Source organism: Buttiauxella cochleicola (assembly GCF_021282435.1).
Lineage (GTDB): Bacteria > Pseudomonadota > Gammaproteobacteria > Enterobacterales > Enterobacteriaceae > Buttiauxella > Buttiauxella massiliensis.
Window position 1 is genome coordinate 230,687 of sequence record NZ_JAJSOT010000001.1, and the last position, 230,686, is coordinate 461,372.

Consider the following 230,686-nt stretch of genomic DNA (forward strand, 5'->3'; position numbering starts at 1 on the left):
GTGTTGCGAAGTGGGATGACGCCTCTCGCCCGCAATTCAGCGGCCTGTATGCCGCACTGGAAAACCGTCTGGCACAGTCTGGCGGTGTCGATGCGGTTATTCCACAAAACAGCAGCACGGCGGCAAGTCACTACGCATCCTCATCATCAGATGCGCTGGCATTGAAACCTGTTGTTTCAGGGCGGGATTTACTCGACCAGGCAAAACTGCTGGCGAAATATTTGCGCGACCAGCCAGACGGCTGGCTTTCAGGCCATCATTTGATGAAAAGTATTCGCCTGGATACCCTCCATGAACTGCCACCTCTGGCAGCGGATGGTCGCACCCGACTGGCACCGCCTAAACCCGAAAACCGTGCGCTACTGAAACGTTTGTATCTGCAACAAAGCTGGTTGGAATTGTTGGAGCAAGCCGACAGCCTGTTTGGCCAGGGGGTGAATCACCTGTGGCTGGATCTGCAGTGGTATACCCATCAGGCGCTGACAAAAGCGGGTGCACCTTATGAAGGCTGGGCGGAAATCATTAAGCAGGATTTGAATGGCCTGCTGACTCGCCTGCCGGGTCTGGAAGGGCTGGCGTTTAACGATGGCACGCCGTTCGCCGACGAAGTGACGATGAACTGGATCAATCAGCACGTCACGGCTTCGTCCGGCTGGGGTAACGAACCCGCCGCCTCCGCCAGCGCCGCGGGCGATGACGATATCCTGCAACTTGAGCCAGAAGCCCTGGCTCAGGCAGACAGCGAAGGCGTTGAAGCCGCGCTGAACTGGTTACAGAACCGCCCTGGCACCCGCACGCCACGCCACCAATGGCTGCTGCGCCTGTTAATGGCCCGCGTCGCCGAGCAGTACGGCAAAAACGAAATGGCGCTGCATCTGCTGGGTGAACTGGACGGCAACGCCACGCAGCTAACCCTCACGCAGTGGGAGCCGGAACTGTTGTTCGAAGTGAAAGCCCGTCGCCTGAAGCTGCTGCGCATGAAAGCAGGGCGTGGGGATTCCGAGAAAGCACGGCTAAATAATGAAATGGAACAGTTGCTCGCCGGACTAATTACTATCGACCCGGCACGTGCTGCGGTGTTAATCAATAATCCTTCCTGACCAAAAAGAAAACCATGAAAGACCAAACCCTGCGTTATTACGATGCTGAAATGCGCTATCTGCGCGATGCGGCAAAAGAATTTGCACAAACTCACCCTGACCGCGCTGCGATGCTCGATCTCGATAAGCCCGGTATTCCCGACCCTTATGTTGAGCGCCTGTTCGAAGGTTTTGCCTTCTCGATGGGGCGACTGCGCGAAAAAATTGATGACGACCTGCCGGAACTAACCGAAGGGCTGGTGAGCATGTTGTGGCCGCATTATCTGCGTACCATTCCATCGCTTGCGATTGTGGCGCTCACACCAGATGTTCCGGCGGTGAAAATGGCCGAAACGGTACCTGTTGGTATGGAAGTTTATTCTCGCCCAGTTGGGCCGAAGAAAACCGTCTGCCAGTACCGCACCACGCGCGATATGGTGTTGAACCCGCTTGAAGTTTCAAAAGTGGTGATGACAACAGAACCTGATGGTCGATCTGTGTTACGCCTGCGTCTCGCATGCAGCGCGCAGGCGGACTGGGCACAGGTGGATTTGAAGCGTCTGAGCTTTTATCTGGCGGGTGAAGCGGCGGTAAGTAGCGCGTTACATCTGGCGCTAACTCGTCGGCAGGCGGCGTTTTATTTGCGCCTGCCTAATCAGACAGATCGCATAAAAGTGGATGGCTGGTTTTCACCCGGCGGATTTGCCGATGAAGACTTACTGTGGCCAAAAGGGGAAAGCGCATTCAGTGGGTATCAGCTACTGCTGGAGTATTTCACCTTCCGCGAGAAGTTTATGTTTGTGCATCTCAATGGTCTGGAAACCGTGACATTGCCTGCGGGAATCACGCATCTGGATATCGAAGTGGTGTTAAACAGTCAGTGGCCGAGCGATTTACCGGTGACGGATGATGCCCTGATGCTGCACTGCGTGCCGGTGGTTAACCTGTTCTCACTTGAAGCGGACCCGTTGATTATCAACGGTCTGGAAAATGAATACCTGTTGCGTCCACGCCGCCTGCAGGACGGGCATACTGAGATTTACTCCGTGGATTCCGTAACCGGTTCAAACCGAACATCGGACGCAACTTATGTCCCGTTTACCAGTTTCCGCCATCGGGGGGGAATGCAGCGCCGCCATGCACCGGAGCGTTACTTCCATACGCGTGTGAGGCGAGGTGTTACCGGGTTGCATGACACATGGCTTATTCTGGGCGGTGAGATGTGGGAAGCAGATAAACTGATTTCCCGCGAACCTGTCTCGCTAAAAATCACCGGCACCAATGGCCAGTTACCGCGTAAAGCACTTCAGAGCACATTGCTTGATCGTTGCGAGGTCGTACTGCAAACACCGCTGAAAGTTCGCAATCTCTGCAAACCAACTTTGCCGTCGTATCCTCCCGCTGAAGACAGTTTCCAGTGGCGTGTGCTGAGTCATCTGGGTTCGAGTTATCTGAACCTGATGAGCAGCGCTGAGGTGTTGCGTGGCACGTTAGAGTTGTACAACTGGCAGGGCGATGAACTCAATAACCGCCGTCTGGACGCCATTCTTGAAGTGCAGCATCACCAGATTCAGCGTTTTGAAAAAGGTTTCTTGCTACGCGGTCTTGATATCGAAGTGACGCTGGATAGCAATGGCTTTACAGGTGAGGGTGATATCCACCTGTTTGGTGAAATGCTCAACCGCTTCCTTGCACTGTATGCCGATATTCACCTGTTTAATCAGCTCACCCTTATTGTCCAGCCTGCCGGGAAATGTATCCGATGGAACGAGAATCACAACCAGCGTCTGCCCGGTTAATCGCACAGCTCCAGGATAAACTGCCGTATACCCAGTTTTATCGTTTTTGCCAGCTACTGGAGCGCAGCCAGCCCGAAGCGCCAGCCCTGGGAAGCCACTGGGAGGTTAAACACGACCCGGTGCGTTTTCGTCCTCATCCGGGCATGGGTTTTCCGGCAAGTGAATTTAAGCGAGTGGAAATACCGGAACAAGCGCATCTACCGCCTACTATCCGCACCACTTTTATGGGGCTGTATGGTGTGGAGTCACCGCTGCCTACTGCCTATATCGACGATATTACTCAGCGCCGCGATGGGCATGAGGCGGTCAGCGATTTTCTGGATATTTTTAACCACCGGTTAATCACCCAACACTACCGCATCTGGCGTAAATACTCTTATCCGGCCACCTTCGCACCTGGTGGTACGGACAAGACATCCCGCTATCTGCTGAGTTTGTGCGGCCTGGGAATTAAAGGCTGCGCGCAGAATATCGCCACGCCTGTTTCTCGTTTTCTTGCGCTGACTGGCATGATGCGTTTGCCGACCCGTACCAGCGAAGGGATTATCGCGCTTGTCCAATTGTTAGCTCCGGATACCAAAGCGCGTGTAATTGCACATGATCGCTGCCGTATTCCGCTGCGTAAGCAGCTTGCAATGAGTGCGCGTAATCCTGTCAGTATGAGCAACAGCCCGGTTATGGGCAGCCACGCGCTTGATGTGAATAGCCAGGTACTACTGAGACTGCAGACAAACAATGCCGATGAAGCCCATGAATGGCTGCCTGGCGGGCAACTGTACACAGATTTGCAGGCATTGTTGCAGGTCTATCTTGGCTCGCGGCTGAATGTGCGTTTTCAGCTTTCGGTGCTGCGTAGTTTGCTGCCGGATGCACAGCTCTCCTGCCAGCCACAGCTCAGTGGCGTGCTGCTCGGCAGAACTGCGGTGATGCGTGCGCGTGACATTACAACAAATCATAAAGATGAACTGATCACTATTAACCTGGGTCGCTATCAGCGCGTTCAGGAAAATCTTAACCGGAGGGATACCGATGAGCATGGCGATTATCGCTGGTAAAAAATATGGCGTGTTACTTCCGCTGGCAATAGTTGCCACCTTGAGCGGCTGCGGCCTGACTCAGAAAGTGAGCGATAGCACTGTGGCTATGACGAAATCCATTTTTTATAAGCAGGTAAAAATGCTGCATCTGGATATCACAGCGCGTGACGCGATCAACAACAACGCAGGTGGCGCACCGTTGGCCATGGTAGTGCGTATCTATCAGTTAAAAGACCGCAAGGTTTTTGATGGTACGGATTATCCGTCGCTATTTGCTGACGACAGCCAGGCGATTAAGGCTGATTTAATCACCGAGAAGGATATACGTATTCGCCCAGGAGCGGCTGTAACTATTGATGTGCCGTTGGATGAGAAAGCTCACTTTGTAGCTGTGACGGGGATGTTCATGTCTCCGGATTTTACCAACGACACATGGCGTGTGGTATTAAGCCGCGATGACCTGGACCCGGATAACGCGCGCCAGATTGAGCTGAATAACCAGGGCATGACGCTGACTGCGTTGAAGGATAAATAATATGGCGCAGCCTTCGCTTTATGAAATGCTCACGGGGAACTTCACCGGTGGTCTTGAGCTCCATCAGGTCAGCGAGCAAAACCAGGTCATTCTCTCGGTGCTCGACAATATGCAGCGCATTCTCAATGCCCGCCAGGGGACATTAAGCCACTTGCCGGATTATGGCCTGCCAGATATGAGCAAAATTCTGCAGGGTTTACCGGGGACTGCGCACCAGTTGATGAACACGCTTTCTGGCGTGCTGTTGAAATACGAGCCACGTCTAAAAAGCCTGACGATTATGCTGCTTGAGCAAAAAATGCCGGGTGAACTGGCTTATGCGATTGATGCTGAGTTGAAAGGTATTGGTCTGGTGCGCTATGGCACTGATTTTATGCCGGAAGGGCGGGTGCTTATCCGCCATCTTAAACAGCAGAACTACCTTGATACCACTACCCGGATGTAGTGGGTTCGTTCTCTTTTCCTCTTCTCAAGAATAAAACCATGAATGATAAAAACCCACACACGCTGAAAACCGGCGGCGACCCGCGTGGGCTTGCCGATTTTGCGGCACTGCGCGAAGAACTGAGTAAACTTACACATCCGGCACGGCCGGATGTGAACTGGCAGCTTGTGGAAACGTTGTGCCTGAATTTGTTTGAGCGTAACGGCGTAGAGCTTCAGACGGCGGCATGGTACACCCAGGCTCGCACTCGTCTTGCCGGGCTTTATGGGCTAAACGAAGGACTAGCGATTGTGGTGGCGCTGATTACCTACCAGTGGGGCGCAATATGGCCGCAGGCCACGCATGCACGGATGGAAGTTCTTAGCGGTTTAAGCCAAAGAGTGCAGCAGATGGTGCGTACTTTTACACTGGAATATGCTGATCTCGGCGCGCTTTATCAGGCAGAAAAACATCTCGCTAATCTGGGTGATGTGCTGCAACGCCTCGAGCTAAAACATTTAAGCCAGATGGACGTATTACGTAACCAGCTACAGGCGTCGGCCATACGGCTGGAAAACAGTGATGTTAAAGCAGGTAACAACGGTGCGACTACTACAGGTATTGTCCTGCCAGCAAACGTATCCGCAACGACGGCCAGTAACAGTTCGCGCACTACATGGGTGTACGTTGCTCAGGCAGAGCCGCAAGCGAAGGGCGAAACCGTCAGTATTTCTGTGCCGGTAAAACCGTGGAAGCCATTTATCTCTGGGGTCGCCACTATGCTGGTGGTCGGTGGGATGTCGCTGTACGGTTGGAATTATATGCATCGACAAGATCCTGAATTGGCTCAGTTACAGGCATTAATCGCGCCATGGTCAGCCGCTCTTTCGGCCGGGCAAATCCAAAGTTTACAGCAGAAGAAACCCGAATGGCTTAGCGATAACGCTTATCCTGAGGCGGTAGAGCAGCGATTGAAACAGCTCACTATGCTCCAACCAGACTGGGCGCTGAATTATGGTAATCAGCTCGTTGGGCAGGTAAAGGCATTGTGGCCACAGACACCGCTTGCGATGCAAATATCCTCACGCTGGCAGCAGCAATTAAAGGAGTCAGCATTGCCGCCGGAAAAGATGAATGACTGGCATCAGGGAATGGAGCAACTCCAGCAACTCGCTAGCCGCCTGAACGGATTGGACGAGCAGCATGGCAAATACATGACGGTCAGTGAGCTTAAGACGATGGTGTTTGGCATCCAACAGTCGTTCAACAAAACGATTCCTGTGGAAGAGCAGTTACGGCAGCTTGATGAGACTCCATCACAGGCATTGGCCACTCAGACGGATATGCATCTGAATCAGCTACTCAACCGCTACGTGCTGATTAAACAAAAAGGGTAGCCCAATGAGGCTATCTTTTGGCTCCAGCTTCATTTAGTTATCTGGTGAATGTTGCCTGGAGCATTAGTAACACATTGTCTTCATTGCCCTGGTAAGCAACAAAAATCAGAGATACTAAGAAAAGAGTTTTAATAGGAATTGAGTTGAATAGTCGAAATATAGCTGGATTAGTTAAGATTTTATGACCGGAGAGATGAAGCTTTGAATGTTTCTTTATGAATGGTGCGTCCGAGTGGACTCGAACCACCGACCCCCACCATGTCAAGGTGGTGCTCTAACCAACTGAGCTACGGACGCACTGTTTGTTGCGGTAAAACTTAGAATGGTGCGTCCGAGTGGACTCGAACCACCGACCCCTACCATGTCAAGGTAGTGCTCTAACCAACTGAGCTACGGACGCACTGTGTTGTCTGTGACAACGGGGACGAATATTAGCGGCAGCCCCCGAGCCTTGCAAGCGTTAAACCACAATTTTCTTCCATATTTCACTCGTTTGCTGCGCATCTGCACAACCCGCTGGAAAAATAGCCGCCAAAACGGCGGCTATTCAAGTTTATCGTGCGGCGCGCTGCAAAATAGTGATTGAAGGCTGACGTTGCAACCAACGCATCCGCAGCATCATCATAATCGCAGCAGACGTCAGACCGATGATAAAGCCGGTCCAGAATCCTGCTGGTCCCATCGGTTCTACAACCCAATCGGTGAGTGCAAGAATATAGCCGCTTGGCAATCCCAGCACCCAGTAGGCGATAAACGTTATAAAGAAAATGGAGCGTGTATCTTTATAACCACGTAGCACACCGCTGCCGATAACCTGCACGGAATCGGAAAGCTGGTAAACTGCCGCCAGTAACATCAGGTGTGCCGCCAGCGCGACAACTTCCGGATTGCTGTTGTAGAGCAGGGCGATGTGCTCACGCATCACGATGGTGAAGATAGCCGTGAGGGTTGCCATGCACATACCAACACCAATGCCTGTCCACGCTGCGGTTTGCGCATCGAGTGTTGAACCCTGGCCCAGACGGAACCCCACGCGGATAGTGACTGCCGCTGAAAGTGACATTGGCAAAACGAACATCAGCGAGCTGAAGTTCAGGGCTATCTGGTGACCTGCAACGTCAACAATCCCCAGCGGCGCGACCAGCAGTGCGACGACCGCAAACAGTGTCACTTCAAAGAACAGAGCCAGGGCAATCGGCAGACCCAGTTGGGTAAGGCGATATATAACTTTCCAGTCGGGCTTGATAAAGCCTTTCGGCAATTTCAAATCGCGCATTGAGCGGGCTTTTCGCACATAAGAAATCATGAAGAAAAACATTACCCAATACACCGCAGCTGTTGCTACACCGCAACCGACACCGCCGAGTTCTGGCATGCCAAAGTGGCCATAAATAAAGATGTAGTTGACCGGAATATTGACCAACAGACCAATAAAGCCCATCACCATACCGGGTTTGGTTTTTGCCAGTCCTTCGCATTGGTTACGGGCAACCTGGAAGAACAAATAACCCGGAACGCCCCACAGCAGCGCACGTAAATAACCCACGGCTTTATCAGCAAGTTCCGGGTCGATATTTTTCATCGCATGAATAATATGGCCCGCATTCCACAGGACAATCATGATCAGCGCCGAGACAAATCCCGCCAACCAGAAGCCCTGGCGAATCTGGTGAGCAATGCGCTCACGACGGCCTGAACCGTTGAGTTGCGCGACGGTTGGCGTCAGCGCCATTAACAAGCCATGACCAAAGAGAATGGCGGGTAGCCAGATGGATGTACCGATTGCCACAGCGGCCATATCGGTTGCGCTGTAGCCACCGGCCATCACGGTATCGACAAAACCCATTGAGGTTTGTGCAATCTGCGCGAGGATCACGGGTATCGCCAGTGCGAGTAACTGGCGGGCTTCAACTATGTACTTCTGCATTTGAACACCTGAATATTTTTAGTTATTAGAAAGACAGCAAGACCGCCAGAAATGGCAGAAAAATAGGAATCGCAGGGGAATTAGCCTGACTATTGTAGCGGCTGAAAACGAATACGCCAGCCAAATAATGGTGGGGTAGTGCGGATAGCTGGTAAGCATTTTTTCCAACTGTTAAAGTGTTGCGTTATCTATTATACCCGTCATCCTTCGAGCTACAGGGGTGTTGGCTGCACTCACAAACCCCAGTCACTTACTCAAGTAAGCTCCTGCGGATTTGCTCCCTGGCCGCCTACCTGTAACTCGAATGCTAACGGGTATGTTCAATACCATTTAATTACCAGGAGCATTACGATGTTTACAGGTATTGTGCAGGGCACTGCGACCCTGGTCTCCATTGATGAGAAACCTAACTTCCGTACGCACGTCATTGAAATGCCCGACGCGATGTTACCCGGCCTTGAAACAGGGGCGTCGGTTGCGCACAACGGCTGTTGTTTGACGGTCACAGAAATCAATGGCAACCACGTCAGCTTTGATCTTATGAAAGAGACGCTGCGCATCACCAACCTCGGCGAGCTAGTGGTGGGCGACAGTGTCAACGTTGAACGCGCTGCCAAATTTAATGATGAAATCGGCGGGCACCTCATGTCCGGTCATATTATGACCACCGCCGAAGTGGCGAAAATTTTGACTTCAGAAAATAACCGCCAAATCTGGTTTAAAATGCGCGATAAAACGTTGATGAAATATATCCTGCATAAAGGATATATCGGCATTGATGGTATTAGCCTGACGGTGGGTGAAGTTACAGCATCGCGTTTCTGCGTGCATTTAATTCCAGAAACGCTTGAGCGCACCACGCTTGGCAGCAAGAAACTCGGCAATCGCATTAATATTGAAATTGACCCGCAAACCCAGGCAATTGTAGATACCGTTGAGCGCGTGCTCGCACAGCGTGAAGCGACTTTGGATGCGTTACTACCGAAGGCGTGATAAACGGTTTTTGTCGGATGTCGTTTAGGCGACATCCGACTGTATTAAGCAATCAACAAACTTCCGCGCACCAAATCACTGGTATGCCGTTCACCAAGCAACAACTCTACTGCCCGACGGGCAATACTCTCCAGCGGATATTTAATGGCGGGAATAGCATTCGAACCAGGCATTCGGGTTGAGCCGTCAAGACTGAACACCATCACCTGTTCAGGTACTTTTAACTGGTATTGATTGAGCATCATTACTGCTTCTTGCGCCTGCGTATCATCGGTGACCAGCAGTGCAGAAAACTTCACTCCACGGTTTATCAAGCGTTGCAGTGCAATGCGCACCGATGATTCATCGTCAATCACCAACTGGCGGTTGAAGGGCACGACATGGTTGTGAAGCGCCTGATGATAACCTTCAAGTGTGAGCGCTGCCGCTTCACCACTGGCAAAGTTAATCAAAGCGATTTGTCGCCGCTTTTGATTACATAAATAATGCACTGCCGTTTCTGCAGCAAAAATATGGTCACACTGAATACTGAGGTTATGTGAACCGCTCAGGCAATCAATCAACATGATGTCGTCATCAAGTTCCGGTAACGGAAAACGAGCCCCCACCACGACCAGTGCGTCGCACAACCCGTTAGAAAGTTCCTGTGCCGCCTGCGCCACACTGTCATGGTCATTGGCAAAGCGTAACAGCAAATGTTTCTGATGCTGATTAAGCTGTTTCTCAAGAGCTTGCAGATAGCCAGTTGACTGCTGAATATGTTCGGTTGCGCAGATAACGCCAATGCAATTAGTTGACTGGGAACTCAAAGATTGAGCGATAGCATTCGGCTTGTAGTTAAGTATTTCCGCCGCGCGTAAAACGGCCTGACGACTCTCTTCTTTCACGCCGCGACTGCCGCTTAAAACACGCGAAACGGTTGCTTTAGAAACCTGCGCCAGGCGTGCTACATCATTAATATTCGACATGGTGTGAGTTTCCCGCTTCTCAGCCAGAAACGGGCCTCGCGGCCCGTATGCGGAGATTACGTACGATCGTTAAAGCCATTTTCTGCGGCGGTTGCTTTATACCACTCGCCGCTTTTCTTGATGGTGCGTTGCTGAGTCTCGAGATTTAACGAGACAAAACCGTAACGGTTTTTATAAGCGTTGCACCAGGACCAGTTATCAATAAACGTCCACATGTGATAACCAAGGCAGTTACTGCCTTCGCTGATGCCTTTATGCAGCCACTTCAGGTGGTCGCGCACGAAATCAATGCGGTAGTCATCCTGAATCTGGCCGTTTTCGTCGAAGCGCTGTTCGTTCTCAACGCCCATGCCATTCTCGGAAATATAGCAATTTGGGTTGCCATAATTCTCACGCAAGTTGGTGAGAATGTCGTAAATCCCTTGCTCGTAGATTTCCCAGCCGCGATACGGGTTCATTTTGCGGCCTGGCATTTCGTAGGATTCGAAGAACCATTCCGGCATGAACGGGCTGTCAGGGTTTACCAGTGAATCGCGGCATTTGATGCGGCGCGGCTGGTAGTAGTTGATACCGAGTAAATCGACGACACCTGCTGCCAACAACTCTTTATCGCCAGGCTGGCATTGAGGCAACTGGCCATGCTCTTTCAACAAGGCCACCAACTCTTGCGGATATTCACCACGCAAAGCAGGGTCAAGGAAGCTGCGGTTAAACATCAGGTCAGCGATGTTCGCCGCTTTCACATCCGCAGGGTTTTGCGAACGTGGGTAAGAAGGGGTGAGGTTGAGAATAATACCGATTTCGCCGCCGTCATTACGCTCGTGATAAGCCTTTACCGCCAGAGAGTGGGCGATCATGGTGTGATAAGCGACAGTGGCTGCGCGTTTAAAATCCACCACGTTCGGATAATGGAAATCGTACAGATAGCCCCCTTCGACAGGTACTACCGGCTCGTTAAACGTAAACCAATGCTTCACGCGGTCGCCAAACAGGTCAAAGCAAACATTAGCAAATTCAGCATATGCCGTGACAACGTCACGGTTTTCCCAGCCGCCTTGCTGCTGCATTACCATCGGCATATCAAAGTGGAACAGGTTGATAAATGGCTTAATACCTTGCGCCAGCAGCTCGTCAATAACCTGATTATAGAAGGTCACAGCTTCCTGATTTACCGCGCCGCGCCCTTCAGGGATCAGGCGTGCCCAGGAAATTGAGGTACGGAAAGTATTATGGTTCAGCTCTTTTAGCAGCGCGATGTCCTGTTTCCAATTCTTGTAGAACGTGGAGGTATCCGCAGGGCCTACGCCGTTATGGAAACGGGTTGGTTGTTCTTTAAACCACTGATCCCAAATGGTGGCAGACTTGCCAAAAGAGAGCGTTTCACCTTCAGTTTGCGGTGCTGAACTGGCGCTGCCCCACCAAAAATTATCAGGAAATACGTATTTCATTTTCGTTCCTCGTTTGACGTGCCTGCCATCCGGGCAGGCAATAAAAAATATCAGTTTGCTGCAATCGGGCTGTCATTTTCCTGTGTATTACGTTCTTCATCCTGTTTCAGCAGGGTGCGTTCGTAAGCTTTCAGGAATGGGTAATACATCACAGCCGACATGACCATACAAATCAGGCACATGATTACGGGACTTACCGCCCAGTTTGCGGCCCATGAAGCACCAATTGGCGCAGGTGTTGTCCATGGTGTCAGAGAGACAACCTGTGCAACCCAACCTAATTTTGTCGCGATATAAGCAAGCGTTGCGTTAATCATTGGCACCAAAGTAAACGGCAAGAAGAACATTGGGTTCATGATGATTGGTGTGCCGAACAAAATGGGTTCGTTGATGTTAAAGAAGCTAGGCACCACGCCCATTTTGCCAATGGTACGCAGGTGAATCGCACGGCTACGCAATAGCAGGAAGGCTAATGGAAGTGTTGAGCCAACGCCGCCAATCAACAGGTAGTGGTCCCAGAAACCTTGCAAATAGATATGCGGCAGAACATTGCCCGCAGCCAGTGCAGTCTGGTTAGCTGACAGGTTCGCCATCCAGAACGGGTTCATAATCCCGGTAACAATAAGCGCGCCGTGAATACCAGCGAACCACAAAATCTGGCAAATAAAGACGGAAATCAAAATCGCCGGCAGCGAGTCGGATGCGGATACTAACGGTGCCAGCAGATGCATGATTGCTTCGGGAATAATCATCCCAGTGGTGGACTCAATAAACAAATTCAGCGGGTGCAGGGTGGCAACAATCACCACAACCGGAATCAGAATTTCAAATGAGCGCGCAACGCCTGTCGGCACTTCTTTCGGCAAACGGATGGTAATGTTGTGGCGTTTTAATAACGCGTATATTTCGCTGGCGTAAATCGCCGTAATCAGCGCAGTGAAAATGCCCTGGCCGGAGAAATACTGCGTTGAGATCTGTCCGTCTTTATACGGTGCGGCGACCAGTAAAAAGGCCATAAACGCCAGTAAGCCAGTCATAATCGGGTCGAGCTTATAGTGCTTCCCGAGGCTTGCGCCGATACCGACGGAGATAAAGAACGTCATCACGCCCATGCTGAGGTTAAACGGCAGCATTAACTGTTCGCGGTAGGTCTGCGAGAAGTTAAGCCACGAGCGGGCAAAGCCCCAGGTGCTGTCTGGCGAGAACGGCGGGAAGATAAACACTAACAAGAATGATCCGATAATCATAAACGGAAGGGCGGAGATAAAACCGTCGCGAATGGCGATGACATGGCGCTGAGAGCCCATTGCTCCTGCCATTGGCGTGACTTTTTGCTCAATCACATTGACCATTTTTTGGTACATGCTCATGGCGGTATCCTTGCTATTGTTTTTGGGAAGTAGGGTGATTGTGAAACAAGATGGAAACCGGTTTCCAATGAATAAAGAGATAAGTGTTAACGGGATCAAACTCGTGAAGAAAGGAGCGCAGGAAACGTGAAGGGACTCACATTTTGTTAAGAAAATGCTACATGCTTGCGAGGATTGAGTTTACCCCGGCGTTGCCGGGGTGGAAATCAGTGCGGAACCCGTAAACCGTTTTCGACGCCACGAGTGAAGACGACTTGCCAGAGCTGGATATCACGTGCACGGAAGGCACCGGCACAAGCATTCAGATAATAACTAAACATGCGTTTGAATCGTTCTGAATAGTTATCTGCAATTTCCGGCCAAAAGTTATTGAAGCGTTCATGCCAGGCCATCAATGTTTTGTCGTAGTCGGCACCAAAGTTATGCCAATCTTCCATCACAAAATGACCTTCACTTGCATCGGCAATCTGGCGCACTGACGGCAGACAGCCATTAGGGAAAATGTACTTGTCTATCCATGGGTCAACACCGTTAAAGGTTTTATTCGAGCCAATGGTATGTAGCAGGAAAATACCGTCAGGTTTTAGATTGCGGTCGGCAACATTAAAATAGGTGGCATAGTTTTTCGGCCCAACATGTTCGAACATGCCGACAGAAACAATGCGGTCAAATTGCATATCCAGTTCGCGATAATCTTGCAGCGCAATATTAACGTTAAGCCCGGCACAACGCTCTTGCGCCAGTTTTTGTTGTTCGGCGGAGATGGTTACACCATGAACGGCCACGCCGTAATTCCGGGCAGCAAATTCTGCCAGACCACCCCAGCCGCAACCAATATCAAGTAACGTCATTCCTGGCTCAAGATGAAGCTTATCGCAAATCATTTTAAGCTTGGCGTTTTGTGCATCACTTAGCGTGGTAGCGTCTTTCCAATAACCGCAGGAATATTGCATATGTTCATCAAGCATGCGGCTAAATAAGTCATTGCCCAGATCATAATGTTCTTTACCGACTATCCACGCGCGTTTTTTGGATTGCAGATTAACCAAGCGCGCGGCGGCTACACGTAGCGTGTCTTTTAAATGGTGGGGGAGTTGCCGCTCAAGTCCGGCGCGAATGGCGTTATGGAAAAAAATATCCAGTCGTTCGCAGTCCCACCAGCCGTCCATATAGCTTTCACCAAGACCCAGTGTACCCTCTTGCAGAACACGCTTAAAAAAATCGGGATGCTTAACCTGTATATCGAAGGGGCGTGGGCCATTAATTTCTACCCCTGCACGCGTGAGCATATCGTTCACAATCCGATACCACGGGTTATTTCTTATTCTGACTTCTTCTATACACGATGAACTCATAGCTTCTCCATCACCAATGTGAGAGGAACCTTAAAACAGCGTAGACGCTATTTTGGGCATGTGAGAAATGTCACGGAAAATTCCGTGTGCCTGATATCCGACGTAGAACAGAGAAAGGGGGCTTAGCGCCCCAAAAAAACAGCTGTAAAACAAAAACGGGAACCTATTGGCTCCCGTTTTAATATGATTATTATGGTGTTATTTGTTGAGCCGTTTATGAGTATAGGCTCGCTTAAGCGGTGATTCAATCACATATTCTTAGCATGCTAACCATGTTGAGGCTGAGCCATATTAATCTTAATGTGCATCCGATTCAGCCGGTTGCCAGACCTCGGCATTTTTACGACGCTGAAGCAGATAACCCAGCATGGCCAGAACAATTGTTACCAACATGACACTGGTGGTTGTAAGCAGTGGTGTAGCGACCAACCACGACACCATCAAACTTGCCAGGAAGCACAGGCCCAATTGCAGCGTGTTTTGCAGCGCAGCGGCTTTACCCGTGGCTTGCGGGAAAGGCAACAGTGCGGAAGCAACCACGATTGGGTAAATCGCACCGTTGGCAATCGCCATTACACAGAACGGAATCAGCAATAACGTGAGTGTGGCGTGGCCGCTTACCGCAACCGCCCAGGTGCCGAAAATGCTCAACGTATATAACGCCAGCAACCACGGCAGCATTTGCTTGCCTTGCCATTTTTGCAGTGCGCTACGGCAGCCGTAACCACCAATCAGGAAGGCGATAGTTTGCGGCACATAGCTCAGGCCAATCGCCGCCGGGCTGTAACCCATATCGTTCAGAATAAACGGAGAGCCAGTCAGCCAGGCAAAGAAGCTGGCAGAGCAGGCTGCGTAAATCAGCACGTTGCCGCTATACACACGAGAGCGCAGTAACGACATAAAGCTGACTTTATTGTCTTCTGTTTGCGGATGATGCTGGGTACGTGGTTTCAGGCGCAGAGTTGGTATCATCAGCACCAGCGTGATGGCAAACAGTGTGGCGAAAATCGCCTGCCAGTCAAAGTGGGTCAAAATCCAGCTACCTAACAGTGGAGCCAGTGCCGGAGACAGACCAACCAGCGGCATAATCGTTGCAAAAATGCGATTTGCGCGGTTTGCCGGGTAGTAATCGGTCACCAGTGCCTGCCAGCTTACCGCGGCAGAACAAACACCAACGGCCTGAACGAAGCGCAGCACCAGCAGAGCAGTGGCACTTTCTACCCACAACATTCCAATACAACCGACGGCGAACAGACTTAGACCGGCCAGCAAAACTGGTTTACGTCCGAAATGATCTGACAGCGGCCCCCACATTAACTGGGCAAACGCAAAGCCCGCAAGGAACAGGCTCAGGCTCGCACTGACTGCGGAGGCATCGGTCTGTAAATCTTGCTGAATGGCTGCGAAAGCAGGCAGATACATGTCTGTGGCAAGGAATCCCAGAACACTTAATCCAGCCAGCCAGATAAGAAATCCTTTTGATGGTTGCATAATTTTCTCTTGTTTTATCTTGCAGGTTGATCGCTGCGAGAGTGTACGGAGTGCAAATAGGCTTGTGAAACGCTAATATTTGTAGGTTGCGTTCAAAAAATTTGTGAGCAGAGAAATGTGGTCAGAATATTCGCTGGAAGTGATAGATGCGGTAGCGCGCAATGGCAGCTTCAGTGGTGCAGCACAAGAGTTGCACCGCGTGCCGTCAGCTATCAGTTATACGGTACGGCAACTGGAGGATTGGTTAGCGGTTCCGTTATTCGAACGTCGCCATCGTGATGTTGAATTAACCCCCGCTGGCGTCTTTTTCCTGAAAGAAGGCCGTTCTGTTATCAAAAAAATGATGACGACACGGCAGCAGTGTCAACAGATCGCAAATGGATGGCGCGGGCACCTGGCGATTGCAGTCGATAACATCGTTAAACCTGAACGAACACGTCAGTTAGTGTTGGATTTTTATCGTCATTTTCCGGATATCGAACTGCGTATCTTCCAGGAAGTGTTTAACGGCGTGTGGGATGCGCTGGCTGATGGGCGAGTTGAAGTCGCGATTGGTGCGACACAAGCTATTCCCGTCGGGGGGCGTTATGCGTTCCGCGATATGGGGACGTTGAGTTGGCGCTGTGTGGTGTCATCAAATCACCCGCTGGCACAGCAGGGCAGAACCTTAAGTGATGATGATCTACGAGCCTGGCCGTCGTTAGTACTGGAAGATACCTCCCGCTCGCTACCGAAGCGCATTACCTGGCTTTTGGATAACCAGCGTCGAGTTGTGGTTCCAGACTGGGAATCTGGCTCTGATTGTCTTAGCGCGGGTTTATGTATTGGTATGGTGCCACTGCATATAGCAAAGCCGTGGTTAGCTTCGGGGCAGTGGAGTGAGCTGACGCTCGATAACCCATTCCCGGACGCGGCATGTTGCCTGACATGGCGGCAAAATGATGCTTCGCCAGCTTTGGCCTGGCTGTTGGAGTATTTGGGGGATAGCGAGACGATGAATCAGGAGTGGTTGCAGGAGCCTGCTTAGGCAGGCTCCATTGACTGTTTTTAGCGACGATAATCGCGGAATGGACCATCTGCCACTGAACGGCGTTCAATTAAGCGTGGATGTACTTCAATCGACTGCGACTCTTCGCGTTTATTGACGATTCTATCCAGCAGCATATTGAATGCTGTTTCACCCAGTGAATCCTTCGGCTGATGAATGGTGGTCAGTGCCGGTGAGAAGTAACGCGCGTTACGCACGTTGTCGTAGCCGATAATGGAAATATCTTGCGGCACGCGTAAACCCATTTCATCAGCAGCACAAATTGCGCCCATCGCCATAATGTCACCGCCGCAGAATACCGCGGTAGGGCGATGAGACTGGCCAATTATCTGCTGCATGGCGCGGTAGCCTGACTCAGGTTCAAAGTCACCCTGCACAATCCAGTTCTCAGGAATAGCGATACCAGCTTCTTCCAGCGCTTTCATAAAACCAGCATGGCGGCCGCCACCGGTATTACGTTCCATTTGACCGGGAATTGCACCAATTTCGCGGTGACCACGCTCAATCAAATAACGGCCAGCCAGATAGCCACCGTGGAAGGCATTATCGACAACGGAGTCGGTGAAATCCGCGCGGGCTTCGCCCCAGTCCATCACAACCATTGGGATGTGACGATACTCTTCAAGCATTGTGAGTAATGATTCCGGGTATTCAGAACACATCACCAACAGCCCATCGACGCGTTTTTGCGCCATCATGGATAAATAGGCGCGCTGTTTTTCGAAATTATTGTGCGCATTACCCAAAATCAGGGTGTAGCCTTTTTCAAAGCAGCTATTTTCGACAGCTTCGATTATCTCGGCAAAATAGGGTGCTTCGCTAGAAGTGGCTAGCAAACCAATCGTTTTGGTGTGATTAACTTTCAAGCTACGTGCGACGGCGCTAGGCGAATAATGCAATTGTTTAATTGCTGCCCAGACCGCATTGCGTGTTTCTTCCGCCACAAAACGGGTCTTGTTAATCACATGTGATACGGTTGTAGTGGAAACGTTTGCGAGCTTCGCTACGTCCTTGATTGTCGCCATTAAATTTCACTCCGGGCCATATCGTAAACCCCTGATAACCAATGTGTTAAACGTTTGCGTACGCTAACTCCTGAGGCAACGTTAAGGTTGCAGGTATGCCGGGATTGCGACATAAAACGGGAGGAGGGCGTTGAATAGATGGTACGCAACAAATTAGCGTGGGATTTTGGCCTATCCTGGAGAAAAGTGAAAGAGGGAAAAGCGATATCAGGTTAAAACCAGGGGGATTTTTATGTCTGATTGTGGGAAAATCAATCCGACACACCGATTGTAGGGTAATAAAAGGAGTTTGCTAATGAGTACCGATCTGAAATTTTCAATCATGACCACGGTTGTTGTTTTGGCACTGATTGTGTGTGGCGCGTTAACCGCCGTACTGCACTGATACATCGCTCTGATTAAAATGGGCCGCAATCGCGGCCCATATCTTTTAGGTTTTATGCTGCCAGATTCTTAGCAACAAACTCCCAGTTCACCAACGCCCAGAAATGCTCAAGATAGCCAGCACGAGCATTGCGGTAGTCGATGTAGTACGCATGTTCCCACACATCCACAGTCAATAACGGTGTTGCCGCTGTTGTTAATGGGGTACCCGCGTTTGAGGTAGAGACAATCGCCAGAGCGCCATCTTCTTGTTTGACAAGCCAGGTCCAGCCAGCGCCAAAGTTTTTAATAGCCGCATCAGTGAACTGCTGTTTAAACTCAGCAAAGCTCCCAAACGACTTATTAATGGCTTCCAGAAGCTCTCCAGTTGGTTCACCGCCTGCATTTGGTGCCAGGCAATTCCAATAGAAGGTGTGGTTCCAAACCTGAGCTGCGTTGTTAAACACGCCACCTTCGGAAGTACGAACGATCTCTTCGAGAGTTTTACCTTCAAACGCGGTGCCCTTAACCAGATTGTTCAGGTTAGTGACATAGGTTTGATGGTGTTTACCGTAATGGTATTCCAGAGTTTCGGCGGAGATATGCGGTGCTAAAGCATCTTTTGCATATGGTAGTGCAGGTAGTTCGAACGACATTGCTGACTCCTTATTACCCTTCATACTTCGAGCCGCATCTTTGTTGGCTGCGATGCAACTCGAATTAATTTGGGTATCTATTGTTAAACATCACTTTTAGTGCGGGTTTAGGGTAACAAATTGAAAGGATAAGCAAAAGAGGGAACTCACCTGCCCAGGGAAGGGCAGGCGTAGGTTTTCTAATAAGAGTGTTTAACGAATGGTTTTAGGGGTCATAACGCGTTTGGCACCGACATAGTGGCGCTGCCAGTAGTCTTCGCTCAATGAGGTGATCTGGATATCCTGCCCGGTACGCGGTGACTGAATAAATTTACCGTTGCCCACGTACACGCCAACATGGTCAGCGGTGCCTCGACCTTGGGTGCGGAAGAAGACCAAATCGCCAGTTTCCAATTCCCCACGATCTACAGATGAGGCATCACGCAGGTGATACATCTCATTAGCGGTACGAGGAATACGGAACTTCACTAAATCTTTGTATGCGTAGTAAACCAGACCACTACAATCGAAACCGGTAACCGGCGAGGTGCCACCCCAACGATACGGTTTACCAATCTGGCCCATCAATTTATTCATTGCCGTTTTTTGTGCTTTTTGCACACGGACTTTATGCGCCGCAGCAATCGTCGTTGGCTGCTCTGATTTAACTTTTACACAATGCGCTTTATGGCCTTTACGTGGCTTGCTGCATTTTTCGGTGAAAGTAACAGGCTGAGCTTTTGCGAGCTTAGAGGTTTTATTGCGGGAGTTTTTTGCAAGATTCTTTGTTTTAGCGCTGCTGGCATTTTTGGCAGTTTTACTTTTTGCGGCAGTTGCTTCTTTTTTCTTGCTGGCTGTTTTGACTGAGGTGGTGCTTTTTTTGCTGGCGGTGGTGGTTTTACTCTTACTGCTCTTTTCTGTGCTCTTCGTTGTGCTTTTCACAACGTGCGCTTTTTGCGCAGCCACGGGACGAGCGTGCTCAGACGCCTGCGTCAATGGTGTATACGGCAAGGTAAATAGCAGAGCACAGAGCGTGATAGAAATTTTTGTTATCCGCGCCACTCGACAATCCCCTGGTGAAAATGAATGCATGAGAAAAACCATCATGCCCGTGTATGATTTTGCGAAACCCGCCGATTCTAATCTATTAACCACGATAAAGTTAATAACCTTTTACTATTCGCCTTGCTGTTTCGTTACCGGACGCAAAAAAATTAACCAAACTAATGGTTGTAAGGCTATTTATTGATCAGGCATAGGGTCATTTGCTGATTTTCAGTGGCGGGAAAAGTGTTATTCTTAATACATGTTGTCCCTCCATCGCGTATGACAGAAAAACCCTTTAAAAAATGGTGTTTTCTGGAGAGGGCGTCAATCGCTACAATGGCAGACTAATGCCAGTACTTGGTTTGAGGAAGCAAGCAATGAGCACTATTGAAAAAATCCAACAACAGATTACTGAGAACCCAATTCTTCTTTATATGAAAGGTTCTCCGAAACTGCCTAGCTGTGGCTTCTCCGCCCAGGCTGTGCAGGCGCTATCCGCTTGTGGTGAGCGTTTCGCGTACGTTGATATTTTACAGAACCCAGACATCCGTGCTGAGCTGCCAAAATACGCTAACTGGCCTACTTTCCCGCAGCTGTGGGTTGATGGTGAACTGGTTGGCGGCTGCGACATCATTATTGAGATGTATCAGCGTGGCGAGTTGCAGACACTGATTAAAGAATCTGCTGCCAAACACAAATCTGAAGAGCCAGACGCAGAGTAATTTGAAACTGGACTAAGTAATTGCCAGAAATAAAAAAGCGACTTATCAAAGTCGCTTTTTTTATGCTCAGGATTCGGGGTCCGCTGGCAGCGGTAAAGGCCAGCCGCCTAAACGTTTCCAACGGTTAACGATTTCGCAAAAAAGCTCGGCGGTTTGCTCAGTATCATATAGAGCCGAGTGCGCCTGGCTGCTGTCAAATGGCATGCCAGCGGCGATACATGCTTTGGCGAGCACCGTCTGGCCCAGTGCTAACCCGCTTAGTGCGGCAGTGTCAAAGGTCACAAATGGATGGAACGGGTTACGTTTTAATGAAGCACGTTCTGCCGCTGCCATCATAAAGCTGTGATCGAATGTCGCATTATGGGCGACCATGATCGCGCGGTTACAACCGCTGTCTTTAATGCCTTTGCGCACCATTTTAAAAATTGCGTGCAGCGCGTCATATTCACTCACTGCACCACGCAAAGGGTTATGCGGGTCGATACCATTAAAGGCCAGCGCTTCAGGTTGAAGAATTGCGCCTTCAAAAGGTTCAACATGGAAATGCAGGGTTTCGTCAATCGATAACCAGCCGTCTTGATCCATCTTTAAAGTGATGGCTGCGACTTCAAGTAAAGCATCGGTTTTAGCGTTAAACCCGGCGGTTTCAACGTCAATGACTACCGGATAAAAACCACGAAAACGGTCGCACAGGCTATGCAGTTGCGTGTTGTCAGACATCAGGATCTCTTAATACGGGGAAAAAGCAGCGCGCATTATGGCAAATTTTAACAAGGGAAGCTAACGGGCGCAGAGAGCACCCGTAACAGGATATTAATTACCCAACCCTTTACCTGCGTCTTTGCTTTCGATCAGCTCAATTTTGTAGCCGTCTGGATCTTCAACAAAAGCGATAACGGTGGAGCCGCCTTTTACCGGGCCAGCTTCACGGGTGACATTGCCACCGTTTTTACGAATACGTTCGCAGGCTTCAGCCGCGTCATCAACGCTCAGAGCGATGTGACCATAAGCATTGCCTAAATCGTAGCTATCGGTGCCCCAGTTATAGGTCAGTTCGATAACCGCTTCTTCGGTTTCCGGGCCGTAGCCAACGAATGCCAGAGAGTATTTGTATTCAGGGTTTTCACTGGTACGCAGCAGAGTCATGCCCAGCACGTTAGTGTAAAATTCGATGGAGCGTTGCAGATCGCCGACACGCAGCATGGTGTGAAGTAAGCGCATATTTACAAAATCCTCTTAGAATTAAAGGGTTAATTTCTAAATGTGAGGTAAGTATAGCGGCGAACTAGCGCCGCTATCAATGAGAGGGGTCTATAAAGTCGGGTAGTCGGTATAACCTTCTGCACCACCACCATAGAAAGTTTCAGGGCGCTGGGCGTTGAGTTCTGCATTGTGATGCAGGCGTTCAACCAGATCCGGGTTAGCAATATAGTCACGGCCAAAGGCTACTGCGTCGATTAGGCCTTTCTCGATTAATGTTTCGGCTTTTTCTGGCGTGTAAGCACCAGCACCGATGATCACACCGTTAAAGCGGTCACGTACTTTCTGACGGAACTCTTCGGTATAAGGTTGACCACCAGCCCAGTCTGGTTCAGACATGTGCAGATACGCGATGCCACGTTTGTTCAATTCTTCAATCAGATACAGTGCATCAGCTTCTTCGTTCGGGCCGTTATCAACATTCTGGAAAGAACCGATTGGTGAGACGCGAATACCGATGCGATCGGCACTCCACTCTTTGCGTGCAGCATCAACCACTTCTAATACCAGACGTGCGCGGTTTTCGCGGCTGCCACCGTATTCATCGGTACGATGGTTAGATGTTGGTGACAGGAATTGATGCAGTAAGTAACCGTGTGCAGAGTGTAATTCGACCATATCAAAGCCAGCATCACGTGCATTACCTACAGCCTGGCGGAAGTCATTCACAATACCTGGGATTTCATTAAGCTCAAGAGCACGTGGCATTGAGGTATCGACGCGAATGGCATGGCCATTTTCATCACGTAATGAGGTGCGCGTTCCGGCAGAAATTGCAGATGGCGCAACCGGTGCTTGCTGGTCTGGCTGAATACTGGTGTGGGAGATACGGCCGGTATGCCACAGCTGTACTGCAATACGACCGTCTGCGGCGTGAACGCCTGCGGTAATTTTCTTCCATGCTGCGATTTGCTCATCGCTATGCAGACCAGGAGCACCTTCATAGCCTTTAGCTTGCGCTGAAATTTGCGTTGCTTCGCTGATAATTAACCCAGAACTTGCACGCTGACGGTAGTACTCACCCATCAATGGCGTTGGAATATCGCCAGGCACAATGCTACGCAGGCGGGTTAATGGTGCCATAAAGATACGGTTAGGCGTGGTAATCGCGCCGACTTTCAGTGGAGTAAATAATTTATCTGCTGACATATAAAACGCCTCTAATAGACCGGTCGTCTACTGTTTGATTAAATAAAAAGCCTGTCAGGAGACAGACTCCGCTAATAATTGAGTTACGTGGGCGAGGGCGCATTCTAGCGGTACCGCGCTACGTGAAATCTTCGCCTGAAGACTTGCTCCTAGCCACAAAGCATAAATTACCTGGGCCTGGCTTAACGCTGAGCCGGTTAATTTCAAGCTTGATTCGGCATCACCTTTTTCCAGTGCATCAGCAATCTGGGAGACAATTTGTGCGGCACCTTTGTTCAGGGCCGCGCGCATATCTTCTGAAAGATCACACACTTCAGCCGAAAGCTTTACCGTTAAACAACTGATCAAGCTGCCGTGCTGGCAAAACCATGTCACCGTTTCCTGGTACCAGGCCAGCAATTTTTCTCGATAATTACCGCTATCGTGGGAAAAGTGCTGCTGTAATCGCAGGTTATAAGCAGTGTAGTAACGCTCAAGCATCGCCACGCCAAATGCTTCTTTTGACCGAAAGTAATGATAAAACGAGCCTTTCGGTACTTCAGCTGTGCTTAACAGCTCGCTCAATCCCATGCCAGTAAACCCACGTTGCAGACAAAGCTGCTCGCCGGTAGCAAGGAGGTGTTCACGAGTGTCATGTTCAGGATGTCTGTTCATGGGGAATACTGTAATAGACCAGTCGGTCTAAGGCAAGGCTCAGGCGGCAGAATTTTCCTGCCGCCTGAAGGGTCAGGCTTTACGGCATGTGGCAATAATATCCATATCAGATTGATATTCTGAGGTTTTAATATCCATCATTCCCAGCAGCGTTGAGAAAATATTATCCTGAGAAACTTGTTCAGCAGCAGCTTTCTTTGCCAGGCAATCAGCATTGACGGCAAAATTTTGTTGGTAATCTTTCGATAGCCAGAACAGGAACGGAATGTGCGTTTGCTGTGAAGGGGCCAGCATATATGGCGTGCCATGCAAATAAATACCGTTTTCACCCAGTGATTCACCGTGGTCGGAAAGATAGACCAGTGCGGTATTGAATTTGTCGCCATGTGCGTTCAATTCATCGATGGTGCGGCTAACAATATCGTCGGTATACAAAATGGTGTTGTCATAGGTATTGATGAGCGACTGGCGATCGCAGTCCTGAATCTGGTTACTGTCACACGTTGGTGTGAACTTGCGGAATTTATCCGGGTAGCGGCGATAGTAGGCCGGGCCATGGCTACCCATCAGGTGCAATACAATGACGGAATCTTGCTGCAAACCATCCAACACGTTACCAAAACGATGCAAAATCGCGTCATCCCAGCAGGATTTGTCTTTGCACAACGCGTCTAAATTCCATTGGGTCATATCGGTATGCGGGATACGGTCACAAGCCCCTTTACAACCGCCATCATTATCACGCCATAGCAGATTGATTCCTGCATGTGCCATGACATCAAGCAACCCTTCCTGGTGACGAGCCAACGATGCATCGTAATTTTTGCGTGGCATATTAGAGAACATGCATGGAACGGAAACAGCCGTTTCGGTACCGCAAGATGATGCATTAGGGAAATAAATAACGTCGCGTTTTTTCAGTTCCGGATTGGTATCACGAGTGTAACCATTCAGTGAATAGTTTTCAGCGCGCGAGGCTTCCCCCACAACAAAGACAACAACGGTTTTCTTTTTCTGTTGGCTAATCAAGGTGCCTTTTTTCGCATCTTCACCAATTTTTACCAGCGTTTGATCGCCGGCAAACCAGCGAGTCAAGCTGTAGCGGCTTATCGCGCTAATGTAGTTGGCAGGTGTCACCATTTTCACCACGCCTTTGTTGTTACGGAACAGTGAGGCGTAGTCTTTATAGAATACGGATGCGACAAGAATAATGATCAGCAGGCCAGCTAAGACGCCTACCAATCGAGTCAGGAGGGTATACCACCAACGTGAAGGTTTGATTTTGATTGATGCAAGGATGAGCGCAGGCACGATGCCCGCAAGGCTGAGCCAAATAAGCAACTGTGGTGTAACCAGTGCTACAGCTTCCTGGGAGTCGGTTTCAAAAACGTTCGTCATCATGTTTTTGTCGATGACGGCGCCGTAGGTGTACATAAAATAGTTACTGGCAGCACAGCCAATTATCAGTATCACCAGCACAGGCTTACGCAACCACGGCAGGTTAATCATGCTGAAAATAGTCAACCAGGCGCTGAATAACACCACTGGTACAGAAATTGCGAAGAGCCAGCTATGGAAGGAAACTGGAGCAATGATTTCCCAAGTGCGTTTTATGAACAAGAAATTTATTAAAGTGAAGAAGAGTGCACAGCAAATATTAAACTTAGAATCGTTACACTGTAACTTTTTCAGGGATTCCATAACAGCCATAAAAGATCATAAAGAATGCGCATAGACTAATAAATAAAGATTAGGTGAACCTTAGTTTCAAAAAATTCATTCATATCTTTGTTTGCGGGACAAGCACTAAGAATATTTACCGCACCGCTTGCAACATTTTATTTGTCGGACTTCAATTGAAGCAATGCTACGAAAGAGGTGTGAGGGTGTCTGAACAGTTAGAATTTTTCCCGATTCAAAGCCCGTGTCGTGGGATCTGCCAGTCAGATGAACGCGGTTTTTGCCGTGGCTGTATGCGCAGCCGTGATGAACGATTTCAGTGGCAGCAATTAAGCGATGGGCAAAAACAAGACGTGCTTCGGTTATGTCGCCAGAGATTGATGCGCAAATTACGCGCAAACAAGCCTGATTCCCCTGAAGAACCGCAACAACCCTCACTTTTTTAATTCCTTGATGCCGTTATACTCAGTCGCAGAATTCGTTTACTACTGAGGACAGGCTTTATGGTACAGCGCATTACGATTTCCCCGCAGGGCCCAGAATTTTCACGCCTGGTCATGGGGTATTGGCGTTTGATGGAGTGGAACATGTCCGCGCCTCAGCTAGCCAGCTTTATTGAAGAGCATGTCGATTTAGGAATTACTACTGCCGATCACGCCGATATCTATGGCGGTTATCAGTGCGAAGCGGCATTTGGCGAAGCGATGCGCCTGGCGCCACATTTGCGTCAGAAAATGGAAATTGTCACCAAGTGTGGTATTGCCACCACGGCAAACCCGGACCACGCCTTGGGTCACTACATTACCGATAAATCACACATCATCAGTCAGACTGAAAAATCGCTTGAGAATCTGGCAACCGATTATCTCGATCTTCTGTTGATCCACCGACCTGATCCTTTGATGGATGCTGATGAAGTTGCAGAAGCCTTCACTTCGCTGCATCAGAGTGGAAAAGTGCGTCACTTTGGCGTGTCGAACTTTACACCTGCGCAGTTTGCTTTGTTGCAATCACGTTTGCCTTTCACGCTTGCGACCAATCAGGTAGAAATCTCCCCAGTACATCAGCCTGCTATTCTCGACGGTACGCTGGACCAATGCCAACAGTTGCGCATTCACCCGATGGCATGGTCATGTCTGGGTGGTGGTAGCCTGTTTAACGACGAGGCGTTCCAGCCGCTGCGTGATGAGCTACAAGCCGTCGCAAATGAAATCGGTGCGGAAACTATTGAACAGGTAGTTTACGCGTGGGTGATGAGATTGCCGTCTAAACCATTGCCAATCATCGGTTCCGGTAAAATTGAACGCGTGCGTTCAGCGATTCACTCCTTAAGCCTCGATATGAGCCGCCAGCAGTGGTTCCGTATCCGTAAAGCGGCATTGGGTTACGACGTGCCATAACCCACAAAAACAGTTATCTCCCGGAGGATTCAACTTGTCTGACCTATGCTTAACAGGTTGAACGTGAATCCGGGAGTTAATATGAAGCGAATAAGTCTGGCTTTTTTAACGCTGTTTAGCTGTGCGGCTGTTCAGGCTGCGAGCACCGAAGTTCAAATGAATCTCGTCACGCCTAAAGGGATTGGCCATTCTCTTGGTACCGTGAAAATCACCGAAACCGACAAAGGGCTGGTCTTTGCACCCGATCTTAGAACCCTTCCTCCAGGCGAACATGGTTTTCATGTTCACACCAATAGCAGCTGTGAACCTGCAATGAAAGCTGGAAAACCTTCAGCTGCAGAGGCTGCTGGTGGCCACTTGGATCCTGATCACACTGGGAAACACATGGGGCCGATGGGTGTTGGGCACCTGGGTGATTTGCCTGTACTTGTGGTCGATAATGATGGAAGCGCTACCGAACCGGTCACCGCACCTCGCCTGAAAACACTTGATGAAGTAAAAGGCAAAGCGCTGATGGTGCATGTTGACGGCGATAATATGTCCGATCAACCTAAACCACTTGGTGGTGGTGGAGCACGTTACGCTTGCGGTGTCATTCAATAAAATCAGTGGCTACCTGCCAGAGTTCCGGCAGGTGGCGCCTGTTCCAGCTGTGAAAGTGAGCAGTAGAGCCGCCAGATAATTCCCGCAAGCTCTCGTGCTGCCGGATTGTGATGATGTGCGAGCGTCTCAGACATTCGCTGCAATTCCTGTAACGTGGCTGCTAACGAGCGTTGTTGTACTCCGCGCTCGCTCATGATGTCCCTCAAGGTATGAATACACACATCGCGCACTTGTGAGAGCGGGTCGGAACGTGTTTCCCATACTCGTAATTGCCAAACAACATGAGAACAATTGAGTAATACCACTCCCCAGCGCAGCAACCAGCGGCGCGCCACGTCATCTTTACTGTTACTCAATTGGCTGATGTGGTGATAAACCAGCGATTCGAACTGGTTCTCAGAGTGTTGCGGCTTACGGCTTAACTGATCGACAAAACCGCGCCGTAAGGCACGAATATGACGGCGGCCTTTGCGTGTGTCGGAGCCCGGGCGAAGCACAGAAAACGCAACCCAGGAAAGACCTACACCAATGACTTTTGCCAGATTGTCATTGAGGAAGTCAGCTAAGTCATAAACCGGTGGATTAGTGACGGCGATAAATGACCCCATAAAAACAATTAATTGCCCCCACAGCCCGGCAAACTTAGGTTGTTGCAGTTTCAGCAGTTGCATTGTCGCCAGCAACGGCAGCAGGAAAACCAGGAATTGCCACAAATCGGTAATCTGTACCATCAGGCCAAATTTGACCAGGAAGCTGAATAATGACAGCCATAGCAGGGTGCGCATCAGTAGCGTAAGTGAGTTAAGCGGTGAGGCGACCGACGAATAGAGCACGCAACTTATCGCCGCCAACGACAACGCGCCACTCCCGGCGTCCCATTGAGTGTTAATGCACCATGCTCCGGTTACGGTTATCACGCAAAAGGTACGTAACGCGCTCCACAATGCTTCGGTATTATCGGTGTGACGTGCCAGCGGCGGCGTTTTGGGCGGAGTGAGCTCTGAAACCGGGGTGGCATTTTCTAGTTCACGCAACCAGCGGCTACTGTTCAGATACAACCAACAGAAATACCGTAAACGCAGCCAGAATGCCTGATGACGGTAATCAGCTTCGGGCCCAGGGGCAATCTGTTGCAACAGCCGGGCGACGGTATATTTATGGGTGCCTTCCCGCGCCAGTTCATTAATCAATGCTTCAAGAACCGGCCACAGGTTTTCCGGGGGATTTGGCCAGTTCATTAGCATGCGTCTAAGGCTTGAGATTACGCTGGTCAGACGTAATTGTTGATGGATTAAATAATTGAGCAAATTATTCTGGCGGCGAAAGCGGTAATGGCTCCAGAACGCCTGAATTCTCAATAGATTCATGGTTAGAATCTGCCCAATAACACCTTCGTGTGCAGTACGAATGGCATCTGTGGTTTCTGGTTTCCATAACATTGATGCATGCTCTAACAACCGGGCATGCATATTTCGCAACGCACTAAGAAGGGTGGTGCCATCTGAGGTACTGGGCAGTACCATCATCATAAATCCACCACACAAAATTCCGACAATTACCTCACAAACACGCGCCTGAGTGATGTCCCAAAGCTGGGTTGTTTCGACGGTATTGACCATCGGGAAAGCGATGATCGCAGCGGTGTAGCCTGCCAGCATAAAAGCATAGGCTACGTTGTTCTGGAAATGGCTGGAGCTCCATGTGCACAGTGCGAGCCAGGATGCCATCGCAAAGGTAAACAACCAGGGGTCGTTGAGTGTGTTTCCCGCAATAATCAAAGAGGCCATTGCGCCAATCAGGCTACCGGCGACTCGTCCGAGACTTTTACTGACCACGCCACCGACAGTGGGGAAACTGACGACCGCCGCGGAGGTCATCGCCCAATAAGGTTCATCTAAATCCAGGTAGTAAGCGATGGTTAATGCGAGGCACATCGCAATGGCATTACGCAGGGCATAGCGCCATTGCCCGGCGTTTGCTTTTCCCCAGGGCGTATTTTTCCATGCCAGTGACGAGAGTTTCATCGCTGGATTCAGTGTTTGATTGAAACGGTGCAGGTGGTACCGGAAACCAGTGTAATACCTTGCGGGATTTGGTTTAGCTGAATGCGTACCGGCACACGCTGAGCAAGGCGCACCCACGGCACATTGGGTTTGATATCCGCCACCAGATCGCTATCGCTTTCAACACTTTGGTCATAAATGGCACGGCCAATACTTTGCACTTTGCCTGATAACGGTACATGCCCGCTATAGAGAACAATTTCTGCTAGATCACCGGGTTGAATATGGCGCAGTTTGGTTTCTTCAAAATAACCTACAACATAGAAAGAATGACTGTCGACCAGCGCAAATACGGGCTGTCCTGCGGTCGCATAATTACCAGTACGTGTTGACAGATTGGTTACCCAGCCATCAACAGGTGCGGTAACTGTTGTTTGAGAGATCTGCCATTTCGCCTGTTCAACAGTAGCTTCAGCGGCTTTTACAGCAGCTTGCGCGGCTTTGACATTAATATTTGCCGTGTCCATATCTTCTGCGGAAATGTAGTTACGCGGCAGATTTTTGCGGCGATTCGCTTCATTGCTGGCTTTTGATAATTCTGACTGAGACTGAGCTAATTGCGCTTGGGCATTGAGCTGCGCGATGTGGTAGGGCGTAGAGTCAATGGTGAAGAGAATGGTTCCCGCTTTGACGAACTGGTTATCTTCGATATTCAGCTGAGTTATCGTTCCGGACACCTGCGGCGTGATGCTGACTTGCTCCGCACGGACTTTCCCGTCTCGCGTCCAGGGGGATTGCATGTAATAATTCCATAACAGCCAGCCAACAATGAGGGCTGCCGCGAAAATCACTAGCGTGGAAAAGTACTTTATTGTTTTCATATTCATGCTTTACCACACCACCAGAATTACAAGGGCTGCACTAACTGACAGCGAGAATAATGACAAATCCATTAACGTTGGATGCCAGATCTCGCCGGAGTACATCCAGTCACGCAGCAGATGATGCAAAATTAGCCAGATAAAAAAGCCGACGATAACCGCTTTAAAAAGAGGAGGGAAATAGATAGAAGCGCCAAACACCAGGTCCTGAAGAGGTAGGCCTGATGTTAAAAAATTGAAGCTCACGTCAGATAATCCTTTAAAATACCGGGAAGACTGCCGTTTCCCCAGACTTAGATGTAAACTAAAAGTATAGCTGGTTGCATAACATCAGCAAAAATAAGGATTTTGTTTTTTCAAGTAAAGCCTGCACAATAGTTTAAAATCAGTATAATAAGTTAGCAAGCTAATTATAAGGAGATGAAATTGGAATCGCCATTAGGATCAGATCTGGCACGGTTGGTGCGCATTTGGCGTGCTCTGATTGACCATCGCCTGAAACCTCTGGAATTGACACAGACACATTGGGTAACGCTGCATAATATTCATCAGTTGCCGCCCGAGCAGTCGCAGATTCAGTTGGCCAAAGCGATCGGCATAGAGCAACCGTCACTGGTCAGAACGCTTGATCAACTCGAAGAGAAAGGGCTGATTTCTCGTCAAACCTGCGCGAATGACCGTAGGGCAAAACGCATCAAGCTCACTGAGCGTGCTGAGCCTATCATCAACGAGATGGAGACGGTTATCAAGAAAACGCGCGAGGAAATTTTGTTAGGTATCAATGCTGAAGAGCAGGCGCTGTTGCTTAATTTGATAAATCGGCTGGAAAAAAATATCGTTGATTTGCAGACGAAAGAATAAGTTGTTTATTGTAAGCCTCATCATTCGGTGAGGTTTTCTGTTTTGATTATTTGGCTGGCAAAGAAGCGAAGAGGGGTGACCTGTAAACAAGTCACCCTTCATAATTAATTTGGCGAAACGGTTACCTGGCTGCCGTTGCTGGCAAGTCTTACACGTTGGCCCACAGTAAATTTGGTATCACCTTGTTTCTGAACGACCAGAATGGTGTTGCCATCGTCCTTACGGATTTCCAGTTCCACACCCTGAGTTTTGTTCATCGCACCCTGAACACTCTGACCCGCTACTCCACCTGCCACTGCGCCCGCAGCGGTCGCCAGTGAACGACCTGTACCGCCACCAACAGTATTACCCAGGAAACCACCCAGCACAGCGCCACCAATTGCGCCCATCACATTTGAATCGTTACCGGCCTGAATCTGAACCGGGCGAGCAGATACCAAAGTACCATAAGTGACGCTTTGTACTTGTTTAGCATCAGAAGCGCTATATACGTCGCCTGAAAGTGAGCTGGTATTAGCGCAACCAGCCAGAGTTAACCCAACTAACGAGACTACCAGTATACGTGAAATCATTTGTGACTCTCCTGAACACTTGAAACGCTCAACTGAGCATCCTTCATGGCTAAATTATATGGTATTTAGGTGCTGAATTTAAAATAAGTTCAGACTATTAATAGCATTCATATTAGAAAAGCCTCACTTAACCGAGTATCAACCATTCATAAATAAATGTAATAGCGCCATTAATACCTATTTATAGAGTATTTTTGTTAAAAATTATTAAGTAACCATCGCATAGAATGCTAGTTTATGGTTGAGTTTATCCCCAATTTGGCAAGTCGAAAGGAGTAACAGATGAAATCAGGGCGTTATATCGGTGTGATGTCAGGCACCAGCCTGGACGGGATTGATGTCGTTCTGGCCGCGATTGATGAACATCTTGTTGCACAACAGGCAAGTTACAGCCATCCCATTCCTTTAGAGATAAAAAAAGCCATTCTGGCCATTTGCCAGGGGCAGCCATTAACCCTTTCTCAGCTCGGCCAACTTGATAATCGCCTTGGTAAATTATTCGCTGAAGCTGTTCAGACATTGATGAACAACCAGGGGCTTACCTATACCGATATCACCGCGATTGGCTGCCACGGGCAAACTGTCTGGCACGAGCCACAAGGTGAAGCTGCGCATACCATGCAAATTGGGGATAACAATCAAATCGTTGCGCGAACAGGCGTAACAGTGGTTGGTGATTTCCGCCGTCGGGATATGGCTTTGGGTGGGCAGGGCGCTCCTCTGGTGCCTGCATTCCATCATGCTTTGCTGGCGCATCCCTCGGAGCATCGCATGGTGCTAAATATTGGCGGAATCGCCAATCTCTCTCTCCTGATCCCTGAACAGCCAGTACGAGGGTTTGATACCGGCCCAGGAAACATGCTTATTGATGCGTGGATCTGGCGCCAGCGTGGCAAAGCGTATGATAAAGACGCTCAATGGGCGAGCAGCGGCAAAGTCATTCTCCCATTATTGCAGCAGATGCTTAGCGATCCATACTTTGCCATGCCTGCGCCAAAGAGCACTGGCCGTGAGTATTTCAATTATGGCTGGCTTGAGCGCCAGTTAGCCGCATTCCCGGGGCTTGCCGGAGAAGATGTCCAGGCAACGCTCACAGAGCTGACTGCCGTCACTATTTCAGAGCAAGTATTGCTGAGCGGCGGTTGTGAGAGGCTGATGGTATGCGGTGGTGGAAGCCGTAATCCATTGTTGATGGCTCGTTTGAGTGGGTTGCTGCCGGGTATCGAAGTCACGACGACTGATGAAGCAGGAATTAGCGGTGACGATATGGAGGCGCTGGCGTTTGCCTGGCTTGCTTATCGCACTATGTCAGGTCTGCCTGGAAACTTGCCTTCGGTAACCGGGGCGTCTGCAGCAAGCGTGATTGGTGCAATTTTCCCTGCCAACCCGCTGTACTAAGCCTAAATTGTTCGAGCGGGTGAACGTCGCCAATAAAAAGGTAACTTGAATTATGATGAACATAATCAGAGTTAACTGAAATTCACTACCGCACTAAATCTCTAAACTGAAGGGAATGGGGGACGTTATTATCCCCCGCTATAAAAAAAAGAACTTCAGGACATGCAGATGAAAAAACTACTTATTGCCGCCATTCCCTTCATGCTTTCAGGATGTAGCTACTACAACACCTTTGTTGAGAAGATGCAGACGGACACTCTGCAATATCAGTGTGATGAAAAACCGCTTACCGTTAAATTAAATAACCAAAAGCAGATGGTGAACTTTGTCTATGACAACGAATATTTGTCGCTGACACAAGGTTTGTCTGCATCAGGTGCGCGCTATACCGATGGTGTTTACGTATTCTGGTCTAAAGGTGATACCGCAACGGTGTACCGCAAAGACACGGTCGTGATGGATAATTGCCAGCTTCAAAATCCGAAACATTGATACTCTTCATACTTCAGGTTGTAGGGGCGTTGGCTGCGCTTACTCACCCCAGTCACTTACTCAAGTAAGCTCCTGGGGCCTCGTTCGTCTGCCGCCTGCCTGCAACCTGAATTATTTTGAGTAGAGATTTTTGAGGGTGGAGCGCACAATAGCTCCACCTGACAATTGCCTGACGTAAAGCCATGTCTGATAACGACTCTTTGCAACAAATTGCGCATTTGCGCCGCGAATACACCAAAGGTGGTTTGCGCCGCAATGATCTTACCGAACAACCTCTGCCATTGTTTGAGCGATGGTTAGCTCAGGCATGTGATGCAAAACTTGCCGATCCTACCGCGATGGTCGTGGCAACCGTTGATGAAAGCGGCCAGCCGTATCAGCGCATTGTGTTGCTCAAACATTTCGATGACCGTGGTTTGGTGTTTTACACCAATCTCGGCTCCCGCAAAGCACATCATCTGGAAACTAATCCGCGCATCAGCCTGCATTTTCCGTGGCATATGCTGGATCGTCAGGTGATGGTACAAGGCACAGCGGAGCGTTTATCGACTCTTGAAGTGATGAAATATTTCCACAGTCGCCCGCGTGATAGCCAGATTGGCGCCTGGGTTTCAAAACAATCCAGCCGTATTTCCGCGCGCGGTATTCTGGAAAGCAAATTCCTCGAACTGAAACAGAAATTCCAGCAGGGTGAAATTCCATTACCGAGTTTCTGGGGCGGTTATCGCGTAACAATCGAGCAAATGGAATTCTGGCAGGGCGGTGAACATCGTCTGCACGATCGTTTTTTATACCAGCGCGATGGTAGTGCCTGGAAAATAGACCGCCTGGCCCCATAACATCGGGAATTTGTTGTGTTAAGCGCTGGCACTCCTGCTGTTGGCGCTTTATTCTATGTCCCCTAAGAAATTAACTTCTTTCGCCATCAGGCGAAAAGCCGTGTACCGGTATAGGTGCAGTCGTATATAGATGGAGAATTTGATGGCAGGCATCAATTTGATAAAACAATTGCAAGAGCGGGGCTTAGTCGCCCAGGTAACGGATGAAGAAGCGTTAGCACAGCGACTGGCGCAAGGGCCAATTGCGCTGTATTGCGGCTTCGATCCTACCGCTGACAGCTTGCATTTGGGCCATCTGGTTCCACTGCTGTGCCTGAAACGCTTCCAGGAAGCGGGCCACAAACCGGTTGCGCTGGTAGGTGGTGCGACAGGTCTGATTGGCGATCCAAGTTTTAAAGCGGTTGAGCGTAAGCTCAACACTGAAGATACCGTACAAGAGTGGGTGGAAAAAATCCGCCGCCAGGTTGCACCGTTCCTCGATTTCGATTGTGGCGAAAACTCAGCCGTTGCTGCGAATAACTACGACTGGTTTGGCGGCATGAGCGTGCTGACCTTCCTGCGTGATATCGGCAAGCACTTCTCTGTTAACCAGATGATCAACAAAGAAGCGGTGAAGCAGCGTCTGAACCGTGATGACGTGGGCATTTCTTTCACCGAGTTTTCCTACAACCTGCTGCAAGGTTATGACTTCGCCTGCCTGAACAAGCTGCACGGTGTGGTGCTGCAAATTGGCGGTTCCGACCAGTGGGGTAACATCACCTCCGGAATCGACTTAACCCGCCGTCTGCATCAGCAACAAGCGTTTGGTCTGACTGTGCCGTTGATTACTAAATCAGATGGCACCAAATTCGGTAAAACCGAAGGCGGCGCAGTATGGCTTGATCCGAAGAAAACCAGCCCGTACAAGTTCTACCAGTTCTGGATCAACACCGCTGACTCTGATGTGTATCGCTTCTTGAAATTCTTCACCTTCATGAGCCTCGAAGAGATCGATGCGCTGGAACAAGAAGATAAAAACAGCGGTACCGCTCCTCGTGCGCAATATGTGCTGGCTGAACAGGTCACTCGTCTGGTTCACGGTGAAGAGGGTCTTGAAGCGGCCAAGCGTATTACCAGCAGCCTGTTTAACGGCAACCTGAGTGATTTGACCGAAGCTGACCTTGAACAACTGGCTCAAGATGGTGTACCGATGGTTGAAATGGATCGTGGTGCAGATTTACAGCAAGCGTTGGTTGACTCCGAACTGCAACCATCTCGTGGCCAGGCGCGTAAAACCATCGCGCAAAATGCTATCACCATCAACGGTGAGAAGCAGTCTGACCCGGAATATACCTTTGCTGATAGCGATATTCTGTTCAATCGCTACACCTTGCTGCGCCGGGGTAAGAAAAATTACTGCCTCGTTTGCTGGAAGTAATTAAGAAAGACCAGAAGGGCGTGGGAAACCACGCCCTTTATTTTTGTCCGATTTGTTTACACACAACCAGAACCAATATCGTTCCATCCGAGTAGAAAAATGAAAAACATTCTTGCCATCCAGTCCCATGTGGTTTTCGGTCACGCAGGCAATAGTGCCGCCGAATTCCCGATGCGCCGTCTGGGCGCTAATGTATGGTCACTGAACACTGTCCAGTTCTCCAACCATACCCAATACGGAAAATGGACGGGCAGCGTGATGCCTGCCAGCCACCTAAGCGACATTGTGCAAGGAATTGCGGACATCGGGCAGCTTAAACGTTGCGATGCGGTGTTGAGTGGTTACCTTGGCTCTGCTGAGCAGGGCGAACATATTCTTTCTATTGTTCGTAAAACGAAAGAGGCCAATCCGCAGGCGAAGTATTTCTGCGATCCAGTAATGGGCCATCCTGAAAAAGGCTGCATCGTCGCCCCAGGTGTTGCCGAATTCCATACGCGCTACGCATTACCAGCCAGTGATATTATTGCTCCAAACCTGATCGAGCTTGAGATCCTGAGCGGTCATGCGGTTAACTCCGTTGACGAAGCGGTTTCGACTGCGAGAGAACTCATCGCGAAAGGCCCGGAAATCGTGCTGGTGAAACACCTTGCTCGTGCGGCATATCAGCAGGATCGCTTTGAGATGTTGTTAGTGACTGCAGACGAAGCCTGGCATATTCACCGTCCGCTGGTGGATTTTGGCGATCGTCAGCCCGTCGGCGTTGGCGATGTGACCAGTGGTCTGCTGTTGGTGAAATTGTTGCAAGGTGCAACGCTTCGTGAGGCTCTGGAGCATGTTACTGCTGCGGTTTACGACATTATGGTCGTGACGAAGAAAATGGAAGAGTACGAACTGCAACTGGTTGCGGCCCAAGAAGGCATTGCGAAACCAGAGCATTATTTCACAGCTGTGAAGCTTTAAAACACAAACGCCCTCAACAGAGGGCGTTTTCAATTACGGACGCGTTAAATCCCTTCAGCTGTTAAAGCCGCCGCAACTGCCGGACGCGCTTTCATTCGCTCCATAAACGCATCGATATTGCTTAGCCCTTCCAGATTGAGTTTCAGCGCCTGCGCCCAGCGCAGCACGGTGAACAGATACGCATCCGCCACGCTAAAACGCAGACCCATCAGCCACTGTTTGTCATTCAGCTCTTCATTGACGTACTTGAATTTCTTCTCAAGTGCTGCGCGAGTGAGGGTTTTAAAATCATCTGGCGTTGCAGGGTTGAACAACGGGGAGAAACCTTTATGCAGTTCTGTCGCGATGTAGTTCAACCATTCCAGCGTGTGGTAGCGCGTCATGCTACCTGAAGGGGCTAGTAACTGGCGGTCAGGCACTTTATCTGCCAGATACTGCACAATCGCTACGCCTTCGGTGAGCAGCGATCCGTCATCCATCAGCAGTGCTGGAACCTGGCCTTTGGAATTGACCTCAAGATAATCACCGCCGTCTTCGGTTTTCTTCGCCGCTAAATCGACTTTCACCAGGGAGAAATCAACACCGGTTTCGCGCAGGATAATGTGTGGGGAGAGGGAACAGGCACCAGCTTTATAATACAGTTTCATTACTGAACTCCTATGGGGCGCTAAGATACCCTATGTTAGTGCGCATATGGGCAAAAAAAAAGCCGTTAGCGATAAAAGCTAACGGCTGAAAATAACATGTTCCCCGCTACATTACGCGGTAGCTGTTTCCTTAGAGGTCTCAGCTTTTTCGTCAACCTGCTGTGCCATACGGTTCAGCTTAGGCGCAGTGAGCATCATCAGAACCGCGATAACAGCGGTAGCAATACCAATCTGCATGAACACGTGACCATATACAGCCAGTGATTGCAGTGGGTCGGTTACGTTTTCTGGAACAGCCATCAGGTTCGCAACTTTACCAGCAATGATTGCAGCACCCGCGGTAGTCAGGAACCAGCTACCCATGATGAAGCCCATCAGGCGCTGTGGAACCAGTTGTGCAACCATCGCCAGACCCAGACCAGAAATCATCAGCTCACCGATACTCTGCAGCGCATAGCTCAGAATCAACCAGCTTACAGACACGATACCTGCATCAGATGCGAACTTCGCACCCAGTGGCAGCACCAGGAAGGCCAGAGAACACAGGATCATACCGAACGCAAATTTGTGCGGCATCGGCATGCGGTCGCCCATTTTGTTGTAGATAGCAGCCAGAATCGGGCTACCAATCATGATCCAGAATGGGTTCAGTGCCTGGAACTGCTCAGGTTCGAACATCACACCCAGAATGGAGTGTTCAACGTTACGAATCGCAAAGAAGTTCAGAGAGGTTGGCATCTGGCTATACAGCACGAAGAACACAATCGCTTCAACCATCAGAATGAATGCAACAATCATCTTACGACGAGCAGCACCCTGCATTGCGAAAGCTTCTTTAGCAAAGATAATCACGATGCCCAGAGCGACTACGCCCAGAACCATACGTGCGATGCCCTGGTTGTGCAGCAGCCAGGTTGCCGCAGTCACCAGCACCAGCACACCAACAATAGTGGTCGCCAGTTTGCCGAAATGCACCGGCTGGAAGTCAGGTTTAGAACCGTGGTTTTTGACCCACTTCTTACAGAACATGAAGTTCACGAGAGTGATCAGCATACCCACGAAGCTCAGGGAGAACGCAACGCTCCAGCCATACTTTGCTGCAAGCCATGGAGTGGCAAGCATAGAGAAGAATGAACCGATGTTGATGGACATGTAGTACATAGTAAATGCACCGTCCAAACGCGGATCATCTTTTTCATAGCAAGTAGAAAGCAGGGAGGACGGGTTAGCCTTAAACAGACCGTTACCCACAGCGATAGTCGCCATACCCATGTACACCACAGCCACATCGTGACCGGAGTAAGCTACCAGCGCGTAACCGATAGCCAGTACGATAGTACCGAGCACAATGACGCGCTTGGTGCCGAGGACTTTATCGCCTAACCAACCACCGATAGCGACCATTCCGTAGACCAGTGCGCTGAAGGAAGAGAACAGGGTGATGGAGTCAGCTTCGGACATACCCAGCATTTTGACCAGGTAAACGGCCATAATACCTTGCAGACCGTAGTAGCCAAAACGCTCCCACAATTCGATAGAGAAAATTAGATAGAACGATTTAGGTTGTTTGAAAGCATTCAGACTAATGCTTTCTGCTGGTTTCTTGTTTGCAGTCGACACATATACCTCTTTTTTTACATCCCAATTTAACAGGAGTTTTCTAAGCGTCACGCCAGCGGCATTCGCTTTTTTAGTTATAAGAAAGGGGAAACGGCGGGTAATGTTCACTATCCTGCGGCTTCAGGCAAGGGCTTTGTAATACTCTGTTACATATATCTCTCACGGAATAAAGCTCCAAAAAGCAAATTGTTATTCAGCGTTAAATTTTATCAAAATGGGCTTTACCAATTTATTCTCTTTGGTAATGCTAAAAAAAATTCATTTTAGTTATATATTCTGCTTTATGGCTTAATGTGTAGTGATATGGGCGGGGTGTAAAGATTTGTGCAGCCTATTGTACTGCTTAAGTTAGCTAATCACTGATGAATGCGAGGTTATTTGTTTCATTTTGATGACCTAAATTTAACACTGTGTTATCAGTGTGATCTGTGTCACATAGTTATGGAAAATTCTTATCGTAAAAAAACGATTAACCTGTTGGGGTGATTATTCACCACATGATTAAACCGAAACGGTAATGATTCGTAGAATAAAACAATAGATTAGATACGGCAGACAGCGATGTGGGAATGAACATGAACCTAACCTGCCACTTACGCAGCAGGTGGGAGGGGGGATTAGATATCGACTTTCTCTTTGAATTCACACAGATCTTCAATGATGCACGAGCCACAGCGCGGCTTGCGAGCTATACAGGTATAACGGCCGTGCAAAATGAGCCAGTGATGGCAATCGACTTTAAATTCTGCCGGAACGACTTTCAGTAGTTTTTCCTCGACCTGCTCAACGTTCTTCCCTGGCGCAAAATTGGTGCGGTTACATACACGGAAGATATGAGTATCTACGGCGATAGTTGGCCATCCAAAGGCAGTATTAAGTACCACGTTCGCGGTTTTGCGACCAACGCCCGGTAGGGCTTCGAGTGCCGCCCTGTCTTCGGGTACCTCACCGTTATGCAGCTCAATCAACATCCGGCATGTCTTGATGACGTTTTCAGCCTTGCTGTTAAAGAGGCCGATGGTTCTGATGTATGACTTAATACCATCAACACCCAGATCCAACATAGCCTGCGGTGTATTAGCTACAGGGTAGAGCTTCGCTGTTGCCTTATTGACGCTGACATCCGTCGCCTGAGCTGATAGCAACACAGCTATCAGCAATTCGAATGGAGAATTGAATTGTAACTCAGTGGTAGGGTGAGGGTTGTTGTCACGCAGGCGCGTGAGGATCTCTAACCGTTTACTCTTATTCATAACGCTTTCTCTGGATTACCTTCCATTGCCGCAGCTTTCGCTGCGCGGCGCGTTTTCATTTTTTCATCAATAAGATATTTAACCGCCAGCATTAAACCCAGGCCGATAAATGCACCGGGTGGCAACATTGCCAGCAGGAAAGGGGTATCAGTGTGGAAAACTTCAATGCGCAGGACTTTTGCCCAACTACCCAGCAGCGCATCGGCACCGTCGAACAAGGTCCCATTGCCAATGATTTCACGCAACGAGCCTAAAACAAACATTGCGCTGGTGGCACCCATACCAATAGCTAAACCATCCAAAGCGGCGAGCGGCACACTACTTTTTGCAGCAAACGCCTCGGCTCGACCAATAACGATGCAGTTGGTAACAATCAATGGAATGAAAATCCCCAACGATTGATACAGACCGTAAGCGTAGGCATTAATCAGCATCTGAACGGTACTGACTACCGAGGCGATGATCATGACATAAATTGGAATACGAATTTCTGTCGGGACCCAACGACGTAGGGCGGATACGGCACTGTTGGTCAATACCAACACCAGCGTAGTCGCAAGTCCCAGTCCAAGGGCGTTGGTGGCAGTAGAGGTGACCGCCAACAGTGGGCAAAGGCCTAATAACTGCACCAGAGCCGAGTTATTTTTCCATAATCCCTGAACGACAATATCTTTTACTTCGCTCATGGTTGAGCTCCACAGGCTGGAAGATTATCAACTTGCGATGGCAGTGTTTTGGCGAATAATCCCGCTCGTTTTACCGCATTGACAACTGCGCGAGGGGTAATGGTCGCGCCGGTAAACTGATCAAACTGACCGCCATCCTTTTTTACTGCCCAGCTTGAATCATCATTGCCTTGAATTGTCTTACCGGCAAAATGCGTGATCCAATCACTCAGACGTGTTTCGATTTTATCGCCAAGGCCGGGTGTTTCATGATGTTCAGTGACACGTGAACCCAACACTTTGCCGTTAAAATCAGCCGCGACCAGCAATTGAATGGCGCCAGAATAGCCATCAGGGGCGGTGGTTTCCATGACAACCGCAACCGGTTGTTCACTTTTACGCGCCACATAAATATGGCGTTCGCCTTTACCTAACGGTGAATCATTGACGACGACACAACTGGCCTGAATATTGTTGTCATAGATATCGGTCGAAATCACCTGATCAAACAATAGCTTCTGCTGTGCAACAGCTTGCTGTTCGATAGTGTCTTTCGTTAAGGCATTGACGACCGCAGTTAGTCCGGTTGCCAATATCGCAAACAGAGCCAAAGTAACGCCATGTTTTTGCATCGTTTTTAGCATGACGGCATCCTTAGCGATGCCCGTAAGCACGTGGGCGGGTGTAATAATCGATCAACGGAACAGTGATGTTTGCCAGCAAAACGGCGAAAGCAATACCATCCGGATAACCACCAAATGTACGAATCAGCCAGACCAGTAATCCGGCCAATGCACCGAAAATCAGGCGCCCACGATTGGTGGTCGATGCCGTTACCGGGTCGGTGAGAATGAAAAATGCGCCTAGCATAGTGGCACCCGAGAACAGGTGAATCAGCGGAGATGCACATTTTTCCGGAGCAAACATCCAGCCGAGCGTGGAACACACGGCAAGTGTGAGCAGGAAACTAACCGGAATATGCCAACGAATGGCACCTTTGAGGAGCATAAACAGGCCGCCCGCCAGGAAAGCAAGGTTAACCCATTGCCAGCCGATACCAGCCAGGACACCGTTATAAATTGGCTCTTGTAACAGATCGTTGGCGGAATGCCCGGCGCGTAAGCCTGTTTTAAAGGTATCCAGTGGTGTTGCCTGACTTATCCCATCAATACCCATGCGCAATTGTGTCATAGTGTCACCAGCCAGAGTGGAGCCGGAGAAAATAACGTGTAGCGAATCAGCAAAGCCGGGAACCGTAGCGGCCAGTGTGTGTGGCGGTAACCAGGATGTCATTTGCACCGGGAAGGCAATCAGCAGTACGACATACCCGACCATTGCCGGGTTAAATGGGTTGTGACCAAGTCCGCCATACAATTGTTTTGCGATAATAACCGCAAAAACGGTTCCAAGTACCACCATCCACCACGGAGCAAAAGGTGGAATGCTCATCCCTAATAGCAGACCGGTTAATGCGGCAGAATTGTCACCTAGGATTCTCAGTGGTTGTTTGCGAAGTTTAAGTACCAACAGTTCTGCAGCAACTGCGGTCAGAATGCCTAATGCTATTTGCACCAGGCTACCCCAGCCGAACCAATACCAAAGCATTGCCATTCCAGGCAACGTGGCCCAGGTCACTAGCAACATAATCTGTGAGGTGCTGCGCTGGTTATGGGTATAAGGGGAGCTTGCTATCTTGAAAACCATCTATTCCTCTGATGCCATTTGAAGCGCAGCTTTACGTGCCTGAACACGGGCAATCGCGGCGGCCACTGCGGCTTTGCGCGGATCTTGTTCTTCGGCAGGTGTTTCTACAGATTGTTGTTCAGCCTGGGCCGCTTTACGGGCTTTGGCTCGGGCAATAGCTGCTTCAACCGCCGCTTTGCGTGGGTCGATGGTTTCGACTTCAGCCGCTTCAGCATCTGCAGCCGATACTTGAGCTTGCACTGCTTTGCGGGCTTTGGCACGGGCAATCGCTGCTTCAACGGCTGCTTTGCGAGGGTCCGGGCTGGTAGTCTCAGTCGCGCTGTCTTGCGCTTCTTTTTCAGCCTGACGTGCCCGAGCTTGCGCTTTGCGCGCTTCACGCGCCGCAATCACTTGCTGGTTATCAGGCAAGCTACCCGGCTGAATAACAATTGGCTCACTACCCTGAGCTTTTTTATTTTTCACTCGGGTAAGGGCCGCCTGAATAGCATCATTATCTTTCGCTGTCGGTTGAACAGCAGCCTGCTTATGGCGTTCAAGGCGAGCAGCCTTTTCGCGCTCAAGACGAGCCTGACGAGCTTCAAAGCGAACTTTTGCTTCAGCTGTACGTTTGGCTTCCAGCTCAATTTCGCGGATCTCCGCTTTTTCCTGGCGGAAATACTGCACTAGCGGAATATTGCTGGGGCAGACGTAGGCACAAGCGCCGCATTCAATACAGTCTTTAAGATTATGGGCCTGGGCTTTATCGTGCTGCTGCCCCCGGCTGAACCAGTAAAGTTGTTGCGGTAACAAATCTGCCGGACAGGAGTCAGCACAGGCGCTACAACGAATGCAACCCTGTTCTTCCTGCGGTTCACCCATTTCATTGGCGTTCGGTGCCAGCAAACAGTTGGTGATTTTGACGACCGGCACATCGAGCCATGGCAGGCTAAAGCCCATTAGCGGGCCACCCATAATCACTTGCTGATCGTGCCCCGGACGGAATCCGGCAAAGTCGAGCAGATGACGAACAGGGGTCCCCAGTCGTGCCCAGACATTGCCTGGCTGTTGAACTGCGCCGCCAGTTAACGTCACCACGCGCTCGGTTAATGGCTCGCCGTCTATAATGGCGCGCTTTACCGCAAACGCAGTACCGACGTTTTGCATCAGTACACCGATATCGGAAGAACGACCACCTTGTGGAACCTGCTTACCCGTCAGAATTTGCGTCAGTTGCTTGGCACCACCGGACGGGTATTTGGTTGGGATCACCCGCAGTTCAATACCCTGTGTATTGCAAAGCACTGCACGCAGCATAGAAATCGCCTGCGGTTTATTATCTTCAATACCGATTAATACGCGCTGCGGTTGCAGAATATGGGCAAGAATTCGCACACCATCGATGATTTGCGCAGCGCAATCCTGCATCAGGCGGTCATCGGCAGTGATGTACGGTTCGCACTCGGCAGCATTGATAATCAGCGTGTCGATTTTATCGCCACCGCCTTGTAATTTGTTGCCGGTCGGGAAACCTGCACCACCTAAGCCTGCAACACCAAACTGGTGAATGCGGGTAATCAACTCATCGCGACTGCGGGAGGTGTAGTCCTGCCAGCCATCACGCTCAATCCACTTATCTTCACCATCGGCTTCAATAATAACGCTTAGTTCCGCCAGCGCAGAAGGATGGGCAGTGGAGTGGGGGGTAATGGCAGTTACGGTACCGGATGTCGGTGCGTGAACAGGTAACATACGGCCACGCCCACGAGTCAAAGGTTGCCCTCGTAACACATAATCGCCAGGTTTTACGCACAGTTCGCCTTCAGCACCAATATGCTGCTTCAGAGGAATAACCAGTTTTTGCGGTAACGGAACCTGGCGCAGTGGCGTGCCGTTGGACTGAGTTTTCATTTCTGGTGGGTGAATGCCACCATCGAAATCCCAGATTTTATCTTTTTTAAAACGGGTAAATAACTTAAGCATGTTGCTCCACCGGAATGATACGAACCGGGATTGTTTGCAGATCCCACTTCCAGCTTTCTGTGGTGGTTTCGACCGGTCGCAGCTCAATACAGCGCGTAGGACATGGGTCGACACATAAATTGCATCCGGTGCAAAGGTCACTAATAACGGTATGCATTGCGCGGGTCGCGCCAACAATGGCATCTACCGGGCAGGCCTGAATACATTTTGTGCAGCCAATACAGTTGGGTTCGTCGATAACCGCCAACATGCGCACAGGCTCCTGGGCTACTGCATCGCCTTCAATCGGCTGCGGGTCGACGTTAAGCACCGTGGCGATCTTTAGCATCACGGCTTCGCCACCGGGGGCGCACAGATTGATCTTCGAACCTTGATTGCCGACGGCTTCCGCATAAGGACGGCAACCCGGGTAGCCGCATTGCCCGCACTGGCTTTGTGGCAGCAATTCATCGATTTTATCAACAATAGGGTCTTCCTGGACCTGAAAGCGGCGTGAGGCATAACCCAGGATAAGCCCGAATATCAGTCCTAACAGGCCCAGAGCAACCACAGCAATCCAAATCGTACTCATCAGAACTTCACCAACCCGCTAAAGCCCATGAACGCCAGAGACATTAAGCCTGCGGTGATAAGCGCGATGGCATTCCCACGAAAAGGTGCAGGAACATCGGCTACCGCAAGGCGTTCGCGAATCGCAGCAAACAGCACCATTACCAGTGAGAAACCTACCGCTGCTGAAAAGCCGTAGAGTGCCGATTGCAGGAAGTTATGCCCGAGATTGATATTTAGCAACGCAACACCAAGTACCGCGCAGTTAGTGGTGATTAGCGGCAAAAAGATACCCAACAGGCGATAGAGCGCCGGGCTGGTTTTACGCACCACCATTTCGGTAAATTGCACGACGACTGCAATCACCAGAATAAACGCCAGGGTGCGCAGATAGACCAAATCAAGAGGAATAAGGATCAACTCATTGACCAGCCATGCGCAAATTGACGCCAGAGTCAGTACAAAAGTGGTCGCTAGCCCCATGCCAATAGCCGTCTCCAGTTTTTTGGAAACGCCCATAAACGGACACAGGCCAAGAAACTTCACTAATACGAAGTTATTGACCAGAACCGTACCAACAAAGAGCAGCAGATAATCTGTCATGAATGAGACCTGAAACAAAAAAAAGCCGCCTATTATCGTCTAACCGCAAGATGACGACAACTGGGCGTTTATAGGGTTATTACAGCGTAGTTAAGGCTTAATAAATGTTTGCTTCACGCGTTGCGAGCGCTTGAGGTAAGGAACCAGCAAGGCTGCTGCCAACAGAGGGAACATCAGCTGACGTAATGCCAGATCGTCACTCACTGGGGAAAACGCGAAGGTTTTAATCGCCAACAACACAGACAGCAATAACCAAAGAATATAATGACGTACCACATTCTTACGGCGTTTGAAGAAGGCAATAGTCAACCACACGGTATAACCCCACATGGCAATCGCACAGGCGATAGAGGTGTACCAGAGCACGACCATTTTGGGGCCTTGTGCGCTCATAAGTCGATGGCTTTCTGGGGAGATAAGCATCATAAGATAAATGGCCAGAGCAATACTGCTGCTGAGTAAGGTCATTAATAGCCATGCGAGAGGGGCCAGGAGCCAGCCTGCAATACGTGGTGCCTGCGTAGGGACTTGAGTAGTCGCCATGTTTCCTCCCGAAAATAATAAGACTTTCCTTATGCGATTCATAAGGCGGGGGGATTATAAGGTTTTTTCAACACTTTGCTACCGTCGCGGCACTAGACAACATATCGCCAGACGGATTTTGGGACACAACCTAAATCAAACAGCCGCCCACCAGAAACTAATTCAGCACGACGATGATCGGCCGCGCGATACATATTCATCAGGTCAGTATCATCAGTCAGAGTGTAATTAAGATGGTCGAAGAGTTTTTCAAGGCTTTCAGGCGAGCTGATTTTACGAAACTTCATTAAATAATCGAGAGCAGTCATGAGGTGTAGTTATCCATGCAGTAAATGACCAGGGCACGCTGTGCGTAGGGTGTGCGTGAATAATAAACGGAAATGCTTATTCATATATATAACCTAATGCTCATGATTGATTTTTTAGGAGTATTCATGAGCAGGTAAGTGGCATAACTGATGCCCAAGAGCGCTGGCTACAAGACGGTTGTCTGATGAACGCGCAACCAGAACGCAACAATATAATTACCTGTTGTTACAATTCCCAGGATAGTATCCAATAGGTTGTCCAAAAATTTGAGGAAAGAAAATGAGTGATAACATTCGTGTCGGATTAATCGGTTACGGTTACGCCAGCAAGACGTTTCATGCCCCCTTAATTGTGGGCACTCCGGGTATGGTTCTGGCCGGTGTCTCCAGCAGCGATGCCACGAAAGTTCATGCTGACTGGCCAAATATGCCGGTAGTCTCTGATCCTCATCATCTGTTTAATGACCCAAATATCGATTTAATTGTTATTCCGACCCCAAACGATACGCACTTCCCACTGGCTAAAGCAGCGCTGGAAGCCGGTAAACATGTCGTTGTCGATAAACCCTTTACCGTGACGTTGTCACAAGCTCGTGAGCTTGATGCGCTGGCTAAAAGCTGCGGTTTACTGCTTTCAGTGTTCCATAATCGCCGCTGGGACAGCGATTTCTTAACGCTGAAAACGTTACTGGCAGATGGGACGCTAGGTGAGGTTGCGTACTTTGAGTCGCATTTTGACCGCTACCGCCCACAGGTTCGTAATCGCTGGCGTGAGCAGGCGGGTGTTGGGAGCGGGATTTGGTACGATTTAGGGCCACATCTTATCGATCAGGCGCTGAATCTTTTCGGGCTACCGGTTAGTCTGACGGTGGATTTAGGTCAGTTGCGTCCAGGCGCACAAGCGACAGACTACTTCCATGCTGTGCTGGCCTATCCACAGCGTCGTGTCGTGCTGCATGGCACGTTGCTTGCTGCGGCAGAAACCGCTCGCTATATCGTCCATGGTACGCGCGGCAGCTATATCAAATATGGTTTGGATCCGCAGGAAGATCGCCTCAAATCTGGCGAACGTTTGCCACAAGAGGATTGGGGCTACGATATGCGTGATGGCGTATTAACGTTAGCGCAGGGTGAGGTGATGACCGAGCAAACCTTGCTGACGGTTCCGGGTAATTATCCGGCTTACTATGCGGGGATTCGTGATGCATTGACCGGACACGGAGAGAACCCGGTACCTGCGGCACAGGCGATTCAAGTCATGGAAATGATTGAGCTGGGTATGGAATCCGCGAAACACCGCGCTACGTTGAATCTGGCGTAACGGGGATTTGTAGGGTGGATTAGCGTAAGCGACATCCACCACATTGATTACTGCGCAGTCGGTTTTAAAATAGTGCCACTACTTTTGTGTTCCGCCAGATATTGATGCTGGAAAATACACATACGAATCGTGTTGCGGTATTCGCCATTGATAAAGAATTCATGGATTAATTCACCTTCCACCATAAAGCCCAGCTTCTTATATATATGCACGGCTTTTTCATTTTCTTTATCGACAATCAAATAGAGCTTATACAGGTTTAACACCATAAACCCATAATCCATCGCAAGTTTTGCGGCGCGCGATGCAAGACCTTTACCCTGATAGTCAGGAGAAATAATTATCTGGAACTCAGCGCGGCGGTGAACGTGGTTAATTTCAACCAGTTCGACCAGGCCTGCTTTTTCGCCGTTACACTCGATAACAAAACGACGCTCACTTTGATCGTGAATATGTTTGTCATAAAGGTCCGACAGCTCGACAAACGCTTCATAAGGCTCTTCAAACCAGTAGCGCATCACGCTTGCGTTGTTGTCCAGTTGATGGACGAAGCGGAGATCTTCGCGCTCAAGTGGGCGAAGCTTGATTTGTAGATCGTGGCTCATTTGAATTCCTTTCAAAGTGAATAAGGCTCCTGTTAAGAAGCCTTATTGGGTAACAGGACAAAATTACGGTGCGACAGTTCGACCAGTTCGGCGGTCCAGGCAACGTAGGGTGTTAGGTTCCCAGTAAGCGTTAACGTTAGCACTTTTCTGGCAATTATCGCGGGCATCAAAAGCCGTGTCGGTTTTGTCCCACTCTTTTTCGGCGCGTTTGTTCACTTTTTGGCGCAGAGAGCGTGTGTCATTCCATTGCTCTTTGTCCATCGCCGCATCCTGGCGAGTCTGCGCATTGTCACCAGATTCAATGATCAGCTTATTGGTCTGAGCATGGAGTGGTTGAACAAACGCAAATGCACTCAGCAGCAACGCCAACGGCAGTGTTGCCATGGTGAGACGTTTGCGAAGGATTGTGTTCATTGCTGTTTCCTTTTAGGGTGAAGCCCGACTTATTAAAGTAAATAAATTATGGAGTGGGGTACGTACCAGACGACCCATTATTGACCTCATTATCCCAGAGATTGTTCAATATGATCAAAACAACCGTGCTTTTTTTTGCCACTGCTCTTGCTGAAATCATCGGCTGCTTTTTACCGTGGCTGTGGTTAAAGCGCGAAGGTTCTCCACTATTGCTGATCCCCGCCGCCTTCTCACTTACGGTATTTGTCTGGTTATTAACCCTACACCCAGCTGCCAGTGGGCGCGTTTATGCCGCATACGGCGGGGTGTACGTTGTGACCGCTTTGCTGTGGTTACGTTGGGTGGATGGCGTCAAATTAAGCACTTATGACTGGATAGGTGCCGCAGTCGCATTCTGCGGCATGTTGATCATTGTTGCTGGCTGGAGCCGGGGCTGATTAGTCCTCTCTTCTAAACACATTTATAGAAGAGGCTGCGGAAACATCAAAAGCGCAGCGGGTAGTAAAGGGACTGCCGGTATGAACACATAAAAAAGAGCTGTTATACAACTTTAATTTTCGTGTCATACCAAAAGCACTAAAGTTTAATGCAAATCAATATGCAGACTACCATGTCAGGTAGTCTGTGGCAGTCCCCAAGTTCACTACTCAGCGAGTTTTAAAATGGAAAACAAGCTCTTATCTGCAAAAGCTATTCTCCCACAATACGACCGTAGCAAACTGGTATCCCGTATCGTTCATCTTGGATTCGGTGCATTCCATCGCGCTCATCAGGCGGTTTACGCCGATATCCTGGCAAATGAACATGGTAGCGATTGGGGTTACTGCGAAGTCAACCTGATTGGTGGCGAACAGCAAATTGCTGATTTGAAACAGCAAGACAACCTTTATAGCGTGGCTGAAATGTCAGCCGACGCATGGCATTGCCGCGTTGTAGGTGTGGTGAAAGATGCCATTCACGCTCAGGTTGATGGCCTGGAAGCGGTATTTACCGCAATGACTCAACCTGAAGTTGCGATTGTCTCATTAACCGTGACTGAAAAAGGCTACTGCCATACTCCGGCAACCGGCACTATCTTGCTGGATCATCCATTAATTGCACACGACCTGGCCAATCCGCAGCAGCCGAAATCTGCGCCGGGTGTAATTGTTGAAGCGCTGGCTCGTCGTAAAGCGGCAGGTCTGCCTGCGTTTAGCGTGATGTCGTGCGATAACATGCCAGAAAACGGCCACGTAACCCGTAACGTTATCACCGCATACGCTCAGGCAATTAACCCAGAGCTGGCGGCGTGGATTGAAACTCACGTAACATTCCCATCCACCATGGTTGACCGTATCGTTCCGGCTGCTACTGCAGAAACACTGGAGCAAGTAGCAAAAGCGACGGGTGTAGCTGACCCTGTGGCTATCGCATGCGAACCATTCCGCCAGTGGGTCATTGAAGATAACTTCGTCGCGGGTCGTCCTGAGTGGGAAAAAGCCGGTGCTGAACTGGTTAAAGATGTTCTGCCATACGAAGAAATGAAACTGCGCATGTTGAACGGCAGCCACTCATTCCTGGCATATCTCGGCTACCTGGCGGGTTATCAGCACATTTCTGAATGCATGCTGGATGAGAACTATCGTCGTACTGCGCACGCATTAATGCTGCAAGAACAAGCGCCAACTCTGAAAGTGCAGGGTGTTGATCTGGCGAAATATGCCGATTCATTGATTGCACGTTATACCAACCCGGCACTGCGCCACCGTACCTGGCAAATCGCCATGGATGGTAGCCAGAAACTGCCACAGCGCTGGTTAGACTCCATTCGCTGGCATTTGGCGAACGGCAGCAAATTTGATCTGCTGGCACTGGGTGTTGCAGGTTGGATGCGTTACGTTGGAGGTATCGACGAGCAGGGCAATACAATCGAAGTCAGTGACCCGCTGCTTTCTACAATCGAGCAAGCGGTTAGCGCGAGCCAGGAAGGGGAAACCCGTGTTAAAGCTCTGCTGGGGCTAAAAACAATCTTTGGTGAAGATTTACCTGCTAACGAGAAATTCGTAGCCCAGGTTACTGAAACTTATCTGGCACTGCGTGAAAACGGCGCGAAAGCGACGGTTGCTAAGTTCTAAATATAAAGCTCTAAACTCGCCCGGCAACGGGCGAGATATTACTCTTCACTAAACCAGTCGCGCTTTTCTTTGCGAATCAACAATATTGACTGGCTTATCTCATGCAGATGGCGATGCATCGCCTGATCCACACTCTCTTCATCTTTGCGTTTAAGTGCCTCAAAAATATCGTGATGCTGTGAAAGCAACATTTCCGGTGGTGTGACGTGATCAAGGCTCATATAACGCACACGGTCCATGGTCGCTTTGATATTTTCGACGGTGTCCCACGCCAGGCTGCAATCGGCGACCAGAGCTAATTGCTGATGGAACTCATCGTCCAACTGGAAAAAATCATCCATCTGATTGCGATCAATGGCGGTTCGTTGCTGGTTCAATAACTGCTCAAGCATATACAGATGTTCATCTGTGGCCATACTCGCTGCACGTTTCACCACGGCACGTTCAATTGCTTCACGGACGAAACAACCATTCTTTACCTGGTTTACAGAAATTTTATTAACATAAGTGCCACGCTGCGGGCGAATTTGTACCAGCCCGGTTTCTGCCAGTTTAATAAAGGCTTCGCGCACCGGTTGGCGCGATACTTCAAAACGTATTGACACTTCTTTTTCAGAAAGGGGCGTTCCAGGCGGTATTAAGCAACGAACAATATCACGACGCAAAATGCGGTAGATTTGTTGGTTTACAGGTTGTGTGGGGTTGAGCAAGTTTGACGGTGACATGAATTTTTTCTTATCGTTGATGAGCCGTGCAAATTTAACATTTATTTGTACGATCGCCCATACCCAGAAGAGCGTTGTGGGTATGGGCTGGGTGATTAACCTTCGCGGTGAACACTAAGTCCTGCAAACGACTGGCTAACAGGCATCATCTCAAGCGTGTTGATGTTGACGTGCTTTGGTAGAGTGGCAACCCACCAGACAGCTTCAGTGACATCTTCTGCGGTCAGTGCGTTGGCATTTTCGTAGGTTTTTTCAACCTTGCCGTCATCGCCTTTGAACCGCACGTTAGAAAACTCAGTACCACCCACCAGACCCGGTTCAATATCCGTCACGCGGATGGCAGTTTTATGCAGATCTGCACGCAGGTTCAGGCTGAACTGGCGTACGAACGCTTTAGTCGCGCCATAGACGTTGCCACCGGCATATGGCCAGCTACCTGCGGTAGAGCCGATATTGATGATATGACCACGATTACGCTCAACCATGCCAGGCAGCACGGCGCGAGTCATATAGACCAAACCTTTATTATTGGTATCGATCATCGTTTCCCAGTCATCCGGGTCGGCTTTGTGTGCAGGCTCCATGCCCAGCGCCAGACCTGCATTGTTGACCAGAACATCGATATTGCGCCATTCGGCAGGCAACTGCTCCATCGCTTGTTCGATAGCCGCGCGATTACGAACATCAAGTTGCAGCGTAATGATGCTATCGCCCAGTTCTTCTTTAAGCTCTTGTAGACGTTCATGACGGCGACCAGTGGCAATCACTTTATGGCCCTGTTGCACGAAACGACGGGTAATACTCTCACCAAACCCGGCAGTGGCGCCGGTTACCAGAATAATCATCTCACTGTTCCTCAACGCTTTTTATGTCGCAATACCTTAGCACGCTAAGGCAGTTAGTGATAATTGAACTTTAGTATGGCAGCACCTGTGCATTAGTGGTGCAACAAGACCATGTCTGTGCAACTTGTTGGTGCGGGCAATTCCTCAATTTTTAACAATCCAGCTCATGATACCAAAAGGCAACCGTTTGCATGGGTGAGCAATCGTTTGCATGCTAAAAAGTTGCGTAAATGTTGCGCAACAAGAGGGTGTGTAATCTAAGCTACTGTTATCAAAATGATTAAATCTAAATTCCAACATGGCATCAACATTGCAACTATTAACTCATTCTTCACAAACCAATTACAGGTACGGCGATGACAGTTAATTACACGCAAGCGCTACGCGGTCAGTTTTTCGATATTACTCAAACCGGGACGAATCCCGACGAATTACTGGCTAATGCTCGTCATCACGAAGATGCTGTGCTGTTCCTTAATGATGGCACTGTCGTCGCGTTGTTACCGTGGGAAGAAGGGCGCAGCCATCTGCGTGCTGAAAATGATTACATTGATTATCGCGGTAAGCTGATTATTCCGGGCTTCGTTGATACCCATCTGCATTATCCGCAAACTGAAATGATTGGTGCCTATGGTGAACAACTATTGGAATGGCTGCAGACTTATACCTTCCCGGTTGAAAGCCACTATCAGGATAGTTCGCACGCGGCAAAAATGTCAGCCTTCTTTCTTAGCCAGTTACTCAGTAATGGTACGACCACGGCACTGGTATTTGGCACCGTGCATCCGCAATCGGTCGATGCACTTTTTAGCGCGGCAGAACATCTCTCGATGCGGCTTATTGCCGGTAAAGTGATGATGGATCGTAACGCGCCAGACTATCTCACGGAAACACCCGAGCAAAGCTACCTGCAAACCCGTGAGCTTATTCAACGCTGGCACAAAAAAGGGCGGCTGAACTATGCCCTGACGCCTCGTTTTGCTCCAACCTCATCACCTGAATTACTCGCAGCGGTCCAAACGTTACGTGAAGAATTTCCCGATACCTGGCTGCACACTCATCTTAGTGAGAACAGCGATGAAGTCGCCTGGGTAAAAAGTCTGTGGCCGGAATCCGAAAGCTATTTGGGCGTCTATCACCAGTACCAATTGACGGGCAAACGTAGCGTTTTTGCGCATGCCATCCACTTGCAGGAGTGCGAGTGGGATTGTCTGCATCGAACCGAATCGGCAATCGCCTTCTGCCCAACCTCTAACCTGTTTCTCGGGAGTGGCTTGTTTAACTTAAAGCAGTGCCATGACCGAGGGATCCGCATGGGTATTGGTACTGATGTTGGCGCAGGCACCACTTTTAATATGCTGCAAACACTGGCTGAGGCGTACAAAGTCGCGCAACTTCAAGGCTACCGTTTGTGTGCCAGCGAAGCGTTTTATCACGCAACCCTTGGCGGAGCTCACGCGTTGGATCTTGATGACAAAATTGGCAATTTCTTACCCGGCAAAGAGGCCGACTTCGTGGTTCTCGACCTGGCTGTATCTCCGCTACAGAAGATGCGCCACGCCAATAGCCGCGATATTTACGAAAAACTGTTCGTGCTGATGACGCTTGGTGACGATCGCAACATCTGGCACACCTGGGTCAACGGCAAATGCGTGTGGCAGCGAGATACGCTGGAGGTCGCAGCATGATTCAATTTTTGCTAAATCAAACGTTAAAAACCCTCGATGATGTGGACCCGAATACCACGGTACTGAACTGGCTGCGCGGCAGTGAACAGCGCTGCGGCAGCAAAGAAGGATGTGCATCTGGTGATTGCGGCGCTTGTACGGTCGTTCTCGGTCAAGTAGACGGTGAGAACATGCGTTACCAGACGGCAAATGGCTGTATCACGCTCATCAGCCAACTTGCGGGTAAACAGTTGCTGACAGTGGAAGATTTATCGCAAGGCAATGAGTTGCATCCGGTACAGCAGGCGATGGCCGATTGCCATGCATCACAGTGTGGCTTTTGTACTCCAGGTTTTGTTATGTCGGGATTTGCGCTGCAAAAATCGCACACAGCCGTACAGCGCCATGAGATCGAAAAGAGTCTTGCGGGGAATCTTTGCCGCTGTACTGGCTATCGCCCAATTATTGACGCCATGGAGCAAAGCTGCGCAACCACGCAAGATCAGTTCACGCAGACTGAGCCTCAAACTGTTTCGCGATTAAAAGCGCTGCAACCAACGGGCGTGGGAGAACTTACAAAATCCAACCGTTGCCTGTTACCTAAAACAGTTTCCCAGTTGGCAGGACTTTATCAGCAAAATCCTCAGGCACGATTACTGGCAGGGGGCACCGATCTGGCGCTGACTATTACCCAGCAGTATCAGACACTGCCATTGATTATCGGGCTTAACCAGATTGACGAGCTTAAGACGATTACGGTGGCGGAGAGCCAGATTCGTATTGGAGCGATGGCAACTTTGCAGGCGTGTCAGGATATCTTACAACCTTTGATTCCGGCTTTTGCACAGGTGCTGGATCGTTTTGCTTCTGCGCAAATTCGTAATCACGGCACATTGGTAGGGAATTTGGCGAATGCCTCGCCCATCGGCGATGGTGCACCGATGTTACTGGCTCTGGGTGCCGAACTCGAGCTACGTTGCGGCGAAACCGTGCGCATACTGCCGCTTGATGAGTTCTTCCTGAGCTATCGTAAAACCGCTTTGCAACCAGGTGAATTTATCAGTGCGGTGCTGATTGACCGTACTGCTATCTCCCCGACATTTGCCGCGTGGAAAATATCAAAGCGTATGGATGATGATATTTCGACGGTATTTGGCGCTTTTAACCTGCATTTTAATGATGGCGTTGTGACAAGTGCGAAACTGGCATTTGGCGGCATGGCTGCTGTCCCGGCGCGGGCTAAAAGTGCTGAGCAAAAACTGTCAGGCCAACCATTCACCCAACAAACATTAGACCTTGCATGTCATGCACTGGCCGCAGACTTCCAGCCGTTAACTGATTTCCGGGGTTCTGGGCGCTACCGTTTGACTGTTGCGCAAAATCTGCTGAGGCGTTTGCTGTTGCAACAAACCGAACCCGGTGATGTGCTGGAGGTACAAAACTATGTCAATTAACCCGGCACGCCTTTCAGAGCAGGCATTAATCGAGCAATTTTCCCGCGAGATGAACGGTGGTGCGGGCAAAAGTCGCAAACATGAAAGTGCCGATAAGCATGCGAGCGGCAAAGCTGAGTACATTGACGATAAGCTAACATTGCCGGGTATGTTGTATCTGTGCCCGGTTCTTAGCCAACATGCTCATGCGCGAATTACCAGAATCGACACTGCCGAGTGTTACTCCATTGCTGGCGTGGTGCGAGTCTTTAGCTGGCAGGATGTTCCCGGTGAGTTGGATATTGGCCCACTGGCACCTGGCGACCCACTATTTGCCCGAGATTTGGTTGAATACCATGGCCAGGTTGTACTGACTGTAGCTGCGGAAACGCCCGAAGCTGCACGTGAGGCAGCACTCAAAGCGGTCATTGAATATGAACTTCTTGAGCCGGTGCTGGATGTCGAAGAAGCCTTGCGCCGCGAGCAATATGTGCAAGAACCGCACGTTCATCAGCGTGGTGATGCAGACCGAGCGTTGGCTTCTGCTATGCATCGTATTCAGGGGCAATTTCATATCGGCGGGCAGGAACACTTTTATCTCGAAGGGCAAATTGCCGTGGTGCAACCGGGGGAGGATGGTTGCGTTACGGTCTGGTCGTCGACTCAGCACCCCACTGAAGTACAAAAACTCGTGGCATCAGTGCTCGGTGTAACAATGAATAGAGTTACTGTAGATATGCGCCGTATGGGCGGTGGTTTTGGTGGCAAAGAGACACAGGCTGCGGGCATTGCCTGCCACGCGGCGCTGGCTGCGGCATTAACCGGCCGACCAGCCAAAATGCGTCTTTCGCGTCGTGACGATATGCGTATCACCGGTAAACGGCATCCATTTTTTGTCCGCTACGATGTTGGTTTTACGGATGAAGGGATGCTCAATGGGGTAGTAATCGATCTGGCGGCTAATTGCGGTTACTCGCTGGACCTTTCAGGATCGATCTGCGATCGCGCCATGTTCCATGCCGATAATGCCTACTATCTGGGTGATGCGAGAATAACGGGCTATCGCTGTCGTACGAATCTGGCTTCCAATACGGCATATCGCGGGTTTGGCGGACCACAGGGCATGGTCGCCATTGAGCAGATTATGGATCACATTGCCCGTGAACTCGGCCTCGACCCGCTGGAAGTGCGTAAACGTAATTACTACGGCGATACTGAGCGTAACGTCACGCACTATCATCAGACTGTTGAACACAACATCATGCCGGAAATCACCCACCAGCTTGAAGCAAGTGCCGATTACCACTCCAGGCGCGAACAAATCAGCGAATACAATCGCAGTAGTCCAGTGTTAAAACGCGGGCTGGCGCTTACGCCGGTCAAATTTGGCATCTCTTTCACCTCCAGTTTTCTCAACCAGGCCGGAGCACTGTTGCTGATTTATACCGATGGCACTGTGCAGCTTAACCACGGTGGCACGGAGATGGGACAGGGTTTGAATACCAAAGTGGCGCAGGTGGTTGCCGAGGTGCTGCAAATTCCTGTGGAACAGATTCAGGTTACGGCAACCAATACGGGGAAAGTGCCAAATACCTCGCCAACGGCGGCGTCATCTGGTGCTGATCTCAATGGCAAAGCAGCAGAAATTGCAGCGCTGACAATTAAAGAACGGCTGGTGGAAATGCTATGCCGCTTGCACAAATGCACCACTGAACAGGTGGAATTCCGCAATGGCGTGGTGAAAGTGCCAGGCCACCATTTCACCTTTACTGAAATCGCGAATCTTGCGTGGCTAAACCAGGTACCACTTTCAGCAACGGGCTTCTACAAAGTGCCGGGTATCCACTACGATCGCGCCGCCGGGCGTGGGCAACCGTTCTATTACTTCTCATATGGTGCGGCGTGTTCTGAAGTGGTTATCGACACACTAACTGGCGAGTATCGCCTGCTACGTACCGATATTCTGCATGATGTTGGCAACTCTCTGAACCCGGCGCTGGATATTGGCCAAATCGAAGGCGGATTTGTGCAGGGCGCAGGCTGGCTGACTTGTGAAGAGCTGGTATGGGATGAAAAAGGGCGGCTGCTGACTGACAGCCCGATGAGTTACAAAATCCCGGCTATCAGCGATGCGCCAGCCGACTTCAGAGTCCAGTTGCTTAAGAATCATGCCAACCCGCAGCACACGGTTTATCGCTCCAAAGCAGTGGGTGAGCCACCATTTATGTTAGGAATTTCAGTGTGGTGCGCTTTGCAAGATGCTGTGGCAAGCGTCACGGATTACCAGAAACACCCGCGCCTTGATGCACCCGCAACACCAGAACGTGTTTTCTGGGGCTGTCAGGAGGTGCCATGAATGATGAATGGATCAGCATTCTGATGCAGTTTCGCGAGCGCCGGGAACCGTGCGTATTGCTCACGCTGCTGGCTGACAAAGGCTCAGTGCCGAGAAATTGCGGCACGAAGATGATTGTCGGGCGAAATCAGAGCTTCCTGACTATCGGTGGCGGGCATCTTGAATTCCAGTGTATTGCGATGGCACGCGAGATGCTGGGAAAGCAGGCTACGGCACCACATACCGAGCATTTTAATCTTGGAGCGCGGCTAGGACAGTGTTGTGGTGGCATGACCACCGTTTTATTTGAACCGTTAATTCAGTCGCAGCCACAAATCATGGTTTTCGGCGCAGGTCATGTTGGGCAAGCGCTGGTGGCATTATTATCAACGTTACCCTGTCACATCACCTGGGTGGATGAACGGCCTGATATGTTTTCAGTGGCTCCAAAAGGGGTAACAACCTGGCAGGCTGAAGACCCATTGGATGCGGTGAAATCGGCGGCCGCGCAAAGCTATTTTATTGTGATGACCCACCACCATCCGCGTGACCTTGAACTGACCGAAGCGATACTTAAACGCGGTGATTACCGCTATCTGGGCTTGATTGGTTCGCAAACCAAACGGCAACGCTTTGAATATCGGCTGGCGGGAAAAGGAATTACTGAGCAACAACTGAGCACCTTGCGTTGCCCGGTGGGGTTGCCGGATGTGAAAGGGAAACTCCCGGCAGAAATCGCCGTGGCCATTGCCGCCGAGATTATTGCTGTGTATCAGGTAGCGAGTTGAGCTATAAATTAGTTTTGCGGTCAGCAGGAATTAAAGAATGCAGATGGAAAATCCGTTCTACCACATCAGTTTATTGCCTTACCAGGCACCTCACTTTGATGACATTCAGGACAGCCACTATCGTCCGGCATTTGACGAAGCTAAACGCATCAAGCGCGAAGAAATCGCGGCGATTGCCAATGACACTGCGGCACCCACTTTTGAAAATACCTTCCTTGCGCTGGAAAAAACCGGGCAGATGTTAGGGCGAGTAACCAACGTTTTCTTCGCCATGACTTCCGCCAATACCAATGATTACCTGCAACAGCTCGATGAAGAATTTGCCGCCGAACTGGCGGAGCTCGCCGATGAAATGCGCCTTAATACCATGCTGTTTGAGCGTCTGGATAGCGTTTATCAACACCGTAACTCAGCAGGTCTTGATGAAGAATCGCGGCGTTTAGTTGAAGTCGTCTGGCAGAGTTTTAGGTTTTCGGGTGCAACATTAAGTGATGAGAAAAAAGCACGTCTTAAGGTGCTGAATAAAGAAGCCGCCCAGCTTAGTAGCCAGTTTAATAATCGCCTGCATGCAGCAGATAAAGCCGCAGGTCTGGTGGTTGACGATGTAGAGCAACTGGCGGGCTTAACGCCGGCAGAAATTGCATCTGCAGCACAACATGCCAGTGCTAAGGGGCTGAATGGAAAATACTTAATTCCATTGCTTAATTTCACCCAACAGCCCGCGCTGCAATCACTGCAAAACCGGCAGACACGCGAAAAACTGTTTAAAGCGGGTTGGGATCGCACTCAGCAAAATGACGGCAACGATACGCGAGCTATTGTCGCGCGCCTGGCCATACTGCGTGCAGAACAGGCGCAATTGCTTGGTTTCGAGAATTATGCGGCCTGGAAAATTGCCGACCAAATGGCAGAAAAGCCGCAAGCAGCACTGCAATTCATGCGTGACATCGTGCCTGCTGCCACCGCACGTGCGCAACGCGAACTTGTGGATATTCAGCAGGTGATTGACGCACAACAGGGTGGATTTAAAGCCGAAGCATGGGACTGGGCATTCTACGCAGAGCAAGTCAGACGAGCGAAATACGACCTTGATGAAGGGCAAATTAAGCCTTACTTCGAGTTGAACAATGTTCTAAGCAATGGTGTTTTTTGGGCAGCCAGCCAGCTATTTGGTCTGAATTTTGTCGAGCGCTTTGATATCCCTGTCTATCACGATGACGTGCGCGTGTGGGAAATCTTTGATAAAGACGGGCGCGGCATGGCGCTGTTCTATGGCGATTTCTTTGCTCGCGACAGTAAAGGTGGCGGAGCATGGATGGGCAACTTTGTTGAACAATCCACGCTGCTGGATAACTCTCCGGTGATTTACAACGTTTGCAATTACAACAAACCGGCAGCCGGTGAATCCGCGCTTATATCCTGGGACGATGTGGTGACGTTATTCCATGAATTTGGTCATACGTTACATGGGCTATTTGCGACCCAATGCTATGCAACACTTTCTGGGACGAATACGCCGCGCGACTTCGTGGAGTTCCCTTCGCAAATCAATGAACACTGGGCGAGCCAACCCCAGGTGTTTGCTAACTATGCTCGCCATTATCAGACTGGCGAGGCGATGCCTGATGCATTGAAAGAGAAGCTATTCCGTGCCGCCCGCTTTAACAAAGGCTACGACATGACAGAGTTGCTTGCCGCAGCACTACTGGATATGAACTGGCACAGTTTACCGGCCGGAAGTACGGTGGATGATGTGGCGCGGTTTGAAGCTCATGCACTGGAAAATGAGCACATTAATCTGCCAACCGTTCCTCCGCGTTATCGCAGTAGCTACTTCGCGCATATCTTCGGGGGAGGTTATGCGGCGGGCTATTACGCGTATATCTGGACACAAATGTTGGCCGATGATGGCTATCAATGGTTTGTGGAACAGGGAGGGTTGAATGCACAAAACGGTCAGCGCTTCCGAGAGGCCATTTTATCGCGTGGGAATAGTCGCGAGCTCAAAGCGCTATACAACGACTGGCGTGGGCATGCGCCTTACAGTGAACCGATGCTGGAAAATCGTGGTTTAAAAAGCTGAATCAGACCAAAGATAATAAAAAATGCGCCATTCGGCGCATTTTTTATTGAAAACTAACTTAGCGCGGAATAGGGCGCGGTTTACCGTCATTATCGACAGCGACATAGATAAAAATGGCTTCTGTCGCTTTATAGCGCTGGCCAATCGGTTCAGACGAGACCTTTTTGACCCATACTTCCACGTTAATGGTAATGGAACTATTTCCGCGTTTGATGCAGTTGGCGTAGCAACACACCACATCACCAACGGCGACAGGTTTAAGAAACGTCATCCCATCAACACGGACAGTTACCACACGGCCTTGGGCAATTTCTTTGGCCATAATCGCGCCGCCCATATCCATCTGCGCCATCAGCCAGCCACCAAAAATATCGCCGTTGGCGTTGGTATCCGCCGGCATGGCTAGTGTGCGCAGAACCAGTTCGCCTGCGGGAGTGTCTTGTGGAGTCATATCACTTTCCAAAAAGTAGTCATGGATTTCATCGTTATTGAATTCGCTTGCAGCGGGCATGGCCATTGCTTTTGCACTTATGGTGCTATATCAGCAATTTATCACATTTGTGATTCCCATGGCTCGTATGGGTTTGTGCCTGGATATGTCCATAAGCACTGTTTATATATGCTAATAATGAGTGAAAAACCTTAAGCACACAAAGCTAATAATCACATTGATAAACTGTCTACTATCCGCATCACTGTCGCTCCTACAAAAGAGCGGTATCCGTTTATTTAAGCTCCCTTCGGCGTATTACATACTCTAATTATTTCGTGGGTTAATGTTTATATGAAAAAGTTTCTTCTTTTGACAGTTGTTATGATTGGCGGGATAGGTTCAGCAATGGCGCAAAATGTCACTGTAGATGTTCCGAGCGGATATAAAGTGGTGGTAGTGCCTTCTTCAGTCACTGTTTCCCAGGCTATCAACGTAACAACCACGCCGCCTCAAACAGTATACGTCACCCCGGCTCCAGCGCCTGTCGCGGCATATCATCCGCGCGCACGTCATGTTGCCAGCGTGGCAGAAGGGATGGTGATTGAGCACCAATATGACGACCATCATTAATTTTGTTTGAAAGCAGAATTTTAATGACAATGCCTCGGTAACCGCTGGGGCATTTTTGCATCTGGGGGATTTAAAAGAAAAAAGCACACGTTGATTTTGGATTTATCAACGTGTGCTCGAGAACAGAAAATATTTAAACGCGTCCGCGAATGTCTACTTCTCTTCTTGCGGCATGTGCTTATAGATATAAACACCGCTCAACAGCGTAAACACCAGCGTCGCCGCCGTCAGGCCGAACACTTTAAAGTTGACCCACACGCTTTGTGGTAGCCAGAACGCTACGTAAATATTCAGTGCGCCACAGACGATGAAAAATAACGCCCATGCGACGTTCAAACGTGACCATACACCTTGCGGTAGAGAGATCTCTTTACCCAACATGCGTTGAATCAACGGTTTTCCCATCACCAACTGGCTAATCAGAAGTGCGGCAGCAAACAGGCCGTAGATCACGGTGACTTTCCATTTGATAAATTCATCATTATGGAAGAACAGCGTCAGGCCGCCGAAAACGGCCACCATCAGGAAGGTGATCAGCGCCATTTTTTCTATCTTGCGGAATTTATACCAGCTATAGATCAGTGCAAAACCGGTGGCGACGATCAGCGCACCAGAGGCCACATAAATGTCGTACATTTTATAGAATGCGAAGAAAACAATCAGGGGCAGGAAGTCGAGAAACTGCTTCATAATCTGTTCCGTAAAATGACTCCTGAACCTTCAGTTAGAGGTTCAGGAGTAAGTGAGTGTTATTGGCGTACCAGCATATACAAACGGAATACGTAGATGAGCAACACAGCAGAAATCAGGTTGCTTATCGTATTTGCTACCACCCCGCCAACCGCAGGTGACAGTGCTGCAAATGAAGATGCGAGCATCAGGAGTGCAGTTTTTGCCAGTAACCAGCTAATCACTGCAGGTGCAACAAGGCGCATATTTCCCCAGGCAAGACGCATACTGCCGCGCATCGACTGGAAAATTCCTACTTTATCCTGCACAACCATAACTGGCGCGAATGAAAGCAGAATTGCTAACAGCACGCCCGGTACCACAATCAGCATGATGCCGATTTGCACCAGGAAGGTTGTCAGGAACATCAAGATAAAGATCTTAGGCAATACAGGAGCCGATGTACCAATCGCACGCAGCGCGCTCACGCGTTGCCCGGCACTCACCATCTGAATTAAAACCAGCACACTACCCGCAAGGATTGCATTGCCAATCAGACCCGCAAATGTCGATGCCGCAGAGGCTTTAAGTAACATTTGCTGCTGCTCAGGTGTCATGTTTTGCACAAGATCAAACAGCCCCATGCTATTCGATAAATTATCTCCCTCACTAAGGATAGACATTTGCTCGTCGCTGGGTGAAAAGGCGTGACCGATCACAACCGAAATAAAGGCACAAAGTAAAGCGATCAGTAAGACAGTAACAAACTGATTGCGTAGAAAATTCCCCGTGTCACGGTACACAGAACCTGCCGTGATAGACATGCACTCTCCTTGATGTTGCTCGGTTAAAAAACAGCGGGGATTGTACCCTGGATGAATGACGCTGGCACCGACAAGATGCGCGGTGAAAGTAAGTTACTGTCAATGTGAAAAATTGATCTGGAGCGGGGTTGTCGTTTTGCCCATAAATTGACATAACATTGCAGTAAAGGTTTGCTTGACCTAAATTTGTCGTACAGCAACAACACTTGGGAGCTACCTATGCAGATTAATTTCGTGGATGAAAACGACAGTGAATTCAGTCTGGATGTTGAGAGTGCTGATACGATATTGAATGTAAAATCACGTATTGCAGATAACACTGGTGTCTCAATTGACAGAATCAGATTGGTATACAACGGCAAGGTTCTTGATGAAGGCCTTACCTTAGGTGTTTATAATATTGCAGATGGTGCTACGATAAATATCGTGTAAAACATCACCTTATTATCTGGACGATTTACTTAAATAAAGCCACCGCAGTTGTACTGCGGTGGCTTTATTTTGAGGTATATTCAGTTGCTTATACTCGGTTAAAAAACGCGTCGAACTTTGTCCTGACCCACGTCCTAACAAACCTATCAATTTTATGAACGCTTCTATCCTCTCAATCATCCAGTTCCTGTAACTCTATGTTGTGGTGAATAGACGAAATATGACCTTATTTCCCCTTATTAACTGAATATTTGATTGTAGGTATTTTGAGTGTTTTTGAGTTGGTTGTTTTCAGTACATATCAGTGTCCTTATGCTTCTCTAATCATTATTGTGTGTCGGACAGGCAGTACGACCATTAAGTAGCGTCTTTTACATATAGCTAAACGCAATGCGAATGATGGTGGGTAATAAACCATTAAGCAGAAGAGAGTTAAAGTAATGAAGATAACTGTTTTGTTACTTGTCGGGATTTTAATTCCATTGACAGGTCATGCCGCTGCGCCTGATATCAATGTAGGCACTATGCAGGATTATATTGATGCAGATAAATCAACTTTTCTAAAACGTATTCGTAATGAAGGTGATGCGACAGCTTTCGTTAAGGTTGATGTCAGTGAAATTATTCTTGATAAGAAAAATGGTAATCAAGAAAAACCGGTAATGGATATCAATCAGGCAAAAGCACCCGGCGGTTATACCCTGATTGCCAGCCCTGCGCGTTTAATTATTCCTGCGAAGGGCATGCAAACCGTACGTTTATTAGTTATGGGCGAGCGCCAGGTGGAACGCTATTACCGCGTGAGATATGTTCCGGTAATGCCAGACAGTAAAGGGGATTTTAATGTCTCCGAAAAAGACGTGAACGATTACGGCAAAACCCTTAGTGCCGGGGTGAATATTATGGCGGGCTACGGCACCATTATTTATGTTCGCCCGAGTCAGGTCAGGTTTAACACGGATATTACGCAAGGTGAGAGCGGTATGACTGTGCGTAATAACGGTAATAGCGTTGTCTTTTTAGACCATTTTAAAGCCTGTGACAGCAACGGAACAAACTGTGATGTCTCAAGCAAGCACCATGTATTACCCGGCGCCAGCCGTAATTTTAGCAAAGAAGTAAATCAGGTTTTTCATTTTCATTTAATTGAAGGTGACAAAACCAAAAAATATTAACCTGGGTATTTTATTTTTAACAAACAAATGGAATTAATAGTATGAAAAAACTTATTGCTTTGGCACCTCTGGCTCTGATCCTGGCTTCTGTAAGCGTGCAGGCAGTTGACCCCATTGCTCACCAAATGACGGTAACCGCCACCATCCCTACCGCTGATTTTTATGTGACTCCAGCAGGCGGCGGTAACTGGATGAACGACCCGCAGAACCTCGATTACGACTCACAGACTAAAACGCTGGCCACTTTCTCCCGCCAGTTAAATATGAAAAGCACCACGGGTGCCATCTCCGCAAAGCTGACCTCGCCAATCGAAATGAGCAACGGAACGCCGGCGCAAAATATCGGCCTGAGCGTTCTGGTTAATAACGTGGCATTAACCACCACATCGGCAGAAGTGCTTGCAGCGCCAGCTGCAGCGACTGGCCAGACGGTACCTTTCCAGGTTCGTGCCGCAGCGGCGCCAACGGGTGGGTATGCGCCAGGTAGCTATACCGGTCTGGTCGGCATGCTGTTTGAAACGGTCACGCCGTAAATAATCTTCAGCATTTCTTTTTTCTCTTGTGTCAGTGCCTTGTCTGGCACAAGAGATTCTTTCTCACGAATGGCTGACTATGAATAACCCACGTATTTTTCAACAGACATGCCTGGCGGGCTGTATTGCCGTTGCGCTTTCTGCTCCTTATTCTGCTTCTGCAGCCCCAATGACCACCACCAGCTTATTAAAACAAACTGAGCAACTGCCCGCTGGGTTTGCCGAGCATTTCTTCGACGTGCCGCTGGCCGTGCGTATCGAACTCAACGGGCAGTTGCTGGGGGAGGGAATGATCACGCTCTCGCACGATGAACGAGTCCGCCTGCTGGAATTTACCCACAGCGTGGATGTGCAGGGGGAAATGCTGCGCCGTCAGGAGTTGTGGGGGCAAATCCTGCAGCAGGAACGCAAACTCGGTGAATGCAGCGCCGACTGTCCTGAAAAGCTGCTCGCGATTCATTACAGCATCGAAAACTCACAGTTATCTATCGTCACGGCGGATGCGGAAGTTATCGACGGTGAAGCGAAATATTATCTTTTGCCGCAGGAGAGCGCTCCAGGTCTGATCGTCCGTAATCAGCTCAACCTGGTGAATAGCGGGGAGGGCGAAACCTCCGGCAACTACTGGCTGAATGCAACTGCAAGTCTCGGCACCTGGAGTATGCAAAGCAGCTGGCAGATGGCGAAAAGCAGCGGTTATGACGATGAAATGCATTACAGCATGCAGGACCTTTACGGGCAGCGTGAATATGAAGGCCGCTTCTTGCGGCTTGGCTACTTTACGCCCGACAACAATAACATTGGCCTACAGCCCATGACGTTAGGCGGTCGTCCGGACACCACACTGGGGGTGATGCTCGGCAGTTCCGATACTCTTGCCATCCGTAACGATCGCCCAAGCGCGACGCCCATTTATGTGACAGTTAACCGCCCGGGTATGGTCGAAATTTACCGTAACCAGCAGTTAATCAACAGTCAGTCGGTACAGCCAGGCTTACAAACGATTGATACACGCTCGTTGCCGGGGGGGATCTACCCGATTGAAGTGCGTCTTGTAGAAGATGGCGATGTCACTTATCGCCGTGAAGAAACCATCTACAAACCGGAAAATTGGGCAGACCCAACCAACCGCTGGCGTTACAACCTGTTTGCCGGTAAGTCGAGCCAGCTAATAAGCAACTGGGATAAACGCGAACAAGGCGAGCTGAATGCCGGAGTCTTGCTTAATTATCTGATTAATCCTCGTCTGGTAGGCGGCCTTTCAGCCCAGCAGGTGCAGGGCAATATGCAGTACGGCACCACGCTGGACTGGAGAATCAGCGACAGTTTAAGTTTCTATAACAATCTGTCATGGGCAGAGAACTACGGTCAGGCGGCCGATCTACAGGGTATTTATAGTTATGGCAGCGGTAGCATCGTCTTAAGCCACAACCAATCGTGGCTGGATACCCGTACCCGTTATGGCAGCTATAAAGGAGAAAACCGCACCAGCTCCGCCAACCTGCATCATCGGCTGTCCAACAAGAACAGCCTGACCGGGCGGGTCAGCAATAATAGTGGCAACAGTAATGGCACCGGTGTGGATCTTGGTTGGCAGCATAACGGTGAACTGTACGGCAATAGCGCTTTGTGGCGCGTGTCGTTGTTCGATCGTCCCGGCAGCTACAGCAGTGGTAACGGGCGCAACCGGGGCATTGATATTAACCTTAGCTGGAATCTCAGCACGGAAAAAGGCCGCGTCACCACCCGTCTGGGTAGCCGTACCGGTCGCGATGGTGAGCGTGATAACAACGCGGCAGTTGGCTGGCAGCAGGATTATGACCAGGGTTTTGTGCGCAATCTTAACGGCACCCTGACCGCCGACCGTTATGGTACGGGCCTTGATGTGGGAGCCGGTTTCCAGAACAGCGTATTACGTGGCGATGCTTACGCCCAAAAATCCAGCTACAACTCGGGTTTAAGCGGCGGTGTGAATTTAGAAAGTACCGTTGCGATGGGGCGCAATAAGCTGGCAGCCAGTGGCGAATCTCACTACAGCGGCGCAGGAATGATTATTGACGTGGAGTCCGATGTGCCAGAGGTGCTTTTACGCGCCGATGAACATAGTGGAAGCAGCACACCACTGCGCCCCGGGCGCAACTTTATTCCCGTCGCCCCTTATAAAACGGGTCATATACAGTTTGATGTAGAGAAAGACGACCACGCCGTCACCATCAAGCCGCAGAGCACCCGCTATCAACTCAATCGTGGCGGCGTGGAATATCGCAAAATACAGGTCATGAAAACTGTCACGGTTATCGGGCGAGTACTGGATGCTCAGGGTGAGCCTATTCGCGGCGGTCAGGTAATTAACCATGCCAGTCGCAGCGTTACGGAACACGGTGGTTTTTTTGCCGTAGAAATGAACGCCTCTTCGTCTACGCTTGCCATTCATCATCAGAACAAACAGCTGTGCGAGTTAACCCTCGACATTAACGCCCATCCGCAGGAGAACGATGCGCTGATGGTGGGTGATATTCATTGTGTGAAAAGTTAACGCATTCGGCTAATTCAATTATTTAAATCCTGGTTGGTTATCTTTATGAAGCGCTTCATCTATTTAAATCTGATCTATTTGCAGCTTATCGCCACGCTCTTATTATTACCTGGGTTTGTCTATGCGGGTGTTTCAAATATCATCGAAGGTTACGCCATTGTAGGGGTCAGCACTCAGGTCACCACTATAAATAATCATGAGGTGCCAATTAATGTTGAAAAAAGTTTCACCTCAGGAAGTGGCCAACTGTTAATTAAAGCAAAAATGCCAAATTCTATTGTTGTGCTGACTAATGAAAGAGGAAGTACGATTAGTCTTTCTCAAGGGGCAGCCCTTGATGGTACTTCAGGCAACGAACAAAACTGGCATTTCAGATATGAATCAGGTTTTTCATCGCCAATATATGACTACCCCGCATGTAACCCAGTTTCAGCCACCGTCGGGAAGAGTGGTTCTATAACTTTTAGAGGTGCTGCAGAATGTAATTATGCTTCTACACGTGGGCCTGATCATATCCACTATACGGCATTAATCTTTGGAGCCAGAAGTGTTGTTGGGTTTCCCACTAATTGGGATTTAAGAACCCCGGCTACCGAGCCCGGTATTTATCGAGGCAGCATTTATTATACGCTGGGACCTGGCAAAGATTTTGATATGGGGCCGGAAGCTATCTACCACACCGACCGCATCGAAATTCCGTTTGTTGTTTATGTTTCTACCGTTCCCATGAAGCTCCGCCTTCCACCGGGTTCTGAGCGGGCAGTATTAACCCCGCAAGACGGCTGGAGCAGTTGGATCAACCGCAGCGTCAAGCCCGACAGAATATATCGAAATATACCTTTTACCATTACCGCCCAGGGGTGGGTGGCGGTTTCGTTAGAGAATTGCAGTTATCTTTCGTCAAATATTTGTCAGATTTCCGATGGAAAAGGAAATCTGGCTAATTTGAATGTGTCCATCACGCTCCCCGAACCGTGGAGAAACTACCCCGGCAGTTCAGTCAATAAGCATCCGGTAACTACATATAAAGGGGCTTACTCGTCCTATCTCCTTGCTGGTTTAACGCCGGTCACCTCTTCCGGGAAGTTAACCATTGAAGTCGCAGGTGGCGAACTGGATAAAATGCTGACCCAGCCAGGGTCCGAGTGGTCAGGCAATATTACGGTTGTCTTTGAACAGATGCTGGATTTTTAAAGTTGTAGGTTGATAAAAAAGAGGGGTCTTTGTATGGCGCCTCTGCCCACGTGCGTCACGAGACGTTGCTGCGGGCAAGGTAAGCATTGTTAAGACGTTCAGTCAGCCTTACTAAACCTGAATCAAATAAATAACCATCTGATAAATATGCATATTTCAAATAAGGTTTATTCAGTTCCTGCCCTTCACCCTGCGTGCTAATTTTGCCGTCGTTGCCGCTAGCCCATTTATCTTTCGGGTTCTGAATAAGGCGGCGAGTGAAGCGGCAGGAGCCTGCTTTCTAATTAATCTCTATTTAATGTTGGAATTTTTATGTACATGACTAATAAGTTCACTTTATCTGCACTGGCTTTCGGCATGCTGGTTTCTTCTCAGGCTTTTGCTGCAAGTAACGTCACGCTGAACGTCAGGGGCACCATCACTCCAGTGGCCTGTACGCCAACCTTGAGCGGTGGCGGCGCCATTAAGTACGGTTCAATCTCCACTTCCGATCTTTCTGAGACGGCACGAACCACTCTGGATAAGAAATCCCTTAATTTAACGGTCGATTGTGCCGGTGCGACGGCTCCATTTGCTATTACAGCGGTGGATAACAATATGGATTCGACGCTGGACCTAAATACTGGCGGCTATTTTGGCCTGGGTAAGCAGGGAACAAGTAATATCGGTCAATATACTGTGTACATTGCGGGGACCGCGCAAGGAGATGGAAATGATGTTCACGCTATGACTTCAATAAATGGCGGTACAAGCTGGAACAAAACATCGGGTGTCAATCCGGTAATGGTAATACATGGGGGGAAACTGCATGCATATGGTAACAGCACAGCTAACACTCCTACGCCGGTCAGTAAGCTAGTTACCCAACTTGACATTGAGGCGACTATCGCGCCACTCAACACCCTGGATACCACCAATAACTTCAATTTTGCTGGTTCCACCACCCTGATTGTCGAGTACCTCTAATCAGAAACAGTGCCGGTCAAATAAGGGCCGGCAGTTCTTCCTGACTTGAAGATTATTAGCGGGTATCACTATGAAAATGCCAACAAAACTTACCACACTAGCCATTGTCTTGAACCTGTTGCAACCCGTGTTCGCAGCGAGCCAAGCCGATCTTACCGTGATGGGGTCTGTTGCCCCGGCCCCCTGTACGGTGGTGATTGCCGGTGGCAAAGACTACCGCTTCGGCACCATGATGGCGGATGAACTCAACAGCGATGCGCCTACCCATCGGGATCTCTCAAAAACGATCTCGATTGAATGCCCGGCGCCAACCGGACTTTGGGTCGCTTTTCCGTTTGACAACGGTGGGCAGCTAAAACCCCATGCCGGTGGAACGGCCACCGGTTCACTGGCGTGGTGGAAGCCTTCAACTAACGAGGCTTTGTCTGACCGCGGATGCGATCCTGTTTTGCCAGATGCTGAGCAGACCAAGGTTGATGTTGGTGACGGCAACCTGATGGGATTGGATAAATATGTTCGTATCTTCAGAGGTAGCGTGCTCCGTCCCAGTTGTCCGGTAACCTCTTTTAGTGATTATGCATCGGATGGAAATGGCGCAGAAGATGGTTATTACCTCGGTCATCCAGCAGTTAAAAGGATGCAGATTCCCCGGCATTTAAGAATGAGCATTAACCCACGGGATGATTTAGATACCGCCGGAGCCATTCAACTGGAAGGTGCGGCAACCGTGGTAGTGAATTATTTTTAATACCCGGCAGAAATCCGTTTCGCGTATTCCGGCAGTCCAGTCAATAAGCATCCGGTAACTACATATAAAGGGGCTTACTCGTCCTATATCCTTGCTGGTTTAACGCCGGTCACCTCTTCCGGGAAGTTAACCATTGAAGTCGCAGGTGGCGAACTGGATAAAATGCTGACCCAGCCAGGGTCCGAGTGGTCAGGCAATATTACGGTTGTCTTTGAACAGATGCTGGATTTTTAAAGTTGTAGGTTGATAAAAAAGAGGGGTCTTTGTATGGCGCCTCTGCCCACGTGCGTCACGAGAAGTTGCTGCGGGCAAGGTAAGCATTGTTAAGACGTTCAGTCAGCCTTACTAAACCTGAATTAAATAAATAACCATCTGATAAATATGTATATTTTAAATAAGGTTTATTCAGTTCCTGCCCTCCACCCTGCGTGCTAATTTTGCCGTCGTTGCCGCTAGCCCATTTATCTTTCGGGTTCTGAATAAGGCGGCGAGTGAAGCGGCAGGAGCCTGCTTTCTAATTAACCTCTATTTAATGTTGGAATTTTTATGTACATGACTAATAAGTTCACTTTATCTGCACTGGCTTTCGGCATGCTGGTTTCTTCTCAGGCTTTTGCTGCAAGTAACGTCACGCTGAACGTTACGGGCACTATCACTCCGGTGGCCTGTACGCCAACCTTGAGCGGTGGCGGCGCCATTAACTACGGTTCAATCTCCACCTCCGATCTTTCTGAGACGGCACGAACCACTCTGGATAAGAAATCCCTTGATTTAACAGTTGATTGTGCCGGCGCGACCGCTCCATTTGCTATTAGAGCAGTGGATAATGCTATGGATTCGACGCTGGACCTAAATAACGGCGCCATTTTTGGCCTGGGTAAGCAAGGTACAAATAATATCGGTCAATATACTTTAAGTATGCAGGGGACCGCGCAAGGGGATGGCAGTAATGTTATTACTATGCGTTCAATAAATGGCGGTAAAAACTGGACCACGGCAAATGGTATAGATCCTACAGTGATTGTTCATGGGGGGATATTGTATGCATATGGCGAAAACACCTCATCTACCGCCCCTAAACCGCTCAGTACGCTAGTTACCCAGCTTGACATTGAGCCGGTTATCGCACCGCTTAACACTCTGGATACGACAACTAACTTCAATTTTGCTGGCTCTGCCACCCTGATTGTCGAGTACCTCTAATCAGAAACAGCGCCGGTCCAACAAGGACCGGCTACTCTTCCTGACTTGAAGATTATTAGCGGGTATCACTATGAAAATGCCAACAAAACTTACCGTACTAGCCATTATCTTGAACCTGTCGCAACCCGTGTTCGCAGCGAGCCAAGCCGATCTTACCGTGATGGGGTCTGTTGCTCCGGCCCCCTGTACGGTGGTGATTGCCGGTGGCAAAGACTACCGCTTCGGCACCATGATGGCGGATGAACTCAACAGCGATGCGCCTACCCATCGGGATCTCTCAAAAACGATCTCGATTGAATGCCCGGCGCCAACCGGACTTTGGGTCGCTTTTCCGTTTGACAACGGTGGGCAGCTAAAACCCCATGCCGGTGGAACGGCCACCGGTTCACTGGCGTGGTGGAAGCCTTCAACTAACGAGGCTTTGCCTGACGGCGGATGCGATCCTGTTTTGCCAGATGCTGAGCAGACCAAGGTTGATGTCGGTGACGGCAACCTGATGGGATTGGATAAATTTGTCCGTATCTTCAGAGGTAGGGTGTTCCCTCTCAGTTGTCCGGCAACCTCTTTTATTGAGTTGGCATCGGATGGAAATGGCGCGGAAGATAGACATTACCTCGGTCACCCAGCAGTTAAAAGGATGCAGATTCCCCGGCATTTAAGAATGAGCATTAACCCACGGGATGATTTAGATACCGCCGGAGCCATTCAACTGGAAGGTGCGGCAACCGTGGTGGTGAATTATTTTTAATGCCCGGCAGAAATCCGTTTCGCGTATTAATGAGCAATAAATCAATCCCACTTTCCTGAGCACAAAAGTCTCGATTTATTGCCCGTTCCCGACTAACGGATGCGGGCAGCAACAATCTCTCCCCCCCGCACTGTGTGCTTGTGTATTCATCTTTGGGACAGTCTGGATACCTCTGGAGTATTCAACGGGAAGGCTCGGTCAGGATTATGCTGAAACAAAACATAATCTATTGATTTAAAATAAATATATTCCGGTAAGACCTTTTCAGGTTTATTCCGTGTTCCTTACTGCGCCTGCTGCGTAGGATTCAGTCACGTCAGGAGGCAGTACAAGAATTGTTCAGCAAACTGACTCGTTAATACCAATGTGGTGCTTAACCACACATTGCTTTGGCGGAGCAGGGAACGGCCTACGCCTGAAGCCTCACTCACATTTATGAAAGAGTTCAGATTATGAAATTCACGCAAAAGAATACAACGACCGTAATGACTATGACGCTGCTGGGTGCGCTGGTGCTGACCGCTGCGAAACCTGTGCTGGCCGATGGCATGATCCCTGAAACCTCCGTGGTTATCGTCAATGAAGCCGATGGCGAAGCCACCATGAAGGTGACCAACAGCGACGCCGTTGCTTCGTTGTTGCATGTCAAAGTATTAGATATTCCGGAAGACAAAGAGCCGTTGCTGCTGGTAACCCCATCGGTGGCCCGCGTTGAAGCGGGTAAAACCCAGCAGGTGCGTTTTATTCTGCGTACCGGTAATGCGCCGTTAAAAACCCAGCGCATGAAACGAGCTAGCTTCGAAGGCATCGCATCTCAGAAACGTGAGAATGAAGCCGGGGAGTCGCGAGTTGGGGTTGGCGTACGCCAAAATTTGCCGGTCATCATTCATCCAAAGGGGCTGGCGCGCAATGATTCCCCGTGGACAGGTCTGCAATGGTCGCTGGCTAACGGCAAGTTGACCGTCAGTAACCCAACGGCTTATGTCGTGCGTCTGTCTCCTGATGTGACACTGATGCCATCCCAAACGCGGGCGCAGATGACCAAAAGCTATGTTCTGCCGGGTGAAAAGCTTGATGTTTCTGTCACCGGTGCTGCGGCTTCTGCAAGTGCGGTGCGCTTTGTTCCTGCCACCGTTTATGGTTTTGCCGTCAAACACTATGACGCGTCGCTGAACGGCAAAAACATTACTCGTTAATTCTTTCAGGAACAGAACTCTCCGCTATGACTGCATTTTTGACACCTAATACCTGGCAACTGCTCACGGCGGGGATGCTGATCCCTGCAAGCATCGTTCTACCCGTTGCGCTGGCTAATGAGAGCGAAAAGCTCAGCCGCGAAGAGGAGGAGTTTTCGGCAGAAATCCTCAAACAGCGTGGTATTGATCCGCAACTCGCCGACTACTTTAGTGGTAGCCCGCGATTTACCCCCGGTAAACATAGCGTGCGGATAATCGTTAACGGCACTGACAAGGGAAAACTGAACGCCAGCTTCAATCAGGAAGGGCAGCTTTGCTTTGATCCGGCGCTGCTGGCTGCTGCGGGATTAAAAGATCCGTTAAATCGCGACCCGGATGCGGCGCAAAGCGCTGTGGCAAGCTCCGCCTGTCAGGCATTTCTTGAGGCTTATCCGTTGACGCTGGTGGAATTGCGTACTGGTGAGAATGAAGTTGATCTGGTGGTGCCAACACAAGCACTGAACAGCGCGCAAGATGTGAGCGGATATACCACCGGTGGCACGGCGGCTTTGCTCAACTATGAGCTTCTGGGAGTGAATAGCCAGTATGCCGGAGGCTCGAGCAACAGTTATTCCGCGACCACAGAGTTGGGTTTCAATGCCGCGGACTGGATTGTGCGAAGCCGCCAGATTTACAGTAGTAGTAATGGGAATAATCAGTTTCAGCATATGGAAGCCTATGCTCAGCGTAGTTTCGCCGAGCAGGGAGCCGTCTTGCAGACCGGCCAAATCAGATTGGTGAACCCGGTGCTCAGCGGGGCGCAAATCACAGGTTTTCAGTGGATGAATGAGCAAGCTCTTTCACAGCAGAACATGCCAGGAAGAGTGGAAGGTATCGCCCAAGGGACGGCCAGAGTTGAAGTGTCGCAGATGGGATCGCTGATTTATACCACTGTGGTTCCAGGTGGCCCGTTCGTGTTGACCGATGTTCCGCGCATCAGCCAGCGCTTTGATCTCAATGTGAAGGTGATTGAGGCTGATGGTAGCGAGCACAGCTTTACGGTTTCTGCGGCGGTAGCGGGTATCGCTTCGCCGGAGAGTGGTTATGCCTACGCAATAGGTCAGGTGCGTAACCTTTCCGGCGCGACGGAAAAACCTTTGGTGGCAAGCGCTGGCTGGAGCGGTGCGCTGGGGCCGGATACCTCAATATCCAATGGCGTAATGCTGGCAACCCACTATGCCTCAGTGGGGAGCGGCATCGGACACAGCCCGTGGGAAGGCGCTTTGGCCCAGTGGGATATGGTCGGTTCGCGGGCCAATCGTGAAGGTAAACAGGGCGGGTTAACGCGCCTGTCGCTGACGCAAAACCTCGGTGCAAACTGGAATGTGGAAGCTGCGGCCAGTCTGCAAAGCCCTGGATTTCGTGAATTGATTGACGTGAGTTATTCGCCATCTGATGACGATACACGCTTGCATCAGCGTCAGCAGTTGGATACTCGTTTGGGCTGGAGTCATCCATGGCTCGGCAGTTTCTCCACCGGTTTTTCCCAGGCGACATACTCAGATGGCAGCATGACGCGACGCGCGACGGCAAACTGGGGGATCAGTTTTCGCTATGTGTCACTCAACTTCTCTGCGGAACGTGATTTGGGCAGTTCTTCATGGGTTGAGGGGATGTCAAAGAACAGTAACAGCTATTATGTCAGCCTGAATATCCCATTTGGCGACCGACCGCGAATCACTACCACTATGCGTGAAAGCGGCGGTTCCCGTCGTTACGGTATCAACGCCAGCGACTCCGTGAATGATGCTTTCAGTTATAGGGTAGGCGGTGAGCAAGACTCGCGTGATAACACCACTTCACTCAGCGCCGGGACCTCATTTATTCCCCGCTATACGTCGGTTGATCTTGATTACAGCGGTGATGGCAAGAAACAAAATAGCTTTAGTGGCGGGATGCGTGGTGGAGTAGTTGCACATGCTAATGGCGTAACCGCGTCACCTTATACGGTGAAAGAGACCTTTGGATTGGTCAATGTCGGTGATGTTTCTGGCGTGAAGCTCAACACCCCAAGCGGCCCGGTATGGACTGACAGCAAAGGCAATGCGGTACTTTCCCAGCTCAATGGCTTCGGTCGCAATACAGTAGACGTCGCGAATAATAGCCTGCCTCGAAATGTCGATATTCAGCAAGGTTTTGCAGAAGTCCGGCCGGGACGAGGATCGGTACAGCGTGTTGATTTTCATGCGACGACGACCCGTCGTGTGTTGATGCAAATAACCACAGCCACCGGGCAGCCGCTTCCAACCGGAGCGTTAATTACCGATCAGAATAACCAACCGGTAGGCATGGTAGAACGAGCGGGTGAAATGTTCCTTGAAAATGCCACAGAACTTAAAACGTTGTGGGTCACTGGAGCCGGCATACAGCGTTGTCGCGTGGACATTACACTGCCGAAACAGGCAGATGAGCTTAACTATTATGAAACTGTTCCGGCCGTCTGTCGGGCAAACTAATGCAGGTAATATGATGAATAAATTCGTTAGTTTAGCTAATCGATTCACCCAACGTGTGCTCGGTTCCAGCATTCTGGGGGCGTTTTGTTGGATTGCTGTTGCCCCCGTAAACGTCGCTGCCGCACAGACAGCAGAGTGTTCTATGACAGTCAGTAACAGCGACATTGATTTTGGCCAGCTCAAACGCAGCTTGTTAACTCGGGCGCAGCAGAAGGTATCGATTGGGCAGCGCAGCCTGAATCTGACGGTAAACTGTGCTAACCCAACGGAGATGACGCTGTTTTATCGCGCAGTTGCCAGTATCAATCAGCCGGGATACACGTTTGGTTCTGCGGGGAACTACCAGCTTAAGTTACGCGATGCCACGGTGGATGGTCAGCCCGTAAACTTAGGGCGCGTCTCTGCATCGGGTCAGATGCCATCCCACAGTGAACCCTCTCTGACATGGGAAGGCGAGCAGGGGATCACGGCAGTACACAATGGTTCACCGGTGAAAGGAACCAGTTTGCGTGCAACGCTGGATGTGGCTGCCAGTATGTCTGAGTCACAGCTCCGTCTGCGCTCGGCAACAAACTGGCAAAGCAGTGGCCGACTGGAAATCGTACCCGGAGGGGAAAGTCGAACGCTCAGTCTGAAAGCCAGTATTCAACCTGTTTCCTGCGTTCCAACTCTCAGCCAGGGGGGGACAGTGAAATTGGGTAAGATCTCGCAAAGTGATCTCAGTCTGAACCAGGCTAGCCAGTTGCAACCTCGCAGTATTGAACTTAATGTCGCCTGCGAAGCACCGGTCAGTTTTGCGATAAAAACCATTGATAATCAACAGGGCACTGCGACGCGCAGCGGCACTGAACAATTTGGATTGGGTCTGGACAACAGCGCTAACCCGATTGGCTCTTATACGCTCAGTATCAACAGCACCACCAGTCATGCGGACAGCCATTCCAGTTTGTATTTGACTCAGGCTCCGTTGTCGGCCAGTACCTGGAGTGAATCTGCTACTGGAAGCCAGCAATTGAGCACCGATTCGTTGTCTGGCTTTACCCCAGCGGTGGCCAGCAATGCTGGGCCTGCACCACTGGAGCAACTCAACACGACGCTAACAGTTGATGTAGAAATTGCCCCGACTGGCAGCCTGAAGGTCACCGATGAAATAGAGATTAAAGGCTCAGCGACCCTTGAAGTTTTCTATATTTAACGCTGTTTTTGACAGTCATTAGGGTTAGCCCTCCGGAGCATGATTTTATGCCCCGGAATGACAATAAAGCCGTGGCATATTTGCCACACTCACAATACTGTCGCCATTAGCTATTTTCTCAATCTGGTAATAATCGTTAAATTTCGTTTTAAAACTTGGGAAAATAAACTCTTCAGCCAGTGTCGCAGGAATATTCTCGCCAAAGGCCGGGTGCATGCTATCGGTGTGGGTAGTGATATAAGAATGGCTCACTTTCCAGTTAAAACGAGTATTACGGTGAATAGTGTAGAGCGCCGGTTTATCACTTCCCCGAGCCTGATACTGCATCGTGCCGCTAAGAATACCAATTCCGCTGCCATTAGCGTAATAGTGGGTTTTGATGGAACCTTTAAGCAGCATATTGTCGTCTTTCTGCGAGTTAATCGCATAAGGCACCTGGCAATAGAAAGCGAGGCTACTGTGGGCATCTAAATGGCGAACAACAAGCCAGGGTGCAACTAACAACACTAGCACCAGTATACTCAGCAGGACTTTTTTCATTTTTCCGCCCCATTTCGCAGACTAAAATAAGCGCTACAGCCGTTATCTTTTTCCGTTATCGGAGCATCACAAAGGAAATAGCTGCTCAAATTGCGGCTGCTGACCTTATTGATGTAGAGATAATTGACGGATTTGCCAGCCAGGGTTTGCGGTTTGTCGTGATTAAAACGATTAACAGCTTCTTTCGCATAGACAGACTGCTCATTGAGTGGCGCTTGTAAATAAACCTGAGTTTCCCCCAGCGAAGCGGTCGGGCGATATTGCTCACGCACATCAAAATCGTGTAGCTGCTGATTGTGATTTTTATAGAAATAAAAACCGCCTGCCGCTGCCATATTTAACACCACTAAAGCGGTTAAAAGCGCAGGAAGAATTTTGGCTCGAGCGCTCACCGACGGTTCGCGATCGGTAATAAGGGGTTGAGGTGGCTGGGGAGTTATCTGTTCAACGGTTTCAGCTTCCCCCCCTGAGTCTGTGACTATCTCTATCTCTATCTCATTATTCACAGAACTCGCGTCTGCCACCGGTTCTATCTCAACAATGGCAGATTCTTCGGATTGCAGTGGTTGCGCAACGCCAACCTTTTCAACCTGGATTTGCGAGCTGAAGGTATAACCAAGCCGAGGAACGGTGACAATCACCTCATAAGGAACATTCAGCTTCTGAAACGCCTGGCGTAACTGGGAGATATTCTTCCACATGCTGCCTTCGGTAACTAATGTGCCAAATTTGCCCCAGCATTCGTGCATTAAGGTGTCTTTATCTATCGTTTCGCCCTGACGCTCAATAAAAAGCGTCAGACAGCGCGAGGCGGTGGCGCTGAGCTTGATCTTTACCTGCGGTGCGCTCAAAGACGATAACTGAAAGATCTCATCATCAAAAATTAAGCTTTGATTTAGACGGTATTGTGTCAACCTGGTGAACCTCAAAATTAAAACAAATATTTAACAATCCCTTACTCATACTAGCCCTTTTACCGTGCGAAATGAAGAGCTTGAGGAGCATCTCATCTTTCTAATGAGCATAGACCATCCCGCTTATCACAAAAAAACCTTATTTAAACTGCTTAGTAAACTTTTGCTGGGCTGAAAAAGAGCCTCACGTCGTATCACAAAGGTTATTTGAGGAAAAGTGAGTGTGTTTGCCCAGGGCTTGTGTCTACCATAAAGCCAAATAAAAACGATGGTATGAATGTTTAAATTCACGCAATACCACTGCAACAAGTTCAACGCCCGGGAAGGAGAGTTAGTCACTTTATGTTAAGAGGGATGATAGATGATGGGCACTTTAAATTCGAACATGCGACATCCGTTAATAGTTATCTCGGATGACATCGCGTTTATCTCGCAATTGAATAAATACGATAGTAGAAACAGGGAAATCCTCCATTTTAGGCTAAGTGAATTGGCATTCATACATGAAGCCCTTTGTTCACATTTTAATGGCATGATTTGTTTTGATGCTGATACTCAATATATTTCTGAAAACTACAGCGATTTTGCTATCAAATGGATCTGCAGTCTTTTCCCGAACGCGTCGGTGGCGCTATTGTCATCTAACCCCGGTATTAATAAAGCCGAGAAACTAAGCTGTTATTCTAAAGAAATGAGAGCCTCTGAACTCTTTAAACTTTTAGATGGTAAATCTGAAATTCACACACGTTCGCGTAGGTCATCGGGACTCTATTTCCCTCTGTCACCTCAGGAAAAAATGGTTCTATTGGCGTTAGCCCAGGGCAAGACGATCAGGGAAATTGCTGAGAGCTCGCAGCGTAGCGTCAAGACCATATATTCGCAAAAATCTCTTGGGCTAAAAAAACTTGAAGTCTATAAAACAGAGCTATTCAGCAATCTGTTGGGGCGTTTTGGGTATCACCAGCGAAAAGAGATGAGCAATCATCGATGGTCTCACGATCGTTCCTCAAAAGAGAATGCATAAGTATCTTACTTAAGCTTACTACCTAATTGGTTGTTTTATATTTGTTTGTGTTTTCTTTAAAAGTTTATTTCAGGAAGAGTGAGTGTCATTTTGTGATTGCAGTCACTAATATAGTATGTAATGACAAATTCATATTGGGCGCTGTAGAACGGGATAGGGTATGGCGAAAGTTAGCTTAAACGGCACCATCATATTTGATGAAGAAAAATATACCTTGAGCCACTGCGAGTCTGAAAGTGATGTCATTATTTTAGGTGCAACAACCAGTCGTTGTTTGGGGTTGTTTATCGCGAACCAAGGCGAGGTTATTTATAAGAAGGACTTGCTGCATAATGGTTGGGGGAAATTTGGTACCGTCGTGGCGGAAGGTAGCATGTGGCAAGTTATTTCTCAGCTTCGCAAAGCTTTTGAGCACTTTCAACTTGATGGTGGCTTAATCATCACGGTTCCGCGCATTGGTTATAAATTATCGTCAGAACTCACCGTTGAACGTTTGAGTATTACGGAGCAGGCAGAAAGTCTATCAGCAGAGATTATTCTAAGAGCTGATGACTTGCCGATGATAGTAGAGAATGAGACTCCCTCCAGTCCTGATATTCTTTCCGAGAAAACGGCCCCCACAAAAAAACTGCATAAGAGATGGCTGAGCCAACCACTTAAAATCGGTTTGGCTTTAGTTTTACTAAACCTGGTATTGCTATGTGGATTTTATCTTTATCAACGATTACCAGCCTCATTGCCAATGCTGGCACAGCGCTGGCATTTTTTACAAGAATTCAATAATGCCGCGGTTTATGTCCAAAATAATAAACCCTCCATGACTTATCTAACAGAACGCGCCGTTGCTCGTCTTCCAGATAACATTGGGCTACCAGATGGAACACTCGCTTCATATATTTATATCAATAATACGTCTGATAAAACGCTTAGCAGCTATTTTTTATGTAAGCGTGAAATTACTGAACGAGATAATGGATGTATCACCTCAGTTATGGTGGATAAAACGAGTCTTTAAATGAAAAAGAAAGCTGTAGTCAGTCTGTTTATCACACTAAACATAGCGCCCTGGTTGGCGCTTTTTGCATTATCACCCAAGTCAGAGTTGGATCTCTATTGCCAGGTTCCCTTTAATATTCGTATTGAAAAACAGCAATCGGTAAAATTACAGGGTGCGATTAAAACCCATTACTATGCCGATCGTTCTGCAATTAGTTTCATCAGCGGTAATTTAGTGCAGCTGCAGGAAGATGGTAGTACTGAAGCTATCTGGCGCATTAATCGTCGGGCTGAGTTTACGTGGTATATGAATCAAAACTATCTGCATTCTATAACCCACGAAGTGCACCCAGCATTTGGCGATAATTTACCTCATTCGTTGGCAGAGGCTTATCTGTTCCCCACCTATAAAGTACAACATCGTGATTATTATCAGCTCAGTCGTTTGGCGAATGACGATGTCATTGTCAGCGTTGCCGGCATGCCGCGTTTATATTGCCACAGCCAGACGAATGTTGGCTGAACGGTAAAACACTTTCCTGAATAAATCTTACCGCTTAGCTTACTGGTTTGATAACCGCCATATCTCCCAGTAATCAGGCGGTATTTTTATTTAAAATATCACCTCAATCTACTGATTTCGTTGGTTTTAAATCAGATTACCCTTTCATGAGATTAATTCAGGTTTTCTCAGTGGGAAACTTCCTAGATGACCGGTAAATTTCACCCACTTTCCAATGAGAGGGGGAGGCAGGCATAAGTTTGTGGCTGTTGTCATCCACCGTAGGTTGACAGCTTCGTCTCTTTAGAAAGTACTTAATCAGGCGAGAACGGATAATCCACAGCCTTATATCAGCATTGGTGAAGATTAATGAGTAATACGCAGAGTAAATTATCGAAGGCACGCCCACCTCGTGTGCAAATAAGTTATGACGTAGAAACTGGAGGCGCGCAGGAAAGTAAAGAACTGCCGCTGGTTATTGGTGTCATGGGTGAATTCACCAAAGATGATACAGAGTTTCGCGATCGCAACTTCATTAAAATTGATAAAGACAATTTTAATGAAGTGATGGAAGGGATGGCGCCGAAAGTTGAATTGTTGGTTGACAGTGCATTGCCAGAAAATGAAGGGAAGCTGGCCGTGGAACTTAAGTTTAATTCACTGGATGACTTTACTCCGGACAATATTGTCGCGCAGGTTGAACCGTTACGTAAATTACTCGAATTGCGTGAACAGTTGAGTGATTTACGCAATCGTACAGCCAGTAATGACCGCCTAAAAGAACAGTTGATTGAAATGCTGAATCAGCAAAATAACTCAGGAGAAACGGAATGAGTGATATGACCGTGAATCCAGTTGTTGAGCAATCAGGGGCTGAGCTTGATTATCTGGATGAGATTATCAACAACACCCAGGCGATTCGTAAAGAAACTGACCGCCCGAAAGTTAAAAGTCAGCTTGATAGCTTTCTGGCACAAGTCGCGACCGGTGCGGTAGTCGTTTCGCACGATTTGGTTGGCAGCATTGAACAGCGCATTGCGGCAATTGACGAACTGCTTTCTGAGCAGGTGAGCAACATCATGCACGCAGCAGAATTCCAGAAAATGGAATCTTCCTGGCGTGGCCTGCACAAACTGGTCCAGAGCAGCGTGACAGAAAATACGCATGTGCGCATGTTCAACTGCACCAAAAAAGAGTTACTCAAAGACTTTAAATCCGCCTCTGACTTTGATCAGTCAGTGATGTTTAAAGCGATTTATGAAAGTGAATACGGCACCTTTGGCGGCCTGCCATATTCTGCGTTTGTCGGCGATTTTGAGTTCGATAATACCGCGGAAGACATTATGTTGCTGGAGCAGATTTCCCACGTTGCGGCGGCGGCCCATGCTCCATTCCTGAGTGCGGCAAATCCTGGCATGTTTGCCATGAACGGCTTCGGCGAAATGCCGCGTCCTCGTGATTTGGGCAAGCTGTTCGATACCTCCGACTATGCGCGTTGGAAGTCATTCCGCCTGACCGATGATGCTCGCTATGTGGGTCTGACCTTGCCACGCGTGATTGGCCGTCTGCCATACGGCGCAAAAACGATTTCTGTAGAAAGCTTCAACTTTGAAGAAAGCCATAACGAGCAGGATGTTAACGAAAGCTACCTGTGGGTGAACGCAGCTTATGAGCTGGCTGGCCGCATGGTTGAAGCATTCGAACAATACGGTTGGTGTGCGGCAATCCGCGGCGTTGAAGGGGGTGGTCTGGTGAAATCTCTGCCAGCACACAGCTATACCGCCAGCAGTGGTGAAAATGTGCTGCAGTGCCCGACGGAAGTCGCCATTTCAGACCGTCGCGAAAAAGAGCTGGCTGACCTCGGTTTTATCCCGCTGGTTTACTGCAAAGGGACAGATTACGCCGCTTTCTTTGCCGTGCAGTCGGTAAACAAGCCGCGCAAATATGATTCGGACCTGGCTAATGCTAATGCGCGTCTGTCAAGCCAACTGCAGTACATCATGACCACTTCGCGCTTTGCTCATTATCTGAAGGCCATCGTCCGCGACAAGGTCGGTAGCTTTATGTCCAAAGACGAATGCCAGCGCTATCTGCAAAAGTGGATTAGCCAGTATGTGACCGCTTCTGACGACGTGGGGCCGGCAACTAAAGCTAAAAAGCCTCTACGCGAAGCTCGGGTAGACGTTTATGAAGTGCCCGGTGCCCCAGGTCAATACCGCGCCATTGCCTATTTGAAACCGCATTTCCAACTTGAAGGATTGACACTTTCTCTGCGCCTGGTCGCAGAACTTCCAGCATCAACTGGTGCTTAAATAAACTGTTTAACATGGAGTTAAATTATGTCTACTAATACCCTTTTCATGCATATCAAAGGTTTTACGGGTGACACGCCTCCCGACGATATTAAAGAGTGGATCCCACTGGAAAACATGTCTATGCACGCTTTCAGTTCTGCAAGAATTGATGGCAGCAGTGGCAAAGTCACTAATGACGGTTCGCCACATTTTGAAAATCTGTCATTTAAGAAGTCTCTGGATGAGCGTTCACCAAAACTTCTGAACAAAATTGCAGAAGCGACAGAGATCGAAGAAGTTATTGTCAAACAAATGACAAAACTTGGCAGCGACGATAAAGAGCTTATGAAATATACATTTGGGAAATGTTTGTTTATAGCTCATTCATTAGAAGCCAGAAATAGTGGTGGGGTGCCGCAAGAGGATTATGTTATGGCATATGACACGATGCTCTTCAAAGTTGCCGTACCAGTCGATCCAAAAACAAATAAAGAGGGCGAAATGTCCTGGAGTAACATCGAAAATACTAAAATGTAATTAAGTTTGAATTGGCGCAGCGTGCTGCGCCAGTTTCACAAATAAATATGAATAATTCCTTACTGCAGCGTTTGGCAGACGATATGCCAGACAGTATTGAAGACGAATGGGAAACAAAAAGTCACTGGATCTTTGATGAACTCCGGATGCTTTTTGATTCACGTCCGCGCATCCGTTCACTGGAAGAAAATAACGCAGTAAATAGTACGGTAATTAATTATGGGTTAGATGAAGGGTTTTATTCACAGGAGAGTTCAATTGCTCGTGGAGAGATTATGCGTCTACGTATTGAAAACTTATTGGCGCGTTTCGAACCCAGATTAATAGATGTCTCTGTGAATATCCATCAACCTAATTTGCCGCGTGTTGAATTTATTATTCAGGCGCAATGGAATGATCAATCGCTCAGTTGCACATTAATCTGGGACGATGCGATGAGTACTTTTTATTTAAACGAGCAAGCGTAGCCATTGTTATGATGAAAAAATTGCTTTCCTATTATCAGAAAGAATTAAGCACTCTGCATCAGCACGGTAAGGCTTTCGCACACCTGTTCCCTAAGGTTGCTCGTCGTTTAGGCTTTTCTGAAGGGCGTTCTGAAGATCCGCATGTTGAACGCTTAATTGAATCCTTTGCATTGTTAACGGCACAAATTCACCAGCGCCTTGACGACGATATGCATCAGGTCACCAGCGGTTTAATGCAAACTCTGGCACCACAGTTGTTACGCACCTTCCCATCAGCCTGCATTGTACAGTTCATGCCACAGCGTAAAGCCAGCGGAATGACGGCCAAAAAAGAGCTGGCTGCGGGTTTGGGTATCGTTTCAAAACCGATTGATGGTCAGCCCTGTCGCTTTGAAACCCTTTATCCGCTTAGCCTTTGGCCGGCGTCTCTGGATAACGTGGACCTGGCGCTGGACAGCAATCAGATGTACTGGTGTCTGCAGCTACATTTCTCCGTTTGGCCGGGAGCAAAGGTCGAAGACAGCCGGCTACGTTTGCATCTGCATGGCAGCGCTAACCTGGTAAACATGCTTTATGCGCTCATAAGCTCGGAAGTGAACCAACTGGCTGTGATTCAGGATCAGCAACAGAGCGACTTACCCGTGAGAATGATTGGCGAGGTGGGTTTTGCTGCCGGTGAAGCGTTATATAACCGTGATGCACGCGTCGCGGCAACGCACAGTCTGATGCATGACTATTTATTGTTCCCGCAGAAGTTTCACTTTATCGACTTGCCATTGCCGGAGAATTTTTCCGCCGCCGCAGGGAGCCAGTTTAGTTACAAAATTGTGTTTAACCGTTGTGCACTTGCCCGTCAGCTCGACAGTCAGGCGGCAATGATCAACACCAGTTGTTTCCGCCTGAACTGTACGCCGGCCATTAATTTGTACACCCAGCGTGCCGAGCCCCTCAATCTGAGCCCTGAGATTGCTGAGTATCCGGTTATTGCCGATGTACGCGGGCAGCAGGGGGTAGAAGTCTGGTCTATTAATCAGGTCAAGCTCCAGCGTACCCGGGATAATCAAACCGAGTCACTGCATGTCTATTCGTTACTGGGCCTGGATGAAGCGGGAATTGATGCGCAAAACGGCTTGTTCTGGCAACAGTTGCAGCGCGATGCCATCGTCAACGGAAAGCCACGCAAGCAGTGTGTGCTCGCCTTTGCCGACCGCCAGGGCGATAACCTGCAACCGGAAGGTGACGTGGCCTTGCTGGAAGTGACCTGTCACAACGGCAGCATTCCTACTCGCATGGCAAACGGCAATCCGCAGGGCGATTTTGAGGCTGATTTACCCCTTGCTGGTGTAACGATTAACGCATTGACTCGCCCCAGCGAACCCCAGTCTCCGCCGGGAAACACGCCGTCGCGCTGGCGACTTATCTCGCAGCTAACACTTAATCACGTCCTGCTCAGCGGCCCTCAGGGTTGTCAGGTACTCAAAGAAACGCTCGCGTTGTACAACTTTACTAACAACAGCGCGATAAACCGGCTGGTGACGATGATCGCATCGCTGAACGTGAAGCCAGTCAATACCCGTTTAGTGGCAGGCGATCCGCATTCGTTAGCCCGTGGCGTGGAAATTAACCTGACGTTTACGGCAGAAGCACAGTACGAAAGCGAATATTTTTTACTCTGCCGTTTCCTCGATCGTCTCCTCGGACTCTATGCGCCGGTAAATAGTTTTTCGCGGTTGGTGACGCAGATAGGTGGTGACCCTGAGTCTTGCCGGATATGGCCTATTCGAGCCGGGAGGTTGTCATGGATTTAAGCCGCCGTGGTAATCGCCTGAGCTTTTATCAACAGGTTCGTCTGCTGTTACAGGCGGTGTCCCGTCAGCAAGAAGGTGACAAGGAGCAACTCTTGGATGATGCCATCCGTTTTGTCTCGCCTATGTCGCTGGATGCACCAAAAGGTGAGGTGGGGGAGATATCCCGAACCGCCGATGGCCGCTGGCAGCTAGAAGTCTGGTCGCAGGGCTTAACCGGGGCGCTGGGCGCGTTACCCACGGTGTATACCGAATGGCTGGTTGAACGCTACTACCGCTATGGCGACCGTGCGGGAAAAGCCTTTTTCGATATTTTCACCCATCGCATGCAGTGTCTGCGTTATTTGGCATGGGAAAAATACCATTACTACGCACGAGCTGAGCTGCGTGAAGAGATGCCTTTGTCGCAGGCAACACGGGCGCTGAGCGGTGTGCTTAATGAGCCTTCTGAACTTGCCGATGGTCGCTACGCGTCATTACTCGCCCCGGCAGTGCGCTCGATGGTCAATCTGGAAACTCTGTTAGGGCATGCGCTTGCAGTGACGACCAGCATCACCCCCTTTAGCCGCCACTGGCTACCCACCGATGAGCGTTGGTGTTGCCAACTGGGAAGCAACGAGCAGCAGCTGGGAAATTCCCCCATGTTGGGTCGGCTGCGCTGGGAGCATCAGAGCGCATTCCTGGTGACGATAGGGCCGATTAGCCAGTGCCAGGCACTGAGCTTTTTCCCTGGTGAAAAAGGATTTATCCGCCTGTCTCGCTTGCTGCGTGATTACCTCGGATTGGGGCTTGAATTCACTATTGAGTTGCAGATTGAAAATACGACTTCGCCGTTGAATACGTTGACAGGAAGTCAATTGGGTCGAGATGCCCGTTTGGGTGACGATCTGTCGCAGCCGGTGCGGGTGTTGCGTTTACCAAAGGAGTTAACTGAATGTCAGTATTAATGAAACAGGATAGCCGCTTTATTGGGTGGGTAGGTGATTGCGCGAAAGAGTGGGTGTTGTTATCCCTTAAAGGTGAAGAGGCCATTTCATCGCCTTATTACTGGAATGCCCAATTCACAACGGCTGAAGGGGTTGATGCGAATACTCGCTTAGGTGAAGAAGTGGCCTGCCGGATAGGTGACGCTGAGCAACAGCGCTTTGTACAAGGCGTGGTCACGCAATTACAGCACTTATACGACCGGAATGGGCTGGGATATTTCCATGCTGTGATTGAACCTCGTTTGGTGTTGACGCGGCTGCGTAAAAACCTACGGGTATTTCAGCGCACCACGGTGCCGGATTTAGTCGTGGCGCTGTTGAAAGAACATGACATCAATGACGTAAAACTGAGCCTGAGCGCCGAATATGCCGAGCAGGAGTACTTCATTCAGTATCGTGAAACTGATTTCGATTTTATCTCTCGACTGTTGGAAAACGCGGGGATCGGCTACTTCTTCACTCACGGCGAAGACAAGCATGAACTGGTATTAGCCGACCACGATAAAGCCTGGAATGACGCGAAAGTCCCGTCCCTGCCTTTTCACCCGCTTAGCGGCACACAGGAGCATGTCGGCGTGTTGGGCTGGGCGGTGAAGAGTCAACTTATCGCCAGTAATGCGGCAGACCTCAATGATTTTGGTCATGCCAGCGTGGCACAGCTACATCATCTGGATGCCAATGGCGAGAAGAACAGCGAACGCCAGGGGCAATACAGCGAACTGCGTCTTCAGTGCAACGAACTGGGTAGCCAACGCTTTAGTGGCGAGATGAATGCCTTCTTTTTGAGCGCCGGTGAAAGCTTTGAGTTGACTGACCACCCGACGGCCAGCGCACGATACGCCATTAATAAACTGTCATTTACTGCCAGCAATAACTTGCTGACGACAGACAGCTATAGCTGCTCGGTAGAGTGTTGGCCGCAGAGTCAACCTTTCCGTCCGGAGTGTGTAACACCTGTGCCGAGCATTGCCGGCATGCTGACGGCAACCGTCGTAGGGCCTGATTCTGAAGAAATTCATACCGACGAGTTTGGTCGTATCAAAATCCAGTTCCCATGGGATTTGGAAAACAAGCAGGACGATAGCAGTTCCTGCTGGATACGTGTGTCACAGCCCTGGGCGGGTGGCAACTTTGGCGCACTATTTTTACCGCGTATTGGTAGCGAAGTATTGGTGAGTTTCATTCAAGGCCATCCCGATCATCCAGTGGTCACCGGATCGGTCTACAGCGATGAGAACCCGCAGCCGATCGCGCTACCAGATGAAAAAACACAGTCTGGCTTTGTTTCCCGCAGCACCCAGGACGGCGAAGTCACGGACGGTCACCGCCTGGTGTTTGACGATAAAAAAGACGAAGAAAAGTTGATCGTCGGGTCGCAAAAAGACCTGTTGTTGACGGTTCTCAACGAAGCGCAAATCACCATTGGTGCGAATCGCACCAGCGAAATTACGGAAGGTAACGACCATCTGACGCTAAAAAAAGGCAATAGCGACCTCGTTCTTGAAGACGGTAATCAGGCGCAGTCACTGCAAAAGGGGAATTACAGCATCATTCTGGATGAAGGTAATTACGGCCTGACGCTGCAAAAAGGCAATCAAACTATTGAGCTTAAGAAGGGTGATCAAACCACCACCGTGAAAGGTGGTGGGAGCCAGTTAACCACCGATAAAGCCTGCGTTATCGAGTCCAAAGAAAAAATCATTTTCAAGGTCGGTAAAAACGAGATTGCTATCACTACTGATGGGATCACGATCAATGGCGCGGAAATTACCTTCGAAAGTAAGGGACCTATGGCGATGAAAGCCGCAGAGGTCAATATCAAAGGCTCCGGAAAAGTGGCCATCGATGGTAGCCAGATCGAATTGGGTTAACAGGGATAAACGTTATGAAACAACCCGCAGCGCGAGTCAACGATATGCATGTCTGTCCGATGATGATCCCCGGTACCGTGCCGGTGCCCCATGTGGGTGGGCCGATTCAGGGGCCGGGCATTGCCAAAGTGAAGATTGGGGGGATGACTGCCGCTACCGAAGGGGATGTTGCGGTGTGTAATGGGCCACCAGACTCCATCAAAAAGGGCAGTAGTAAAGTGAAAATTGGTGGAAAACCAGCCGCACGCGTAGGCGACCTCTGTGCCCATGGCGGGAAGATTGTCGCTGGTTTCCCGAAGGTTTTAATTGGATAGATAGAAAATGACAACCGTAAGAAATTTCAACATCGAAGCACTGCTACAACCGATTTCCACCGCGAATCCGGCTGGCTGCAACATCGAATACGAACCGATCTTTGAGCGAATCCGTCAGGCACGCGAAAGTGATCCGGATTATTTGCCTCAGGACGAATGGTCTACCACCCCGCGTAAAGCAGACTGGATGCTGGTGGCCAAGCTCAGTGAAGAGGTGCTGGTTCAGCATAGTAAAGATCTGCAAGTCACTTGCTGGCTGGTGGAGGCATGGACTCAGCTTTATCAGGCTGAGGGACTGGTCGCCGGTCTGGAGTTACTCGATCACTTTATCAGCAACTGGTGGAACGATTGCTGGCCGACGTTGGATGAAGACGGCTCGAGCTATCGTTACGGCATGCTCAACCGTCTGGACCGGGATATCAGCCTGCAGCTGGCGTTAAAGCCGATGCTCGGGGATGAGCAAAGTTCGCTGGCGTGGTGGCAAAAGGTGCTCAGCTTTGAGCATCACGGTAAAAAGGGCGACCAGGATCAGCCAGCAGAAGATTACAGCATGGGCAGCTTTACGCTATGGGCGGGAAAGCTGGATGCCGCGCGCGTGGCAACGGTGGTCTGGCAAATTGATAAATCTCAGCAGCTTATCGGCCAGCTTGATAAAGATTATGCCTGGCACAATCCCCAGAGCGAAGGGAGTGTATTACGCCAGACCGACGAGCAGTTAACCGACCTGAATGACTTTTTTGTTCGTATTAACCAATGCTGTAGCAGCTCGCAGCAGGACGAGATCATGATGCTGAACGTACTCGATCCCGAGGCCGTGACTCAAGCTGGGGAGGCATCAACGCAAACGTCGCAAGCGCAGCAAGTGATGTCACGCGATCTGGCTATTACTCAGATGCTGACCATTGCGCACTATTTCCGCCAGACCGAACCTTCAAGTCCGGTCCCTATGTTAATGGAACGAGCGGCGCGCTGGGCCAACATGCAACTTGCTGAATGGCTTGAGGAAATGGTGGGGGATGAGCGAAGCCTTGCCGAGATTAATTTTGTGTTAAATGGACCCGCAAAATGAATAAAAACAGTCATTTGTATTTATTGCTGGCGTTCTTTATGCCTTTTATTGCCAGTTGTAGCCACGATAGCGGCCAGCGCCAGTTGGCGCTGGATAACATCTCAGCGCCTTATGCAGAAGGGGCCGTCAATATTCAGCTAACCGCAGAGCCGGGTTTGAACAGCTGGAAAGAGATGTCGAACAGCGTTCAGGTTTTGGTGATTCAGGGAGGCAATAAAAGCCAACTGGAAGAAGTCCTTAAGAATAAGTCCGAACTGCACGCGTTGTTCAACGGCGCTTCGGCAAACGATAAGGTTCTGAAAGTTGATCGCTATATGTTGATGCCAGGCCAGCAGCATACTTTGCACATTGACCGTGCGGAGAATGTTCGCCAGGTGGCGGTGGTGGCGGGCTATTACCCGTCCCCTGGTGAAGGGCATATCACCCGTTTTGCCGTGCCTGAGTTGGCTCACAAAAAACACTGGTGGAGCAGCGAGTGGGACGCCCAACTGGCGCCTTTGCAGGTGTCATTGACCCTGGGAAAAAGCCGAATCGTAAGTATCAGCGGTGCAGATAACCTGTATAAGCCAGCCTCAGAAAGCCAGGAGGCAAAATAAGATGTTACCTGAACAACAAGCCATTTACTGGTACTCAGGGCTTTATCTACAGCCTCAGCACTTTCAGTCCGCCGATCTGCATCAGAACTGGATCCACAGTCGCCATCATCAACTGGCTCAACCATGGAATTACGGCGTTTTGGATTACCAGCTCAATGAAGAGGCGTTGATCGACTTTACTGCCGACATCGGCAAGCTTCGGTTGTTGATGCCTGAGGGTTTGTATCTCGAATATCCGGGCAATTGCCAGATAGAGAAGCGTAATTTCCGCAACGCCTGGAAACATCGCGATCGTCCTTTCACTTTATGGCTTGCGCTGCGCAAGTTTGATCCGCAGCGACAAAATGTCAGCATGGTCGAAGACGAACAGCAGCACGCAGTTACGCGCTGGATAAACAGTCGCGATGAGCACGTGATGAAAGATGTCTATCACCAGGGACCAGAAACCTCGGTACCCCACGTGACGTATAACCTGCGCCTGATGTGGGATGAAGAGCAGACCGAAGCGGTAGATTACGCCTGCTTCCCATTAGCTCGTTTTCGCTTTGACGGCCAGAACGTGGTGGCCGACCACAGTTTTGCTCCGGCGTCCATCAGCCTTAAAGGTTGCACAAGCTTAACGAAGCTAATCGATCATATTTATTACGAGTTGAGTAGCCGTGCGCGGATGTTGGAAGAGTACAAACGCTCAGAAAGGTTGGTGAATAGCGACGAAAATACAGAGTCGGTGATTCAGCTGCTGGCGATGCGTTCACTCAACCGTGCTCTGCCGCTGCTGACGCTGTACCGCAATGCTCCACAACTGCATCCATGGATGATGTATGCCCAGCTTAGCCAGCTTATTGGTGAGCTTTCATCTTTTAACGATGACTGTAATTTCAGCGGCGAGTGGAGCCATGGCGATGATGCTTTGCTGCCGTACGATCACCACAACCTGATAGGCTGTTTTGACAGTGCAAGGCGTGTGCTTCTCGCACTCTTGAACAGCCTGGTGCTGGAAGAGAACACTTACGTCACGCTGCAACGTGACGAACATGATGTCTACAGTGCTGAGGTAGACAGGCCGCAAGCGGAGCTGGCGGGCACAATATACCTGCTGGTGCGTTCTGCGCAATTTTGCAAAATGAGCACCTTGAGCAACTCTGTGCAAAGTATGAAGTTGGCTTCGCGGCAGGCGCTGGATGCCATTATTCAGCACGCGCTTCCTGGCGTGCCGCTTCAGTTGTGCAGCCAGCCGCCACGGGGTGTGCCAAAACGCAGCGACTCGCGCTATTTGCAGATCGATCAAAGCAGCGAACTGTGGCAGAAAATCGAACGCGATCGCCAGGCTGGATTCTTCTGGACTCAGGCGCCGGATGATTTGCAGGTTCAACTACTGTATATGGGGGCACCATGATGTATTTAGTGGATTGCTACCTGCCGGTTATAAAGCTGGTAAGCGAATTATCACATCAGGATGTGCAACCTTTAGATGATGATAGTTTTCGTCAGAAAACGCTGGAGACATTTCAACAAGCCATTCATGCGTCCCGACAATTAGCGATTCCAGAAACCGATGCTGACGATGCATTATTTGCTATGGCCGTCTGGTTTGATGAAGTGATATTGCGCTCAGATCTTCCTGTTAAGCAGGGATGGCGCAATGAGTTATTGCAGATGCATTATTTCAACACGGTTATAGGCGGTGAGGAGTTCTTTACTCGTCTCGATAATATTGACAGTGAAAATACTGCGCTGCGCATGGTCTATTTACATTGTTTACTCATGGGGTTTCATGGGAAATACCATTGTCAGGATAGCAGTGAACTCATTAAGAAAATTGAAACTGAGCGCCAGAGTTTGCCCAACCCCTGGCATGAATGGCCAAATGATGGCGAGATAACTCCGCTTTGTTATTCGGCTTCAAAAAAAGCAAGCGGGATATTATCTCGTATGGTTAATAGCAAGTATTCCATGTTATGGCTCCTCGCTATTGGATATGGTGTATTAAGTGGAATGCTGCTTACCTTAGTCTGAGTGAATTATGTTAAAGAAATTACTCTCTTTTGCAGGGTGGGCGATGCTGCTCTGCATAATATTATTAATCTCTGTGGTCATAACAATATGGTTAGATGAGTCTCTTTATCTGGCGATAATTTTATGGCTTGCGCAGTTGCTTATATTGTTAATTTTCCGCGCGGCCTGGTCGGGTGTTGCTTTATTATGGAAAAAAAGAAATCTGAGTCGTTTTTATGCGCCGCTGCAATTTTCGCGCCTGGAACAGGTGTTATATGAGCACTGGCGAAGTGGTTCTGCGGTAATTAAACGTATTAGCCGCAAACGTCGTAGCGTGCCGTGGTTTTTATTAATGGGGGAACGCTGCGGTAAAACGACATTAATGGCATCGGCAAGGCTGCCAATTATGTCGCACCAACCTGAAAATGAGCAGGTTGTGCCAACGAGAACCCTGCGCTGGTGGTTCTTTAAAACGGCAGGCTTCCTTGATATCTCAAGCTATTTCCTGCACGGGAAACCAGCTGCGAAAGCGGCATGGATCAAACTGGCTAACTGGTGTGGAAAAATAACCGCACCGGCAGGCGTGGTGGTGTGCGTCTCCTGTCGCGACCTGCAAACAAAATCGGTGCTTGAACTCCATCAGCAGGCGCGCCAGTTGCGCACTCAACTTGAACCGGTGATGAGATCTGTTCGCCGCAGACTCCCGATTTATGTGGTGCTGACCGAGTGCGACAAGCTTGATGGTTTTACGCTGTGGGCGAACAAATTGTCTGAGCAGCAACGCCAACAGGCGCTGGGCTATAGCTGGCGTAAAGCGCCCGTTGCCGACAGACAGGACATGACCCTGCTGGACCCGATGTTTGCTTCACTGAAGCAGGGGATCGATATGAGTCGTTTAAGCATGATGACGGGCGCATTGCCAGATGCCAGCCTGGGCGCAATGCTGAACTTTTCCCATAACCTTTCATTGTTACAGGGGCCGTTACATCACTATGTTGCTGCGCTCTGTGAGCCTGATGCCTACTTCGCCAGTGGTTCTTTGGCGGGTATCTGGCTGACGGCAAGTGTTGAGCGTCCACAACAACATCAGACTCGCGATGCGCTTTTTGTCCAGGAATTGCTCTCGCAGGTATTGCCTGAAAACAGCACAACCCGTGTCCCGGAGGCGTTTGGCAAACGTCAGCAGTGGCTGGACAAATGGGCAATCCCCGCGCTGACCGGCGTACTGACATGTGCCTTGCTGTTCAGCGCCTGGGAAACTCGTCAGCTAATGGTTCCGGTGAAGGGTAATACACTCCCTATGTTGGCCCAGGGCGTTGAATATAACGAAAAGTGGATGTCCAGTCCGTTGCGTTATACCCCGTTTATTCCTCTGCTACGCCAGCGCCATACCGCACTGGAAACTGAGATTGCTGTGAACCATAACGGTCAGGTCAATGATATCTATGGCCAACTGAAGGCTTATCGTCGCGAGTTTTATGGCGTTGAGCCTCAGCAGCAGCGCCAGATGATTCTGGCCTTGGCGCAAAGCATTTTGACGCGTCACGAAATGTTAAAAGGCTTGGCGGTGGAAAAACTTGTCGATCTGCCGAGAACCCCGGATGCACTACGATTGATCTCCGCTCCCGAGAACTTGAGCGAAAAAGAGCAACTGGTGCTTGAGCGCGCGATCCTTCGCTATGGCAATAAGACCAGTGGCATTGCCGCAATGCAGCTCATTCTTAAAGAACTCGTGAACAGCGATCCAAAATGGCGTTGGTTAATCGCCGACGACAGCCAGCTAAATAGCCTGAGCCTGACTCACTTCTGGCCCCATTCTGACAGCAATAAAGCACTGTCCGGCATCTGGCTCGAAGAAGGGCAACGTGTCATTACGCAACATATTGCACTTATCCAGCAGGCCAGTGGTGAAGAGCAAACGCTGCCCGTTTTTAGCGCCTTTTGGGAACAATGGTCGGGCTTAAAGCAGGATGCATGGTTGGCTTTTTTACTGGTGATGGCTCGCCATGAGGCGCTATTGCCTGGCCAAAAAGCCACCTCGGCCCAACTGATGGCGATAGCCAAGGGCCAGGATCCTGTCGCTGAATTTATGCGCAGTGCTCAACGCGAGCTTGCCGATGTCCGTGAAAATGAAGCGCATCCGTGGCTGGCAGAAATGCGCCGCATCAACGTTCTCCAACGCTCTCCTGGCAGATTTTCATGGCTGGAATCCCTGGATGATAAAGAGAAAAGTCTGCGTTCAGCGCTTCGACGCATGGTGCGCGGTGACGCCACTATGCCCGTGGTGAATAGTGGCGATGTTGCCAGTTGGCAACAATGGCGAGGCGCTGTGGAAGAATCCGTTAATCAGGCGATTGCAACACATGGCCATTCGCCCGCATTGACTCAAGGGCTGTTTAACACGGGTGTGGTGGGAAAACCTAACCCGCTAAATACGCTTTGGCTGACCTATACCCAACTGCGTAAACAGATGGAACTGCCTGAAAATAACATCGGTCGTGGTGCTGTTTGGGCTCTGCTGGAGAGTCAGCTTAATACCCTGACCGCCAACGCGATGGCCACTTCTGCATGCTGGATTGAAGAAAACTGGCAAAGCAAGGTGCTACAGCCATTGGGCAACCGCGCCGAGCAGCGCGACCCAAAACAGCAGCAAGAAAAAGCCTGGCGATATGTTTCTGACTTCCTTCAGGAGTCGGCAATCAACGTGATGAAAGCTACCGCGATGGGGCTGCGTGCGGGCGACTTCCATGGGCACAGCATTCCCTTTACCTCTGACTTTATGCAGGTCGTCAATTATGTGGTGGAGCCTGATGACCTGGCACTGATGCCAGAGCGCGAGCAAACCCGCACCCACGATGAAATAAGCCGTCTCGAAGAACAAATTTCTTTGCGCGAAACACAGCTTGCGTCACTTGAGAAAAAGGCGCTGACCGTTGAAGTTGCGAGCTTACCGGCCACTATCCCTGGCGGGGCACGCCTGATGCCTGTCGGTACCCGACTGGAGCTGCACTGCGCAACGGGTTCCTCGCAACTTGATAGCGGCAATTTGCGTGAAGAAGCGCGTTTTAACTGGTCGCCAAATCAATGCAACGCCGTGACGCTGACCGTGAAATTCCCCGGGGCGGACATTAAACACCGCTATTTTGGCGACAGCGCATGGACCGATTTCCTGGCAGATTTCGACCAGGGAGAGCGTGCTTTTGCGCTTGATGAATTCGAGCCAGCGGGCGTTCAGTCATTAAAAGATCTGGCAATTGAAAAAGTGCTGGTGCGTTTCGGTCTGCGCGGTCAACAGACGGTTCAGGCGCACTGGCAACAGTGGAAAAGCTTAAATGACGAAGTCGAAACGCTGAAAGCGTTGCGAGAAGAGCAGTTAGAGCGTCAGCGCAGTCGCCAGCAGCCAGGCTATTTCCAGGGAAAACTCGCCACGTTACCGACCTCGGTCGCCATGTGCGTCAATTAAGGAGTAAGTGAAATCATGAGCAATTATTTAAAAAGTATTCTTCATCTTCTACGCGCTGACGCCCGAAGCTCGCTTGATAAAGCGATTGGGCTTGCTGTTGCCCGAACGCATCACGAAGTTGATGTCGAGCACCTGTTGCTGGCGTTAGTCAGCAATCATGCAGACCTGGTTGAAGGACTGTGCCTGAATACCGGGCTCCAGGGAGACCAGTTGGTTAGCGCTCTGCAAAAGGCTTTGGACAGTTTCCGCACCGGCAATACTCGCGGGCCGGTGCTCTCCGAGTCTTTAACGCAGTTTATTGAAGCTGCGTGGCTCCATGCCAGCGTGAACTGGCAACAAAAGAATATTGCCAGTAGTGCTTTGTTTGCCTGTCTGCTAACGGACGAAAAGGGCCTGCAACAAAAACTGCCGGTGAAAGTTCAACAGGCGCTTGAATGCGATACCAATGAGGCTGATTCCCTGCTCAAAAGTGCAGCGAGTGACAGGCCATCTGAAGCCCGCCCGGAAAGTGGGTCGCCACTCAACGAAAATAGTGCACTGGCAAAATATACGCATAATTTGACGGAGCAAGCGCGCACCGGACAACTAGACCCGGTACTGGGACGTGAAGTCGAAATCCGCCAGACGATAGATATTCTGTTGCGTCGGCGTCAGAACAATCCAGTACTCACCGGAGAGCCGGGTGTCGGAAAAACCGCACTGGCAGAGGGTCTGGCCCAGCGTATTGTCGCGGGCAGCGTGCCTGATGCATTAAAGACGCTTGAAGTATTCACCCTGGATATGGGGCTGCTACAAGCCGGTGCGAGTGTAAAAGGCGAATTTGAAAATCGTTTGCAGAAGTTACTTAAAGAGGTCAAGCAACATCCGCAGCCGATCCTCCTGTTTATCGATGAAGCCCACACCTTGATTGGGGCTGGCGGCACGGCGGGCCAAAACGATGCGGCCAATCTGCTCAAACCGGCACTGGCGCGTGGAGAAGTCCGCGTTATGGCCGCCACGACCTGGGCTGAGTACAAGAAATACTTTGAAAAAGATGCCGCTTTGGCCCGGCGCTTCCAGGTCGTCAAGGTCGCGGAACCTGACGAGGAGATGGCGACGGCGATGCTACGGTCTATGGCTCCCGTGATGGCTCGCCATCATAAAGTACAAATTATGAATAGCGCGCTGACCGCGGCTGTTCAGCTTTCATCGCGTTACATTGTTGGCCGTCAGTTGCCGGATAAGTCCGTGTCTTTGCTAGATACAGCCTGCGCACGCGTTGCAGTTTCCCAGTGCCATCAACCTAAAGAGATTGAAGATCTCCACGCGTTGTTAAATAACCTGCGCTGCGAGCGTGATTGTTTACTGGCTGAGGGCAAACATCAGCCTCGGCTGGCATGGATAGCCCAGCGCGAGTCTGAACTGAGCGCAAACCTGGCTGAATTACAACCTGTCTGGCAGCAACAGCGCCTTTTAGTCAATGACATTCAGAGTTGCACGGACGAACAGCGGCTCACTGAGTTACGTGAGGAACTGAAAGAATCTCACCGCCGATATGCGCTGGTGTTTGATTGTGTTGATGATGTTTGCGTGGCGGATGTGGTCGCGGGCTGGACCGGCATACCGCTGGGCCGCATGCTGGAAAAATCATCCGAACGCATTAATGAGCTGCCAAAACGCCTGCAACAACGGGTCATCGGTCAGGACGCGGCCCTAAACGCTATTGCACAGCAGATTCGCATTGCTCAGGCTGGTATCAACGATCCGGTAAAACCGACCGGCGTGTTTATGCTGGCGGGGCCAAGTGGCGTGGGGAAAACCGAAACAGCTTTAACCCTCGCTGAGCTGATTTATGGCGGCGAACGCGGCTTAATCACCATCAATATGTCTGAATACCAGGAAGCACATTCTGTTTCTGGTCTGAAAGGTTCCCCGCCTGGATACGTGGGTTACGGGCAGGGCGGTGTGTTGACCGAAGCCGTGCGTCGTAATCCTCATAGCGTGGTGCTACTCGACGAAGTCGAAAAAGCTCACCCGGACGTGATGGAACTGTTCTATCAGGTGTTCGACAAAGGCTGGATGGAAGATGCCGAGGGGCAGCAGGTTAATTTCCGTAATACGTTGATTATTTTGACCAGTAATCTGGCGTCCGAGCAAATTATGACGGCCTGCGAGCAAAAAGAAATGACCAGTGAAGCGCTGTGTGCGCTGATCCGTCCAGAGTTTGACCGCGTTTTCCGCCCGGCGCTGATGGGCCGAGTTCAACTTATTCCTTATCTGCCGATTCAGGGCGAAAGTCTGCAACAAATCATTCGCCTCAAGCTCGATAAAGTGGGTAAGCGTGTGGCTGCGGCAAACGGTGAAAGTCAGTTGAAGTACCAGCCCAAAGTGGTTGCATTTATCGCTGAGCATTGTCTGGTCGCACAGAGCGGTGCCCGTGATATTGATGCGGTGATCAATAAGCTGCTGATGCCGTTGCTGGCAGATATCTTGTTGGATAATTCGGGTGTTATCGACCAGAAGCTGACGTTGACGGTCAGCAAGGGGCAAATCGCGCTGGCCAGGAAGGCCGTTAAGGACGTGGCGTGAGTGAGAAATTAAAGACGCTCAGTGAGGTGAAGTTTAATCCAGGCGTGCCAAAGCACAGCAAGGCATTTTTATTGCTCAGTAGCGAAATTAGCAAACTACAGCGTACGCCAAATGCATCGTTGAACTGGATTGAACTGGATAAACTTTGCCAACGTATCTTCCTGCGTCATGGTTACGATTTGCACACGGGGGCATGGTTCTGTTTGATCCAGATGCGCCTTGCGGGTTGGTCTGGCCTGGCCAAATCATTGGAGCTACTGGCGTCGGCATTGAGCTTCGGCGAGCGTCACGGCAGCGAAGTTGCCGATCTGGGTCTGCGTCGTTACGCGCTGGAGTGGTTTACCGGCAATGTCATTACGCCGATGTACACCCAGGCGCAGTCGACAGATGATGCTCAGTCGCTGTCACGCGCGGAGTCCGCGCTGGAGATTATTGGTCGGCAGGCGCAGAAGCTGCAGGTGAGAGGTGCAGATATGCTGAACAACCTCTGTTATTTCTTGCAGGTGCGCTCCCGTACTTCGCAAAACATTGTTCTGGATGTCGACCCGGCGCAGCAAATTCAACTGGTGTGTAAAACCCCTACGGTCGTGCTACCCATTGAACCAGTGGCTGACGTTTCTGTTCCTGAAGAACCCACACCCGTGTTGGTTAACGATATTCCTGACCGCCGTTGGCACTGGCTTGCTGCAGGTGCGTTGGCAGCAACGTTGCTTATCACTATCCCGGCCGGTGGGTTGTGGCTATTCCAGCATCTGGTCGCACAACCTGCGGTGTTGGCTCCTTTTAGCGCGCTTAAGCAAGTTGAGCAGTTGTTCAATGTACCTGACCTGGCTGCTGAGAAGCTGAGCGAGGAGCAGTTCCGGAAAATCGACGACAATCTTCAGGCGCTGGGACAAATGCCTGCCACCTGGCTGCTGGCGCAGGGGAACAATCTTGCAAAGCGTCTGGAGGCGGCGGCTCCTGGAAATCCTGCATCGACCCACTGGAAAGCCATGCTTGAGAAAAACTCAGAAAACCTTAAGCGAGCTGAAGGCTGGTTTGAAGTGCAGCGACGACTCGTTGCTTTAGAGCAACGTCTACTGGAATCGGAAAAGAAACAGCGCAGCCATATCACCATTTCTGAATTAAAAACTGAAATCTACGAAATGAAACAGGCACTACAAAACATGGAAACGCCGGTAAGTGTATTACTGTTAGAACGTGAGCAGCAGCGTGCGTCAGGGATTAAGGATAATACTTTAAATGATGAAATTAAGAGCCGGTTTAACGAATTTTTACGTCATGAGGTATTAACGGAATATTGATTTTATAACTAAATATCTTTCTAGATAAGATTATATTTCATGTTGTTTGTCATGTAATGAACTAATTATTTTGTTCATTGCTTTTGTCTTTCTTGATACATAACTAAACTTAAGAGGTTTTATGTCCTTTACTAGTCGACTTTCTAAAGTGGCCGGATATTTACATCCAAGTGCAAAATGGAAACATGGGAAAACAAGGGTCGTATACGCCTACGATTACTCGGCTCCTGATACAAAATATCAGAAAAAATTTATGGATTCAGCCTACAAAAATCCTGTATGCATTATCCCTGAACCAGAGTCAGTGGAAATGAAAACCTTACTGAGTGATTTAACATTATCCGATAAGTTAATCATCGTTTCCCATGCATCTTCTGATGGTCTGGAGGAAATAAAGCAAAATAAACTGGTTGAGAGATTGCTTCAGTACGGTTTGAAAGAGGTGGGGGTTATCAAATTCCATTCGTGTGAATTAGGTCAAAAGACATGGATTGATAATTTTGCTAAAAAAATGATGATGAATGGAGTTCGTTTTTCTTGGGTCAGCGCACCCAGAGGGTATTATATCTATACGGCTTTTCACCGCTGGGCAAGTCGCGAAGGTGCAGAAACGTATAAGGAACAAATGCGCACTGGTGAATATCATATTGTAAAAGGGAATATACCCAGGAAGTTTAACGGCTCTCGTTATATTGCAGAAAGTTAAAATTTAAATTAATTAAGAAATGTTTAGGTAATGCCAGTCATTATATGGCTGGCATTTATGAATGTAAGTCTGTGAGGTTATATGAATTCACTAACATATAGAGAGATGTATGGTTTTGGTAACGGAGCGAGTTACAGAAAACGCTACTCTTCTCAATCCTGCCGAGGGGCATCATTTTATTTTCTCGATAAAATCATGAGGAATCAATTGATCGATGTTAATCATTTCAACATCCGCGAAATTGAACTTATGCACAAGAACTACGTAAAAAATAAAACCGTTAATGATTTAAATAATGATGAGATTAATAAATTTGATACATTAGAGCTAGTTAATAAATACAGTGGGAGTATTATTACCTTCAAATGGTTTAACTTATCCCCCTCGGACTATACTATGAACAGAAACGTCATAATCGAGGAATTAGGCAAGTCATTATACCCTTGTGGAACTATCCATCTCAGAGATCATGCCATGGCCTATGGTTCTGATGATAAATATCTTTATCTTTATGATCCTGATTTTGGGTTGATGCGATTTATGCGTAATAGAGAAGAGTTAAATGAGTTTTTTTCAGCAATAAATGAAAGGAATAATTTGAAAAATATCTCTTTGCTAAGGGCAAGCACCAAAATTAGAGTCAATGCTTAAAGGCAGTCAAATAAGTCTGAATGGAATGTGAAGCGAAGACCCTACGGTCTGGAGCTTAGCACGCTCCTATTGGGCGCCAAAGCAATGCCACCTTCTACGAAGGTGGATTTTTACTCGTATTGAAAGGGTAAGTTTAACCACTCATTACGTACACGGCTAAAAGTGCCTTAATAATGCAGCCTCAATTTTATCCCTATGAGTTGCCCGCCTTAATCAGCTCAATATCGGTGAGACTGGGGGCAAGGAGCCTGGGGCAGCAGTCGAAATCAGTTGCCATAAACCTGGCAATAACGCAACAACCCAGCCAGTAGCAACACGGCACGGCGATTGGTCGTTGAATAACGCTCTTTTCGGATTTCTTAAACTGGGCTTAACTCTTTTCCTGATCAACAGACGCAGGGCCACGGAATGTGCGGCGCCATTCGCTAGGGCTGACGCCGAATCTCGCCTTAAAACTCTGACGGAAAGATATCGGTGACTGAAAACCAACCATGTCGGACACGGTTTCAATGCTGCTATCCGTGGTTTCCAGTAATTCCTGGCTTCTTTGAAGACGCTCCGCGTTCAGCCATTCTCCCAGCGTTGTCCCGGTTGCCTTTAAAAAATGGCGGGTTAGTGTTCGTCGACTCATACTGACAAACCCGGACAGAGAGTCGAGATCGTGGGGCTTATCCAGATTGCGGCGCAGATAATCCATCAGTTCGTTCATTTTGCTGTCCCGCGTTGTCAACGGGATTGGGCGTTCAATAAACTGAGCCTGACCACCTTCCCGGTAAGGGGGGACAACCATTCTTCTGGCAACCCGGTTGGCAATCGCAGAGCCGTAATGATCACGAATGATGCTCAGACAACAGTCGATACCGGCGGCCGTACCGGCAGAGGTAATAAGACGTTCATCGCTGGTATACAGCGAGTTGCGGTCCAGATGCACCGCAGGAAAACGTTCAATGAAGTCCCTTTCATATTCCCAGTGCGTGGCTGCACGGTGCCCATCTAGCAAACCAGAGTAAGCAAGAACGTATGTGCCTAGACAAAGGCCGACCACTTCAGCGCCGCGCTGCCATGCGTGGATAAGTTTATCCAGCAATAACGGAGAGGGTAATTCATCCGGATTATTCCAGTAGGGCACAATAATAATGTCTGCAACATCAAGCCTCTCAAGACCATGATCCACGTTGATGGATAACCCAATATCAGACAGAACAATGCCCGGTTTTTCGGCACAGATCTCTACACGGAATAAATCCGGTTGCGGCATAGAAGGTCCGAAAATAATACAGGGCACTGAGAAGTGAAACGGGCTGAAGCCTGCCGTGGCAATCACGGCGACCGTCAGTGCAGACATAAAGTTAACCTTATTGTAAGGATAGCCACTGTTTACCAGCTGCTAACACACTGAATTTGAGAGGCTAAAGAATAACAGGTGATGTTCCGGGATGTATCTTTCAGACACAGGCACTTATCAGAAAGCCATTGTCTCACCGTCTTCAGGAATAAGAACGTTATCTTCAATGCCATGTTCACGAGTGAACTCACGTAACTCCGTGCGTGTGAGAAGGCAATGGTTAACCGACTCCATATGAGAAGCAACAATGGTCGCCTCTGGCAACATCTTATGCGTGCGCAGAGTGTCCTCTTTGCCCATTATAATTGGCCCGTAAAGATCGTTAACAGCATAGCCGGTGTTAAGCACCACAATTTCTGGCTTGAAGCGCTGTAGGCTTCTTACATATGGCTTAACCCAGACGGTGTCACCTGCAATATAAAGGGTTTTTTCATCATGATGGGTAAAGACCAGCCCACATGCATCACCCAGTAAATCGCCGAATACTGCATCTGCATATAATTCGTTGCTGCCGTGCTGACCGTCAGTTTTATAGATAGTCAGACCATCCACGAAATGATTTTCATCTTTCAAAACACGAATATTTAGAAATCCCTGGGAACGGATCAGGGTCGCATCGTTCTCATCCTGTGTGTAGATCAGCATGTCTTTAGGCACCGCCTGTTGCGCTGCCTTATCCCAGTGATCAGTATGCGTATGCGTCAGAATAACGGCATCAACGGCCAGCAAATCTTCAATCGCTACAGGCAAGCAAACCATAGGGTTACGCAGGTGAGGTCGTGCGTTTCCGGCAAATCCATCCCATGCTTCCTTTTCAGCCAACATCGGGTCTATTAAGAATTTGTTACCCGCATATTCCAGCATCAGTGTCGCATTGCGAATTTGCGTTAATTTCATAGATGGCTCCAGTCATTAATCAAAGTTGAGATTCAGCCACCGCATTTTCTTTTGCCGTGCAGGGGCTGCGAGTGGGCTTACTATATGCGGAAGAAGGGGCAGGCAGTGACATGCTCACAGGCCATTAGTCGATGGAATCAGGTCAATCACGATTGCGCACGTTTTTACCAGTTATTTTCTTTCACTGCGTGAAAAGCGGGCTGAACCTCAAATACTGACGTAAGGGTTAGTATTTGAGGTTAACTATTTTCCGTCAGGTCTGAATGCGTTAAGCGCTCAGTTAACCGACAGACGCAGACATAAATTTTCGGGGTAGGGGGAAAAATAGTTTTGCGTCAGCAGGTATCTGTCTGGGTACTCGCCCAGATAATGATTCAACAGGGTGAGTGGGGCGAGGAGCGGTAACAGCCCATCACGGTAGTGAAGGATCACGTCGCGCAGCTCCCCGCGCTGGCGAGTATTCAGTTGTTTACGGAAGTAGCCCTGAATATGCATGAGTACGTTAGTGTGATTTTTACGTGACGCGGGGTTTTTCAGGATAGTCATGAGCTTTTCGCGATATTCGACGAAGAAAGTATCCAGGTCTTCCCACTCGTGCAACGAGGCGACGAAAGGCCCGATTTCCCGATATCCCGGCTGGTGGTGCGCCAATAACTGGAGTTTGTAGCGGCTGTGGAAATCCAGAAGTGCGCGGCGAGTCAGGCGGCTGGCCCGTAAAGTGTTCAATTCGTGCAGGGCAAAGACGCGCTCGACAAAGTTTTCCCGCAGCACAGCGTCATGCAGGCGGCCATCCTCCTCTACGGGCAGCCACGGGAATTTTTCCAGTAGTGCACCGGTAAACAGACCCACTCCCTCTTTGCGTCCACGATTCCCTTTTTCGTCATACAGCCTTACCCGCTCCATGCCGCAGCTCGGCGATTTCGCGCAGACGATAAAGCCGGACAAATTAGCCTGCTGTGGTAACCAGGAGTCCGCGAATTTGGCCATTTTCTGGGTCACGTCATCGTGAGGGGCATGGCTAAAGCGCATCCGGATATCGCCTTCGGTAGTCTGAACCAGGCGCAACGCCGGACGGGGAACGGGCAGTCCGATGGCCATCTCTGGGCAGACGGGTTTGCAGGTCACCCATTGAGACAACTCGTCCATGACAAAACCCATACGCTTATGACCGCCGTCAAATCTGACTGCCGAGCCGGTTAAACATCCGCTGATCCCAATGATAGGTTTAGTGTTCATGGTGTAATCCTCTTACTGCTCTTTGCGTGTAGCGCCGCTAGCCTCAGAGGCGATTGGTTATCCAGGGGGGGGTAGTAATCAAAAAATCGATCGATGACGGATGGCATTGTGCTCATGAGTCTCACCCTGGATGTAAAAAAACGTGATGTAATCGTATAAGTAAAACTTAGACAATTACCAATGTTTGTACAAGTTTGTAGTGAGGGTGTTTTTATTTATCAATTATTTCAATTGATTATCAATGTCTATTTTTACTTTGTTTGATGGGTTTTTTATAAAGACATGCCAGATACTCAACTTTTTACGGCTGCTTATCATGGAAAGGGAACGGGTGTGGGGGAAAGGTTTTTAGAGCGGAATGACGTCGAGCGAAACGACCTGCTGCTGCCAAATTTCGATCTGTTTTTTGCGGGCAGCGGTAACTTTTCCGGTGGTGACCAGTAGCCAGTTTCGCTCAGGGAAGATCTCGGGTGCCAGCATGGCAGGCGGCACGGGGAGCACATCAATGCGATACCCTTGGCCCGTGCGTTTAAGTGCTTCGAGCCAGATTTCACATGGGTCGCTAAGGTGCCAACCGGTGATGAGGTAATTATCTCCAGGCGCTTTTTTATCACCTTCGAGACAAAACGAGGTGTAGGAGATGATGATGCCATCGAGGATTTCTCGCAGCGTCATTATTGCGGGGATGTTAGCCGAGACTTTACTGCGCAGCGGGCGTAGTACTTCAGTGACTATTTCCAGGCGCGGATACTCGCGGCCCGAATCGTAAATCTGCTGGCGCAGGGATTCGATCTTTCCCTCTTTCAACTTCTGCAACATGCTCTCCTGAAGGATGAGCCAGTTGTTTGTGCGGCGAGCTTCCGGACGGGCCAACAAGGGTTTCACCTGGCTGACTGGGACTCCCTTTTTCACCCAGTCGAGAATTTTAAGCGCCTGCTGGACATCATCATCACTATATAAACGGTGCCCGCCATCGGTGCGCAACGGTTTGATTAAACCGTAACGACGCTGCCAGGCGCGTAGAGTGGTCGCGTTTATCCCGCAAAGCCGGGCAAATTCACCGATGGAATAGGGCATGAGGTACACCTGATGACAAAGAATATTCTCAATATACTACGAATATTTGCAGCCTGAATGAAGAGCAGGGTGTTTGCACTACACTTTACTTCCAACCGCGCAGATGAAAGGAGGTCTTATGAAGCTATGGCCCGTTGTAACCGGTGTTGCTATTGCACTGACACTGGTTGCTTGTAAATCTCCCACGCCACCGAAAGGCGTTCAACCGATAACTAACTTTGATGCCAACCGCTATCTTGGCAAATGGTATGAAGTCGCTCGCCTTGAAAACCGCTTTGAACGCGGCCTTGAGAAGGTCACTGCCACCTATGGCACGCGCAGCGATGGCGCTATTAGCGTGCTCAATCGTGGGTATGATCCGATTAACAACAAGTGGAATGAGAGTGAAGGGAAAGCCTCATTCACCGGCGCACCTACAACCGCTGCGCTGAAGGTTTCATTCTTTGGTCCGTTCTACGGCGGTTATAACGTGATAAGGCTCGATGATGAGTACCAGTACGCGCTGGTGAGTGGTCCGAACCGTGACTATCTATGGATACTGTCGCGTACACCAACCATTCCGGATGCGGTAAAGCAGGATTACCTGAACACTGCGCGCAGCCTGGGATTCAAAGTTGATCAATTGGTATGGGTGAAGCAATAAATCACCCGGATTAGAAGGGAATATTTAAAACGTCGGTGCTCTGTTGCCTAATTCAAAAAAGGCCACCAATTCGGTGGCCTTAAACAATATGTTTCAGGGTTATCTTATTTGTAAAAGCAATGTGTTGACTCGATAAGCCCTATCAGTGAAGTTCAAGTCTAACCAACTCCATCGGGCAGAACACACCTTCGCAACCTTCGATTTCAACACATTCAGAACGACGAATTTGTTCGGCTGTTTTACCTTCGCCGTGAATGGTCTTAATAACACCAGTCAGACCTTTATTGAACACCATAACACGGCTGCCAGTTGTGATAGCGTTACGGTAGCAATCATAGGTCAACATCATCATTCCTCCTTTTTTGTTGTATTGAGACGATATGATTTAACGGCAAATAAATAGCTCTTCGTTGGTAAAAAAGTGTTGAGCCAAGTCAAAATTTTGTAAATTTTTGGCCTGAGCAGCCATGTCCGCTATCTGGATATTGAAGTAGATGATGCTCTGGAGATATCTGAGTCCATTGAGGTCTGAGTTGACAGGGTGTGAGCGGACGTTGCCTTAAAACAGCATCCAGGAAAGCTCATCACCTTTGGGTTAAAATGCATGAATGCATGCCTGTTTCTCGCTTTAATTATTAGGATACTAAAGAAAGTTATATGGATACGTTCAAGTTAAAACCTTGGCTAAACCGCTGGAATCTCATTCCTGATGGCACTCCATTCATCACTCATACGTCACAGTTACTCCCGGTCAAAACAGCAACACATGGTATTAAAGCCATGTTAAAAGTTACGGATGATAAGGATGAACAATCCGGCAATGCACTAATGGCATGGTGGGAAGGAAATGGCGCGGCGCAGGTTATTGCACATGAAAATGAAGCCATTCTTCTCTCAAGAGCCACAGGTACCGCGTCACTGTCAGCTATGTCACGAGAAGGTCAGGATGATGTTGCTTGTCGTATTTTGTGTACTACTGCGAACAGGCTTCATACATTCCCAAAAAAACCATTACCCCAGCTTACATCACTACATGAGTGGTTTTACCCTCTAAAACCAGCAGCGCTGAAGTATGGTGGTGTCCTGACACGTTGCGCAGAAATCTCAGAAGAATTGCTTTCTTCTCCACGTGATGTGGTTGCATTACATGGTGACTTACATCACGGTAACGTACTTGATTTTGAAACGTCTGGCTGGTTGGCCATTGACCCAAAAGGACTAATAGGGGAACGGGGATTCGACTTTGCCAATATTTTCACTAATCCGGATCTTGGTAATCCAGTGCCTCGTGTCGCGACTGTACCGACGATATTTAAACAGCGGTTAAGTATTGTTGCCGAGACGGCAGATCTGGATAGAGATCGTCTTCTCAAATGGATAATTGCATGGTGTGGGCTTTCAACAACATGGTCCCTCGAAAGTAATGATGCAACATCAATTGCACTAAATGTTGCTAAGCTGGCAATTACCGAATTGGATAAGTGATTAGACAATTTAGTCATCTTTCGCTCAGAGCGGACTGTAACTCCTGGCAGTCTGCATCGTGCCCAGGGTTAACGCCCTGGACTCACGTTAAAGCAATGCGTTGGCCACTTTTAGTAAAACACTACAATTAGTAACTCATGTTTCGTTAAATGAGGCTTTATGGCAATAAACCTCATGACGACGTCAGGTGAAAAACCGCCGGATGAAGGCTATTTAAGAAATACGCTGCAGATAGCACTGAATACGGCACCTGTTGTGAATGCATGCTCTGTCTCGACCTCTTCATTTCGGATATCTACAAAACGAAGAAGAGCTTTTTCAGGATCGGGCGCGTCTATTTCTTCAAACTGTTTTTCATAGCCCTGATTTGCAAGCTGAGCAGCACCATCAGCATCTGATTTTTCCAGTGCGGTGATTTGCTTACCCTTTTTGAAAAAAACGAAATCGGTCATCGGAAGCCCTCTGAATAGTGTGGGTGTCAGGGAATAACATATCTGAACCGGTGAGGTTTTGTACACCTGAAGTTTGATTATTATGGATTAAAATCATCGAATTACCCTTTCTCAAACGATTTCATATATATCGCATGCGAATTGATGCTGACGTTATGGCCTGGCTGAAAGCACTAGGTAAGGGCTATTTGACCCGACTGAATGAGATCATATGAACAGCCATGTTGTGCGATTTAAATCGGAAACAATCAGTTGTCTCTCATAGACGACGTGGTTCTGCCTGGTGGGCTGGTGAGTGCCAAAAGCTGTCTGTCAATGTAGCGTTGAAGGGAGTCAGCGTTATGCTGGAGAAGAGTGGTTACATAACATTAACTGGCCCTTTATCAGGTAACTGCAATTAACCAATAAAGCGACTTGGATATTGAAAAAAAAATCTCAAAGCTCATAAAATGGAAGCCGCAGCATTAAAGAATCGTGTTTTCAGGGAGACTTATGGCCAACAGAACGATTTACTTTATCCATCGCCCAAGCCCAATGTTAGGTCGTTCGCCGTTACAAGGCGGATATTTTCCTTACTTTCTTACCGAGAAGTTTATCAAAGCGTTGCAAAGAGAGCTCGACAGAAAGGGGTTGCTTTGGGAGGCGGTCTCAGATGACACGGAGTCTGATATTGAAGTACTGATTGCCCGTAAGGCTGATTTGCTTGTCTGTGCTCCAGGGCTTAAATACCAGTTTCATTATCAAGGTTTTGATAAAAGTAACATTATCTGGTTAGGTGTAATGGAGTACGTTTCTATGGATACCTCAGAGATCATCAACAAGATTAACGCGTTTGTAACAGCTGATACGTAAGTGCCGCCACCCAACTGGTAGAATAAAAATGGCTGGAAAGTGCCCAGATTCACATCACTGCGGTTGTCTTCTCCGGCAAAGCTATGCTGCCATGAGGCCAGATAACCGTACTGGAATTTTGGCGAACTGGCATCGAAGAGCACATTAACCAGACCTGCAGACCATTTCTCAGTTCCCAGCGCATCTTCAGTTGCTGTCGGCGCCGTAATTTGCGGACCGAAACCAAAACTCATCCAAAACTCACTGCCGGATTGCCGGTATCAATAAGCCATGACGCAAATAAGTTCAAATCACCTAAACCTGTTTTATGACCACCGGTCGGCGCAACCGGATAGGTATTAATTGGTAATGAACCACGCAACAGCCATTTGCTGTCACCTAGTGAAAAAGGTTGCGCATAACGGAACCAGAACTGATTGGCATCCTGATCCGTACCACTCACATCCCCGATGTAATAGTTCTGCATATTAAATGCAGTCATATTCGCCAGAGGGTTATTTGCCTGCGCTGCATCCGGGGCATGGTCTTGCGCGGCATAGGCATAAGAGGAACCAAGGCATAATATTGAAGGCAAAATCGAGTATGAAAGACGCATAGGATTAGCTGAAAAAAATCCCCTGCAGCACTGAGGCCGCAGGGGAATTATTTATGGTGTAACGATATTGAACCAGAACTCGAACTTGTCCATATAGCCCAACATCTCATCGAGCTTCGCACCATTACCGGTGACCTTAACCTCGCCTTTATCTTCAGCCTGCTTCAGGGTTTCTTCTTTCAGGATGATTTTATTCAGCGTGTCACGGTTCAGCGCAATCGTGGCATCAGCGTCTTTCGCTTCAGCATTTGGCGTATGGTTTAGCACGCCGTTTTCCAGCTCCAGCTTGTACTTACCGCCGTCGCTGCCCAGGTCGATATTAAATACCGCCTTGGCATTACCCGCTTTTTCACCGTTGATATGTACCGCCAGGAAATCGAAGAACATTTCAGGCGTCATCGCACGAACGGTATCCGGGCTTGCGGTATTCGGTGTTGGGCCTTTAACCACACCATTACGCAGCTCCTGAGCACCGGTCAGGTAGAAGTTACGCCATGGGCCAGACTCCGCCTGATAACCCAGTTGTTCCAGTGCGTCCGCTTCCAGGTTACGCGCATTCTGGTTATTTGGATCGGCAAACACCACTTTACTCACTACCTGAGCAACCCAACGATAGTTACCCTGGTCAAAGTCGGTTTTTGCTTTCTGAAGAATCGCATCGGCACCGCCCATGTATTCAACAAATTTCTTAGCCGCTTCTTCCGGCGGTAATTCATCAAGCGTTGCCGGGTTGCCGTCGAACCAGCCGAGATACAGCACATACGTTGCTTTCACGTCATGGCTGATGGAGCCGTAATAGCCGCGGTTAGCCCAGGTCTTCGCCAGGCTGTCTGGCAGTTTGAAGTTGGCAGCAATTTCATCGCGTGTCAGACCTTCGTTGGCCATGCGCAGGGTCTGGTCGTTGATATAACGATACAGGTCACGCTGGCTTTTCAGCAGGCCAACCACGTTTTCGTTACCCCATGTCGGCCAGTGGTGCTGAGCCATAATGATTTCGGCTTTGTCACCCCAACGCACGATGGCTTCGTTGATGTATTTCGACCATGGTAGCGGTTCACGAATTTTCGCACCGCGCAGGGAATAAGTATTGTGCAGAGTGTGAGTCACATCCTCTGCGGCTTCGATGAGTTTCTTCTCTTCGATATACCACAGCATTTCCGACGGGGCTTCTGAACCCGGAGCCAGCATGAAGTCATAAGTCAGGCCATCAATGACTTCCTTCTGACCATCTTTTTCAATGATGTTGGTGGGTGCAATCAGCGTCACGGTACCCGCTGATGTCGTGGTGCCCAGACCCGCGCCGACCTGGCCGGTGGCTTCAGGTTTCAGGAGGTTGCCATACATATAGCTGGCACGGCGGCTCATGACATTGCCCGCCATAATGTTTTCCGCGACCGCTGCTTCCATGAAGCCTGCTGGCGCATAAACTTTGACCTTCCCGGATTTCACATCCGCTTCATCGACCACACCCCGCACGCCGCCATAGTGGTCAACGTGGCTATGGGTATAAATGATGGCGACAACAGGTTTATTACCGCGATTTTTGAAGTACAAATCCATGCCGACTTTTGCTGTTTCTGCCGAAACCAGCGGGTCAACGACGGTGATCCCTTCTTTACCCTCAATGATGGTCATGTTGGATAAATCGAGGTTACGGATCTGGTAAACGCCCTCAGTCACTTCAAACAGACCGCTGATATTGATCAACTGAGACTGTCGCCAAAGGCTCGGGTTTACAGTGTCAGGGGATTTTTCCCCTTCTTTGATAAATGCATACTGTTGTGGGTTCCAGATAACATTTCCCTGCTCGCCTTTAATCACCTCCTGAGGTAAAGCGGCGATAAAGCCTTTGTGGGCATTCGTGAAATCGGTGTTATCGGAGAAAGGAAGCTGGTTATAAAGTGCATCGTTAGCTTGTTTTGTTGACGCGGTGGCACCTTTTGGTGCTTCCTGCGCGAATAAAGGTGTCAGTGCGCTGGAAGAGAGTAACCCTGCCAGTGCAAGACTTTTGACGATCAACGTAAGTCTCATTTGAACCCCTCATGTGAAAATCTTCTAACTACTCAGCCTTACCGAATAATTACTTCTGGAAATCATTCATTAATTCAAATAATAAAAATGTCCGCTGACCATTTTCATTTTTTAAATATAACCAAGGAGTTACATTTCGCCACTTATGGATACAAATAAATTATGTTTGCACGACTCTAGTTCTTTAACTCTTTTAGCAAGTGGAATATGTCCGCTTCATGCTCAGCGCAGTCTGAAAGCGTTGTTGCTGGCAGACTCTGTATACTCGAAAACACGTCAGCCCAAAGGGTCCGTAATTAAAGATATTACGGACCCTTACACAGCGACTCTCTCAGCCTGTCCCTGAGTGATTTACACTGCATCAAGACCAACTATCATCATTGACTTTTTGTCACCTGCGGCAGCTTCCATTCATTATTCATGACCGCGTCTTTAGGTTGATACATACGGAATAGCAGATAGAAGTTGCCCTCAGGTGCAGGCAACCAGTTTACGTTCGGGTCGGTAGGTTTTTTGTGGCTAAGAGAAACATTAATACTGCCATCAGAACCCTTAACCAGGCCTTCCGTGTCGGTACCCACTTTGTAGCGATTCAGCTCGTTGCTAACCAGCATTTTGGTTTTGGCATCGTACATGGTGATTGACCAGAAGGCGTTCACCGGCGGCTCGCTCGGCAGCTTGATGGTGTAATCATTAGCTCCGGTCAGTGGCTCATTCTCGCTGTCGTTATAGCGGATAGGGTAGACGGCCTCTTTCTCACCCTGTCCACCAAGGTACGGCCCGGAAACCAGCGCACGTAACGGGTAGTTATAGCCAAAGGAATCCAGCCCCCGCACGTAACTCCAGCCGTTTCGGTCTTCGGAGGTGCTGGTCAATGTTGAAGCCGCTACGTTTGGCGCATCTGCCAAGCCGCGCTTCACGCCATCAATCATCACCTTTGGCACAGCTTCAGGATTAAATCCGCTGTCCGTCAGGCCAATACGACTGAACTGCCCGAACAAACCTTTATCCTCAGGTTTGACCGGGTTCTCTTTCAGCGCAGCGGCTAACAGGCGGAAGAAATCGAGGCCATCATTTTTCAATTCAGGCAGCGGTGGCAGGGTGTCGGAATAAACTTTCCCGCTAAGTGAAGTGAGTTTAAATTCATTTTGTAGCTGATGAAGAGGCGCCATGTCCTCGCCCTGTTTGACGCGCAAACGCCCCCACAGCCAGATTTTGTTGGTTGAAACATGCAGTACTTTCGCATCAGCGGGCAGCTCGCCTTTCCAGCCTGGTGGGACTAAGACGAATTTCCCCGCCTGCGTGCCGGTGGTTCTTCTGCCGATGTAGTGCTCCAGCTCCTGCCACATATCGAATACATCAACCACGTAATAGCGGTCATGCGTATCAGGAACGGTGAGAATATAAGGCTCATCCAACTTCACGACGGCGCTCATGTACAGCGTGTCATTGTTGGCGGTCGGCATATCTTTTGCGTCAGGTGTCGCCAGTTCTGTCGCCCAGCCAATCTGGTTCAGAGGGGCGCGGTAACTGGTTGCCGGTTTGGGTGACGGCACGTTGGTGTAATCACGCACTACTTGTTCCATACGCACGATCGGGTATCCCCAACTCCAGGCAGAAATTGCCGAGCTGTAACCGTCAACATCAAGGCCTTTGTTAACCACGTCCGGCGTGCCCTGCAATGTCAGCAATGGATCATGCCAGGTCTGCGCCTGGGTCTGTGCCAGCGTGAGGGAAGAGGCACCAAGCAACCCGGTTAACAGTATCGCTTTGGCTAAAGGTTTTAGATTAAGCATTGGTGTTTCCTTTCAGGAAAATATGTTTGGTCATGTCTGGTTTTCACATGAATCACAGGCTGACTAACTCGAAGTCATTCAACTTAAAAGTTTTATTGTTTAATTCTTCCGTTGGGCCATAAAAACGCATCGCGGGTAATGGACGTTTCCCACTGGTGGGGATCCAGTTATTTTCCAGCCCCTGAGGCGCTTGCGGCCCGACGTAAATATTAACGCTGCCATCGGCTTCTTTTTTCATTTTTTCCAGGTCATACGACGACAAGGTGGTTCTTTCTGATGGGCTGTAAATAAAGGACATGGTGTCGCGGTTATAAACGGTTAATGCCCAGAATTGTTTAACCGGCATTTTTGCAGGGATATTAATTTTATATAGCTTACCCGCTTCGAGCAGGTTTCCATTCTTATCAGCCATCGACATCAGATATTGCGTCGCGGGAGAGTCGGTCAGTTCTTTCGGCATATAAGTACACCAGAAATACTCTGCGGCCCGTTCAATAATGTCGGTCTTATCGTCGTAGACGAAGGTGAATGTTTTATTTTTATCGGCCATCAGCAGAGACGCATAATGCCTGTCCGGCCAGTACAGCTTGTCTTTGGGAATATTATCGAACCAGTTTTGCAGGTAAAACCAGGCATCAATGGCCGCCTGGCGTATTGCTTTGGTGGTTTTCTCGTCAGGATTAAAAGCCTCGCCTTGATTAATTCCCAGAGAAGAAAGCATGCCCATCATGATTTTGTCCTGTTCCCTGACAGGCTCTACGCTGGCTATTGCATGCAAATCTTTGAAATGCCGCTCATCGTAATAGGGCAGCGTCGGGTAACGGTCATTGATGGGATCGACAAAGCGCTGCGTGGGCGGTGAATCCGCTTGCGATAAATTGTACATCCGCAGGCGTTTTGAATAATGGTAGGCATCTTGCGAGGTTTTGCCTGCAACAGGTACAGAACGGAAAGCGAAAGCAACGCGGTAATTAGGCGACGGGATATGGATATAACCTGGTGGCACCGCCTCTTTATAGCCTGGCGGAGTTAATAAAAACTTGCCCCCTTTGCCTTTATCAAGCCCCGCCGGGCCAACGTCGGCAATGGTGAATTGCCAGGCATCCACAATCTGCCCGTACAGGCTGCCATCGCTTCCCGCTGCGGGTAATTCCAGAACAACCGGCCCATTGCGCAAGTCGGTAAAAGCGGTGATGTAAGGTGTAGTGCTGTTCGCGGTAATGGCTTCAAGCTTAGGTGTTGCCGGGGCTGAGTAAGCGATTATGTCATTATCCTTTAGCCCTAAATTTTCAAATGCTGCGCGGCGAAAACTGTAAATCGCTACCGCAGGCATGTAGCACAACACCGCTTCGAAAGCGCGCTGATACTTAAGTTGATAATCAAAGTCAGTGACCGAACACATGGAATTAGCGGGAGGGAGACCACCGAGAGTTTCCCCTTTATCTCCTGCTCCATGCTTTAAGGTGATTTGTAGTGGACGTGAGTCCGCAAGCACTGAGGGAGATTGTCTGAGGACGGCTAAACCGACCACCGATCCCAGAGCGAATTTATAAAACTCTCTGCGCGTTAAAGCCATGTTATCCCTTAAACAAATGATGAACTAAGATAAATTTATAGTTCAGTGTAGCTGGAAATCGAGGTTTAACTTACTGCAGAAGATATCCTCAAAAAACTGCTCCACAATGTCTGTTGAGTATTAAGCATTGCACAATGCTCCCCCAAAATAATGGGATAATTTAAAAAATGTATTTAATTTTAAATTTTAATAAATGATAGAAAATACATCAGCGCATCTTTCATTCAGCTAGCGCAACAAGCGACCGCGCATGTTAAGACAGGTTATGTTGATGACTATTATTTTGTTTTCATTATTAAGAAATCAATCAGTGCCTTGACTCGCTTTGCCTTGCCGGTGCTTTTTAAATAGTAAAGATTAACCGGTGGATAGATTTTCCAGTAAGGCGTCATCACCGGGATAAATTGCTCTTTATCGGGCTGCAATTCATACACCGGCTCAAACATTCTTCCTATTCCCAGACCGCTGCGTATTCCGTCAGCCATGACATCAATATCGTTGCTAATAAGTTGTCCTGGCATCTCAACGGTTAATTGCTCACCTTTATCTTCCAACATCAAAGGGAGGATGCGGTTTTGGTGATAAAGCGATAATTCATCACATCTTAGACAAATGGGCAGCACTGTTACTGAACAGTACTGCCCATTTTGTATTTGGTTCTAAATAATATTACTCGTGCCAGATTATGTCGGGTTATGGATCAAACGACACCAAAGTTACGACTTTAAGCAAAATGTGAAAAATTAATCCAGATCATTAAATGTTAAATTACCCGGCGAAGTGTGATCGGTGTTAGATCAACTTGTACCCAAAATTGAGTATATTCAGCCCGCTTATAAAACCATAACAAGGAGAGGGCTATGAAAAAGTTGTCTGTGGCGTTACTTGCATTAACCTGTTTATCTGGCGAAGCATTGGCGCATCAACAAGGGGAATTCTTCATGCGCGTGGGTTCAGCAACCGTTCGCCCAACGGAAGGCTCTGACAATGTGCTTGGCATGGGCGGTTTTAGCGTCAGCAACAATACCCAACTGGGACTGACATTTGACTATATGGTGACCGATAACATCGGCATCGAGTTGCTTGCGGCTACACCATTTCGCCACCGTGTTGGTTTAGGTCCGACAGGTGATCTGGCTACCGTTCGCCAACTGCCGCCAACACTGATGGCACAGTGGTACTTTGGTGATGCGAAAAGCAAAGTGCGTCCGTATGTTGGCGCCGGCATTAACTACACCACCTTTTTTGATACCGACTTTAATCAGACTGGCAAAGATGCAGGCTTAACCGATCTTAGCGTGAAAGATTCCTGGGGGGCTGCGGGTCAGGTTGGGCTGGATTATATGGTCAACGATAATTGGCTGTTGAACATGTCCGTCTGGTATATGGATATCGATACCGAAGTGAAGTTTAAAGCTGGTGGTGAAGAGCAGAATATCAAGACGCGGATTGACCCGTGGGTATTTATGTTCTCGGCAGGTTATCGTTTTTAATGTATTTGTGATGAAAAGAGGCCGGAATTGCTCCGGCCTTTTGTCGACTTAGGCTGCGACTGTCGCGGCTTTCAAACTCTGAACAAACGCTTTCAGCTCACTTAACATCACGTCAGGCTTATCAAGGTTCTTCTCAATAATCTTCACGATCGCTGAGCCAGAAATTGCACCCGCAGCGCCCGCGTCAATGGCATCTTTCACCTGCGATGGTTCAGAAATCCCAAAGCCCTGAAGTGATGGTGCGGCACCAAATTCAGTCAGTTTTTCTACCAGATGATGCAGCGGCAACTGGGCGCGCGTTTCTGCACCCGTGACACCGGCACGAGAAAGCAGGTAGGTATAACCACGGCCATGGGTCGCGATTTCACGCAGCAGCGCGTCATCTGCATTTGGCGGACAAATGAAGATTGGTGCGACGTTATGGCGCATCGCTGCCTGGCGGAATGGCGCAGACTCTTCGATTGGCACATCAGCAATCAATACAGAATCGACACCCACTTTCTCGCAAAGCGCATAAAACTCATCAATCCCACGGCTAAACACCAGGTTGGCATACATCAACAAGCCAATCGGAATCGTCGGGTGCTTCTGGCGAATAACGGCCAGCATTTCGAAACACTGCGTTGGTGTGACACCAGCGGCAAAAGCACGCAGAGCCGCGTTTTGAATGGTCGGGCCATCTGCCAGCGGGTCGGAGAAGGGAATGCCCAACTCCAGCGCATCTGCACCCGCTTCAATCAGTGTGTCGATAATCTTTAGTGACTGCTCTGGCGACGGATCGCCCAGAGTAACGAAGGGAACAAAAGCGCCTTCACCACGAGCTTGCAACTGTTCAAATGCGTGTTGATAACGTTCCATTAGATTTCCCCTCGCGCTTTAAGAATGTCGTGAACGGTGAAGATGTCTTTGTCACCACGGCCGGAGAGGTTTACCACCAGCAGCTGTTCTTTTTCCGGGTTCTCTTTGATCATTTTCAACGCGTGAGCCAGTGCGTGGGAAGATTCCAGCGCCGGGATAATACCTTCACTACGACATAGCGTTTTGAATGCTTCCAGTGCTTCGTCATCGGTAATCGAAACATAATCTGCACGACCGATGCTATTCAGGTGCGCATGTTGAGGGCCGACAGACGGGAAATCCAAACCAGCAGAGATAGAGTAAGACTCTTCAATCTGGCCTTCGTCAGTTTGCATCATTGGGGATTTCATCCCGAAATAGATGCCAACACGGCCATGTTTAAGTGGCGCGCCGTGCTCACCACTTTCGATGCCGTGCCCGGCTGGTTCAACACCAATCAGGCCGACTTTGGCATCGTTGATAAAGTCGGCAAACATGCCGATTGCGTTAGAACCACCGCCTACACAGGCGATAACTGCATCTGGCAGGCGGCCTTCTTTTTCAAGGATCTGCGCTTTGGTTTCTTCACCGATCATGCGCTGGAACTCTCGCACGATGGTCGGGAATGGATGTGGGCCTGCTGCGGTGCCGAGCATATAGTGCGCGGTGTCGTAGCTTCCAGACCAGTCACGCAATGCTTCGTTACAGGCATCTTTGAGCGTGGCAGAACCGCTATGTACAGGAATCACTTCAGCACCCATCAGGCGCATACGGAACACGTTCGGCGACTGGCGCTCAACGTCTTTTGCACCCATATAAATGCGACATTTCAGGCCGAGCAGGGCGCTGGCTAATGCGGAAGCCACGCCATGTTGACCGGCACCGGTTTCGGCGATGATTTCAGTTTTGCCCATTTTCTTAGCAAGCAGCGCCTGGCCGAGAACCTGATTGGTTTTGTGTGCGCCGCCGTGCAGTAAATCTTCACGTTTTAAATACAAGGTGGTTTTGGTGCCAGCTGTCAGGTTACGACATTTGGTCAGTGCCGTTGGGCGGCCAGCATAGTTTTTTAGCAGGTCGTTAAATTCAGCCTGAAACTCAGCATCGCTTTGTGCGGCTACAAAAGCTTCTTCTAACTGACGCAGTGCAGGCATCAGGATTTGTGGCACGTACATGCCACCAAACTCACCGAAATAGGGATTAAGTAAAGTCATGATATTTTCCTTAGTAAGCCCGCAGCGTCTGGAAGACGGCAGCCAGCTTGTTAGCATCTTTAATACCCGGTGCGCTTTCTACACCTGAGTTGAAATCTAAACCGATGCAGCCCGTTTTCGCTGCTTCTATGCAATTATCCGCACCCAGTCCGCCAGCCAGAATCACGTTGTCCAGATTCTGGCCTGCCAGGAGTGACCAATCAAAACGTTGCCCGCTGCCGCCCTGGCCGTTGTCGAACAGGTATTTGTCGACGTGGTTTAAATCACGCGCAGGCAGGCTGTCTTTTACGCTCAGTGCTTTCCAGATTTGAACCTTTTCTGGAAGGGTTGCGCGCAGTTCGTCGATGTACGCCTGGTTTTCATCACCATGCAGTTGAACGGCATTCAGCGAGAACGCCTCAGCTTTTTGCACGACTTCATTAACCGGAGTATTGCGGAACACACCGGCATATTTCAGTGGCGCGCCAGCAATAACCGCTGCGGCGGTTTCATCGCTGACAAAGCGCGGTGAGGTTGGCACAAAAATCAGGCCGCCATAAATGGCACCCGCTTCATAGGCGGCGCGAGCATCTTGCGCACGGGTCAGGCCGCAAACTTTGTTATTGCCTAATGTGACGCGGCGAACCGCTGCATTGAGATCGTCTTCGCCCATTAAGGCGGAGCCAATCAGGAAGCCGTTGGCAAAATGGCTTAGTTCACGAATCTGGCCGTAATTGCTGATGCCGGACTCGCTGATGACCGTCACGCCATGGCCTAATCGCGGCGCTAACTGGCGTGTGCGGTTGAGGTCGATGGATAAATCGCGCAGGTCGCGGTTGTTGATACCGACAACTTTTGCTTTCAGCTCAATCGCACGTTCCAATTCTTCTTCATTACTCACTTCGGTCAGCACGCCCATATTCAGGCTGTGCGCAACGGCAGCGAGCTGGCGATATTGTTCGTCGTCGAGTACCGATAACATCAGCAGGCAGGCATCGGCCTGATAAAAACGCGCCAGGTGAATCTGATACGCGTCGAGAATAAAGTCTTTGCACAATACTGGCTGCGTGACGATGCTGCTGACAATTGGCAGGAAATCGAAGCTGCCCTGGAAATATTTCTCGTCAGTCAATACTGAAATGGCGGAAGCGTAGTGTTTATAAACATTAGCAATACGCGCCGGGTCGAAATCATCACGAATCACGCCTTTAGATGGAGAGGCTTTTTTACACTCCAGAATAAAGGCTGTACGGGCACCTTGCAGAGCATGATAAAAATTGCGTGTTGCCGGTACGATGTTGTTCTGGAAACTTGCCAAGGGTTGTTGTTGCTTGCGTGCTTCAACCCAAATCGCCTTATCGTCGACGATCTTCTTTAATACTGTTTCCTGCATGACTTATCCTCTTCCTGCCAGCGCTGTAACCCGGTCATACGCAGCACCGCTGCGCAGTACTTCCAGCACTCGTTGTGCGTTCGCTTTAAGATCTTCTTGCCCATGCAGGCGCATTAACATTGCGACGTTTGCCGCTACAGCGGACTCATGAGCTGTCTCTCCTTTACCTTGTAACAGGCGGCTGAGAATGTCACGGTTTTCTTCCGGTGTGCCGCCTGCAAGCTGGTCCTGGTGATAAGCAGGAAGGCCAAAGTCAGTCGCTTCCAGTTGGTAGCTTTTGATCTCGCCGTCATGCAGCTCAGCAACTTGCGTGGTGGCATGCAGAGACACTTCGTCCATTCCACCGCTGTGTACCACCGCCGCACGTTTGTAACCCAGGACTCGCAGGGTTTCGGCAATCGGCAACACCAGTTCTGCACTGTAAACGCCAATCAGCGCCATTTGCGGGTGAGCCGGGTTAATCAGTGGTCCGAGCACGTTAAACAAGGTGCGGGTTTTTAACTGCTGGCGCACAGGCATCGCGTGGCGGAAACCGGTGTGGTATTTCGGTGCGAACAGGAAACAGACGCCCAAATCATCAAGTGCTTTACGGGACGCTTCAGCACTCATTTCCAGATTAATACCAAACGCGGCCAGTAAGTCGGAAGAGCCAGATTTACTGGAAACACTCCGGTTGCCGTGTTTCGCCACTTTCAGTCCCACTGCGGCGGCCACAAAGGCGCTGGCAGTGGAAATATTAATGCTATTGCTGCCGTCGCCGCCGGTGCCAACGATATCGGCAAACGGATAATCCGGGCTTGGGAATGGCGCTGCGGCTTCAAGCATTGCAGTCGCGGCACCGGCAATTTCGTTGGGATGCTCACCGCGAACTTTCATGCTGACCAGCGCCGCAGCCAGTTGTTCTGGCTTCAGCTCGCCGCGCACAATCGCAGCAAATAGCTGGTGGCTTTCTTCACGGCTCAGCGTCTGTGCTTTGTACAGCTTGTCGAGAATCGGTTGCAGCGTGTTGGCTTGTTTTAACTTCAGCAGCGCCCAGTCGAGCGTTTGTTCCAGCAGGCGCGCGCCGTGCGTGGTCAGAATAGATTCCGGGTGGAACTGGAAACCACACACGCGGTCGGCGTCGTGACGAACCGCCATCACCATGCCGTCGAAATGAGCGTTAATCGTCAAACCTGCTGGAATATTGCTGCCAACCAGTGAGTGGTAGCGTGCAACCGGCAGCGGATTAGGTAGACCGGCAAACATCGCTTCGCCGTCATGGGAAATAATCGACGCTTTACCATGCAAGATTTCACCCGCCTGGCCGACATAACCGCCATACGCTTCGACAATCGCCTGGTGACCGAGGCAAATACCGATAATCGGCAATTTGCCACGTAGACGCGTCAACAGTTCAGGCATACAGCCCGCTTCACTAGGCGCACCAGGACCTGGTGAGAGCATCAGTATCGGGTTGTCCATGGTTTCCAGACGCTCAATTAAGGTCTGTGCTGGAACATGGTTACGGTAGATGACGACATTGTGTCCGTTAGCACGCAGCTGATCGGCCAGGTTATAGGTAAACGAGTCGATATTATCGAGCAGCAGAATGTCAGCCATCAGAAAATCTCCTGTGCATGATGCGCGGTAGCGATAGCGCGCAGTACAGCGCGGGCTTTGTTACGTGTTTCGTCAGCTTCGGACTGCGGTACGGAATCTAGCACCACGCCAGCCCCAGCCTGTACGGTGGCAATGCCGTTTTCGACGTAGGCGGAGCGGATAACGATGCAGGTGTCTAGATCACCATGAGCGGTGAAGTAACCCACGGCACCGCCGTAGCTGCCGCGACGCACGCCTTCGGCTTTGGCAATTAACTGCATAGCGCGAACTTTCGGCGCACCGCTCAGCGTGCCCATGTTCATACAGGCGCGGTAAGCGTGCAGCACATCCAGATCTTTATGCAGCTCGCCAACCACACGGGAAACCAGGTGCATCACAAATGAATAACGGTCGACTTTGGTCAGGTCGGCAACATAACGGCTGCCTGGTGTGCAAATGCGCGCCAGGTCGTTACGCGCCAGGTCAACCAACATCAGATGTTCGGACATCTCTTTATGGTCGGTACGCATTTCCAGCTCAATGCGACTGTCGAGGTCACGATCAAGCGAACCATCAGCACGGCGACCGCGTGGGCGAGTCCCGGCAATCGGGTAGATTTCAATCTGGCGGGAATCGGCGTCGTATTTCAGCGAGCTTTCAGGGGATGCGCCAAACAGCGTGAAATCGTTATCCTGCATGAAGAACATATAAGGACTTGGGTTGCTCTTTTTCAGCGTCTGATAGGCGGCCAGCGGAGAAGGGCAAGGCAGCGAGAAACGGCGTGACGGCACCACCTGGAAAATTTCACCGATGCGAATCGCTTTCTGCATTTTGCGCACCACATCGCCAAACTCTTCATCGCTCTGGTTGCATTCGCAGGTCATGCGCTCGACTTTTTGTACTGGCAGTGGTGCGGGCTCTTGCTCCATCTGCTTGCTCAGTTGCGCAGTGCGTTGAATCAAACGCTGCTTTTCTGATGCTGACGGGGTGAACAAGCTCGTCTGAATGCGGGTGTGTTTTTTCTGATGGTCGATTACCAGCAACGTCTCTGCCAGGTAGAAACAGTAGTCGGGACAGTTGTTGTCTTGCTTGAGTTCGGGCAAGTCTTCAAATCCTGCCACCAGGTCGTATGCAAACAAGCCGCCGAAGAACATCGCTTCGCGCTCGTTTTCCGGCACGGTGACCAATTCCTGCATAATGCGGAAGGCGTCAAAAACGGAAAGCGAACACAGGCGAGCGTCTTCATCCAGCAGGGAACTCACCGCCGGGAACCGCAATACACGGCCTTGCGGCGAGTGTTGATTCTCGACACCTGATGGCAGCGCGGCATCCAGCAAGGGAAGTAACGACGCACCATTTTCTGAAAGGGCGTGAATCGTGACGGTGTCACCTAAAGCGGTAATGCGCAACGCACTGTCGACTAATAGCAAGCTTTTTAAATCGTCTTTGCTGTCGATATCGGCTGATTCGAGTAACAAGGTCGCAGGGCGAGCGCCGCACAGCTGGTGGAAAACGGCTGTTGGGTTATCACGATATGGCGCGTCGTTAATCAGTAATTCGAGCGCTGGTTTTTGTGTTTGCATTTTTTGCTCTCATATTTTGTTCAAAAAAAAGCCCGCTTCATTGGCGGGCCTGGTATCTGGGCTGAATTTCAGCCATAGCGATGACACTGCCCGTTATCAGGAAGTACGCCACCAGCTGTGCATGCGGATTATCGCTTTCATTATCAGATACCTTTCTCGTGTGAACTTGCGTACTAGTTAACTAGTTCGATGAATCAAAGTCAATAGCGATTTTTAGTTATGAAGGAAAATCGTTATCATGAGCGGCGTTTTTCATTTTATTAACACACCCGGAGTTATTTTGAGCCAACCAACACTAGCGGTGATTTACGACTTACATAGCCATACCACCGCGTCAGATGGCCTGCTAACGCCCGAGGCGTTAGTACAACGAGCCGTTGAAATGCGTGTTGGCATTCTGGCAATAACAGACCATGACACAGTAGCCGGAATTGCTGCTGCAAGGGAAGCGGTATCACGCCTGCAATTGCCACTGCGTTTAATTAGTGGCGTTGAGATCTCTACCATCTGGGAAAACCATGAAATACATATTGTTGGACTAGGTGTAGATGAGCACAATCCGCAATTAGCTGAGTTTCTTGCCCAGCAAAGTGAGCGCCGTGTTCAGCGAGCAGCATTAATCGCAGAACGCCTGGAAAAAGCACATATCCCCGGAGCACTTGAAGGCGCAATGCGTCATGCCAATGGTGGCGAAGTGACTCGCGGGCATTTCGCGCGTTTCTTGGTGGAGTGTGGTAAGGCCAATACCATGGCTGATGTGTTTAAGAAATATCTCGCAAAGGGGAAAACCGGTTACGTTCCGCCACAGTGGTGTACAATAGAACAAGCTATTGATGTCATTCATCATTCTGGCGGGCAAGCGGTTCTGGCGCATCCAGGCCGTTATGACCTGAGTGCTAAATGGCTGAAAAGGTTGCTGGCGCACTTTGCCGAAAGTGGTGGCGATGCCATGGAAGTCGCGCAGTGCCAGCAAGCTCCCAATGAGCGCACCCAACTTGCGAGTTACGCACAGCAATTTAATTTGCTGGCGTCACAAGGCTCAGATTTCCATATGCCTTGCGCGTGGATCGAGCTTGGGCGCAAGCTCTGGCTGCCTGCAGGCGTAGTACCTGTTTGGCAGAATTGGGATGTCGGCCACATCGCAAAATAGAGGGCAGTCGTATGAGTCAATTTTTCTATATTCACCCGGATAACCCACAACAGCGTCTGATCAACCAGGCTGTTGAAATTGTTCGTAAGGGCGGCGTTATCGTTTACCCAACCGACTCGGGTTATGCATTGGGTTGTAAACTTGAAGATAAAACGGCAATGGAGCGCATTTGCCGCATCCGTCATTTGCCTGATGGGCACAATTTTACGTTGATGTGCCGGGATTTATCCGAGCTTTCAACATATGCATTTGTTGATAACGTGGCGTTTCGTTTAATCAAAAATAATACGCCAGGTAATTACACCTTTATTCTCAAAGGCACCAAAGAAGTTCCGCGCCGTTTGTTGCAGGAAAAGCGTAAAACGATTGGCTTACGCGTTCCTTCCAACCCGATAGCGTTGGCGTTGCTGGAAGTGCTGGACCAACCGATGTTATCGACATCGCTGATGCTGCCAGGCAGTGAGTTTACCGAGTCAGATCCAGAAGAAATTAAGGACCGTCTCGAAAAGGTTGTCGATTTAGTTATCCACGGTGGTTACCTTGGGCAGCAGCCGACAACGGTTGTTGATTTAACTGAGGATGCACCTGTTGTTATCCGCGAAGGTGCCGGTGACGCTAAGCCTTTCTTATAAGTGCGTCTGCGGCTATACTGTGCGGCCTAAAATGGGGCTGACATGCTTCATTATCCCAATTCGACGCCTGTGAAGGCGACACCCGAGGAAGCTCAATGAGCGATAAGAGCGAAAAGTTACAAAAAGTTTTGGCCCGTGCAGGCCATGGTTCCCGTCGTGAGATTGAAACCATTATCTCTGCCGGCCGTGTCAGTGTGGATGGCAAAGTTGCCAAATTAGGTGATCGTGTTGAAGTAACACAGGCCCTGAAAATCCGTATTGATGGTCACCTGATTTCCATTAAAGAATCTGCAGAACAGATTTGCCGCGTGTTGGCTTACTACAAGCCAGAAGGCGAATTGTGTACGCGTAATGACCCGGAAGGGCGTCCAACCGTATTTGATCGTTTACCAAAACTGCGCGGTGCGCGCTGGATTGCGGTCGGTCGTCTGGATGTGAATACCTGTGGTTTATTACTTTTCACAACTGACGGTGAGCTGGCAAACCGCCTGATGCACCCAAGTCGCGAAGTAGAGCGTGAATACGCAGTACGTGTGTTCGGCGAAGTTGACGACGACAAAGTGAAGCAACTGGGTCGTGGTGTGCAGCTTGAAGATGGCCCGGCCGCGTTTAAAACCATCAAATTTACCGGTGGTGAAGGCATTAACCAATGGTACAACGTTACTCTGACTGAAGGCCGCAACCGTGAAGTGCGCCGCCTCTGGGAAGCAGTAGGTGTCCAGGTTAGCCGTCTGATTCGTGTGCGTTACGGTGACATCCAGTTGCCGAAAGGCCTGCCACGTGGTGGTTACACTGAACTCGATCTGGGGCAAACTAACTACCTGCGTAAATTGGTAGAGTTGCAGGAAGAGACAGAAAGCAAAGTGGCGGTAGAAAAAGACCGTCGCCGCATGAAGGCGAACCAGATTCGTCGTGCGGTGAAACGCCACACGCAAACCACGGGTAGTGGTGGTGGCCGTCGCGGTGGACGCTCCAGTTAATACATCAATCCCCTCTGACGAGGGGATTTTTTTATCTAGTAATCGATACCGATTTGCGCTTTAACGCCTGCATCAAAGGCATGTTTGACCGGCCTTAACTCACTCACCGTATCCGCCACTTCAAGAATATCCCGATGACATCCGCGCCCGGTCACGATAACCGTCTGGTTTGCAGGACGATGTGTAAGCGCCGCCAGCACCTCTTCAAGAACCAGGTAATCGTAGGCGACCATATAGGTGATTTCGTCGAGGAGAACCATATCCAGTGACTCATCTGCCAGCATACGCTTTGCATGCTCCCACACTTCCAGACACGCTGCGGTATCAGTTTCACGGTTTTGAGTATCCCAGGTAAAACCAGTTGCCATAACCTGAAACTCAACACCCAGTGGTTCTAGTAGATTACGTTCACCGTTTGGCCACTGGCCTTTGATAAACTGGATCACACCGACTTTCTTACCGTGGCCAACGGCACGGGTTGCAGTGCCAAAAGCCGCTGTTGTTTTCCCTTTACCGTTTCCGGTAAAGACAATCAAAATACCGCGTTCATCTTGTGCTGCAGCGACGCGAGCATCGACTTTCTCTTTTTGGCGCTGTTGGCGCTGCTGGTAACGATCTTCACTCATTCGGAAATTCCTGGTTTACGGTTGGGTTGAGCATCAAAGCTCATTCCTGTTTTACGACGACTATCATCGCCCATCAGCCATAAATAGAGCGGCATGAGGTCCCGTGGCGTTTTCAGCTTATCAGGATCCTCTGTGGGAAATGCGCTAGCACGCATTGCAGTACGTGTACCACCGGGGTTTATACAATTGACGCGCAAATTATGTTGTTTATATTCTTCCGCCAGCACTTGCATCATCCCTTCGGTGGCGAACTTTGATACCGCATAGGCACCCCAGCCCGCACGTCCCTGGCGGCCTACACTTGAGCTTGTGAAGACTAACGAACCGGCATCAGATTTGAGTAATAAAGGAAGCAATGCCTGAGTCAGGAAGAAGGTGACGTTAACATTTACCTGCATCACGTTCTGCCATATTTGCGGATCTTGTTCATCCATTGGGCAAATATCGCCGAGGATACCGGCATTGTGCAGTACACCGTCTAAGCGCGGAAAAAGAGCTGAAAGATTTTGTGCAAGACTCTGGCAGTCTTCGGGTGTTGCGTTGGAAAAATCCAGGGTAAACCAGTGCGGCAAGGTGCCATTACTGGTGTTGATTTCATCGGCGACTCTACGCAGCTTATCTTCGTTGCGGCCAAGCAGAATGACGTTTGCACCATAACGTGCATAAGTTAAGGCGGCTTCCCGTCCGATACCATCACTGGCGCCGGTGACTAAAATGATGCGATTTTGCAGTAAATCTGTTTTCGGTTGATAGTGCACTTTCAACTCCTCGCGCGATGCTTTTGCTCACGTCTTATTTCTCGGATTTATAACCTTTAGGCTTTATGCCTGAAAGGACTGGTTATTTCAATCAGGCAACAGGAGACAATACCTTTGATTAACATTTTGCAAAAGTTTCATTTTGCTAAAGGCATTCAGGAAGAGGGCTCGCAGCATTTATAGTTGCTTACAGACGTAGAATCACGGCTCGGTTACACTGGGTGATAGATATTTAATGCTCTGAATGGAAGGCGGAAAGCGTGGATCTGATTGCAAACTATGGGTTGTTTTTGGCGAAAATTGTCACGGTCGTTGCGGCTATTGGTATTCTTGTCACGATTATTGTGAATGTTGCCAGTCGCAAAAGACATCAGCGAGGTGAGCTGCGTCTCACCAATTTAAGTGAACAATACCAGGAAATGCAGGAAGAAATGCAGGTGGCAAGGCTTGATGGCCATCAGCAAAAACTCTGGCATAAAGCTCAAAAGAAAAAACACAAACTCGAAGCGAAACAAGCAAAAGCACGCGCTAAACGAGGTGAAACGGTTATTTCTGGCAAACCAACACTTTATGTATTGGATTTTAAAGGAAGTATGGATGCTCACGAGGTTACTTCCCTGCGCGAAGAGATAACCGCAGTATTGGCCGTAGTGAAGCCCGAAGATGAGGTTCTGCTGCGTCTGGAGAGTCCTGGCGGTGTTGTTCATGGTTACGGGCTTGCTGCATCGCAATTACAGCGTCTGCGCGACAGCAAAGTACGTCTGACGGTTGCTGTGGATAAAGTAGCAGCCAGCGGTGGTTATATGATGGCGTGTGTGGCTGACAAAATCGTCGCTGCTCCGTTTTCTATTATTGGCTCGATTGGTGTCGTCGCACAGGTTCCAAACTTCCATCGCTTACTAAAACGCAATGATATAGATGTTGAGTTGCATACTGCCGGGCAGTACAAACGTACGTTGACACTGTTTGGTGAAAACACCGAGCAGGGGCGCGAGAAATTCCGTGAAGACCTCAACGAAACCCATCAGCTGTTTAAGCAGTTTGTCCATGATATGCGCCCATCATTAGATATTGATTCCGTGGCGACAGGTGAACATTGGTACGGCACTCAAGCTTTAGAAAAAGGTTTGGTCGATGCAGTGAGCACCAGTGATGATTTGCTGATTAATCTGATGAAAGACCGCGAAGTGATCAACGTTCACTACACGCGCCGTAAAAAAATGATGGACCGTTTTACCGGTAGTGCGGCAAATAGCCTTGATAATCTTTTGCTACGCTGGTGGCAGCGTGGGGAAAAACCACTGTTGTAATCAAATTCAGCGCGTAATTAAAAACGAGGCCTTTTGGCCTCGTTTTTTTGTTTAGTCTTGCAGGTGATATTTTTCAGCAAATACATGCGCAAGATGTTTAAACATATTAAATACGGCGGTGCTTTTACCGGTAGGTAAGCCTTGCTCATCAAGGAAGTATTCACCTTTGAATACCAGCACCCCGTTTTTTTGTTCGACGTCAGTTGCTTCCATTCCATGCATGAAATCTTCATGGGCACGGATAACTTTGTTGGCTTCAATAATTAGCGACTGTTTATCGATAGGTTGAGTGGTCGGTTTCATGATTTCCTCCTTTAAAAACTGGCAGTAGTGTACTTCCGCTATACTGCAAAGGGCAATATCTCCTGAGTAAACCTAAGGTGATTTAATCAGTTTAGTGTGCTGGTAGGAATCGGAGCTGCATGCTAATAAAGTTGCGTAACTCATTTTATCAGGTAGAGTGTGACGCTTTCGCAAATCTGGCAACGGAATTGCTTGACATTCAACCAAAGTTCCGTCGTGCTATGTCACCGATGCGAAAGACTCGTTATCTCAATCACCTGCGAATGTTCGCTTAATCTGGCCGGTGATGAAAAAAGAGTTGATATCCATTGACGCTGTCGCAATATAGAAAAGCGCGTCGCCAGTGGAAGGTGCAACTAGCGTGCGACGTCTCCTGGAAGAATTACATTAGGTAAAGGTGAATATGGGTAAAGCTCTCGTCATCGTTGAGTCCCCGGCAAAAGCCAAAACGATCAACAAATATCTCGGGAATGACTACGTGGTTAAGTCCAGCGTCGGTCATATCCGTGATTTGCCGACCAGTGGATCAACCACCAAGAAGAGCGCTGACTCCGCCTCCACCAAAGGGACCAAAAAGGTCAAAAAGGATGAACGCGGCGCGCTCGTAAATCGTATGGGTGTCGATCCATGGCACAACTGGGAAGCGCAGTACGAAGTGCTGCCTGGTAAGGAAAAAGTGGTTTCGGAACTGAAATCACTGGCTGAAAAAGCAGACCATATCTATCTCGCAACCGACCTTGACCGCGAAGGGGAAGCCATTGCATGGCACCTGCGGGAAGTTATCGGTGGTGATGAAACGCGTTACAGCCGCGTTGTTTTTAACGAGATTACAAAAAATGCAATTCAACAGGCCTTCGAAAAGCCGGGCGAATTAAATATTGACCGTGTTAACGCACAGCAAGCGCGTCGCTTTATGGACCGCGTTGTGGGCTACATGGTGTCTCCGCTGCTGTGGAAGAAAATTGCCCGTGGTCTTTCTGCTGGCCGTGTACAGTCTGTTGCTGTGCGTCTGGTGGTTGACCGTGAACGCGAAATTAAAGCGTTTGTGCCGGAAGAATATTGGGAAATTGACGCGAACCTGACGACGCCGAAAGGCGATAGTCTGCCGGTTCAGGTCAGTCACCATAAAGACAAGCCATTCCGCCCGGTTAACCGTGAGCAGACCATGTCTGCGGTTAGCGAACTGGAAAAAGCCAGTTATTCGGTGCTTGAGCGTGAAGATAAGCCAACCAGCAGCAAACCTGGTGCGCCGTTCATTACCTCTACTTTGCAGCAGGCTGCAAGTACCCGTCTTGGTTTTGGTGTGAAGAAAACCATGATGATGGCACAGCGTCTTTATGAAGCGGGCCATATTACTTACATGCGTACTGACTCAACTAACTTGAGCCAGGATGCGGTGAGCATGGTACGTGGTTATATCGAAGAGAGTTTCGGTAAGAAATATCTTCCAGAAGCCGCGAATCATTACTCCAGCAAAGAAAACTCGCAAGAAGCGCACGAAGCGATTCGTCCTTCTGATGTGAGTGTTGTTGCCGAGTCGCTCAAAGACATGGAAGCTGATGCACAGAAACTTTACCAGCTGATTTGGCGCCAGTTTGTAGCGTGCCAAATGACGCCTGCGCAATACGATTCCACTACCTTGACTGTGAAAGCCGGTGATTTCCGTCTGAAAACGCGTGGCCGTACGTTGCGTTTTGATGGCTGGACAAAAGTGATGCCTGCGCTGCGCAAAGGTGACGAAGACCGTACATTGCCAGCTGTAGAGCAGGGTGATGAACTCGCACTGGTTGAGATCATTCCTGGCCAGCACTTTACTAAACCACCGGCTCGTTTTAGTGAAGCCTCGTTGGTTAAAGAGTTGGAGAAACGTGGGATTGGTCGCCCGTCTACGTACGCATCGATCATTTCCACCATCCAGGATCGTGGTTATGTGCGTGTAGAAAACCGCCGTTTCTATGCTGAAAAAATGGGTGAAATCGTTACTGATCGCCTGGAAGAAAACTTCCGTGAGCTGATGAACTACGATTTCACCGCGCAAATGGAAAGCAGCCTTGACCAGGTGGCTAATAATCAGGCCGAGTGGAAAGGGGTGCTGGACAACTTCTTTAGCGATTTCAGTGAGCAACTTGGTAAAGCTGAGCTGGATCCGGAAGAAGGCGGTATGCGTCCAAACCAGATGGTACTGACCAGCATCGATTGCCCGACCTGTGGTCGTGAAATGGGTATTCGCACTGCCAGTACCGGTGTGTTCCTCGGTTGCTCCGGCTACGCATTGCCAGTGAAAGAACGCTGCAAAACCACCATTAACCTGGTGCCGGAAAACGAAGTCCTCAATGTTCTTGAAGGGGATGATGCGGAAACTAACGCGCTGCGTGCGAAACGTCGTTGTACCAAATGCGGTACCGCGATGGACAGCTACCTCATCGATCCAAAACGTAAGCTGCATGTTTGTGGTAATAACCCAACATGTGATGGTTACGAAATCGAAGAGGGCGAGTTCCGCATTAAGGGTTATGACGGCCCAATCGTTGAGTGTGAGAAATGTGGTTCTGAAATGCACCTGAAAATGGGGCGTTTCGGTAAGTACATGGCTTGTACTAACGACGATTGCAAAAATACCCGTAAGATCCTGCGTAACGGTGAAGTTGCTCCACCGAAGGAAGATCCGGTTCCGTTGCCAGAACTTCCTTGCGAGAAGTCGGATGCCTATTTTGTCCTGCGTGATGGCGCGGCGGGTGTTTTCCTTGCGGCAAACACTTTCCCTAAATCGCGTGAAACACGTGCGCCATTAGTGGAAGAACTGTACCGCTTCCGTGACCGTCTGCCAGAGAAACTGCGTTATCTGGCTGACGCTCCACAACAAGATGCGGACGGTAACAAAGCGGTTGTCCGGTTTAGCCGTAAGACTAAGCAACAGTATGTTTCTTCTGAAAAAGAAGGCAAAGCGACTGGCTGGTCAGCATTCTTTGTTGATGGTAAGTGGGTTGAAGGCAAGAAGTAATCCTTCTTAAAATTTAAAAGCCGGGGCATTTGCTCCGGTTTTTTTATATCCTTTTATATAACCTGATTATTATTTTTTCTTTCAATCTATACATAGATGATATAACTGATATAGTAGTTGAAGAGAATTTCACCTCGTCTGAACCCCTGCCACTGCGTGTGTCGGGGCTGCTTTTACTGCGGATGGAACGCCATGAAACTACAGCAACTTCGTTATATCGTAGAGGTGGTAAATCACAACCTCAACGTCTCGTCGACGGCAGAAGGGCTTTACACTTCTCAGCCGGGGATCAGTAAACAAGTTCGTATGTTGGAGGACGAACTGGGGATTCAGATCTTTGCGCGTAGCGGCAAGCACCTGACTCAGGTGACGCCTGCCGGGCAGGAGATTATTCGAATTGCCCGCGAAGTGCTCTCAAAAGTGGATGCTATTAAGTCTGTCGCCGGTGAGCACACCTGGCCGGACAAAGGTTCGCTCTATGTCGCTACAACCCATACACAGGCTCGCTACGCACTGCCAAATGTGATTAAAGGGTTTATTGAGCGCTACCCGCGTGTCTCGCTGCATATGCACCAGGGTTCACCAACACAAATTGCTGAAGCAGTGTCTAAAGGCAATGCCGATTTTGCGATAGCGACCGAAGCTTTACATCTTTATGATGATTTAGTGATGTTGCCTTGCTATCACTGGAACCGCTCGATTGTTGTCACGCCTGATCATCCGCTAGCATCAAAAGAGTCCGTCTCTATTGAAGAGCTGGCGCAATATCCGCTGGTTACCTACACCTTTGGTTTCACCGGGCGTTCTGAATTAGATACGGCATTTAATCGTGCGGGACTAACACCGCGTATCGTGTTCACAGCAACTGATGCTGATGTGATTAAAACTTACGTGCGCCTGGGATTAGGGGTCGGGGTTATTGCCAGCATGGCGGTGGACCCGGTATCAGACCCTGATTTGGTGCGTATTGAAGCCCAGGGCGTATTTAGCCACAGCACCACTAAAATTGGTTTCCGCCGTAGCACGTTCTTGCGCAGTTACATGTATGATTTTATTCAGCGTTTTGCCCCGCATCTGACTCGTGATGTGGTTGATACCGCTGTAGCATTAAAATCTAACGAAGATATTGAAGCGATGTTTAAAGATATTAAATTACCAGCAAAATAATATCGCGAGGTATCTTTCCATGCGCGAAAGATACCTCTTCTCATTTGCATAAAGAATATGATTTACCTCTCGCCATATTTATTCCCTTCTTGAAACTCTCATTTCCCACATAATATAAGTGGTTAATCTGTCTCAATTAAGAGACAAACGTAGATAATAAATAACCACTGCGCAAATTTACTGTTTCAATTATTTATTTCAGGTCAAAAGATTAAATATTTTCCTGCAACTGGAAAGCAATTTCGCTGGCTTTTGTACTAGAGTTTCTTTAGGATTAATCCCAGCTGGCGATTAATTATACCGATTGTTTAATGATTTATGATAAGTGGTGCCGATTGTATGAGGTTAGCAATGCCTTCAGGAAGTGAAGAACCGCAAAAGGAAACAGGGCTTAAGCGTAAAGCCTGGATGGCGGTGTTTCTCGTATCAGGTCTGTTCTGGCTCGTTGTCGCGTTGGCAGCCTGGCATTTTTGGGGGTAATTATGACAACCCTTGCTCAAAGACAAGTGCAAAAAAGTGTACGTCAGCAAGATGACAAGCTGCAGAAAGAAGCAAAATCTGGTGAAGTTCAGGTTCCTGAGTCGTGGCAGTTGACTCAACAACAAAAAGAATTTATCGATCTGTTTTCAACAGACGAACATATAGAACAATAAGAGTTATTTTTATTTACCTTTATTTAACTTGCGGTCAATCACACTTTTTTATTATATGTGATTAACACCTCACTCTTAAGTAATCACTACACACAGCAATATTCAAGCAGACTGATTAATTATTCAGTCATAGTGTTTACCAAAAATAAAGAGAGTGGATTATGGATACTCACTGTAGTGCCAAATACTGGTCATGGCTTAGCGTATTTTCCGTTTCGTTTGCATTTTGGGCCCACATGGTCTGGATGCTTACTCACTAATTATTCCAACACCCCGGTCTCCTCCGGGGTGTAATCAAATCTCTCTTCTGTCTTTACACAACCCAATTTATCAATTTGGGTTGTTATCAAATCGTTACGACATCTTTGTGTTATCTTTAATACTGTCCCTGATCTTAGTCAGGGATACCGCTATCCTAAGAAATTTACGGAGGAGCTATGTCGTTAACCCTACGAGAGGCCAGTAAGGATACTTTACAGGCGCTAAATAAAACCTATCACTATTACAGCTTGCCGCTGGCCGCAAAGGAACTTGGGGATATCACTCGGTTACCCAAGTCATTGAAAGTTCTACTTGAAAACCTGCTGCGCTGGCAGGATGAAGACTCCGTCACTCAGGATGATATTCATGCCCTGGCCGCATGGCTGAAGAATGCTCATGCCGATCGTGAAATTGCTTATCGCCCCGCGCGTGTTCTGATGCAAGATTTTACTGGCGTACCGGCAGTGGTTGATTTAGCCGCCATGCGTGAAGCCGTAAAACGTCTGGGCGGAGATGTTGCCAAAGTTAATCCTCTTTCTCCTGTTGACCTCGTTATTGACCACTCCGTGACTGTCGATCATTTCGGTAATGATGATGCTTTTGAAGAAAACGTTCGCCTGGAAATGGAACGTAATCATGAGCGATATGTTTTCCTGCGCTGGGGCCAACAAGCATTTAGTCGTTTTAGTGTGGTACCACCAGGAACTGGAATCTGCCACCAGGTCAATCTGGAATATCTTGGAAAAGCAGTATGGAGCGAAATGCAGGGTGATGAACTGGTAGCTTATCCAGACACGCTGGTGGGCACCGATTCACACACTACTATGATCAACGGCCTTGGTGTTCTGGGCTGGGGAGTGGGCGGTATAGAAGCGGAAGCTGCCATGCTGGGTCAGCCTGTTTCGATGCTGATTCCGGATGTTGTCGGTTTTAAACTTAACGGCAAATTGCGGGAGGGCATTACTGCGACGGACCTCGTGCTCACCGTTACGCAAATGCTCCGTAAACACGGTGTGGTTGGTAAATTCGTTGAATTCTATGGTGATGGTCTGGACTCATTGCCACTGGCCGATCGCGCAACCATCGCCAATATGGCACCAGAATATGGTGCAACCTGCGGTTTCTTCCCGATTGATGCCGTTACGCTGGATTACATGCGCCTGAGCGGACGCAGTGAAGAGCAAATAGCACTGGTGGAAGCCTATGCTAAGGTTCAGGGTATGTGGCGTAATACGGGCGATGAACCCGTATTTACAAGCACACTGGCCCTGGATATGGATGAGGTTGAAGCAAGCCTCGCTGGGCCGAAACGGCCACAGGATCGTGTTGCACTGGGTGATGTGCCGAAAGCCTTTAGCGCTAGCAATGAGCTTGAAGTAAATAGCAGCCAGAAAGATCGCGCACCTGTGGATTACACCATGGGCGGGAAGAGCTATCAGTTGCCAGACGGGGCGGTTGTGATTTCGGCGATTACGTCTTGTACTAACACTTCAAACCCAAGCGTTCTGATGGCGGCGGGCTTGCTGGCTAAAAAAGCCGTGACCTTAGGTTTAAAACGCCAGCCGTGGGTAAAAGCTTCACTGGCACCAGGCTCTAAGGTTGTTTCGGATTATCTGGCAAAAGCGAAACTTACTCCTTATCTCGATGAATTAGGTTTTAACCTGGTTGGTTATGGCTGCACCACCTGTATTGGTAACTCCGGGCCGTTGCCTGACCCCATCGAACAGGCAATTAAGAAGGGGGATCTGACCGTCGGTGCCGTGTTGTCAGGAAACCGTAACTTCGAAGGGCGTATTCACCCGCTGGTGAAAACTAACTGGCTGGCATCGCCACCGTTAGTGGTGGCTTATGCCCTTGCCGGAAATATGAACGTTAATCTGACCACCGACCCACTTGGGTATGACCGCAAAGGTGATCCTGTTTACCTCAAAGATATTTGGCCGAGCAGCCAGGAAATCGCCCGTGCAGTCGCACAGGTATCAACGGAAATGTTCCATAAAGAGTACGCTGAAGTCTTTGAGGGAACACCAGAATGGCAAAGTATCGAAGTAGACCATTCAGATACTTACGGTTGGCAGAGTGATTCTACTTATATTCGTCTGTCGCCATTCTTTGATGATATGGAAGCTACGCCGAAACCATTGCAGGACATTCATGGTGCCCGCGTGCTGGCCATGCTGGGAGATTCAGTAACTACTGACCACATTTCACCAGCCGGAAGTATTAAGCCTGATAGCCCAGCAGGGCGTTATCTACAGAACCATGGTGTTGAGCGCAAAGATTTTAACTCCTACGGGTCGCGTAGGGGTAACCACGAAGTGATGATGCGCGGGACTTTCGCCAACATTCGCATCCGTAACGAAATGGTGCCTGGTGTTGAAGGGGGAATGACGCGTTTGCTACCTGGCGATGAAGTCATCTCAATTTATGACGCTGCAATGAAATATCGCGACAAAGGCATTCCGCTCGCGGTGTTTGCCGGTAAAGAGTATGGCTCCGGTTCCAGCCGTGACTGGGCGGCAAAAGGCCCGCGTCTGCTTGGGGTGCGAGTGGTTATCGCTGAGTCATTTGAGCGCATCCACCGTTCAAACTTGATTGGCATGGGTATTTTGCCACTGGAGTTCCCACAGGGAGTGACACGTAAAACGTTAGGACTGACCGGTGAGGAGTTTATTGATATCAGCGGGCTCAACGATCTGACGCCAGGCGCTACGGTTCCGGTGATATTAACCTTCGCCGATGGTAGAAAAGAGGTGGTGGAGTGCTGCTGCCGTATTGATACCGGCAATGAACTAACGTACTTCAAAAATGACGGCATCCTGCATTACGTTATTCGCAACATGCTAAATTAGACAAAAATCTCCCCCAGCGATGGGGGAGAAATCTCTTAATCTTCAGATAGCAAATGGCCCATTTTGGCGGCCTTAGTATCCAGGTAATGCGCGTTTTTCGGATTACGGCCGACAATCAGCGGCACACGTTCAACGATATTAATTCCCGCTTCACTGAGAATTTCTACCTTGCGTGGATTATTGGTCAACAAGCGTACAGCATCAACACTTAATAGCTTAAACATGTCCGCACACAGCGTGAAGTCACGTTCATCGGCGGCAAAGCCGAGCTGGTGGTTGGCTTCGACCGTATCGTAGCCTTTATCCTGCAACGCATAGGCGCGGATTTTGTTAAGTAGACCAATGTTACGGCCTTCTTGACGGTGATATAACAAAATACCGCGGCCTTCTTCTGCAATCTGGGAAAGAGCTGCTTCAAGCTGGAAACCGCAATCGCAGCGCAGGCTGAATAGGGCATCTCCCGTCAGACACTCAGAATGTACTCGCGCCAGAACAGAATCATTCCCGCTAATATCACCAAAAACCAGAGCAACGTGGTCTTGTCCAGTTGCCAGTTCTTCAAAGCCCACCATCAGGAAATCGCCCCATGGGGTTGGCAGTTTGGCTTCTGCCACACGTTTAAGCTGCATGTGATTCTCCAGGTACTTATGTTGGCACTCATCGCGCCTGCCAGCTGTCTGGCTTGTTTAATTACTTCTGGCTATTTTGCCACAACGGCGGGTACTTCACCTAATTGACTGCCACGGCTCCTATTTTTACGCTTTGCGTTACTCTACGTTTTCCCATCGGTGCGCTTTTTCAGGTATTCTTGATATTCAAATTGCATAAGGATAAGTGATGCGGGCAATAGCAAAGCGAACGACAATGGGTGCCGGAATACTGTTAATCATGCCTTTAGCCGTATGGATTTCGGGGTGGCAGTGGGTTCCTGGTGGAAATAGTGTCTGGCTTAAAATGATGTATTGGGTGACCGAAACCGTAACCCAGCCCTGGGGCATTATTACTCATGTTTTGCTGTGCGGTTGGTTTTTATGGTGCCTGAGGTTTCGCTTAAAAGCAGCACTGATGCTATTTGCCATACTCGGTGCGGCTATCCTTATTGGGCAGGGCGTTAAATCTGTCATCAAAGATAAAGTGCAGGAACCGCGTCCGTTTGTTGTGTGGCTGGAAAAAACGCAACATATTCCAACTGATGAGTTCTACAATTTAAAGCGTAAGCAGCGTAGCGAACTGGTAAAAAGCCAGCTTGAAACGCAACAGGAAGTCCCAGGTTGGTTACGTAAACACTGGCAAAAAGAGACCGGTTTTGCGTTTCCGTCAGGGCACACGATGTTTGCTGCAAGTTGGGCCTTATTGGGTGTTGGATTGTTGTGGCCTCGCAGGCGAACTTTGACAATTGCTTTGCTGTTAGTTTGGGCAACAGGTGTAATGGGCAGCCGGTTGCTTCTCGGGATGCATTGGCCACGGGATTTAGTGGTAGCCACAATCATCTCCTGGGCGTTGATAACATTGGCAACCTGGCTTGCACAAAAACTATGCGGCTCGCTTTCACCGCCGCCGCAAGAAGCTGATGAAATAGCCGAACGGGATGATGAGCCTTGAGATTATTGATTTAATCCCCATTTCTTATGAATTGGACGCTCTCTATGGATTCCCCGAACACCCGGGAAATGATAGTTTATACCGTTGGGTAAAAGCATTCGGGCATAATTTAGTCGCGTAAGACCACATGACGGGAAGTAATGTGAAATACTTATTCATTTTCTTACTGGTGCTAGCGATTTTTGTGATTTCTGTCACTCTGGGCGCGCAAAACGATCAGGTAGTTAATTTCAACTATCTGTTGGCACAAGGCGAATACCGTGTCTCCACTTTGTTGGCGACTCTTTTTGCTGCGGGTTTTTTACTGGGCTGGCTGATTTGTGGCCTGTTCTGGTTGCGCCTGCGGGTATCACTTGCGCGCGCCGATCGTAAAATTAAACGCCTGGAGCAGCAAATTACTACAGAATCTGATGTAACTGCGGCTGTTGTACCGGCTGTGAAGGAATAACCTGCCATGCTGGAATTGTTGTTTCTGCTACTTCCTATTGCTGCCGCCTACGGCTGGTACATGGGGCGAAGAAGCGCACAACAAGATAAACAACAAGAGGCTAATCGCCTGTCGCGTGACTACGTGGCGGGGGTTAACTTCTTGCTGTCAAACCAGCAAGATAAAGCTGTTGATCTGTTCCTCGATATGCTCAAGGAAGATACCAGTACCGTTGAAGCCCACCTTACGCTTGGTAACCTGTTCCGCTCTCGTGGTGAAGTCGACCGCGCTATCCGTATCCACCAGTCTTTAATGGAAAGTGCTTCACTAACCTACGAGCAGCGTTTGCTGGCTGTACAGCAGTTGGGCCGTGATTATATGGCGGCGGGATTGTACGACCGCGCTGAAGATATGTTTGCCCAGTTGATCGATGAAACTGACTTCCGAATTGGCGCGTTGCAACAATTGTTGCTGATTCACCAGGCAACCAGCGATTGGCAAAAAGCTATTGAAGTAGCAGAACGTTTGGTCAAGCTCGGGAAAGATAAACAGCGTACTGAAATTGCCCACTTCTATTGTGAGCAGGCGGTGCAATTGATGGGGAGCGACGACCTTGATCGAGCCATGTCGCTGCTTAAGAAAGGGGCTGCTGCCGATAAAAATTGTGCGCGCATATCTATCATGATGGGCCGCATCTTCATGGCTCGTAACGAATATGCAAAAGCTGTTGAGACATTGCAGCGCGTTATTGATCAAGATAGCGAATTAGTCAGCGAAACGCTGGAAATGCTACAGACCTGCTATCTGCAATTAAATAAACCACAAGAGTGGGAAGCGTTCTTAAAACGCTGTGTTGAAGAAAACACCGGAGCAGGTGCAGAGTTGATGCTGGCTGAGATTCTCGAACATAAAGAGGGGTCTGAAGTCGCGCAAGTTTATATCAACCGCCAGCTCCAGCGTCATCCCACTATGCGTGTGTTCCATCGCCTGATGGATTACCACTTGCAGGAAGCAGAAGAGGGGCGTGCAAAAGAGAGCCTGATGGTGCTTCGTGACATGGTTGGTGAACAGGTTCGTACTAAACCGCGCTATCGTTGTCAGAAATGTGGCTTCACGGCTTTTACTCTTTATTGGCATTGTCCTTCTTGCCGGGCATGGTCAACGATTAAACCTATCCGCGGCCTGGATGGGCAGTAACCGGTATTTATAAAAAAAAGAGATATTTTAGTTACAACATACTAGTGATCTTTCTTATAAAAATCACCTCTGCATCGAGTTAATTATGCCTCGCAGGGTGTAATGGCAACTGTAATTTTGTGTGTACCACGAGTAGAATGCTTGCCGTTTATCTCTTTGCGGCGCAGTGCTGTCCAACATCAGAAGGTTTAGCCATGAATTCAACTGCATCATCATCCTCCCGTGTTGCCACCGATTCTCCTATTGTCGTCGCACTTGATTACGATAATCGTGATAAAGCCTTAGCATTCATCGATCGCATCGACCCACGTGATTGCCGTCTAAAAGTGGGCAAAGAGATGTTTACTCTGTTCGGACCGCAACTGGTGCGAGATATTCAGGTGCGTGGTTTTGACATATTTCTCGATCTGAAATTTCACGATATTCCGAATACGACGGCACATGCAGTTGCCGCTGCGGCAGAACTCGGTGTCTGGATGGTGAACGTTCATGCCAGCGGTGGATCACGTATGATGACGGCTGCACGTGAAGCTCTGCTGCCATTTGGCAACGATGCGCCATTACTGATTGCTGTGACTGTTTTGACCAGCATGGAAGCAAGCGATCTGGCCGATCTCGGCATTGCTGCCACTCCAGCTGAACACGCTGAGCGCCTGGCCCGTTTGACACAAAATTGTGGATTAGATGGTGTGGTTTGTTCTGCTCAGGAAGCTGTGCGTTTCAAGAGTGAATTGGGCCAATCATTTAAGCTCGTTACACCAGGCATTCGCCCGGTTGGAAGCGATGCAGGCGATCAGCGCCGCATCATGACTCCGCAGCAAGCACAAACGGCAGGTGTAGACTTCATGGTAATTGGGCGCCCGATCACCCAATCTGCAAATCCGTCTCAGACCCTGCGTGATATCCGCGCTTCATTGCTGCAAGGTGAATGATGAAAGACGATAACAGCCGTTTAGTTTACTCAACTGAAACAGGTCGTATTGATGAGCCTGCATCGGCTCCCGTTCGCCCAAAAGGTGATGGGGTTGTGCGGATCCAAAGACAAACCAGTGGCCGTAAAGGCAAAGGTGTTTGTTTGATCACCGGTATTGATGCGGATGATGCTGAACTTGCCACATTAGCTGCTGAACTTAAGAAAAAATGTGGTTGTGGTGGTTCGCTAAAAGATGGTGTTATTGAGATTCAGGGTGATAAACGCGATCTGATTAAATCGCTGCTGGAAGCTAAAGGTATGAAGGTAAAATTAGCAGGTGGTTGATTCGTTTAAGATATAATACAAATAATCAGGCCACGGTAAATATACCGTGGCCTTTTATTATGACTGCTGAAAGTCAGACCTGAATATTAAAGATTTTATAATTTGTAAAAGCATTTATGCTTTTTCTGGTATCAAGCTTTATTTACCTACTTGATGACCGATAATACCACCTACAGCTGCACCACCTAACGTACCCAATGCACTACCGTCAGTTAAGACAGCGCCACCAACAGCGCCGGCACCTGCGCCAATCGCTGTGTTACGGTCACGTTTGGACCAGTTGGAGCAGGCGCTCAGAGATGTAGCAACGGTTAAAGCCAGCACAACGGCAGCAATTTTTTTGTTATTTAAGGTCATAATACTTTCTCCTGAATTATTGATTCACGGAAATAGTCTCTGATTAAGTATAGTGGCAATTAACCAACTTAAAGAGCGTTCCGCGAAACTGCATGACGATATAAGACCTAAAAGATAACCACAGTGATTGTCACTTCCTGTTATATCGCTGATAAATATTCTAATTTGTATTGGAAATAACAATAGGTAAATAATCTTAAAGGATAGGCAGGATAATTCTGATAAGAGAACTGCCTGCTGGGCCGCAGGCAGCTAAAAAGATTCTCAGGCGATCGGGAATTGTTTAACAATATTCACCTGTATCCCTGTGTCCTGCAATTGTTGACTAGCGACTCCGCTAAGCGCATCGTCTGTAATGACGCGGTTAATGTGCGAGATCGGGCCGAGAGTGTATGGGTGCATAGCACCAAATTTAGAGCTATCAGTCAGTACAATAGTTTCACTACCTTTTTCTAGCACGGTGTTAACCACATCAGCGCGCATCATGTCGCGGCTGGTAAATCCGGTTTCCGGTAAAAAGCCGTCGATACCGATAAATGCTTTGCTGAAGTGCACTTGCTGGATAAATTGCCGCGTCAGAGGGCCAACCATGCTTTCACTTTTCTTCTGGTAAATGCCACCAAGCAACACAACTTCACAATCGGTATCTTTCAAAAGATGCGCAATGTAGCTGCTGACGGTAATCAGGGTGATTTTTTTCTGCTCGGCTAACGCGCGAGCCAGCAGTGCATTGCAACTGCCATTTTCGATAAAAATTGTTTCACCATCGTTTACCAATGTTGCGGCAAAATCAGCAAGATGACGTTTCAACGAATAATTGTTCATCATTCGGGTTTCGACATCTTCACTATCTAGCGGAACGGCATAACCGTGAGCACGTTTCAGGTAACTTTTCTTCTCCAGGAGATTGAGATCATGGCGAATGGTTACCTCTGAAACACCGGTTTTTTTTGAAAGATCGGCCACACTCATGCGGCCTTGATCAATCACCATCTGTAAAATAATTTGTTGTCTGGAGTTCATGTCAGCCAATTGTTAGGCGGCGCATGATGCACCGCCGGTATTATCAAAGTGTATGTTCAGTACGGGCTATAATATCATCCTGCGCGTCTGGAGATAAGGCAGTAAAGAAAGCAGAATAACCTGCTACGCGCACCACCAGGTCACGATACTTATCAGGATGTTGTTTGGCATCAATCAGTGTTTCACGGGAAACAATGTTGTATTGAACATGCCAGCCCTTATGCGCTTCAAAGAAAGTACGCAGCATTAGCATTAATTTTTCACGATCGCGTGGGTTATCTAATGTTGCCGGATTCAGCTTCTGGTTAAGCAACACGCCGCCCAAAATCTTACTGGTTGGCAATTTGCCGACGGAGCTAATAACCGCTGTTGGGCCAAGACGGTCGGTGCCTGAAGCCGGGCTTGCACCTTCTGCCAGTGGCGTTGTTGCTTTGCGCCCATCAGGTGTTGCCATAGTTGCAGCACCAAACGGTACGTTCGCTGATATCGATGAAGTACCCGCATAGTAAGTTCCGCCGATAGGGCCACGGCCAAAACGAGTATTGTGATACTGCTTCAACTCGTCAATATAGGTTTGGTAAGCTCGAGCTAACAGTAAATCAACCTCATCTTCATCGTTGCCATATTTTGGCGCGCCATTTATCAGACGCTGGCGTAGCTGTTCACCTGTCAAACCCTCAAAGTCATTGGCCAGTGCTTCAGCAAGCTGTTGTTGGCCAATCGCTCCTTGTTCGAACACCAATTTTTTAACTGCTGCAAGGCTGTTTCCAAGGTTGGCAATACCGACTTGCAGGCCAGAAACCCAGTCATATTTTGCGCCACCTTGCTTAATGCTTTTACCACGCTCAATGCAGTCATCCACAAGGGCTGAGCACAGAATGTCGTGAGCATTTTCTTCCAGGACCGTATCCACAACACACTCAATTTCTATGGATTTCTGGGTGTAATACCGAATTTGATCATCCCAGGCATTCATCACCTGATCAAACTGTGTGAAGTTCCCTGCTGAGAGTGCATGTTCTTGCGGCAGGAAAACTTTACCGCTGGTAGCATCGTGACCATGTTCGAGTGCAGCCAGCATGACCCGGGCAAAATTAATGAAACTCATACCAGTGCAGCGGTATCCCCATTTGCCGCCAACAGCTGTTTCGATACAGCCAATTGCTGCATAGTCGTACGCATCTTCACGACTGACACCAAGTTTAATGAACTCTTCAATCACGATTTCATCGTTGTTAAATGCAGGCATCCCGAAACCACAGCGAATCACCTGAACGCAGGCATCAAGGAAGTCATTACTCATTCCAGCATGATAACGCACACTCAAGTTCGGCTGCGTTGAGCGTAACTGCCCACATGATTCAAGGATGGCGTATGAAAGTGGATTCACCGCATCCACAGCTTCACCATTAACCAGTGTCTGGCCACCAATGGTGACGTTTTGGTAAAGCGGGCTGCCGGCAGAGGCTTTGGAGTGCGAACCAGAGCGGATTTTGTTCACTTCCAACAATTTCAACCAACAGCTTTGCAGGAGTTCGATAGCCTGGTCGCGACCTAAGGTTTGTTCAAGTTCGACATCACGGCGATACCACGGATAGAGGAATTGATCGAGGCGGCCAAAAGATACGGAGTGACCGTTAGATTCTATCTGCAATACCAGCTGTATGAAGTAGCTCAACTGCAAAGCTTGCCAGAATGAGGTTGGTTTATGATGAGCAATGTGTTCGCAGTTTTCAGCAATGGCTAGCAGCTCATCACGGCGTGCCACTCGTGACTCAGTGCTCGCCATATCTTTGGCGAGCGCCGCGTAGCGTAGAATATGCTCGCTTAATGCAACGAAAGTAATATCAATAGCTTTCAGGAATTGCTCTTTGTGCAGATCTTCCCAGTCGGTCAGATGTAGACGCGAACGACGTTCGGCTACTTTTGCACGTAAACCATCAATGCCTAATTCCAGCAACAGTGGGAAGTTGACCGCCAGATGCGCATCGCCTGAAGTCATATTTCCTTCGGCTTTAATGATGCCACTCGCCAGTAACTCCTTTTGCTCGTCGGTGAACATTCCGTAGCAGCGATCCTGTACGGTTTGCCCACGCCACCATGGGCAAATTTCATGCATCACCGCTTTATCAGCATCTGAAATTGAGAAACCAGCACCAGGGCGGTCGCCCAACTCATCAATTTCAGTTTCAATCCATCCCACGGTGTATTCAGGGAAGAATGGTGCCCCGCGAACGTGGCTTGCCTGGTTACCAACGATCAGTTCATCGTGCTTAATCCAGATAGTGCGCTCAGCAAGGTGGTGGGCGAGCGCGAGAGCGCGGCGCACAGGTAATGGTTTATCCTGATGCTGTTGATAAATCGCTGTGTAATGTTGCGCACGCTCAGTACAAACTGGTGGCTTAACGATATGAATCAACGCTTCTTTATGGTCTTTGATTCGTTGGCTTAAGGTGTTCAGGTTCAGTTGGGTCATCGGTTTATCCTCTTATCCAGGCGGTCATCCCTTTTTGGCTTGCGTACTGCTCAGCAAACTGCAGCAGTTCTGGCGCATCAAGGGGTTGGTGCGCGGCCAGATAAGGGATATTCAGGAGCTTGTATTTGTTGATACCTAGGGTGTGGTAAGGCAAAAAATGAATCGCTTTCGCACCGATTTCATCGGCGGCAAAATCAGCGATCGCGCGAATTGATTGCTCGTCTGCATTAAAATCGGGGATCAACGGCACACGAATCGTCATTTGTACGTTGCGTGCGGCCAACTTGCGGAAGTTGTCCATTACACGTTCGACGCTGCCGTCGGTCCATTGTTTGAAGCGCTGTGCATCAACATGCTTAAGGTCGGCGAGCAGGAGATCCAGATGGTTAATCGACGGCTCTATGTATTTCCACGGCACATAAAGGCAAGACTCAACGGCGGTATGAATTCCTGCCTCTTTGCTTCTACGCAGCAGTTGCTCAGCCATTTCAGGCTGCATGAATGGTTCGCCGCCAGAAAGCGTAATTCCACCAGCGCTGCGGTCGTAAAATGGTTTGTCGCGGAGCACTTTCTGCATGATCACATCAACACTTTGTGTCTCACCGCATACGCTTAATGCCTGAGTAGGGCAGCAATCCGTTAACGTGGCCATATCGTCAGTCGAAAGCTTTTCACGCGCGATGATCAAAACGTCATCAATACGACTAATTGCATGTGGTGCTGTCTGTGGGCAAAGATCGCAACCAGCAAGGCACAGACGCTCGTCAAACAGCACATCCTGCCCACGAGCACGGCTTTCAGGGTTCTGGCACCAGCGGCAGCCCAGAGAGCAGCCTTTAAGGAATACGACTGTGCGAATCCCTGGACCATCATGTGTTGAGTAACGTTGGATATTAAATATCATAAGCCCGCCTTAATCTTCTTTCGTAAAGTAGATTACTTTCGAATGAAAGTTTTATTGATTTTGATCAGATAAAGAACAGACAGTGGCGTTATGATGTCGGCAATGAGATAGATGACCAATCCGGAGAGTTTATGGAACTGTATTTAGATACTGCTGACGTTGCCGCAGTGAAGCGCCTGGCGCGTGTTTTGCCGTTACAGGGCGTAACAACCAATCCCTCCATCGTCGCCAAAGCGGGGATTTCTTTGTGGGAAGTACTACCAGCCTTGCAGGATGCATTAGGTGGTAAAGGCAAACTATTTGCTCAGGTCATTGCCGCGCAGGCTGATGAAATGGTGAAAGAGGCTGAATTACTAGTGAAGCGTGTCCCGGGTCTTGTTGTGAAAGTCCCTACCACGGTAGAAGGTCTGGCGGCGATGAAGCAGTTGAAGGTAATAGGCATTCCGACGCTGGGTACTGCGGTATATGGTGCAGCTCAAGGATTGCTTGCCGCATTAGCTGGGGCTGAGTATGTTGCGCCGTACGTCAACCGCCTGGATGCGCAGGGTGGCGATGGTATTCAAATGGTGCAGGATTTACAGCAGTTGCTGAAGCTACACGCCCCACAATCTAAAGTTCTGGCCGCTAGTTTCCGTACACCACATCAGGCAATGTCATGCCTGCTGGCAGGATGTGAAGCAATTACGCTACCTGTTGATGTCACTGAACAACTGTTAACGACACCGGCCGTGAATGCTGCGATTGCAACTTTCGAGAAAGACTGGCAAGGCGCATTTGGCTCATTGAGCCTATAAAAAAGCCGGTTTTCACCGGCGTTAGATTCAAATCTCCCAGGGCGACTTTTTCAAGTCGCCTTCTTTTATCTCTTCACCATTAGCGATATTCAGCAATTCCGTTTTCAGGATTTCCAGATTGTTAATAGCAGACGCATGATCGCCTCCCACCAGAATATCCAGCACGGTATCAATACGTTTTGCGAGTTGCAGAGGGTCCACTGAAGGCATAGTGCGTCCTGGTCAGTTGCGGAAAAGTGTTGCCTTCATAATGCAAAAAAAGGTCTGGAAAGAGAAGGCTCAATTGGGAATTTTTACCCTTACACATCAATCAATTATTGAACAACATATAAGTAATAATTATTAAACAGTCCGATACATTCATCCAGGTGCGGTAGTGGATTAGTCTGATCCTGCGTGTAACGCGCTTTCATAACATGAGGATAAGATAATGACAGTAATTAACCAGCCAACCTGCAAATTGTTCACGGACACTACTCGATTCACCCAGTTGTCGGGTTATTACGAGGCAGAACGTCGCACTGTGTGGATGATGTTAAGAGCGCAGCCCCGTCCTTGCTTCAACCATAAGCTAATCGAAGAAATTATGAACCTGCGGTATCTGGTTCAACAGGAGGGTTTTGTGGTTGATTTTTGGGTGACCGGTTCTCTGGTGCAGGGAATGTATAACACCGGCGGCGATTTGGGCTTTTTTGTTGAATCAATACAGCAGGGGCGTCGCGAGGCATTGCGTGCGTATGCCAGGGCTTGTGTCGACTGTGTCCATGCAGCTTCACGAGGGTTTGATAGCGGTGCAATTAGCCTTGCGATGGTTGAGGGCAGTGCATTAGGTGGGGGATTCGAAGCAGCATTAGCACACCATTTTGTGCTGGCACAACGAGATGCCCGTCTTGGTTTCCCGGAGATTGCTTTTAACCTCTTTCCAGGCATGGGGGCCTATTCGCTGGTTGCACGCCGCTCAGGCATGAAACTCGCAGAAGAACTGATTTATAAAGGAGAGTCTCACACCGCAGAGTGGCATCAGCAGTTTGGTCTGGTTGATGAACTGTTTGAACCCGGCCAGGGTTATCTTGCTACTCGTACTTTCATTGATACATTGCAGCCTAAACTGAATGGTGTTCGGGCTATGTTGCGTGCCCGTCAGCGTGTACTTCAACTGCCTCGCTCGGAGTTGATGGATATCACCGAAGACTGGGTTGATGCAGCATTTTGCCTCGAAGCTAAGGATATCGCTTATATGGAAAGGTTAGTGCAAATGCAAAATCGTCACAGCGCTACAGCTTTGCGTAAAGCCAGTTAACACGTGAGCTAACGCTCGAATACGGCTGTGGGCAGTGGCCTGGTCAATAAATAATCCTGCCGTTTGTTGACGCCATTCTTCTGAAGAAAGGCGTCTTCTTTCAGGTGTTAACGCCTCAGCAACTCAAGAAATGCCTGCAAAACAGGTGAATCATTTTGTTTATCCCAGGCAACGCCAATACCCATCGCCAGATGATGAGTCTCTTCCTTCAGTTTACGGAAAATAACGCCTTGTCGTTTGATGCACTGCAACGATGAAGGGACCAGAGCAATACCTTTTCCTTCCGCAATAAGCCCGAGCATGATGTGATGATCTTGCGGTTCTGGAATGATATGAGGCTTGAAATCAATCTTGTGGAAAAACGCCTGGCAGTAATCATAAAAACCGGGATTTAACTTCCGCTCGAACCAGAACATCGGTTCGTCACGAAGTGAGTCAAAACTGATGAAGCGTTTGTGCGCAAGTTTATGACCTGCGGGCAAAGTCACCACAAGTGGATCTTCTAAAGTTTTTTCAACAGCCAGGCCTTGAACGTCCGTGTGCAAGCCGATAAATGCCGCATCCATCGTCCCTTTTTTGACTTCACGAATGAGATTGATTGAATGATCTCCTGATGTGTGGATTTGCCAGGCAGGAAAACGTTGGCGCAAGGCCTCTGTCACATCAGGGATTGCACTTCGTTCGAACACTGTTGTGTAACCAACAACAAATTTCCCCCCAATGTTACTTCGCATCTCTTTTACGACGGCAATCGCTTTTTCTGCCTGAAGGAGTGTGCGTTTCACTTCTGGTAAGAATGCGGCCCCCGCTTCGGTGAGGGTGACACCCTTCTTGCTACGAAGAAATAACTGCACTCCGAGTTGGTCTTCGAGTTGCCGAATTTGCCTACTTAGTGGAGGCTGAGAAATATGCAGACGCAATGCGGCACGACTGAAATTGAGCTCTTCACTCACAGCCAGAAAATAACGAAATTGTCGTAAATCGATGGATTCGTTCATACCAAAAAGGTATCACAAAAAGGGTATTGGATGCGTTGCTCAGTAAAATTTAGAGTTCGTTCACTATTCAATAGAAGAGGGTTCCAAAATGGAAAGTGAACGTTATCTACGAGGTCTGGAAAAATTAAAAGAGGTTGATGGACATGCTGGTGAAAATGTCATTAAGAGCCTGAGTGATATAGCACCGGATTTTGCGCGTCTGCTGATTGAATTTCCATTTGGTGATATCTACTCAAGACCAGGCCTCGATTTAAAAGCCAGAGAAATTGCTGTTGTTGCAGCACTGACCGCACTTGGAAATGCGACGCCACAGCTTAAAGTCCATATCCAGGGGGCGCTGAATGTTGGCTGTTCGGAACAGGAAATTATTGAAGTTATCATGCAAATGGCGGTGTATGCAGGGTTTCCTTGCGCGTTGAATGGTCTATTTGCGGCGAAAGAGGTTTTTGCACAAATAAAATAGCCAGGTTTCCCTGGCTCATTTGGTCGCAGAGCTTATCGCGCCGTTCTGGCCAGATAGCGTTTTAACCAACGTTCGAATACGGCTGCGGGCATGGGCTTCGCAAATAAATACCCTTGCCGTTCGTTGACGCCATTCTTAGTCAGGAAGGCGTCTTCTTTTTGGTTCTCAACCCCTTCGGCGATGACCTGTAAATTAAGCGCTTGGGCAACTGCAACGATTGCACGCACCAGCGATTGAGACACCGACTGCTTATGAATATCGCGTACGAAACTTTGGTCGAGTTTTATCGCGTCGATCGGGAAGCGGGCAAGTTGCGAAAGTGAGGAATAACCTGTCCCAAAATCATCTAAATGCACCTGGGCACCCAAGCGGCTGAATTGTTGAATTACCGAAAGTGCAAGGTCTTCATTTTCAATCAGGCAGCTTTCTGTAAGCTCTACATCAATCGGGCAGTATTCAAAATTAAGATCTTTCAGCGCTTGTTTCAGATCGCTGAAGATTGTTTGATCGGCTAACTGGCGGGCAGAAACGTTGACTGCAACGCGTAAATTAATGCCTTTATCACGCCATTTCGCCACCTGCTGAACCACACTTAACATCACCCATCGCCCAAGAGGCACAATTAACCCGGACTCTTCTGCATAAGAGATAAAATCCAACGGTGGAATCAGCCCACGCTCCGGCGATTGCCATCGCACCAGTGCTTCCAGACTTCTGACTTCACCTCTCCAGGTCATTTTAGGCTGATAGTGAATAACAAGTTGGTCGTTATCGAGCGCTTTACGTAAGTTGGTGTCGAGCCACAAGTACTCAAACACACGTTGATTCATTTCTGGAGCAAATACGCAGAACTTGCCACGACCACTCTCTTTGGCGGTATACATCGCGGTATCAGCATTCCGAATAAGACTTTCACGGTCTTCACCATGTTGCGGAGCCAGCGATATACCTAACGAGCAGCCGGAATAAACTTCAATCAAACCAATGCGGAAGGGCTGTTTTAGTCGCGCCAGAATACGCGACGACATGGCTTCGAGCGTTGCCTGAGAGGTGTCAGTGGCGAGAACAATAAACTCATCTCCACCCAAGCGCGCGAGTATCTGTCCTTCATCAAGGCAACTTAGAATCGCTAATGACACCGCCTGTAATAGCTGGTCACCGAACATGTGCCCGTACGCGTCATTCACTTTTTTGAAGTTATCAAGGTCGAGATAAACGATCCCTACCTGGGTTTCACCACGGTTTTCAATCGCGGAGGAGATTAAATCATTGATGGCATTACGATTTGGTAGGCCGGTGATGGTGTCGGTGTTCGCCAATACGCGCAGACGCTCCTGAGCACGGCGTTCTTCAGTGATATCAGTACCAGAACAGATCAAATAGATTTCATTCTTACCGCTGCCGCTATGGACAAATTTGTTGCGAAACAAAAACAGCCGCTGGCCTTTACGGGTTTTTATCCAGCGTTCGACTTCGTAAGAATTTCCGTTACGAAAGAATCCGCTAATATTGCGTTTGGAAGCGGCGGCCTCACTACGGCTCATAAACAATTTAAAAACGTTTTGGCCAATAACTTCTTGTTCTTTAAGACCGGTATACTCCTCGCTCAAACGATTGAAGCGTTGAATATTGCCTAATCTGTCGAGAATAACGATGACAGAGTTTGCCTCCGAGACGACCTGTTCCGCGAATGAGAGCCCTTGCACCAAATCTCGGGCAACAGAAGGGGTGTCATCCCAGGCAGATGCCGAACCCGCCCATTCTTTTTTTGATACCTTACGGCCCACTAAATGTACGGAAACTTCACTACCAAATAATGAAATCGACATAGTGACGCTTGAGGTTATTACCGTCATTTGGCGGATTTGTTCCGCCTGCTCGGGTTCAAGAGCGACCACCTGGCTGATATCAGAGCTTTCGCTAGCGGCTAATTGCAGAGCGTTGCTATCGTTTGGTAAACGCCAGTATGGGCTGGTTGTCCCTAAATAACGGTAGAGCAGATTTTGCTCCAAATCGTCTTTCATGCTCTCTCCTGAACAGGGCCCGACATAGCGTGTCAGTCTGTTATTCATATTAGCAATATAAACCGATCTTAAAGCGACAACAGTGAGTTAAAGACATTGTTTTTGCAGAAGATGTGAAAAATCTGAATGTTCCGCACGTTGTTGACAGTTTTTCCTGACTTATAACCAGCAGAAAACGAGTTGTGGTTCTAATCATTTTCTGGTTGTGATTATGATCCTAAGTGTATTCACAATAAAAAAAGAACAAAAAAAAGCTGAGCACGAGGCTCAGCTTTTAAATTTAAATGACTAACTAACCGTCAGATTGCTGGACGCGCGATCACACTACGAGTTTCCATACGAACCTCTGCGATTGTCACATCAATGACATCTGTCACTTTGTAAGCCACTTCGCCGTTAATTTGCACGGTTCCTGGCTCCTGGCTGCATACCATCTCATCGCGGACAGCATGGATGAATGGGGCAGGGATAAAGGCAACAGCGCCATTTTCAATCAGACGTACGCGCATACCGCCACGGCTCACATCAATGATCTCTGCACTGAAACGAGTATCCGTTCCGGCTTTGTCACTCAAGAAGCGAGCATACAGCCAGTCACCGACATCGCGTTCAGCCATGCGGTTCAGGCGACGGCGCTCAGCCATCTGTACTGTAATTTCGTCTTGTGGACGGGATGCTGTTTCACCTTTGATTATCGCTTTCAACAGGCGATGATTGATCATATCGCCGTATTTACGAATCGGTGAAGTCCAGGTCGCATAAGCCTCCAGACCCAGGCCGTAATGCGGGCCTGGCTCAATGCTGATTTCAGCAAACGACTGGTAGCGACGAATACGAGTGTCAAGGAAGGAGGTTGGCTGCGCATCAAGCTCACGGCGTAATTTGCAGAAGCCGTTTAGTGTCAACACTTCTTGCGCATCTACTTCAAGGCCGTGACCTTGCAGCATAGTCGCCAGCTGTTCAATGTTTGCCGGGTCGAAACCGGTGTGGACGTTATAAACGCCGAATCCCAATTTCTCGCGCAACACAATGGCCGCACAGACGTTAGCCGCAATCATTGATTCTTCAACGATGCGGTTAGCGATGCGACGTGATTCCGCAACGATATCCAACACTTCGCCTTTCTCACCTAATACAAAACGGTAATCAGGGCGGTCTTTGAACACCAGCGCGTGGGTACGGCGCCAGTCGGCGCGGCTCAGGCAGACGCGTTCCAACAGACGGATTTGTTTAGCGATAGCATCACTCGGTGGCTGCCAGTCGCCTTTTTCTTCTAACCAGTCGGATACAGCGTCATAGGCCAGTTTGGCTTTGGATTCGATGGTCGCAACAAAAAAGTTAATCTCATTTTCAATGCTGCCATCTTGCGCGATAACCATGCGGCAGGCCACAACCGGACGCGTCACGTCAGGGCGCAGTGAACATAAATCGTCAGACAACTCGCGAGGCAACATTGGGATGTTAAAGCCCGGCAGATAGTTGGTGAAGGCGCGGACTTTAGCAATATTGTCGAGTTTACTGCCTTCAGCAATCCAGGCGGTCGGATCGGCGATAGCTACGGTGAGTTGTAATTTGCCATCGGCAAGTTCTTCAACAAACAGCGCATCGTCCATGTCTTCGGTGCTGACGCTATCAATGGTAACGAAATCCAGGGCGGTTAAATCTTCACGCACCAGGCCTTCGTCCAGCATTTCTGTCGCCACGCCGTCTGGCGCTTCACGCTCAAGATTGTGGCGTGACAGTGTCACCCACCATGGCGCAAGGTGATCGTCACCAAAGGTGATAAATTGTGTTAGGTCGGCGTAGAAAGCGCGGTCGCCTTTCAGCGGATGGCGTTTCATTTCCGCGACTGCCCAATCACCATTCTGGAAATCATGCGTGACATTGCGGTCAGCACGACACTGAATCGCATCACGCAGTAACGGGTGATCCGGAACGATAGACAGACGGTCGTCTTTACGTTGTACACGACCAACAAACCGGCTGAGGAACGGTTCGATAAGCTCTTCTGGCTCAGCGGTTTCGCGGTCCTTGTCGGTATGAATCACCGCGCTCACGCGGTCGCCGTGCATCACTTTTTTCATCTGCGGCGGCGGAATAAAGTAACTTTTTTGGGAGTCCACTTCGAGGAAGCCAAAGCCTTTTTCCGTGCCTTTTACCACGCCTTCAACGCGTGGAGTTTGGGAGTGCAGTTGCTGTTTAAGCTGCGCGAGCAGCGGGTTATCCTGGAACATGTTTTTTAGTTTTCGTGGCCAAAAGAGCGGCTGACAGTTTTACGCGAAACCACCCTTTGCGGCAAGCGCTGTTTGCCGCAAAGGTACGTGCTATCAATGTCTAGCGAGTATTGCCAAGCCCAATTTTCAATCGGTTTAACCAGCCGTACAACCCTGAACTCACCAGTAATTGCAAAGCTTCGCCTTCGCTAAAACCCTGTTCGAATAAAGGTTGAAGCTGGGCTGCGCTAAAACTTCCAGGTGCGCGAATTAATACGCGGACAGCCTGGATTATCGCGCGTTCACGTGGGCGGTTATGGCTCCAGGCTTGTATCGCTCTTTCACCATTGCGCATTGCTTCAGGTAAACCACTTTCTCCACGCCATGCTTTTGCAAAATCCGTAAAACAACTGACGCTTCCGTTAATACGAGCGGTCAACAGACCAACCAAAATCTGATCATCACAGGCTTGAGCATTCGGAGGGAGTAGTAAATGAGTCATCTGGCCGAATAGGGAAAATGCCGTGGCATCGTGAAGCAGTAGCCAACTCATCTCTTGCAAGATATTTTGCGGTAGGCAGTCGTTGTGTACGTCCAGTTGCAGTGTGTTTGCGTAGCGTAGCTCAACTTCAGGCAAACCTGGTTGCCACTGCTTATCACCATCAAGGAATAACTCGGTAGGGGCATCCTGCTGCGTATCAAGCCCTGGTAACCAGCGTACTGGCAAGCTTTGTAGTGCCTGGAAAACTGCAATCACGCGAGCCTGAAAACCGATAAAGCCAATCAACTGGTTAAATGTCACCATATCATTTACTGAAAGAGCAACCTCATCAAGTTGCTGACGCGAGACATCATCAATCAGCGTCGGTTGGCTGGCCAACTGGCGGGCGTATTGGGTGATTTGCGTCAGACGGCGGTTACTTTCGCGCGATGAGTCAGGACCTGGTTGGGGGGCTAGTCGAGCTGCGTAATGATTACAAAGACGTTGAACACCGTAGACCTGTGCGACAGTGAGCGCGGTACTTAAGCGGTCATAGCAACTCAGCGTATGTAAGCGGGTCACAGGGCTATTTTCAGGCAACAAACATTCACTAATATCACGTGCAGCCGAAAGCCACGCGTACTCAGAGGTGAGTTGGTCAGCGCTAAGGTTCAAATCAAGTAAAAAACGATCTTCGAGAAACGCGGCTTCGGGAACTAACGGAAGCACAGCGGCATCGTTACGGCTGGACTGGGTTTCATGGTACCAGTGGCCTTTGCCTGAGATTCGGCGTTGTTCCATGGTCATTCCTTGGTCAAAGAGTTTACAAGCCCGGGGAAAACACCTGACGGCCTGGTTTGCTGCTTTATCCTGGCGTAAGCGCGGGAGGTGACAAAAGAATGATCGGTGATAATAAATATCGGAAAAGTATAACTACGTGAGGAATTTCAGAATTAACAGGCAAGATTGTGGGTGAGGCGAGGGAGTTAACGGGGCAGACAGACGCCTGCCCACGTTATGAACCGAACTAGTCTTTCAGTTCCAGTTCGTTCATTGCAGCGATGCTGAAACCGCCATCAACGTGTACCACTTCGCCAGAAATACCGGCAGACAGGTCAGAACACAGGAACGCTGCGGAGTTACCCACATCTTCGATGGTCACAGTGCGGCGAATTGGGGTAACCGCTTCGCAATGCGCCAGCATTTTACGGAAGTCTTTGATGCCGGATGCCGCCAGAGTGCGGATTGGGCCAGCAGAAATACCGTTCACACGCACACCTTCTGGACCCATCGCGTTTGCCATATAGCGCACGTTAGCTTCCAGAGATGCTTTAGCCAGGCCCATTACGTTGTAGTTAGGAATAGCGCGTTCTGCACCCAGGTAAGACAGAGTCAGCAGTGCTGAACCAGGATTGAGCATTTCACGGCAAACTTTTGCCATCGCAACAAAGCTGTAGGAGCTGATGTCGTGAGCAATTTTGAAGCCTTCACGGGTAACCGCATTCACGTAGTCGCCATCTAACTGGTCGCCAGGTGCGAAACCGATAGAGTGAACGAAACCGTCAAATTTCGGCCAGCTTTTCGCAAGCTCAGCAAACATCGCTTCGATGCTTGCATCTTCTGCAACGTCGCACGGCAGAACCAGGCTTGAACCCAGATCTGCAGCAAACCCTTCCACACGGCCTTTCAGTTTTTCATTCTGGTAAGTGAAAGCGAGTTCAGCACCTTCGCGGTGCATAGCCTGTGCGATACCGTAGGCAATGGAGAGTTTACTGGCGACGCCAGTGATCAGAATGCGTTTACCGGTAAGAAAACCCATAGCTTTGAATCCTTATAGTTTCTGCTAATTTTATGACTTTATAATCATCAAGTTGACGATGACTAGTCACAATTTTTCAACACGAAAGTGAAATTATATCCCACTCAACGGCTGTTGTGTCAGGTTATTTTTTTACGCTGAACGACTGGTTATCGCGTCACCAAAGGTCTGAACAGATGGTTGTGTGGAGGACGTGGCGGACGCATTGCCGACATGCCTGATGGATACTATGTTTTAGGGTGTTAATTCGCACTTGCCTGGTAAAATAATCACCGGAGATAAATGATGAAAATCACTGTTGAAACGCAGGTTCATGCACCCATTGAGCAAGTCTGGGATACCTACAATAACCCGCAAGATATTGAAAAATGGAATACTGCTTCGGCAGACTGGCATACCGTCAATGCAGAAGTAGATTTAAAGCCCGGAGGAAAGTTTTCATCACGAATGGAAGCGAAGGACGGCAGTATGGGGTTTGATTTTGCAGGTGTTTATACCCACATCATTCCGCATAAATTGATTGAATACACTTTTGGTGACCGGGAAGCGAAAGTCGAATTTACTAAGCAGGAGGGCGGTGTGAAGGTATATCTCGAATTTGACCCTGATACTCAATACCCCGTCGAGCATCAGAAAAATGGTTGGCAGGCTATTCTGGATAATTTTGCCCGCTATGTTGAAGCGAAAAAATAACGTGTTAAGGGTGGATCATCGCGAACGGTATCCACCCTTAATATGTTGGCTTTACCGATCTTTTCGCCACGCATCTGCTGTCAACGCTTCGCCGAAATGGCTGGCGATCAGGCGTTTGGTAAGGTCATGAAGCGGTGAGGCAAGAACTTCAGCGGTGCTGCCACGCTCAACGACTTCGCCCTGGTGCATCACAATCACTTTATCGCTGATGTGTTTCATCATGCCGATATGCTGGGTCACATAGATATAGGCAATGCCCTGTTTTTCCTGTAGCTCAAGCATCAGGTTAATCAGTTGCGAACGCATCGACATATCAAGAGATGCCAGCGCTTCGTCGGCAATAATCACTTTGGGACGCAGGATTAACGCGCGCGCCAAACCCAGACGCTGTTTTTGCCCGGGAGCCAGCATATGCGGGTAGTAGCTGGCGTGATCGGGAAGCAAGCCCACCATTCTCAGCGTTTCAATAATCTGCTTGTGACGCGCTTCTGGCTCAAGGTTGGTGTTCAGGCGCAGTGGGAAATCGAGGATCTGCGAAATACGCTGGCGCGGGTTCAGCGACGTGCTTGGATCCTGGAAAATCATACGTATATGCTGGCTTCGGTAAGTATAGTCACCGTATTGCAGCAAATGATCGTTAATTAGCACTTCGCCAGTGGTGGGCTCAACCATCCCGGCAAGCATTTTTGCAAGTGTCGATTTGCCAGAGCCGTTTTCGCCGATAATCGCCAGCGTCTGTTTTTCACGCAAAGTGAAACTCAGCGGTTTTACGGCATCAACATGCTGGCGCTGGAATAAGCCGGTTCGATAGCGAAACGTTTTACTTAAATTTCGAACTTCGAGCAGCGTTTCGACCATTACTGACTCTCCATATTCAGCGGGAAGTGACAGGCATAAAGATGTGTCTTTGCCCCCATCAAGCGAGGTGTTTCAATACATTCACGCTGTGCATAAGGGCAGCGAGGCCCCAGTCGGCACCCCATCGGCAACTGTTCCAGTAAAGGAATCGCACCCGGCATGGTATTGAGGCGGCTTTTATGCGGCATCGGGCTGCCAAAATCAGGAATCGCGCGGATAAGCGCCTGTGTATAAGGGTGGTGCGGGGTGGCAATCAGCTCTTCACTAGTTGCGCTTTCCACGGTTTGCCCACAATACATGACGTTAATTTTATCGGCCCATTTGCTCAGCATCTGCAAGTCATGGCTGATCAGCAAAATCGTGGTGTTGTTGTACTGATTTAACCGCGTCAGTAGTTTGAAAATTTGCAACTGCGTGGTTGGTTCCATCGCGTTGGTTGGCTCATCGGCAATTAACAAACGCGGTTGGTTGGCAAGGGCGATGGCTATCATCACCTTTTGACATTCACCGTCAGTCAGCTCGTAGGGATAGCTACGCATCGCATCTTTATGATCTTTAATCCCCACACGGTGTAATAACTCAATGGCCCGGCGTTTGCGCCAGCCAAACCGTTTCCACCAGCGGCCTTTATAGGTCCAGCCGGGAATGTTTTGCATTAGCTGACGTCCGACACGTTCTGATGGATCCAGACACGACTGTGGTTCCTGGAAAATCATCGAAACGTTGTGGCCGACCAGCCGACGACGCTCGCGTGAACTCAGGCGCAGTAGATCGATGTCATCAAACCGCATACGGTCGGCGGTGACGCGCCAGTTGTCTTTGGTGACGCCGCAAATCGCTTTGGCAATCAGACTCTTTCCTGAGCCGGACTCGCCTACTAAGCCACGAATTTCCCCTTCATTCAGAGTCATACTGACGCGGTCGACGGCTTTTACCCAACCTTCGGAGGTCATAAACTCGATGGTCAGGTTTCGAATATCAAGTAATGGCATTATTGCACCCCCGCATTGATTGCGCGGCGTAAACCGTCGCCAAGCAGGTTGACCAGCAACACACTGATCATGATAGCCACTCCAGGCAACATTACTGTCCACGGAGCGACATAAATCAACTCCAGTGCGTCACCCAACATCGAGCCCCATTCCGGTGATGGGAGTTGTGCCCCAAGGTCCAAAAATCCTAGTGCAGCGATATCCAGAATCGCCATGGATAGCGCACGGGTAATCTCAGTCACCAGAATCGCCGCCGTATTCGGCATCACCGCAAACCAGAGAATATTCAGTGTCGATGCACCATCAAGGCGTGCGGCAACCACGTAATCTTTTTCCAGCTCGTCGTGTACAGCGCTATAAACAGAACGCACCATCCGCGGGAGCAGGGCGAGCCAGACGGCAAACATAGCGTGCAACAAATGTGGCCCGACAAACGCCACGACAATAATTGCCAGCAGAAGCGATGGGATCGACAACAGCGTATCGAGGATATGGTTGAGTACAGCAGAGCGAAGGCCATGCGTTGAACCGGCAAACACGCCCAAAATAATGCCGCATACTGCTGCAGCAAGCGTAACGACAAACGCACCGCCAACTGTTGGTGCGGCACCGCTTAACAGACGGCTCAATACATCACGCCCCAGGTCATCTGTCCCCAGGAAGAAAGAGACATCGCCATAGCGTGACCATGAAGGCGGTAACAGTTGATAACCCAGGAACTGTTGGTCGATGCCGTAAGGTGCAAAAACCCCACCAAAAATGCACAGCAGTACTAAAGCGCCACAACCATATAGGCCGATCATCGCCGTAGTATCGCCGTAAAATTTTCGCCATGTCAGGCGCAGAGTGCTCGGCGGGCGCTTCTCGCGATAGACGCTATCGTAAGGCATACCATTCCTTATGTGTCAGAGGGTTTGCCATGGCACCCAAAATATCGGAAATAACGTTCACGATGATTACCAATGAGCCAATGACCATAACGCCAGCAGAAATGGCCGTGTAGTCTTGTTGGCGAATTGCGTTGATAAGCCAGCGTCCAAGGCCCGGCCAACTGAACACAACTTCAGTGATCATCGCCAGAGTTAACATGGTTGAAAATTGCAGGCCGAGGCGTGGAATGACCGGAGGCAACGCGTTGTGCAGCACATGACGATGAAGAATTGTCAGGCGTGATAAACCTCGGGTTGCAGCTGCCTTAATATAGTTTTGGTCAAACACTTCAATGGTGCTTATACGCATCAGACGCACCACTTCAGTGGTCGGTGCGACGGCTAATGCCACCACTGGCAGTACCATGTGACGTATGGCGCTGACGATCATCTCTTCGCGATATGGAGAGTCCGATAGCCAGGCATCAACCAGCGCAAAACCAGTCACTGATTTCACTTCATAAAGCAAATCAAAGCGTCCGGAAACGGGCAACCAGCCTAATGTTAGCGAGAAAAACATCGTTAGAAGCAAGGCTAGCCAGAATACAGGAATAGAAAAACCAACCAGTGCCAGAGCGCTTATCAGCCGGTCTTGCCACTTATTGCGCATAATACCGGCCAGCATTCCCACCGGAATACCTATCAGTAACGCCAGGCCAAATGCCAGGATGCACAGTTCCATAGTGGCAGGGAAAACAATACGCAGCTGTTCATTGATCGACTGACCGTTAATGCTCGATACGCCGAAATCCCAATGCATAATACTTTCAAACCAGAAAACCCACGCATTCCACAGTGATGCACCTTGCAGTGGGGCATGAGGGGTAAAATAGTTGAGGCTAAAACCGATAAAGGTCAGAAAAAACAGCGTCACCAGCAGCAATAGCAGGCGGCGCAGAGTGTAAATAATCATGGTTTTTTCACCTCAACATTCTCGCGGGAAACACCCGCAAACGATGCATTACCAAACGGACTTAGCACCAGCCCTTTCATGTCGTAGCGATAGGCTTGCAAGCGCAGTGATGACGCCAGTGGCAGCACGGGCAATTGTTCGGCCAGAATGTCCTGAGCCTCGCGGTAAGCTTCAATGCGAGAGGCCAGTTGCTGAGACGACAACGCTTTTTGCAGCACTTCATCAAACTTAGGGTCACACCAACGAGCATAGTTGGTCTGCGATCGGATCGCGGCGCAACTGAGCATGGGGCGGAAGAAACTATCAGGGTCGTTACTGTCTGTTGCCCAACCTGCAAGCGTTAAGTCGTGATTCATATCCATTAAGCGAGCTTCCTGGAAACGGCCTTCGACGGGAACGATAATGACCTTCACCCCAATTTGCGCCATGTCCGCCTGGATAAGCTCTGCCGTTTTCAACGGGCTTGGGTTCCATGCCTGAGAGCTAGTTGGAACCCATAGACGCAATTCAAGGTTGTTAAGTCCGAGCGCTTTTAATTGCTGGCGAGCTTTCTGCGGGTTGTATTCGGTAATTTTGGAGTCGCTGTCATAAGCCCAGGAAGCACGAGGCAAAATAGAGGCGGCTGTTTCGGCTGTACCATAGTAAATCGACTGCATCAGGCGTTGGTTATTGATGGCCAGTGCCAATGCATGACGTACTGCAGGGTTATTCAATGGTGCTTTGTTGGTATTAAACGCCAGATAAGCAATGTTCATTCCCGGACGCAAAGTAAGCCGCAATCGCGGATCATCACGTAAAATCGTCAGCTGGCTGGCTGCAGGATAGGCCAGTACATCGCATTCGCCGGTAATCAGTTTCGATAAACGTCCTGTACCACCTGAACCCAGATCCAGAACAACTTGCGGCATTAATGGAACACCGCGCCAGAATTTCGGATGGCGTGCGAGGCGAATATATTGCCCCGCGCGATATTCACTTATCTGGAATGGCCCTGTGCCAACCGGCTGACGGTCCATTAACTCCTGACGGTCGGCCTTAGTCAGTTGATCTGCATATTCTGCAGACATCACGGATGCGTAATGTGTAGCCATATGCCACAAGAAAGAGGCATCCGGCTTTTCCAGTCGAAACTCAACGGTGTTGCTATCAAGCTTGCGAATACTTTTTACTGAGTCCGGGAATTGAAGGCTATCGAAGTAAGGGTAGTTGCCGCCGTTAACGTTATGCCACGGGTGTTTACGATCAAACACTCGTTGAAAGCTGAAAACCACATCGTCGGCATTGAGTGCGCGAGTAGGTTTAAACCATGGGGTGGTCTGGAACTGAACATTCGAGCGCAGATGAAAACGATAAGTCGCACCGTTATCCAGTACTTCCCAACTCTCGGCCAATTCTGGCACCAGGCGATAAGTGTACGGATCAACATCCAGCAGCCGGTCATATAGCTGTGCGGCAAGGGTGTCCACAGTCAAACCACCGCTGGCCATCTGCGGGTTAAAAGTATTGACCTGACCGCTGACACAATAAACAAATCCGCTGTTACGGATATCGGCTGGCTTTTCAATAGGTGTTGCAGCAAATGCCGCGCCACTCAGGCAGCTAACCGCCAGTAACAGGGAGGAGACAATTCCGCGCATAAGTTTTTGAGTTTTCTCGGGTGATAGCCAAAGTGTATCGCACTCTGGAGGGCTTCCCAAAATATGTCAGGCTATTTTGCTTTTTTTATAAACAAAGCCTGCAAAAAAGGCGGGGAGATGCTGTTTTTTGCAGCGTTAGTGGCCTTCGCAGAGACTAAAAACTCAATCTGATAGCTATTCAGATAGCATAATTTGGTGCTTTTTCAGTAAGGCGCGCAGTTGATGATAAGTGAGCCCGAGCAAATCAGCGGCTTTACGCTGGTTGTATTTCGCCTGCTTGAGGCTTTGTTCAACGAGTGTTTTCTCTTGATCATTTTGCCAGGCGCGTAAATCCATTGGCAAGGTTTGTTGCTGCGATTCGCTACTTTTTACAATAGTTACAGGTTGCCGCGCAAAGGGATCGAGGATGATTTCATCGACAGGTTCCTCACTGGATCCATGGCGATAAACCGAGCGTTCCACCACGTTTTTTAACTCACGGATATTGCCCGGCCAGGCATAATTCATCATTGTTAATTGCGCTTCTTCGGTAAATCCAGGAAATAGAGGGAGCTGCAATTCGCGACACATAGTGATCGCAAAATGTTCGGCCATCAACATGATATCGGGTTGACGCTCACGTAGCGGGGGAAGTGTCACCACATCAAATGCCAGACGGTCGAGTAAATCAGCGCGGAATTTCCCTTCTTCAGCAAGTTTTGGCAGATCGGCGTTGGTCGCACAAACTAATCGCACATTGACCTGCAACGGCTGGCTGCCACCAACACGCTCCAGCTCACCATATTCCACCACGCGTAACAGTTTTTCCTGCACCATCATGGGGGCGGTTGCCAGTTCATCAAGAAACAACGTACCGCCGTCGGCGCGTTCAAAGCGGCCTGGATGACGCTTCTGAGCACCGGTAAAAGCCCCAGCCTCATGTCCGAATAGCTCTGAGTCCAGCAAGTTGTCGTTGAGTGCCGCGCAGTTCAGGGAGATAAATGGCCCTTGCCAACGGCGCGAAAGGAAGTGCAAACGGTTGGCAATCAACTCTTTGCCTGTTCCACGCTCGCCAATCACTAACACCGGTTTCTCTAGTGGTGCCAGGCGGGAGACTTGTTCCAGCACTTCAAGAAAGCTGTTTGCTTCGCCAATCAGGTTATCTTTGCTATCTGCCATGATTAAATTAACCAATAGTTAGTGAATATCACCACTATAAACGTTATGTGTAATGAGTCAAATTTAATCATTATGTTTAAAATCAATAAGATAAAAATTTGGCACGCCGCTTGCAATATTCAATTCGAGCAAGGTGCCGGGCACCTGAAATAATGACTAAAGAGGATTGAATTATGGGTATTTTTTCTCGTTTTGCCGACATCGTGAATGCCAACATCAACTCACTGCTCGAGAAAGCAGAAGACCCACAGAAGTTGGTGCGCCTGATGATTCAGGAAATGGAGGACACACTCGTTGAAGTGCGCTCTACCTCGGCTCGTGCGCTGGCTGAAAAGAAACAGCTTTCTCGTCGTGTAGAACAAGCGACCGCACAACAAGCAGAATGGCAGGAAAAAGCCGAGCTGGCATTGCGTAAAGATAAAGAAGATCTGGCGCGTGCGGCATTGATCGAAAAACAAAAAATGACCGACCTGATCGCCACCCTGGAAGATGAAGTGGTGCATGTCGATGAAACCCTGGCGCGCATGAAAAAAGAGATTGGTGAGCTTGAGAATAAACTCAGCGAAACCCGCGCGCGCCAGCAGGCGTTAACGCTGCGCCATCAAGCAGCCTCTTCTTCACGCGATGTTCGTCGCCAGTTGGATAGCGGCAAAATCGATGAAGCAATGGCTCGTTTTGAATCTTTTGAACGCCGTATTGACCAGATGGAATCAGAAGCGGAAAGCCACAGCTTTGGTAAACAGAAAAATCTCGATTCACAGTTTGCTGAACTGAAAGCCGATGACGAGATCAGCGAACAGCTGGCTGCGCTGAAAGCTAAAATGAATAACCAGGAACGTGGGTAATTCACTTTAACTGCGGCGTGCATGGCGCGCCGCAGCTGGCCTGACTTGTAAAAGGAGTACACATGAGCGCGCTTTTTCTTGCCATTCCGTTAACCATATTTGTGTTGTTTGTCGCCCCCATCTGGCTGTGGTTGCACTACAACAACCGTGCCGCGAATGGCGGGCAGCTCTCTCAGGGCGAGCAACAGCGGCTGGCGCAGCTAACTGATGAATCACGCCGTATGCGCGAACGTATTCAGACGCTGGAGCAGATCCTTGATGCAGAACATCCGAACTGGAGAGACAAATAATGGTGAACTCAATTTCCGGTCGTAAATTGTGGCGTATCCCTGAAAAAGGGATGGTGAAGGGGGTTTGCGCGGGTATCGCGCAATACCTTGATGTGCCAGTCAAATTGGTACGCCTGATTACCGTATTAGCGATGATCTTTGGCCTATTTTTCTTTGTGATGGTGGCCTACATCGCACTGACCTTTATCCTTGACCCAATGCCTGCGGGTGCCGACCAGGCAACTCCTCAACCGACTACGCGCGATTTGCTCGACGAAGTAGATGCTGAACTTGCGGCAGGGGAGCAGCGTTTACGTTCTATGGAACGCTATATAACCTCTGATACCTTCACGTTACGTAGCCGTTTCCGTCAGCTTTAATGTTCTCTATGGGGGCGATTGCCCCCGTTGTAATCGGGAGAAACCATGTCTAAATTCCAGACGGCTGCGAACAAGGCTAAGCCGGGCCTGAAAATTGTCGGTAAGTTAGTATTGCTGACCGCCCTGCGCTACGGCCCTGCAGGCGTCGCGGGTTGGGCAGTTAAATCCGTAGCGCGCCGTCCATTGAAAATGCTACTGGCGCTAACCCTTGAGCCCCTGCTGGCACGAGTACTGCGCAAAATTTCTGCTCGCACTCAAGGTGGCACTGCAAAGTAATCTTTTCTCCACACTTTTGATTTTCAATTCATTTGCCATTGATTCGGTATTAACTACCCATATTTATTACAATCAGTGAAGATTCTCCTCAGTTGAGAGACAACGGGCGCAACCAGGACGCATATGAACAGAATCAAGAATGAACTGAATGCCCTGATGAACCGGGGTGTGGACCGACATTTACGTCTTGCCGTAACCGGTTTAAGCCGCAGCGGTAAGACGGCTTTTATCACCGCGATGGTGAATCAATTATTGAGCGTGCATAACGGCGCGCGTTTGCCGTTGCTTAATGCGGTGCGTGAAGAACGCCTGCTTGGCGTTAAACGTGTGCCACAGCGTGATTTAGGTATTCAACGTTTTACCTATGACGAAGGTCTGGCGCAGTTGTACGGCTCTCCACCGAACTGGCCGACTCCAACCCGCGGTGTTAGCGAAATGCGCCTCGCGCTGCGTTATCGTTCTAACGATTCACTGCTGCGCCATTTCAAAGACACATCAACGCTGTATCTGGAAATTGTCGATTATCCTGGCGAGTGGTTATTGGACTTGCCGATGCTTGCGCAAAATTACCTGAGCTGGTCGCGCCAGATGACAAGTCTGTTGACAGGAGATCGCGCTGAATGGTCGGTGCAGTGGCGCAAACTATGTGAAGGGTTGGATCCGCTGGCTCCTGCCGATGAAAACCGCCTTGCTGCAATTGCAGAGGCCTGGACTGAATATCTGCTGCACTGCAAACGAGAAGGTCTGCATTTTATCCAACCCGGTCGTTTTGTGTTACCTGGTGATATGGCTGGCGCTCCGGCGTTACAATTCTTCCCGTGGCCAGATGTGGATAGCATTGGCGAGTCGAAACTCGCTCAGGCAGACAAAACCACCAATATCGGCACGTTGCGGACACGCTTTGATTACTACTGTGAAAAAGTGGTCAAAGGGTTCTACAAGAACCACTTCCTTAAATTTGACCGCCAAATTGTGTTGGTGGATTGTCTTCAGCCTCTCAACAGCGGCCCGCAAGCATTCAACGATATGCGCCTCGCGCTGACGCAACTGATGCAAAGTTTCCATTACGGCCAGCGCACGTTGTTTCGTCGCCTGTTTTCGCCGGTTATCGACAAACTTTTATTTGCTGCCACCAAGGCCGACCATGTGACCGTCGATCAGCACGCCAACATGGTGTCGTTACTACAGCAACTGGTGCAGGACGCCTGGCAGAATGCCGCGTTTGAAGGTATCGACATGGACTGCATGGGGCTTGCGTCAGTTCAGGCAACACAAAGTGGCCTGGTTGACGTGAAAGGTGAGCAAATCCCGGCATTGCGTGGTAACCGTTTAAGTGATGGCGCACCGCTAACCGTCTACCCTGGCGAAGTTCCGGCGCGTTTACCAGGAAGTGCTTTCTGGGAGAAACAAGGTTTTCAGTTTGAACAGTTCCGTCCGCAAGTGATGGATGTGGACAAGCCAATGCCGCACATTCGGATGGACGCGGCGCTGGAGTTTTTAATCGGGGATAAATTGCGATGAACGAACCATTAAAACCGCGTATCGATTTCGCACAACCACTGGATGTGGAAAAAGAAGATATCTACAAAGCGCCACATGCTTTCAGCGAGCCGGAGGCTGAGAAGTTTACTCCAGCGCTCAACACGTTTGATGAGGTTGACGTTGACGATGGCGGCCAAGCAGAAGCCGTGATTGAAGCGGCTTTGCGCCCGAAACGCAGCCTGTGGCGGCGCATGGTTCAGGTCGGGCTTGGGCTGTTTGGCGTCAGCGTGGTGGCGCAAGGCATTCAGTGGACGTATACCGCTTATGTTACCCAGGACTGGATTGCTCTCGGAGGCGGCATTGCTGGCGGGTTGATTATTGCTGCCGGTGTGGGCTCAGTGGCGACAGAGTGGCGACGTTTATGGCGTTTGCGCCAGCGTGCTGAAGAACGTGACGAAGCGCGTGATTTGATGCATAGCCACGGCATGGGGAAGGGTAAAGCCTTCTGCGAAAAACTCGCACGCCAGGCTGGGCTTGATCACGGGCATCCTGCACTGCAACGCTGGTACGCCGCGATTCATGAAACGCAAAACGACCGTGAAGTAGTGGAGCTATACGCCCGTTTGGTCCAGCCAGTGTTGGATAACCAGGCGCGCCGGGAAATCAGCCGCTCGGCTGCTGAATCCACGCTGATGATTGCCGTCAGCCCGCTGGCGATGGTGGACATGGCGTTTATCGCCTGGCGTAACTTGCGCCTGATAAACCGTATTGCCACGGTTTATGGCATAGAATTAGGTTACTACAGCCGTATCCGTTTGTTCCGTCTGGTATTGTTGAATATCGCCTTTGCCGGAGCCAGTGAACTGGTGCGTGAAGTCGGTATGGACTGGATAGGCCAGGATCTGGCGGCAAGACTTTCGACGCGTGCTGCGCAGGGCATTGGTGCTGGTTTGCTGACTGCCCGCTTAGGGATCAAAGCAATGGAGCTTTGCCGCCCATTGCCATGGATTGAAGGCGACAAACCGAAACTCGGTGACTTCCGCAAGCAGTTGCTGGTTCAGCTCAAAGAGACAATAAGTAAAAGTAAAACCAGACCTGTAGAGTAACAAACAGGTAATGCCGTGAGCACTTTGCTTTACGGCATTGCCCCCATTCAGCGACTTATCTGTCAACTTTTCTTCACACATCTCTTCTGACCATTCGTTATCTGGAGTATCATCACTCCACCCAATGACTCAGCTTATTGCAATTGAAGGACACCTCCATGCGTCTGGAAGTTTTTTGCCAGGACCGCCTTGGTCTGACTCGAGAATTACTTGATTTACTTGTGCTGCGTAGTATCGATTTGCGAGGAATCGAAATTGATCCAATTGGGCGAATTTACCTGAATTTCTCGACACTTGAATTTGACTCATTCAGCAGTCTGATGGCTGAAATTCGGCGAATCCCGGGCGTTACGGATGTGCGTACCGTGCCGTGGATGCCTTCCGAACGTGAGCATCGTGCGCTGAGTGCTTTGCTTGAAGCGCTGCCAGAGCCGGTTCTTTCTTTGGATATGAAAAGCAAAGTAGAGCTGGCAAACCCAGCGAGTTGTGCGCTGTTCGGACAAAACGAAGACAAGTTGCGTAACCATAATGCCGCAAGCCTTGTGAATGGTTTCAATTTTATGCGTTGGCTTGAAAGTTCTCCGGCCGAATCGCATACCGAACATGTGGTCATCAACGGGCAGAACTTCCTGATGGAAATCACGCCGGTTCATCTGGATAGTGAAAACGAAGAGTCTTCACTGGTGGGGGCTGTTGTTATGCTGCGCTCCACGGTGCGTATGGGTCGCCAACTACAAAATATCTCTAACACTGATGTCAGCGCTTTCAGTCAGATTGTTGCCGTCAGCCCAAAAATGCGCCATGTGGTTGATCAGGCTCATAAACTGGCACTGCTGAATGCGCCGCTGCTGATTGTTGGCGATACAGGCACCGGAAAAGATTTGCTGGCTCACGCTTGCCACCTTGGCAGCCCACGCGCGCAGAAACCTTATCTGGCGCTGAACTGCGGTTCGATGCCAGACGATGTTGTAGAAAGCGAATTGTTTGGTCACGCGCCAGGCGCTTACGCCAATGCCGTCGAAGGGAAAAAGGGCTTCTTCGAGCAGGCGAACGGTGGCTCGGTTCTGTTGGATGAGATTGGTGAGATGTCGCCGCGTATGCAAACTAAACTTCTGCGCTTCCTCAACGATGGGACTTTCCGCCGTGTGGGTGAAGAACACGAAGTACATGTTGATGTCCGCGTGATTTGCGCCACCCAGAAGAACCTCGTTGAAATGGTACAAAAAGGGGAGTTCCGTGAGGACCTCTATTACCGCTTGAATGTACTGACGCTGAATCTGCCGCCTTTGCGTGATCGCCCGCAAGACATCATGCCCCTGACCGAACTGTTTGTAGCACGATTTGCCGATGAACAAGGGGTGCCGCGCCCGAAATTGGCAAATGACCTGAGTAATATGCTTACACGTTACGGATGGCCGGGAAATGTGCGCCAGTTGAAAAATGCAATTTATCGCGCATTAACGCAGTTGGAAGGTTATGAATTGCGTCCACAAGATATTTTGCTGCCTGATTTTGACACCGTCAGTTTGGCTGTTGGCGAAGAGGCAATGGAAGGGTCGTTGGATGATATTACCAGCCGCTTTGAGCGCTCGGTACTGACACAGCTTTATCGTACTTATCCAAGTACACGTAAATTGGCAAAACGCCTGGGTGTGTCACATACAGCGATTGCGAACAAATTACGTGAATATGGTTTGAGCCAGCGTAAAACCGAAGATTAAAAAAAACAATGCCCCCGGATTTCGGGGGCATTCACACTGATGATAAATCTTTTCCTATGTCGAATAAGCGCAGCGTCATCCGACAAAAAAGTTTACCACCCTTGTTAACACTTAAGCCTTCAGGGCTTCCAGTGCTGCAGCATAATCTGGCTCGTTAGTGATTTCGTTCACTAACTCGCTGAATACCACTTCATCTTGCTCATTAAGAACCACAACGGCACGAGCCGTCAGGCCTTTCAGTGCGCCTTCCGAAATGCCAACGCCATAAGCTTGCTGGAATTCTGGGTTACGCAGAGTAGACAGAGTAACAACGTTGCTCAGGCCTTCTGCGCCGCAGAAGCGAGACTGTGCAAATGGCAGATCCGCGGAAACACACAGTACAACGGTGTTCTCCATTTCAGTTGCCAGTTGGTTGAATTTGCGCACGGATGCCGCACAAACGCCGGTGTCGATGCTTGGGAAAATGTTCAGTACTTTACGTTTTCCGGCGAACTGGCTCAGTGCAACATCAGAAAGATCTTTTGCGACTAAAGAAAAAGCTTCTGCTTTGTTGCCAGCTTGTGGGATCTGACCTGCAACCGCTACAGGGTTGCCCTGGAAATGAACGATTTGTGACATGTTTGATTTTCCTTTTTACATATAATTAACGCCGCGAACAGTGTATGTCAGTATTCATCTTCTGAATATAAAAAACTGATAGTGCAAGTAAAAGTGTTCGCTGGCTATATACCCTTCATTCTTCAAGCTGCCTCTTTGTTGGCTGCGCTCTCTCACCCGACAAATCTGTCTGGAACAGATTTGAACGTTGTTACAGCGGCCCCGGAGGGGTGAGGCCTATGGATGGGCCGAATAATCACTTACTTATGTAAGCTCATCGGGACTCGTTCCCTTGCCGCCTCGATGCACCTTGAATTATTTTGGGTATACTCTGCGGAGGATACAAACAACGACGACAGGCAAAACAATAATGAGATCAGTCAAGGTTTACCAGGAAGCATGGCCGCTGCATACGCCGTTTGTGATTTCACGCGGAACTCGCAGCGAAGCGGTAGTTGTGGTGATTGAGCTGGAAGAGGACGGTATCAAAGCAGTGGGCGAGTGCACGCCGTATCCGCGTTATGGCGAAAGCGTGGAATCGGTGCTGGCGCAAATCACCACGGTTATACCTCAACTGGAAAAAGGGATGACGCGTGCGCAATTGCAGGATGTTCTACCTGCGGGTGCTGCGCGTAATGCCGTCGATAGCGCGTTATGGGATTTAGACGCTCGTCGCAATCAGCGCACGCTTTCGCATATTGCGGGTATCGAACTCCCGGAACTGATTACAACCGCGCAAACGGTGAGTATTGCCGAGCCGGAACAAATGGCAGCGGCGGCCAAACTGCTGTGGGATAAAGGCGCGCGCCTGCTAAAGGTCAAAATTGACGACCGACTGATTAGCGAGCGTATGGTGGCGATTCGTGCCGCCGTGCCGGAAGCGGTGATCATCGTGGATGCCAACGAAGCCTGGAAAAGTGAAGGGCTGGCGGCGCGTTGTCAGTTACTGGCAGACCTGAATGTGGCGATGCTTGAACAGCCGCTGCCAGCGGGGCAGGACAAAGCGTTATCGAATTTCATCCATCCGCTACCCATTTGCGCCGATGAAAGCTGCCATACCCGTGAAAGTCTGGCCGAGCTGAAAGGGCGCTACGAAATGGTGAACGTGAAGCTGGATAAAACCGGGGGTTTAACCGAAGCGCTGGCCTTAACGCAAGCCGCTCGTGAAGCAGGTTTTGATGTGATGTTGGGCTGTATGTTGTGTACTTCCCGAGCTATCGCCGCCGCATTACCGCTGGCGGCGAAAGTCCGTTTTGCCGATCTCGATGGCCCAACCTGGCTCGCGGTGGACGTCGAACCAGGGTTGCATTTTGAAACCGGTAAACTTTATCCGTAACGGGAAATTATTTTTGCCAGTGTAACAAGCCCATCATGGCATCCAGATACCGCTCACTCGCTTCGTCAGCCGAGATGGGCGGGAATTCTGCGGTGATACAGGGCAAGTCCAAATCTGCGCACCAGCTTCCAAAAGAGCCCGGCGTTTCGTAGCCCACACTGGTGACCAGCGGCAATTCAAACTCCTTCGCAAGCCATGCGCCAAGCGGCGAATTATCAGGATCTTCAATGCAGCCCAACGGGTCGTGGAACGAGACAATCCATGCGGGTTTCAGCGTGTGGATCAACTGACATAGCGCCGCCGTTTCTGGCTCAGAACCCGGTTTTTTACCTGTAGAGAGCACCACATCACGTTCATCCGCGCTACTGTTCCAGCGATAAACCGTATCACCTGATTTCCAGTTGGCCGCGGGGAAATTACGATTCAGGTCTACACCATTGGCGTTAGCGCGCAAACCGAGCTGGCAACCGTCAGGATTTACGGCTAAAACCACATGATGGCGTCGATGTTCAGGTTTCAGCGTGCGTAACGCACAAGAAAGCGTAACCATGGCAGCATTTTCATCGCCGTGCGTTCCCGCAATAATTAAGCCGCTGCGTTGCTCATTCGGTGTAGCTGGGAACCAGATAAGCGGTGCGCCGAAAACGGATTTCCCATAACGTTCAGAACCTTGTGGCAAATGGCCACGTTGCGAACGGGGGCGGTGGGTTGGCATAGTTTTCCTTAAAAGTTCTATTTTTTATTGCTGATAGTAATAGCAGTGATTTAAATAAAACTCATCAGAAACAATCTCCTGTCAGACCAGTTCAGCCTTTACGCTATTGTTCACAAAAACCTACCGCAGAGGCGATTTTCGTCACGTTATTTATTTTAGTTATTGGCAAAACAGTTGATTGCGTTACATTGTTTCTCTGTCACTGGCGTGAGCGTAGTGCTGTCCCAAACAAAATTATTCATAAGGGTAAAACATGAAAAAGCGTTTTTTGACTACTTGTTGTGCGTTAGCTATCGCCAGCCTCTTTTCTAACGCCTGGGCGGCAGATGTCCCCGCTGGTACTAAACTTGCCGCCGACCAGAGTCTGGTTCGCCATATTAAAGATGAGCCTGCGTCTCTTGACCCAGCCAAAGCAGTAGGGTTACCAGAAATTCAGGTAATCCGTGATCTTTTTGAAGGGCTGGTGAATCAAAACGAGAAAGGGCAACTAGAACCTGGTGTTGCGACTAAATGGCAAAGCAATGATAACCGCACCTGGACCTTTACTCTGCGTGATAACGCGCGTTGGTCTGATGGGACACCTGTAACAGCGCAAGATTTTGTTTATAGCTGGCAGCGTCTGGTTGACCCTAAAAACACCTCACCATTTGCATGGTTCGCAGCTCTTGCTGGTATTAACAACGCACAAGCCATCATTGATGGAAAAATGCCTGCTGATAAGTTGGGTGTGACGGCAGTGGATGCCAGAACGCTACGAATTCAGTTGGATAAACCAGTACCGTATTTCCCAAATCTTACGGCCAATTTCTCGTTCTACCCGGTTCCTAAAGCTGTAGTTGAGAAATTCGGGAACGACTGGACTAAGCCGGGTAATCTGGTGGGTAACGGTGCATACGCGCTTAAAGATCGCATCGTTAACGAAAAGCTGGTGGCGGTACAGAACCCTCATTATTGGGATAATAGCAAAACGGTTATTACCCAAGTGACGTTTATTCCGATCAACCAGGAGTCTTCGGCAACAAAACGTTATCTGGCGGGAGATATTGATATTACTGAATCGTTCCCGAAAAACCTCTACCAGAAATTGCTCAAAGATATTCCAGGTCAGGTTTACACCCCGCCGCAGTTGGGAACGTATTATTATGCTTTCAACACCCAAAAAGGGCCGACTGCCGATCAACGAGTGCGTCTAGCCCTGAGTATGACCATCGATCGTCATATCATGGCTGAAAAAGTGCTGGGGACAGGTGAAAAACCTGCGTGGCGTTTTACTCCGGATGTAACCGCCGGATTTAAACCGGAAACTTCGCCATTTGAGCAAATGAGCCAGGAAGAGGCCAATGCACAGGCGAAAACGTTATTGCAGGCCGCAGGCTACGGACCGACCAATCCGCTTAAACTCACCCTTTTGTACAATACCTCGGAAAACCACCAGAAGATTGCTATAGCAGTGGCTTCAATGTGGAAGAAAAATCTGGGTGTGGATGTGAAGCTGCAAAACCAAGAGTGGAAGACATATATCGATAGCCGTAACACCGGTAACTTCGATGTTATCCGCGCTTCATGGGTAGGTGACTACAACGAACCCTCTACCTTCCTGTCATTGCTAACGTCATCCCATAGCGGCAATATCTCACGCTTCAACTCGCCGGAATATGACAAAATTCTGCAGCAAGCGAGCCAGGAAACTACGGATGAAGCGCGCAATAAAGACTACAACCAGGCTGAGAAAATCATCCAGGAAAAAGCGCCAATAGCGCCTATCTATCAGTACACGAATGGCCGTTTAATCAAGCCATGGTTGAAAGGTTATCCAATTAATAACCCTGAAGATGTCGCATATAGCCGCACGATGTATATCGTGGCTCACTAGATTAGCCCATCCTTCAGTGATGCCGGTCAGTTACGCAACTGACCGGCTTATTCTTCACTGTCGTTTGCTCTATCAAGAAGCGGATGTCGCGTAGCCACCAGCAATAAACCAGGTGATAAATACAATCGCTGCAACAATGATTGCTATTGGAAACAGTACGCCAATTTTCATTTTTCTCTCTTTGCTAGTGTTGGTATGTTTGCCACCGGTTGCGGCCATTTTCTTTTGCTTTATACAACGCGGCATCGGCTTGTGCGATAAGGCGTGTCGAGGTGGTTCCGGGTATCAGAGTGGCGATACCGAGACTGATAGTAACATAAGGCATTACGGGTGAGGCTGCGTGCGGGATAGAGAGGGCGTGTAGGTTCCGCCTGATTCGTTCAGCTACTTCTATTGCCTGCTGCTCCTGCGTATCGGGCAGTAAAATAATAAACTCCTCTCCGCCAAAGCGAGCAACGGCGTCATGTGTTGAACGAGTAGCACCCACCAGACATTGAGCGATTTTCACCAGACATTCATCACCAGCCTGATGGCCATAATGGTCGTTGTACTTCTTGAAGTAATCGACATCCAGCATAATCAATGAAAGTGGCATACCGCATTGTTGCTGGCGCTGCATAGCCTTTTCGAGAAGAAGATGAAAAGATCGACGATTGGCAATACCGGTAAGTGGGTCGTTATTAGCCAGGTCTTGTAGCCGTTTAATCAATTCTCTATTTTCTTGCTCACGACTAATCGCCAACACAAACCAGCCACGCAAGATTCGACGGCCAGACTCAAAAAGCCCCGCCAGAAGCAGATAGAGAAGCGCATTCAGTACGGTCAGATCAGAGGGATAAATAAAATTACAGACCAGAATCGAGATCCAGATTGGCAGGGTGAAACTCAGTAAAACTCGGCCATCAAAATAAAGTGAAATTAGCGCAGTGAAAATCAGCAATGCTGCAAAGGGGAAAACAATCCGCGAATCGCCGCTTGCCAGGAATACATAAAAACATCCTACCCATAATGCGCTGATACAAAGCAATGCCCCGTACAGAAATTTGCTTAACCACTCGGCATGTTGATCGTGTGCCATGCGCAAAATGAAAATGGCTGATGATGAGACTGCGAGAATTAGCCCCATAAGGATTTCCAGTATGGGTACTGATGCCGTAACGCTGGCGATTTGCTGCGAGGGCGAGAAGTAATGCCTGCCTAAAATAAATAAGCAGAACAACAAATTAATCCATAGAAACCACGGGCCACTGACAGTGATTGCCCGTTGGCGCATGGTCTTAAGGCGGAGGTCTAAATTGGGTGAAGCCCTACGTCTTTCTGACAAACATCATCTCCGAATGCCGCGAGGCATGATTGGGTCTAAAAAACTGCGGAAATGTAACATTTTTTATTCAGCAAATTCAGCGTGTTTGCTAATTTTTCCGAGTTACATAACAAAAGAAGACGGCTAGACTGACAACAATATTGTGGTAACACGTGGAGATAATGCAGTGGAAACCATTAAGGGATACCAGTTAAATGTGCCGGATGCCGTGTTCGCCTGGCAATTGGATGGTAAAGGCGGGGTCGATACCATTGAAGATACCGATACCATTGATGCCGAACATCCTGGTTGGTTGCATTTGAACTATACCAATAGCGCAAGTGCTAATTGGCTGGCAACTACGCCGCTGCTGCCAAATTATGCTCGTGATGCCCTGGCGGGAGAGAGCCTGCGTCCGCGAGTGACGCGCATTGGCGAGGGCACGTTGATTACGTTGCGCTGCATTAACGGCAGTACCGATGAACGCCCGGACCAACTTGTTGCCATGCGTTTATATATTGATGAGCGGCTTATTGTGTCAACGCGTCAGCGTCAGGTTTTGGCTCTTGATGATGTGGTGAACGATCTTAAGGAAGGCGCTGGCCCACTCGATTGTGGAAGCTGGTTAGTGGATGTCTGCGATGCGCTGACCGATCACGCAAGTGAATTTATTGAACAGCTGCATGACAAAATCATCGACCTTGAAGATAACTTGCTGGACCAGCAAATTCCACCGCGTGGATACCTTGCTCTACTGCGTAAACAGTTAATCGTCATGCGCCGTTATATGGCACCTCAGCGAGATGTTTATGCGCGCCTTTCGAGTGAGCGTTTACCCTGGATGACTGATGATCATCGTCGTCGTATGCAGGATATTTCCGACAGGTTAGGGCGTGGGCTTGATGAAATTGATGCTTGTATCGCGCGCACTGCGGTTATGACCGATGAAATTGCTCAGGTTATGCAGGAAGCTATGGGAAGAAGAACCTACACCATGTCACTAATGGCAATGGTTTTTTTGCCCAGCACTTTTTTGACAGGGCTGTTTGGTGTGAATTTGGGCGGTATTCCTGGCGGCGGCTGGCATTTTGGCTTCAGCCTGTTTTGTATCATGTTGGTGGTTCTTATAGGCGGTGTTGCCTGGTGGTTACATCGTAGTAAATGGCTGTAAAATTTAACATTTTTAACATTATGAAGGCTAAAAAAGGCGGCTATAGTTGAGCAAGGTCAATAAATGGAACGCCGGTTCAAGGCAATATCTCTCTCGCAGGTGAATGCAACGTCAAGCGATGGGCGTTGCGCTCCATATTGTCTTACTTCCTTTTTTAGAATTACTGCATAGCACAATTGATTCGTACGAGCCGACTATTAGTCGGCTTTTTTTTGTCTGCAATATGTGGTCTATGCTTAAAAGGAGTATTTACAGGAGGCAGTGATGACTGTTTATCGAAGATTAAATATGAGTGACCCGTCGTTTCCGAGTGAACCTACTCCAGTACCTGACCCGATCCCAAGACCGCAGCCGATACCAGACCCACCACTAGATCCCGACCAAAGACCGATTATCGAGCCACCACCGCATAGTTAGAGTAGAGTTTTCCCTCTCTCAGGCGAGAGAGGGAAGAGAGGATTATTTGATTTCGAGGATATCGAGGCGTTGCAGAGGGGTTTCGCTGTCTTCGTCTTCTGGCTGCCAGCCTGCAGGTTGCATCGGCAACTCTTCGCGGTCGAATGCTAAATCTCCGCCATTAACGACTTCAGCACCATGTTGCAAGCCTTTAAAATCGAACAGTTCCGTGTCACACATGTGCGAAGGCACAACGTTTTGCATGGCACTGAACATGGTTTCGATACGGCCAGGATAGCGTCTATCCCAGTCACGCAGCATTTCACCAATGACCTGGCGCTGCAGATTCGGCTGCGAACCACACAGGTTACAAGGAATGATCGGATATTCACGAGCAATTGCAAAACGCTCAATGTCTTTCTCACGGCAATAAGCCAACGGACGAATGACGATATGTTTCCCGTCATCACTCATCAATTTTGGTGGCATACCCTTCATCTTGCCGCCGTAGAACATATTCAGAAACAGCGTCTGAAGGATGTCGTCACGGTGATGACCAAGCGCGATTTTCGTCGCACCTAACTCAGTCGCAGTACGGTAAAGGATGCCCCTGCGTAAACGAGAGCACAGAGAACAGGTAGTTTTGCCTTCCGGGATCTTATCTTTAACGATACCGTAAGTGTTCTCTTCGACAATTTTGTACTCAACACCAATGCTTTCCAGATACGCAGGCAGGATATGCTCAGGGAAGCCCGGTTGTTTTTGATCGAGGTTAACGGCCACCAGGCTGAAATTAATCGGCGCGCTTTGCTGTAAGTTTCGTAGAATTTCCAGCATGGTGTAGCTGTCTTTACCGCCTGACAGGCAGACCATAATACGGTCGCCTTCTTCAATCATATTGTAATCAGCGATCGCTTCACCCACGTTACGACGCAGGCGCTTCTGTAATTTGTTCAGGTTGTATTGATCTTTCTTTGTAATTTCTTGTTTATCTTGCATTTTATTGATTTGCCGGTTGTTTCAGGGGCACCACAGGGGCACAGCCTATAGCGCGAGTTTTTGGTTTAGCATGCTGAACCGATCGCCGTTCATATCCTGTATCCAGGTTGAATCAATGTCATAAACCATATGGGTATTTTCATGGTCCATATGGCTGGCGATAAATGGCGGGTTTCTTCCCGTTTTAAGCATCCAGCATGCATAAGTGTGGCGTGTATGGTACGGATTGCCACGGCGAATGCCAGCACGTTTTACAGCTGCGTTCCATCCGGGCTAAATTGAGGAAGGTTTTTGCTCATCCAGCCAGATTCCGGGAACAAAAATGAAGCGTATTTGTTGCGGTTGTCTCTTCCTGTATTCACTATGATGAAATACGCAGCACACGCTAATTCTCATGGTATGTTGGCTTGTTTCCACATAATTGTTGTTATAATAATCAGTAGCGCGAAAATACCACTTCATTAAATACTTATATATTGCATGGGTAATTTCACTTATGTATTATGCCGCGCCGGCCGTTAACCCTCTCCAGAGTGTGCGATTATTAAATCTAATGTGTCGGTAGTATTACCAAACCGCCACTAGCTCATCGGGAAGAGCGGCAATCATAGGTTGTAGTACGGGGTTCGAGGCTCCGGTGGCGGACCAAAGCGGTCATCGTATAATGGCTATTACCTCAGCCTTCCAAGCTGATGATGCGGGTTCGATTCCCGCTGACCGCTCCAAACTAAACTCTCCTGAAGTCTACCCATCTTTAGTTTCCCATCTGCATGATCAATTTCCTGAGCAGCAGAGGCGGCATTCACTGATATAAATCCCATGACCAAAGTAGTAATAAGTAGTGTTTTCATATCTAGCACCTCATTTAACAATATGTTTGAAACTGGGTTTTATCAGGAGTAACTTCATCCGTCTGTATATTCAAATATACAAACCTAAGCTGTCATGAGACTGACCGCTATATGACAAAATTGTCAGGGTTGTAGATTGGTTAATTTTTTTGAATACAGGTTCAGCTCGTTAATAATGCAGTCAGGTTCTTCACGCAGAGGCATATTGTCTATGTCCAGAACCCCATCATTTTTTTGTGGATCATCAGTCTGCAGGTCTGCAAACAGTGGGGTAAGATCCTGCTGTGCTTCTCCTGGTATAGCCACCAGCTCGAACGTTTTATTTCTTGCCGCGTCGTTAGTCAGAGCACTGACCAGAACCTGGGCTATTTGCTCCCGGGATATCACACCATCTTCCGGTGTTCCTGCATGGCGACGATCTCCCTGAAGCATAACGATTCTGTGTTCATCATCATTGTTGTAATCAAACCAGCCGGGCCTGACGATGGTATAGGGATGACCACTCGCCCTTACCAGACGCTCGGCACGTCTTTTCCAGTCATGAACCTCAGTGCGTTGATTCCAGGTGCTGAGTCGTTCAGTCACGCCAATTGTGGTCATTAGGCCGATACGAACAGGCGTATCCTTGAATATTCGTAAAATATTGCGCACTCCGCCGTAATCTACCGCTCTGGCACCAATACGACCCTGACCATCGGAACCGAGAGTGAAGATGATGGCATCAATATTTTTCGGCAAATCGGTGAGCGTTTCAGGCATTGAAACATCGCCGTAAAACACATCCGTTCCACGAGGAAGTTGTTTTACTTTGCGTTTATTTCTGACCAGAGCGACGGTCTGATGGCCCATTTCAATAACGGTATTCACGACATGAAGACCAATACTTCCTGTCGCTCCTGCAACGAGTATTTTCATGATAAACCTTCTGATAATTCAGACTTATTTTCGATACGGTCAGAATATCAATTATCATTATTGTCAGTAATAGGGCTAAAATGATTGTGTCTATGAACACCCTTCATGAGTGTGCGATGAAGGGAATGCCTCCATAAGGAAATCGCCGATGCTCAAAGAAAACTTCAACGAACTGCAAATCTTTCTTGTGGTGGCAAGGGAGCGAAGTTTTACCAAAGCAGCGGGCAAACTGGGCGTTTCTCAGTCTGCACTCAGCCACGCGATGAAGGCCCTGGAGGAAAGGCTGAATATCCGCCTTCTGACCCGCACTACCCGAAGCGTTGCCCCTACAGAAGCCGGTGAAAGAATTATTGCCTGCCTTGAACCCCGTATTGCCGATCTTGAACAGGAGCTCGAATCGCTTGTTCAACTGAACGGCAGTGCCTCCGGCAATATCCGTTTATCTGCCGGGGAGCATTCCGCGCGAAGTCTGGTATGGCCGAAGTTAAAATCCTTCCTCAGGGAATATCCGGAAATCAATCTCGAACTGGTGGTTGATAACGGTTTTGTCGATATTGTTGAGGGGCGTTTTGATGCGGGGATCCGCCTTGGCGAAAGCGTAGATAAGGATATGATCGCGGTGAGGATTGGACCGGAAATGCGTATGGCAGTGGTGGGAGCACCGTCCTATTTTGCCGCTAGCCCCGTACCCGAAACACCGCACGAGCTACAAAACCATCGGTGTATCAATATGCGCCTGCCGACTGCCGGTGGACTTTACCATTGGGAGTTTGAGAAGGATGGGAAACCGTTACGGGTCAGAGTGGAAGGGCAGGTAACGTTTAATCTGCAGGCGGAAAGAATTGATGCGGCTTTATCCGGTTTTGGCATCGCCTGTATACCTGAAGACAGGGTGCAGGATTATATAAAGTCAGGAGAGCTTATTCAGGTTCTGCAGGACTGGTGTCCGTCTTTCCCCGGATATTATCTTTACTACCCGAGCCGTAAGCAGCATCCGCCAGCTTTTGCGCTGATGATCGATGCACTTCGCTATCAGGAATAAAGGGTCCGCCAATCTCAGCGGACCCGTCCGGATATTAACGGCCTACGCGGGCCTGGTGCTCAGGAGAGTAACGTTCGCCAACGACTTTAATCGTTTCAAGCGCCTGGGTTATCTGCCGTGAGTCATCCTGCGAAAGAATGATGTCGGCAGCCCCCAGGTTTTCTTCCAGCCGGTGTAGTTTGGTGGTACCAGGGATAGGAACAATCCACGGCTTTTGTGCCAGCAGCCATGCCAGCGCAATTTGCGCAGACGTCACGCCTTTCTCTGCAGCCAGTTCACCCAGCAATGAGACCAGCTTTTCATTGGCTTCAATCGCCTGCTCGGCGAAACGCGGCACTTGGCTTCTGTAATCATCCTTCCCAAAAGTAGTTCCTGGCTTAATCGAGCCCGTAAGGAAGCCTTTACCTAATGGGCTGAAAGGCACAAAACCAATGCCCAGTTCCTCCAGTAAAGGCAGGATCTCCCGCTCAGGCTCGCGCCACCACATTGAGTATTCGCTTTGCAGGGCCGTGACAGGTTGTACGGCATGGGCACGACGAATGGTCTGCGCACCCGCTTCGGACAGACCGAAATGTTTAACTTTGCCTTCAGCTATCAGGTCTTTTACCGTACCCGCAACATCTTCAATCGGGACATCCGGATCGACACGGTGTTGATACAGCAGGTCAATGACATCAGTCTTAAGACGGCGTAATGATCCTTCCACAGCTTCACGGATATGCTCCGGACGGCTGTTTAAAATCTGCTGCTTGTTGTCGTCGCCAAAAGTAAAACCAAACTTAGTGGCAATGACCACACGGTCACGAAACGGTTTTAAGGCTTCGCCGACAACCTCTTCATTAAGGAAGGGGCCATATACTTCGGCGGTATCGAAGAAGGTGACGCCACGTTCAACCGCAGCGCGAATGAGCTCGATAGCCTGACGGGTATCGGTCGCCGGGCCGTAGCCGTGGCTTAAGCCCATGCAGCCGAGTCCAAGCGCTGAGACTTCGAGCCCGGATTGACCCAGATAACGTTTTTGCATTGAATAAATACCTCTTTTATCGGGTCTTAAACATCAAGTTTGCGGCCAGTCAGCCATTCCACCATCGCCGGGTCGCGGTGAGAGAAGAAGGCACTGGTTGCGGTGTCGAGGGCGGCAATTTGCAGCATATCTTCAGAGCTGAGTTCAAAATCGAGAATGTTGATGTTCTCTGCCATGCGTTCTTTACGCACCGATTTCGCCAGTGAAACGATGCCTCGCTGGAAGATCCAACGCAGAACCACCTGACCCACGCTTTTGCCGTATTTCTGACCAATCGCCGTTAATACGGGATGCTGGAACAGACCATTCTTACCCTCCGCAAACGGTGCCCAGGCTTCTGGCTGAATGCCACGGCTTTGATTCCATGGAACAGCATGCAGCTGCTGGTTGAAGGGGTTAACTTCAATCTGGTTTACCGCAGGGGCAACTTTGTTGAAGGCGATAAGGTCGGCCAGTCTGTCAGGATGGAAATTGCTGACACCAATGGCGCGAATTTTGCCTGCCTGCTGCAGTTCTTCCATAGCACGCCATGCCCCATGGACATCGCCGTAAGGCTGGTGAATCAGATACAGGTCGACGTAATCAAGTTGCAGCCGATTCAGGGAGCGTTCGAACTGTGCTTTAGCGCCTTCGTAATTGGTATCCTGTAGCCAAAGTTTGGTCGTTACAAAGAGTTCGTTACGGGCAATACCGGTCTGTTTCAGTGCGTTCCCGACCTGGGTTTCATTCTGGTAAGACGCAGCGGTATCGATCAGGCGGTATCCTGTATCTATGGCATCAATAACGGCTCTTTCGCATTCTCCGGCATCCGTCATCTGGAAGACACCAAAGCCCAGCAGGGGCATTTCAATACCGTTGTTCAGTTTTACAGTTTGCATGACGTTATCCTTCAGCTGTTGTGTAGGAAAAGCATAACGCAAAGTAATTTATTCGATTAGATGGGGTAATTAGCTAGGGCTTATTAGATGTGTTCATTAATTTTGAGGGGCTGAAGGTCCGCTGCGTGCCAAAAGCGGACATAGATTGAACCTGGCTGCAAAATGATTTTTTAACTTAACGTGCCGTGCTGTTTGCCATGAAGCGATAATAACGTAAAAATGAATGAGCGTTCATTCATGGCTGACTTGTGATTCTTTCTAATCAGTCTGTTGTCAAAACAAACAAAGGCAAATTATGACTAGTAAAACGCTCAGACTTTTATTTCCCCAATGGCAAGGCGGTAATAACCCACCCTATCACCTTGGGTCGCTTCTTCTCTCGTATCTTTCCCCCGAATCGGATGGCCCTCTTGAGTCTGTTCCGGTCGATGAGCCCACAACGGAGCCACTGGCGGAAGTAGATGGCATTACAGCTAAACCTCAAATTATCAGGCAGCTCAACGATGCAGCCACTCTGATTGAGAAACATAATCCCGATTCAATTGTCGTTTTTGGTGGGGATTGCCTGGTATCACTGGCTCCTTTTACACATCTGCTCAATAAATACGGTGATAAACTGGGTGTGCTATGGATTGACTCTCACCCTGACGTACAGACTGCTAAACAGTATCCAAACGCTCATGCCCATGTTCTTGGAGCACTAATTGGAACAGGTGATAAAGATTTAGTTGCTCACGTAACCACCAGGCTTAATCCCTCAAAAATAATGATTGCAGGTATCCACGATCCACTGGCTTATGAAGCTGAATACCTTGCTCGTCATGACATTGCGACTATCGGTCCTGAACAAGTCAAAAATGGTGGGAAAGAAGTTTTGGAGTGGATTCACAGGGAAAGCATTGAGTATCTGGCGATACACCTGGATCTCGACGTTCTCGATCCGTCACTTTTCCGTTCTGTGCTTTTCGCCATGCCAGGCAGAGGCGAGCACGATTTTGGCGATGTAGCAGAAGGCAAGCTGACTATTGAAGATGTACTCAATCTGATAGCTCAGGCTACCTCAAAAACGGCACCGGTCGGCCTTACGATTGCTGAACATCTGCCGTGGGATATGATGAACCTCAAGAAAATGCTCAGTGTATTACCGCTGATGAAGTGATATCTGATTCCAAGAGCCAGAACTACAGAGCTAAGTCTGGCTCCTCGAAGCAAACAGCGTTAAAGTCCGGGCACCTTATAAAACATTATACTCGACATGTTAAAGAAAACTGAAACCTACCATAAGCTGATTACCGCTGCTGCTGCCTGTTTTGCAGAAAAAGGCTTCAGTGCGACAAGCGTGCGTGAAATTTCTACCCGCGCTGGGATCAGTCAGGGAGCAATGTACACGTATTTTAAAAGCAAGGATGACCTAATAAAGGCTATCGTTCTTGAAGAGCAGAATTCAGCGCTGACAGCCCATAATGCTCCATCCAGGGGTACTCATTTCGACCGCCTTTGTGCGCAGGTTACTTCGTGCATCAGCGATGTAGGCTACCCAGTTACACATCAGTTGTGGGTTGAAATCATGGCTGAATCTGCGCGGAACCCTGAACTGCAAAAAACGTATATTTCCAGTGATACCATCATGCGGCAAAGTATTGCAGGGATTATCGCAGAAGGTATTACTGCAGGAGAGTTTCGCCAGGACATTAGCCTGGAAGAAACCACGATTATACTGTTTGCCTTTATCGACGGATTAATTGCACGCAAAGCGATAAACGCGTCTTTCTCTTTCAGTCGAGACCTGCCAATGTTTTTTGAGCTAATGTCAAAATTATTGAAATAATGCCAAACAGGTCAGTCATAACTGATAGCACATGAATCGAAAATGTCCGCTTTTCGCTCAAAGCAGACTGTCACGTCCCCATTTTTTTTGAAAAAATTGATGTTTGTATTGAGCCCTCAATAATGAAAGCTCAATGCTATTTCGTCCTACTGCAGATTTTTCTCTTTCAAAAACTGACCGACCAAATCAGCAATCTGCACATTATTTAAATCAGAGAACGGGAAGTGGGTATTACCTTTGATTCCCACTTCTGGCAGATGCGTTACCGTCACATCACCGCCATGCTTGTTCACCACGTCACGCCACTCCCGAGCCATTGCCAGGCGTACGCGCCAGCTGTCCTGCGCAGGCATGGCGACAGGTTTATCCGGTATGTTATCGCCGTAAATAATTAGAATCGGGATTTTGGTCAGTGCCATAAATTGCGCCATTGGCACAGGCTCACCCTTCAGCGTGTCGAACGCGCTTGGCATAGGGGCTGGGAGTTCTTTTTCCGGGAAGACAAAGCTGCTGCCAGGCTCGAAGGCGACAATGGCTTTGACCTTGTTGTTTTTCATCGCCGTGTACCAGCCTGGTCCGCCACCCTGAGAGTGGGTGAAGAGGATAGCGGGGCCGGATTTATCCACGACGGCGGACATCGCATCAGAGATGACATTGATATCAAACGGCCCGGTATTTGGGGTCATCTGACGGAAATACTGATTCAGTGCTTCTTTGTCGTGAGAGAACTGAACGCCCTTAAAATACTCTGGCCACACGCCAACGCGGAACTGATTGAACCACATCTGTTCATCCGGTTTAGGCGTAACAGTACCTTCTACAGTCGTACGTCCGGCGCTGCCCCGACGTGGCTGATCGACAAGATAAGTTGAGTACCCGCGACGCAGGAAGATGTTCTGGAACCCTTCGCGACCATCCGGTGTGCTTTCCCAGGTACGGGAGAACTGACCTGCGCCGTGCAGCATGACGATAGGGTATTTATGCGGATTCTCCGGGATTTGGTAGAACACAGACGCATGATCGCCATGGTAGGTTTGGCCAGCAGAGTCCAGCGGCTTCTTCGCGTCAAATTTACCAGGGGCGGTGTTGATAGTACCGCCAGCAGAAAAGCTTCCCTGTTCCTGAATGACCAGCGGCTCGGCATATACTGACTGAGCCACCAGACCACCCGCCATTACGCAGATGGCCAGCGTTTTTAAGATTGTCTTCAAGATTACATCCTCTGTTATGTTTGCTGTTCAATCATATCTGAGTTGTCAGCGTTAATTATTTAGCACCCCTGATTGCCCTTATTTGGCAGATTCATGAATGTGGAGATTAACTGCGTATTGTCTCTAACCAACTGGTGACCGTTTCAGTTGTTCTTCGCTCCTGGTCGCATTCAATGACCAGCGGTTTTTCCCTACGCGCAGTTGGGGCGAGACTGGCAAGGATGTCGTCGCTGTCTCCTTTACCGTAGCCACCGTGAGTAATGAAGGGGATGAGTAATTTGCCCGCAAGGTTGTGGCTGCTGATAAATGCTTGCACTACAGGCGGCACGCTGGTCCCCCAGATCGGAAAGCCTAAATACAGGGTCTCGTAGCGTGAGATATCTGCAACGCTATTTTTCAATGCGGGTTTTACTCCCCGCTCACGCTCATTTTTCGCCTGTTCAACGGTCTGAAAATAGTCTTCCGGATAAGGCGTTGCCGGTTCAATTTCAAACAGATCGGTGTTCAGGCTACGGTGAATGACACCCGCAATCACCCGTGTATTTCCGCTGCGAGAAAAGTACGCTACCAGAATTCGACTTTTACCCTGCACGTTTGCATTTCCGGTGGCAGCTGTCGCCAGGGAGACGTTCGCCAGCGTGAGCCCGGCAAGCGCGGTTATCAGCATTCTGCGGTTGGGATCATGCTCCATAACCAGCTCCTGTTAGTTTGCGAGGGCTTGTTGCAGCGCCTTTTCAGCTCGCGTTGCTGCATCATTTTCGCCATGTTCACGCAGAACCTGCGCCAGCTGGCGCAGCTGCGACGCCGTCAGGCCGACCCGCATGCTTGCTCGCGTATGCGACAGCAGTTGTGATTCGACGCCCGGCGTGGCCGCTAATGCGCCAACCGTTGCCAGCTCGCGGCTTTGCCAGTCGAGGTTATCGCGGGCGAAAATGTCGCCAAACAGATGCGTTTGCAGGAATTGGTTTATCACTGGGGCAAAATCAAATAGCGGGCCCTGGACGGGAGCGCCTGAGATTTTTGTCTGGTTTGCAGTACCGACACGGCGAAGCTCTTCCCCGACAGGGATAGGTGCGACTGGTTCTTTGCCCTCAACGTCTTCGATGCCACGTTGTTTACGTGCTTCGACGACCTTCATCAGTTCGCTAAGCGCATTCAGGCTACGGGGGAAGCCCGTATAGGCATAAAGCTGGACGAGAATCTCTTTGGTTTCGTTTATGGTGAGCCCTGCGTCAAGACCCTGATTAAGGGCTGCATTCAGCTTATCCATCTGACTGCTGGCCATCGATGCCGCAATCAACGGGATAGCCTGTTGGCGGGCTGACAACGTATCTGAAACCTTTTGTTCGTGGTTCACTTCTGAGGCTCCTTTATTGACGGGCGCAGCATGTGCTGCGAGACCAAAACCAAAGGTCAGCAGTACCGCTGCCGCTAATGCTTTAATGGGCGTGGTATTGTTCATCTGTCACTTTCTCCATCCAGTTAACGCTTTTGCCATCCACAATCCCGGTTATCGCCAGATGCGTCATCGCGCTGCCGGGTGCCGCCCCGTGCCAGTGTTTGACGCCCGCCGGGCAAGAGACAACGTCACCGGCGCGGATAACCTGCACCGGCTGGCCTTCTTGTTGGGTCAGCCCGACACCCGAGGTCACAATCAGCCGCTGACCTGCCGGATGCGTATGCCAGGCGGAGCGGGCACCAGGCTCAAACGTGACATAAGCCCCGGAAACACTGATGTCGTTATCCGGTTTGAAGAGAGGATCAACCCGGACGCGACCGGTAAAGTTCTCGGCAGGCCCGTACACCGCATTCTGACTTCCTGCGGGGGCGATATGGACAGCAGGATTTTGCTCCGCTGCCCAGGATGAAAAGGTGAAGAAGGGCAGTAACAGCCCGAGGTAACGTAAATGTCCGATCATGCAAAGCGTCCTTATCAATGAAGAGGGAATTGCCTGCGATGATTTTATCGAGCGAGTAATGACGTCAGGCTGACGCCCCCCTGACAATTCTGTCAGTTAACCCTTGTCCCGACTCAGCGCTGGATTGAGCATTACCCGCCACTTTATCCGCTTGTATCGCAAAGGTGAGGCCAAATGTATTGATGCCACCTTCACTACGGGCAAAGACATCTCCCCGGTGCATAATGGCGACAGCACGCACGATCGACAGGCCCAGTCCATGATGGGTATCACTCCTGGATCGGGAGGTGTCGACGCGATAGAACCGCTCGAAAAGCCGGTGTAAGTGCTTTGGTGCTATCGGATCGCCCGGGTTTGAAACTTCGACACAGGCCTGATGACCTTTTTCGCTTAAGCGCACCGTAACCGTGCTGTTGGACGGTGAGTGTCTTGCGCTATTTTCCAGTAAATTAGCCAGTGAACGGTGGAACAGTCGCCGGTCGATGTGCACGGTGACGTCGCCCTGAACATCCAGAGAGAGCTGTTTTTCAGCAAAAGAGGGTTCAACATACTCCGCAGTTTTCAGGGTTTCTTCTCTCAGGGACACCTGCGTAAGCTGGGAAGCATGTTCACCCGCGTGAGCATGCGACAGGAACAGCATGTCGTTAACTATAGATGTCATACGTTCAAGCTCTTCCAGATTGGAACCCAATAACTCTTCCAGTTCATCTTGCGAACGTCGGCGTGAGAGCCCCAGCTGCGTCTGGCCGATCAGATTAGTCAGCGGAGTCCGGAGTTCATGCGCAACATCGGCATTGAAGCTTTCGAGCTGCCTCCAGGCGACCTCTTGCCGTTCCAGCACGCCATTAAAAGATGATGCTAACTGCTGTAATTCGTCAGGTAATGCTTCGGTATTCAGGCGCTGACCATGGTCCCCGGGAGCGAGTTGCCGGGCCTGTTTACTGAGCGCCCTAACCGGACGAAGACCGATCCTTGATACGATGTATCCCAGTAAGGCGACAATCACGACGCCCAGTGCGGTAATGATCAGCAATGTACGCGTGAACGCATCAAGTGTTCCCATGTACGGTGTGGAGTCGATAGCAACCACATAGCGCAGCTCAGGCCTTTCACCGTTGGCGGGGATGGTTTTCACTAACAGAAACAGCGAGCATGCACCTTCTGATGCACCGGGCACTTTATTAAAGCCTTCCTGTAAAGAAGACCACTGAACACCCACTGGTGGTGTTCCCCCGATGCTAAAGCGTGGGTTATCGCTCACTATCCAGTAGCGAACGCGTTCACCTTCAGAATTGGTCAACACAGTAAATTTATTGGCCAGCGTAGACCAGCCGTCAGCCGAGGTTCGGGCGGTGATCCACGGACTCATTAATGATTCCCGGAACAGCAGTTCGTTATGCATCTGCTTTTGCAAAGAATCATGCAAGGAGCTTCTGAGCAGGATGCCGATAACGGAGACAATCAGCAGCGCGGATAAGGCAAACATCAGCGCCAGATGAACGGAGATGGAACGCTTAGGCATGCTTATCCTCTTCATTTATTCGGACCGGACTTCGAGGACATAACCCATGCCACGAACGGTATGCAGCAGTTTGATATCGAACGGGGCATCCACTTTGGCGCGAAGTCGTTTAATGGCGACTTCAACCACATTGGCATCGCTGTCAAAATTCATGTCCCATATCTGCTCCGCAATCATCATCTTTGACAGAATCTCCCCCTGATGCCGGGCCAGAAGGCTTAACAGGGAAAACTCTTTTGCGGTCAGTTCCAGTCTCGTTCCGGCGCGAAATACGCGGCGAGCCAGTAAGTCGAGATGCAGATCGTGAATTTGCAGTTGGGTGATGTCTGCGCCATCCGTAGCGCGGCGGCGCACCAGTGCCTGAATGCGCGCCACCAGCTCAATAAGCGAAAAGGGCTTGGGCAGATAATCATCCGCGCCAAGACGAAGCCCTTTAACGCGCTCGTCGACCGAGCCGCGAGCCGAGAGCATCAATACCGGCGTCTGTTTGGCTGCTCGCACACCCTCAAGTACCCGGTAGCCATCCATCCCGGGTAGCATTACATCCAGTATTATCGCGTCGTAGTCGAACTCCAGCGCGTAATGAAGACCTTCAGCGCCATCTGCAGAGACATCTACCGTAAATCCGGACTCACTCAACGCACGGTTGAGATAGGTTGACGTTTTTTCTTCATCTTCGACTAACAACAGGCGCATAACGGGACTTCCTCTTAACTTTTCATCGGTGCTTCAACATCGGAATAAACCTGCACGGCATCCGGCAGACGTTGCCCCTGGATAGTGATCGCATCCAGTGAGCGGGTGAGCTCGGTCATTTCTGCCGCAGTCAGCGACACGCCGGTAGCCGCTGTGTTTTGCAGCATATGGTCTTTATTGGTGGTGCCCGGGATCGGAACTATCCAGGATTTACGGGCCAGGAGCCATGCCAGCGCAATCTGACCCGGTGCGGCATTTTTTCTTATCGCCCAGGTTTTCAGCAACTCAACGAGTTGTAAGTTGTGCGGGAGATTGTCGGGTGAAAATCGCGTTTCTATAGCACGTATATCACCGGCAGCGAACCGGGTATTTCCATCAATCCAGCCCGTTAAAAACTGTACGCCGAGTGGGCTCCATGGCACAAAACCAATGCCCAGCTCTTCACATACCGGAAGTACCTGCTTTTCAGGGCCGCGCCAGAGCATGGAGTATTCACTTTGTACGGCGGTAACGGGTAATGCCGCATGGGCGCGTCTCAACGTGTTGATGCCCATTTCAGACAGACCCCAGTGCAGGACTTTTCCTTGATCCATTAAATCTTTCACCACACCGGCGACATCTTCGATAGGGATCTGTGGATCAACTCGATGTTGATAAAGTAAGTCGATACGATCGGTACGCAGGCGTTTGAGCATATTGTCGACGACCTGCCTGATATGTTCCGGCCTGCTGTTAAGGCCCGGCAGTCGCTTACCTGTCTGCTGGTCAATGTTCCAGCCAAACTTAGTGGCAATAACGATTTTGTCCCTGAATGGGGCGACGCCTTCCCCGAGAATTTTTTCGACTTCAAAAGGGCCGTAGGCTTCAGCAGCGTCGAAGAACGTTACCCCTTCATCAAATGCCCGGTGGATAACATTGATCATCTCAGGACGCCAGGGAACAGAGGTGTCATATTTGCGACTCATGTTCTGCACGCCCAGACCGACGGCTGAGACTTCCAGCTTCCCGAGTTTACGCTTGCCCGGAGTAGCATTGCGTTGGCTGGTTTGTCTGGATGAATCGACCTGAGAGGATTGGCTCGCCGCCGATACGTGGGGGAGCAGCGAGGCGGCGGCAATACCCGCCCCGGCGACTAATAGCTTGCGTCGCTCTGGCATTGTTAGGTCATTCTGGCTTTTCATTGATCGCTCCGTTTCTCAGAAAATTGAATATGAATCACATTAAACGAGACCATTCTGCCTCCTGATTGCCAACATAAAGCTGACAGTTACCTGACAGCGTTGTCAGAAACACTAACCATCCCGGACTCTTTCCTGACAAAAATGTTATTTCCCTGTCACGATGCTGACAGCCCTCTCTGCCTAATCTGAGCCTGCAAATTTGATTCCGCGAGCCTTCATAACCAGGCTGACACTCATCGGGAGAGACCATGAAATTCACGCTTATCAGTGCAATGCTACTCACGGCAATGGCCGGAGTGACCTCAGTCAATGCGGCTGATTATAAAAAAAATCCATTCACACTGGCCTATGACGGTGCCATCACCGAGAACGTCAAAGGCAAGGTCAACATTCATCCGGTGAAATACGATCTGCATGGCATCCAGATTGCCGCGAATGTCTATACCCCTGCTAACTATGATCCCGCCCAAAAATACCCTGCCGTGGTGGTCGCACATCCTAATGGTGGCGTGAAAGAGCAGGTCGCCGGGTTGTATGCGCAGCGCCTTGCCGAGCATGGGTACATCACAATTACCGCCGATGCAGCTTATCAGGGTGCCAGCGGTGGTATGCCACGCAGCGTGGATAAACCGGCTAACCGTATTGAGGATGTTCACGGCATGGCTGACTATATCAGCCAGTATCCGGGGGTTGATACTTCCCGCCTCGGTCTGCTGGGTATTTGCGGTGGCGGCGGGTATTCACTGGTTGCCGCCGAGACAGATAAGCGGTTCAAATCGATAGCAACCATCAGCATGTTTAACTCCGGGCTTGTGCGCCGCAACGGTATGCAGGATTCACAGCTGGATACTATCCAGCAGCGTCTTCAGCAGGCTTCTGACGCACGTGCTCAGGAAGCCGCCGGAGGAGAAGTGCTTTACTCCGGCGATGCCAACCTGACTGATGAGCAGATTGCTAAATTACCTTTTGCCTTGTATCGCCAGGGTTACGAGTACTACTGGAAAACCCACGCGCACCCGAACTCTACGTTTAAATACACCACCAGCAGTCTGCTGGATTTGATGAGCTTTGACGTAACGGACCATATCAATCTCATCAATAAACCGCTGCTGATGATTGCCGGTACAAAAGCCGATACGCTCTATATGACTGAAGATGCGTTCGCGAAAGCCACCGGTACCAAGGACAAAGAACTCTTCCTGATCGATGGCGCTACCCATATCGAGACGTATTGGGTGCCAAAATACGTTGACCAGGCTTTGCAAAAGTTAGACGTCTTCTTCGATAAGAATATTTAATCCGCATCTGTCGATACCCCGGTGGGTATCGACTTATCCAGAATTTATCGTTCAGATTAACGGAGTCGGGATGAAAGATAATTACGCCTGGTTAATAGCCACTATGAATGAAATTCATAAAATCATTCGGGCAGGGGATAGTTGTTTTTTACCTGAACAGTCAATGCCATCAAGGCGCTGGCTGCCGTAAACACCGCAATTATCCAGCCCATCGTCCAACCATAGTGCTGCGAAGTACGTGATATATACAAACGGAGAGCCCGTGATAAAGGCGTAGGCTGCAACGTAATAGAACGTCAGGCATAGCGTATAACATTTGCACGATATCTGTTGATAATGCACAGCCCACCGAGCCGATGATGAATAGGCCTAAACCGATAAACAGTGGCAGACGACGCCCGTAACGATTGCTAATCGGTCCCCAAATCAGTTGCGCAATGCAAAAGCCGATAAGGAACCCTGTGATCGTCAGTTCAGCATCACCCTGTAAATCTTTCGCCATGACGGGCATAGCCGGAAGATAGATGTCGGTTTGAAGTGGTCAACAGAAAGGAGCCACTCTATATTGCCTATGACTTATATATTGATGAGAAAGATCCGGGGCATTTCATTTTTATAGAGGAGTGGCCTGACCGCTCGGCTCTGGATGCACACTGCGCCAGCGAACATTTCAAACGTCTTGTGCCCAGGATTAATCAATACACTCGAAAAGAAGCGACTTATATCCTGATGAACTCGGTTGGTATCCTCAACCGAAAGCCTGCAAGCTTTCTGTTCGCCGCCCCGATAACTGTGCGTTATTTATTCATGGGCGTGCTAGGATGAACTCCCTTCATTGAAAGGCAAATCACTTTATAGCTCCGGGCTTACTCGCAATGCTTTTCACAGGCATATGAAAACTCACGCAAGAAAAACGAACAAAATTTAACCTATACTTTATAGAAGACTCTTGCAGCTGTTAAATCCCTGATGCCTGACACCCCATCCTGAGAGAACGTTTCTGATCTGATTGAACAACTGCTCCTGTGCGTTCACATCGCCTGATGAGCAAATTCATGAAATTAAACTTTAAACAGTGGTTTACCGCGAGTAAGTCACTGGAATTGCATCCAAAAACCTCTGATTGGTTGGGCACTGAGCCTGCGAATGAAAGTCCTATCAAAGCTGAGCTATTTTCTGCGGCCCAAATGGAACGCTATGGCCAGAAGCTGGCGCGTTCCCATAAATTATCGACCACCAAGTTGCCTTACTACTTACTCAAGCGCCTGGAAGATAATGAAGCCATCATTACCCGTAATTGCTACCTACTCAACGCGGGTGAAAAGTCAGGAATTACGCCCGCTGGCGAATGGCTGCTGGATAATTACTATCTTATCGAAGAACAAATCCGCGTGGTTCGCCATCACCTACCCAAGAATTTTGGCAAGGGGTTGCCGCCGTTAGCCGCGCCACATAATTGCCCGCGTATTTATGACATTGCCTCTGAAGCCATTGCCCACGCTGATGGCCGTTGGGATGCTGCCAGTCTGACAAGCTACATTGCAGCATATCAACAGGTCACTCCTCTAACACTCGGAGAGCTTTGGGCGCTACCGGGAATGTTGCGCCTGGCGCTTATCGAGAATTTACGCCGGGTCAGTATCGAAGTCGCTGACGCGCAGGAAGAACGAAACCTCGCCGATGTCTGGGTAACGCGTATTTTTGAATGTGCCGAGAACACGCCAGCAGATTTGATTATGGTGATTGCGGATATGGCTCGTTCACGCCCGCCATTGAGCAGTGCTTTTGTGGCTGAGCTCGTTCGCCGCTTGCAGGGGCGGGGGAATATGCTTTCTTTGCCGCTGACCTGGGTTGAACAGCGCCTTGCTGAAACAGGCGTCACCACCGATTACCTGATTCACCGCTTCAACCAGCAACTTGCTGCCAGCCAGCTATCGGTTAGTAACAGCATTGCCGGTTTGCGTCTGCTAAGCGAAACCAACTGGGCAGACTTTGCCGAAGCCATGAGCCTGGTCGAACAGACATTGCGCCAGGATCCCGGCGGTATCTACCCGGCTATGCATTTTGATACTCGCGACCACTATCGGCACATTATCGAGATCCTCGCCCGGCACAGCCACCACAGTGAACCCGAAGTCGCGCGTCACATTCTTGAGATGGCACAGTCAGATGGTAACCATGTTGGTTATTATCTTATTGGGGAAGGGCGCTCGAAACTGGAACAACAGCTTGGGGCAAATACATCTTGGGTAGTCCGACTACGCCACAGCTTTAATCAAATTCCGCTGCTTTCCTGGCTCGGTAGCCTGAGCCTGTTGACCACCGCATTTACCGCCGACGTTTTATCGCATACACACGAACAAGGTATGAACTGGCCGCTGGCGCTTCTTGCCCTGCCGCTGGTCGTGCTGGTTAGCCAGTTAGCGATCAATTTACTCAGTGAGGCGACGACTCGCTTTCGTTCTCCGCTCCCGTTGCCACGTATGGATTTCTCGACTGGCATTCCAGCCGAGTTTTGCACCATGGTTGTTATTCCTTGCTTACTTACCAGCCGCGCGGGGATAGACAAGCTGCTAAACAGTCTGGAAGTGTGTTACCTCGGTAACAATACGGCCAATCTGTACTTTGCATTGCTGACGGATTTTGCTGATTCCCCCGATGAAAACTCGCCGGAAAACGCCGAGCTTCTGCACTGGGCTGAAGCGCAAATGCAGAATCTGAACCGCCGCTATGCCTCCGTTCCCCAGCCGCTTTTCTTTTTACTTCACCGCACGGCGCAGTGGAATGAACAACAAAACGTTTGGATGGGTTATGAGCGTAAACGCGGCAAACTGTCGATGCTCAATAGTTGGTTACGCAAACCCGCAGAACAGTTTTCTGAAGTCCACAGCAATGTAATTAACCCGCCTGCGGGGGTGAAATATGTCATCACTCTGGATAGCGATACCGTCCTGCCACGCGATACCGCCCATAAGTTAGTCGCAACTATGGCGCACCCGCTTAATCATCCGGTCTACGATCCGGTAAAACAGCGCGTCGTCAAAGGGTACGGTATTTTGCAGCCAGGGCTTGCTGAAGAGATCCCGCGTAACGGGCAGGGGCGCTATGCGGCTATGTGCAGTAACGTGCCGGGTAACGATCCATATTCGATGATGTCATCGGATATTTATCAGGACCTGTTTGGTGAAGGCTCGTTTGTTGGCAAGGGTATTTACGATGTAGATACTTTTACGCAAGCCACGCGCAATACTTGCCCGGAAAACCTGGTGCTGAGCCACGATTTATTGGAAGGGTGCTATGCCCGTTCCGGCTTGCTCAGTGAAGTGCTGCTTTATGAGCAGTATCCCAATAATTACCTTACCGATGTGGCAAGGCGTACCCGCTGGATACGCGGCGACTGGCAACTGCTGAACTGGCTTAAACTCAATCCCAGAAAAGCGGATGGCACGCGCGGCAAAAACCCGCTAACTACGCTTTCTCGCTGGAAACTGCTGGATAACTTGCGTCGTAGCCTGGTCGCACCGTCATTTCTTGTGTTGGTGTTTTGTACCCTTTTGCTGGTCCCGAATCCATTTTACTGGATATGCGTTTTGGCTGCGGTGCTGTTACTTCCCACTGTGCTGGTTATCGCCCAGGATATTCTCAATAAACCCCCACGGCGGCCATTCTTGCAACATCTGATTCTGGTGTCATCGGGTGGGCTTAAACGCCTGATGCGCATTGGCCTCGGGTTTATCACGTTGCCTCATGAGGCCGGTTATTCGCTGCATTCCATTGCGGTGACTTTATGGCGCCTCGGTATCAGCCATCACAATCTCAACCAGTGGGCCAGTTTCGACCAGGGCACTGAGAGCGCGAAAGTCTCGCCGATGCGTTTTTATCGCGCAATGTGGTTCAATGTTATTGCCGGTTTGGCACTGATTCTGCTTGCGGCATTCCTGGCCCCGATGATGCTGTTTGTTGCGTTACCCGTCGGTGTGCTGTGGTGTCTCGCTCCGCTATTATTAAGCTGGCTGAGCCGTGAACCTGCCCGCGCGTCCATCACATTTAATAATGAAAACAAAAGCCTGCTGCGCCAAAGTAGTCGCGAGATATGGGCCTTTTTTGAAACGTTTGCCACTGAGAAAGAAAACTGGCTCCCGCCGGATAATTACCAGGAAATTCCCCAGCCGGTAATTGCGCATCGCACATCGCCAACAAATATTGGTTTGTCACTGATGGCCAACCTGACGGCGTGGGATTTTGGCTATATTCCGCAGGGTGAAATGCTGCAACGCATCACGTTGACGCTCGACACGCTGGATAAAATGGAGCATTACCGCGGCCATTTATACAACTGGTACGACACGCGCACCCTGGTGCCGCTCAATCCGCGTTATATCTCCAGTGTCGACAGCGGCAATATGGCCGGGCATTTGCTCACCCTCAGCGCAGGGCTAACGGGGCTGCGTAACAGGCCAATACTGAACACCAAGCAATTGCTAACGGGCCTCGATGACACATTACAAATTCTCGAGAAAGCCTGGGGGCAGCATGCACCGACATCGCTGCGTCAGCTTCGCAATCACTGCAAAACCGCTGCAACACTCCATCCGGCGTTACTCTTTCCTGAATTGAAAAATATGCGTGCGCAAAGCAATCGCCTTCACGCACTTTGCAATCATGAAGAGGGGCGCATCCGCCGCTGGGTGGATCATCTCCAGCGTCAGTTAGTGCTTATCTGCCATGAATGGACTCATTTTCTCAGTTGGCTCCCCGCAAACTGGCAGGGTGAATCGTTACCAACACTTTACTGGCTGGCACAGGCCAAACATACAGGCGAAGGCAGTCCTTCAGAATCGGTGATCCGCCAGGCACGTACACGCCTGGATATTATTACGGAGCTGGAACAACGCCTGACTGAGCACGCGCGAATGGACTTTGCCTTTCTGTATAACGAGGTCACCAGTCTGCTCAGCGTGGGTTATAACTGCGACAATAATAAGCTCGATAACAGCCATTACGATTTGTTGCCTTCGGAAATTCGTCTTACCAGTTTCCTGGCAATTGCCACTAACCAGTTGCCGCTGAAAAGCTGGTTTGCGTTAGGACGGCTGTTTACCACCATTGATAACGAAACGGCGCTGATGTCGTGGAGTGGTTCAATGTTCGAATATTTAATGCCGAACCTGGTGATGCCGACTTATCCGGGAAGTTTACTGGAAGAGATGAGCCAGTCGGCGGTCAAACGCCAGATTGACTGGGGTAAAGAGCGGGGCGTGCCGTGGGGGATTTCAGAGTCGGGCTATTACTCCTTTGATGCGCTGCAAAATTACCAGTACCACGCTTTTGGTGTGCCGGGCCTTGGTTTGCGACGGGGACTTGCAGATGACATGGTCATCGCACCGTATGCCACCATGATGGCGCTGACGGTTTCGCCACATAAAGCCTGTGAAAACCTGCTGAAGCTCGAGAAAAATGGTGCTCGTGGGGAGTATGGTTTCTACGAAGCGCTGGACTACACGCCTTCGCGCCTTGCCAGTGGCCAGATGTACGCCGTGGTTCGTTCATGGATGGCACACCACCAGGGCATGGCGTTCCAGGCACTTTCCCACGTGCTGCTGGGTGCTCCGATGGTCGACCGATTTATGACCAGTCCGTCATTCCAGTCGGCTCGTTTGTTACTACAAGAACGGGTTCCTGATGCGGTTGAGTTGTACAGCCCGCGTCGCCATTTCGAATCTCACGAAGGGGTTCTGCAACCGGTTCAGTATGAAACTCGTGAGTTTACCGACGTAGACAGCCTGATCCCTGAAGTTCAATTGCTGTCGAACGCTGATTACCACCTGATGGTTAGTCAGTCTGGTGGCGGATACAGTCGCTGGAAAGACCTGGCGTTAACCCGCTGGCGCAGCGATGCAACCTGCGATAACTGGGGTGCGTTTTGTTATATCAGTGACCCTGTCACCAATGAAGTGTGGAGCAATACATGGCAGCCGCTTGGTGAGCCGGTCAGCCAGTACGATGTGATATTTACCGATGCGGGAGCTGAGTATAAATTGCTGGCGGGAACGGTCAGCGTTAAAACGCAGATTGTTGTCTCACCTGAAGATGATATTGAGCTGCGCCGCGTCACGCTGCTGCATCGTGGGCGGCAACCGCGCACCATTGAGCTGACGACTTATGCAGAAGTGGTGCTGGCGCCGAAAGAAAGTGATCTGGCACATCCGGCATTCAGTAACTTGTTTATTCAGACCGAGCTGCTTCCCGAACAGCACGCCATTCTCTGCCACCGCAGGCCTCGCGCTCCTGATGAAGCTTGCCCGTGGATGTTTCATACCATGGTGGTACATGGTCAGGCTCCGAACGACACCTCATTTGAAACTGACCGTGCAAAATTCCTTGGGCGAGGAAGAACCCCTGCCAATGCGCTGGCAACCCAACAAAGCGGCGTGCTGAGCAACAGCGTTGGGCCGGTGTTGGATCCGATTCTTGCCATTCGTCAGACCATCGTTTTACAACCCGGATTGCCGGTTACCGTCGATATTATTTATGGCGTGACGGAAAGCCGCCAGCACAGCCAGGCGCTGATTGAGAAATATCACGACCACCCGATAGCCGATCGCGTATTTGAGCTGGCGTGGTCACATAGCCAGATAGTATTGCGCCAGATTAATGCCAACGAAGACGATGCAACGCTTTTTAACCGTCTCGCCAGCGCGGTGCTTTTCCCTGGCCCTGAACTGCGAGCGGACGCCAAAACGCTTTGTCGTAACCGTCGCGGGCAGTCAGGCCTGTGGGGTTGGTCTATTTCAGGCGACCTGCCGATTGTGATTCTTAACATCACCAGTGATGAAAGTATTTTGCTCATCACCACGATGATTCAGGCACACCATTACTGGCGTTTGAAAGGACTGGCCGTGGACCTGGTTATCCTTAACGATAACCCTGGGGGTTATCAGCAAGAGCTACAAAACCAGATAATAGAGTTGATTATGGCCGGGTCTGAAGCCAGCCAGATAGATAAATCCGGCGGTATTTTTGTGCGCAACGGCGAACATATGTCGGCGGAGGATCGGCTTTTACTACTGAGTGTGGCGCAAATTGTGCTCGATGACCGGGCTGGCGGCCTGAAAGAACAGCTGAGCCAGCGCCTCCAGGCGACCATTCCTGCACAACCGGCCTTTACACCTCGCCTTGGGATCCCCACTAATCAACACGATCCGTGGCAGCCAGATACCCGTGCGCTGGTGTTTTTCAACGGACGCGGCGGCTTTTCGGAAGATGGCCGCGAATACCAGATTACGCTGGATGAAAATGACCAGACACCTGCGCCATGGTCCAACGTGCTGGCGAACGCCAGTTTTGGCACTGTCATTTCAGAAGCGGGCCAGGCCTATTCCTGGTATGAAAATGCACACGAATATCGGCTTACACCATGGGAAAACGACCCCATTAGCGATCGTTCTGGCGAAGCGTACTATTTGCGTGACGAAGAAAGCGGTGCAGTCTGGTCACCGACCACCTTGCCGGTGCGCGGCAACGGGCACTATCTTTCCCGTCACGGCTTTGGCTACAGCGTTTTCGCCCACCGTGAAACCGGTATCGATACGGAGTTAACAATACTGGTGGCAGAACATGCACCGGTAAAAATCGCCATTCTGACGCTCAGTAATACTTCAGGGCGCACCCGCAAAATCTCCGTGACCGGTTATGTGGAGTGGACGCTGGGTGAATCGCGCAGCAAATCGGGCATGCATATTGTGACTCGCGCGTCGACAACCGGGCGTGGCTGCGGCGTGTTGGCAAATAACTTCTACGACAGCAACGGCTCGGAGAGAACGGCATTCTTCGCGGTGACGGGTGTGCATTGTTCAGTGACGGGCGACCGTCGGGAATTCCTTGGGCGCAATGGTTCGCAGCGCGATCCGGCGGCCATGAAGCTACGCACATTGTCGGATAAAACGGGCGCAGGGCTGGACCCATGCGGCGCGGTTCAGTCTGCTACTACGATGATCGATGGTGACCAACGGACATTTATTTTTGTGCTGGGTATCGGGCAGAGTCCGCATGACGCGGAATCAATGATTAACCAGTATCTGAGCGAAGACGCCGCGCGTAGTGAACTGGCGAATGTTCATAGCCACTGGCATCGCATGCTCGACAAAATCGTCGTTTCTACCCCTGATCCTGCGGTTAACTTACTGGCTAATGGCTGGCTGCTTTACCAGACCATCGCTTGCCGTCTGATGGCTCGCAGCGGTTACTACCAGTCCGGTGGGGCTTTCGGTTTCCGCGATCAGTTGCAAGACACATTGGCTCTGAACCATGCCGCGCCGGAACGGCTGCGCGAGCAAATTCTGCTGTGTGCATCACGTCAGTTTGTTGAAGGAGATGTTCAACACTGGTGGCATCCACCATTAGGGAATGGGGTTCGCACCCGTTGTTCAGACGATTACCTCTGGTTGCCGTTATCTATTTGCCACTACGTTAAAACCACCGGCGATATCGGTTTGCTCGAACATCGCTTGCCGTACCTTGAGGGGCGTGAGTTACAACCGGGCGAGGAGTCGGCTTATGAACAACCGGTTATCAGCGCGCTTGAAGAGACGCTATGGCAACACGGGGTAAAAGCCATTTGTCACGGCTTGCGATTTGGTCAACATGGTTTGCCGTTGATGGGGGCGGGCGACTGGAACGACGGCATGAACCTCGTCGGGTTAGAAGGCAAGGGTGAGAGCGTCTGGCTTGGGTTCTTCCTCTATGATGTTTTGCAGCAATTTGCGCAGCTTGCCGAACAAATCAACGATGACGAAATCACCGCAATGTGCCGTAAAGAAGCTGAAAAACTGCAAATCAATCTTGAGGCGGCGGCCTGGGATGGGGCCTGGTATCGGCGGGGCTATTTTGATAGTGGAGAAGCTTTAGGCTCGCAAAGCGCAAAAGAGTGCCAGATAGATGCTATCGCCCAAAGTTGGGCGGTGTTATCCGGTGCGGGAAGCACGGAGAGGTGCGCGCAAGCGATGCAGGCGCTGGACTCACGCCTGGTGGATAACGAGGCGGGGCTAATAAAACTGCTTACTCCGCCATTTAACGGAAACGGGCCAAACCCTGGCTACATTCAGGGTTACCTGCCTGGCGTGCGTGAAAACGGTGGGCAATATACTCACGGAGCGATATGGGCGGTGATGGCGTTTGCCCGTAGCGGCAATATCGAACGGGCCTGGCAGCTATGGTCGTTGATTAACCCGATCAATCACGGACTCACTGCGGATGCCATTGAACGTTATAAAGTCGAACCCTATGTGATGACGGCAGATATTTATAGCGTTGCGCCGCACACCGGGCGTGGTGGCTGGAGCTGGTATACCGGTTCGGCCGGTTGGGCATATCGGTTAATCATCGAAACCTTGCTGGGTATTCAACGCCAGGGTGACTCAATCACCGTTCATCCATTACTGCCACGCGACTGGCCTTATGTAAGCATGGTTTATCGACATGGTTCGAGTGATTATCAGATAAATGCGCAGCGCGGCGAGGGCGAATATCAGGTCATGCTGGATGGAGTATCGCAGTCAGGAAATACTATTCCGCTGATTGATGATGGGCAACGGCACGTTGTAGAGATTAACTTAGGGACAGAAATCTAATCCAAAAAATGGTGAAGCCAAACCAGAGGTTTTCCGCTATTCACCATATAGCTGAATGCTGAGTACATTTGTAATGGCGCTTCCATTCCAGTGATACTCTAAATGTTGCGCCTGATGAACATGAGTAATCAGGCAAGGCCGATAGAGTACATAGCAAAAATGCTCTGTATGGCGAACGGAGCGATAATGGATACCGTCCGCGTTTTGGGACTTCTGAGTCTGAGCAAAGGCTTTTGCCTGGCTGTAGTCCGTGGCGTGATAGATAGGTGAGGAGAGGAACGGTTCATCTGTAATATCAGACAAGGTTGCGTCGAATGTAGTTAACAGTACGCGCATCTGCACTTTCTGTGCAGGTTCGCAGGTATAACCTAATACACGCTCCTGGTGGTACACCGTTTCTTTGATAGCGGTATCTAACTTAGGAGCACAATAATAGCCGCCAAAATCATCAGTGGTGAATCGTGCTCCCTCCGGATTTAAATGGGTGAATGCCGCCATTACATAACTGCTTCCATGAATACCCACCAGCCAATCGTGTTTTGGCACCAATGACAACTCTCCGGCCTCTTCTTTTAACCGGTCATTGGTCATTGCCTCTATAGCCCAAACAGCCTCAAGCTCGTCGGTGCTAGCCACGTCTTCATACAAATCAATTGTTGGATAGCGACTTGGGATTATCCGATAGGCTTTCTCCCCTTCGAACTTGGTAAGTGGCGGCTTTTGCATTAAGCCATTCCCCCACGCCATGCATGCAGCCGTTTGGCAACCTCATACAGGTCAGCCACGCGGCCACTTTTCATCACATCCATGGCTGTGCGTCCAGCAAAGAAAGGATGGCTATTAGGTTTGCGCACCCAACCATAAACGCTGTCGTCAGCTGTAAACAGCAATCGCAGACACTTATGAATATTGAGGATGTAGCTCATTCGTTCCTGCATGTCCAAGGTTAGACGAATGCCCCCACCGGATTCTTTGTATTTGTTCAATGTTGAACGCGATGAAATACCCAGTAATTTCAGTTGTTCATCAGAATTGCAGTGCCATTTATCCAGAATGCGAAACACCACAGGTAGCGCTTTGCTGGGGTCAATGGCGCCATTTAGATGGTCTTTCTGTGCTGTGTTAGCCATATGTCCTCCTATATAATCTGTGCCTGCCAAAAACTGAGACATGAGTTAACTTAATTACTAGCATAGAGGAATTGTTCATATATGTACAATTAAGAAGTAGCTAACCACATGTGGAAGCAAGATCTGACGCAGAAATGATCTGCCTTCAGAGTCAAACGCGGGTAGGAAATGATGCCCGGTATTATGGGATGAGGGATAATTGCCAAATAAACAGAAAGACTTATATATTGTATGGATATATTTTAAGGGAAAAGAAACTAATTAGTTACTCGCTTTATGTCGTTGTACGCAACAGGTGTGATCATATATTTAACAATTAATTAAAATCTAGACACCGTAAACTAATATCAAACATAATATTCACTCACAGTTACAATCGGCGTGATTAAATACGTTTTAATACAAATATAAAAAAACCATTTCAAAATGTGTAATCAATAAGGGGATTCCTATATACTTCGAGCCCTCTAATTTAAAACAACTCTGGGATCATGAAAAAAACACATCTTATTTCTTTAATCGCAACACCACTTGCATTAGTGCTTTGCGGGATATATTGGTTCAACAGTACTCCATCTTATGTAAAAGATGCAGAGGCGCGGGTGGGTTCTTATCTCAGTTATTCCTACGGACCGACGACATGTAAGAGTGATGCGAAAGAGTTGAATGCGTGGACGATGAAATGCCAGATAGCATCAGGCAAAAAGGATTTAAATTACACCGTTTATCCTGCGGAGAAAGCACCAGAAGGCTCATCCAGATCATTTTATATTGTTGCCGAAGACGCAGCTGCTAAACAGAGCGCAAAAGCTGAGTTAATGGTCTATCTAGACATCAACACCCACGCTAGCTAATACATTGATATTTTAATGCTTTTGGTAAAGTGGCAATGTATTGGTGGTGGGGTTTTAGAATCAGCGCAATATTATAAATCGAGGTGATTTAACTTAAGTCACCTCAAGTATGTCCCTTCAATTTGATCGATCAAATAATGAAAATGTGCATATTTATCAAATGTATTGATAATTAGCATCAGCCAAACTAGCACTACAACAACAAGAATTACTGTTGCTACTTTAAATCCCCATGTCATTGAAAATCATCTTCTTATTTATTTTTATACTATTGCCTGATGGTATCATTTCGGCATGTTATTATTTTGTGTTAACTATATCAAAAATGTTTAATACCGGTGCATAACACCGGCAAGAGTATTTATTTAGAGCAATATACGCGAGCATCGCGAGGGGTATAAATCCCCAGAGTGATAAAGCCCAGGAAACCGTCAGCAAATGTCTGCTGCACTTCAGTGCGAACAACTTTATCAGCGCCACCACATACAGCTGCAGCATCAACAGTTTTTGTTTGACCAATTCCGCTAACAAAGAAATGGTGTGTAGTGGTTTGCTGTGGTTTTTCAGCAATATCCTTGTTAATCGTAAATGTTTGTTGAGCACAGCCAGATAACACCATTGAAGCAACAACCGCTATCATTAACTTTTTCATATATACCTTATTTTTATTGTGGTCATCATAAACAGCTTCGCATTGTATATCTGGTTATTAAATACGACTAGCAATGCTTAAGAATTATCTCGGGTATCGTTTGATTTCTGTTTATGTTCCGAACAAACAGTGGGACCGACGTTTATCCATGGTCGCTTTATGATTGAAAACTCCAGCGCTATTTTGCCTGAAACTGCCGCGTTGCCCCCTCAAATCTGCTAAGATGCGCGCCAGACGCTGTCTGACAGCCCATTAATTGAGAGTATAACTGTGACATCTTTTTCTACCCTAAACGTTCTGCCAGCAGAACAACTCGCCAATCTCACCGAACTTGGTTACCACACCATGACGCCTGTTCAGGCGGCTGCATTACCCGCGATACTGGCTGGGAAAGATGTCCGTGCTCAGGCGAAAACCGGCAGTGGTAAAACTGCGGCCTTTGGCCTTGGTTTGTTGCAACATATTGATGCAAGCCAGTTTATTACTCAGTCGCTGGTGCTGTGCCCAACGCGTGAACTGGCCGATCAGGTGGCCAAAGAATTACGTCGCCTTGCGCGCTATATGCCAAATATCAAGGTGCTGACGCTATGTGGTGGCCAGCCATTTGGTGCCCAGCGCGATTCATTGCAACATGCGCCGCATGTCATTGTTGCAACACCAGGTCGTTTACTGGATCACTTGAAAAAAGAGACTGTTAAGTTAAACGCTTTGCAAACGCTGGTGCTGGACGAAGCTGACCGTATGCTGGATATGGGCTTTGCGGATGCAATTGATGAAGTCATCAGCCATGCACCGCAGGATCGCCAGACGTTATTGTTCTCTGCGACCTGGCCTACCGCAATTGCATCAATCAGTTCCCGTGTGCAGCGCTCCCCGGAAACTATCGAAATTGATTCAGTAGACGAACTTCCGTCTGTTGAACAGCAGTTCTACGAAATCTCGCGCAGTGGCAAAATCAGCCTGCTGCAAAAACTGCTTAGCAAGCATGAGCCCGCGTCTTGCGTGGTGTTCTGTAATACCAAAAAAGATTGCCAGGCAGTTTGTGATGCGCTGAGTGAAAGCAATCAAAGCGTGCTGGCGCTGCACGGCGACATGGAACAGCGTGACCGCGATCAAACGCTGGTGCGTTTCGCCAACGGAAGCAGCCGGGTGTTAGTGGCAACCGATGTTGCGGCTCGCGGCCTGGATATCAAAGCGTTGGAAATGGTCATCAACTACGAACTATCTTGGGACCCGGAAGTTCACGTTCACCGCATCGGCCGTACCGCACGCGCGGGGGAAAGTGGTTTAGCTATCAGTCTTTGCGCGCCAGAAGAAGCACAACGCGCCAGCGTGTTGGCAGAAATGCTGAACTTGTCCCTGAGCTGGCAGCCTGCACCAACCGGTGGCAGCATCAAACCACTTGAAGCGACAATGGCGACGTTGTGTATTGATGGTGGTAAGAAAGCGAAAATGCGCCCGGGCGATATTCTTGGTGCGTTAACAGGTGACATGGGGCTGGATGGGGCGGATATCGGTAAAATCGATGTGCACCCAATGCACGTTTATGTTGCTGTTCGTGAGTCTGTTGCACGCCATGCGTGGAAACAGTTGCAACAGGGCAAGATCAAAGGCAAATCCGTCAAAGTACGTTTGCTGAAATAAGTCTTTAAAACCTCTCCCTGCGAATCAGGCAGGGAGAGGGATCAGTTATTCCTTCGCGACCGCATCCAATACCCGCACCAGCTGTGTGACAAAACCGTATTCGTTATCGTACCAGGCCACGGTTTTAACCAATTGCAAATCGCCAACTTCGGTCACTTCCGTCTGTGTTGCATCAAACACTGAACCAAAATTCGTGCCGACTATATCGGACGACACAATTTCCTCATCGGTATAGCCAAACGATTCATTACCCTCAGTTGCTTTTTTCAGCGCTGCGTTAATTTCCTCTACCGTCACCTTTTTCTCAAGAATAGACACCAGTTCTGTTACTGAACCAGTAAGTGTCGGTACGCGTTGCGCATGCCCTTTGAGTTTGCCTTGCAGCTCAGGTATCACCAGACCAATAGCCTTCGCCGCACCTGTAGTGTGCGGAATAATATTTTGTGCCGCAGCACGAGAGGCACGTAGATCTTTACCTCGCGGTCCATCCACCAGTGATTGTGTACCGGTATAAGCATGGATGGTGGTCATAGTGCCAACTTTAATACCAAAGTTGTCGTGTAGCGCTTTTGCCATTGGCGCCAGACAGTTAGTGGTGCAGGAGGCGACGGAGAGGATTTTATCTTCCGGCGTAATAGTGTTGCAGTTAACGTTAAAGACGATAGTTTTCATATCGCCAGCGGGAGCGGAAATCAGCACTTTCTTCGCACCTGCGTCCAGATGTGCGCTGGCTTTCTCTTCGGAAGTATAGAAACCAGTGCACTCGATAACGATCTCAACCCCCAATTTCCCCCACGGGATATTTTTCGCCTCTTTTTCGGCATACACCGCAATTTTCTTACCGTTAACGATTAACGCATCGTCAGTGTAATCCACTGTTCCGTCAAAGTTATGATAGCTGGAGTCATGCTTAAGCAAGTAGGCAAGCACTTTGGGCGAGGTAAGATCGTTGATAGCGACAATTTCAACTTCGCTTTTGGTTTCAAGAACACGGCGTAATACCAGACGACCAATGCGACCAAAGCCATTGATACCGATTTTATTCATGATATGAACCCCACTTTTGATCATCAGGAATTGCTTAATCCTTAATCAACTCTAGTGATAGTTCATAAACCGAGGTGCCGCAAACAGGGATTGTCAGGGGAAATGTTAGATAATTTCACCGGATGTTAATGATTTTCTAAGAATTAGCCGCTATCCTGGAAAAATCATTGTGACTAAGCAGGACACCTTAATGCGCAGCAAATACACCTCGTTACAGATAACACTTCATTGGCTGGTTTTTTTATTGATAGTGGGGGCATATTGCGCGATGGAACTGAAAGGTTTTGCACCGCGATCGTATCGTCCAGTCTTCAACGCAACTCATGTAACTTGTGGGATCAGCGTGTTCTTTTTGATGATTGCCCGCTTGCTGGTGCGCATTAAATATCGCGCTCCCGCGATTACACCGAAACCGCATCCTGCTATTACGGGAATGTCCCATTTGGTGCACACGATAATCTATCTGATGTTTATTGTGTTACCGATTCTCGGCTTTACAACGGTGTACTTTAAAGGCAGTGACTGGTCGGTGTTTGGCATTCCTATGCCGCATGCGATTGAACCTGATGAGGATATGGAATTCACCATCAAGAGTTACCACGAGCTTATCGCCAACATCGGTTACTTCGTGATTGGCATTCATGCATTTGCCGCACTGTTCCACCATTATGTGTGGAAAGACAATACATTGCTGCGCATGCTGCCAGGGAAAAAGGGCTAAATTTAACGGAGTTGGCCCTGGAAATCCAGAATGGTTGGAAGGGCCATCTCGCACAGAATAAATTATTTTTTTCTTATTCTTACGATAGTATTTAGATAAACAGGAAGAATGAGTATTTGAATTTTACGAGAGAGCTTGAATTCGCTTATAAAAGGCATTAATGCCTTTTGCAATGCTCTTTGTTCTGACAGCGGAAAATTTGCCTGTTTATTTTTAACCAGAGTATATTTTATAAAATTAAACACCCTCTGCATGGTAGGGAAAATAATTTCTTTTGCTTCAGGGTTCTCTTTTGAAAGAGATGATAGTTTGGTTGCAACATAAACCAAATCAGAAATATCTTTTTGCCTGAAAGTTTGCGTGATGCTTTTTTTGTGAAAACGGTACCAGATAAGTGATTTGTTAACACCAAAAATGCATTTACATTTTAAATACAAAGCGGGGACAGTGCTCATGTCCTCGTATAGTCTTCCATTTGGGAATTCAATGTCGTTGTCCAGAAATAACGCTTTTTTGTAAACCCTGGCCCATGGATACCACTTAGAACGCTGAAATGCAGGCTTCAATTGTTCGATTGAAGAAATATATTTTTTCCCAGAAAAAACTGTACAATCAATGTGTTCGACGATGTTAGATAGTTCATTCTCAAACTGTTCAGCATTAAACTCGATGATATCAATCGATGAATCGTTAAGAAGAGGAGGAACTTCAGACCAAAATTGTCCATCATAAATATCATCAGAATCCAGGAGTGATATGTATTCTCCGGAAGCAATGCTTAACCCTTTATTTCTGGCCGCAGATAAACCAGCGTTGTCTTGATTAATGATCATCAAGTTTTTATCAGGATAACGGTGCGCGACCTTTATTATAAGGTCATTGCTATTATCCGTTGAACCATCATTGACAACGATGACCTCCATATCACTTTGGATATTAGGGAGGACGGATTCAAGACAATCTTCGATAAATTCGGCAGAGTTGTAGCATGGGATGATAATACTTAGTTTCATCAATGTCTCGAAGCTCGCATTTTGTTCTTATTTAAAATATTGCCACATTTTAACACTTCCTGGTTTAGGACGCATCCTAACCATTAGTTATTGTTTGCATTGAGGAATGGACCCGGCGGTGTTCCAGGAACAAAGTCGGCTATCAACACAAATTGCTGTTTCTGGCCTTCATTTTCCAAGAGTTTACGAAAGAATCGACCCTTTATACTGATAAACGAGATGATGGCACTTCGTCGGTTAGCCGCCATACCAGATGGTACGATGAGCGGCTATTGTGGTGGCGTTGCACGCACGCTAAAAGATGTGGTGCCTATATATATAAGGCTCAAACGAAGTAGGGTGAAAGAAGATGAACATTGCAGTTAGCTATCCCAGTATTACTTCAGTTTTTGCTGGAATTGATCAACTAAAATGCAAATAAGTGAGCAGTTGGATGCGAATCCACAGGCAGGTCTGTACGCAATTAATACCGGTCTGTATGTTGTTTAATCGCATATCTCTCAATGTGGAGCATCAAATGCCGGATTACCGCTTTTTTAAAAAAGGTAAACAAACCGTTGTATTAGAAAGGTCTGACACGGACGGAACCGCTCGGTTGACTGAACAGGGTTACGAAAAACAATTCGAAGAGGTCAGTGCCATTGATGAAAACCACGCGCTTGCACGCTTTGCTGATATCCGCAGGGAAAAGCGAATAGACCAGCATAATTTTTTAGCGGGCGCTATAGCCATGCCCTTAATAGGGATTCTGACGGCAGTTGCTATTAATCTCTTTCGCAAAAAGTAGCAGAGCAAAAATCCCGTTGGTGCTATGACACCGGAATAGCCACAACACCAACGGCTGCTTATTCTCACCTTCATTCTTCCATTTGTACCATCCCTCGGTGAAAACAATCGCTCTGCTATGATTCCATCATGATTTAAACATTCGGCTTGTTGACGTATTTGCAGACTGACATTTATCAACGGTGCTTTAATATCTCTGACAATAGTGTACCATACCCCCCTATAGTATCAGGAGGTCGAAATGCCACATTCACCTGAAGACAAAAAACGCATTCTGACTCGCGTGCGACGCATACGTGGCCAGACTGAAGCAATTGAGCGCGCCCTGGAAAATGGCGATCCTTGCATCGCAATCTTGCAACAAATCGCAGCGGTTCGCGGAGCGGCGAACGGCCTGATGGGCGAAATGATGGAGATCCATCTAAAAGACGAGCTGGTCGCCGGGGAAACCTCTGAGGATCAGCGTGCTGTGCGTATGGCAGAAGTCGGTAATTTAATTCGCTCTTATCTAAAATAAAATCCATCCCACCTGACGACGGAAGAAGAACATGAAATCACGTGCAGCTGTTGCATTTGGCCCAGGCAAACCGCTTGAAATCGTAGAAATTGATGTAGCACCGCCACAAAAAGGCGAAGTGCTGGTAAAGATTACCCATACTGGCGTTTGCCATACCGATGCTTTCACCTTATCTGGTGATGATCCTGAAGGCGTGTTCCCGGCAGTGCTGGGCCATGAAGGCGGCGGTATCGTTATGGAAGTGGGCGAGGGTGTTACTAGCCTGAAGCCTGGCGATCATGTCATTCCTTTGTACACTGCAGAATGCCGCGAGTGTAAGTTCTGTAAATCAGGCAAAACTAACCTGTGCCAGGCCGTTCGTGCCACTCAGGGTAAAGGTTTGATGCCAGACGGCACCACGCGTTTTTCTTATAATGGCGAACCGATTTACCACTACATGGGCACCAGTACTTTCAGTGAGTACACTGTGGTGGCAGAAATTTCTCTGGCAAAAGTTAACCCGCAGGCACCACTGGATAAAGTGTGCTTGTTAGGTTGTGGTGTCACCACCGGTATCGGCGCGGTGCACAACACGGCGAAAGTAAAAGAGGGCGATACTGTTGCAGTATTTGGCCTGGGTGGTATTGGTCTGGCGGTGATTCAGGGGGCGGTACAGGCGAAAGCCGGGCGTATTCTGGCGATTGACACCAATCCAGAGAAATTCAAACTGGCGACCGAAATGGGTGCGACTGATTGCATCAACCCGAAAGACCACGAAAAGCCGATTCAGGACGTGATTGTCGAACTGACCGACGGCGGCGTGGATTTCAGCTTTGAATGTATTGGCAACGTCAATGTAATGCGTTCCGCGCTGGAATGCTGCCATAAAGGCTGGGGTGAAAGCGTAATCATCGGCGTTGCGGGCGCAGGTCAAGAGATCAAAACTCGTCCGTTCCAGTTGGTAACCGGCCGCGTATGGCGTGGTTCTGCATTTGGCGGAGTGAAAGGGCGCACACAGTTGCCAGGTATGGTGGAAGACGCGATGGTTGGCAAAATCAACCTTGACCCGTTCATCACGCACCGTATGCCGCTTGAACAAATCAATGAAGCCTTCGATTTAATGCACGAAGGGAAATCGATTCGTACCGTTATCCATTTCGGCGATAAGTAACCGTTAAAAACCCCTCACTGATTGCATCTAAAAGCGTATCAGTGAGGGTTCTACTCTCTCAACTGCCCACTATTTTCCCGCATCCAGTCCGCTAACGAATCAAGCGTAGGGCGTAGCGACTTCCCTAATTCCGTTATCTGATATTCCACTCTCGGTGGCACTTCAGCAAAGACTTGCCGGGTCACCAATCTTCTGGATTCAAATTGACGTAGCTGGCGCGTCAACTCTTTTTGAGTAATGGGATGAACCGCACGCTGTAGATCGCTAAAGCGCACTGGTTCATCAATGACCATCAAGCGGTAAAGAATCGGGATCGCCCATTTCCCAGAAATCAGATTCACGAAACTGACCATCGGGCAGCTTTGACCTGCCGTGGGCAAGGCCGAAAAATTATTTATCACGTTTGCTCCTGTGAATAGTCAATACATCCCATCCAGTGCCTTAGTATCCAAATGGTGCCTACTATCCAAAAGATACTATAGCGTAAATAATGGGCTGACTAGTCAATAGTGAGGTAACGGCAATGGGAAGACTTCAAGGTAAATACGCATTAATCACCGGTGGCACCAGCGGTATTGGGTTTGAGACGGCGCGGCAGTTTCTTGCAGAAGGGGCAACGGTTGCTATCACCGGACGTAGCGAATCAGGATTATTGGCCGCGAAAGAGCAACTGGGAGATGTACATATTATTCGCAGCGATGCGGGAAATATCGGTCAACAACGTGATTTGGCTGAACAGATTGCACAATGGTGGCCGCGTCTCGATGTGTTGTACGTAAATGCCGGCGACGTATCGCATCATCCACTACAGCACTGGGACGAAAGCAGTTATGACCGGCTGATGAATACCAATCTGAAAGGGCCGTTCTTTTTGATTCAGGCGCTATTGCCACTTCTGGCTAACCCATCGTCAATAATTGTCTGTGGTTCTGTAAGTGCACATATTGGTTTGCCACAAAGCAATGCTTACGCGGCCAGCAAAGCCGCAATCCTTTCTCTGGCGCGAACCCTTTCTGGCGAGCTGCACTCGCGAGGAATTCGGGTGAATGGATTAAGCCCTGGCCCAACAGAAACCCCGGCTTTGGGTAAGCTTGGCAATGGTGCTTCGCAGGAAGTACTCCGCGAAGAGATTCGTGCGCTCGTGCCCATCGGTCGTTTGGGTACGGCTCTCGAATTGGCAAAAGCTGCCGTCTTTCTCGCATCCGATGAGTCTGCCTTTATGGTCGGCAGCGAATTATTAATAGATGGTGGGGTAGGTAATTTGTAAGAGCGATTGAAGAGCTCAGTTCGATTTACCACGTTTAAATCGAACTGAGTTATAAAGTCTTAGAGTTGATAAATCCCGGCGCGGCGCTCTTTCACGTGGAAATGCTGCTCACGAAAATCGGCGGCGGAATCCTCGGCAGCCTGACGGATTTCGTCACTATCAGCCTGATGGCGTAGCAACATGTCAGCACTTTTGACGACCAAATAAAAATGACCACGTGTTTGCGCTGTAGTCTGCCCGGAGAACAACGCCGTGCCTATCAGCAACAAAATCATCCCTAATTTTGATCTCAATTGTTTAACCATTACCATCAACCTCATTAACGTGACGGGCAAACTGTATAGATAATTCCGTCTGGTTACTATTCAACTTTTAGAAAAAATGCAAAAGAATTGTCAGCAGTGTAAAAGGTTCAATAGTTAAGATTTGGTTTACGAATGGTTAATAATTGATATGTCATGCTGGCAAGCTTTCGTGTTGGGAAAGCCCGCAAACATGGCTATAAAAAGAGGGGTTAATGCGCGACCGACTTTGAAAATAAGTTAATGACTAACACGCCAATAATAATCAATGCCATACCCGCGATCGCCGGCCAATCAAGTTTCTGTCCCAAAAAAATCCAGCCCACCGCGCCGATTAACACAATTCCAGCACCTGACCAAATTGCATAAATAATCCCGGTAGGGATGGTGCGCATGGTTACCGATAGGCAATAAAACGCCACGCCGTAGAACACAATTGTGACCACGCTTGGCCATAAACGGCTAAAGCCTTCGGAGAGTTTTAGTGAAGTGGTCGCAATCACTTCGGCAATAATTGCCACAATCAGCCAGATATAAGTCATGTTCGTTTCTCCCTCACTATTCAGGCCGTCAATGTAAAGATCAAAGCCATTTGTGGCAAGAAATGCCCTCGTTGTCACAGAAAATTCTCATTTTGTTTCCTCGCTGTATATCCTGTAACAGTTGTAAATGTCAGCTGAAAACACTGGTTTTAATGTTGATGATACAATTTCATGGATTGTGAAAAACCTTAATTCTAGAGTTATATCCTTCCTGGATTTATCTTATTACATTATGATACCGGTAACATTTGAGGCCTTACTGTAGATGCATCTGACCTCCTATGGATGGCTGCACTAGGCTTTACGTGACCTTTGGGGTAAAAAATGGACTGGTTTGTTGATTACTTTTCAACGTATCTCTACGGTTTGAAAGTTGTCGCTATTACGCTGGCGATATTGATGTTAATTAGCGGAATTGATGATTTATTTATCGATATTGTTTACTGGGTTCGCCGGGTATGGCGCTCGGTTACGGTATACCGCAACAATGATTATCTGGACTATAAAGCCCTGCATGAGCCACAAGAAAAAGCGTTGGCTATTATGGTCCCTGCATGGAATGAAACTGGGGTTATCGGCAATATGGCGCGTCTTGCCGCCAGTTCACTGGACTACGAAAACTACCATATATTTGTAGGGACTTACCCTAATGACCCGGATACGCAACGTGATGTAGATGAAGTCTGCGCACGTTTTCCAAATGTTCATAAAGTGGTATGCGCACGGCCTGGTCCCACCAGCAAAGCGGACTGCCTGAACAACATTCTGGATGCTATTTTACAGTTTGAAAACAGCGCGCGATTTAATTTTTCCGGTTTTATTCTTCATGACGCAGAAGATGTTATTTCTCCACTCGAATTGCGTCTTTTCAACTATCTGGTTGATAGAAAAGACTTAATTCAGATCCCAGTTTATCCGTTTGAACGCAAATGGACACACTTCACAAGCCTGAGTTATCTGGATGAATTTTCAGAACTGCATGGTAAAGATGTACCGGTACGTGAGGCATTAGCGGGGCAGGTTCCAAGCGCCGGTGTGGGTACATGTTTTAGCCGCCGTGCGGTTTTGGCGTTATTAGCTGATGGTGACGGCATTGCGTTTGATGTGCAGAGCCTGACGGAAGATTACGATATTGGTTTCCGCCTGCGTCAAAAAGGAATGGAAGAGATTTTCTGTCGCTTCCCGGTTGTTGACGCAAATGACAAATCAGCCAAACCCTTTGGTCAACGTGCCCGAACTGCCAATGTTATCTGCGTGCGCGAATATTTCCCTGACACCTTTGCCACAGCCGTGCGCCAAAAGTCTCGCTGGATAATCGGCATCGTGTTCCAGGGTTTTAAAACTCACCGCTGGAGTTCAAGCCCGGTTCTCAACTATTTCCTGTGGCGCGACCGTAAAGGGGCGATTGCAAACTTCCTCAGTTTTGCGGCGATGCTAGTGATGCTGCAACTGGTTGCCATCATCATTTATCAGCGCATGGTCGATGGGGCATGGCAATTCTTATCAATATTTGTCGGCGGTACATGGCTGACGATGTTGCTGTGGATTAACTTACTGCTGATGTCTAACCGCATCATTCAACGCATGATATTCGTGACAGGTTATTACGGACTGGGGCAAGGCTTATTGGTATTGCCGCGCCTGTTCTGGGGCAACTTGATTAACTTTGTGGCGAACTGGCGGGCGATTAAGCAGGTTATCCAACATGGCGACCCACGTCGCGTGGCATGGGATAAAACGACTCACGATTTCCCGACCGTAAGCGATCAACGCTCTGCTCAACCTCTGGGTTATATCCTGGTGGATTCTGGTGTGATTACCCAGGCTGAACTTGAAGAAGCGCTGCAAAAGCGCATTCCGGGCCTAAAACTGGGTGGAAGTCTGGTGCAACTGGGCTATATCACTGCATATCAGCTTGCTGTTGCGCTGGCAAAACAAGCTGAAGTGCCGATGGAGTCAATCGATCCTCTTGCACTTGATGAATCATTGATTAAGAGCGTTCCTGCAAAAGTGGTGCAGCACCATGCGGTTCTGCCATTGCGTATGGAAGGCGACACCCTTGTTCTGGCTTGTGAAAACTCGATCGATCCGGTTTCATTGTCGGCGCTGGGTCGCAAACTCGGGCGGAATGTGAGCTACGTTATTGTGCCGCGAGGCCAGGTAGTTATTGGGCTGCGTCACTGGTACGGCGATGAACAATCGACAAAGGAAAAGCAGTTGCTCGACTGTGCCGTCAAAGAAAACCTTCTCACGCAGGCGCAGGCTGATGAGATTTGGGACCAATATGTCTCCGGGCAACTTCTGTTTGCTGAAGTGTTGAGTAATGAATCTCACCTGAATGAAGCTGTTCTGCGAGCTGTTCTATTACGTTATGAACGCAGCGATTTGATGTTCGGCGAGTTTCTGGTGCAAGAAGGGGTAGTGAGTCAACACGTTGTTGATCATGCGCTGGCACAGCAAAAGAGATTGCAACCATCGTTGAAAGACCTGCTGCAAAAAGCAGGTATCAGCGGATTGCAACAGGCTCGTCTATCCGGGGAGGCAGGATGAAGATACGTCTAACCCCGCTGGCAGCTCTGGTTTGTGGTGTTTTACTTGCCGTACCCGCTTTGGCTGCACAGGAAGGATCTAAACAAGATCTGGGACTCAGTGATTACCTTTACTTCAAGGTTTATCCGCATATTGAGCGGGCACATGAAGCCCTGAAAGCGAATGATGAAACTCGCGCGTTGCGCAGTTTTGAGCATGCTCATGCAATGGCACCCGAGAGCGTGCGCTTGTCGTTATGGCTTGCTGAGGCTTATCGGCACTTCGGCCACGATAAGAAAGCTCGGGAGTTGCTGGAAAGTGAGCTTGCGAAAAGGCCACAAAACTCTGACTTACATCGTGCACTGGTGGCGATTCCCGTGCCTGTTCCAGAAGTCAAAACTTACGAGCAATTGCTGGCATTCCAGAAAAACTGCGATGCCTCACCGGGCGTTCAGTGTCGCAGTGAGGTGGGTAACTATGCTCTCAAACTCAATAAGCTAGATATAGCCCGCGCGCAGTTGTCTGACCCGAAATTCCGTCACTCAAAAGAGGGGCAGCAATTGGCGGACAATTACACGCAGCGGGCAATTTTCTTGCAACAGTGGGGGGCAGCAGATCAAGGTTTTGCCCTGCTGGACAGTGGGGCGACGCTGAGTGACGCACAGTATCAACAATGGTTTGCCATTCTGTTACATATGCAGCGCGACCAACGAATCCTGGATTTGCAAAGCCAGGGAGTGATGAACAGTGCTGGAATGCAACTGGCTTACGCGCAGTCATTGGCTGAGCGTAATGCACTGACTCAGTTACGCCGTTATCTCGCAAGCCGTAAACCCGTATTTGATTCAGCCATCGAAGAACGTAATTGGATGTGGTTATTGGCAACCCATAGCCAGCAACCGGGGCACACAGTTGCGGGATGGAGCGTTAAACATCCAGAAAACAGACAGTATGTGTTATCGACGTTAGTGCCGATCCGCATCCAAAAAGGTGACTGGAAAGGGGCGAACGAACTGCTCAATACCTTCCCGGAAATGCAGGCGCTCGATCAGCGTTTAGCATTAAGTCTGGCGCAGAAAGACACGCAGTCCAGCATGCAGCTCATTAGTAAAATCACGCAAACTCGCGGTTTATCAGCGCAAGAACTGGAAACTGCCAGCTATCAGCTGGTTTCTATGGGCCAGGGGAAAGTGGCTGCCGAATTGCTATTGCGTTACTGGCCATTTACTCAGGCCGGTAAGTTGCAGCATTCACTGAGTACACGTTTGTATAGCCAGCTAGCAGCACACCCTGATTGGTTGACCGCTGAAAACAAAGCTCGCCTTGCCCGGCCTTTGCCAACCGCCACGCAACGCATGGCACAGGCACGACTGTTCCAGGGGCAGGAAAACTGCGCGCAGGTGCGCAACATATTAGGTGATTTATCTGCGCAGTATGACGCTGAAAGCTGGTCACACCTTGCGCAATGCTATCCGGGGCAGCCGGGCCTCGCGCTTTACGCTGCCGAACAAGCGGTTGCGCGTGACCCTTCGCCATTTTACCAACGTCAGGTGGCATATCTGGCTTACGCTACACAAGATTACGCACTTGCCAAGGCGAGTTGGGCACAGGTTCCTGTCACAGAAATGGTGGATAACGATGTGCACGCTGCAGCGCGCAGCGCAAAACTTACCGGTGATGAGAAGGCCTTCGCCCACTGGCAGAATATTGCTTCACAGCGTGGAATGTCGGATCTGAAACTGGAATCGACTCCGGTGATGGATGATGCTGCACGTGGTTTTGCACTATTAGCGCAAGGTAAGAATCACGAAGCCCGTGATGCACTGGAAAAAGCCCGTGAAACCCACACGGACTCGCCAGAAATCTTACGCCAGTTGGTGTATCTCAATGAACGACTGGACGATAAGCCGAAAACTAAGCAGTACAGCGAGCAAGTTGTGGATGACATTGATAACAGCATCACGCCACAACAACAGCTGAGCGACAAACAACAAGAAGACCGTTTTGAATTCCGCCGGATTCACGAAGATAGTCAACGTCGCTGGACTTTCACCTACGATGGTTCATTCGGTTTAACGCCAGATTCACTTAATAGTGGAGGCAGCAATAACGGGGTTCAGCAGGGGAAAAGTTACCGGAGCTATCAACAATTTGAGGCTGAGTACCGTATCGGTAAAAACCAACTCATCGACGGCGATCAGCTTTCCGTTTACAGCCGTGTGTTTGCAGGTAGTGACAGCAATGGCCAGCAGAACTTTATGCCGGTATATGAGCCAATGTTGGGGGTTGGTGTGCGTTGGAAACCGCTTCGTGACCAGGTTATCTATCTGGCGGCTGAACAACAGATCCCGTTGGATCATCATCACGGCCAGGCTGACGTTATGCTGCGTGCCAGTGCCTCGTTCTTTAACGGCGGTAAATATAGTGATGATTGGCATCCGACAGGCAATGGCTGGATGGCACAAAATCTCTATCTGGATGCGGCGCATTTCGTTAAAGCGGATTATCAGCTTTATACCGCCGATTACCGCATGAGCTGGCATCAAAAAATCAACGGCAAACAAACTATTGAGCCTTACTGGCACGCCCAGTACAACGCCAGTACTGACACTCCGTACAGCGACAACACCCTGGGCGGTGTTGGTGTGAGACTTAATACCTGGTTTGGAGAGATGCACTACAGCGCCTTCCCACATAAAGTCAGTGTGGGGCTTGAGTATCAGCGTGCGTTCTCCGGGCACAACCGCGATACCGACTCCAAAAATAATCTTTTCCTGACTCTGGGAGCTCGCTGGTAATGAAGATCCTATTAACCGCGTTACTGCTGGTTGCCCCTTTTGCCAATGCCATGAATGCGGTGATGTATCAGCCGCAATTGCGTGATACCACAGTGACTGATGCCCAGTGGCAGAGCGTGTTGAACAAACTCAAAGGGCAGGGAATTGATACCCTGGTATTGCAGTGGAGCCGCTACGATAATGCGTTTCGCGATGGCGAGTCTCGCGCCTGGCTTGAACATAAAGCGCAACTAACCACTACCAACGGTATGAAGCTCGTTATCGGTCTTGCTGCAGACGGTCGATTTTTCGAACGGCAAAAACAGCCGCTTCCTGCGCTTGAAAATTATCTCAATCGCCTGCGTGCTGATGATGTGGTGGTAGCAAAACGTTGGGTAGACATACTGGGTAAAAAGTCGATTGCGGGTTGGTATATCAGTAGTGAACTCGATGACCTACGCTGGCGCAACCCACAAATGCAGCAAGCAGCGCTTGGCTGGCTGAGTAAAACCCGTCTGTCATTGGCGGCAGTTGCTGATAAACCCGTTGCAGTGAGTAGCTTCTTTGCCGGAAATATGACGCCTGACTCTTACCGTAAATGGCTGACAACCCTGAGCCATAGTGGCGTAAAAGTATGGGTGCAGGATGGAGCGGGAACGCAAATGCTGACCGATGCTGAACGGGCGCTGTACCTGAAAGCACCGTCTGCAGGGCAAGTTATCGAACTGTTCCGTCAGGATAAACAGGCCAAAACTTTTAAAGCAAAACCTGCACCAGCGGAGTATCAGCAAAAATGGCTTGCGACACCTGTCCCGCCAGGACAGGACAGAGTCTACTTCTCATTGCGTTATATGAGTGCGGCCAGCGGCGTGTTAGCCATCTAAAAATCAATGTCGGATAAGCGTAAACGTTATCCGACATTTTTATCTCAGGACTTAAATCCGGCGGCTGTCATCAACAGCCGGAATCCCATCCCCACAGCGGTCAAAGCCAAAACACTCGCGCCCCATAACGCGACCATCCATAACAAACGGATTCCGGTCTGTTTCATCAGTGATACCCCTCGCCATGTTGTACCTTCCCGCGAAAAACGTAATAGCTCCAGAAGGTGTAAACCAAAATGATCGGGATAATAAACAGCGCGCCGACCAGCATAAAGCCCTGACTCTGCGGTGGCGCTGCGGCCTGCCAAAGCGTAATTGACGGCGGAATGAGATAGGGCCAGATACTGATACCCAGTCCGCTAAAGCCTAAGAAAATCAGCCCCAGTGTCAGCAAAAACGGTGTGCTATGCCAGCTTTCCTCAGAACCGACTGCTTTCCATAACCAGATGCTGCACAACACCACCAGAAGGGGTACCGGCAACAGGAAATACAGATTCGGCAGGCTAAACCAGCGGGCAGCGATTTGCGGATGTGAAAGTGGCGTCCAGATACTGATAATCGCGATAACAGCCAACATCATCACCAGCAGTGGTTTGACGACTTTACGCATGGTTTTAAGCAATGGATCTTCGCTTTTCATGACCAGCCAACTCGCCCCCAGTAGCGCATATGCCACCACCAGACCAACCCCACAGAACAGATTAAACGGTGTAATCCAGTCCAGTTGAGAGCCACCAAAGGTGCGCCCGATGACCGGGAAGCCAGAAATTACCGCCCCAACCACAATGCCCTGGCAAAACGTCGCCACTATTGAACCACCAATAAATGCTTTATCCCAGAAAGGCCGATGCGCAGGCGTTGCTTTAAAGCGGAACTCGAATGCCACACCACGAAAAATGAGGCCAATAAGCATTAACGTTAACGGAATGGTGAGTGCATCAATAATAACGGCGTATGCGAGAGGGAACGCCCCAAATAATGCAGCCCCCCCGAGAACCAGCCAGGTTTCGTTGCCGTCCCAAACGGGAGCCACGCTGTTCACCATCACATCGCGGTCATCTGCGTCACGAACAAACGGAAACATAATGCCGATGCCGAGATCAAAACCATCCATCACGATGTACATAAGTGTTGCGAATACAATAATGACAAACCAGATAACTGACAGGTCGACGCCCATTAACGTAACTCCTCTAATGATTGAGTTGCCGCAGAGAGCGGACGAGAAGGTGTGCCATGCGTAGGAGGTGTGTCGTCGTTAAAAGGTTGTGGCCCTTTCTTAATTTGGCGGATCATATAGCTATACCCCACGCCAAATACCGACATATACACCACAAAGAAGGTCAAAAGGCTGATGCTCATCTGCAAGTTGCCGTGTGCTGAAACAGCATCTTTAGTGCGCAGCAGACCGTACACAACCCACGGCTGGCGTCCCACTTCTGTCGTGACCCAACCGGCCAGAATAGCGATGAGCCCGGATGGCCCCATCCACAACATAAAGCGCAGGAAGGCGCGGTTCTCGTATAAACGATGACGATAGCGCAGCCACAAACTCATCACGCCAGCCAGAATCATCAACATGCCCAGGCCCGCCATAATACGGAACGACCAGAACACCATCGTTGAGTTTGGACGGTCCTCTTTTGGGAACTCTTTTAGCGCTGGAACTTGCTTATCCAGACTATGGGTGAGGATCAGGCTGCCAAGTGCCGGGATTTCAAGACCAAAGCGCGTGCGCTCTTGTTCCATATCTGGCCAGCCAAACAGTAGTAGCGGAGTTGGCTCCCCGGGTACATTCTCCCAATGGCCTTCAATAGCGGCAATTTTTGCAGGCTGGTGTTTCAGGGTATTGAGTCCGTGCATATCACCAATCATGGCTTGCAGTGGCGCAACAATTAACGCCATCCAAAGCGCCATTGAAAACATGGTTTTAATGGCTGGGCTTTTGTTGCCACCCAGCAGATGCCAGGCTGCCGATGCACCAACAAAAAAGGCACTACTGAGGAAAGCGGCTACCGACATATGCAACAGGCGGTAAGGGAAGGAGGGGTTAAACACCACCGCGAACCAGTCCACCGGCACCACCTGGCCGTTGTGAATTTCAAACCCTTGCGGCGTTTGCATCCAGCTATTAGAGGCCAGAATCCAGAAGGTCGAGATAAGCGTGCCTAGTGCCACCATACAGGTGGCAAAGAAATGTAGCCCAGGCCCGACACGTTTCCAGCCAAACAACATCACGCCCAGGAAACCGGCTTCCAGGAAAAATGCCGTCAGCACTTCATAGGTCAAAAGCGGCCCAGTGATACTGCCCGCAAATTGAGAAAAACCGCTCCAGTTAGTGCCGAACTGATAGGCCATTACCAGCCCGGACACCACGCCCATGCCGAAGTTAACCGCGAAGATCTTTGACCAGAAATCGTATAGCGAACGATAAGTCGGATTTTTAGATTTCAGCCATAACCCTTCTAGCACCGCCAGATAGCTGGCAAGCCCGATGGTGATGGCAGGGAAAATAATGTGGAAGGAGACAGTAAATGCAAACTGAATTCTTGCCAGATGAAAAGCGTCTAAACCGAACATGCAGTACTCCGCATAAAAATTGATTCGATTCGATTGTAAGCCGCGTCACACCTGGGTTGTAGAAACAGACTCTCAGCATAAAGCTATAACAGTTGTCACTTAACGATAAAAAAATCCCGGCCATGCGACTCCGCAATTGCCGGGATGAATTCAAACACAGCAATGTATACCCGTTATACTTCAAGTTGCATGTGCGTTGGCTACGTTTACTCACCCGAATCACTTACCTGAGTAAGCTCATCGGGACTCGTTCTCTTGCCGCCTTCCTGCATCTTGAATTATTTTGGGTATATATCTTTTTTATGTACACACCATTTATGTGTAATTCAGAAACTGAAAATCTACAATTGAATACGCCTTAATTGTTAAGTTTATTTAATATTTATGCGCGCATTAACATTGCTTGAATTGGCTTGGAAATAGCATGGGTATTAATCAGGAGTTAAACATGCAAGGCCCACGGTCATTGGCCTGGAAGAGTTTGATTTGAATTTAGAATATTAGCCACAAACAAACTGTAGCGGCTAATGGGTTCTATTTCTTTTATGCGACTTTCGAGACAGACACTGAAACTTCATATCCTATTAGATATAAGGCCTGCTCCAGAGTTTCTACTTTCGATGCGTGGCTGACATCCAAAAGCCTGTCAATCTGAGGGCCTTTCTGATTAAGTTTTCGTGCAAGGTCAGCCTTTCTTGTCCCGGTATTAATCATGGCGTTGTGAAGAGTGGCCTTCAGGCACGTAAGCACAGGAAGATGAATCACTAACTCGCCCTCCAGCGCAGCCGATGGCGTTGGCACTGGTATGCGTGAGTCAATTAATTCACCAATCATCGCTGTAATAGCATCCCTGGCCTCTAGTTCAATATCATCCTCAGCAAAAGCGACTGAGTGCAAATTATCAAAATCACGAGAGCTTATTTCGTACTCATCAGTATCTTCATTTAGCGCTGCTGTTACCGAAAATTTAAACATTTACCTGACCTTGTTTCTGGTGATGCAAGCACAGTAACATATAAGGTTATAAATATAACAAAAATGTTGTCTTTTATTTTTTAGCAACAACGATAATCCAGAACAATCTCTGTATGTATGGCTGTTTTTTGTCATCACTCGAAGAATTTCATTACCAATAATACTTGAAGTGATTCTATAAACCCCGGAGCTCTATATATGGTGGGTGAAAGTTAATTGTTTTGTTGAATAAACCACTGCACCACAGTAAGAATGGATAACTAACCATATATAAGAACATGGTAACGCAATGACCGACGGAGCTTTAAACCACTCTTTCCATGTGCCATTTCACGGTAAAACAATAATTGCCGAGACTACACCTGGTTGTAAGGGGCATATTTTGATGCTCCATGGGGGAGGTAAGGATCGCAAGGTTTTCTCTAAATATCGCCTTCTTTTAAAAGAGTTAGGTTATGGAACGACTGCTTTTGACTTCATCGGTCACGGGGAGACCGGAGGGGAGTTATATGAGTCTTCTCTCTTGAGCCGTACCAGGCAAGCAGAGGCTGTCATTGCCCATCTGAATCATCCTTTGTCAGGATGTATGGGTGTAAGCATGGGGGCCTATAATGCGCTGCATTTGAGTACCGTTATTCAACTGAGAACCTTGATTCTCATGGTTCCAGGTGTTTACGCAAAGTCCGCTTACAAGGTCAAATTTGGTCCTGATTTTTCACAAATCATTCGTAAACACCGAAGCTGGGAAGCCACAGATGCATGGGATATTGCAGCTGGATTCACGGGTAACTTGCTTGTTGTTGCAGCACAGAATGACGCGATCATTCCTTCTGAAATACCCCAAAAGCTGGCGGATTCTGCAGTGAATGCTGCCAAAAAAGATCTTTTGATTATTCCGGGGGCAGGTCATAACAGCATATGGGATAGCTTAATGCTATCTCCTGACTTATATGAAAAAAACCGTTCTGCTTTTGAACGCTGTTTATCTAAATAAATAGCGGAGTTACCGCTAAACACTTGCAGAGAAAAAGCGTTATTTGCCTATAACAGTTTACTAAATTGGCGTATTTTTAGCTCTCTGATATAGAAACGGTACTGCCAAAAAATGAAAAAATACCAGCAACTTGCCCAGCAGATTATCGATCAAATTGCCCTCGGTGCATGGCTACCTGGGGATAAGTTGCCGTCGCTACGTGAGCAAGTCACGCTAAGCGGCATGAGTTTTATGACAGTTAGCCATGCCTATCAGACACTTGAGAGCCAGGGCGTAATTGTCGCCCGGCCGCAGTCCGGCTATTACGTGGCCTCTCGCCCGGCAACGCGGAGTGCGATAGCTCCTGTAAAAGTGACGCGTGATGAAGCGGTAGATATTAATACCTACATTTTTGATGTGTTGCAGGCCAGCGGCGACTCAACCGTAGTGCCATTCGGCTCCGCGTTCCCCGACCCACGTTTATTCCCGCTGCAACAACTTAACCGCTCGCTTGCGACCGTCAGTAAAACGGCAACAGCGATGAGCGTGATTGAAAATTTGCCACCGGGTAATGAAGCGCTGCGCCACGCAATTGCTCGACGTTATGCACAACACGGAATGCAAGTTTCGCCGGACGAAATTGTCATCACCGCTGGCGCGCTAGAAGCGCTAAACCTTAGTCTGCAAGCGGTGACCGAGCCGGGGGATTGGGTGATCGTTGAAAACCCCTGTTTTTACGGTGCACTACAGGCGCTGGAACGCTTGCGTTTAAAGGCTCTATCTGTGGCGACCGATCCGCAAAACGGTATCGATTTGGTGGCGCTGAAACAGGCGCTCAACGATTATCCAGTAAAAGCCTGCTGGTTAATGACCAACGCCCAGAACCCGCTCGGCGTGACGTTGTCACCAGAAAAGAAGCAGCAACTGGTTGAATTGTTGCAACAACACAATGTGACACTCATCGAAGATGACGTATACAGCGAGCTTTATTTCGGCCGCGAACGTCCATTACCGGCACGTGCATATGATGCACAGGGTATTACGCTGCATTGTTCGTCATTTTCAAAATGTCTGGTGGCGGGATTTCGTATTGGTTGGGTGGCGGCAGGAAAACATGCGCGTCGTATTCAGCAGCTTCAGTTAATGAGCACACTTTCCACAAGCTCGCCGATGCAGTTGGCTCTGGTCGATTATCTGGCGACCAAGCGTTACGACACGCACTTACGGAAGCTGCGGCGCATTCTGGCTGAGCGTAAACAGCAAACCTTGCAGGCGCTACATCAGCTTTTCCCCGCGGAAGTAAAAATTCATCACACGGAAAGTGGCTATTTCGTTTGGGTTGAACTGCCGGAATACATGGATGCCAGCGTGCTAAGTGAGCAGGCTATAACCCATAAAATCAGTATCGCGCCGGGCAAAATGTTCACCACCGGGGGCGCCTGGCATAACTATTTTCGCCTGAATGCTTCATGGGCTTTAGGTGAGCGGGAACAACACGCGGTGGAGACATTAGCGAACCTCATCAGAAATCAAATTAAGGAGTAGCCATGGAGTACCACACTGAACGTCTGATTCTACGACAATGGGTTTGAGGGTTAATGGAACGAAAACGTACGCTAGTGGACTAACGTACTGATATATCAAATTAACAAGGATTAGTTATGTACTTCAGAAATGAAGTTATCAGTTATTTACAGGCTAATAAAATTCTGGCGTTAAAACTCGACCACGCATTAACAGGCGTGGGAAAGGCTGTATCAAATCAGATTGAAACGATTGGTGCAGGTGCAAGGCGCGGGCTGTATTACACATCCTGCTTTACTTATGAATATCAGGACGTCTGCCAACAACAAAAGGCTGAGGATATCCGATTTGCCAAAGGTGTTTACCATATTCTGAGGCGCGAAGATGTTGTGTATGAAATGCTCAAAATCTACTTTGAAGAAATATTTCGGTACAAAACATCCGATCAACTAGAGCACATCAAACAACTGTTAATGGCAGTAAATGTCCACATTGCCGCAAGCTCACTTACTAAACATGGATTCGCGTTAGCGACGGCTGCATCAGTTTCAGTTGGTACGAACCTGAATCTCGATATTGCCGCACTTGCAGGGCGTGCATCAGGTGGAGCTATAATTTTATCGGGTGTGTATGGTGTTGTTCAGAAAGCCGCCGAGAGCGCCCATCGGTTGCAAATTCAGTCTCCCGCTTATTACAGTGCTCTGTACGCTCATGAGCTAGAAATGATGTATTTTTTAGTCGAACCATTGCTTGAGCGCGCAGGGGCGTTTACGCACTCAGAATCAGAGACAAACATTGCAGACATCATCACCAGGATGATTCGATAACGATGTTTAGCCTTATTAAAAGATTCTTTAAGCGAGTGTTTACGTCTCTTGTCGGCCTTTATGCTCCTCAGGCAATAATAATTACATATGCGCTGGTGCAGATAAATTTTTTTCCTGCTGTCCCGCTTTGGGTTATACCGGTGTTCGCTGTATTTGTAATATATATTTTTAGTCGATATGTGAAATGGTAACTGTCAAAAACTAGCATTATTTAAATTTATTTATAAGGAAATTACATGTCTACTCCCGCTCACTTATGGCTTGAAGATGAAAATGGTTCTCCGATTGTTGGCAATTGTCTAATGCCACTGCGCCTGGGTTCTATAGAGTTAAAATCATTTTCCCACGGTGTAACTATTCCGGTTGATTCGAGCTGGGGAAAACTTACAGGGACGCGCGTTCACCGACCTATCACGATAGTGAAAGAATTTGACCAGACAACACCCCTCCTGTACCGCGCTGTTTGCGAAGGCCGTACCTTGAAGAAAGCAACAATCAAGATGTATCGCATCCAGGAATCAGGCGTCGAGGCCGAATATTTCAATATCATTTTGGAAAACGTTAAGTTCACTACGGTTGCTCCATATCTTTCTCCTAACGGGATGAGTAGCACTCACCTGGAAACGCTTGAATTGCGTTATGAGGCGATCACCTGGAAGTATACGGAAGGAAATATTATCTATCGTGATTCATGGAACGACCGTTGTTGTGCCTGATAACGATGGGAAAATGCTCTTATAAGGCAACTAAGAACCGGACGTAATGTCCGGTTTTTTTATATCAGGGGTTTGAGGGCCAACCGTACGAAAACGTACGGTAAGAGGTAAATTATCGTCTGAAAAATCGATTAGTAGACAAGACCGTCCGTTAAGTGCCAATTTTCGATTAAAAAGACACCGTTAGTACCGGGGCATTTATAGGTTTTGTTGGGCTAAATGTTCCCGGCTATGAGCTGCCTTTTTCACCGGTTATTGAAATTGGCTGGCGGCTTGATAACGCATTCTGGGGTAAGGGCTATGCACCAGAAGCGGTGCGTAAAGCATTGGAAATCGGCTTTGAACTGCATGGGATGAAAGAAATTGTGGCATTTACCGCGCTGGATAATATCCCTTCGCAGCGCGTGATGGAAAAAATCGGTATGCAGCGCGGTGAGGAGTTTGATTATCCCCTTCTGGATGAAGGGCATCCCTTACGGCGACATGTTGTTTACCGGATCGCCAACCTAAAGTGACATCGATAACTCTGCTGCGGCACGACGTAACGGCGGCAATATTTGCGCACGAAGATCGGCCACTGTAAGTTCTGCCGCAGGAACACCTACATTCATCGCCGCCACGACTTTCCCGCCGCGTGCCAGCATCGGCACCGCTACAGAACGCAGTCCAATTTCAAGTTGCTGGTCGTTAATGGCATACCCCTGGCGGCGCACTAGCGCAATCTCTTCGCGCAATTGTGCAATTGTCGTAATCGAGTATTGGGTGTAGCGGATAAGTTTTGCCCGTCCCAGCCATGCTTCAAGTTCTGCCTCCGGCAATGCGCTTAACAGTACGCGGCCCATTGATGTGGCCCATGCCGGCAGGCGACTTCCCCGGCCAATATCGATGCTCACCAGGTTATTGACTGCCGTGCGTGCGATATACAGCACGTCATCTCCATCAAGTGTGGCGACCGAGCAAGATTGGCTCAGACTTTTACTCAGGTTATCCAGCGATATTTGCGCAGCTTTTGCCAGCGGCGTCCCCGCCAGATAAGCATGCCCAACGGTCAGTACTCGCGGCAGCAATTCATAACTGCGGCCATCAGGGCTATGCACCATACCCAGTGTCGCAAGGGTATACAGGCAACGGCGTACAGCGGCGCGTGAAATATGGGTTTTCTGGCTCAGTTGCGAAATAGTCAAACGCTGGCGCTGGGGGGTAAAAGCGTTGAGCACTTCCAGGCCACGAGCCAGAGAAAGCATAAAATTAGGGTCGCGCTTTGCAACAGATTGAATTTCTTCATTTTCGCTCGCCATAACTTCAATGTTATCAGGATTGCTGCCTGCCATTTAAATGTCCCACGGTCGCGTCAGAATGTTCTTCAGAATGCGCTAACTGCTGCTTAGGGACAATCGTGAATCAATCAATATGAAGAATATTACACTGGGATCACAAATTAACGGTGAATAACCGAAACGCGTCGATAATCGCACATAAATTCGATTACCGCCGTTGACTCCAGGACGAGTGAACTCCTATTGTCAGAAAACACCGCTAAGTTTGCAGGGGCAATTCACCCGCATCCGACGGGTGACAACTATTTGATTAAAAGTGCCCAAGGGAAGAGATATGAGCGCCACTATCGAACAACTCGACACCGTGATTGTTGACCTGCCGACCATCCGGCCACACAAACTCTCCATGACCACCATGGGATGCCAGACTTTGGTTATCCTGCGCCTGACTCGCTCAGACGGTATTGTCGGGATTGGCGAAGCGACAACCATTGGCGGCCTGAGTTACGGCGTAGAAAGCCCGGAAGCTATCAAATCGGCAATTGATACTTACCTTACACCACTGCTAGTCGGTCAGGCAGCAGATAATGTGAATGCCCTTGTGGCGCTGATGAACCAGTGTGTACGTGGCAATACCTTCGCTAAATCAGCTATTGAAACCGCACTGCTCGATGCA

217 protein-coding genes, 3 tRNA genes, 4 pseudogenes and 1 other annotated feature (2 of these 225 cut by a window edge) are annotated in these 230,686 nt (G+C 49.3%); of the genes and pseudogenes, 118 read left to right on the forward strand and 106 right to left on the reverse strand.

Going from position 1 to position 230,686, the window contains the following annotated elements; genetic code table 11:
* The 6 genes in view from tssA (LVQ77_RS01005) to LVQ77_RS01030 are tightly spaced (at most 38 nt apart) and all read left to right on the forward strand, a layout consistent with a single transcriptional unit that may run on beyond the window.
* On the forward strand, window positions 1-1,100 hold the 3' portion of the coding sequence (tssA, locus tag LVQ77_RS01005; protein WP_232903431.1) for a type VI secretion system protein TssA. 508 nt of this gene lie to the left of the window's left edge; 1,100 of the gene's 1,608 nt are visible here — the last part of the coding sequence; its start codon lies beyond the left edge, outside the window; its stop codon occupies window positions 1,098-1,100.
* A gap of 14 nt (window positions 1,101-1,114) precedes the next feature.
* On the forward strand, window positions 1,115-2,878 hold the full coding sequence (gene tssF / locus LVQ77_RS01010) for a type VI secretion system baseplate subunit TssF (protein ID WP_232903432.1): 1,764 nt from the start codon (window positions 1,115-1,117) through the stop codon (window positions 2,876-2,878).
* Complete coding sequence (gene tssG, locus LVQ77_RS01015) at window positions 2,833-3,933, forward strand: type VI secretion system baseplate subunit TssG (RefSeq protein WP_232903433.1); 1,101 nt, start codon at window positions 2,833-2,835, stop codon at window positions 3,931-3,933. The genes tssF (LVQ77_RS01010) and tssG (LVQ77_RS01015) overlap by 46 nt, the downstream gene beginning before the upstream one ends.
* Window positions 3,914-4,450, forward strand: a complete 537-nt coding sequence (gene tssJ, locus LVQ77_RS01020; RefSeq protein WP_232903927.1) for a type VI secretion system lipoprotein TssJ — start codon at window positions 3,914-3,916, stop codon at window positions 4,448-4,450. Before tssG (LVQ77_RS01015) ends, tssJ begins: the two co-directional genes overlap by 20 nt.
* 1 nt (window position 4,451) lies before the next feature.
* Window positions 4,452-4,895 carry a type VI secretion system baseplate subunit TssE gene (gene tssE, locus LVQ77_RS01025; protein ID WP_232903434.1) on the forward strand — a complete coding sequence of 148 codons (444 nt, stop codon included), beginning with the start codon at window positions 4,452-4,454 and terminating at the stop codon, window positions 4,893-4,895.
* Window positions 4,896-4,933: 38 nt separating this feature from the next.
* Window positions 4,934-6,271, forward strand: coding sequence for a VasL domain-containing protein (locus LVQ77_RS01030; RefSeq protein ID WP_232903435.1), 1,338 nt, complete (start codon window positions 4,934-4,936; stop codon window positions 6,269-6,271).
* Window positions 6,272-6,491: 220 nt separating this feature from the next.
* On the opposite strand, the gene LVQ77_RS01035 is transcribed toward LVQ77_RS01030, so the two are convergent.
* The 3 genes from LVQ77_RS01035 to mdtK form a co-directional block, all read right to left on the reverse strand.
* Window positions 6,492-6,568 (reverse strand) — tRNA-Val (locus LVQ77_RS01035).
* A 26-nt stretch (window positions 6,569-6,594) separates the two neighbouring features.
* A tRNA-Val gene (locus LVQ77_RS01040) sits at window positions 6,595-6,671 on the reverse strand.
* 153 nt (window positions 6,672-6,824) lie between these two features.
* Window positions 6,825-8,198, reverse strand: coding sequence for an MdtK family multidrug efflux MATE transporter (mdtK, locus tag LVQ77_RS01045; RefSeq protein WP_064511776.1), 1,374 nt, complete (start codon window positions 8,196-8,198; stop codon window positions 6,825-6,827).
* A gap of 351 nt (window positions 8,199-8,549) precedes the next feature.
* Here mdtK and LVQ77_RS01050 point away from each other — a divergent pair, with 351 nt between their 5' ends.
* Entirely contained in the window at window positions 8,550-9,191 is a 642-nt protein-coding gene (locus LVQ77_RS01050; protein WP_064511775.1) for a riboflavin synthase, read from the forward strand.
* Between the two features lie 44 nt (window positions 9,192-9,235).
* On the opposite strand, the gene LVQ77_RS01055 is transcribed toward LVQ77_RS01050, so the two are convergent.
* The 5 genes from LVQ77_RS01055 to punC form a co-directional block, all read right to left on the reverse strand.
* A complete protein-coding gene (locus LVQ77_RS01055) occupies window positions 9,236-10,159 on the reverse strand; it encodes a LacI family DNA-binding transcriptional regulator (protein ID WP_232903436.1) in 924 nt (307 codons plus the stop codon).
* A gap of 56 nt (window positions 10,160-10,215) precedes the next feature.
* Complete coding sequence (gene gmuD, locus LVQ77_RS01060; protein ID WP_232903437.1) at window positions 10,216-11,607, reverse strand: 6-phospho-beta-glucosidase GmuD; 1,392 nt, start codon at window positions 11,605-11,607, stop codon at window positions 10,216-10,218.
* Window positions 11,608-11,657: 50 nt separating this feature from the next.
* Entirely contained in the window at window positions 11,658-12,977 is a 1,320-nt protein-coding gene (locus tag LVQ77_RS01065) for a PTS sugar transporter subunit IIC (protein ID WP_232863544.1), read from the reverse strand.
* Between the two features lie 206 nt (window positions 12,978-13,183).
* On the reverse strand, window positions 13,184-14,332 hold the full coding sequence (cfa, locus tag LVQ77_RS01070; RefSeq protein ID WP_232863545.1) for a cyclopropane fatty acyl phospholipid synthase: 1,149 nt from the start codon (window positions 14,330-14,332) through the stop codon (window positions 13,184-13,186).
* Between the two features lie 297 nt (window positions 14,333-14,629).
* Window positions 14,630-15,823, reverse strand: coding sequence for a purine nucleoside transporter PunC (gene punC, locus LVQ77_RS01075; protein ID WP_232903438.1), 1,194 nt, complete (start codon window positions 15,821-15,823; stop codon window positions 14,630-14,632).
* A 115-nt stretch (window positions 15,824-15,938) separates the two neighbouring features.
* Between punC and punR the strand changes: the two genes are divergently transcribed.
* Window positions 15,939-16,850, forward strand: coding sequence for a DNA-binding transcriptional activator PunR (punR, locus tag LVQ77_RS01080; protein WP_232903439.1), 912 nt, complete (start codon window positions 15,939-15,941; stop codon window positions 16,848-16,850).
* A gap of 20 nt (window positions 16,851-16,870) precedes the next feature.
* On the opposite strand, the gene purR is transcribed toward punR, so the two are convergent.
* The gene (gene purR, locus LVQ77_RS01085) at window positions 16,871-17,896 is read right to left on the reverse strand and encodes an HTH-type transcriptional repressor PurR (protein WP_154148953.1); all 1,026 of its coding nucleotides are present in this window, start codon (window positions 17,894-17,896) and stop codon (window positions 16,871-16,873) included.
* Between the two features lie 295 nt (window positions 17,897-18,191).
* Here purR and cydH point away from each other — a divergent pair, with 295 nt between their 5' ends.
* Window positions 18,192-18,281 (forward strand): cytochrome bd-I oxidase subunit CydH, encoded by a 90-nt coding sequence (gene cydH / locus LVQ77_RS01090; RefSeq protein ID WP_034455366.1) that lies wholly within the window; start codon window positions 18,192-18,194, stop codon window positions 18,279-18,281.
* A 52-nt stretch (window positions 18,282-18,333) separates the two neighbouring features.
* On the opposite strand, the gene sodB is transcribed toward cydH, so the two are convergent.
* Window positions 18,334-18,915 (reverse strand): superoxide dismutase [Fe], encoded by a 582-nt coding sequence (gene sodB, locus LVQ77_RS01095; RefSeq protein ID WP_034455367.1) that lies wholly within the window; start codon window positions 18,913-18,915, stop codon window positions 18,334-18,336.
* Window positions 18,916-19,107: 192 nt separating this feature from the next.
* On the reverse strand, window positions 19,108-19,956 hold the full coding sequence (locus tag LVQ77_RS01100) for a C40 family peptidase (RefSeq protein WP_232863548.1): 849 nt from the start codon (window positions 19,954-19,956) through the stop codon (window positions 19,108-19,110).
* 362 nt (window positions 19,957-20,318) lie between these two features.
* On the opposite strand from LVQ77_RS01100, the gene LVQ77_RS01105 reads away from it, so the two are divergent.
* A complete protein-coding gene (locus LVQ77_RS01105) occupies window positions 20,319-20,663 on the forward strand; it encodes a Grx4 family monothiol glutaredoxin (RefSeq protein ID WP_232863549.1) in 345 nt (114 codons plus the stop codon).
* 66 nt (window positions 20,664-20,729) lie between these two features.
* Here LVQ77_RS01105 and rnt read toward each other — a convergent pair whose 3' ends face one another.
* The 5 genes from rnt to eptA all read right to left on the reverse strand — a co-directional run bounded on the left by rnt (window position 20,730) and on the right by eptA (window position 25,427).
* The gene (gene rnt, locus LVQ77_RS01110; protein WP_151995854.1) at window positions 20,730-21,383 is read right to left on the reverse strand and encodes a ribonuclease T; all 654 of its coding nucleotides are present in this window, start codon (window positions 21,381-21,383) and stop codon (window positions 20,730-20,732) included.
* Window positions 21,384-21,476: 93 nt separating this feature from the next.
* Window positions 21,477-21,884, reverse strand: coding sequence for a lactoylglutathione lyase (gene gloA, locus LVQ77_RS01115; RefSeq protein WP_064511763.1), 408 nt, complete (start codon window positions 21,882-21,884; stop codon window positions 21,477-21,479).
* Between the two features lie 90 nt (window positions 21,885-21,974).
* Window positions 21,975-23,072: an alkene reductase gene (locus LVQ77_RS01120; protein WP_232903440.1), complete on the reverse strand. Its 1,098-nt coding sequence runs from the start codon at window positions 23,070-23,072 to the stop codon at window positions 21,975-21,977.
* Window positions 23,073-23,126: 54 nt separating this feature from the next.
* On the reverse strand, window positions 23,127-23,726 hold the full coding sequence (locus LVQ77_RS01125; protein WP_232863551.1) for a TetR/AcrR family transcriptional regulator: 600 nt from the start codon (window positions 23,724-23,726) through the stop codon (window positions 23,127-23,129).
* A 72-nt stretch (window positions 23,727-23,798) separates the two neighbouring features.
* Window positions 23,799-25,427 (reverse strand): phosphoethanolamine transferase EptA, encoded by a 1,629-nt coding sequence (gene eptA / locus LVQ77_RS01130; protein ID WP_232903928.1) that lies wholly within the window; start codon window positions 25,425-25,427, stop codon window positions 23,799-23,801.
* A 185-nt stretch (window positions 25,428-25,612) separates the two neighbouring features.
* On the opposite strand from eptA, the gene LVQ77_RS01135 reads away from it, so the two are divergent.
* The 3 genes from LVQ77_RS01135 (at window position 25,613) to sodC (ending at window position 27,409) form a co-directional block, all read left to right on the forward strand.
* Window positions 25,613-25,852, forward strand: coding sequence for a DUF1289 domain-containing protein (locus LVQ77_RS01135; protein WP_232863552.1), 240 nt, complete (start codon window positions 25,613-25,615; stop codon window positions 25,850-25,852).
* A gap of 57 nt (window positions 25,853-25,909) precedes the next feature.
* Entirely contained in the window at window positions 25,910-26,806 is an 897-nt protein-coding gene (locus LVQ77_RS01140; RefSeq protein WP_232903441.1) for an aldo/keto reductase, read from the forward strand.
* Between the two features lie 81 nt (window positions 26,807-26,887).
* Window positions 26,888-27,409 carry a superoxide dismutase [Cu-Zn] SodC gene (sodC, locus tag LVQ77_RS01145; RefSeq protein ID WP_232903442.1) on the forward strand — a complete coding sequence of 174 codons (522 nt, stop codon included), beginning with the start codon at window positions 26,888-26,890 and terminating at the stop codon, window positions 27,407-27,409.
* 2 nt (window positions 27,410-27,411) lie between these two features.
* Here sodC and LVQ77_RS01150 read toward each other — a convergent pair whose 3' ends face one another.
* The 3 genes from LVQ77_RS01150 to LVQ77_RS01160 are packed head-to-tail and all read right to left on the reverse strand — an operon-like array spanning window position 27,412 to window position 30,539.
* Complete coding sequence (locus tag LVQ77_RS01150; protein WP_232903443.1) at window positions 27,412-29,433, reverse strand: FUSC family protein; 2,022 nt, start codon at window positions 29,431-29,433, stop codon at window positions 27,412-27,414.
* Between the two features lie 8 nt (window positions 29,434-29,441).
* Complete coding sequence (locus LVQ77_RS01155) at window positions 29,442-30,299, reverse strand: efflux RND transporter periplasmic adaptor subunit (protein ID WP_232863555.1); 858 nt, start codon at window positions 30,297-30,299, stop codon at window positions 29,442-29,444.
* Between the two features lie 3 nt (window positions 30,300-30,302).
* A complete protein-coding gene (locus LVQ77_RS01160) occupies window positions 30,303-30,539 on the reverse strand; it encodes a DUF1656 domain-containing protein (protein WP_034455380.1) in 237 nt (78 codons plus the stop codon).
* A gap of 174 nt (window positions 30,540-30,713) precedes the next feature.
* Here LVQ77_RS01160 and slyA point away from each other — a divergent pair, with 174 nt between their 5' ends.
* Window positions 30,714-31,154 carry a transcriptional regulator SlyA gene (slyA, locus tag LVQ77_RS01165; protein WP_232863556.1) on the forward strand — a complete coding sequence of 147 codons (441 nt, stop codon included), beginning with the start codon at window positions 30,714-30,716 and terminating at the stop codon, window positions 31,152-31,154.
* 104 nt (window positions 31,155-31,258) lie between these two features.
* Here slyA and slyB read toward each other — a convergent pair whose 3' ends face one another.
* Window positions 31,259-31,726: an outer membrane lipoprotein SlyB gene (gene slyB, locus LVQ77_RS01170; protein WP_064511755.1), complete on the reverse strand. Its 468-nt coding sequence runs from the start codon at window positions 31,724-31,726 to the stop codon at window positions 31,259-31,261.
* A 282-nt stretch (window positions 31,727-32,008) separates the two neighbouring features.
* Between slyB and anmK the strand changes: the two genes are divergently transcribed.
* From anmK to pdxY, 5 genes are all read left to right on the forward strand, one after another.
* Window positions 32,009-33,124, forward strand: coding sequence for an anhydro-N-acetylmuramic acid kinase (gene anmK / locus LVQ77_RS01175; RefSeq protein WP_232903444.1), 1,116 nt, complete (start codon window positions 32,009-32,011; stop codon window positions 33,122-33,124).
* A 168-nt stretch (window positions 33,125-33,292) separates the two neighbouring features.
* Complete coding sequence (gene mliC, locus LVQ77_RS01180; protein ID WP_232863558.1) at window positions 33,293-33,616, forward strand: C-type lysozyme inhibitor; 324 nt, start codon at window positions 33,293-33,295, stop codon at window positions 33,614-33,616.
* 182 nt (window positions 33,617-33,798) lie between these two features.
* Complete coding sequence (gene pdxH / locus LVQ77_RS01185; RefSeq protein WP_232903445.1) at window positions 33,799-34,455, forward strand: pyridoxamine 5'-phosphate oxidase; 657 nt, start codon at window positions 33,799-33,801, stop codon at window positions 34,453-34,455.
* Window positions 34,456-34,597: 142 nt separating this feature from the next.
* The gene (gene tyrS, locus LVQ77_RS01190; protein WP_232903446.1) at window positions 34,598-35,872 is read left to right on the forward strand and encodes a tyrosine--tRNA ligase; all 1,275 of its coding nucleotides are present in this window, start codon (window positions 34,598-34,600) and stop codon (window positions 35,870-35,872) included.
* Between the two features lie 99 nt (window positions 35,873-35,971).
* A complete protein-coding gene (pdxY, locus tag LVQ77_RS01195) occupies window positions 35,972-36,832 on the forward strand; it encodes a pyridoxal kinase PdxY (RefSeq protein ID WP_151995868.1) in 861 nt (286 codons plus the stop codon).
* Between the two features lie 44 nt (window positions 36,833-36,876).
* Here the strand turns inward: pdxY and gstA are convergent, their stop codons facing one another.
* From gstA to ydgT, 11 genes are all read right to left on the reverse strand, one after another.
* The gene (gene gstA, locus LVQ77_RS01200) at window positions 36,877-37,479 is read right to left on the reverse strand and encodes a glutathione transferase GstA (RefSeq protein ID WP_232863561.1); all 603 of its coding nucleotides are present in this window, start codon (window positions 37,477-37,479) and stop codon (window positions 36,877-36,879) included.
* Between the two features lie 111 nt (window positions 37,480-37,590).
* Window positions 37,591-39,099: a dipeptide/tripeptide permease DtpA gene (gene dtpA / locus LVQ77_RS01205; RefSeq protein WP_232863562.1), complete on the reverse strand. Its 1,509-nt coding sequence runs from the start codon at window positions 39,097-39,099 to the stop codon at window positions 37,591-37,593.
* 617 nt (window positions 39,100-39,716) lie between these two features.
* Window positions 39,717-40,352, reverse strand: coding sequence for an endonuclease III (nth, locus tag LVQ77_RS01210; protein ID WP_151995872.1), 636 nt, complete (start codon window positions 40,350-40,352; stop codon window positions 39,717-39,719).
* The gene (locus LVQ77_RS01215; RefSeq protein ID WP_232863564.1) at window positions 40,349-41,038 is read right to left on the reverse strand and encodes an electron transport complex subunit E; all 690 of its coding nucleotides are present in this window, start codon (window positions 41,036-41,038) and stop codon (window positions 40,349-40,351) included. The genes nth and LVQ77_RS01215 overlap by 4 nt, the downstream gene beginning before the upstream one ends.
* Window positions 41,035-41,661, reverse strand: a complete 627-nt coding sequence (rsxG, locus tag LVQ77_RS01220; RefSeq protein ID WP_232863565.1) for an electron transport complex subunit RsxG — start codon at window positions 41,659-41,661, stop codon at window positions 41,035-41,037. The genes LVQ77_RS01215 and rsxG overlap by 4 nt, the downstream gene beginning before the upstream one ends.
* A gap of 10 nt (window positions 41,662-41,671) precedes the next feature.
* The gene (rsxD, locus tag LVQ77_RS01225; protein ID WP_151995875.1) at window positions 41,672-42,721 is read right to left on the reverse strand and encodes an electron transport complex subunit RsxD; all 1,050 of its coding nucleotides are present in this window, start codon (window positions 42,719-42,721) and stop codon (window positions 41,672-41,674) included.
* Window positions 42,722-44,680, reverse strand: a complete 1,959-nt coding sequence (rsxC, locus tag LVQ77_RS01230) for an electron transport complex subunit RsxC (protein WP_232903447.1) — start codon at window positions 44,678-44,680, stop codon at window positions 42,722-42,724.
* Window positions 44,673-45,251 (reverse strand): electron transport complex subunit RsxB, encoded by a 579-nt coding sequence (gene rsxB, locus LVQ77_RS01235; protein WP_232903448.1) that lies wholly within the window; start codon window positions 45,249-45,251, stop codon window positions 44,673-44,675. Before rsxB ends, rsxC begins: the two co-directional genes overlap by 8 nt.
* A complete protein-coding gene (gene rsxA / locus LVQ77_RS01240) occupies window positions 45,251-45,832 on the reverse strand; it encodes an electron transport complex subunit RsxA (RefSeq protein WP_034455395.1) in 582 nt (193 codons plus the stop codon). Before rsxA ends, rsxB begins: the two co-directional genes overlap by 1 nt.
* 90 nt (window positions 45,833-45,922) lie before the next feature.
* The gene (locus LVQ77_RS01245; RefSeq protein ID WP_232903449.1) at window positions 45,923-46,375 is read right to left on the reverse strand and encodes a DUF2569 domain-containing protein; all 453 of its coding nucleotides are present in this window, start codon (window positions 46,373-46,375) and stop codon (window positions 45,923-45,925) included.
* A gap of 92 nt (window positions 46,376-46,467) precedes the next feature.
* Window positions 46,468-46,683, reverse strand: coding sequence for a transcription modulator YdgT (ydgT, locus tag LVQ77_RS01250; protein WP_134182293.1), 216 nt, complete (start codon window positions 46,681-46,683; stop codon window positions 46,468-46,470).
* A 280-nt stretch (window positions 46,684-46,963) separates the two neighbouring features.
* Between ydgT and LVQ77_RS01255 the strand changes: the two genes are divergently transcribed.
* Window positions 46,964-48,004, forward strand: a complete 1,041-nt coding sequence (locus LVQ77_RS01255; RefSeq protein ID WP_232863568.1) for an oxidoreductase — start codon at window positions 46,964-46,966, stop codon at window positions 48,002-48,004.
* 47 nt (window positions 48,005-48,051) lie between these two features.
* Here LVQ77_RS01255 and speG read toward each other — a convergent pair whose 3' ends face one another.
* Both speG and LVQ77_RS01265 read right to left on the reverse strand, forming a co-directional pair.
* On the reverse strand, window positions 48,052-48,609 hold the full coding sequence (gene speG / locus LVQ77_RS01260) for a spermidine N1-acetyltransferase (protein WP_232863569.1): 558 nt from the start codon (window positions 48,607-48,609) through the stop codon (window positions 48,052-48,054).
* Between the two features lie 63 nt (window positions 48,610-48,672).
* A complete protein-coding gene (locus LVQ77_RS01265; protein WP_134182297.1) occupies window positions 48,673-49,023 on the reverse strand; it encodes a DUF1283 family protein in 351 nt (116 codons plus the stop codon).
* A gap of 110 nt (window positions 49,024-49,133) precedes the next feature.
* Between LVQ77_RS01265 and LVQ77_RS01270 the strand changes: the two genes are divergently transcribed.
* Together LVQ77_RS01270 and LVQ77_RS01275 are read left to right on the forward strand one after the other, a co-directional pair.
* Window positions 49,134-49,460, forward strand: a complete 327-nt coding sequence (locus LVQ77_RS01270) for a YnfA family protein (RefSeq protein WP_232903450.1) — start codon at window positions 49,134-49,136, stop codon at window positions 49,458-49,460.
* 225 nt (window positions 49,461-49,685) lie between these two features.
* The gene (locus LVQ77_RS01275) at window positions 49,686-51,137 is read left to right on the forward strand and encodes a mannitol dehydrogenase family protein (RefSeq protein ID WP_232903451.1); all 1,452 of its coding nucleotides are present in this window, start codon (window positions 49,686-49,688) and stop codon (window positions 51,135-51,137) included.
* Window positions 51,138-51,175: 38 nt separating this feature from the next.
* Here the strand turns inward: LVQ77_RS01275 and LVQ77_RS01280 are convergent, their stop codons facing one another.
* Both LVQ77_RS01280 and ydfG read right to left on the reverse strand, forming a co-directional pair.
* Window positions 51,176-51,862 (reverse strand): GntR family transcriptional regulator, encoded by a 687-nt coding sequence (locus LVQ77_RS01280; protein WP_064511730.1) that lies wholly within the window; start codon window positions 51,860-51,862, stop codon window positions 51,176-51,178.
* 95 nt (window positions 51,863-51,957) lie between these two features.
* Complete coding sequence (gene ydfG, locus LVQ77_RS01285; protein ID WP_232863572.1) at window positions 51,958-52,707, reverse strand: bifunctional NADP-dependent 3-hydroxy acid dehydrogenase/3-hydroxypropionate dehydrogenase YdfG; 750 nt, start codon at window positions 52,705-52,707, stop codon at window positions 51,958-51,960.
* A gap of 356 nt (window positions 52,708-53,063) precedes the next feature.
* On the opposite strand from ydfG, the gene guaD reads away from it, so the two are divergent.
* The 5 genes from guaD to dcp are packed head-to-tail and all read left to right on the forward strand — an operon-like array spanning window position 53,064 to window position 61,013.
* Window positions 53,064-54,395, forward strand: a complete 1,332-nt coding sequence (guaD, locus tag LVQ77_RS01290; protein ID WP_232903452.1) for a guanine deaminase — start codon at window positions 53,064-53,066, stop codon at window positions 54,393-54,395.
* Window positions 54,392-55,828, forward strand: a complete 1,437-nt coding sequence (gene xdhA, locus LVQ77_RS01295) for a xanthine dehydrogenase small subunit (RefSeq protein ID WP_232903453.1) — start codon at window positions 54,392-54,394, stop codon at window positions 55,826-55,828. Before guaD ends, xdhA begins: the two co-directional genes overlap by 4 nt.
* On the forward strand, window positions 55,818-58,163 hold the full coding sequence (gene xdhB / locus LVQ77_RS01300; protein ID WP_232903454.1) for a xanthine dehydrogenase molybdopterin binding subunit: 2,346 nt from the start codon (window positions 55,818-55,820) through the stop codon (window positions 58,161-58,163). Before xdhA ends, xdhB begins: the two co-directional genes overlap by 11 nt.
* The gene (xdhC, locus tag LVQ77_RS01305; RefSeq protein WP_232903455.1) at window positions 58,160-58,930 is read left to right on the forward strand and encodes a xanthine dehydrogenase accessory protein XdhC; all 771 of its coding nucleotides are present in this window, start codon (window positions 58,160-58,162) and stop codon (window positions 58,928-58,930) included. Before xdhB ends, xdhC begins: the two co-directional genes overlap by 4 nt.
* Window positions 58,931-58,967: 37 nt before the next feature.
* Window positions 58,968-61,013 (forward strand): peptidyl-dipeptidase Dcp, encoded by a 2,046-nt coding sequence (dcp, locus tag LVQ77_RS01310; RefSeq protein WP_232903456.1) that lies wholly within the window; start codon window positions 58,968-58,970, stop codon window positions 61,011-61,013.
* 58 nt (window positions 61,014-61,071) lie between these two features.
* On the opposite strand, the gene yciA is transcribed toward dcp, so the two are convergent.
* Window positions 61,072-61,464 carry an acyl-CoA thioester hydrolase YciA gene (gene yciA / locus LVQ77_RS01315; protein WP_232863756.1) on the reverse strand — a complete coding sequence of 131 codons (393 nt, stop codon included), beginning with the start codon at window positions 61,462-61,464 and terminating at the stop codon, window positions 61,072-61,074.
* 333 nt (window positions 61,465-61,797) lie between these two features.
* Here yciA and LVQ77_RS01320 point away from each other — a divergent pair, with 333 nt between their 5' ends.
* Window positions 61,798-62,076 (forward strand): hypothetical protein, encoded by a 279-nt coding sequence (locus tag LVQ77_RS01320; protein WP_232863578.1) that lies wholly within the window; start codon window positions 61,798-61,800, stop codon window positions 62,074-62,076.
* Between the two features lie 153 nt (window positions 62,077-62,229).
* Here the strand turns inward: LVQ77_RS01320 and LVQ77_RS01325 are convergent, their stop codons facing one another.
* Window positions 62,230-62,766: a septation protein A gene (locus tag LVQ77_RS01325; RefSeq protein ID WP_064511702.1), complete on the reverse strand. Its 537-nt coding sequence runs from the start codon at window positions 62,764-62,766 to the stop codon at window positions 62,230-62,232.
* 59 nt (window positions 62,767-62,825) lie between these two features.
* On the reverse strand, window positions 62,826-63,569 hold the full coding sequence (locus tag LVQ77_RS01330) for a YciC family protein (RefSeq protein WP_151995899.1): 744 nt from the start codon (window positions 63,567-63,569) through the stop codon (window positions 62,826-62,828).
* A 219-nt stretch (window positions 63,570-63,788) separates the two neighbouring features.
* Here LVQ77_RS01330 and LVQ77_RS01335 point away from each other — a divergent pair, with 219 nt between their 5' ends.
* The 12 genes from LVQ77_RS01335 to LVQ77_RS01390 all read left to right on the forward strand — a co-directional run bounded on the left by LVQ77_RS01335 (window position 63,789) and on the right by LVQ77_RS01390 (window position 77,990).
* Window positions 63,789-64,001 carry a ubiquitin-like domain-containing protein gene (locus LVQ77_RS01335; protein WP_232903457.1) on the forward strand — a complete coding sequence of 71 codons (213 nt, stop codon included), beginning with the start codon at window positions 63,789-63,791 and terminating at the stop codon, window positions 63,999-64,001.
* Window positions 64,002-64,441: 440 nt separating this feature from the next.
* Window positions 64,442-65,176 carry a hypothetical protein gene (locus LVQ77_RS01340; protein WP_232863580.1) on the forward strand — a complete coding sequence of 245 codons (735 nt, stop codon included), beginning with the start codon at window positions 64,442-64,444 and terminating at the stop codon, window positions 65,174-65,176.
* Window positions 65,177-65,217: 41 nt separating this feature from the next.
* The gene (locus tag LVQ77_RS01345; protein ID WP_232903458.1) at window positions 65,218-65,709 is read left to right on the forward strand and encodes a CS1 type fimbrial major subunit; all 492 of its coding nucleotides are present in this window, start codon (window positions 65,218-65,220) and stop codon (window positions 65,707-65,709) included.
* A 79-nt stretch (window positions 65,710-65,788) separates the two neighbouring features.
* Entirely contained in the window at window positions 65,789-68,245 is a 2,457-nt protein-coding gene (locus tag LVQ77_RS01350) for a TcfC E-set like domain-containing protein (protein ID WP_232903459.1), read from the forward strand.
* Between the two features lie 45 nt (window positions 68,246-68,290).
* Window positions 68,291-69,439, forward strand: coding sequence for a hypothetical protein (locus LVQ77_RS01355; RefSeq protein ID WP_232903460.1), 1,149 nt, complete (start codon window positions 68,291-68,293; stop codon window positions 69,437-69,439).
* Between the two features lie 318 nt (window positions 69,440-69,757).
* Complete coding sequence (locus tag LVQ77_RS01360; protein ID WP_232863584.1) at window positions 69,758-70,405, forward strand: DUF1120 domain-containing protein; 648 nt, start codon at window positions 69,758-69,760, stop codon at window positions 70,403-70,405.
* Window positions 70,406-70,475: 70 nt separating this feature from the next.
* Window positions 70,476-71,153, forward strand: coding sequence for a fimbrial protein (locus tag LVQ77_RS01365; RefSeq protein ID WP_232863585.1), 678 nt, complete (start codon window positions 70,476-70,478; stop codon window positions 71,151-71,153).
* A gap of 552 nt (window positions 71,154-71,705) precedes the next feature.
* Window positions 71,706-72,356, forward strand: coding sequence for a DUF1120 domain-containing protein (locus LVQ77_RS01370; protein ID WP_232863586.1), 651 nt, complete (start codon window positions 71,706-71,708; stop codon window positions 72,354-72,356).
* Between the two features lie 70 nt (window positions 72,357-72,426).
* A complete protein-coding gene (locus LVQ77_RS01375; protein WP_232863587.1) occupies window positions 72,427-73,104 on the forward strand; it encodes a fimbrial protein in 678 nt (225 codons plus the stop codon).
* Window positions 73,105-73,589: 485 nt separating this feature from the next.
* Window positions 73,590-74,300, forward strand: coding sequence for a fimbria/pilus chaperone family protein (locus LVQ77_RS01380; RefSeq protein ID WP_370644971.1), 711 nt, complete (start codon window positions 73,590-73,592; stop codon window positions 74,298-74,300).
* Between the two features lie 26 nt (window positions 74,301-74,326).
* On the forward strand, window positions 74,327-76,795 hold the full coding sequence (locus LVQ77_RS01385) for a fimbria/pilus outer membrane usher protein (protein WP_232903462.1): 2,469 nt from the start codon (window positions 74,327-74,329) through the stop codon (window positions 76,793-76,795).
* A 13-nt stretch (window positions 76,796-76,808) separates the two neighbouring features.
* Window positions 76,809-77,990 carry a DUF1120 domain-containing protein gene (locus LVQ77_RS01390; protein ID WP_232863590.1) on the forward strand — a complete coding sequence of 394 codons (1,182 nt, stop codon included), beginning with the start codon at window positions 76,809-76,811 and terminating at the stop codon, window positions 77,988-77,990.
* Window positions 77,991-78,035: 45 nt separating this feature from the next.
* Here the strand turns inward: LVQ77_RS01390 and LVQ77_RS01395 are convergent, their stop codons facing one another.
* On the reverse strand, window positions 78,036-78,530 hold the full coding sequence (locus tag LVQ77_RS01395) for a hypothetical protein (protein ID WP_232903463.1): 495 nt from the start codon (window positions 78,528-78,530) through the stop codon (window positions 78,036-78,038).
* On the reverse strand, window positions 78,527-79,381 hold the full coding sequence (locus LVQ77_RS01400; RefSeq protein ID WP_232903464.1) for a transcriptional regulator: 855 nt from the start codon (window positions 79,379-79,381) through the stop codon (window positions 78,527-78,529). Before LVQ77_RS01400 ends, LVQ77_RS01395 begins: the two co-directional genes overlap by 4 nt.
* A gap of 424 nt (window positions 79,382-79,805) precedes the next feature.
* Here LVQ77_RS01400 and LVQ77_RS01405 point away from each other — a divergent pair, with 424 nt between their 5' ends.
* The 20 genes from LVQ77_RS01405 to LVQ77_RS01500 all read left to right on the forward strand — a co-directional run bounded on the left by LVQ77_RS01405 (window position 79,806) and on the right by LVQ77_RS01500 (window position 102,592).
* Window positions 79,806-80,468, forward strand: coding sequence for a LuxR C-terminal-related transcriptional regulator (locus LVQ77_RS01405; protein ID WP_232863593.1), 663 nt, complete (start codon window positions 79,806-79,808; stop codon window positions 80,466-80,468).
* 160 nt (window positions 80,469-80,628) lie between these two features.
* Entirely contained in the window at window positions 80,629-81,483 is an 855-nt protein-coding gene (locus LVQ77_RS01410) for a winged helix-turn-helix domain-containing protein (protein WP_232903465.1), read from the forward strand.
* A complete protein-coding gene (locus tag LVQ77_RS01415; RefSeq protein ID WP_232903466.1) occupies window positions 81,484-81,987 on the forward strand; it encodes a hypothetical protein in 504 nt (167 codons plus the stop codon).
* Window positions 81,988-82,335: 348 nt separating this feature from the next.
* Window positions 82,336-82,800 (forward strand): type VI secretion system contractile sheath small subunit, encoded by a 465-nt coding sequence (gene tssB, locus LVQ77_RS01420; RefSeq protein WP_232863596.1) that lies wholly within the window; start codon window positions 82,336-82,338, stop codon window positions 82,798-82,800.
* Between the two features lie 5 nt (window positions 82,801-82,805).
* A complete protein-coding gene (tssC, locus tag LVQ77_RS01425) occupies window positions 82,806-84,278 on the forward strand; it encodes a type VI secretion system contractile sheath large subunit (protein WP_370640068.1) in 1,473 nt (490 codons plus the stop codon).
* A 27-nt stretch (window positions 84,279-84,305) separates the two neighbouring features.
* Entirely contained in the window at window positions 84,306-84,797 is a 492-nt protein-coding gene (locus LVQ77_RS01430) for a type VI secretion system tube protein Hcp (protein ID WP_232863598.1), read from the forward strand.
* Window positions 84,798-84,808: 11 nt separating this feature from the next.
* Window positions 84,809-85,264 (forward strand): GPW/gp25 family protein, encoded by a 456-nt coding sequence (locus tag LVQ77_RS01435; RefSeq protein ID WP_232903468.1) that lies wholly within the window; start codon window positions 84,809-84,811, stop codon window positions 85,262-85,264.
* 8 nt (window positions 85,265-85,272) lie between these two features.
* Window positions 85,273-87,072 carry a type VI secretion system baseplate subunit TssF gene (gene tssF / locus LVQ77_RS01440; protein WP_232903469.1) on the forward strand — a complete coding sequence of 600 codons (1,800 nt, stop codon included), beginning with the start codon at window positions 85,273-85,275 and terminating at the stop codon, window positions 87,070-87,072.
* Complete coding sequence (gene tssG, locus LVQ77_RS01445) at window positions 87,063-88,016, forward strand: type VI secretion system baseplate subunit TssG (protein WP_232903470.1); 954 nt, start codon at window positions 87,063-87,065, stop codon at window positions 88,014-88,016. The genes tssF (LVQ77_RS01440) and tssG (LVQ77_RS01445) overlap by 10 nt, the downstream gene beginning before the upstream one ends.
* A complete protein-coding gene (locus LVQ77_RS01450) occupies window positions 88,004-89,926 on the forward strand; it encodes a type VI secretion system Vgr family protein (RefSeq protein ID WP_232863602.1) in 1,923 nt (640 codons plus the stop codon). The genes tssG (LVQ77_RS01445) and LVQ77_RS01450 overlap by 13 nt, the downstream gene beginning before the upstream one ends.
* A 14-nt stretch (window positions 89,927-89,940) precedes the next feature.
* Complete coding sequence (locus LVQ77_RS01455) at window positions 89,941-90,240, forward strand: PAAR domain-containing protein (RefSeq protein ID WP_232903471.1); 300 nt, start codon at window positions 89,941-89,943, stop codon at window positions 90,238-90,240.
* A 7-nt stretch (window positions 90,241-90,247) separates the two neighbouring features.
* Window positions 90,248-91,309: a type VI secretion system protein TssA gene (tssA, locus tag LVQ77_RS01460; protein WP_232903472.1), complete on the forward strand. Its 1,062-nt coding sequence runs from the start codon at window positions 90,248-90,250 to the stop codon at window positions 91,307-91,309.
* Window positions 91,306-91,905: a type VI secretion lipoprotein TssJ gene (locus tag LVQ77_RS01465; RefSeq protein WP_232903473.1), complete on the forward strand. Its 600-nt coding sequence runs from the start codon at window positions 91,306-91,308 to the stop codon at window positions 91,903-91,905. Before tssA (LVQ77_RS01460) ends, LVQ77_RS01465 begins: the two co-directional genes overlap by 4 nt.
* 1 nt (window position 91,906) lies before the next feature.
* Window positions 91,907-93,301, forward strand: a complete 1,395-nt coding sequence (tssK, locus tag LVQ77_RS01470; RefSeq protein WP_232903474.1) for a type VI secretion system baseplate subunit TssK — start codon at window positions 91,907-91,909, stop codon at window positions 93,299-93,301.
* Window positions 93,298-93,921, forward strand: coding sequence for a DotU family type IV/VI secretion system protein (locus LVQ77_RS01475; RefSeq protein WP_232903475.1), 624 nt, complete (start codon window positions 93,298-93,300; stop codon window positions 93,919-93,921). Before tssK ends, LVQ77_RS01475 begins: the two co-directional genes overlap by 4 nt.
* 136 nt (window positions 93,922-94,057) lie before the next feature.
* A complete protein-coding gene (locus tag LVQ77_RS01480; protein ID WP_232903476.1) occupies window positions 94,058-97,363 on the forward strand; it encodes a type VI secretion system protein in 3,306 nt (1,101 codons plus the stop codon).
* A 15-nt stretch (window positions 97,364-97,378) separates the two neighbouring features.
* Window positions 97,379-99,931 (forward strand): type VI secretion system ATPase TssH, encoded by a 2,553-nt coding sequence (gene tssH / locus LVQ77_RS01485; RefSeq protein ID WP_232903477.1) that lies wholly within the window; start codon window positions 97,379-97,381, stop codon window positions 99,929-99,931.
* Window positions 99,928-101,235 (forward strand): VasL domain-containing protein, encoded by a 1,308-nt coding sequence (locus LVQ77_RS22305; protein ID WP_232863610.1) that lies wholly within the window; start codon window positions 99,928-99,930, stop codon window positions 101,233-101,235. The genes tssH and LVQ77_RS22305 overlap by 4 nt, the downstream gene beginning before the upstream one ends.
* A gap of 121 nt (window positions 101,236-101,356) precedes the next feature.
* Window positions 101,357-101,941: a hypothetical protein gene (locus LVQ77_RS01495; RefSeq protein WP_232903478.1), complete on the forward strand. Its 585-nt coding sequence runs from the start codon at window positions 101,357-101,359 to the stop codon at window positions 101,939-101,941.
* Window positions 101,942-102,022: 81 nt separating this feature from the next.
* A complete protein-coding gene (locus LVQ77_RS01500) occupies window positions 102,023-102,592 on the forward strand; it encodes a hypothetical protein (protein ID WP_232863612.1) in 570 nt (189 codons plus the stop codon).
* Between the two features lie 370 nt (window positions 102,593-102,962).
* Here the strand turns inward: LVQ77_RS01500 and LVQ77_RS01505 are convergent, their stop codons facing one another.
* The 4 genes from LVQ77_RS01505 to LVQ77_RS01520 all read right to left on the reverse strand — a co-directional run bounded on the left by LVQ77_RS01505 (window position 102,963) and on the right by LVQ77_RS01520 (window position 107,147).
* Window positions 102,963-103,937 (reverse strand): GlxA family transcriptional regulator, encoded by a 975-nt coding sequence (locus tag LVQ77_RS01505; RefSeq protein ID WP_232863613.1) that lies wholly within the window; start codon window positions 103,935-103,937, stop codon window positions 102,963-102,965.
* Between the two features lie 117 nt (window positions 103,938-104,054).
* Window positions 104,055-104,834, reverse strand: a complete 780-nt coding sequence (locus LVQ77_RS01510) for an MBL fold metallo-hydrolase (protein ID WP_232903479.1) — start codon at window positions 104,832-104,834, stop codon at window positions 104,055-104,057.
* A gap of 276 nt (window positions 104,835-105,110) precedes the next feature.
* Complete coding sequence (locus tag LVQ77_RS01515; RefSeq protein WP_232903480.1) at window positions 105,111-106,070, reverse strand: YbgA family protein; 960 nt, start codon at window positions 106,068-106,070, stop codon at window positions 105,111-105,113.
* Window positions 106,071-106,418: 348 nt separating this feature from the next.
* The gene (locus LVQ77_RS01520) at window positions 106,419-107,147 is read right to left on the reverse strand and encodes a MerR family transcriptional regulator (RefSeq protein ID WP_232903481.1); all 729 of its coding nucleotides are present in this window, start codon (window positions 107,145-107,147) and stop codon (window positions 106,419-106,421) included.
* A 118-nt stretch (window positions 107,148-107,265) separates the two neighbouring features.
* On the opposite strand from LVQ77_RS01520, the gene LVQ77_RS01525 reads away from it, so the two are divergent.
* Complete coding sequence (locus LVQ77_RS01525) at window positions 107,266-107,790, forward strand: lipocalin family protein (RefSeq protein ID WP_232863617.1); 525 nt, start codon at window positions 107,266-107,268, stop codon at window positions 107,788-107,790.
* A gap of 142 nt (window positions 107,791-107,932) precedes the next feature.
* On the opposite strand, the gene ydfZ is transcribed toward LVQ77_RS01525, so the two are convergent.
* Window positions 107,933-108,136, reverse strand: coding sequence for a putative selenium delivery protein YdfZ (ydfZ, locus tag LVQ77_RS01530; protein ID WP_064511879.1), 204 nt, complete (start codon window positions 108,134-108,136; stop codon window positions 107,933-107,935).
* Between the two features lie 311 nt (window positions 108,137-108,447).
* On the opposite strand from ydfZ, the gene LVQ77_RS01535 reads away from it, so the two are divergent.
* On the forward strand, window positions 108,448-109,275 hold the full coding sequence (locus tag LVQ77_RS01535; RefSeq protein ID WP_232863618.1) for an aminoglycoside phosphotransferase family protein: 828 nt from the start codon (window positions 108,448-108,450) through the stop codon (window positions 109,273-109,275).
* A 209-nt stretch (window positions 109,276-109,484) separates the two neighbouring features.
* Here LVQ77_RS01535 and LVQ77_RS01540 read toward each other — a convergent pair whose 3' ends face one another.
* The gene (locus LVQ77_RS01540) at window positions 109,485-109,727 is read right to left on the reverse strand and encodes a hypothetical protein (RefSeq protein WP_232863619.1); all 243 of its coding nucleotides are present in this window, start codon (window positions 109,725-109,727) and stop codon (window positions 109,485-109,487) included.
* A 134-nt stretch (window positions 109,728-109,861) separates the two neighbouring features.
* On the opposite strand from LVQ77_RS01540, the gene LVQ77_RS01545 reads away from it, so the two are divergent.
* On the forward strand, window positions 109,862-109,942 hold the full coding sequence (locus LVQ77_RS01545; RefSeq protein WP_370639821.1) for a BrnA antitoxin family protein: 81 nt from the start codon (window positions 109,862-109,864) through the stop codon (window positions 109,940-109,942).
* A gap of 277 nt (window positions 109,943-110,219) precedes the next feature.
* Complete coding sequence (locus tag LVQ77_RS01550; RefSeq protein WP_232863620.1) at window positions 110,220-110,579, forward strand: hypothetical protein; 360 nt, start codon at window positions 110,220-110,222, stop codon at window positions 110,577-110,579.
* A gap of 229 nt (window positions 110,580-110,808) precedes the next feature.
* On the opposite strand, the gene LVQ77_RS01555 is transcribed toward LVQ77_RS01550, so the two are convergent.
* The 5 genes and pseudogenes from LVQ77_RS01555 to LVQ77_RS01575 form a co-directional block, all read right to left on the reverse strand.
* A complete protein-coding gene (locus LVQ77_RS01555) occupies window positions 110,809-111,174 on the reverse strand; it encodes a hypothetical protein (protein WP_232863621.1) in 366 nt (121 codons plus the stop codon).
* A 51-nt stretch (window positions 111,175-111,225) separates the two neighbouring features.
* Entirely contained in the window at window positions 111,226-113,205 is a 1,980-nt protein-coding gene (locus tag LVQ77_RS01560; RefSeq protein WP_232903482.1) for an alkyl/aryl-sulfatase, read from the reverse strand.
* A gap of 377 nt (window positions 113,206-113,582) precedes the next feature.
* Complete coding sequence (locus LVQ77_RS01565; protein ID WP_232903483.1) at window positions 113,583-115,001, reverse strand: DUF1254 domain-containing protein; 1,419 nt, start codon at window positions 114,999-115,001, stop codon at window positions 113,583-113,585.
* Between the two features lie 52 nt (window positions 115,002-115,053).
* Entirely contained in the window at window positions 115,054-116,577 is a 1,524-nt protein-coding gene (locus LVQ77_RS01570; RefSeq protein WP_232903484.1) for a DUF1254 domain-containing protein, read from the reverse strand.
* Window positions 116,578-116,855: 278 nt separating this feature from the next.
* A pseudogene (locus LVQ77_RS01575) lies at window positions 116,856-117,178 on the reverse strand (type 2 periplasmic-binding domain-containing protein); the annotation flags it as partial.
* A gap of 259 nt (window positions 117,179-117,437) precedes the next feature.
* On the opposite strand from LVQ77_RS01575, the gene ompW reads away from it, so the two are divergent.
* Entirely contained in the window at window positions 117,438-118,070 is a 633-nt protein-coding gene (ompW, locus tag LVQ77_RS01580) for an outer membrane protein OmpW (protein ID WP_232903485.1), read from the forward strand.
* A 48-nt stretch (window positions 118,071-118,118) separates the two neighbouring features.
* Here the strand turns inward: ompW and trpA are convergent, their stop codons facing one another.
* Genes trpA through LVQ77_RS01605 form a run of 5 tightly spaced genes read right to left on the reverse strand, consistent with a single transcriptional unit; the run spans window position 118,119 to window position 124,651 of the window.
* Complete coding sequence (gene trpA / locus LVQ77_RS01585; protein ID WP_151993622.1) at window positions 118,119-118,928, reverse strand: tryptophan synthase subunit alpha; 810 nt, start codon at window positions 118,926-118,928, stop codon at window positions 118,119-118,121.
* Window positions 118,928-120,121 (reverse strand): tryptophan synthase subunit beta, encoded by a 1,194-nt coding sequence (gene trpB / locus LVQ77_RS01590; RefSeq protein ID WP_034457050.1) that lies wholly within the window; start codon window positions 120,119-120,121, stop codon window positions 118,928-118,930. The genes trpA and trpB overlap by 1 nt, the downstream gene beginning before the upstream one ends.
* Before the next feature lie 7 nt (window positions 120,122-120,128).
* Complete coding sequence (trpCF, locus tag LVQ77_RS01595) at window positions 120,129-121,490, reverse strand: bifunctional indole-3-glycerol-phosphate synthase TrpC/phosphoribosylanthranilate isomerase TrpF (RefSeq protein ID WP_232903486.1); 1,362 nt, start codon at window positions 121,488-121,490, stop codon at window positions 120,129-120,131.
* A 3-nt stretch (window positions 121,491-121,493) separates the two neighbouring features.
* A complete protein-coding gene (gene trpD, locus LVQ77_RS01600) occupies window positions 121,494-123,089 on the reverse strand; it encodes a bifunctional anthranilate synthase glutamate amidotransferase component TrpG/anthranilate phosphoribosyltransferase TrpD (protein WP_232903487.1) in 1,596 nt (531 codons plus the stop codon).
* Window positions 123,089-124,651, reverse strand: a complete 1,563-nt coding sequence (locus tag LVQ77_RS01605; protein WP_232863627.1) for an anthranilate synthase component 1 — start codon at window positions 124,649-124,651, stop codon at window positions 123,089-123,091. Before LVQ77_RS01605 ends, trpD begins: the two co-directional genes overlap by 1 nt.
* Window positions 124,652-124,673: 22 nt before the next feature.
* Window positions 124,674-124,771 (reverse strand) — a sequence feature (Trp leader region).
* Between the two features lie 118 nt (window positions 124,772-124,889).
* Between LVQ77_RS01605 and rnm the strand changes: the two genes are divergently transcribed.
* The 3 genes from rnm to rluB all read left to right on the forward strand — a co-directional run bounded on the left by rnm (window position 124,890) and on the right by rluB (window position 127,413).
* A complete protein-coding gene (gene rnm / locus LVQ77_RS01610; protein ID WP_370644910.1) occupies window positions 124,890-125,801 on the forward strand; it encodes an RNase RNM in 912 nt (303 codons plus the stop codon).
* A gap of 11 nt (window positions 125,802-125,812) precedes the next feature.
* A complete protein-coding gene (locus tag LVQ77_RS01615; RefSeq protein WP_034455425.1) occupies window positions 125,813-126,433 on the forward strand; it encodes an L-threonylcarbamoyladenylate synthase in 621 nt (206 codons plus the stop codon).
* A 95-nt stretch (window positions 126,434-126,528) separates the two neighbouring features.
* Window positions 126,529-127,413: a 23S rRNA pseudouridine(2605) synthase RluB gene (rluB, locus tag LVQ77_RS01620; protein WP_064511633.1), complete on the forward strand. Its 885-nt coding sequence runs from the start codon at window positions 126,529-126,531 to the stop codon at window positions 127,411-127,413.
* Between the two features lie 35 nt (window positions 127,414-127,448).
* Here the strand turns inward: rluB and cobO are convergent, their stop codons facing one another.
* Both cobO and LVQ77_RS01630 read right to left on the reverse strand, forming a co-directional pair.
* Window positions 127,449-128,039, reverse strand: coding sequence for a cob(I)yrinic acid a,c-diamide adenosyltransferase (gene cobO, locus LVQ77_RS01625; protein ID WP_232903489.1), 591 nt, complete (start codon window positions 128,037-128,039; stop codon window positions 127,449-127,451).
* Window positions 128,036-128,797: a YciK family oxidoreductase gene (locus LVQ77_RS01630; protein WP_232863630.1), complete on the reverse strand. Its 762-nt coding sequence runs from the start codon at window positions 128,795-128,797 to the stop codon at window positions 128,036-128,038. Before LVQ77_RS01630 ends, cobO begins: the two co-directional genes overlap by 4 nt.
* Window positions 128,798-129,057: 260 nt before the next feature.
* Between LVQ77_RS01630 and sohB the strand changes: the two genes are divergently transcribed.
* Window positions 129,058-130,107, forward strand: a complete 1,050-nt coding sequence (gene sohB, locus LVQ77_RS01635) for a protease SohB (RefSeq protein ID WP_232903490.1) — start codon at window positions 129,058-129,060, stop codon at window positions 130,105-130,107.
* Between the two features lie 51 nt (window positions 130,108-130,158).
* Here sohB and LVQ77_RS01640 read toward each other — a convergent pair whose 3' ends face one another.
* A complete protein-coding gene (locus LVQ77_RS01640; RefSeq protein ID WP_034455430.1) occupies window positions 130,159-130,410 on the reverse strand; it encodes a YciN family protein in 252 nt (83 codons plus the stop codon).
* Window positions 130,411-130,813: 403 nt separating this feature from the next.
* Here LVQ77_RS01640 and topA point away from each other — a divergent pair, with 403 nt between their 5' ends.
* The 6 genes from topA (at window position 130,814) to acnA (ending at window position 138,344) form a co-directional block, all read left to right on the forward strand.
* Window positions 130,814-133,411, forward strand: a complete 2,598-nt coding sequence (topA, locus tag LVQ77_RS01645) for a type I DNA topoisomerase (RefSeq protein WP_232903491.1) — start codon at window positions 130,814-130,816, stop codon at window positions 133,409-133,411.
* A 192-nt stretch (window positions 133,412-133,603) separates the two neighbouring features.
* Entirely contained in the window at window positions 133,604-134,578 is a 975-nt protein-coding gene (gene cysB, locus LVQ77_RS01650) for an HTH-type transcriptional regulator CysB (RefSeq protein ID WP_064511628.1), read from the forward strand.
* 318 nt (window positions 134,579-134,896) lie between these two features.
* Window positions 134,897-135,058, forward strand: coding sequence for a YmiA family putative membrane protein (locus LVQ77_RS01655; protein ID WP_074388631.1), 162 nt, complete (start codon window positions 134,897-134,899; stop codon window positions 135,056-135,058).
* Window positions 135,059-135,060: 2 nt separating this feature from the next.
* Window positions 135,061-135,231: a YciX family protein gene (locus LVQ77_RS01660; protein WP_232903492.1), complete on the forward strand. Its 171-nt coding sequence runs from the start codon at window positions 135,061-135,063 to the stop codon at window positions 135,229-135,231.
* A 161-nt stretch (window positions 135,232-135,392) separates the two neighbouring features.
* On the forward strand, window positions 135,393-135,491 hold the full coding sequence (gene ymiC / locus LVQ77_RS22285; RefSeq protein ID WP_279586320.1) for a small membrane protein YmiC: 99 nt from the start codon (window positions 135,393-135,395) through the stop codon (window positions 135,489-135,491).
* Window positions 135,492-135,668: 177 nt separating this feature from the next.
* On the forward strand, window positions 135,669-138,344 hold the full coding sequence (gene acnA / locus LVQ77_RS01665; protein WP_232903493.1) for an aconitate hydratase AcnA: 2,676 nt from the start codon (window positions 135,669-135,671) through the stop codon (window positions 138,342-138,344).
* 35 nt (window positions 138,345-138,379) lie between these two features.
* On the opposite strand, the gene ribA is transcribed toward acnA, so the two are convergent.
* The gene (gene ribA / locus LVQ77_RS01670; protein WP_034455434.1) at window positions 138,380-138,973 is read right to left on the reverse strand and encodes a GTP cyclohydrolase II; all 594 of its coding nucleotides are present in this window, start codon (window positions 138,971-138,973) and stop codon (window positions 138,380-138,382) included.
* A 208-nt stretch (window positions 138,974-139,181) separates the two neighbouring features.
* On the opposite strand from ribA, the gene pgpB reads away from it, so the two are divergent.
* The 5 genes from pgpB (at window position 139,182) to yciH (ending at window position 142,828) form a co-directional block, all read left to right on the forward strand.
* Window positions 139,182-139,946, forward strand: coding sequence for a phosphatidylglycerophosphatase B (gene pgpB, locus LVQ77_RS01675; protein ID WP_232903494.1), 765 nt, complete (start codon window positions 139,182-139,184; stop codon window positions 139,944-139,946).
* Window positions 139,947-140,088: 142 nt separating this feature from the next.
* Window positions 140,089-140,394: a LapA family protein gene (locus LVQ77_RS01680; RefSeq protein ID WP_151993611.1), complete on the forward strand. Its 306-nt coding sequence runs from the start codon at window positions 140,089-140,091 to the stop codon at window positions 140,392-140,394.
* Between the two features lie 6 nt (window positions 140,395-140,400).
* Window positions 140,401-141,570 carry a lipopolysaccharide assembly protein LapB gene (gene lapB, locus LVQ77_RS01685; protein ID WP_151993610.1) on the forward strand — a complete coding sequence of 390 codons (1,170 nt, stop codon included), beginning with the start codon at window positions 140,401-140,403 and terminating at the stop codon, window positions 141,568-141,570.
* A gap of 194 nt (window positions 141,571-141,764) precedes the next feature.
* Entirely contained in the window at window positions 141,765-142,502 is a 738-nt protein-coding gene (pyrF, locus tag LVQ77_RS01690) for an orotidine-5'-phosphate decarboxylase (RefSeq protein ID WP_232903495.1), read from the forward strand.
* Entirely contained in the window at window positions 142,502-142,828 is a 327-nt protein-coding gene (yciH, locus tag LVQ77_RS01695) for a stress response translation initiation inhibitor YciH (protein WP_151993608.1), read from the forward strand. Before pyrF ends, yciH begins: the two co-directional genes overlap by 1 nt.
* Before the next feature lie 138 nt (window positions 142,829-142,966).
* On the opposite strand, the gene osmB is transcribed toward yciH, so the two are convergent.
* The 4 genes from osmB to LVQ77_RS01715 all read right to left on the reverse strand — a co-directional run bounded on the left by osmB (window position 142,967) and on the right by LVQ77_RS01715 (window position 147,588).
* Window positions 142,967-143,185, reverse strand: a complete 219-nt coding sequence (osmB, locus tag LVQ77_RS01700) for an osmotically-inducible lipoprotein OsmB (RefSeq protein ID WP_034455440.1) — start codon at window positions 143,183-143,185, stop codon at window positions 142,967-142,969.
* A gap of 264 nt (window positions 143,186-143,449) precedes the next feature.
* A complete protein-coding gene (gene yciT / locus LVQ77_RS01705; protein WP_232863637.1) occupies window positions 143,450-144,208 on the reverse strand; it encodes a DNA-binding transcriptional regulator YciT in 759 nt (252 codons plus the stop codon).
* A gap of 43 nt (window positions 144,209-144,251) precedes the next feature.
* A complete protein-coding gene (locus LVQ77_RS01710; RefSeq protein WP_232903496.1) occupies window positions 144,252-146,684 on the reverse strand; it encodes a formate C-acetyltransferase/glycerol dehydratase family glycyl radical enzyme in 2,433 nt (810 codons plus the stop codon).
* Between the two features lie 4 nt (window positions 146,685-146,688).
* The gene (locus tag LVQ77_RS01715) at window positions 146,689-147,588 is read right to left on the reverse strand and encodes a glycyl-radical enzyme activating protein (protein ID WP_232863639.1); all 900 of its coding nucleotides are present in this window, start codon (window positions 147,586-147,588) and stop codon (window positions 146,689-146,691) included.
* A gap of 131 nt (window positions 147,589-147,719) precedes the next feature.
* Here LVQ77_RS01715 and fsa point away from each other — a divergent pair, with 131 nt between their 5' ends.
* The gene (gene fsa / locus LVQ77_RS01720) at window positions 147,720-148,382 is read left to right on the forward strand and encodes a fructose-6-phosphate aldolase (RefSeq protein ID WP_232903497.1); all 663 of its coding nucleotides are present in this window, start codon (window positions 147,720-147,722) and stop codon (window positions 148,380-148,382) included.
* Between the two features lie 27 nt (window positions 148,383-148,409).
* Here fsa and yciZ read toward each other — a convergent pair whose 3' ends face one another.
* Window positions 148,410-148,592 carry a protein YciZ/DeoL gene (yciZ, locus tag LVQ77_RS01725; RefSeq protein ID WP_034455445.1) on the reverse strand — a complete coding sequence of 61 codons (183 nt, stop codon included), beginning with the start codon at window positions 148,590-148,592 and terminating at the stop codon, window positions 148,410-148,412.
* A gap of 220 nt (window positions 148,593-148,812) precedes the next feature.
* Between yciZ and LVQ77_RS01730 the strand changes: the two genes are divergently transcribed.
* Complete coding sequence (locus LVQ77_RS01730) at window positions 148,813-149,682, forward strand: crotonase/enoyl-CoA hydratase family protein (RefSeq protein WP_064511617.1); 870 nt, start codon at window positions 148,813-148,815, stop codon at window positions 149,680-149,682.
* Between the two features lie 107 nt (window positions 149,683-149,789).
* Here the strand turns inward: LVQ77_RS01730 and LVQ77_RS01735 are convergent, their stop codons facing one another.
* Window positions 149,790-150,680 (reverse strand): LysR family transcriptional regulator, encoded by an 891-nt coding sequence (locus LVQ77_RS01735; protein ID WP_232903498.1) that lies wholly within the window; start codon window positions 150,678-150,680, stop codon window positions 149,790-149,792.
* 88 nt (window positions 150,681-150,768) lie between these two features.
* Here LVQ77_RS01735 and LVQ77_RS01740 point away from each other — a divergent pair, with 88 nt between their 5' ends.
* Entirely contained in the window at window positions 150,769-151,143 is a 375-nt protein-coding gene (locus LVQ77_RS01740; RefSeq protein ID WP_232903499.1) for a carboxymuconolactone decarboxylase family protein, read from the forward strand.
* A 32-nt stretch (window positions 151,144-151,175) separates the two neighbouring features.
* Here LVQ77_RS01740 and pdeR read toward each other — a convergent pair whose 3' ends face one another.
* From pdeR to fabI, 4 genes are all read right to left on the reverse strand, one after another.
* Window positions 151,176-153,167, reverse strand: a complete 1,992-nt coding sequence (pdeR, locus tag LVQ77_RS01745; protein ID WP_232903500.1) for a cyclic di-GMP phosphodiesterase — start codon at window positions 153,165-153,167, stop codon at window positions 151,176-151,178.
* A 299-nt stretch (window positions 153,168-153,466) separates the two neighbouring features.
* Window positions 153,467-155,401: an exoribonuclease II gene (locus LVQ77_RS01750; RefSeq protein ID WP_232903501.1), complete on the reverse strand. Its 1,935-nt coding sequence runs from the start codon at window positions 155,399-155,401 to the stop codon at window positions 153,467-153,469.
* Between the two features lie 100 nt (window positions 155,402-155,501).
* Complete coding sequence (locus LVQ77_RS01755) at window positions 155,502-156,662, reverse strand: CMD domain-containing protein (RefSeq protein WP_232903502.1); 1,161 nt, start codon at window positions 156,660-156,662, stop codon at window positions 155,502-155,504.
* Window positions 156,663-156,888: 226 nt separating this feature from the next.
* Window positions 156,889-157,680, reverse strand: coding sequence for an enoyl-ACP reductase FabI (fabI, locus tag LVQ77_RS01760; protein WP_064558757.1), 792 nt, complete (start codon window positions 157,678-157,680; stop codon window positions 156,889-156,891).
* A 282-nt stretch (window positions 157,681-157,962) separates the two neighbouring features.
* On the opposite strand from fabI, the gene LVQ77_RS01765 reads away from it, so the two are divergent.
* On the forward strand, window positions 157,963-158,373 hold the full coding sequence (locus tag LVQ77_RS01765) for an SRPBCC family protein (protein ID WP_232863646.1): 411 nt from the start codon (window positions 157,963-157,965) through the stop codon (window positions 158,371-158,373).
* Between the two features lie 51 nt (window positions 158,374-158,424).
* On the opposite strand, the gene sapF is transcribed toward LVQ77_RS01765, so the two are convergent.
* From sapF to pspF, 6 genes are all read right to left on the reverse strand, one after another.
* Window positions 158,425-159,231 carry a putrescine export ABC transporter ATP-binding protein SapF gene (gene sapF / locus LVQ77_RS01770; RefSeq protein WP_064558754.1) on the reverse strand — a complete coding sequence of 269 codons (807 nt, stop codon included), beginning with the start codon at window positions 159,229-159,231 and terminating at the stop codon, window positions 158,425-158,427.
* Window positions 159,231-160,223 carry a putrescine export ABC transporter ATP-binding protein SapD gene (sapD, locus tag LVQ77_RS01775; protein ID WP_232863647.1) on the reverse strand — a complete coding sequence of 331 codons (993 nt, stop codon included), beginning with the start codon at window positions 160,221-160,223 and terminating at the stop codon, window positions 159,231-159,233. The genes sapF and sapD overlap by 1 nt, the downstream gene beginning before the upstream one ends.
* Entirely contained in the window at window positions 160,223-161,113 is an 891-nt protein-coding gene (gene sapC, locus LVQ77_RS01780; protein WP_134182414.1) for a putrescine export ABC transporter permease SapC, read from the reverse strand. Before sapC ends, sapD begins: the two co-directional genes overlap by 1 nt.
* Window positions 161,100-162,065: a putrescine export ABC transporter permease SapB gene (gene sapB, locus LVQ77_RS01785; RefSeq protein ID WP_151993594.1), complete on the reverse strand. Its 966-nt coding sequence runs from the start codon at window positions 162,063-162,065 to the stop codon at window positions 161,100-161,102. Before sapB ends, sapC begins: the two co-directional genes overlap by 14 nt.
* Window positions 162,062-163,702 (reverse strand): ABC transporter substrate-binding protein SapA, encoded by a 1,641-nt coding sequence (sapA, locus tag LVQ77_RS01790; RefSeq protein ID WP_232903503.1) that lies wholly within the window; start codon window positions 163,700-163,702, stop codon window positions 162,062-162,064. Before sapA ends, sapB begins: the two co-directional genes overlap by 4 nt.
* Window positions 163,703-163,876: 174 nt before the next feature.
* On the reverse strand, window positions 163,877-164,860 hold the full coding sequence (gene pspF / locus LVQ77_RS01795) for a phage shock protein operon transcriptional activator (protein WP_232903504.1): 984 nt from the start codon (window positions 164,858-164,860) through the stop codon (window positions 163,877-163,879).
* A 173-nt stretch (window positions 164,861-165,033) separates the two neighbouring features.
* Between pspF and pspA the strand changes: the two genes are divergently transcribed.
* From pspA to tyrR, 7 genes are all read left to right on the forward strand, one after another.
* Complete coding sequence (pspA, locus tag LVQ77_RS01800; protein WP_034455458.1) at window positions 165,034-165,705, forward strand: phage shock protein PspA; 672 nt, start codon at window positions 165,034-165,036, stop codon at window positions 165,703-165,705.
* Window positions 165,706-165,767: 62 nt separating this feature from the next.
* Window positions 165,768-165,995, forward strand: a complete 228-nt coding sequence (pspB, locus tag LVQ77_RS01805) for an envelope stress response membrane protein PspB (protein WP_034455459.1) — start codon at window positions 165,768-165,770, stop codon at window positions 165,993-165,995.
* A complete protein-coding gene (gene pspC / locus LVQ77_RS01810) occupies window positions 165,995-166,354 on the forward strand; it encodes an envelope stress response membrane protein PspC (RefSeq protein ID WP_064511602.1) in 360 nt (119 codons plus the stop codon). Before pspB ends, pspC begins: the two co-directional genes overlap by 1 nt.
* 45 nt (window positions 166,355-166,399) lie before the next feature.
* Window positions 166,400-166,630: a phage shock protein PspD gene (pspD, locus tag LVQ77_RS01815; RefSeq protein WP_064511601.1), complete on the forward strand. Its 231-nt coding sequence runs from the start codon at window positions 166,400-166,402 to the stop codon at window positions 166,628-166,630.
* Window positions 166,631-166,753: 123 nt separating this feature from the next.
* On the forward strand, window positions 166,754-168,151 hold the full coding sequence (locus tag LVQ77_RS01820; protein ID WP_151993590.1) for a YcjX family GTP-binding protein: 1,398 nt from the start codon (window positions 166,754-166,756) through the stop codon (window positions 168,149-168,151).
* A complete protein-coding gene (locus LVQ77_RS01825; RefSeq protein WP_232903505.1) occupies window positions 168,148-169,218 on the forward strand; it encodes a YcjF family protein in 1,071 nt (356 codons plus the stop codon). The genes LVQ77_RS01820 and LVQ77_RS01825 overlap by 4 nt, the downstream gene beginning before the upstream one ends.
* 158 nt (window positions 169,219-169,376) lie before the next feature.
* Window positions 169,377-170,939 (forward strand): transcriptional regulator TyrR, encoded by a 1,563-nt coding sequence (gene tyrR / locus LVQ77_RS01830; protein ID WP_151993588.1) that lies wholly within the window; start codon window positions 169,377-169,379, stop codon window positions 170,937-170,939.
* Window positions 170,940-171,050: 111 nt separating this feature from the next.
* Here tyrR and tpx read toward each other — a convergent pair whose 3' ends face one another.
* The gene (tpx, locus tag LVQ77_RS01835) at window positions 171,051-171,557 is read right to left on the reverse strand and encodes a thiol peroxidase (protein WP_151993587.1); all 507 of its coding nucleotides are present in this window, start codon (window positions 171,555-171,557) and stop codon (window positions 171,051-171,053) included.
* A 349-nt stretch (window positions 171,558-171,906) separates the two neighbouring features.
* Between tpx and ycjG the strand changes: the two genes are divergently transcribed.
* Entirely contained in the window at window positions 171,907-172,872 is a 966-nt protein-coding gene (gene ycjG, locus LVQ77_RS01840) for an L-Ala-D/L-Glu epimerase (RefSeq protein WP_232863651.1), read from the forward strand.
* A 7-nt stretch (window positions 172,873-172,879) separates the two neighbouring features.
* Here ycjG and mpaA read toward each other — a convergent pair whose 3' ends face one another.
* Window positions 172,880-173,587, reverse strand: coding sequence for a murein tripeptide amidase MpaA (gene mpaA, locus LVQ77_RS01845; protein ID WP_232863652.1), 708 nt, complete (start codon window positions 173,585-173,587; stop codon window positions 172,880-172,882).
* Between the two features lie 253 nt (window positions 173,588-173,840).
* Here mpaA and LVQ77_RS01850 point away from each other — a divergent pair, with 253 nt between their 5' ends.
* Window positions 173,841-175,460 carry a peptide ABC transporter substrate-binding protein gene (locus LVQ77_RS01850; protein ID WP_232863653.1) on the forward strand — a complete coding sequence of 540 codons (1,620 nt, stop codon included), beginning with the start codon at window positions 173,841-173,843 and terminating at the stop codon, window positions 175,458-175,460.
* 72 nt (window positions 175,461-175,532) lie between these two features.
* On the opposite strand, the gene LVQ77_RS01855 is transcribed toward LVQ77_RS01850, so the two are convergent.
* Both LVQ77_RS01855 and LVQ77_RS01860 read right to left on the reverse strand, forming a co-directional pair.
* Entirely contained in the window at window positions 175,533-175,631 is a 99-nt protein-coding gene (locus LVQ77_RS01855; RefSeq protein WP_151993583.1) for a YoaK family small membrane protein, read from the reverse strand.
* Between the two features lie 13 nt (window positions 175,632-175,644).
* Complete coding sequence (locus LVQ77_RS01860; RefSeq protein WP_232903506.1) at window positions 175,645-176,733, reverse strand: GGDEF domain-containing protein; 1,089 nt, start codon at window positions 176,731-176,733, stop codon at window positions 175,645-175,647.
* A gap of 217 nt (window positions 176,734-176,950) precedes the next feature.
* Here LVQ77_RS01860 and zntB point away from each other — a divergent pair, with 217 nt between their 5' ends.
* Window positions 176,951-177,934: a zinc transporter ZntB gene (gene zntB / locus LVQ77_RS01865; protein ID WP_232903507.1), complete on the forward strand. Its 984-nt coding sequence runs from the start codon at window positions 176,951-176,953 to the stop codon at window positions 177,932-177,934.
* A gap of 264 nt (window positions 177,935-178,198) precedes the next feature.
* Entirely contained in the window at window positions 178,199-178,351 is a 153-nt protein-coding gene (ynaL, locus tag LVQ77_RS22430; RefSeq protein WP_277813390.1) for a proline-rich small protein YnaL, read from the forward strand.
* 42 nt (window positions 178,352-178,393) lie between these two features.
* Here ynaL and ttcA read toward each other — a convergent pair whose 3' ends face one another.
* Window positions 178,394-179,329 (reverse strand): tRNA 2-thiocytidine(32) synthetase TtcA, encoded by a 936-nt coding sequence (gene ttcA, locus LVQ77_RS01870; RefSeq protein WP_232863656.1) that lies wholly within the window; start codon window positions 179,327-179,329, stop codon window positions 178,394-178,396.
* Between the two features lie 650 nt (window positions 179,330-179,979).
* On the opposite strand from ttcA, the gene LVQ77_RS01880 reads away from it, so the two are divergent.
* Window positions 179,980-180,054: transfer RNA gene (locus LVQ77_RS01880), tRNA-Gly, on the forward strand.
* 6 nt (window positions 180,055-180,060) lie between these two features.
* Here the strand turns inward: LVQ77_RS01880 and LVQ77_RS22310 are convergent.
* A pseudogene (locus LVQ77_RS22310) lies at window positions 180,061-180,180 on the reverse strand (multiple stress resistance protein BhsA); the annotation flags it as partial.
* 123 nt (window positions 180,181-180,303) lie between these two features.
* The gene (locus LVQ77_RS01885) at window positions 180,304-181,095 is read right to left on the reverse strand and encodes an SDR family oxidoreductase (protein WP_232863657.1); all 792 of its coding nucleotides are present in this window, start codon (window positions 181,093-181,095) and stop codon (window positions 180,304-180,306) included.
* A gap of 148 nt (window positions 181,096-181,243) precedes the next feature.
* Between LVQ77_RS01885 and LVQ77_RS01890 the strand changes: the two genes are divergently transcribed.
* Window positions 181,244-182,137 carry a LysR family transcriptional regulator gene (locus LVQ77_RS01890; protein WP_232863658.1) on the forward strand — a complete coding sequence of 298 codons (894 nt, stop codon included), beginning with the start codon at window positions 181,244-181,246 and terminating at the stop codon, window positions 182,135-182,137.
* A 34-nt stretch (window positions 182,138-182,171) separates the two neighbouring features.
* Here LVQ77_RS01890 and LVQ77_RS01895 read toward each other — a convergent pair whose 3' ends face one another.
* Together LVQ77_RS01895 and LVQ77_RS01900 are read right to left on the reverse strand one after the other, a co-directional pair.
* Window positions 182,172-183,161: an aldo/keto reductase gene (locus tag LVQ77_RS01895; RefSeq protein ID WP_232863659.1), complete on the reverse strand. Its 990-nt coding sequence runs from the start codon at window positions 183,159-183,161 to the stop codon at window positions 182,172-182,174.
* A 26-nt stretch (window positions 183,162-183,187) separates the two neighbouring features.
* Complete coding sequence (locus tag LVQ77_RS01900) at window positions 183,188-184,039, reverse strand: aldo/keto reductase (RefSeq protein ID WP_232863660.1); 852 nt, start codon at window positions 184,037-184,039, stop codon at window positions 183,188-183,190.
* A 295-nt stretch (window positions 184,040-184,334) separates the two neighbouring features.
* Between LVQ77_RS01900 and LVQ77_RS01905 the strand changes: the two genes are divergently transcribed.
* Both LVQ77_RS01905 and LVQ77_RS01910 read left to right on the forward strand, forming a co-directional pair.
* Window positions 184,335-185,198 (forward strand): arginase family protein, encoded by an 864-nt coding sequence (locus tag LVQ77_RS01905; RefSeq protein ID WP_050163995.1) that lies wholly within the window; start codon window positions 184,335-184,337, stop codon window positions 185,196-185,198.
* A gap of 96 nt (window positions 185,199-185,294) precedes the next feature.
* Window positions 185,295-185,867 (forward strand): TetR/AcrR family transcriptional regulator, encoded by a 573-nt coding sequence (locus LVQ77_RS01910; protein WP_050163998.1) that lies wholly within the window; start codon window positions 185,295-185,297, stop codon window positions 185,865-185,867.
* A 146-nt stretch (window positions 185,868-186,013) separates the two neighbouring features.
* Here LVQ77_RS01910 and LVQ77_RS01915 read toward each other — a convergent pair whose 3' ends face one another.
* From LVQ77_RS01915 to LVQ77_RS01945, 7 genes are all read right to left on the reverse strand, one after another.
* Window positions 186,014-187,078: an alpha/beta hydrolase gene (locus LVQ77_RS01915; RefSeq protein WP_232903508.1), complete on the reverse strand. Its 1,065-nt coding sequence runs from the start codon at window positions 187,076-187,078 to the stop codon at window positions 186,014-186,016.
* A 106-nt stretch (window positions 187,079-187,184) separates the two neighbouring features.
* Window positions 187,185-187,769: a flavodoxin gene (locus tag LVQ77_RS01920; protein WP_232903509.1), complete on the reverse strand. Its 585-nt coding sequence runs from the start codon at window positions 187,767-187,769 to the stop codon at window positions 187,185-187,187.
* Between the two features lie 12 nt (window positions 187,770-187,781).
* Entirely contained in the window at window positions 187,782-188,540 is a 759-nt protein-coding gene (locus LVQ77_RS01925; RefSeq protein WP_232903510.1) for a carboxymuconolactone decarboxylase family protein, read from the reverse strand.
* A complete protein-coding gene (locus LVQ77_RS01930) occupies window positions 188,518-188,997 on the reverse strand; it encodes a (R)-mandelonitrile lyase (protein ID WP_172893304.1) in 480 nt (159 codons plus the stop codon). The genes LVQ77_RS01925 and LVQ77_RS01930 overlap by 23 nt, the downstream gene beginning before the upstream one ends.
* A 64-nt stretch (window positions 188,998-189,061) precedes the next feature.
* The gene (locus LVQ77_RS01935; RefSeq protein ID WP_232903511.1) at window positions 189,062-190,519 is read right to left on the reverse strand and encodes a heavy metal sensor histidine kinase; all 1,458 of its coding nucleotides are present in this window, start codon (window positions 190,517-190,519) and stop codon (window positions 189,062-189,064) included.
* A 15-nt stretch (window positions 190,520-190,534) separates the two neighbouring features.
* Complete coding sequence (locus tag LVQ77_RS01940) at window positions 190,535-191,215, reverse strand: heavy metal response regulator transcription factor (protein ID WP_012606387.1); 681 nt, start codon at window positions 191,213-191,215, stop codon at window positions 190,535-190,537.
* A gap of 14 nt (window positions 191,216-191,229) precedes the next feature.
* Window positions 191,230-192,396 (reverse strand): aldo/keto reductase, encoded by a 1,167-nt coding sequence (locus tag LVQ77_RS01945; protein WP_232903512.1) that lies wholly within the window; start codon window positions 192,394-192,396, stop codon window positions 191,230-191,232.
* Between the two features lie 272 nt (window positions 192,397-192,668).
* On the opposite strand from LVQ77_RS01945, the gene LVQ77_RS01950 reads away from it, so the two are divergent.
* On the forward strand, window positions 192,669-193,694 hold the full coding sequence (locus LVQ77_RS01950; RefSeq protein ID WP_232903929.1) for an alpha/beta hydrolase: 1,026 nt from the start codon (window positions 192,669-192,671) through the stop codon (window positions 193,692-193,694).
* A gap of 199 nt (window positions 193,695-193,893) precedes the next feature.
* Here the strand turns inward: LVQ77_RS01950 and LVQ77_RS01955 are convergent.
* Window positions 193,894-194,232, reverse strand: a pseudogene (locus LVQ77_RS01955) (MFS transporter); the annotation flags it as partial.
* Between the two features lie 8 nt (window positions 194,233-194,240).
* Between LVQ77_RS01955 and LVQ77_RS01960 the strand changes: the two are divergent.
* Window positions 194,241-194,435, forward strand: a pseudogene (locus LVQ77_RS01960) (putative quinol monooxygenase); the annotation flags it as partial.
* A 314-nt stretch (window positions 194,436-194,749) separates the two neighbouring features.
* On the forward strand, window positions 194,750-203,323 hold the full coding sequence (locus tag LVQ77_RS01965) for a glycoside hydrolase family 94 protein (protein WP_232903513.1): 8,574 nt from the start codon (window positions 194,750-194,752) through the stop codon (window positions 203,321-203,323).
* A 36-nt stretch (window positions 203,324-203,359) separates the two neighbouring features.
* Here the strand turns inward: LVQ77_RS01965 and LVQ77_RS01970 are convergent, their stop codons facing one another.
* Window positions 203,360-204,049, reverse strand: a complete 690-nt coding sequence (locus LVQ77_RS01970; protein ID WP_232863669.1) for an RES family NAD+ phosphorylase — start codon at window positions 204,047-204,049, stop codon at window positions 203,360-203,362.
* The gene (locus tag LVQ77_RS01975) at window positions 204,049-204,453 is read right to left on the reverse strand and encodes an MbcA/ParS/Xre antitoxin family protein (RefSeq protein WP_232863670.1); all 405 of its coding nucleotides are present in this window, start codon (window positions 204,451-204,453) and stop codon (window positions 204,049-204,051) included. The genes LVQ77_RS01970 and LVQ77_RS01975 overlap by 1 nt, the downstream gene beginning before the upstream one ends.
* 491 nt (window positions 204,454-204,944) lie before the next feature.
* On the opposite strand from LVQ77_RS01975, the gene LVQ77_RS01980 reads away from it, so the two are divergent.
* Window positions 204,945-205,307: a hypothetical protein gene (locus LVQ77_RS01980; protein WP_232863671.1), complete on the forward strand. Its 363-nt coding sequence runs from the start codon at window positions 204,945-204,947 to the stop codon at window positions 205,305-205,307.
* Window positions 205,308-205,668: 361 nt separating this feature from the next.
* Here LVQ77_RS01980 and LVQ77_RS01985 read toward each other — a convergent pair whose 3' ends face one another.
* Window positions 205,669-205,959 (reverse strand): Bor family protein, encoded by a 291-nt coding sequence (locus LVQ77_RS01985; RefSeq protein WP_064519157.1) that lies wholly within the window; start codon window positions 205,957-205,959, stop codon window positions 205,669-205,671.
* A gap of 270 nt (window positions 205,960-206,229) precedes the next feature.
* Here LVQ77_RS01985 and dbpA point away from each other — a divergent pair, with 270 nt between their 5' ends.
* Window positions 206,230-207,603 carry an ATP-dependent RNA helicase DbpA gene (gene dbpA, locus LVQ77_RS01990; RefSeq protein WP_151993574.1) on the forward strand — a complete coding sequence of 458 codons (1,374 nt, stop codon included), beginning with the start codon at window positions 206,230-206,232 and terminating at the stop codon, window positions 207,601-207,603.
* 45 nt (window positions 207,604-207,648) lie between these two features.
* Here the strand turns inward: dbpA and gap are convergent, their stop codons facing one another.
* Window positions 207,649-208,650 (reverse strand): type I glyceraldehyde-3-phosphate dehydrogenase, encoded by a 1,002-nt coding sequence (gene gap, locus LVQ77_RS01995; protein ID WP_232903514.1) that lies wholly within the window; start codon window positions 208,648-208,650, stop codon window positions 207,649-207,651.
* Between the two features lie 190 nt (window positions 208,651-208,840).
* Between gap and cybB the strand changes: the two genes are divergently transcribed.
* The gene (cybB, locus tag LVQ77_RS02000) at window positions 208,841-209,371 is read left to right on the forward strand and encodes a cytochrome b561 (RefSeq protein ID WP_151993572.1); all 531 of its coding nucleotides are present in this window, start codon (window positions 208,841-208,843) and stop codon (window positions 209,369-209,371) included.
* A gap of 62 nt (window positions 209,372-209,433) precedes the next feature.
* Here the strand turns inward: cybB and LVQ77_RS02005 are convergent, their stop codons facing one another.
* A complete protein-coding gene (locus LVQ77_RS02005; protein WP_232903515.1) occupies window positions 209,434-210,384 on the reverse strand; it encodes a glycosyltransferase in 951 nt (316 codons plus the stop codon).
* 517 nt (window positions 210,385-210,901) lie between these two features.
* Between LVQ77_RS02005 and LVQ77_RS02010 the strand changes: the two genes are divergently transcribed.
* The 3 genes from LVQ77_RS02010 (at window position 210,902) to LVQ77_RS02025 (ending at window position 212,837) form a co-directional block, all read left to right on the forward strand.
* Window positions 210,902-211,171: a hypothetical protein gene (locus LVQ77_RS02010; protein ID WP_232903516.1), complete on the forward strand. Its 270-nt coding sequence runs from the start codon at window positions 210,902-210,904 to the stop codon at window positions 211,169-211,171.
* Window positions 211,172-211,411: 240 nt separating this feature from the next.
* Entirely contained in the window at window positions 211,412-211,687 is a 276-nt protein-coding gene (locus LVQ77_RS02020; RefSeq protein ID WP_064519147.1) for a metal/formaldehyde-sensitive transcriptional repressor, read from the forward strand.
* A gap of 31 nt (window positions 211,688-211,718) precedes the next feature.
* A complete protein-coding gene (locus tag LVQ77_RS02025; protein WP_151993570.1) occupies window positions 211,719-212,837 on the forward strand; it encodes an S-(hydroxymethyl)glutathione dehydrogenase/class III alcohol dehydrogenase in 1,119 nt (372 codons plus the stop codon).
* Window positions 212,838-212,887: 50 nt separating this feature from the next.
* Here the strand turns inward: LVQ77_RS02025 and LVQ77_RS02030 are convergent, their stop codons facing one another.
* Window positions 212,888-213,190: a winged helix-turn-helix transcriptional regulator gene (locus tag LVQ77_RS02030; RefSeq protein WP_151993635.1), complete on the reverse strand. Its 303-nt coding sequence runs from the start codon at window positions 213,188-213,190 to the stop codon at window positions 212,888-212,890.
* A gap of 170 nt (window positions 213,191-213,360) precedes the next feature.
* On the opposite strand from LVQ77_RS02030, the gene LVQ77_RS02035 reads away from it, so the two are divergent.
* Entirely contained in the window at window positions 213,361-214,104 is a 744-nt protein-coding gene (locus LVQ77_RS02035; protein ID WP_232863674.1) for an SDR family oxidoreductase, read from the forward strand.
* A gap of 59 nt (window positions 214,105-214,163) precedes the next feature.
* Here LVQ77_RS02035 and LVQ77_RS02040 read toward each other — a convergent pair whose 3' ends face one another.
* Both LVQ77_RS02040 and LVQ77_RS02045 read right to left on the reverse strand, forming a co-directional pair.
* Complete coding sequence (locus LVQ77_RS02040) at window positions 214,164-214,409, reverse strand: DUF2554 family protein (RefSeq protein ID WP_232903517.1); 246 nt, start codon at window positions 214,407-214,409, stop codon at window positions 214,164-214,166.
* Between the two features lie 209 nt (window positions 214,410-214,618).
* Window positions 214,619-214,948 (reverse strand): SMR family transporter, encoded by a 330-nt coding sequence (locus LVQ77_RS02045; protein ID WP_034457061.1) that lies wholly within the window; start codon window positions 214,946-214,948, stop codon window positions 214,619-214,621.
* A gap of 324 nt (window positions 214,949-215,272) precedes the next feature.
* Here LVQ77_RS02045 and nfrB point away from each other — a divergent pair, with 324 nt between their 5' ends.
* From nfrB to LVQ77_RS02060, 3 genes are read left to right on the forward strand one after another with little or no spacing between them, the layout of a single operon-like run.
* Window positions 215,273-217,498: a cyclic di-3',5'-guanylate-activated glycosyltransferase NfrB gene (gene nfrB / locus LVQ77_RS02050; RefSeq protein ID WP_232903518.1), complete on the forward strand. Its 2,226-nt coding sequence runs from the start codon at window positions 215,273-215,275 to the stop codon at window positions 217,496-217,498.
* Complete coding sequence (locus LVQ77_RS02055) at window positions 217,495-220,275, forward strand: NfrA family protein (RefSeq protein WP_232903519.1); 2,781 nt, start codon at window positions 217,495-217,497, stop codon at window positions 220,273-220,275. Before nfrB ends, LVQ77_RS02055 begins: the two co-directional genes overlap by 4 nt.
* Window positions 220,275-221,138 (forward strand): DUF4434 domain-containing protein, encoded by an 864-nt coding sequence (locus tag LVQ77_RS02060; protein ID WP_232903520.1) that lies wholly within the window; start codon window positions 220,275-220,277, stop codon window positions 221,136-221,138. Before LVQ77_RS02055 ends, LVQ77_RS02060 begins: the two co-directional genes overlap by 1 nt.
* Window positions 221,139-221,182: 44 nt before the next feature.
* On the opposite strand, the gene LVQ77_RS02065 is transcribed toward LVQ77_RS02060, so the two are convergent.
* The 4 genes from LVQ77_RS02065 to LVQ77_RS02080 form a co-directional block, all read right to left on the reverse strand.
* The gene (locus LVQ77_RS02065; protein ID WP_064519133.1) at window positions 221,183-221,305 is read right to left on the reverse strand and encodes a DUF2474 domain-containing protein; all 123 of its coding nucleotides are present in this window, start codon (window positions 221,303-221,305) and stop codon (window positions 221,183-221,185) included.
* Window positions 221,305-222,318: a cytochrome d ubiquinol oxidase subunit II gene (cydB, locus tag LVQ77_RS02070; RefSeq protein WP_232903521.1), complete on the reverse strand. Its 1,014-nt coding sequence runs from the start codon at window positions 222,316-222,318 to the stop codon at window positions 221,305-221,307. The genes LVQ77_RS02065 and cydB overlap by 1 nt, the downstream gene beginning before the upstream one ends.
* Window positions 222,318-223,718, reverse strand: a complete 1,401-nt coding sequence (locus tag LVQ77_RS02075) for a cytochrome ubiquinol oxidase subunit I (protein WP_232903522.1) — start codon at window positions 223,716-223,718, stop codon at window positions 222,318-222,320. Before LVQ77_RS02075 ends, cydB begins: the two co-directional genes overlap by 1 nt.
* Before the next feature lie 543 nt (window positions 223,719-224,261).
* The gene (locus LVQ77_RS02080; RefSeq protein ID WP_232863682.1) at window positions 224,262-224,693 is read right to left on the reverse strand and encodes a type II toxin-antitoxin system HicB family antitoxin; all 432 of its coding nucleotides are present in this window, start codon (window positions 224,691-224,693) and stop codon (window positions 224,262-224,264) included.
* 289 nt (window positions 224,694-224,982) lie between these two features.
* On the opposite strand from LVQ77_RS02080, the gene LVQ77_RS02085 reads away from it, so the two are divergent.
* The 5 genes from LVQ77_RS02085 (at window position 224,983) to LVQ77_RS02105 (ending at window position 229,248) form a co-directional block, all read left to right on the forward strand.
* On the forward strand, window positions 224,983-225,687 hold the full coding sequence (locus LVQ77_RS02085) for an alpha/beta hydrolase (protein ID WP_232903523.1): 705 nt from the start codon (window positions 224,983-224,985) through the stop codon (window positions 225,685-225,687).
* A gap of 111 nt (window positions 225,688-225,798) precedes the next feature.
* Window positions 225,799-227,211, forward strand: a complete 1,413-nt coding sequence (locus LVQ77_RS02090) for an aminotransferase-like domain-containing protein (protein ID WP_232903524.1) — start codon at window positions 225,799-225,801, stop codon at window positions 227,209-227,211.
* 116 nt (window positions 227,212-227,327) lie between these two features.
* Window positions 227,328-228,017 (forward strand): hypothetical protein, encoded by a 690-nt coding sequence (locus LVQ77_RS02095; protein WP_232863685.1) that lies wholly within the window; start codon window positions 227,328-227,330, stop codon window positions 228,015-228,017.
* 236 nt (window positions 228,018-228,253) lie between these two features.
* Complete coding sequence (locus LVQ77_RS02100; RefSeq protein WP_232903525.1) at window positions 228,254-228,733, forward strand: Hcp family type VI secretion system effector; 480 nt, start codon at window positions 228,254-228,256, stop codon at window positions 228,731-228,733.
* Between the two features lie 200 nt (window positions 228,734-228,933).
* A complete protein-coding gene (locus LVQ77_RS02105; protein ID WP_370639824.1) occupies window positions 228,934-229,248 on the forward strand; it encodes a GNAT family N-acetyltransferase in 315 nt (104 codons plus the stop codon).
* Here the strand turns inward: LVQ77_RS02105 and LVQ77_RS02110 are convergent.
* Window positions 229,240-230,031 (reverse strand): IclR family transcriptional regulator domain-containing protein, encoded by a 792-nt coding sequence (locus LVQ77_RS02110; RefSeq protein ID WP_154154808.1) that lies wholly within the window; start codon window positions 230,029-230,031, stop codon window positions 229,240-229,242. The genes LVQ77_RS02105 and LVQ77_RS02110 overlap by 9 nt on opposite strands.
* 313 nt (window positions 230,032-230,344) lie before the next feature.
* Here LVQ77_RS02110 and LVQ77_RS02115 point away from each other — a divergent pair, with 313 nt between their 5' ends.
* Window positions 230,345-230,686: the beginning of a muconate cycloisomerase family protein gene (locus LVQ77_RS02115; RefSeq protein WP_232903526.1), read on the forward strand. 777 nt of this gene lie beyond the right edge of the window; only the first 342 of its 1,119 coding nucleotides appear in the window; its start codon is at window positions 230,345-230,347; its stop codon lies off the right edge, out of view.

What these genes read in the sequence shown, in the direction of transcription:
- sapD (WP_232863647.1), bottom strand. Translation starts at nt 160,223, where the DNA reads ATGCCATTACTTGATATTCGAAACCTGACCATCGAGTTTATGACCTCC.
- mpaA (WP_232863652.1), bottom strand. Translation starts at nt 173,587, where the DNA reads ATGCCAACCCACCGCCCCCGTTCGCAACGTGGCCATTTGCCACAAGGT.
- LVQ77_RS01540 (WP_232863619.1), bottom strand. Translation starts at nt 109,727, where the DNA reads ATGACCGATTTCGTTTTTTTCAAAAAGGGTAAGCAAATCACCGCACTG.
- LVQ77_RS01945 (WP_232903512.1), bottom strand. Translation starts at nt 192,396, where the DNA reads ATGAAAAGCCAGAATGACCTAACAATGCCAGAGCGACGCAAGCTATTA.
- LVQ77_RS01415 (WP_232903466.1), top strand. Translation starts at nt 81,484, where the DNA reads ATGAAAAAGAAAGCTGTAGTCAGTCTGTTTATCACACTAAACATAGCG.
- tyrS (WP_232903446.1), top strand. Translation starts at nt 34,598, where the DNA reads ATGGCAGGCATCAATTTGATAAAACAATTGCAAGAGCGGGGCTTAGTC.
- pspC (WP_064511602.1), top strand. Translation starts at nt 165,995, where the DNA reads ATGGTGAACTCAATTTCCGGTCGTAAATTGTGGCGTATCCCTGAAAAA.
- pgpB (WP_232903494.1), top strand. Translation starts at nt 139,182, where the DNA reads ATGCGGGCAATAGCAAAGCGAACGACAATGGGTGCCGGAATACTGTTA.
- ttcA (WP_232863656.1), bottom strand. Translation starts at nt 179,329, where the DNA reads ATGCAAGATAAACAAGAAATTACAAAGAAAGATCAATACAACCTGAAC.
- cybB (WP_151993572.1), top strand. Translation starts at nt 208,841, where the DNA reads ATGCGCAGCAAATACACCTCGTTACAGATAACACTTCATTGGCTGGTT.
- rluB (WP_064511633.1), top strand. Translation starts at nt 126,529, where the DNA reads ATGAGCGATAAGAGCGAAAAGTTACAAAAAGTTTTGGCCCGTGCAGGC.
- sapF (WP_064558754.1), bottom strand. Translation starts at nt 159,231, where the DNA reads ATGGTCGAAACGCTGCTCGAAGTTCGAAATTTAAGTAAAACGTTTCGC.
- cfa (WP_232863545.1), bottom strand. Translation starts at nt 14,332, where the DNA reads ATGAGTTCATCGTGTATAGAAGAAGTCAGAATAAGAAATAACCCGTGG.
- LVQ77_RS01710 (WP_232903496.1), bottom strand. Translation starts at nt 146,684, where the DNA reads ATGACCCAACTGAACCTGAACACCTTAAGCCAACGAATCAAAGACCAT.
- tssB (WP_232863596.1), top strand. Translation starts at nt 82,336, where the DNA reads ATGAGTAATACGCAGAGTAAATTATCGAAGGCACGCCCACCTCGTGTG.
- sodC (WP_232903442.1), top strand. Translation starts at nt 26,888, where the DNA reads ATGAAGCGAATAAGTCTGGCTTTTTTAACGCTGTTTAGCTGTGCGGCT.
- LVQ77_RS01265 (WP_134182297.1), bottom strand. Translation starts at nt 49,023, where the DNA reads ATGAACACAATCCTTCGCAAACGTCTCACCATGGCAACACTGCCGTTG.
- LVQ77_RS01255 (WP_232863568.1), top strand. Translation starts at nt 46,964, where the DNA reads ATGAGTGATAACATTCGTGTCGGATTAATCGGTTACGGTTACGCCAGC.
- rsxC (WP_232903447.1), bottom strand. Translation starts at nt 44,680, where the DNA reads ATGCTTAAGTTATTTACCCGTTTTAAAAAAGATAAAATCTGGGATTTC.
- LVQ77_RS01890 (WP_232863658.1), top strand. Translation starts at nt 181,244, where the DNA reads ATGCTCAAAGAAAACTTCAACGAACTGCAAATCTTTCTTGTGGTGGCA.
- LVQ77_RS01430 (WP_232863598.1), top strand. Translation starts at nt 84,306, where the DNA reads ATGTCTACTAATACCCTTTTCATGCATATCAAAGGTTTTACGGGTGAC.
- guaD (WP_232903452.1), top strand. Translation starts at nt 53,064, where the DNA reads ATGACAGTTAATTACACGCAAGCGCTACGCGGTCAGTTTTTCGATATT.
- acnA (WP_232903493.1), top strand. Translation starts at nt 135,669, where the DNA reads ATGTCGTTAACCCTACGAGAGGCCAGTAAGGATACTTTACAGGCGCTA.
- ompW (WP_232903485.1), top strand. Translation starts at nt 117,438, where the DNA reads ATGAAAAAGTTGTCTGTGGCGTTACTTGCATTAACCTGTTTATCTGGC.
- tyrR (WP_151993588.1), top strand. Translation starts at nt 169,377, where the DNA reads ATGCGTCTGGAAGTTTTTTGCCAGGACCGCCTTGGTCTGACTCGAGAA.
- LVQ77_RS01245 (WP_232903449.1), bottom strand. Translation starts at nt 46,375, where the DNA reads ATGGCGACTACTCAAGTCCCTACGCAGGCACCACGTATTGCAGGCTGG.
- pspA (WP_034455458.1), top strand. Translation starts at nt 165,034, where the DNA reads ATGGGTATTTTTTCTCGTTTTGCCGACATCGTGAATGCCAACATCAAC.
- LVQ77_RS01560 (WP_232903482.1), bottom strand. Translation starts at nt 113,205, where the DNA reads ATGAGACTTACGTTGATCGTCAAAAGTCTTGCACTGGCAGGGTTACTC.
- LVQ77_RS01280 (WP_064511730.1), bottom strand. Translation starts at nt 51,862, where the DNA reads ATGTCACCGTCAAACTTGCTCAACCCCACACAACCTGTAAACCAACAA.
- tssC (WP_370640068.1), top strand. Translation starts at nt 82,806, where the DNA reads ATGACCGTGAATCCAGTTGTTGAGCAATCAGGGGCTGAGCTTGATTAT.
- topA (WP_232903491.1), top strand. Translation starts at nt 130,814, where the DNA reads ATGGGTAAAGCTCTCGTCATCGTTGAGTCCCCGGCAAAAGCCAAAACG.
- LVQ77_RS01350 (WP_232903459.1), top strand. Translation starts at nt 65,789, where the DNA reads ATGAATAACCCACGTATTTTTCAACAGACATGCCTGGCGGGCTGTATT.
- LVQ77_RS01395 (WP_232903463.1), bottom strand. Translation starts at nt 78,530, where the DNA reads ATGAAAAAAGTCCTGCTGAGTATACTGGTGCTAGTGTTGTTAGTTGCA.
- LVQ77_RS02025 (WP_151993570.1), top strand. Translation starts at nt 211,719, where the DNA reads ATGAAATCACGTGCAGCTGTTGCATTTGGCCCAGGCAAACCGCTTGAA.
- slyB (WP_064511755.1), bottom strand. Translation starts at nt 31,726, where the DNA reads ATGATTTCACGTATACTGGTAGTCTCGTTAGTTGGGTTAACTCTGGCT.
- pspB (WP_034455459.1), top strand. Translation starts at nt 165,768, where the DNA reads ATGAGCGCGCTTTTTCTTGCCATTCCGTTAACCATATTTGTGTTGTTT.
- tssF (WP_232903469.1), top strand. Translation starts at nt 85,273, where the DNA reads ATGATGAAAAAATTGCTTTCCTATTATCAGAAAGAATTAAGCACTCTG.
- LVQ77_RS01105 (WP_232863549.1), top strand. Translation starts at nt 20,319, where the DNA reads ATGAGCACTATTGAAAAAATCCAACAACAGATTACTGAGAACCCAATT.
- LVQ77_RS02010 (WP_232903516.1), top strand. Translation starts at nt 210,902, where the DNA reads ATGCCGGATTACCGCTTTTTTAAAAAAGGTAAACAAACCGTTGTATTA.
- LVQ77_RS01405 (WP_232863593.1), top strand. Translation starts at nt 79,806, where the DNA reads ATGATGGGCACTTTAAATTCGAACATGCGACATCCGTTAATAGTTATC.
- LVQ77_RS01385 (WP_232903462.1), top strand. Translation starts at nt 74,327, where the DNA reads ATGACTGCATTTTTGACACCTAATACCTGGCAACTGCTCACGGCGGGG.
- LVQ77_RS01330 (WP_151995899.1), bottom strand. Translation starts at nt 63,569, where the DNA reads ATGTCTATCACGGCAGGTTCTGTGTACCGTGACACGGGGAATTTTCTA.
- tssG (WP_232903470.1), top strand. Translation starts at nt 87,063, where the DNA reads ATGGATTTAAGCCGCCGTGGTAATCGCCTGAGCTTTTATCAACAGGTT.
- LVQ77_RS01505 (WP_232863613.1), bottom strand. Translation starts at nt 103,937, where the DNA reads ATGTCTGCACTGACGGTCGCCGTGATTGCCACGGCAGGCTTCAGCCCG.
- LVQ77_RS01495 (WP_232903478.1), top strand. Translation starts at nt 101,357, where the DNA reads ATGTCCTTTACTAGTCGACTTTCTAAAGTGGCCGGATATTTACATCCA.
- LVQ77_RS01380 (WP_370644971.1), top strand. Translation starts at nt 73,590, where the DNA reads ATGACTATGACGCTGCTGGGTGCGCTGGTGCTGACCGCTGCGAAACCT.
- yciH (WP_151993608.1), top strand. Translation starts at nt 142,502, where the DNA reads ATGAAAGACGATAACAGCCGTTTAGTTTACTCAACTGAAACAGGTCGT.
- LVQ77_RS01455 (WP_232903471.1), top strand. Translation starts at nt 89,941, where the DNA reads ATGAAACAACCCGCAGCGCGAGTCAACGATATGCATGTCTGTCCGATG.
- LVQ77_RS02045 (WP_034457061.1), bottom strand. Translation starts at nt 214,948, where the DNA reads ATGACTTATATCTGGCTGATTGTGGCAATTATTGCCGAAGTGATTGCG.
- cysB (WP_064511628.1), top strand. Translation starts at nt 133,604, where the DNA reads ATGAAACTACAGCAACTTCGTTATATCGTAGAGGTGGTAAATCACAAC.
- LVQ77_RS01450 (WP_232863602.1), top strand. Translation starts at nt 88,004, where the DNA reads ATGTCAGTATTAATGAAACAGGATAGCCGCTTTATTGGGTGGGTAGGT.
- LVQ77_RS02035 (WP_232863674.1), top strand. Translation starts at nt 213,361, where the DNA reads ATGGGAAGACTTCAAGGTAAATACGCATTAATCACCGGTGGCACCAGC.
- LVQ77_RS01905 (WP_050163995.1), top strand. Translation starts at nt 184,335, where the DNA reads ATGACTAGTAAAACGCTCAGACTTTTATTTCCCCAATGGCAAGGCGGT.
- osmB (WP_034455440.1), bottom strand. Translation starts at nt 143,185, where the DNA reads ATGACCTTAAATAACAAAAAAATTGCTGCCGTTGTGCTGGCTTTAACC.
- LVQ77_RS01030 (WP_232903435.1), top strand. Translation starts at nt 4,934, where the DNA reads ATGAATGATAAAAACCCACACACGCTGAAAACCGGCGGCGACCCGCGT.
- LVQ77_RS02095 (WP_232863685.1), top strand. Translation starts at nt 227,328, where the DNA reads ATGTACTTCAGAAATGAAGTTATCAGTTATTTACAGGCTAATAAAATT.
- gstA (WP_232863561.1), bottom strand. Translation starts at nt 37,479, where the DNA reads ATGAAACTGTATTATAAAGCTGGTGCCTGTTCCCTCTCCCCACACATT.
- LVQ77_RS01910 (WP_050163998.1), top strand. Translation starts at nt 185,295, where the DNA reads ATGTTAAAGAAAACTGAAACCTACCATAAGCTGATTACCGCTGCTGCT.
- xdhA (WP_232903453.1), top strand. Translation starts at nt 54,392, where the DNA reads ATGATTCAATTTTTGCTAAATCAAACGTTAAAAACCCTCGATGATGTG.
- xdhB (WP_232903454.1), top strand. Translation starts at nt 55,818, where the DNA reads ATGTCAATTAACCCGGCACGCCTTTCAGAGCAGGCATTAATCGAGCAA.
- LVQ77_RS01345 (WP_232903458.1), top strand. Translation starts at nt 65,218, where the DNA reads ATGAAAAAACTTATTGCTTTGGCACCTCTGGCTCTGATCCTGGCTTCT.
- LVQ77_RS01065 (WP_232863544.1), bottom strand. Translation starts at nt 12,977, where the DNA reads ATGAGCATGTACCAAAAAATGGTCAATGTGATTGAGCAAAAAGTCACG.
- LVQ77_RS01140 (WP_232903441.1), top strand. Translation starts at nt 25,910, where the DNA reads ATGGTACAGCGCATTACGATTTCCCCGCAGGGCCCAGAATTTTCACGC.
- slyA (WP_232863556.1), top strand. Translation starts at nt 30,714, where the DNA reads ATGAAATTGGAATCGCCATTAGGATCAGATCTGGCACGGTTGGTGCGC.
- LVQ77_RS01390 (WP_232863590.1), top strand. Translation starts at nt 76,809, where the DNA reads ATGAATAAATTCGTTAGTTTAGCTAATCGATTCACCCAACGTGTGCTC.
- ynaL (WP_277813390.1), top strand. Translation starts at nt 178,199, where the DNA reads ATGACTGTTTATCGAAGATTAAATATGAGTGACCCGTCGTTTCCGAGT.
- tssF (WP_232903432.1), top strand. Translation starts at nt 1,115, where the DNA reads ATGAAAGACCAAACCCTGCGTTATTACGATGCTGAAATGCGCTATCTG.
- nth (WP_151995872.1), bottom strand. Translation starts at nt 40,352, where the DNA reads ATGAATAAGAGTAAACGGTTAGAGATCCTCACGCGCCTGCGTGACAAC.
- LVQ77_RS01860 (WP_232903506.1), bottom strand. Translation starts at nt 176,733, where the DNA reads ATGCGCCAACGGGCAATCACTGTCAGTGGCCCGTGGTTTCTATGGATT.
- LVQ77_RS01375 (WP_232863587.1), top strand. Translation starts at nt 72,427, where the DNA reads ATGAAAATGCCAACAAAACTTACCGTACTAGCCATTATCTTGAACCTG.
- pspD (WP_064511601.1), top strand. Translation starts at nt 166,400, where the DNA reads ATGTCTAAATTCCAGACGGCTGCGAACAAGGCTAAGCCGGGCCTGAAA.
- LVQ77_RS01735 (WP_232903498.1), bottom strand. Translation starts at nt 150,680, where the DNA reads ATGAACGAATCCATCGATTTACGACAATTTCGTTATTTTCTGGCTGTG.
- LVQ77_RS01320 (WP_232863578.1), top strand. Translation starts at nt 61,798, where the DNA reads ATGAAAAAGTTTCTTCTTTTGACAGTTGTTATGATTGGCGGGATAGGT.
- LVQ77_RS01525 (WP_232863617.1), top strand. Translation starts at nt 107,266, where the DNA reads ATGAAGCTATGGCCCGTTGTAACCGGTGTTGCTATTGCACTGACACTG.
- LVQ77_RS01515 (WP_232903480.1), bottom strand. Translation starts at nt 106,070, where the DNA reads ATGAACACTAAACCTATCATTGGGATCAGCGGATGTTTAACCGGCTCG.
- tssK (WP_232903474.1), top strand. Translation starts at nt 91,907, where the DNA reads ATGTTACCTGAACAACAAGCCATTTACTGGTACTCAGGGCTTTATCTA.
- cydH (WP_034455366.1), top strand. Translation starts at nt 18,192, where the DNA reads ATGAGTACCGATCTGAAATTTTCAATCATGACCACGGTTGTTGTTTTG.
- LVQ77_RS02065 (WP_064519133.1), bottom strand. Translation starts at nt 221,305, where the DNA reads ATGAAACAGACCGGAATCCGTTTGTTATGGATGGTCGCGTTATGGGGC.
- LVQ77_RS01475 (WP_232903475.1), top strand. Translation starts at nt 93,298, where the DNA reads ATGATGTATTTAGTGGATTGCTACCTGCCGGTTATAAAGCTGGTAAGC.
- rnm (WP_370644910.1), top strand. Translation starts at nt 124,890, where the DNA reads ATGAGCGGCGTTTTTCATTTTATTAACACACCCGGAGTTATTTTGAGC.
- LVQ77_RS01755 (WP_232903502.1), bottom strand. Translation starts at nt 156,662, where the DNA reads ATGGAACAACGCCGAATCTCAGGCAAAGGCCACTGGTACCATGAAACC.
- LVQ77_RS01410 (WP_232903465.1), top strand. Translation starts at nt 80,629, where the DNA reads ATGGCGAAAGTTAGCTTAAACGGCACCATCATATTTGATGAAGAAAAA.
- LVQ77_RS01150 (WP_232903443.1), bottom strand. Translation starts at nt 29,433, where the DNA reads ATGAAACTCTCGTCACTGGCATGGAAAAATACGCCCTGGGGAAAAGCA.
- LVQ77_RS01970 (WP_232863669.1), bottom strand. Translation starts at nt 204,049, where the DNA reads ATGCAAAAGCCGCCACTTACCAAGTTCGAAGGGGAGAAAGCCTATCGG.
- ycjG (WP_232863651.1), top strand. Translation starts at nt 171,907, where the DNA reads ATGAGATCAGTCAAGGTTTACCAGGAAGCATGGCCGCTGCATACGCCG.
- xdhC (WP_232903455.1), top strand. Translation starts at nt 58,160, where the DNA reads ATGAATGATGAATGGATCAGCATTCTGATGCAGTTTCGCGAGCGCCGG.
- tssG (WP_232903433.1), top strand. Translation starts at nt 2,833, where the DNA reads ATGTATCCGATGGAACGAGAATCACAACCAGCGTCTGCCCGGTTAATC.
- yciA (WP_232863756.1), bottom strand. Translation starts at nt 61,464, where the DNA reads ATGACTCCACAAGACACTCCCGCAGGCGAACTGGTTCTGCGCACACTA.
- LVQ77_RS01655 (WP_074388631.1), top strand. Translation starts at nt 134,897, where the DNA reads ATGATAAGTGGTGCCGATTGTATGAGGTTAGCAATGCCTTCAGGAAGT.
- LVQ77_RS01765 (WP_232863646.1), top strand. Translation starts at nt 157,963, where the DNA reads ATGATGAAAATCACTGTTGAAACGCAGGTTCATGCACCCATTGAGCAA.
- sodB (WP_034455367.1), bottom strand. Translation starts at nt 18,915, where the DNA reads ATGTCGTTCGAACTACCTGCACTACCATATGCAAAAGATGCTTTAGCA.
- LVQ77_RS02110 (WP_154154808.1), bottom strand. Translation starts at nt 230,031, where the DNA reads ATGGCGAGCGAAAATGAAGAAATTCAATCTGTTGCAAAGCGCGACCCT.
- ydfZ (WP_064511879.1), bottom strand. Translation starts at nt 108,136, where the DNA reads ATGTTGACCTATGATTGCTACCGTAACGCTATCACAACTGGCAGCCGT.
- LVQ77_RS01360 (WP_232863584.1), top strand. Translation starts at nt 69,758, where the DNA reads ATGACTAATAAGTTCACTTTATCTGCACTGGCTTTCGGCATGCTGGTT.
- punR (WP_232903439.1), top strand. Translation starts at nt 15,939, where the DNA reads ATGTGGTCAGAATATTCGCTGGAAGTGATAGATGCGGTAGCGCGCAAT.
- eptA (WP_232903928.1), bottom strand. Translation starts at nt 25,427, where the DNA reads ATGGAATCCCTGAAAAAGTTACAGTGTAACGATTCTAAGTTTAATATT.
- gloA (WP_064511763.1), bottom strand. Translation starts at nt 21,884, where the DNA reads ATGCGCTTACTTCACACCATGCTGCGTGTCGGCGATCTGCAACGCTCC.
- LVQ77_RS01340 (WP_232863580.1), top strand. Translation starts at nt 64,442, where the DNA reads ATGAAGATAACTGTTTTGTTACTTGTCGGGATTTTAATTCCATTGACA.
- LVQ77_RS02090 (WP_232903524.1), top strand. Translation starts at nt 225,799, where the DNA reads ATGAAAAAATACCAGCAACTTGCCCAGCAGATTATCGATCAAATTGCC.
- tssJ (WP_232903927.1), top strand. Translation starts at nt 3,914, where the DNA reads ATGGCGATTATCGCTGGTAAAAAATATGGCGTGTTACTTCCGCTGGCA.
- LVQ77_RS01270 (WP_232903450.1), top strand. Translation starts at nt 49,134, where the DNA reads ATGATCAAAACAACCGTGCTTTTTTTTGCCACTGCTCTTGCTGAAATC.
- ymiC (WP_279586320.1), top strand. Translation starts at nt 135,393, where the DNA reads ATGGATACTCACTGTAGTGCCAAATACTGGTCATGGCTTAGCGTATTT.
- rsxA (WP_034455395.1), bottom strand. Translation starts at nt 45,832, where the DNA reads ATGACAGATTATCTGCTGCTCTTTGTTGGTACGGTTCTGGTCAATAAC.
- LVQ77_RS02055 (WP_232903519.1), top strand. Translation starts at nt 217,495, where the DNA reads ATGAAGATACGTCTAACCCCGCTGGCAGCTCTGGTTTGTGGTGTTTTA.
- LVQ77_RS01570 (WP_232903484.1), bottom strand. Translation starts at nt 116,577, where the DNA reads ATGGCTTTAACGCGCAGAGAGTTTTATAAATTCGCTCTGGGATCGGTG.
- LVQ77_RS01900 (WP_232863660.1), bottom strand. Translation starts at nt 184,039, where the DNA reads ATGCAAACTGTAAAACTGAACAACGGTATTGAAATGCCCCTGCTGGGC.
- LVQ77_RS01510 (WP_232903479.1), bottom strand. Translation starts at nt 104,834, where the DNA reads ATGAAATTAACGCAAATTCGCAATGCGACACTGATGCTGGAATATGCG.
- nfrB (WP_232903518.1), top strand. Translation starts at nt 215,273, where the DNA reads ATGGACTGGTTTGTTGATTACTTTTCAACGTATCTCTACGGTTTGAAA.
- rsxD (WP_151995875.1), bottom strand. Translation starts at nt 42,721, where the DNA reads ATGGTTTTCAAGATAGCAAGCTCCCCTTATACCCATAACCAGCGCAGC.
- fsa (WP_232903497.1), top strand. Translation starts at nt 147,720, where the DNA reads ATGGAACTGTATTTAGATACTGCTGACGTTGCCGCAGTGAAGCGCCTG.
- LVQ77_RS02040 (WP_232903517.1), bottom strand. Translation starts at nt 214,409, where the DNA reads ATGGTTAAACAATTGAGATCAAAATTAGGGATGATTTTGTTGCTGATA.
- LVQ77_RS01980 (WP_232863671.1), top strand. Translation starts at nt 204,945, where the DNA reads ATGAAAAAAACACATCTTATTTCTTTAATCGCAACACCACTTGCATTA.
- LVQ77_RS02075 (WP_232903522.1), bottom strand. Translation starts at nt 223,718, where the DNA reads ATGTTCGGTTTAGACGCTTTTCATCTGGCAAGAATTCAGTTTGCATTT.
- sapB (WP_151993594.1), bottom strand. Translation starts at nt 162,065, where the DNA reads ATGATTATTTACACTCTGCGCCGCCTGCTATTGCTGCTGGTGACGCTG.
- sapA (WP_232903503.1), bottom strand. Translation starts at nt 163,702, where the DNA reads ATGCGCGGAATTGTCTCCTCCCTGTTACTGGCGGTTAGCTGCCTGAGT.
- cobO (WP_232903489.1), bottom strand. Translation starts at nt 128,039, where the DNA reads ATGAGTGAAGATCGTTACCAGCAGCGCCAACAGCGCCAAAAAGAGAAA.
- LVQ77_RS01325 (WP_064511702.1), bottom strand. Translation starts at nt 62,766, where the DNA reads ATGAAGCAGTTTCTCGACTTCCTGCCCCTGATTGTTTTCTTCGCATTC.
- LVQ77_RS01275 (WP_232903451.1), top strand. Translation starts at nt 49,686, where the DNA reads ATGGAAAACAAGCTCTTATCTGCAAAAGCTATTCTCCCACAATACGAC.
- LVQ77_RS01940 (WP_012606387.1), bottom strand. Translation starts at nt 191,215, where the DNA reads ATGCGCCTGTTGTTAGTCGAAGATGAAGAAAAAACGTCAACCTATCTC.
- LVQ77_RS01640 (WP_034455430.1), bottom strand. Translation starts at nt 130,410, where the DNA reads ATGAAACCGACCACTCAACCTATCGATAAACAGTCGCTAATTATTGAA.
- LVQ77_RS02030 (WP_151993635.1), bottom strand. Translation starts at nt 213,190, where the DNA reads ATGGTCAGTTTCGTGAATCTGATTTCTGGGAAATGGGCGATCCCGATT.
- LVQ77_RS01055 (WP_232903436.1), bottom strand. Translation starts at nt 10,159, where the DNA reads ATGTCGAATATTAATGATGTAGCACGCCTGGCGCAGGTTTCTAAAGCA.
- LVQ77_RS01895 (WP_232863659.1), bottom strand. Translation starts at nt 183,161, where the DNA reads ATGCAAAAACGTTATCTGGGTCAATCCGGGCTCGAAGTCTCAGCGCTT.
- rsxG (WP_232863565.1), bottom strand. Translation starts at nt 41,661, where the DNA reads ATGCTAAAAACGATGCAAAAACATGGCGTTACTTTGGCTCTGTTTGCG.
- LVQ77_RS01750 (WP_232903501.1), bottom strand. Translation starts at nt 155,401, where the DNA reads ATGTTCCAGGATAACCCGCTGCTCGCGCAGCTTAAACAGCAACTGCAC.
- LVQ77_RS02020 (WP_064519147.1), top strand. Translation starts at nt 211,412, where the DNA reads ATGCCACATTCACCTGAAGACAAAAAACGCATTCTGACTCGCGTGCGA.
- LVQ77_RS01215 (WP_232863564.1), bottom strand. Translation starts at nt 41,038, where the DNA reads ATGAGCGAAGTAAAAGATATTGTCGTTCAGGGATTATGGAAAAATAAC.
- ribA (WP_034455434.1), bottom strand. Translation starts at nt 138,973, where the DNA reads ATGCAGCTTAAACGTGTGGCAGAAGCCAAACTGCCAACCCCATGGGGC.
- LVQ77_RS01925 (WP_232903510.1), bottom strand. Translation starts at nt 188,540, where the DNA reads ATGAACAATACCACGCCCATTAAAGCATTAGCGGCAGCGGTACTGCTG.
- LVQ77_RS01855 (WP_151993583.1), bottom strand. Translation starts at nt 175,631, where the DNA reads ATGAAAATTGGCGTACTGTTTCCAATAGCAATCATTGTTGCAGCGATT.
- LVQ77_RS01820 (WP_151993590.1), top strand. Translation starts at nt 166,754, where the DNA reads ATGAACAGAATCAAGAATGAACTGAATGCCCTGATGAACCGGGGTGTG.
- LVQ77_RS01550 (WP_232863620.1), top strand. Translation starts at nt 110,220, where the DNA reads ATGGCCAACAGAACGATTTACTTTATCCATCGCCCAAGCCCAATGTTA.
- LVQ77_RS01850 (WP_232863653.1), top strand. Translation starts at nt 173,841, where the DNA reads ATGAAAAAGCGTTTTTTGACTACTTGTTGTGCGTTAGCTATCGCCAGC.
- pdxY (WP_151995868.1), top strand. Translation starts at nt 35,972, where the DNA reads ATGAAAAACATTCTTGCCATCCAGTCCCATGTGGTTTTCGGTCACGCA.
- LVQ77_RS01715 (WP_232863639.1), bottom strand. Translation starts at nt 147,588, where the DNA reads ATGATATTTAATATCCAACGTTACTCAACACATGATGGTCCAGGGATT.
- tssH (WP_232903477.1), top strand. Translation starts at nt 97,379, where the DNA reads ATGAGCAATTATTTAAAAAGTATTCTTCATCTTCTACGCGCTGACGCC.
- anmK (WP_232903444.1), top strand. Translation starts at nt 32,009, where the DNA reads ATGAAATCAGGGCGTTATATCGGTGTGATGTCAGGCACCAGCCTGGAC.
- ydgT (WP_134182293.1), bottom strand. Translation starts at nt 46,683, where the DNA reads ATGACTGCTCTCGATTATTTAATGAAGTTTCGTAAAATCAGCTCGCCT.
- mliC (WP_232863558.1), top strand. Translation starts at nt 33,293, where the DNA reads ATGAAAAAACTACTTATTGCCGCCATTCCCTTCATGCTTTCAGGATGT.
- gmuD (WP_232903437.1), bottom strand. Translation starts at nt 11,607, where the DNA reads ATGAAATACGTATTTCCTGATAATTTTTGGTGGGGCAGCGCCAGTTCA.
- purR (WP_154148953.1), bottom strand. Translation starts at nt 17,896, where the DNA reads ATGGCGACAATCAAGGACGTAGCGAAGCTCGCAAACGTTTCCACTACA.
- LVQ77_RS01740 (WP_232903499.1), top strand. Translation starts at nt 150,769, where the DNA reads ATGGAAAGTGAACGTTATCTACGAGGTCTGGAAAAATTAAAAGAGGTT.
- LVQ77_RS01935 (WP_232903511.1), bottom strand. Translation starts at nt 190,519, where the DNA reads ATGCCTAAGCGTTCCATCTCCGTTCATCTGGCGCTGATGTTTGCCTTA.
- LVQ77_RS01050 (WP_064511775.1), top strand. Translation starts at nt 8,550, where the DNA reads ATGTTTACAGGTATTGTGCAGGGCACTGCGACCCTGGTCTCCATTGAT.
- LVQ77_RS01730 (WP_064511617.1), top strand. Translation starts at nt 148,813, where the DNA reads ATGACAGTAATTAACCAGCCAACCTGCAAATTGTTCACGGACACTACT.
- LVQ77_RS01825 (WP_232903505.1), top strand. Translation starts at nt 168,148, where the DNA reads ATGAACGAACCATTAAAACCGCGTATCGATTTCGCACAACCACTGGAT.
- LVQ77_RS02085 (WP_232903523.1), top strand. Translation starts at nt 224,983, where the DNA reads ATGACCGACGGAGCTTTAAACCACTCTTTCCATGTGCCATTTCACGGT.
- LVQ77_RS01500 (WP_232863612.1), top strand. Translation starts at nt 102,023, where the DNA reads ATGAATTCACTAACATATAGAGAGATGTATGGTTTTGGTAACGGAGCG.
- fabI (WP_064558757.1), bottom strand. Translation starts at nt 157,680, where the DNA reads ATGGGTTTTCTTACCGGTAAACGCATTCTGATCACTGGCGTCGCCAGT.
- trpD (WP_232903487.1), bottom strand. Translation starts at nt 123,089, where the DNA reads ATGGCTGACATTCTGCTGCTCGATAATATCGACTCGTTTACCTATAAC.
- LVQ77_RS02005 (WP_232903515.1), bottom strand. Translation starts at nt 210,384, where the DNA reads ATGAAACTAAGTATTATCATCCCATGCTACAACTCTGCCGAATTTATC.
- cydB (WP_232903521.1), bottom strand. Translation starts at nt 222,318, where the DNA reads ATGGGCGTCGACCTGTCAGTTATCTGGTTTGTCATTATTGTATTCGCA.
- tpx (WP_151993587.1), bottom strand. Translation starts at nt 171,557, where the DNA reads ATGTCACAAATCGTTCATTTCCAGGGCAACCCTGTAGCGGTTGCAGGT.
- LVQ77_RS02100 (WP_232903525.1), top strand. Translation starts at nt 228,254, where the DNA reads ATGTCTACTCCCGCTCACTTATGGCTTGAAGATGAAAATGGTTCTCCG.
- trpCF (WP_232903486.1), bottom strand. Translation starts at nt 121,490, where the DNA reads ATGCAGGAAACAGTATTAAAGAAGATCGTCGACGATAAGGCGATTTGG.
- LVQ77_RS01370 (WP_232863586.1), top strand. Translation starts at nt 71,706, where the DNA reads ATGACTAATAAGTTCACTTTATCTGCACTGGCTTTCGGCATGCTGGTT.
- LVQ77_RS02060 (WP_232903520.1), top strand. Translation starts at nt 220,275, where the DNA reads ATGAAGATCCTATTAACCGCGTTACTGCTGGTTGCCCCTTTTGCCAAT.
- LVQ77_RS02080 (WP_232863682.1), bottom strand. Translation starts at nt 224,693, where the DNA reads ATGTTTAAATTTTCGGTAACAGCAGCGCTAAATGAAGATACTGATGAG.
- gap (WP_232903514.1), bottom strand. Translation starts at nt 208,650, where the DNA reads ATGAATAAAATCGGTATCAATGGCTTTGGTCGCATTGGTCGTCTGGTA.
- LVQ77_RS01545 (WP_370639821.1), top strand. Translation starts at nt 109,862, where the DNA reads ATGCGAATTGATGCTGACGTTATGGCCTGGCTGAAAGCACTAGGTAAG.
- LVQ77_RS01555 (WP_232863621.1), bottom strand. Translation starts at nt 111,174, where the DNA reads ATGCGTCTTTCATACTCGATTTTGCCTTCAATATTATGCCTTGGTTCC.
- sapC (WP_134182414.1), bottom strand. Translation starts at nt 161,113, where the DNA reads ATGCCTTACGATAGCGTCTATCGCGAGAAGCGCCCGCCGAGCACTCTG.
- pdeR (WP_232903500.1), bottom strand. Translation starts at nt 153,167, where the DNA reads ATGAAAGACGATTTGGAGCAAAATCTGCTCTACCGTTATTTAGGGACA.
- LVQ77_RS01365 (WP_232863585.1), top strand. Translation starts at nt 70,476, where the DNA reads ATGAAAATGCCAACAAAACTTACCACACTAGCCATTGTCTTGAACCTG.
- pyrF (WP_232903495.1), top strand. Translation starts at nt 141,765, where the DNA reads ATGAATTCAACTGCATCATCATCCTCCCGTGTTGCCACCGATTCTCCT.
- LVQ77_RS01335 (WP_232903457.1), top strand. Translation starts at nt 63,789, where the DNA reads ATGCAGATTAATTTCGTGGATGAAAACGACAGTGAATTCAGTCTGGAT.
- tssA (WP_232903472.1), top strand. Translation starts at nt 90,248, where the DNA reads ATGACAACCGTAAGAAATTTCAACATCGAAGCACTGCTACAACCGATT.
- LVQ77_RS01355 (WP_232903460.1), top strand. Translation starts at nt 68,291, where the DNA reads ATGAAGCGCTTCATCTATTTAAATCTGATCTATTTGCAGCTTATCGCC.
- LVQ77_RS01885 (WP_232863657.1), bottom strand. Translation starts at nt 181,095, where the DNA reads ATGAAAATACTCGTTGCAGGAGCGACAGGAAGTATTGGTCTTCATGTC.
- LVQ77_RS01120 (WP_232903440.1), bottom strand. Translation starts at nt 23,072, where the DNA reads ATGTCAGCAGATAAATTATTTACTCCACTGAAAGTCGGCGCGATTACC.
- LVQ77_RS01465 (WP_232903473.1), top strand. Translation starts at nt 91,306, where the DNA reads ATGAATAAAAACAGTCATTTGTATTTATTGCTGGCGTTCTTTATGCCT.
- LVQ77_RS01950 (WP_232903929.1), top strand. Translation starts at nt 192,669, where the DNA reads ATGCTACTCACGGCAATGGCCGGAGTGACCTCAGTCAATGCGGCTGAT.
- pdxH (WP_232903445.1), top strand. Translation starts at nt 33,799, where the DNA reads ATGTCTGATAACGACTCTTTGCAACAAATTGCGCATTTGCGCCGCGAA.
- yciZ (WP_034455445.1), bottom strand. Translation starts at nt 148,592, where the DNA reads ATGCCTTCAGTGGACCCTCTGCAACTCGCAAAACGTATTGATACCGTG.
- LVQ77_RS01965 (WP_232903513.1), top strand. Translation starts at nt 194,750, where the DNA reads ATGAAATTAAACTTTAAACAGTGGTTTACCGCGAGTAAGTCACTGGAA.
- LVQ77_RS01520 (WP_232903481.1), bottom strand. Translation starts at nt 107,147, where the DNA reads ATGCCCTATTCCATCGGTGAATTTGCCCGGCTTTGCGGGATAAACGCG.
- pspF (WP_232903504.1), bottom strand. Translation starts at nt 164,860, where the DNA reads ATGGCAGATAGCAAAGATAACCTGATTGGCGAAGCAAACAGCTTTCTT.
- LVQ77_RS01155 (WP_232863555.1), bottom strand. Translation starts at nt 30,299, where the DNA reads ATGAATATGAAAACAATAAAGTACTTTTCCACGCTAGTGATTTTCGCG.
- punC (WP_232903438.1), bottom strand. Translation starts at nt 15,823, where the DNA reads ATGCAACCATCAAAAGGATTTCTTATCTGGCTGGCTGGATTAAGTGTT.
- LVQ77_RS01125 (WP_232863551.1), bottom strand. Translation starts at nt 23,726, where the DNA reads ATGAACAGACATCCTGAACATGACACTCGTGAACACCTCCTTGCTACC.
- tssE (WP_232903434.1), top strand. Translation starts at nt 4,452, where the DNA reads ATGGCGCAGCCTTCGCTTTATGAAATGCTCACGGGGAACTTCACCGGT.
- mdtK (WP_064511776.1), bottom strand. Translation starts at nt 8,198, where the DNA reads ATGCAGAAGTACATAGTTGAAGCCCGCCAGTTACTCGCACTGGCGATA.
- LVQ77_RS01565 (WP_232903483.1), bottom strand. Translation starts at nt 115,001, where the DNA reads ATGCTTAATCTAAAACCTTTAGCCAAAGCGATACTGTTAACCGGGTTG.
- LVQ77_RS01985 (WP_064519157.1), bottom strand. Translation starts at nt 205,959, where the DNA reads ATGAAAAAGTTAATGATAGCGGTTGTTGCTTCAATGGTGTTATCTGGC.
- ydfG (WP_232863572.1), bottom strand. Translation starts at nt 52,707, where the DNA reads ATGATTATTCTGGTAACCGGCGCCACTGCCGGGTTTGGTGAGAGTATT.
- speG (WP_232863569.1), bottom strand. Translation starts at nt 48,609, where the DNA reads ATGAGCCACGATCTACAAATCAAGCTTCGCCCACTTGAGCGCGAAGAT.
- trpA (WP_151993622.1), bottom strand. Translation starts at nt 118,928, where the DNA reads ATGGAACGTTATCAACACGCATTTGAACAGTTGCAAGCTCGTGGTGAA.
- LVQ77_RS01535 (WP_232863618.1), top strand. Translation starts at nt 108,448, where the DNA reads ATGGATACGTTCAAGTTAAAACCTTGGCTAAACCGCTGGAATCTCATT.
- lapB (WP_151993610.1), top strand. Translation starts at nt 140,401, where the DNA reads ATGCTGGAATTGTTGTTTCTGCTACTTCCTATTGCTGCCGCCTACGGC.
- LVQ77_RS01975 (WP_232863670.1), bottom strand. Translation starts at nt 204,453, where the DNA reads ATGGCTAACACAGCACAGAAAGACCATCTAAATGGCGCCATTGACCCC.
- LVQ77_RS01605 (WP_232863627.1), bottom strand. Translation starts at nt 124,651, where the DNA reads ATGCAAACACAAAAACCAGCGCTCGAATTACTGATTAACGACGCGCCA.
- LVQ77_RS01920 (WP_232903509.1), bottom strand. Translation starts at nt 187,769, where the DNA reads ATGGAGCATGATCCCAACCGCAGAATGCTGATAACCGCGCTTGCCGGG.
- rsxB (WP_232903448.1), bottom strand. Translation starts at nt 45,251, where the DNA reads ATGAGTACGATTTGGATTGCTGTGGTTGCTCTGGGCCTGTTAGGACTG.
- LVQ77_RS01930 (WP_172893304.1), bottom strand. Translation starts at nt 188,997, where the DNA reads ATGATCGGACATTTACGTTACCTCGGGCTGTTACTGCCCTTCTTCACC.
- yciT (WP_232863637.1), bottom strand. Translation starts at nt 144,208, where the DNA reads ATGAACTCCAGACAACAAATTATTTTACAGATGGTGATTGATCAAGGC.
- LVQ77_RS01660 (WP_232903492.1), top strand. Translation starts at nt 135,061, where the DNA reads ATGACAACCCTTGCTCAAAGACAAGTGCAAAAAAGTGTACGTCAGCAA.
- rnt (WP_151995854.1), bottom strand. Translation starts at nt 21,383, where the DNA reads ATGTCTGACAACACGCAACTGCATAGCCTGTGCGACCGTTTTCGTGGT.
- dcp (WP_232903456.1), top strand. Translation starts at nt 58,968, where the DNA reads ATGCAGATGGAAAATCCGTTCTACCACATCAGTTTATTGCCTTACCAG.
- LVQ77_RS01615 (WP_034455425.1), top strand. Translation starts at nt 125,813, where the DNA reads ATGAGTCAATTTTTCTATATTCACCCGGATAACCCACAACAGCGTCTG.